This is a genomic window from Mesorhizobium sp. M8A.F.Ca.ET.161.01.1.1 (assembly GCF_004792105.1).
GTDB lineage: Bacteria > Pseudomonadota > Alphaproteobacteria > Rhizobiales > Rhizobiaceae > Mesorhizobium.
Window position 1 is genome coordinate 353,458 of record NZ_SRTD01000001.1, and the last position, 228,942, is coordinate 582,399.

Sequence of the window (228,942 nt, forward strand, 5' to 3'; positions counted from 1 at the left end):
CCGGCACCGACGGTGCGGCCGCCTTCACGGATGGCGAAGCGCAGCTTCTCTTCCATGGCGATCGGCACGATCAGCTCGACATCGACCGTGATGTTGTCGCCAGGCATCACCATCTCGGTGCCTTCCGGCAGCGACACGATGCCGGTCACGTCGGTCGTGCGGAAGTAGAACTGCGGACGGTAGTTGGTGAAGAACGGCGTGTGACGGCCACCTTCGTCCTTGGTCAGGATGTAGGCTTCGGCCACGAACTTCTTGTGCGGCTTCACCGTGCCCGGCTTGGCCAGAACCTGGCCGCGCTCGACACCTTCACGATCAACGCCGCGCAGCAGCGCGCCGATGTTGTCGCCAGCCTGGCCCTGATCGAGCAGCTTGCGGAACATTTCAACGCCCGTGCAGGTCGTCTTGGTCGTCGGACGGATGCCGATGATCTCCAGTTCCTCGCCGACCTTGACCACGCCGCGCTCGACGCGGCCGGTCACGACCGTGCCACGGCCCGAGATCGAGAACACGTCTTCGATCGGCATCAGGAACGGCTTGTCGAGCGGACGAACCGGCGTCGGGATGTAGGCGTCGACCTGAGCCATCAGCTCGCGGATCGCGTCCTCGCCGATCGTCTTGTTCGAATCCTCGAGTGCGGCAAGCGCCGAACCCTTGACGATCGGAATGTCGTCGCCGGGGAATTCGTTCTTCGACAGCAGTTCACGAACCTCGAGCTCGACCAGTTCGAGCAGCTCGGCGTCGTCGACCTGGTCGACCTTGTTCAGGAACACCACGATCGACGGCACGCCGACCTGACGGGCAAGCAGGATGTGCTCGCGGGTCTGCGGCATCGGGCCGTCGGCGGCCGACACGACCAGGATCGCGCCGTCCATCTGCGCGGCGCCGGTGATCATGTTCTTCACATAGTCGGCGTGGCCGGGGCAGTCGACATGCGCGTAGTGGCGGTTCTCGGTCTCGTATTCGACGTGAGCCGTCGAGATCGTGATGCCGCGCGCCTTCTCTTCCGGCGCCGCGTCGATCTGGTCATACCGCTTGTATTCGCCAAAATACTTGGTGATCGCAGCCGTCAGCGACGTCTTGCCGTGATCGACGTGACCAATCGTGCCGATGTTCACATGAGGCTTAGTGCGCTCGAATTTACCTTTTGCCATGTGATGTCTCCATTTCCTGCTCGCCCATGCGGGCTTTGAATTGCGTTACCGCGGCAGCTCTTTCGAGTTACGCGTATTTCTTCTGGACTTCCTGAGCGACCGCGGTCGGGACCGGCTCATAGTGATCGAACTGCATCGTGTAAGCCGCGCGGCCCTGGCTCATCGAGCGCAGGTTGTCGACGTACTTGAACATGTTGGCGAGCGGCACCATCGCGTTGATGACGACGGCCACGCCGCGCGCTTCCTGGCCCTGGATCTGGCCGCGACGGCCGTTCAGGTCACCGATGACGCTGCCGACGTAGTCTTCCGGCGTCACCACCTCGACCTTCATGATCGGCTCGAGCAACTGCACGCCAAGCTTGGGAGCAGCTTCACGGAAGCACGCGCGGGACGCGATTTCGAAGGCCAGGACCGAGGAGTCGACGTCGTGGTAGGCGCCGTCGATGAGCGTCGCCCTGACGCCGATCATCGGGAAGCCGGCGAACGGACCAGCGCCCATGACGCTCTGGATGCCCTTTTCGACGCCCGGAATGTATTCCTTCGGCACCGCGCCGCCGACGATCTTGGACTCGAACACGAAGTCCTCGCTCTCGGAATTCGGCTCGAACACAACCTTGACGCGCGCGAACTGGCCGGTACCGCCGGTCTGCTTCTTGTGCGTGTAGTCCTGCTCGTGCTTGCGGGTGATCGTCTCGCGATAGGCCACCTGCGGCGCGCCGACATTGGCTTCGACCTTGAACTCGCGACGCATGCGGTCGACGATGATGTCGAGGTGCAGTTCGCCCATGCCGGAGATGATGGTCTGGCCGCTTTCCTCGTCGGTCTTGACGCGGAAGGACGGATCCTCGGCAGCCAGGCGGTGAAGGGCGAGGCCCATCTTTTCCTGGTCGTTCTTGGTCTTCGGCTCGATGGCGATCTGGATGACCGGATCGGGGAATTCCATGCGCTCGAGGATGACCGGGTGCAGCGGATCGCACAGCGTGTCGCCGGTGGTGGTGTCCTTGAGGCCGGCCAGGGCGACGATGTCGCCCGCAAAAGCTTCTTCGACGTCGGCGCGCGAATTCGCATGCATTTGCAGCATGCGGCCGATGCGCTCCTTCTTGCCCTTCACGGTGTTGTCGACAGAGACGCCCTTGGTGAGCTTGCCCGAATAGATGCGGGCAAAGGTCAGCGAACCGACGAACGGGTCGTTCATGATCTTGAAGGCGAGCATCGACAGCGGCTCGTTGTCGTCCGCATGACGCTCGATCTCGGCGTCGGTCTTGGCATCGACACCCTTGATGGCCGGAACATCGGCCGGCGACGGCAGGTATTCGACAACGGCGTCGAGCAACGGCTGCACGCCCTTGTTCTTGAAGGCCGAGCCGCAGAACATCGGGTAGAACTTGACCGCGATCGTACCCTTGCGGATCAACGAACGGATCTCGTCATTCGACGGCATCTTGCCTTCGAGGTAGTTTTCCAGCGCCGTCTCGTCCATTTCGACGGCGGCTTCAATCATCTTCTCGCGGTATTCCTCGGCACGCGCCTTGAGGTCGGCCGGGATCTCGACGACGTCCCAGGCAGCGCCCAGCGTCTCGTCGCGCCAGACCAGCGCATTCATCTCGACGAGGTCGACGACACCCTTGAATTCGGTCTCGGCGCCGATCGGCAGCTGCATGACGACAGCCTGCGCGCCGAGGCGCGAGCCGATCATCTCGACCGAGCGGTAGAAGTCGGCGCCGATCTTGTCCATCTTGTTGCAGAAGATCATGCGCGGCACGCGATACTTGTCGGCCTGGCGCCAGACGGTTTCCGTCTGCGGCTCGACACCGGCATTGGCATCGAGCAGCGCGATGGCGCCGTCGAGCACGCGCAGCGAACGCTCGACCTCGATGGTGAAGTCGACGTGTCCGGGGGTGTCGATGATGTTGAAGCGGTGCATCTTGCCGTCACGGCCCTTCCAGAAGGTCGTGGTCGCGGCGGACGTGATGGTGATGCCGCGTTCCTGCTCCTGCTCCATCCAGTCCATGGTGGCAGCGCCGTCGTGCACTTCGCCGATCTTGTGCGACTTGCCCGTGTAATAGAGGACGCGCTCGGTGGTCGTCGTCTTGCCGGCGTCGATATGCGCCATGATACCGAAATTGCGGTAGTCTTCGATTTTGTATTCGCGGGCCATCGTAGCTGCCTCTCAGTCCTGTTCGCGCTTTACCAGCGGTAGTGCGCGAAAGCGCGGTTGGCTTCAGCCATCTTGTGGGTGTCTTCCCGCTTCTTCACGGCGGTGCCGCGGTTGTTGGCCGCGTCCATCAGCTCGCCGGAGAGGCGGTCGACCATGGTGGTCTCGTTGCGGTTGCGGGCCGCGGCGATCAGCCAGCGGATCGCCAATGCCTGGCGACGCTCGGGACGAACGTCGACCGGAACCTGGTAGGTGGCGCCGCCGACGCGGCGCGAACGCACTTCCACATGCGGCGCGACATTGTCGAGCGCCTGGTGGAAGACGGTGACCGGCTCCTGCTTGGTCTTCGACTGGACCTGGTCCAGCGCGCCGTAGACGATGGTCTCGGCAACCGACTTCTTGCCGTCATACATGACGGCGTTCATGAACTTGGTGACGATCAGATCGCCGAACTTGGGATCCGGGTTGATCTCACGCTTTTCTGCACTGTGACGACGCGACATGGCTTTTGTCTCTCAATCTCGTAGCCCGGCGCGTTCAAGCAGCGCCAAGGCCGGAAAATCTTACTTCGGACGCTTGGCGCCGTACTTCGAACGGCGCTGCTTGCGGTTCTTCACGCCCTGCGTGTCGAGCACGCCGCGGATGATGTGGTAGCGCACGCCCGGAAGATCCTTGACGCGGCCGCCGCGGATCATGACCACGGAGTGTTCCTGAAGGTTGTGACCTTCGCCGGGAATGTAACCGATCACTTCAAAACCATTGGTCAGGCGGATCTTGGCCACCTTGCGCAGCGCCGAGTTCGGCTTCTTCGGCGTCGTCGTATAGACGCGCGTGCAGACGCCCCGCTTCTGCGGGTTCTGCTGCATGGCCGGGACCTTGTTGCGCTTCACCGGCGCAATGCGCGGCTTGCGGATCAGCTGGTTGACGGTAGGCATTAAACCCTCTTGTCTCTCAATTCCGTGTCTCGTGCCGGTCAAGGCTCGCTCAAAGCGTCATTTCCATACGCAAATTCGGGCCACAAACCGCGCCTCGCGGTCTTGCCCGAACAAATCGCAGAGGAAGCGGAAGCCGCTTCGTGCACGCCGGAAATGTCTTTTCGCTCGTAAAACGAACCCTGTTTGAGGCAAACTCCAAAGCGTGTCGCTTCGGAAGGGAGAGCCTCACATCGGTTCTGACTGGGCGGCTTCTACTCGTAAGCCCGCGAACCGTCAACCCCGCAGCGGCAAATATTGCATTGAAGCCGGGGCTTGGCAGCCATGCGAAAACCGCATGTAATTTTCTTTCGCCGTTTGGCAAGGGCGAGGAAGAAAGTGACCGAGTTTTGGCTGTTGCGGGGCCTTGCTTCATGCGAAAAGGCCGCATGAACACTGACAATCCCTCGCCGCGAAGGAATCGGCCCGTGAACGACAATGAAGAACGCCCGGTCACCATCATCACCGGCCGGGTGTGGAAGAAGAAAGGCGGCAAGCCGGAAGGCGTGCATGTCATGCTGGTGGCGCCCGATGACGATTCGGCGGTGCGCCGTGCGCTCGAATCGCTGGCTGCCGAAGGCTACGCCGAGGCCGAACTCGACCAGATCGGCGACATGGAGGGCGAGCCCGACGATGAGCCGCATCTTTCGGCCTTCCAGGGCGCGCTTGAAGGCGAAGTGTCGATCGTGACCTTCGACGTGCCGATCTGATCGCAGCGTGGCGCCCCTCGCCTGCCCAGCGTCATGATGCCGATTCGTTCGAATAGCTGGCATGGCCGACGCTTGCCCGTCATGGCCGATCTGCTAAGAGACGCGCAGACGTCCCAACCCGGCGGAGCCTCATGTCCTCATCCATCTCGCCCATAAGAATCGGCATTGTCGGTGTCGGCAAGATCGTCCGCGACCAGCACCTTCCGGCACTGGCCAAGGATCGAGACTACCAGCTGATCGCAGCGGCCAGCCGACACGGCAAGGTCGACGGCATCGCGAATTTCCCCGATATAGAGACGATGCTTGGCGCGGTTGCCGAACTCGACGCGGTGTCGCTGTGCATGCCGCCGCAGTTCCGCTATGACGCCGCGCGCAAGGCGCTCGAGGCCGGGAAGCACGTCTTCCTGGAAAAACCGCCGGGTGCCACGGTCAGCGAAGTCGAGGACCTGAAGGCGTTCGCGGCGAAACAAGGCGTCTCCTTGTTCGCAAGCTGGCACTCGCGCTACGCGCCGGCTGTCGAAGCGGCACGGACATTCCTGGCTTCGACCAAAATCAAATCGGCGGCGATCGTCTGGAAGGAAGATGTGCGCCGCTGGCATCCGAACCAGGACTGGATCTGGCAGCCTGGCGGCTTCGGCGTCTTCGATCCCGGCATCAACGCGCTGTCGATTGCAACCTATATCCTGCCGGCCATGTACATCACTTCGGCCGTACTCGATTTTCCGGAGAATCGCGACGCACCGATCGCGGCCCAGGTCGCGTTCCACGCGGCGAACGGATCCGATGTGACCATGGATCTCGACTGGTTGCAGACCGGACCGCAGAGCTGGGACATTCTGGCCGACACGGATGCCGGGCAGATGGTGCTCTCGGGTGGCGGCTCGAAGCTCGCCGTCGACGGCCGTGTCGTCCATGAGGAACCAGAAGCGGAATATCCGATGCTCTACCGGCGATTTGCCGAGATTGTGCATGCCGGCGTATCCGATGTGGACCTTGCACCGCTGCAGCACGTCGCCGACGCCTTCATGCTCGGCAAGCGCAATGTGGTCGAGGCGTTTTTCGACTGAAGATCGCCAGGTGCGCCCCGACGTCAGTCGACAATCGCGATGGCAAAGCCGTCATAGCCCTTGGCGCCCACGGTCTGGATGGCTGTGCCGTCCAGCCGTTTTTCGCCGCCGATGAAGGAAAACGCCGCGCGGGCGCCTTCGACATTGGCATCGCGGCCATCCTCATCCAGCACGGCGCCGTCACGGATGACGTTGTCGCAGACGATGACCGTCCCGGAGCGTGACAGCCGCAAGGCCCAGGACAGATAGTACGGGTTGTTCGGCTTGTCGGCATCAATGAAGATCAGATCGAACGGGCCGGCATTCTCATTGCCGAGTGCGGCAAGCGACTGGAGCGCCGGACCGACGCGCAGTTCCACCCGGTCCGCTACCCCTGCCCGCTCGAAATTCGAGCGTGCGACCTTGGCATGATGCGGATCGAGTTCGAGCGTCACGACTTTGCCGTCGGCGGGCAGTCCCCGCGCCATCCAGATGGTCGAATAGCCGCCCAGCGTGCCGATCTCGAGCGCCTTTTTCGCGCCGCCGATGCGCGCCAGCAGCGAGAGCAGTTTTCCTTGCGCCGCCGAGACATCGATCGCCGGCAGGCCATTGTCGCGGTTGGCCGCCAGAACCGCGTCGAGAACGGGATCCGCCTCGAAGAGCGAGGAGACGATGTAGTCGTCGACAGCCGTCCAGGTCTTCGTGCTCATCTGCTTTCCTCCGATCGTTGAAACGAAAAAGCCGCCGGGTTGCCCCGACGGCTTCTGTTGCCTGAGATTTCTTGCCGTCGCGCTTACTGCGCGGCGGTTGTCATGTCGGCGAGCATCGGCTCGGCCACTTCAACACCGGAGGCCTTGCGGCGCTCGTCGATGATGAGTTCGTCGCGCGAGGTGGCAATGCGCCGGATCTGGCTCATCGTGCCGCCGGTACCGGCCGGGATCAACCGGCCGACGATGACGTTTTCCTTCAAGCCCTGCAGCATGTCGGTCTTGCCGGCAACCGCGGCCTCCGTCAGCACCCTGGTCGTCTCCTGGAAGGAGGCGGCCGAGATGAAGGACGGCGTCTGCAGCGAAGCCTTGGTTATGCCCAAGAGCACCGGCTGGCCTTCAGCCGGCTTCTTGCCGTCCTCGACCAGGCGCTCGTTGACCTCTTCCAGTTCGATCACGTCGACGTGGTCGCCCGGGATGTAGGTCGAGTCGCCCTGCGTGGTGATCTCGACCTTCTGCAGCATCTGGCGAACGATCACCTCGATGTGCTTGTCGTTGATCGACACGCCCTGCAGACGGTAGACTTCCTGGATCTCGTTGACGAGGTAGGACGCAAGCGCCTCCACGCCCTTGATCGCCAGGATGTCGTGCGGCGCCGGATTGCCGTCGAGGATGTAGTCGCCCTTCTCGATGACGTCGCCGTCCTGGAGATGGAACGGCTTGCCCTTCGGGATCAGGTATTCGACCGGCTCGAGCGTCGAGTCATGCGGCTCGATAATGATGCGACGCTTGTTCTTGTAGTCGCGGCCGAAGCGGATCGTGCCGTCGATCTCGGCGATGATGGCGTGATCCTTCGGACGACGTGCCTCGAACAGTTCGGCAACACGCGGCAGACCGCCGGTGATGTCCTTGGTCTTGGCGCTTTCCATCGGGATACGCGCCAGCACGTCGCCGGGGCGAACCTGGGCACCCGGCTCGACCGAGAGAATGGCCTCGACCGAGAGCAGGAAGCGGGCATCGCCGCCCTTCGATAGCTTGCCGACCTTGCCCTTGGTGTCCAGGATGGCAATCGCAGGCTTGAGGTCGTTGCCGCGCGGCGTCGAACGCCAGTCGATGACCTCACGCTTGGTGATGCCGGTCGACTCGTCGGCCGTTTCCTGGACGGAAATACCGTCGACCAGATCCTCATACGACACCTTGCCCTCGATTTCAGTGAGGACAGGACGGGTATAGGGATCCCACTCGGCGATACGCTGGCCACGCTTCACCTTGTCGCCATCGTCCACGAAGATGCGCGAACCATAGGTGACACGGTGCGTTGCACGCTCCTTGCCGGCCTCGTCGAGGATCAGCACCGCCATGTTGCGGCCCATGACCATCTGCTGGCCGTCCGAGTTGCGCACCACGTTGCGGTTGCGGATCTCGACCTTGCCCTCATACGAGGCTTCAAGGAACGAAGAGTCCACCACCTGCGCGGTACCGCCCATGTGGAAGGTACGCATGGTGAGCTGCGTGCCCGGCTCGCCGATCGACTGCGCCGCGATGACGCCGACGGCTTCGCCCTGGTTGACCGGGGTGCCACGGGCCAGATCGCGTCCGTAGCAGACCGCGCAGACGCCGATCCTGACTTCGCAGGTCAGGGCCGAGCGGATGCGGACCGACTGCACGCCGGCCTTTTCGATCTGTTCCACGTCCCGCTCGTCCATCAGCGTTCCGGCCTTGACCAGGACTTCGCCCGACACCGGATGGGTGATGTCGTCGAGCGATGTACGGCCCAGCACGCGCTGGCCAACCGAAGCGACGACCTGACCGGCATCGACGATCGGCTGCATGGTGAGGCCCTTGTCGGTGCCGCAATCCACGGAGTTGACGATGCAGTCCTGCGCCACGTCGACCAGACGACGAGTGAGGTAACCCGAGTTCGCCGTCTTCAAGGCGGTGTCGGCCAGACCCTTGCGGGCACCGTGGGTCGAGTTGAAGTACTCGAGCACGGTCAGGCCTTCCTTGAAGTTCGAGATGATCGGCGTCTCGATGATTTCACCCGAGGGCTTGGCCATCAGGCCGCGCATGCCGGCGAGCTGGCGCATCTGGGTGGGCGAGCCGCGCGCACCGGAGTGCGACATCATGTAGATCGAGTTCATGGGCTTCTGACGGCCATTGTCCTCGAACTCGACCGCCTTGATGCGGGCCATCATTTCGTCGGCGACCTTTTCCGAGCACTTGGCCCAGGCGTCGACGACCTTGTTGTACTTCTCGCCCTGCGTGATCAGACCGTCATTGTATTGCTGCTCGTACTCCTTGGCCAAAGCCTCGGTGTCCGACACCAGCTTGATCTTGGTGTCCGGGATCAGCATGTCGTCCTTGCCGAACGAGATGCCGGCACGGCACGCATGAGCAAAGCCGAGCGCCATGATGCGATCGCAGAAAATGACCGTCTCCTTCTGACCGCAATGGCGGTAGACGGTGTCGATCATCTTGGAGATGTTCTTCTTGGTCATCTCCTGGTTGGCGGTCTCGTAGGGCACGTTGACGTTCTTCGGCAGAAGTTCGCCGATGATCATGCGGCCAGGCGTGGTGTCATGGATCTTCGACACGACCTTGCCTTCGGCGTCGACCGTGCGGAAGCGACCCTTGATCTTGGCGTGCAAGGTCACGGCCTTGGTCTCAAGCGCGTGCTGGAGCTCGCCCATGTCGGCAAACACCATGCCCTCGCCCGGCTCGTTCTGGTTGACGATCGAGAGGTAGTAGAGACCTAGGACCATGTCCTGCGACGGCACGATGATCGGCGCGCCGGAGGCCGGGTGCAGGATGTTGTTGGTCGACATCATCAGCACGCGGGCTTCCAACTGCGCTTCCAGCGACAGCGGCACGTGAACGGCCATCTGGTCGCCGTCGAAGTCGGCGTTGAAGGCCGTGCAGACCAGCGGGTGAAGCTGGATCGCCTTGCCTTCGATCAGGATCGGCTCGAACGCCTGGATGCCGAGGCGGTGCAGCGTCGGCGCGCGGTTCAACAGGACCGGATGCTCGCGGATGACCTCGTCGAGGATATCCCAGACTTCCGGACGCTCCTTCTCGACAAGCTTCTTCGCCTGCTTGACGGTCGAGGAGTAACCCTTGGCGTCGAGGCGGGCATAGATGAAGGGCTTGAACAGTTCGAGCGCCATCTTCTTCGGCAGGCCGCACTGATGCAGCTTGAGCTCCGGACCGGTGACGATGACCGAACGGCCGGAATAGTCGACGCGCTTGCCGAGCAGGTTCTGACGGAACCGGCCCTGCTTGCCCTTGAGCATGTCGGACAGCGACTTCAGCGGACGCTTGTTGGCACCGGTGATGACGCGGCCGCGACGGCCGTTGTCGAACAGCGCATCGACGGCTTCCTGCAGCATGCGCTTTTCATTGCGCACGATGATGCCGGGGGCGCGCAGTTCGATCAGCCGCTTCAGGCGGTTGTTGCGGTTGATCACGCGGCGATAGAGATCGTTCAGGTCGGACGTGGCGAAGCGGCCGCCGTCCAGGGGAACCAGCGGGCGCAGGTCCGGCGGGATCACCGGAACGACCTTCATGATCATCCATTCCGGACGATTGCCGGACTCCATGAAGTTCTCGACGACCTTGAGACGCTTCAGATACTTCTTCTGCTTCAGCTCGGACGTGGTCGAAGCCAGTTCCGAACGCAGGTCGCCTGCGATCTTCTCCAGATCCATGCCGGCCAGAAGGTCATGAATGGCCTCGGCGCCGATCATGGCGGTGAAGGAATCCTCGCCATATTCGTCGACGGCGATCATGTACTCTTCCTCGCTGAGCAGCTGGTGCTCCTTCAGCGCGGTGAGGCCAGGTTCGGTGACGATGTAGTTCTCGAAGTAGAGGACGCGCTCGATGTCCTTAAGGGTCATGTCGAGCAGCGTGCCGATGCGCGAGGGCAGCGACTTCAGGAACCAGATATGGGCGACCGGTGCCGCCAGCTCGATATGGCCCATGCGCTCGCGGCGGACGCGCGACAGCGTGACTTCGACGCCGCACTTCTCGCAGATGACGCCCTTGTACTTCATGCGCTTGTACTTGCCGCACAGGCACTCATAGTCCTTGATCGGGCCAAAAATGCGCGCGCAGAACAGACCGTCACGCTCCGGCTTGAAGGTGCGGTAGTTGATGGTCTCCGGCTTCTTGATCTCGCCGAACGACCAGGACAGAATCTTCTCAGGGCTGGCGAGCGATATCCGGATGGAATCGAACACCTGTGCCGGCGCCTGCGGATTGAAGAGATTCATGACCTCTTGGTTCATGCCGTTCTCCTTTTCGGGGTCCTCGAAAACCCCTTGCATCTAACGCGGGCCAAATGCCCGCTGAGTGGTCGGCCCACCGGCCGTAGAATTTGGTGAGCGCGTCGCGGGTTGCCGCGACGCGCCTTTGCCTTATTCGGCCGCGTCGGGCAGCCGGACAGGGTTGTCGTCGAGCTTGGTGTTCTCCAATTCGACATTGAGGCCGAGAGACCGCATTTCCTTGACGAGCACGTTGAAGCTCTCGGGAATGCCTGCCTCGAACGTGTCGTCGCCACGCACGATCGCCTCGTAGACCTTGGTGCGGCCGGCGACGTCGTCCGACTTCACCGTCAGCATTTCCTGCAGCGTGTAGGCGGCGCCGTAGGCTTCCAGCGCCCAGACCTCCATCTCGCCGAAGCGCTGGCCGCCGAACTGCGCCTTGCCGCCCAGCGGCTGCTGGGTGACGAGCGAGTACGGACCGATCGAACGCGCGTGGATCTTGTCGTCCACCAGGTGGTGAAGCTTGAGCATGTAGATATAGCCCATCGTCACCTTGCGATCGAACGGCTCGCCGGTGCGGCCGTCATAGAGCTGCGACTGACCGCTGGTGTGCAGGCCCGCCTGCTCCAGCATGATGTTGATGTCAGCCTCATGCGCGCCGTCGAACACCGGGGTCGCGATGGAGACGCCGCGGCGCATCTGCTCGCTGAGGCGAACGATGCTCTCGTCGTCATACTCGCGGACCGGTTCGTTGCGGTCGTTGGCGGGCATGAAGCTTTCCAACGTCTTGCGCAGCGGCTTGATGTCGCCGGCAGCCTTATAGGTGTCGATCAGTTCGCCGATCTTCCTGCCCATGCCGGCACAAGCCCAGCCCAGATGCGTTTCCAGGATCTGGCCGACATTCATGCGGCTCGGCACACCCAACGGGTTGAGCACGATATCGGCATGCGTGCCGTCCTCGAGGAAAGGCATGTCCTCGACCGGAACGATGCGCGACACGACACCCTTGTTGCCGTGACGGCCGGCCATCTTGTCGCCGGGCTGCATCTTGCGCTTCACCGCCACGAAGACCTTGACCATCTTCATGACGCCCGGAGGCATTTCGTCGCCGCGCTGCACCTTCTCGACCTTGTCCATGAAACGCTGTTCGAGCGCCTTCTTGGAATCGTCGTACTGGCCACGCAGGGCTTCCAGTTCGCTCTGGAGCTTTTCGTTCTCCACCGCAAACTGCCACCACTGCGAACGCGGGTACTCGTCGAGCGTGTCCTTGGACAGCGTCGAGCCCTTCTTGAAGCCCTTCGGTCCAGCGATCGCTTCCTTGCCGACGAGAACGTCGGAAAGACGCGCGTAGACGTTGCGGTCCAGGATCGCCTGCTCGTCGTCACGGTCCTTGGCGAGGCGTTCGATCTCCTCGCGCTCGATCGCCATGGCGCGCTCGTCCTTCTCCACACCGTGGCGATTGAACACGCGCACCTCGACGACGGTGCCGAAGGTGCCCGGAGGCATGCGCATGGAAGTGTCGCGCACGTCGGAAGCCTTTTCGCCGAAGATGGCGCGCAGAAGTTTCTCTTCCGGCGTCATCGGGCTTTCACCCTTCGGCGTGATCTTGCCGACCAGGATGTCGCCCGGCTGAACTTCGGCGCCGATATAGACGATGCCGGCTTCGTCGAGGTTCTTCAGCGCTTCTTCCGAGACGTTGGGAATATCGCGCGTGATTTCCTCCGGACCGAGCTTGGTATCGCGCGCCATGACCTCGAACTCCTCGATGTGGATCGAGGTGAAGACGTCGTCGGCGACGATGCGCTCGGACAAGAGGATGGAGTCCTCGTAGTTGTAGCCGTTCCACGGCATGAACGCGACCAGCACGTTGCGGCCGAGCGCCAGATCACCGAGTTCGGTCGACGGACCGTCGGCGATGATGTCGCCCTTGTTGACCCGATCACCCATGCGCACCAGCGGACGCTGATTGATGCAGGTGTTCTGGTTCGAACGCTGGAACTTCATCAGCCGGTAGATGTCGACGCCGGACTTGCCCGGGTCGAGATCCTCGGTGGCGCGGATGACGATACGCGTCGCGTCCACCTGGTCGACGATGCCGCCGCGGCGGGCGCCGATGGCGGCGCCCGAGTCACGGGCGACGATCGGCTCCATGCCGGTGCCGACGAACGGCGCTTCGGCGCGCACCAGCGGCACGGCCTGACGCTGCATGTTCGAGCCCATCAGAGCGCGGTTGGCGTCGTCGTTCTCGAGGAACGGGATGAGCGCCGCGGCAACAGACACCATCTGTTTGGGCGACACGTCCATCAGGTCGACGTTTTCGCGCGGCGCCATCATCACTTCGCCGGCGCTGCGGCAAATGACGAACTCGTCGACGAAGCCGCCGTTCTTGTCGAGCTCGGCATTGGCCTGCGCGACATGGTGCTTGGCCTCTTCCATCGCCGAGAGATAGACGACCTCATTGGTCAGCTTGCCGTCGACGATCTTGCGGTAGGGGCTTTCGATGAAGCCGTACTTGTTGACGCGCGCGAAAGTCGCCAGCGAGTTGATCAGACCGATATTCGGGCCTTCCGGCGTCTCGATCGGGCAGATGCGGCCGTAATGCGTCGGGTGCACGTCGCGCACTTCGAAGCCGGCACGCTCGCGGGTCAGACCGCCCGGTCCAAGCGCCGAGAGACGACGCTTGTGGGTGATCTCCGACAGCGGATTGGTCTGGTCCATGAACTGCGACAGCTGCGAGGAACCGAAGAACTCGCGCACGGCGGCGGCCGCCGGCTTGGCGTTGATCAGGTCCTGCGGCATGACGGTGTCGATCTCGATCGAGGACATGCGTTCCTTGATCGCGCGCTCCATGCGAAGCAGGCCGACGCGGTACTGGTTTTCCATCAGCTCGCCGACCGAACGCACGCGGCGGTTGCCGAGATTGTCGATGTCGTCGATCTCGCCCTTGCCGTCACGCAGTTCGACCAGCGTCCTGACCACGGCCAGGATGTCGTCCTTGCGCAGCACGCGCACGGTGTCCTCGGCCTTGAGCTCCAGGCGCATGTTCATCTTGACGCGGCCAACGGCGGACAGGTCGTAGCGCTCGCTGTCGAAGAACAGCGAGTTGAACATGGCTTCGGCGGTCTCAAGCGTCGGCGGCTCGCCCGGGCGCATGACACGGTAGATGTCGAACAGCGCGTCCTGGCGGCTCTCGTTCTTGTCGACTGCGAGCGTATTGCGGATATAGGCGCCGACGTTGACATGGTCGATGTCGAGGACCTGGATCTCCTGCTCGCCGGTGCCGAGCAGCACCTTGAGCGTTTTGTCGTCGATCTCGTCGCCGGCCTCGAGGAAAATCTCACCGGTGGCATAATTGACGATGTCCTCGGCCAGGTAGTTGCCGAGCAGATCCTCGTCGGTCGCCTTGATCGCCTTGAGGCCCTTCTCGCCGAGCTGACGCGCCTGGCGGGCGGTGATCTTCTTGCCCGCCTCGACGACGATCTCGCCGGTGTCGGCATCAACCAGGTCGCCGACGGCCTTGAGGCCGCGGAAACGCTCGACGTTGAACGGAATGCGCCAATGGTCGCCGGCGCGCTTGTAGGTGATCTTGTTGTAGAAGGTCGACAGGATCTCCTCGCCGTCCATGCCGAGTGCCATCAGCAGCGACGTCACGGGGATCTTGCGGCGGCGGTCGATGCGGGCGTGGACGACGTCCTTGGAATCGAACTCGATGTCGAGCCACGAGCCACGATAGGGGATGACACGGGCGGCAAACAGAAGCTTGCCCGACGAGTGCGACTTGCCCTTGTCGTGATCGAAGAAGACGCCCGGCGAGCGATGCATCTGCGAGACGATGACGCGCTCGGTGCCGTTGACGATGAAGGTGCCGTTCAAGGTCATGAGCGGCATGTCGCCCATGTAGACGTCCTGCTCCTTGATGTCCTTGATCGACTTGGCACCGGTATCCTCGTCGATATCGAACACGATGAGGCGCAGCGTCACCTTCAGCGGCGCGGCATAGGTCAGGTCGCGCTGACGGCATTCGTCAACGTCGAATTTCGGTCCTTCGAACTCGTACTTCACGAACTCCAGCATGGAGGAGCCGGAAAAATCGGAGATCGGGAAGACCGACTTGAAAACAGCCTGCAGCCCTTCGTCCGGACGTCCGCCCTTGGGCTCGTCCACCATCAGGAACTGGTCATAGGATGCCTTCTGAACCTCGATGAGGTTCGGCATCTCCGCAACTTCCGGGATCTTTCCGAAAAACTTGCGTACGCGTCTGCGGCCATTGAAAGTCTGGGTCTGGGCCATCGTCGCTCCTTAGCTCTAAACTCGGGACGAACCTCGCCGCGGCTCGTCTTGCATACTGAGCCACCTGGCCGGCGGCTCTCTGTCTGTTCTCCGGCCGCCTTTTCCAATTACTTGGCGGCTACCGGCTAAAACGGGAGAAAACCCGTTTCCTGAAGGCCGGTTTACGGCCCTCAGGAAAGAGGTTTTCGTACATCTCGCGTCACGCAACCTCCCCTGGTCACCCAAGGGAGTGGCGGACGGCGCGAGGCCGCCCGCCGCTTTTACGCTTACTTCAGGTCGACCTTGGCGCCGGCTGCTTCCAGCTGGGCCTTGAACTTGTCGGCGTCGGCCTTGGAAACGCCTTCCTTGACCGGCTTCGGAGCCGCTTCGACCAGGTCCTTGGCTTCCTTGAGGCCAAGACCGGTGATGGCGCGGACTTCCTTGATGACGTTGATCTTCTGAGCGCCGGCGTCGGTGAGGACGACGTCGAATTCCGTCTTTTCCTCGACGGGGGCAGCAGCAGCAGCAGCGCCGCCAGCAGCGGCAACCGCGACCGGAGCAGCAGCCGAAACGCCCCACTTTTCTTCCAGAAGCTTCGACAGCTCAGCCGCCTCGAGGACGGTCAGCTTCGAAAGGTCGTCTACGATCTTTGCGAGATCAGCCATTGTTGTATTCCTTCGTTAGGTTCGAACGTGTGTTTTTGATAGCGAGGAACGGCCTCATGCCGCCTCGTCCTTCCGGGCGTAAGCGCCGATGACGCGCGCGACCGAGGCCGCTGGCGCATTGACGATCTGGGCGATCCGGGTTGCCGGCGTGGCGATCATGCCAACCAACCTGGCGCGCAGCTCATCGAGCGACGGAAGTGTGGCGAGTGCCTTCACACCGTCGGCGTTGAGCGAGGTGGTGCCCATTGCGCCGCCGAGAATGACGAGCTTGTCATTCCCCTTGGCGAAATCGGACGCGACCTTCGGCGCCGCAATCGGATCCTCCGAATAGGCGATCAGCGTCTGTCCCTTGAACAGGTCGATGATCGATGCGGAGTCCGTGCCCTGAAGAGCGATTTTGGCGAGACGGTTCTTCGCGACTTTAACGGTGCCACCGGCGGCGCGCATTTTCGACCGAAGGTCGTTCATTTGCGCGACGGTGATACCGGCATAGTGGGCCACGACGACTGAACCTGCGCCCGAAAACGCATCATTCAGGCCCGTGACGAGTTCGCGTTTTTCCGCTCTGTCCACTGCCTATCTCCAGTTGACCCCTGCCCCGTCAATGGGAACATTCCCATTTGCGAGGACAGGCGTCGGGTTGCCTTTTTGCCGGCCGGGCCATCCAGTAACGGATCTCCCGAACGACGCTCGAGGATCCTGCCCCCTTTCGCCACATCGACGGTCAAGCCGGCGATGCGCAGACAAAAGGCAAACACGGTTCGAACCTTTCATTGGAGCTTGTCGCTCCGTTGTCCGGTTTTCACCCGTCTCATGCAGGCCGACATGAATTAAGGCCCTCCTCTTGAATCAAGACTCGGGCCGCCCGCAATCTCGGACAGGATGTCCGGAAGCCTTCCGGCTTCCGGTACCGGGCCCAGGATAAATCCAAGGCCCGGAATTCAGTCACGGATCAGCCTTCGCGAGGCCGATCCAAATGGTCTAATCAGGACGCGGCGAGCGTCGAGACGTCGAGCTTGAGGCCCGGGCCCATCGTCGAGGTGACAGACACCTTCTTGACGTAGTTGCCCTTGGCGCCAGCCGGCTTTGCCTTGGTCACCGCATCGGCGAAGGCACGGATGTTCTCTTCCAGCGCCTTGACGTCGAACGAGACCTTGCCGACGCCGGCATGAACGATGCCGGCCTTCTCGACGCGGAACTCGACCGCGCCACCCTTGGAGGCCTTGACGGCCGCGGCGACATCGGTGGTGACGGTGCCGACCTTCGGGTTCGGCATCATGCCGCGCGGGCCGAGCACCTTACCGAGGCGGCCGACGAGCGGCATCATGTCCGGCGTGGCGATGCAGCGATCGAAATCGATCGTGCCCTTCTGGACGATGTCGACCAGATCCTCGGCACCGACGATGTCGGCGCCGGCGGCCTTGGCCTCTTCAGCCTTGTCACCACGGGCGAACACGGCGACGCGGACCGAGCGGCCGGTACCGTTTGGCAGGTTGACCACGCCGCGGACCATCTGGTCGGCATGACGCGGGTCGACGCCGAGGTTCATGGCGACTTCGACGGTCTCGTCGAACTTCACCGAGGAGCGATCCTTGAGCAGCTTTAGCGCGTCAGCGAGCGCGTAAGCCTTGTTGGGATCGATGCCTTCACGGGTCTTCGATACACGCTTTGCAATCTTTGCCATGATCTCAGGCCACCACTTCCAGACCCATCGAGCGGGCGGAGCCCTCGACCATACGCATGGCCGCTTCGACGTCGTTCGCGTTCAGATCCTTCATCTTGGCAGTCGCGATTTCGCGAACCTTGTCGCGCGAAACGGTGCCGGCCTTGACCTTGCCCGGCTCCTTCGAGCCCGACTTCAGGTTCGCGGCCTTCTTCAGGAAATAGCTCACCGGCGGCGTCTTCATGACGAAGGTGAACGACTTGTCCTGGTAATAGGTGATGACGACCGGAACCGGCGATCCCTTTTCCATTTCCTGGGTCTGCGCGTTGAACGCCTTGCAGAACTCCATGATGTTGATGCCGCGCTGACCAAGCGCCGGGCCGATCGGGGGCGACGGCGTAGCCGATCCCGCGGAGACCTGGAGCTTGAGCTGGCCTGCAATTTTCTTAGCCATCTCTTTTCCTGCCTTTGTCTATGCCGGCCCCACTATGGGAAACACCGGCGGTTGCAGTCTGGTGGTGCGGTTCTTGCGGCCGGCTAAAGCCGCCTTCGCCTCCCACCGTTCTCAGGCCACGCGCTTCCGCGCCGCCTCCCCTGACCGCCGAACCGACGCCAGGGATTTCGGATCAGCCCTTTTCGACCTGTCCGAATTCCAGATCGACAGGCACGGCGCGCCCGAAGATCGAAACTTCCACCTTGAGCCGTGCCCGCTCCTCGTCCACTTCCTGGACGAAACCGTTGAACGACGCGAAGGGACCATCCGAAACGCGGATCGCCTCGCCGATCTCGAAGGTGACCGAGGGCTTCGGCCGCTCGACGCCTTCCTGCACCTGGTTCAGGATGCGCTGCGCTTCCGCCTCGGTGATCGGCACCGGCTTGGAGTCCCCGAGGAAACCGGTGACCTTCGGCGTGTTCTTGACCAGCGAGAACACGGCGTCGGTCAGGTTGGCCTTCAGGAGCACATAGCCCGGGAAGAACTTGCGCTCGGCGTCGACCTTGCGGCCGCGACGAACCTCGACGACCTTCTCGGTCGGCACCACGATCTGCTCGATATCGGCAGACAGGCCCTTCTGCTTGGCCTTGTTCTCGATGTCCTCGGCGACCTTCTTCTCGAAGTTCGAATAGGCGTGGACGATGTACCAGCGCGTAGCCATTTTTACGACTTCTCCGTAATCGCCGGACTTAGCGTCCAATGCCCAGAATCTGCTCGACCGCGAGGCCCATGAGCTGATCGGCGGTGAAGAAGAAGATCATCGCGATCACAGCAAAAGCCAGGACCATGACCGTCGAGATCATCGTCTCGCGGCGCGACGGCCAAGTCACCTTGGCTGTCTCCGCGCGCACCTGCTGGAGAAAGACGAAAGGATTTGTGGTTTTCGAAGCCATATGCCGCCTGTCTTCAAGACCCGTTGGCCGGGCCCCCTGGATGATCCCGCTGACCGGGACGTGCCGCCTGAGCCCAACCTCGCGCCGAATCAGCGCAATCATTTCGCCCATGCAAATCAGACGCGTAAAGCCGGCTTCCCAGCTTCACGCGTCGCGTGTCTGTTCCATCTACATAAAACCGATTCTTGATCCACGCAAGTGGCAAGTGTCCGCTTTATGACCAAACGCCGCCTCGGAACCATCCAGTCGTTCCGTCCCGGCTATGGCGCCCTTATGCCCCAATCGGGCTAATATGGCAAGCGGGTCGCCGATTTTCAAAGGCAGCCCGCAAAAATCGTTGTGATGCCATCTTGGAAAATGGCACGGGCAGCAGGGCTCGAACCTACGACCTGCGGTTTTGGAGACCGAATAGCCTTCTCGCATCGTCTTGTTTGTACAGTGATATTTGGCATTTTTGTTTTGGGTGTGCAAGGGTTTGTGTAAAAGATAAAGTCGATGTCTCAGGGAGTTTCGCGCAGAAACGGGACGAGTACGTTGCCCATACCGCATCGGATTTCAATGCAATCCTCGCAAAGACGCAGGACGCAGGGATGGCACTCCCGGCATAGTCTCGGCACGGTTGACCAGCCGGTAATCCATGACCGGCTGATCGCCGCAAGACGAGCAGACGTGCGTCTTTCCCTCCGCTCCTACGGCGTACCGTGACAGAGTGGCCAGGGTGGGCTCGACGCGTTCAACGATCGAATACCAATGAGGGCTGTGGGGCACGATCTGCTCCATATGCTCTTTCAGATCGGATGGATGGTGCTCAGACAGCCAAGCGTAAGCTACTTCCCGACGCAGCTGGTCCGTCTGAACAAGGGTCTTATAGAGGTTTATCTCCAACCGGAGGGACTCGCGCGGATGGTCCCGGTTTAGAGCCTCCAATTGAATGAGGTTGACTGCAAACCGTAGCCAGCCGGTGTAGGCTTCCTCGACTGTGCCAATACAATAGTCCCGCAGCGCATCGGAGGCGACCTTCTGACCGATAAGGTCCAGTTCGTAGCGCCACGGGCGCGTCTCAATGTCCATCCGCCACAAATCAAGATAGCCAGAGCTGCGCAAGGCGGCCGGGATTATCGGATCGGCGTCTGGCCGCTCCACAAGCAGAGGGTACCCGTCTTACCATCCGAGGGTATCGCAGACAGCGAAGATCGAGCCCGTGCTAACCTGGAACAGCACGCGCCACCTCATCTGGATCAAACCAACCGTTAGCCAACACATGCGCCTGAACCGCTGCGGGGTTTTCCGTATATGCAACCAACGCCAAACTCCTTCTGGCTCGGCTGCACGTTACATAAAAAAGACGCCTCGTTCGCTCGATTGAATTGTCCCGGCCTTCCTGCTGACTCCTTACATCGTTCGGCGTCGGGGCCTTTGCCCCGAGCAGCTTGTCATAACCAAACATGAAGCCCCGCGCTTCACTGTCATCCATTAGGACCATCACGCGATCGAATTCGAGCCCTTTAACGCCTTGATGTGTGTCGTACGACGCTTCGTGCGCAACATAGGCGGCGTAGGGCTCAATCATCGAAAATGGGCATTCAAGGAATTCGAGGAGCGCCTGAAGACCCTCGGTGGGTGGGTCGGCCCTTTCGTCTTCCGCCCTTGCGTTGTCCGCTGGAGTCATTCGCGCCGCTAAAGCTGCTTTCAGTCTGTCAGGGATCTCAAATAGGTTTGTCTCAGCAATGCTCTCCAGAACCTGGCCACAAGATGGTTCTCCTGCGTTCCACAGTCCCATTAGCTGATTAATTGCCGTCTGTGCCGTACCCAGTTGTTCCGCCGGCTTCTCTGACGTCTTTAGGCGGTCCTTGCTCAGCAGCGGGGACAATTCTCGTACGATTCTTGTCGTGGCAAACTTGTCCCCCCTTCGCTGCGCGTGAACCAATGGGAGCACGCTGTGCGTGAAAAGTCGGGTGGGACCGAAAGTGCCATCAAGAAAGCTGGTGCGGAACTCATCAATAGCTAACGCTTCGAACAATCTTTCAAAACCCATCCGACGCGCCGCCATATGGTGTTCAAGCGTCAGGATTTTGCATTGATCGATCTCCTTCCACAGCTCGTCCGCAGTGATGTCTGCCATGTGGTTCCGGACTTTCTGCTCAAGAGCAGGTTTATCTGCGGTATCCGCTGGAAACACGAAGAATCGAACCCACCCCTCGATGGCGTCGTCGCGCGGCTCCTGTATATGCTGGTCCGCCGCCGAGCGAACTTGATTGATCAGCCGCACGATGCGTTTCGGACAGCGATGATTGAGTTTCTTCGCCGGGATTGCCCACCCGGCAGGGATTTCGTCCTCCATCCGATCTTTTCCATCGGCGTAGATGCGCTGCATCGTGTCGCCGATAAGCCCAAGACTGAATCGCGCTTTGTGCGCCTGCTGAACGCTCAACAGCGCATCTACCAGGGATCCGTGCGTGTCTTGGCTTTCGTCAATAAGGATGAAGGGGAACTTCTCGACCAAGAGCCGCTGCATGAGCGGCTTGGTCTGAAGGAATGAGGAGAAGATGTTTATCACCTCGGCGTGGTTGAGCGCATTTCGCTCGCGATTGTCGCCGTTTGGATTGTAGGTGAACGCCTTAATCTGACCTAGCCGTTCTAAGCGCCGTCCTTTGGACTCGATCTGAGCAAGCCGAGATATGGAAGCCTTGGTTCCCGGCCGACCTCTTCTCTCTTCTTCTTGAAGGTCTGCTATCTGCCGCTGGAGGGCCTCCCGCAGCCAGACACGTATGTCGCTATTAAGCCCTTGGATCTGCTGCCAAGCAAAGCTGTGTATGGTCCGAACAACGAAGAGCGGGTCGTACTGAGTGCGCCGAATGATCTCGTCACACGCGGCGTTGGTATATGTGATGACGGCAACCTGACGGCCCCGCAAGCGAAGCCTATCGCGGAAAGTTTCGCGAATGTGCGTAAGCGCATTAACCAACGTCCGGGTCTTACCGGACCCTGCCCCAGCAAAAAGGAAAAAGCTTTTGGGGTCATCCAACCGCAGGGCTTCAGCGATCGTGCCATCCACATGATCGTCCATGCCTACGTTGGAATTTGGCCGGATCAGAGTCATGCCGCCATCCCAGGATTATCGTCGGCTGGCGCCGGGTTGGGATTTTCAACCGCCCTTACGATACCGAGTTCGACCTGTTTGTGTTCGAGTTGCTGCGCAAGCCATGAGAGGCCAAGGCGGATGTAAGTTGGCGAAGCAAGTGCGATCGGGTCCTCAAGCTCGAGCAGGTCCAGCGCAAACTCCGCCTTATTGCCCCCTTTCAATTGCTCTTTGAGGGCAGCTCCCAATGCAGCGCTATCTGCACTTTCGGAGATGGCTTGGCGGAACTTTGCTATCAAGCCCGTACCCTCGAGTCCGGCGAAAAGTGCTAGGTTTTCATAGACGATCGAATCTTCGAGGGTATAGGCCAACGCCTCTGTTACAGCGCCTTTGAACTCGATTTGCACGGGGCATTGGTAGGCCACGCGCACCGCAAAGCGTTCGTCTACATAGGTTTTGATCTTTTCGGTCTCCGGTGTATCCAAAAGCTGGTCGAGCTGAGCGACGGCGGGGCACCAACTTCGTAGCGTCTGATTGCGAGTGGTGTAATTTTGGCCCCTAACGGGCACCGCTGCTTTGCCCTCAGCATCGCAAGAGTCGATATCAGTGATGACTAGCGTGGTAAGACCGATCTTCTCGACTAAGGATCTCATGCGATGCGCATGGCTGCCGCCGATTTCGAGCCACGTGATGTAGCTTTCGGATAGTTTGGCGAACTCCGGATGCTCATTCACAAAATGCGGGACGAGAATACGCTCGGCTGGCCCCTCGATGAAGATGGCTGCATCTGCAAAGAGGAGATCGCAGTGGGTTACCCTTAGGTAGCGTGTAACGAACCGTTTCGTCTCGGCGTCATCGCCAAAGGCGTCGTTAAGATTCACGACACATGAAGTGGGGATACTGGTCGCATCTCCGGGCAGGCGGCGAAAATAGCGAAGCGAGTCAAACTCGCACTCATGCGCAATGTGGCTTGAATGAGTGCTAAGTACCATTTGTGTGCGGAAATGCTTATGGTCCCCCAGCTCGCCATGATTCCGCAAGATCTTGTAGGCCTGACGGATAAACACTTGTTGGACCTGGGTGTGTAGATGCACCTCCGGTTCCTCGATTAGAACCAAATGGAGGGGCGCGATAACGGCGTCGTCGCCCGCTTTTGCCTTTGCCTTTCCGACCTTCATCCAGCTGTCGCGAAACGCCATAAGGCGAAACACCATGGAGATGAGATTCTGATAGCCTAATCCGTTTGAATCTTCCGGTAGATGAAGATTGACGTGCTTTTGCCCATCGTGAACTGGAATTTCGAAGCGTACGGCGGCCTCATGATTGAGCCCCTCTACCGGCCGCAAACGGGTGGATATCGCCAACCTCGGATCAGTAACGCCCGGATATCCTAGTTTGTGCATCTCCTTGAGGGGGCTTTCGAAGCCATCGGTCAGGCGGCCGTCAAAGGCCTGTTGGGCCTGTTCGATAGCGCGCAATGCATGCAAGTCTCTGGCGTCTGGCTGCTCATACGGATCCAAGTGCTGTGCGTAATATTGGCGAAGCTGTGTGGACAGCTTTCGAGAACCCGAGTTCGTGCTGGTCTTATCGTCGTCGAAGCCGTCGTCGCCGTTTCCAAAGCCCCGCTGAGCGCTTATCTCGTCAATTCGAATAAGTCCTTTGAAAGGGTCGCCCTCGATGGGTTCATTGCCATTGAGCGCTTGGGGCCGAGCCACCCCGTGCACAGGGGCGCTTATCGCAGCGGGGTCCAATACGTAATAGCGGTGTGTAAAATAGTTGGCCAGGCGCCTTTGAAGAAATTCGACCAGGTTCTCCGGCCACAGCTTCACCTCGAACGAGGCCGCTCCGGCATCTGCGGCAGCTGCAGCTTGTTGTAGGGACAACACTTCGGCACGCGCCGCAACAAAATCCATCTGCAGTTGTTTAGCGTCGCTTGGCTCATAGCGGACACGAACGCCCAGTCGGCCGGCGGCCCATTCCAACGTCGGCAAAAGCGGCTGCACATAGTGCACTTCGTTCTCGGGGACATCGAGCCAGATGTCCACTGACGGAAGCACCGTGTCCCAATCTGGATCGGGTATGGCCGCCTGCGCCAGAAACGCCTCCTCCCAAGCCAGACCCATCGCATTGATGGCAGGCCAATGGCTGAGCGTAAAATCATTGAAAGTGAAATTTGCCCGCTCTCGCTGGACAAGAAAGTATCTGAGAGCGGTGATCGCCGACGTTTTGCCACTGTTGTTGGCACCAACAAACACCGTGGCTTTCCTCGATAAACCGACTCGCGTCGAAATTAACTTCCGGAAATTGGAAATCTCTACAAATTCAATTTGCATTCGCACCCCCCGCCCAACTCTTATATACCAAGTTGCAAGCGGAGCGGAACCTCTTCTCGCTGTTCTACCTGTGAATTCCGCTCAAAAAATAGTGCGACGCTTCAAAATGCGTCAGTTAATCAACTCGCAAGAGCCGTTCTTCACAGGTGCGCCTTAACCGGATCGCCCCTTTATCCTGCCGGCACACTGCTTTTCACAAGAATCTCATCTAAGAGTCCTAAGTGGTGGCCAGTTGCTCGGTTGGTATCTCTGACTGATTCATGACAAGATCCTGCTGTTTGCCATTTTGGCCGGTGTGCGCGAGCCAATTCAACGTCCGCCTTCTCTGCCTCTGGACGCCGGAAAGCTGGCCCTCCTGGTTTAGCGGCACGGGCGAGGCTACTCCTTCAACAGATCCGCAACCTGTTCAGGCGTTGCTTTATGCCCATCAAAATGATCTCGCCTCTGAAATTGGTTGCCAGCCAGCCAATACACAGAGGTGATTGTACGTTCCCCGCCATATCCGAGGTCGTGCTTGCCGCCATGGACGCCCTTTTCTCCATTGATGACCCAAACCGCGGCAAGCCCTTCTCGTTTCAGGAAGCCTAAAAATGCATCGTGGTCGACCAATGCAGCGCTGGGACCGAGCTCCTGTGTCGAAGGGTCGAAAAATCGAACGATCCCTTCGTCGTCGGAATAGGTCAGCTCCTTGCCATTCGATAGATGCAGATTAAGGCCTTTAATCAAGCCGGGGCTCGGCAGGTCGAAGTCGAAAGTCTCCTCGATCGAGTAGTCGTGTCCGCTGCGTTCAGCAAGGTAGTTCGTTACCAGCGCTTGGGTCGTAACAGGCAACCCATTCCGGCCCCCAGCGGGCATCCAGGAAACGATATCCGAATAAACGGGATGCCAGGGATACTCGCCGAGATAGCCTCGGAAAGGCATTTCGATCTTTGGCAGATCCCGTTGATTCAGTGATTTGTCCGAGAGGCTGTCAACTAGGGTGTCGAGGTCGGCAACCTTCGTTAAGATGCATTGCAAATGAAACCAGGTTTTGCGCTCGATGCGCCTGTCCCCTTGCCGTACGCCGTACTGATTCCAGATCGCAAATTCTTCAATCACAAACCATTTTCGCCCGGTTTTTGGATCCATCACTCTGATGAGAGCTTCGTCACTGACTAGGTCGTCGGGGCTATCGAGCCAAAGCAGCCGTGCAGCCGGCTCCATGGGTCGGAGCTTAACAACCGCCGGCATCCACCAAGTTCGATCCCACTGCCGCCATTGGTCCCCATGCGAATTCGTCGCAAGGAGGGAGGGGTCCATTTCGCGGCTGAGGGCCTGCCATGGGCCGTCGAAGATGCCGATCAGATCATCAAAATGTTCCTTGAAGGCCAGATGATCAGCCAACTGCGCCACGAGCTGGTGGAGCGCGATCCACTGGTATTTTTTGCCAATTCGCTCGACGCGGTGATCGTGTCTGTCGCCACCGAGATTGCGATCGACCTTGCCGAAACGCTCCGGCGTCCAGCCAAGATCGTGGGCCCTTTTGCATATCCAACGCCGCATAGCCGCCCTGTTAAGGCGAGGAGGCCATTCGTAAAGACGCCGGCGCCAAGGCATGTCGGCGTGTACATGGGCTTGGCCAAGAAGTTGATAGTCATGCCACTCAGCATCGCTCATGACTGAATGCAGCTTCTGCTCGGCGCGATCTAGCCTTTTTTCAAGCTTGGCCAATTCGGGCGAGAGTTTGTCCTTGCTCTTCCGCGCCCTCTTCCCTGTCTCAACGAGCTCGAAGCTGAATATTGGCGACCCGAGCCGCTCATAGGCTTGCCGCAACGCGGCGGCAGCCGCGAGCAAATCATCAAGCAGCTTGTCGCCCCCCGCGTGCTTGGACACCAACCCATCCCGCCACCTCGTGAAGGTTTGTTCCCGAGTGAATCCCACCCATTCAATGCCCAGCGCAGTCCAGTTGCCAACGGCGTGATCAGAAACATGGCGGGCAAAATCCCCGTCGTTGACGGTGGAGCTGACGATGCTGTCCCTATAGCGACCACTTTGATACTCGTCTGTGTAGGTCTCGATTTGTGCCTCGGAAACGGGTTCAAGCGGCCATTCGCTTTGGTACGGAGGCCTTACCTTTGCAAGATCCACGCCGGCAGGGAGGGCATTGCGTGCAATCGCCAATTCAATGATGCCGCGCGCATAGTCGCGCGTAAGAACATGCACTGGCGGCCGGCCGTCCTCGAATATGGATTCGTACGTCGCATGGGCCAGTTCGGCCAGGCCCGAATTATGGAGGCCCTGAAGCGCGCCCCCGTAGGCAGAAGCAAGGACCCTGTCCAAGACATAGGGGTCATCGACGTGACGGAACCTGCGGATCAGGTTTGCAGCGATTTTGAGCCTGGGCGCAAGCAACGCCGACAGCGATTTGGTTGCGCTGTCGCGAACAGCCCGATGGCTGGTAGAAAACGTCCAACTCAGGGCAATTGCTGCTAGTTCGGCACGACTATCTTCAATGGCATTTAGACCGTTGCGCAGCGACCAGGCGATAAGGGTTTCGACCGGACTGCCATCGCCCTCCCCTTCGTCGACAAGGAACAGCGACCAGCTGCTGTCGCGCTCCGGCATTGTCAATTTCATGAGCCGTTCGTGAAGAAACCGCACATTGAACTGATTGTCCGGCTCGGTCGAAATCGCCACCAACGTCCGCAATACCTGGTGCCGATCGCCTTGCGAATTTCGTTCTAGCAGTTGGAGCGTGCGCCGGGTGAAGCATTTTTGATCGCGCCAAAGGACACTCTTCTCAAACGCATCGTGCACAAGCCAGCCATTGAAACCGGGGGTAGGTACCAAATCGGGCAGTTCTTGACCGCAACGCTCGGGCAGTTGAACCGCAAGCGCTTCCACCACTCCCGCGCGCTCATATGCTTTGTCGCCAAGAATGCACTCGTGCATGACCGAACCGGGCTCAAACGACTTCGGCGGGTTCTCTTTGTCAAGATGGGAGTCGAGCAAAAGGGTGGCGATCCTGTGATCGCTGAATCGCTCGAACGTAAATCGCACAACCTCTGTGACTGCCCCATCCTCGTCAGTTGTAGGCTCAATCGCCAACACCCCTTCGCTTTCGAGTTGAGCCAAAAGGCTTCGATCGACCGTCCCATCTGGCGGAAGCAGTTTGTCGAGTATGGCGTTGGCGGTCGAAACGTCGGCATAGCCCCGATAGCCTTCATCAAAAGCACCGGCGAGCTGTTGCAGCGCCTGGGAAACAATGCGTCGAGTGCGATCGAGTTTCAAACGCCCTTCGATAGTTCTCGCGATCGCCTGGCTGTAGAACTCGAAAATCGACGTAACACCAGTGAGGCCGCGGGGTAGCTCACGCTGCCCTTCCCGCTCGAGGAAATCGCAGCAGGTTTTCAGAAAGAGCGGATTGTAAAACTCTGGGATGAGGTTTGGGGCCGCTACCCTTATGATGCCGCGCCGGTCGAGATATTCGTTGGCCGCATTTAGGTTGCCGGCAAAACCCACTTGTTCGACACGCGAGAGGCCGCTGATAGGTCGATCATCTGGAATGATGTACCGCAAATAGGTCGATCTGCACGACAGGGCGATGGCAACATGCGGAAACGGCTCGATCGACCTGAGGAACAATGGCAGCCGGACGGCCCAGAGATCGATTCCATGCCGCTCGTTTATTGCGTCAACGAAAATGACAGCGCGGGTACCCGCTGCTTGTCCCGCCGCATCAAGTGCTCCAAGGAGCGTTTCCGTAGAAATACCCTGGAGGTGGAGAGCATCAATGATCTGGGACCAGGGATCGTCTTCGATTAACGTCCCGCCCAGTATAAGCACAGCAGGCCATTCCCGACCAACCTGATGCTCCACAACATCCCCGAAGAGATGGGACTTGCCAACGCCAGCATCCCCGTAAACGAGCAAGCGACGACTGTTTGCGATTTGCCAACGGTCGCTATTCAGCGCATCAGCAATGTCCTCAAGCACATCGGACAGCCGGCGTAGGCTGTTTGCAGCATATTGAACGCTGTCGCGCCCCCTCGCGTTGGAGCGCTCCTGGTCCCACAGCGCATACTCACAGTTCGCGCTTTCCTTTCGCATTACCCCGGCGGCGGCCAGGATCTCCGTGACAGGAAAGATGTAGTCAGGGTCCGCCGACGTTCCCGCCAAGATGCCAAGTAAGTCGCGCATCGTCGCCGCCAGCTGATCGGCCGCAACGGGCTGCAAGCCCTTCTCGTCGAGCCGCTTCAGCGCCTCTAGGGATCGATATCCGAATTCGTTGACCTTGCCTGACCAGGCTTCCAGTTCTTCCATCATCGCCGGGTCGCGGCAAAAGCCCTGAATGGTCCGACGAATGGGCAGCTCGATGTTGGTTTCTGGGACGTAACGAGCTCCGAGGCCTTCTCTGGCGTCGGCAAATCTCTCTTTGAACCAATCCGGTGTGAGAACCGTCGCATCGAACCAGAATGCCAACCGGCCGGCGTATTGAGGCGTTTTACGACTCAAGCGTTCGGTCAGGGAGTTGGCTGCCCAAAGTTCGATTTCAAGCGATCGGGATGCCTTTTTCGCTTCGCGTTTCCAGCGTTGCACCCAACCTTCCCATCGTTGCAGTTCCGTTTGCTGCTTGGCTATTCGGGAGTCTCGAAGGTCGAATGGAAGCCCCACGATGAAACGGTTCAGCTTCGGATGCTTTTCCAGCGCCTGCTTGATGGACTTGTTGAGTTGTCCGAGTTGCGAACTACCCAACTCAAAGAAGTACTTCGCCTGCCAGCCGGTCTCGGCGCCGTCGCTGTTGCGCAAAAAGCATTCTACGCCCCCGTCGGCTCCAATTCCTTTGCGATAAAAGACGGCCCCCGGGTCGCGCGGCTCAAGGGTCGCAAGTTGACAAAGCAGCTCTTCAAATCCTTTGTCTTGACCACCGCCATGGGCGCGAATCTTTCTAAAATCTATTTGGTTCCACATCGTCGGAGCTTAACTTATTGTTGTCAAAAGAACTACAAATGGCTGGCAACACGTTGTGACCAGCGATCGGGTAAGGTTTGGGTGGCCGGTATAGGCTTGGTTTTGCGGTGACATGAAAGTGAAATGGCGTCAATGAGATTGGCTCCGGGTCGATCTAACTTCCTTGTAAACTGCGTGCTGCCGGCGCGACTCGAACGCACTACCCTTTCCTGCGGATACCCCTCAGGCGGCGGCAATTCGACCGGAGCCTATCCGGTCACATGAAAGTTGTAACACGCAAGATCGGATGGCAACTGCGAGATTTGGTTTGATTTGCCGTGACAGGCCGCCTGTTTCACCAAGAATGCGAGAAGAAACAATAGCTTACGAGACGCGGACAGACCGGAGAGCTTGAAGAGCCGCGAAATAAAATTACGCACAAACGCAACTTCATTTGGCATCAAATCGGCTTAAAATTTGGCGTGGCCGGCAAATGTTGACGGCGGGGCCGGCAGAGCGCAAAACAGGCTAAGTTCTGTTGAAAAAAGAGAAATTTGGCGCAGAAGCCGTCTATCAAAATGGCAATCTGGGAAAAGTCCTAAGAGTTGATAGCTTGGTGGTTATCAAGCCTAGCATTGATTTTATTGGATAATTTCGCGAGTTGGTAGCAAGACGTTGGGACTCTCTTTAGGCGGTCGCGCGCCGCCGAGAAAGGTGAGGACTGGAGGCTGAAAGTTTAGCCATCAATCGTTCAACAGCCGCCACTGAAGTGGGCATTCCCGGAAGCTCTCCGGCACGCGACAGAGCGGCAATCTCGCGAGCAGTCAGCCACTCCTTGAAACCGATGCTCGATGGGTCTGGAAGGTCGCACTCTCGCAGCCAATTGCGAAGCATGTTGCCAGTGACCGCCTTACCTTTGGCTGCGATGGACATGATCCTAGTCATGTTCGGGCATAGCTCCTCGAACTCAGGCCTCGCGAAGGTAACCGGCAGGCGGTCAGCGGCGAATTTGTATGTCACTCCGCGATTATCTGCCAACTGCTTTACGACAGAGGCGACGAACCCGCGAGCCGCCCAGATTCTGGCGTCCCCCGTCACATCCCTATGCGAGAAAAGCCACTCGCCGGCCATCTTGTTGATCGTGGTCATAGGGCCATTGTAACGTAATTCGCCGAACACAACCATCCGGCAAACGCCAGTTCCGAGGGGGCAGGGGGCCGAAAGGCGGTTAGAAAGCCGGCTCTGGCCGCCACGTCCCAAAGCCTGCCATGGCGTGAAATTAAGGGCAAAAACGGGCGCGAAGTTGGTGCCAATCGAAATTGCGCGGAGGTGCCAACTGATTTTGCGCGCTACACTATGTCTCCGGCATAAACCGTAACCTATGTGTCCGGAACGGACCTTTGAAAATATGGCGGGCGGTACAGGATTCGAACCTGTGCCCCCTGCCGCGTGAACTTGCTGGGCCGTAAGCTTTCACGCTTGTGACTGACTGACAGTTGCGTCCGCTGATAACGGCGCGAGAGGCCGGTAACCCCATCTAGCTGCCGCTCGGTAGCAGCGCGAAGACTTGCCGCCTAACTTACTTGCCATGGGTCGTGATCGATGAGGGCTCATGCGGCTGGCCCGTCACCACCGCACGCCAGTGCATCGCGAGTGCGACAATGGCCGCTAGGGTTAGCGCGCCGAAGATTGTTGGCTCAAGGCCCGGCAGCACGGTCGCATTGCCGATACACGGATCGGCCAGCTCCTTGTGAAATTCAGTGCAGATACGAGCCGGATCGTTTAGCGTCCGGAGCTGCGACCAATCCCAAACGCTGGCGCCTGGATCCTTCTTGCCGTCGTTCAGCATTACCGTCGCGGAGAGAAACGTACACCAGAAATAGACCAGCGCAATCGCCGGCAGCAGGGAGAAGACCGTAATCATGGCACCTTGATAGACGCGGCCTTCACGCGAGCCCGTATCGATCCCGTCGAAGCCGACAACCGGTATTCGCTCATGCCATTTCGAGCCGGCGCGTAGGGAATAGACGCGTCCAACGAGTGAGGTTAGTGCGAGCAAAATTGAACATATCGGGATTGCGATCATTACTGCAGGCACCCTCGCCTTCATGACCAGCTTTGCACCGAATATCTCTTCCCCGCCTTGCGCTACCACCCAAGAATTCAGGGCGTAATAGAGAAGGAGCGCACTGACCACAAACCAAACCTTGCCAAGCTGCGATTGCGTCATTTGCACCTCTTGATCGTTATGGGTGGCCACGTCTCGTTCGGCAGACGGGCTACTGACCTACTAGATCGGCCGATAGCGCCATATCGAAATTCATTTTGAGGCGGGCACGGGCAATCAGATTTTTCGGCCCGACAGTGATGTCGAGAAGTTCAATCGACGGAGTGTCAGCGGAAATCTTCAATCCCGGAACGTTGGTGTTGTGAACGGCCTTCAATATCTCATCGGACGCGTCGTTGATCTGCTTGTTGAGATCGACTTTCGAATGAGCCTCTAAATCTGCGAGGATCTGGGTTGCAAATAGGGATTGAGCTGCCTTCCAGAAGGCGTTGTCCAGGACCGTCGCGAAATGCAATTCACTGATCGAGATCGCTGTTCCAGTTCTCTCGACGCGGGGTAGCCCTGAGAGGTAAACCCAGCCGGTCGTATTCAGGAACTTACCCGGCAGCTTTGCCCGTACCTTCAAGCCAACCACGACGGAGCCAGCGCTAGGATAGAGATCAACATCGTCGATCTTGACATCGATGGCGCCTGCGGGCGTCTGCTGCTGGAAATCGCGACCCTTAAGGTTCTTTGACAGCTCGGCCAACAGCAATCCATAGGGTGCAGTTGCTTGCAGGGTGATATCAGCCTGACTTCGATCGGCTGATGTTTTGCCCAATGGCGGCAGAGGCTGGGACTGCGTGGCAACTGGTTCTGCGGCAAGACTGGTCTTTGCCGCGACACGCACGGTCATCTTCATGCCTTGCGCTTCACCGACCAGGCCCGAAAAGCTCGCCGCTGTCGGCACGATGTTGAGATAGACGGGCGTGCTGTCCGCTCGCTCGATCTTGATCGAAATGGCGTGCCATTGGGCCTCAACCTTTGACCGAAGTGCGTCACAGGGCAGAGCTTTGGCGATGGCATCCTGTATCTTGGAACGGTGGTCATTGATCTGGCCGTTCAACACGTCGGCCAGTCCCAGATTGATCGGCCCTGCGCAGACTTGGGGGTGCCCCAGGTTTCCAAAATCAAAGCCGAGGCAGTTTTTGCCCACGACCTCCACCGAAGCACTGCTCACCCATCTGCCGGTTGGGGTTCCCGCGAGCACGGGGCACCACTTATCGTTCATATCGAGCTGCAGATCGAGGCCAGGGACCAGCCGAGCCTCGAAGTTCTTTCCGGAAAGCGAAAGCAGGTTGGCGAGGTCGCCGCCGACGCCGGCCTGACCGGTGACAAACAGCGGCTGTTCGACATGAACGCCATTGCCCGCCTGGGCCACGACAAGCGGGCCATCCGTTTTGATATCAGCGTGCCAATGATAGTCGGCGCATTGGTTCGTAGTGCCAATACTGGGAGCGGTAACGTCTGGCACTTCAACACAGACACGGACACCGACCCATTTGCACTCGGTATGATGTCCCAAGCGTCCTGGATCAATATGAGGAATACCGACACATCCGATGTGACCGTCTCCTTGCACCGGAACGGATTGCGGTATCTTCGATTGCGCTGCTTGCACTAGCGTCTCATACGGGATTTGCGCCACCAGGGTGAGCACGCTGTCCGTCACGGGTGCCGGCGGCACATCTGCAGTGCCACCATGGGGTGGCGCCTCGAACAGATTTTTTTTGCAGCCCGAAACGCTAAGCAAGATGAGAAGGACCGGAACGAACCGGCGAGCGGCGGCGGCAAAGTGAGCGACACGCAACTTCGTGTCCGGTCCGGTATGCGCTGTCATGGACGTCTCCCCAAGAATGCTCTGCACCTGCTGAAGCGGTGGCGCTGAGAGTCACCGCTTTGCGATCTCTACGTATCGAATGATCTTCAGGTCCCCTAGGCGCAGGCCGGCGCCGCAGCGCCTGCCGCCAAAGACAACTGAACAAGCGATCCCGCCCTAGGAACTTCGTTGAGAACACTATTCTTCACATTGACCGCACATTACTCTTTGTTGCATAGTGATGTAAGAGGAGTCTGGGGTTTTTGAAAGAAATTTCCCGATCAGCAGCGTGAGCCGAAAGGCCGTCGAGTGGAAGTTGTTAGCCGCTTAAACATACAGCGTTTGAACGCTAATCGTTTTAAGTCCAATCTCTCAATTGCTATCGTCAAACAGAGTTCTATCGACTTGCCTTATTCCTTGGAGGGAGGAACCACCATGGCCGCGACTAATTTGTTCGACGAGCGCCGCCGCGCGGTAATGATTGCGGCTGCAAAAAGATGGAAAGCGCAGCCGCCAACGCCTGCGACGACGCAAGTGACGCCAGCGGAAAAGGCGCGCTACGACGCTCGCCGTTCGAGCTTTGATCAGGCGAGCGATCTGAGGGCACAAGGCCGTCTTCCGGTGTTCGTCGAGCGGAAGATGGGCCCTACCCTGGACTGGTACACCTTGCCGCCAGACGATGCTGCCCGAGCCGCCGGCCGGCCGGTCGCGCGCATCGTGGCCAATGTCGATCCGAAGGTCGATCCGGTCGGGTTTGCGACCGGGCTCATGGTCTCCCCTAACGTTCTTCTGACCAACTGGCACGTATTTCCGGATCCCGGCTCGGTACGAGGAACCGGCGCCAACTTTCTTCATGATGAGACGGCATCGGGTGTGGCCCGTGGCATCATTTTCGAGTTTGATCCGGACGCCCTTTTCTTCTCAGCCGAGGATCTCGATTTCGCGCTCGTCGCGGTGAAGCCGAAGGCGATCACCGGCGAGCTTCTCTCCTCTGTCAACTTCCTGGCGATCAATGGATCGCGGTCAAAGATCCTGCCTGGAATGCCGATCCGGATGATCGAATATCCTGACGGCGGGCCAAAACGCTATGCGATGCAGAATTGCCGGCTGCTTGAGCTGCGGGACGACGGTTTCCTCCGCTACGAGACCGACACCGAGGAAGGATCATCGGGCTCCGCCTGCTATTCGGAGATGTGGGAGGTCGTCGGTTTGCACCACGCCTCCATCCCCAAAATGCGTGGCAACACGATCCTCAACAAGGACGGCTCTGCGTGGTCACCTGGGCAACCAGACGACGGCATAGACTGGATCGCTAACGAGGGTGTGCGGATAAGCGCATTGGTCAAGGCCTTCGGGGGGCTTGTGCCGACCACGCCCGCCTCCAAGCATCTTCTGGACGAATTGCTTGCCAACACGACCGATCCTACCGATGAGGTCGCGAAGCTGGCGACGCCTCGCGCGCCAGAAGCGCTGCTTCTACCTGATCCCTCCAAAATCGCAAACACGAAAGGAAACGTGATGGGCGGCGTTACCATGAATTTTTCTGGACCAGTGACGATTTTCGTTGGTAGCGCCGTGCCGGCATCACAGCTTCCCCAGGCGACGGCCGAGATCGCGAGAGACGAGGCGCTCGAGAAAGCACTTCGCTTCGACCCCAATTACGACGATCGAGAAGGCTATAACCCTGATTTCCTCGAAAACGATATCACCGTGCCGTTGCCTCGCATTTCGCAGGAGCGGGACCAGGAGATGTATAAGGAAAATGGCCAGACCGTCGTGCTCAAGTACCATCACTTCAGCCTGGCAATGAACGCTTCCCGGCGAATGCAGATGTGGTCAGCGGTTAATGTCGATTACGATCCATCGAAAAAGACCTCCAGCGGCCGCGCCTTCTTCGGTCAAGATCGTTGGGTGTTTGACCCGCGAATCCCGCAGCAATACCAGTTGGGTGATCCCGATATCTACGCGCCCGCCAAACAGATAGACCGGGGCCATATCGTGCGGCGGGAAGACAATGCCTGGGGTGATACGCCAACGGAAATCGAGTTTGCCAATTCCGACACGTTTCACTTCTCAAATTGCACGCCGCAGCACGCCGCCTTCAACCGCTCCCAACCGGGAAAGCAGTGGCCGGGAGTTCAAGGCTTGTGGGGCGGCTTCGAAAATCACATTCAACGCGACTTGCAAACCGGTGACACGCGCGCCTGCATCATAGCGGGACCGATCTTGGACGCGAACGATCCGTCTGAGGATTTTGGGACCGGCGTCGTGCAGTATCCTCTTGTCTTTTGGAAAGTGGTTGCGGTCTCGGCGCGCGATACCAACGGGCGCCGGTCACTACGCACCTACGGCTTCAGGCTTTCCCAAAAGGATGTCGTCGACCGCTTCGGAGTGGAATTCGCGCCCGGCGAGTATGCACGCTATCAAGTCGCCCTGTCAGCCATAAGCGACGAGGCCGGCGTTATTTTTGACGATGTCCTCTTGCGCGCCGATACACACGCCGAGGCGTAACAAGGCACTCGGCGTGGCAGCGACGGCCAGCTGTCGCATATCTGATCGCGTCGCTCCAGAAGGCCGCCGCTCACGCGGCGGCTGCTTCGGAGGCGCTGAAACGCGACAGATAGTCTGCGGCGCGTTGCGCGTGTGCCGCGGCGGCGAAGATCGCCCGCTTGTCCCCCTTCAGCACGGACAGCCAGTGACCGATATAGGCGGCGTGGTCGTCGCGATCCTCGAGGTGCAGCCCCAGGTCGGCGCAAAGGAACGCGGCGCCCAACTCGGCGACAAGCTCTTCACGGGAATAGCCGTCGTCTCCGAACCGCTTGCCGCCGAGATCACGGTCAAGGCGCGTGGCGTGCCGGGTCCAATGTGCCGATTCGTGGGCAATTGTTGCATAGTACGCCTGCGCATCCCGGAAGGCCTCGAAGGCGGGCATTTGGATAAAGTCGAGAGCCGGGCTGTAGTAGGCGCAGTCGCCGCCGTGACGGATGTCCGCGCGCGTCGCGGCGAAGAAGGCTTCGGCATGGGCAATTCGCTCATCCGGGTTGCGGACATTTTCGGCGCGGGCATAGTAGTGAGCGGGCAGATCGTCGACCTGCTCGACATTGAAGACCGTGTAGGCCTTCAGGAACGGGATGAAGCGCTCGGCCTCACCGCCGGTGGCCTCGTCGGTCTCGGTGCGCCGCAGGGTGTCGGCATACACCACGGGAGAGCCCTTTTCGCCCTTGCGGACACGACCGCCCAGCTCGATGGCCTGCTTGAAGGTGATCCAGATCGGCGCGGCATAGTGCCCGGTCATCGCGGACGCCCAGAGCGTCAGGACGTTAATGCCGGCATAGGGCTGGCCGTTGTGGCGAAGCGGCCGGGAGACGTGGCCGGCGGCATGGGCGGCGCTCCAGGGCTGCGTCCAGGGTTTCACGCCCTGCTCGAGGGCTTCGATGATCTGGTTGGTGATGCGGCTGTAGACGTCCTGCCGCGGGGTTTCGTTGGTGTCCGACATGACCTTGCTCCTTTTGCGTCGGGTTTTTCTCAAGACGCGGAGAAGCAGGGCCGGGCGATTGAGCCGGCCGGTCAGGCCCTAACACGGTCCCGCCTCTTCCCGGCGGGAGTGGTGCGGGCGGGGTTTGACCGGGCGGCGCGCCTGGCCGATATCGCGGCAAAGATTGAGAAAAACCGTTGCAAGGGCAGATCGCCGGAACGCCTACCCGCGCGGCAGGGAACTCGACAGGAAGCGCTCCTGCAAAGGCAGGCAGCACGCGCGTCAAGGCGTCAAGGCAAATGGATGTCGCTACAAGAGACGAACGCTGCCACAGCCGTCTTCAGGTACGAGCCCATGGCTGGCCTGTGCGACTGGGAAAACGACGACGACCTGGGCGAGAGCACCGCGACCGCTACTTGGGCGGTGTATAGTCGACCTTCTCACCGTCTTCTTTGACGAATTCGCGAACCGGATGGTCGAGCAGCGGCAGCACCGCCTCCGAAGGCCGGCAGAGCCTCGTTCCCTTGGGCGCCTCGACGATCGGCCGGTTGATGAGGATGGGGTGGGCGAGCATGAAATCGATCAGCTCGTCGTCGCTCCAATTCGGATCTTCAAGGCCAAGCTCGGCATAAGGCGTTCCATTCTCCCGCAAAAGCGCGCGCGCGGTGATGCCCATAGCTGCGATCAGTTCCAGCAGCCGCTCGCGGCTCGGCGGCGTCTTCAGATACTCGATCACGACCGGGTCTTCGCCGCTGGCGCAGATCATGGCGAGCGTGTTGCGCGAGGTGCCGCAAGCGGGGTTATGATAGATCGTGACCGTCATGGCCTTGCTTTGCTTTCAGAGGCTGGGATTGCACGATGATTTCGGGCTTAATAGCCAGCCCATCAGCGCCAGCCCGATCAGGGCCCCGAACAGCTCGGCGACGACGAAGCCCGGCAGATCGACCGGCCTGATGCCGGAAAACGTGTTGGTGAGCGAGCGCGCCACCGCGACGGCCGGATTGGCGAAGGACGTGGAGGCGGTGAACCAATAGGCGCCGGTGATGTAGAGGCCGACCAGCCACGGCACGGCCTTTTGCTCGAACCGAAGACCGGCGAGAATGACGGCCACAAGCCCGAATGTCGCTACAGCTTCGGAGAACCATTGCGCGGGGCCTGCACGTAGTTTCGTCGCGACCTCCAGAACCGGCAGGGCGAACATGAGATGCGCCGCAAGCGTGCCGGCGACACCGCCGACGAGTTGCGCCAGCAGATAGGCCGGAAGATCGCGGGCCGGCAGGGTCCGGTTGAGGCAGAACACCAGCGAGACAGCGGGATTGAAATGCGCGCCGGAGACCGGCCCGAGGATGGTGATCAACACCACCAGCATGGCGCCGGTCGCCAGCGTGTTGCCGAGCAGCGCCAGCGCCGTGTCAGGCGTCAGCGTCTCGGCCATAATGCCGGAGCCGACTACCGTTGCGACCAGGAGGCCAGTGCCCAAGGCTTCGGCGGCAAACCGACGGCGAAGATCGAAGGTTGTCATTTCATATTGCTGCCTGGTCCCGGGATTCGCCTTTGATTAGACCGTCTCCGCGGCCAAAATGCCCTGCACCTGTTAGAACGGTCCTTCCGGAGTAAAACCTATAAAATCACGATACCCAGGTAGATGAGGGTAGATAGTGCGAAAGGCAGCCATTTGGATTCAATATTTAACCGCCTCCCTATGGCTTTATGCTGGTCGGCGGAAAGGCCGGCCAATTCCTGCAGATCGGCAAGCGTGTCAATCACTACGGCATCAATTTTCGACAACATAAAAAAATAAAGGCTCCAGCTGACAACGAAGGCAGCCGTTAGGCCGATAAGAACAAGGTAGTCTGGCCAACTCCAACTGGACAACTGCCATAGCGGGCGCAGCATTTCACCCTTAGTCTGGTCTCGTTCGATCAACCAGGCTCCGAATCCAAGAACGGCACCGAGCGCCGCGAGGATGATGAGGCGTCTCGTATCCATGTTGCGCTTGAAAAGGTCGAAATAGATATCAGCCGGATCCACCAAACTCACCTCCTTTGGCTAGGCTGTCGGCGAGGAGCCTGACCGACTGCGACAGGCGCTCGCCTGAGCTGCATACCTAGCTGAAGCACCGCGAAGACATGCTATAGCCCGGGATCAGGCGATCCAGCGGCGCAACCATCATATGTCGCTGCTTGGTGCGAACGTCATCATCTAAGCGCTTCTGGCGCGTTACGGCACACCTATTTTGCGTGTTCGTTTTCAGCTGATTCATTTGTTCTGCCTGGTAAGAGCATGCCCAACGTTACTGCCCTTCTTTTCCAAGCGAGAAGCGGTAGACATTGCTGTCGCGTTTCTGAAATCCAAGCCTTTGGTAAAGTCGGTTTGCAGCCTCTCTGGATGGGCGGGAAGTCAGATCGACGGTCCTCGCTCCCGCGGCTCCTGACCGAGCGAGCGCCTCGCGAGTGAGGGCTTCGGCAATTCCTTGTCCGCGATAAGCCTCGTCGACGACTACGTCCTCGATGATTCCGCGCACCCCTGTGGGAATGCGGAAGACCACAAGAGTGAGCATACCGACAATCTTCTCGGAGGCGCGTGCGGCCAAGACGATGGTGGCCGGAGAAGCCACAATCTCTTCAAGTTCACCCTTGCTAGGCATCCTGGCTGATGATGACAGCTGCCTCACCAGTTCTGCGAACGCCTCAGCGACCGCCGGCGTGATCGCAATTACTTCTTCTACCTCAATCTGCAATGAGAACCCGCCCCCTGCTTCGACCATCGCAACGCGAAATTACCCACCGTGCGAATGACTGCAACGGCCTCCGCGCCGGGCACCAAGAGTAAGGTTTGATCAATAGTGTCCAACGCATATGGCGCTAGGCCTAACGCGCTAGAGAAACCCTCTTACGCGTTAGGCGTTATTCGCAGCGACACATACTCCTTCTGAATCTCAGAAGGACATTCAAGGCCATTAATGCGCGTTAGTGCAAAATTTCAGGTTGCCACCTTTTGTCTCTCGTATCCGCCACATATAGCCGACTACATGATCGCAGCTATCCAACGCTTATTACTTACTTAGAATATTTTTGCGCGAGATCATCCGCCGCTATCATATCTATCCTTCGTGGCGATGCTTGAGCCTTGGATTGCGGCGCTCTTATCGCAATCACGATTTGCTGAGTCAAGCTTGTTTTGAACAAGAGAATGTGACAATTGTCTTTCGCCAAAAAGCGTCGCTATGGCGTCACTGTTATCGGTAAAAAACAATGGAGAAATGTCGCAGTATTACAATTGCGTTTCATAGGTGAAGTACTCATTTTTTCGGTTCCGTGCTGGGCGGCGAAGGCGGGGTTATTGGTAGTGGTTGAATCGATTGAAACGACACTAGGGATATGGGACGCGTCACTTCGCGAAGTGAAGTCGCGCATCAGGGGGCTTTTCCCTCAGGAGCGAGTGGCGACTTCGGCCGGTTTGTTCCTTGAAGGCCTGCTCCGGCACGAGCACCGCAAGACCGGCTGGATGAGAGCTAAGGCTGCGGGCGACCCAGGGCCCTGGCGCCAACAGGCCATTCTCGGAAGGGCCAAATGGGAAGCAGACGCTTTGCGCGACATCGTGCGTAAATATGCGCTCGAAACACTGGCCGACAGCGACGCAGTCCTCGTCATAGACGAGACGGGCTTCATCAAGCAGGGCAAGACGTCCTGTGGGGTAGCGCGGCAGATCAACGGCTCGACGGGCAAAATGGCAAATTGCCAGATCGGCCTGTTTGCGGCTTATGTGTCCAGGCACGGGCATGCATTCATTGACCGCGCCCTGTATCTTCCGAGGGCCTGGACGGAAGACCCCGCCCGCTTGGCGCGGGCCCACGTGCCTGTGGGCGCGACTTTCACAACAAAGTCCCGCATGGCGCTGGAGATGATCGCACGCACCGTCGGTGCCGACGTACCTTTAAGCTGGATAGCTGTTGATCACGTCTGGGGTGTCGACATTGAGATGGCTCTGCGGCGCTGGTGCAAGGGCTACGTGGTTGGCGTCAGCGCGAGCCACAATTTCTTCCTCACCCGCCCCGCTTTTTCCCAGCAGGTCGGGACGGCAGAAGACATCGCACGATCCGTCCATCCCTCTCAGTGGCGGAGCCTATCTCTACAAGAGGGTCTGCAAGGTTCCGAAACTTGGGCTTACTGCCCCTTCGCTGACCTGGATGTCGCGGAATACGATAACGCACGTTCTGGGCTCTGGACTGCAGGGCTCTTGATCCGGCGCGATGCGAACCATGCTTGCCGGTACTTTGCAACATGGTCTCCAGCAGGAACCGAAATCGAAACACTCTTCGCGGTGCGGCAATGTTGCAAGATCGCCGAGGACGGCCTCGGCGCGGCGAAGAGCGAACTGGGTCTCGAACATAACGAAACCCGTTCTTGGCACGGGTGGCATCGCCACGTCTCGCTGGTCATGCTGGCTTACGCGATGGTGCAGACCGTCCGTCACAAGACGGGCCACTGGCCCTCTGGACCGGTTGGACGATTCATGGTGGCCAGCCGCCGGTTCGACCGCTTGCCAAGGATCCCCAAGAGACCCAAACCGGGATCGCTCGGCGCCGTGTCAATCACCCCACGGAACGATCAATCTGGCGAATGTCGCCGTAAGCCATTCCTCATCAAAATGCCGGCCAAACAGTAGAAACCGATAGTTCTGCCATGAGATCACCCCTCAAGAGAGCTCCAAGGCGTGCAAAAGCCCTAATCGCTGTCAGGTCGATAGATCGAGATGTCAGTGGTCTTGCAGGAGCAACTGGTTTGGAAGCGGGAATACCAGTGAAACAGTCCAAAAAATTGCAGAACTTGCACTATGCCCAGGCAATGTTGAGGCAAATCCGTCAAACAGCGCAGGCAGACGGAGAGAGCCTCCTGACCTATTTGGTCGAGATGGCTTACCTGGAAGTCAGCGATCGGATCAGGGCAACTTGGGCTTTGAAAGGCAACAATCCCAATCCCGACCCCTAGATCCCTCGGTCGAGCGATTTTCCCGGCCGCGCGGATTGCGACAGCGACCCTGCTGGCCAAGGGAATGGTCCGCAGTTTTGGGACCGGCTCGTACAGCGTGTTGTCCCTATGCACCACGCGCATTGGACCATCGAACATTTTGAACCGTTAAGCTGAACAAACGCAAGGAGAATATTTGTGACTAAGAGCAATACAGAACTGACGCCGGTGGGGGGAGATAATACCGAACAGTCACCCTTCGAGCAGCTGGATGCTGAACGGACAGCCGCTGAAGAGCATGAGGTGAGGCAGCCGACCATTGACGAGAAGACTGAACTGTCAGCTGTGGATTTGTCGTCTCTCACGGCCGATATCGTGTCGGCCTATGTCCGAGCCAACGCGATGCCTGTTGACGCTCTCCCGGACTTGATCGCCAGCGTGAATTCTGCGTTGAGGGGGATTGTACAGCCGTTTTCGACGGAAGAACCTGACCTCGTTCCGGCGGTCAGTCGAAAGCGGTCTGTGTTCCCCGATTATATCGTGTGCTTGGAGGACGGAAGGAAGCTCAAGTCTCTCAAACGGCATCTCAGAACGCATTTCAATCTGACACCCGACGAATACAGAGCAAAGTGGGGACTTTCCGCTGACTATCCGATGGTGGCGGCCAATTATGCCGCTCATCGGTCCGTCATTGCAAAGTCCGTTGGTCTTGGCCGCAAGACAGCCGGTCGTAAGTCATCTGCAAAAAAGCAAGGGTAATACCTCGCCTCCTCCCACCCGCTCTCGACCTCTGCACCTTTTGCCGCGGCAAACGCATCCTCCCCTGCGGAGTGATGGTGATGGGAATGCGGTTCAGCCATGGCGTAAAGCGTGAACAGCACGGTGGCGCCCGCTTCTCAAAGCCTGTTTTGCAATCCTTCTAGCGCTGATTGGGATCTCGTCTGCCGCCTTATGTCGCGGCCGACGACCGCGGCTGCCGCTCGAACTCCTATGGACGTCATCGACAGCCCTACAGGGCGCAAGACAGATGACAGAATGGAAACGTCAACGACGGGGCGAGCATATTTGTGGCGTGCCGGTCAAGGAATATTATATTACTTGGCCCTGCGTACAAGAACCTTGGGCTTCTGCTTTGAATGGGAAGCATGTGGGCCGGTTGGCGAACGGCCAAAGTATGAAGAAACCTAGAACGTCCCTTCACGGATGTAGCCGCGAAATCGTGCTATTGTAGGGATGGGCAACCTCGTCCCTAGTTCCCCGGCAGCCAGGCGTAACCGCCTTTCTCCTATCTTCGCTATAACAGCGGCGGTCTTGGGCGGACCCGACGCCTTTTTGAGGGACGCGTGCCAGAAATGAGCATTGGAGACGAACAGCGTTTCTCTCTGGCAGCTAAGAACAGCATCCGATACTTTATCGTCTACATAATTGATAGACATACTGGACCTCGTGGAGCCATTTCCAAGGAGCAAGACGAGGATGTTAGCTATGGAGAGATTTTCGAGACGGAAATTTAGCGCCATCGTGGCCGCTTTTGCGGTCACCTTGGTTGCTTCGTCCGCCCCTTTCGGGGCCAAGGCGGGCAGTCCGGACGCGGGTAAGCTGCCGTCCAAGATTCCGGAAGGCACTGTGCTTCGCATCGGCGATCCCGAGACGCAGAGGGCTCTGGAACTTTCCGGACTGATCAATCAACTGCCGTTCAAGGTCGAATGGGCCAATATCAGCGGCGGCCCACAGACAATCGAAGCTTTTCGCGCAAACGCGCTGGACGTCGGATCCGTCGCCGACATCCCGCCTATCCACGCGACCTGGACGGGCCTCAAGGTCAAGATCATTGCCGCGAAGTTCCGCAAGGAACCGGTCGCGCACCCGATTTATCAACTCGGCATTGCGCCGGGCGTCGAGGTCAAGACGCTCGCGGATTTGCGCGGCAAACGGATCGCCTTCAGCCCTGGTCAGGCACAAGGCGCGCTGGTGCTGAGGTTGCTGCAGGCTGCAGGCCTTAAAAGAGAGGATGTCACTCTCATCGAATTGCCCAGCAAGGGTGATGCCTATCCGGTGGCACTTGCCAGCAAGCAAGTCGACGTCGCACCGATCTGGGGTGTCCTCGTCAAGCACTATCTCCACCAATATGGCGCCGACGGCGCCACCACCATCCCACACGGCCTGCGCGACGATCCAGCCCATCTCTATGCTCCACAGGCCGTGCTTGACGACCCGGCCAAAGCTGCCGCTCTCGGCGAATATGTGCGCTACTGGGCTCTTGCGGCCCGATGGGTGCAGGAACATCCCAAGGAGTGGATCGCGGGCTACTACGTGGCCACCCAAGGCCTCAACGCCGAAGATGGCCAGTATCTCGTCGACGCCGACGGTCAGTTCGACATTCCCCCGGACTGGAACGATGTGATCGTGCGCCAGCAGGCGACGATCGATCTCCTGGCCAGGGAACTGAACAGGCCTAGGATCAAGGCCGAGGACCTTTTCGACAGGCGCTTCGAAACGATCGCCGCAAATGCGTTGAACGCGTCCTGACGCCCGCGTCCCGAGACTGGAGACGACCCAGATGAACGCAATCTCAAATACCGCCGCGGTTGCACTTCCCGTTCCCTACGCATCGGATGAAAGGGGGGTGATTACGCCCGCTGTACAGGCCCGCAAGACCGCGAGGAGGCGTGGTCTTGCGCTTGGGCGAGCGATCCCGTTCGGCGCGCTGCTCGGGCCCGCACTTCTTCTCGTGATCTGGTCCATCGGCAGTATCGCCGGCCTGATCGACCCAAGAACGCTGCCGGCGCCCTGGTCGGTTATTGGCACGGCGATCGATCTCATCGCCGAAGGGAAGCTTCAGGTTCATTTGATGACGTCTGCCTGGCGGGCGGCACAGGGGCTGGCGTTCGGCGTCCTGATCGGGACCACCCTCGCCCTCATTTCAGGTTTGTCGCGGCTTGGCGAGGCCATCATCGACGGCCCCGTTCAGATCAAGCGGGCGATACCGACGCTCGCGCTGATCCCGCTGCTGATGCTGTGGTTCGGCATCGGCGAGGGCATGAAGGTGACGGCCATCGCGCTGGCCGTCCTGATACCGATCTATATCCAGACCCACAGCAGCTTGCGCAGCATCGACAGCCGTTATGTCGAACTGGCCCAGACCTTACGAATGGGCTACGGCGATTTCATCCGTGAGGTCATCCTGCCGGGCGCCCTTCCCGGGTTCTTCCTCGGCCTGCGTTTGGCGGTGACCTATGCCTGGCTATCTCTGGTGGTGGTCGAGCAGGTCAATGCCACCAGCGGCATCGGCTATATGATCGATCTCGCGCGCAACTACGGCCAGACCGACATCGTCATCGTCGGCCTCGTCGTCTACGCGTTGCTCGGTCTCGGCTGCGACGGCATCGTCCGCCTCTTCCAGGAAAGGTCGCTGTCATGGCGTCGCACCTTGGCGGATTGAGCGGCGCGCCGCTGGTGCGGGTCGAGAGGCTCGTGAGGCGTTTCGGGCCGCGGACCATCCTGGACGGCCTCAGCCTCGACATCGAAAAGGGAGAGTTCGTTGCCCTTCTCGGCCGTAGCGGGTCAGGCAAGAGTACATTGTTGCGCGCGCTCGCCGATCTCGATGACAAGGTCTCCGGGTCCGGCCGGCTCGAGACACCCGATAAGAAATCGGTGGTGTTTCAGGATGCCCGACTGTTGCCGTGGAAACGCGTGCTGGAGAACGTGGTTCTTGGCCTCGACCTGCCGGATGCCGCCGAACGCGGACGGACAGCTCTAGAAGAGGTTGGCCTGAGCGGCCGCGAGACCGCATGGCCGATTGAACTGTCTGGTGGCGAGCAGCAGCGCGTGGCCTTGGCGCGCTCGCTGGTTCGGGATCCTGAACTGCTGCTTGCGGACGAGCCGTTCGGCGCACTCGACGCGCTGACCCGCCTGCGTATGCACGATCTGCTGCGCCAGCTCTGCGCCCGCCACCAGCCGGCCGTACTGCTGGTCACTCATGACGTGGACGAAGCCGTGACGCTGGCGGACCGGGTCTTGGTGCTCGACAAGGGCGCGATCGCCGCCGACATCGTCATCGATATCCCCAGGCCACGCGATCATGGCCACCGCCGGTTCGGCGAGTTTCGCTCCGAACTTCTGCGTCATCTCGGCGTCGAGACAAAGCCTGTGCTGCCGGTCTGAGGGCCCCCAAGACTTTTCGCTCAGCCTCACCACCCAGGAGGACCAACATATGCCCGCCCAATCACGACAGTTGAATCTCAACCTTTTCATCTATCCCGGCGGCCATCATGAAGCCGGCTGGCGCTACAAGGATTCCGCCCCGGATAGAGTGCTGGACATCGCCTATTATCAGGAACTGGCGAAGAAGGCCGAGGCGAGCAAGTTCGACGCGCTGTTCTTTGCCGACGGGCCTGCGCTCGCCGACAACATCCGCTATGCGAGCCGCTTCAGGCTGGAGCCGCTGACCTGGATTTCGGCGCTCGCCGCCGTAACGGAAAGAATAGGGTTCATCGCGACCGCCTCGACCACCTACAACGAACCCTACAACCTGGCCAGGCTGTTTGCTTCTGTCGATCATCTGAGCGGCGGGCGCGCCGGTTGGAACATCGTCACGACGGGTGACGAGTCCGCAGCGTTGAATTTCGGCTTTGACCGACATCCAACCCACGCCGACCGTTATGAGCGCGCCGGCGAGTTCGTTGATGTGGTAACCAAGCTCTGGGACAGCTGGGAGGACGACGCGCTCGTCTCGGACCGGGAGTCCGGCATCTTTGCCGACACCGACAAGATCCACCCGATCAACCACATCGGCAAATATCATCGGGTGAAGGGTCCGCTCACGCTTCCGCGCTCTCCGCAGGGGCGTCCGGTCTACGTCCAGGCGGGTTCATCGGAAGACGGACGGTCGTTCGCAAGCCGCTATGCCGAGGCGATATTCACGGCCCATCAGACACTCGGCAACGCGCAGGAATTTTATGCCGACATCAAGGCGCGGGTGAAGTCGGTTGGCCGCAACCCTAATCACGTCAAGGTCTTGCCCGGCATCAGCCCGTTCATCGGTTCGACCGAGGCGGAAGCCAGGGCTCTGCATGACGAATTCAATGAGCTGACGCAGCCCGAATATTCCCTTCACCAGCTACGCCGCATCGTCGATGCCGACCTTTCCGGCTACAATCTGGACGGGCCATTTCCGCGCGAGCTCATCAGAGTCGAGGGCGAGCGCGGTGCGAGCAGCCGGTTCCATGTCGTGCTTGACATCATCGAGCGCGAGAATCCAACCATCCGCCAGTTGCTGCACCGCCTCGCCGGCGCGCGCGGGCATTGGGTCCAGGCCGGGACGCCCGAACAGATCGCCGACAACATCCAGGAATGGTTCGACAATGGTGCCGCGGATGGCTTCAACGTCATGCCGCCCTATCTGCAGGGCGGGTTCGACATATTTGCCGAGGAGGTGGTGCCGATCTTGCGCCGGCGCGGACTTTTCCGGCACGACTATGAGGGGGCAACGCTGAGGGACCATTTCGGTCTGCCGCGCCCTGACAACACCTTCAGCCAACCTCAAAAGGCGAGCGCCTGATTATTGTGGGCCATGTGTCACATTTTCCAAGGCCGCTGCACGGTAGAGTGACCAGCAACGCAGTAAGACGGCGCAGACCGTTACGCTCTTAACAAGAGACCAATCTCCAGAGGGACCCCATCACGATCCGGCCCTCGGCCGGCCGAAAGAGGCCGATGGCAATTGAGCGCTCACAAGGTGGATTGGATGATCCACACCAGATATCTGCACGGATCACCTCCCAGAAATGGGCGGCCGGTCCTGGAATCGAGCCGCCGTCGCGAGCCTTTCGGGGCCGCGGAGGCTTCTTTGTCTGCTGTCCTCAGGGCGAACGTTGCAGCAAATGAGAGTTTGCAGCGAGTGCACCAGTTCGTCGTTCGATCCCAGTTGCACTCAGCAATGCCGGCGATATCGTTCATTTTGCGATTCGTCGCCTGGAGGATCTATGCGTCAGCAGACAAAGCCGTTCGTCGTCGAGAAGAAGACGTCCCGAAAGCTCAAGACCGACAACCAGAAGACATCGATCTGGGGGAAGTTGGATTTGACGCTGAGGCAGGATCTTGCAGCGCAACGAGATGCGCCTGAACAGAGGGCCGCTGCAGAAGACATCACAGGCCGGGACTCGTAGACGGGAAAATCACCTGCGGCTGATGGCCCGCCAACATCTCGCCAGTCGAGGCATTGGGGCTCTGCCCCTCCCACAACGATCTATGCCTCTTCGCTGGGCTCCAGTGGCGACGCCTTCGCCGGCCGGTAATCATCTCAACCCAACCGATTTCATGCCTGTCTTAATCACGACATCAACGCCGTTCCAGCCCATCCGGGTGTCCCCCCCGCAATTTAGGCCTGCCAATCTTCGTCGCGCTAACATTCGGGCAGCACAAGAGTGTAGTCGGCGCGCCCGATTCCACGTCCAGCTTCACAAATCCGTTGCGACGATTTCGTACATGAAGGGGGCGGCTTTGCTTTGCGGCCGTTCCCCGAACAAGGATGAAAAAATGTCCAAGGTCACCGGTAAGTCCGAAATGATCGAAAACGTCGAATTCTCTCCCGTCGACCCGTCCAAGGTTGCCGAGCGACTCCGTGCTGTCGCGGACCAGAGCATTGAGAAGTCGAAGGAAATATTTTCCAAATTGAAGCTCGGACGCTGAAACGGCTCAAACGGCTGTCAAATCGACGTTTGAAATGGCCAGGACCACCGGCAACGAGCTCCTCGTGAGAACGCTTGCCGCACTGCAGGCCAATGCCGAAGCCGGCTTCACGCACCTCGAAGCGCTGGTTGCCGTGAAATCGCCGTCTGAGTTCCTCGAACTGCAAGCCGCATTCCTGCGCAAACAGATCGAAAATTCGGCCGAGCACGCAAAGGCAATCCAGGCATTGATGTTGAGAGCTAGCGAGGATGTGTCGAAGCCGATTAAAGATGCCTTAGAAAAGGCCTGGGAAATCCGCAAGGCCGCCTGATTGCTTCAAGCAATCCGGGACGAAAGGTCAATACCTCGTCGACTGTCCCATCAGGCAAGACCGGCCCCGCGCCGGTCTTTTCACATTCGAGCGGACCGCGTTGTCCTTTGCTGCTCGCCTGCGTCGGCTTGACACCATAGCCCTTTGCCGAGACCCGAGACTTCAGCGTCAGTGCTTTGAAAGCACCGACCGCGTTCTTTGTGCGCGGGTGCGGCGGTCAAGGCATCACTGAGCGCCGGCAGCCGCAATTTCAGCCCCAGGCTCACGGCCTACGGAGACGCACCAACGGGAACAAACAGCTTGTCGCCATTATGGTCGACTTCCACCAGTTCCGGCCTTTGGTTCCTGCCCTCCGCAAACCCGCGATGGAAGATGATCGCATTCATATAGGCGAAGGTCATTGCGAGCGCGGCGGTGCGCAATGGGTAGTCGACCAGGGAATGCACGAGTAAGAACGCTGTAGAAAGGAACGCTGCCTTCTGAAAAGACTCCCGGCGAATTCCGGCAAACGCAAAGAGAAGGAGGAATAGGTACAAAGCTATCAGACCGGCGGCGACCGCGCCGCCTTCGAAAGCAATTTCGAGATACTCGTTATGGGCATGGTTCACATACGCGCTGAAGATCATCTCTTCTTTTTCATACATCTGGTATGCCTTTTGGAAGTTCCCAAATCCGACACCAGTAATCCAATTCTCCTTGATTCCATCGAAGGTCGTGCGGGCAAACTCCGCGCGCCCGAAGGTAGGATCAATTTGTTTCGCGTTGATCGTCGTCCACGCTCCGATCGTGTAGACGGAAAGCCCGACGAAAAGGGCAAAAACGCCAAAACCACTTGTTCTCGAGCGAGCTGAGAGAAAGCAGATGGATATCACGGTAATGGCCAGCCCGATTAGCACGCCGGCACGAGATCCCGCCGCCAAGAGGAGCAGCAGAAGCGCTACCAGACCGATGGCCGACGACAACAGGTGCCCGCGGAACAGGCCGTAATAGATAACGAAGGGAATGGAGACGAAAAGCAAAGCCGCAAAATGGTTCGGATTTGCGAAGAGGCCAGCATTGATCGTGAACGGCAGTAATCCCTCGATCGATATGTTGTCTGATAACGAGTATTGAATCGCCCCAGCCAATCCGTTGCACATTACTCCCATGAAAAAGAAGGGGAGCAAGCCATAAACCTGCTCTGCGCGCGAACGCATCATAGCCAGGAAAAAAGCAGCTGATGCGGCGACATACAGCAAACACTCGATTGTTCGCCCTACCCCGATGCTGATGAACCGAGTTTCATCGATCAGCCAGGGACGACCGAGGAGCGCTTCCGGTCGCAAGCCGGCAATAAGGCTTGCAGGCAGCGGGACGATTTGAAGCGAAAACAACGCCAGAACCAGGAAAAGCAGCCAGAGAACCGATCCGGGGATTGGGTGATTCGTGGTTCGGGAAAAGGCGAGAGCAACCGCGATAAATGCCGAGATCTCGATCACCGTGTCCGTGTAGAGTCCGGACGCCGTGCCCCCGCCTATGAGCAAGGCGGCGAACAGAACCGATCCGAGAAGATATTTTTCCCAGTCTGACCGCCGCGCGCTCAATATGAAAGTCTCTCAATGCTGAGTTTGTGCATGACCAGTGTGCCGATATAGCGAAACCGCCAACTCTCTGCGATCGCAGCGGTTTCCAAACGCAACATATCCATCGGGCATCCGGCCGGCCCAACCGAAAATTCTTGGCTCAGACTCTGGCGGTTGAAGGTGCCCTCCGGGACGGTAAGCCGCGCTATTTCGCTCGCCGGATCCACGCATCTGATAGCCCAGAACAGTTCTTTGGGGAGCTTCAGGTTTCGCCCGGATGCGACCAACGAAATCCGGTAGGAACCGGGCGGCAGTTCGATATATTGTTGGAGAGCAGTGTTCTTAATCGGCGTATCTAAAAACCGAAGCGTGGCCCCGCCGTCGCCTTCCACTGCATCCTGCGATGTCGCAAACGTAACCTCGACACCCGGCTGATCGCGGACCTGCCAATCGAAGGGTTTCCCATCATAGCCAGGTTCGAAGGCGCTGTTGAAAACATAGCCACCCAGCATTCGCTCCTCATCGGACAGAGTGAAAAGAAACAGCCGATAAGCCTGTTCATATTCCTTCTGAACGATATACCCCGTGATTACGGAGGACAGTTCCTCGGATTTCGGTGGGGCATCGGACCGGACCAGGTCAAGGAGCAATTGATTTGCAAAATCGAGCCCTTGGCGCGTTTTTCCCAGGACCGAGAACAAGTTCGCCCGCCACGGCGCTTGCGCCGCAATTGCTGCCAGTATGGCGTGGTATCCGTCCGGGTTCGAAAGGATTGCCGGAAGGCCCTCCGCGACGGCCGGAAACTGATCCGGCCAGCGCCGCAGTAATGTATCAATCTCGCTGATAGCCTTGGAAAGATCGCCGATCTCGACTGAATGGCCAATCGATCTCTTGAGCGCATGGATTTCCGTTTTCGACAGCTTTCGTGCCCGATCGAAAAGCGCATAGGCGTCATCCTGCTTGCCTTGGCGGTATTCGATCTCCCCCATTAAACTATAGAGGCGTGCGTCACCAACGTTATAGCGAAGTGCCCCGCTCGCCCTGGAATACAGCGCGTCAAGATCAGGGGGGGTAGCCGTATCATTCAGGTCGCCTGCAACGTCGTCTATCAGCGCATCGACATTCAATGGATCAAGCGCCATTGAAATGCCTGGCATGTCCGTTTCAAGCAGTCGACTTAGCCCGGTCGACGAAGCCGCTAACACCAGAACGAATGCGACGAACCAAATGCTTGAACGTCCAAGATTTCGCGCGAGCGGGCCGGTCTGCGCCGTCATCTACTTTACCCTCGATTTTCTGGGTAGCGGTGCCGTAGTTATAATATTGGTAGTTCATGTACTTGTACGCGTAGTTGTAATCGAACTTATTTACCGCAAACTTCGACATAGCGGCCCCGACCACGTTCGCGCCAGCTGCACGGAGGCGCTTCAATGCAGTCTTAGCCGACTTGCGGGTCACCTGGTTGGTGGAAACAACCATCAATGTGCCCTCGGCCAAACGGCTGAGGATCGGTGCATCTGAAAGGCCTACGATCGGAGGAGCGTCGATGATCACCACGTCGTGCCGCTTGCCCAGGCTGGTCACGATCACGGCCATCTTAGGTGAAGACAGAAGATCGGCGGGGTTGGGAGGGATCGTCCCTGAGGTCAGAACAGTCACATTAGGGTATTTCGTCGGCCTAAAGATGGTCGCAAGGTCTTCTCTGCGAACGGTGTTTGTCAGGAGGTTGCTCAATCCGATCGTGTTATCGAGACCGAACAGTCTGTGAAGGTTGGGCTTTCGAAGATCCGCATCGACAAGCAGCACTCTTGCCCCAAGTGCGGCGAAATCTTGGCCAAGTTTGAAGGCGGTGGTGGACTTGCCCTCCGCCGGCTCAGAACTTGTGACCAACAGTGACCGCGGAGCCCCTTCCGCGCCGGAAAACTGCAAGGACGTTCGGAGCGACCGATAGGCTTCGGACAAACCTGATTTCTGGTCTGCAATGCTGGCAATGAGCTCTCGATCGTCGACATGGGGCAAAATGCCGAGCATGGCCAGCCCGAGTTCCTTTTCGACCTGCTCGGGATTGGTAAAGGTGTTGTTCACCAACTCGATAACGTAAATAATCGAGCCGCTGATGGCCATGAAAAGTGCCAATGCAATTGCGAGATTGATGCTCAGGCGCGGCGAATAAGGCGCCGTCGGCTGCGTCGCGAAATCCACGATTGCGGCATTCTGTGTCTTGAGTTCTGAACTAACACCGACCTCGTTTAATTTGGCAATAAGACTGTCATACTGAGACCGATTTGAGTCGACTTCACGCTTTAAGATTGTGTATTTGATATTCTTGTCGTTGAAGACAACCTGCTGCCTTTCCATGTCAGCAAGCTTGTCTTTGAGATCGGCCTCCTTTTTCTGGGCCTCTTGGTATTTCAGCCGCAGCGAATCGGTGATCGCGAGCACGCCGTTATTGTAAACGCGCTGCAGCTCCTTGATCTGGGACTGCAATTGCTGCATTTCCGGAAAGCCCGGCTTCAATATGCCGAGCTTCTGTTGATACTGGCTATTCAGATCCGCCAGTTTATCGCTGAGTACCTGCAGCCCCTTACTTTCCAGCACCGGGCCCAGGCTAACACCACGTCCCTTGTCAATCTGATCCACTACCGATCCGGCGTCTGATCGCTCCTGTGCTGCTGCCTGGAGCGCTGCATTCAGAGCGACGATGTTCGACGCGATAAGCGACTTGTCGTCACCGGTAATGGTAATGCCAGCATCCCTTGCGTACGCGACGAGCTCTTCCTCGGATTTCTGCAGCTTCTGCTTGACCTGGGAAACCTGCTCCTGGATGAATTGCCGCGCCAAGTCAGACGTTTCGCTGGTCTGGTCCACCCGCTGATCGATATAGCTCTGTGCAACCTGGTTGGCCACATCGCTGGCGTATTTTGGCTTCTGATCCAAAAAGGTGATCGACAACAGGCTTGTGTTGGTCACCAAACTAACCGTCAGATCGTCCAAAACGCGCTTGATCGCAATGGCTTCACGTTGCTCGGGCGTTTTCTCTTCGATTGCGGGAGCTTTAGAGATGCCGAACGCCCGGTAGAAAATGTTACTGATCGAAAAGCCCGGTTTCGGAAACAGGAAGTCCGGCTTCTCGCTAAGCCCGAGTTGGAAGACGACGCGTTGCGCCAATGCCCGGCTCTTCAATTTTTCCCGGGCGGTCTGGAAGGCTCGGATATCGCTGTTTTCGGAGACCACCTCGATGTCCTGGAAGACCTTCGCCGAAGGGACCAAAACCTCCAGCTGGGCGGTTGCCTGATATTTCGGCGTCTGCATCATGGTCACGACGACGCCGGCTACAAGCCCTGCGGCCATCATCATGGCGATCAGCCATCGATACCGGACAACGTAGAAGAGCAACTGGAGCGGATTAAACTTCTGATCCTGTTCAGCAAAATCGCGTCCGTATTGGGTGTGATTTTGGCTGCCGTCATAGTAGAGATCCGAAGACAAGGCTTGGCCGTGTCTAGGAGCTGGTATTTGGTGCTGCCTGCTACGATCAAGCATAGTGCGGGCGTTCCTGATCCATACGGAATTGATTTGCCGGCCTGACTAAGGCGCGAGTACGCCAATCCTGACTGCAGTTGACGCAACGCCGAGAGCGTCCTTGAGGTTGTTCAAGGCGATTTTCGATTTCGAAGGGAATACGATCACCTTATCGCCACCGTAGATGCGTGGGTTGCGGCTCTTGCCGGAGCGAATATTCTCGACGTTATAGTTGGCGACCAGTGTGTTTTGACCATTACTGCGATAAACAAAGACTTTTCCCGCATCGCCGATGTTATTAAAGCCTCCGGCAAGCGCGATGGCGTCAATCAATGAAGCGTTGCTCGCTACGGGATAGATTCCGGCCTTGTTAACCTCGCCATCAACGGTGATGCGTTGTCCGGCGGAATCCTTGACGAAAATTGTAACGTCGGGTGACTGAAGGTACCGCTCGCCGTACCCGGTTTCGATTTCCTTCTCCAACTGACGGACGGTTTTCCCTGCTGCAGGTACGGCTCCGATCAACGGGAGCGAAATTTGCCCGCTGGCATCGACCTGAACCGTCCTGTTCAGATTGTCCACTTGGAACACGTCGACCTCGAGCACGTCATTCGGCGACAACGGCTGTTCACTGCCGTTCTGAGTATTTTGAGGAGCAGGAAGATCCCTAACAACCTGCAGAGCGCCACCGCCGGAAAGGGCGACCGACGATGATGATGTGAGTTGCAGCGCATCGACCGATGTCGCAGGTGTGCTGGTGCAAGCCGACATCGCAAGGGAACCCAGCACCAGTACCGCGGTGATCATGGTGCACTTCTCAAAATCACGCATTAGGAGGACACGCCCTTTAGCAGACGACCAAGCCTCCCGAGGTGGCCGAAGTTGTCGGGAGGTGATTTGTTTGCAAATGTTTTTCCAACGGGCTCAAGCGGTCGGTTCGCCAATATGTCGGTCGGGCGCGTCACCACCATATGGTAAGCCTCATCTTCCCCGCACCGTTTTGCGGCGGCCTCAACCGCCCGCGAAAGGCCAGGTCGACGGCGATCGGCGCTGTGTGTATCGGACGCGATAATATCTACCCTACCTTCGTCTATGAGCTTTTCCGAGTAGTAGAGAGCCGTACGCCCGAAGGCGCCAATAATCGAATCCGCAGTAATCTGCATAAGGCACCCGAGCCTATTCAATCTTTCGATCACGTCATAATTCGCCTTGATCCAAGTTAGACGCTCCGGATGCGTGAGAATGGGAACGAATCCAGCCTCTATGAGGCGCAGAGCGAGCTCTTCCAACCGCGGAGGCAACACATGGTGGGGCGGCTCGAACAGAAAATAGCGCGACCGGTTCAAAGTTGGGATTGTACCGTTCGCCAGCTGACTAGGAAGGTCGGGGGCTATATGGACGTCGGCGCCAACATAGAGGGCAAGCGGTATAGCAGCGTGCAACAACGCTTGCTCCAACGAATGGATCGCTGCAGCGATATTTTCTGTCCGGTTTTCATACATGCCAGGCACCACATGGGGAGTGCACGCCATGTGGGTTATTCCGTCGGCTACCGCCAGCCTCGCCATTTCCAGCGAAGTAACAAGGTTGGGCGAGCCGTCGTCGAGACCAGGCAAGATATGAGAATGCAGGTCAATCATAAGCGTTCTTGGTCACGTGACAGCAACACAGCGATTACGCTGCAAAAAACTCGAACACGCCACCCGGTTCAAAGCGGTTGACACATTTGACAACCGCAGAGCGCCGCTCGCAGAATTCCAGCTATCGGTTTGAAGAATTGCCATCTCCGTGAAGGCGGAGGGTGAGCGCCGTCATCGACAGAAAGCCGAGACAGCACCCAACCGACAGCGAAGGCTCATCCTTGCCCCTTTTGACCCCGTCCGGCCGCATTCCAGACGAGGCTAGCGGCTCACCCCGTTATCATCATTCTGGGTAGCCGTAAGCACACCGGCAGTAATGAGCGCGCCTGCAAAAAATGTTTCGGGCAGGCCAAATGCAAACTTGCCGGACGGGCCAATGGCTCCGGTGTGCTCCGGGCTTATGGCGGCCGCGGTGTGTTCGGGTTTGACGATCTTGAGACAGATGTTGTTCTCGACACGCGAAATGTCGAGACTTGAGTTCGCTGGCACGCTTAGCTTGCAACCACCGACCCGAACGGACGCCAAGCCGTTGGCACCGACCTGCAAACGACTGCCGAAATCCAAGGCGCTTCCCTCTTTGGCGGGCCCATAACCGGCCGTCTGCGAAACCATCACATTGCCACTTACACTTTGAATCGATCCGATTGGATTTGCCGGTCCCTGATATGCCGTTGCACAAGTGCACGATGCATCTTGAGCGAAAGCCGAAACTGAGCCAAATCCGAATGACGCGACCATCCCGGCCAGCGCTGCTTTCAAAACAATGTTCATGTGCCTCGATCCTTTGTTTGCGCCCTGCAGACGCGCCCAAGTCAATATACCGCGATTAGCGCCTAACAGTTTTCCGCTGGGATTCCAAGCTATTTCGCATGTGCGATATGAGCCTTAGATATACCGCGTTACTGTTATACAACAGTATATTAGAACCACAGAATATTCAAGTTGTAGGCATAGTCCAAGCGTTCCCTCGCGCGGCTGGCGCCGCATGAGGCTATCTACCTATTTTTGCTCTGTTCACTTATAGGTTACCGCGAAATATCACTTCCTCGCCAACGCCACCACATAATTGCCAGAAAACTTTTCATCCTAACGCGAAGTTACGTGCTCGGATGAATATCTCTCTCTCTGATTAGAAACGTCGTTTCCGCCGAAGCGACGGCCCCGCCTCGATACCCGTGGAAGCATCGGGCCGTCACGCGGCACTTTAGAGGTCAAGATCAACTCGATGAGCACGCTCAAGTGACACCACGCTGCGACAAGGGAGCCAAGTATGGACCGCCGTCAATTTCTCAGCGCAACGCCAAGCCTTGGTCTCATCCCGGCGAGTCGAGCCGGCCAACCCTTTATTGGACCAAGCAATCCAAACGCAAAGGCTGCAATTTCACACAGCTTCGCGACCGTCGCAGCCTGCTTGGCCGATACAATGCTTTACTATTCAGAAGGCATTGGCAGGGTGCAGATTCGCGCGGGTGAAATCGTCGAGGCTCAAGGCTTCCGCTACCAGGTAGCGGCGTCTGTCGCCAGTGACCAGCACATCACAACCGCGGGCGGAGTGAAGCTATACGTTGTTCCAGGAGATGCTGGGTTCAACGTCTTAGCCTTCGGGGCCGCCGGCGACTACAGCAACCTCACCGGGGTTGGCACGGACGATACGAGGCCAATACGGGCAGCCTTCAAAGCCGCCATGACCGTCGGACGTCCCGTTCATCTCCCAGGTCGCCAATACCGGATTACGGACACCCTGTGCATGCCGAATGCTGACTACAAGTTCTCGTTCAAGGTGGTCGGCGACAGCGGCAACTCGACCCGCATCTGGTTTGATAATGCAGTGCCCAAAAAGAATATGTTCTACAGTGACCTCAACATCAGCTACGTCAATTTCGAGGACATTGAGCTCCTCGACAGGACCCCGGGCACATCAAGGGCGATCCAATTTGTTGGTACTTTGTCAGGTGGGCCGGCGTGGAAGCACCTGTTCAAGGGCGTTCGGATCGTCGGTTTCCAGGAAGGGGCGCGGTTTGATGGCGGAGCCACCATCTTTACAGACGCCTATCAGTCAGAGGTGATGTTCCTGCACAGCAAGTTCAAGAATTGCAGAAAGAGCCTCATCTACAACAACATCCAGGCGGTCAATCACCAGCTGATTGGCCTCGACATTGAAAACGACGACGTGGCCGACGCGAGCGAGAAATGGCCAATGATCGTTTTCGAGCGCGGTAGCTTCATCAACCATCTGGGCGGCTCGGTCATCGGGTACGGCCCCTATGTGTCCTTTACTTACCCCGGCGTCGGTGGCGCGTTTCAGGTAACCGCACAGTTTGCAAGTCGGGGTATTCGTATGGAGGCCCGTGGGGATGGCCCCTTTATCGACCATCACACGGCAAGTGATATTTCGGTAAGCAACGCCTTCAGGCTGCGTTTCGAAGACATGGCCGTCAGAGCAAGCAGGTCCGCGAGCCCTATCCTGGCTAGGTTTGGGGGCCGCGTGTACGCTCGGTTTGACAATGTGCACTCCAATGTTCCCATGGACGTGCAAGCCTACATGACCACTGACCTCGGAAGGCACTCTGAAAATGGAAAGATTGAACTCAACGGTTGCCGACGTCTGAATTACAAGCGCGTGTCAGACCAGGCGGCCTATGGCAGCGCCGCTGTGCGCGCATCCGATCGACGAGCTATTCCGGCAGAGATCAGCATGGAGGAGGAGGGCCCTGCAGGGACCGTGGTGGATGGCTACTACCAGCTCACAGCCGACCGGAAGACAATCTACTCCGGAAACTGGCAAGTCGCCGAGTTGAAGACGTTAACGTGGGCGCCGAGCGACGTGAGTGGATTTGGTGGCGGAAGCAATCCCGCCACCATGCAGGTCTTCCTCCCGCAGTACGCCAGGCCCTGTAAGTTCCGGCTGCTCTGCGATGGCGTCAACGCCGCGGCGGCCATTGTGTTGGATCTCTATTTTGTGGTGGCCGGCAAAGATGTCTTAGTGGCCTCGCTTGCCCCACGAGATGGGGGACATTTCGAAGCGAACATCAGAGGCCCCTCAAAAACCCTGGTGATCTGGATCGCCGACGGCCTCGACTGGGACGGCAAAATGAAGGTCATAAAATCTGGATCGAGCGACAGCTTTGTCGGCCTGATCATGATCGACTATATGTAATTTCCGTAACGGACGGACGGCCGCGGCTGCCATTTGTCCAAATTTTTCCAAGGCCTGAAAGGGCCAGGATTGGAAGAATTACGAACCACGCGCGGGCCCCAAACGCAGCCATCCCGCCCCAGAAATAGGTGAGAAGGGTTGCGTCAAATGCGATCAGAGCCGCTATGCTGTCATTTCCTGAAAGCCAAACGAGTGCTCTCCTTGTCAGGATCACTGACGTAAGTACGATCAGCAACCCAATCGGGTATGCCTTTCCTAAAGTGAACAGCTGATCACCAACAAAACCCAACGAGACATTGTAGTCGTCGCCAACACCGACGCGTCCCCATAAGTAATCGACGGAATAATACCCAGCTCCCACTGGTTTTCCAGCCCAATGGTCCCTGGGAAACCAATTGAGGTAGAACAACTCCAATTGCTTCAGGTATGGCCCCAACCCAACATCGCCATAGCCCAAGCCGGTTCGAAGGTACTCTGTGAACCGCATATGGTCGGTGACGCCGACAGCAGCGGAGCTTGTTATGCTGTTGGCGTCTTCACCTCGCACGAGCATGGCCCATATCAGCAGAGCAGGCATGGCCAACACGAGATAGGAAAACCTGATACCGATCCGATGGTACGAGCACAGCATCGCAAACGGCATGATGAGGTACGCGGCCACAGCGAGCCTGCCGTATCCTCCCCAATAGAGGAAAAGATTTCCGCCGATGGCGGCCTCAAACAGTAGAAATACGATTACGGACCCAGGTCTTTTCTGGCCGCTCTTTATCAAGTATTCCTGGAAGTAGAGTGCAACGCCAATGGGTATCATCAAACTCATTTCGGGCCGCGGCGCTACAATTCCGACCAATACGATCGACGACAGGCCAACAGCGAGCCCGCACCACTGAAGCCACTTTCCAGAATGTATAACCGGAATGAAATCCGGGGTGTTGTCAAACACCCTGAGGATGTCCGAGAAGATGATAAAGATTGATATGATCACGGACGCGTCCACGCCGTCAAAAATAAGTAGGTTCGGAGCGAAAGGCACATAGAGCAGTAGGAAGGCGATTCCGATCACCATATCGAGCGGAGAGCGAAATTTAATGAGGCACAATTTTGCTGTATGGCAGGCGATTAATACGAACAAGTAGTTAGATGTATAAAGTTCGGTGATCGACTGTCCTATGATGCAGAGCGCAATGGTCAGATACGTGATGATAACTAAGGCAGAGCTCAAAATGGCCCCGCCCTTTTTTTCACTAATACCAGCAAGGTTATGCAACGCTGATAACCCCCCGCTCCTGGTCGGTACCCACATCGACCCTCTTTACCGCGCGCCGGGACACAACGCCGCCCGAGCCCCGTTCTCGCCGATCGTGTAAAACCTTGTGCGAGCTCAAGTAACCCGCACTGAATGGCGGGCTGCCTATCAATTCGGTATCAACAACCCGGATAAGTATCCCCTGCCTGAGCCGGCTGTCCGCAGAGCAAGCCCCTTTGGGTGAGATCAGCAGCCAGATCACGGCCGTCCGGCATGGAACACTGGACAACCAGGGCATCGCCTAGCCTGGATCCCGTTTTTCCATCGCAGGGGGTGCCTGCTCCCACGGGTCTACAATTCAAGACAATTCCCTGGAAATCTCGACGGGCAGCATCCGTTACCATGTCGCGTAGAGCCCGCCGTTTCGTTAACGCGGCCCCGCACAGGACAATTTTGCGGCCTCCCACCCGCAGATCGTCTATCGAGGGAATGGTGAGCCGGCCGGTGAATGGCGAAAGCGTGGCGTGGGGCGGCAGGCGTGGGTTCCCTCTCTGCGAGAGTATGACAGCCATGAAGCCGACGCCAAACACAAGCCCGACAACAGGAATAGCGACCAGTTTGTTCATCGTGCTGAGCGGAGTCCTCGATTCAGATTCCTGATGGCCACTGCGGCGAACCGCGGCGGATGGCGTTCAGGCCAAGTCCCACCCTTATGGCGACGCCTCATCGAGGTGATTACGCCGGCGGGATGGCGTGCCCTGTCGATCTGTGAAAGCACGAAAGCAGTGACTGGAAGTGGCTAGGCGCCGTACCGACGCTCCAAAGCGGTGGCAATTCGCTCGCAAAGCAACTCTGAGGTCACAACTGTGAGATGGAGACGGAGGCGAACGCCGTATGGATCAACCAGAGTGGTGACAATACCCCGATCAGAGTACTCGGCGAGGTCGAGAACATCGGCGATGATAAAATCCCCCATTTCGCGCAGGCTCTTGGGATGCTCGTGAGCCGGATTTTCCCCCCAGACCGGCGGCTTTCCGGGCAGGCCCAACCTTATCCGCTGGAATTCGGCGTAGCCCTCGGCAGCGTCCTGAGCGTTGAACGAACGCCGGCTTACTTTGCCGTTTTCAATGACCCTGACCACCCACCGACCGTCGACGTGTTTCAATTGCACGTCGTTTGGTTCTCCGGCAACCATGTCCGCAATCCGTTTCATTTAATGACAAGAACAATAAATGGCGCGCCGCTGCATCGCGCCGTTGCAATTCGATCTGGGATCTGGGTCACCATGATCCACGCCCTGTTCTGCATGTTCGCCGGCGAGCGCAGGGCGCTAGGCGGTCAGCCGTCGCGGGTGAGCGGCAGCACTCCGACCGGGGCGAGCCTCATCCGGGCGAAGCCCCCAGCGCTATGATCAAGGCACGGAAAGTGCGTCAGCGATCTGGGTGGCCGCCTGCTCGGTGGAAAACCGTCGATCGAACAATCGCCTGCATCGTCCGGGCAACTCGGCATCCGTTTCTACCTGCACCAGCAACCTTTCAGCTTTCGCGACCAGTTCATCTAGCTGATCGCTCTGGCACTCTTCGCCAACCCGCTCGCTTCGGATCAACTCGGCCAGGTCGTTGCCTGGGTTCAAGCGCACGAGTGCAGGGAGGCCACTTTGCATATAAGTCAGGAACTTGCCTGGTATGTTGTGAGACCTATGGCGGAGATCCAACGAGACGATTCCTATCCGGCACTGTGCGTAAAGGTCCGGGATTTCGTCGGGATCAATCTCGTCGAAAAAGACCACGTTGGTGAGGCCGAGAGCTTGCGCTTTTTCTCTAAGTCTTCGGGCCTCGCTGCCTCGACCGACCAGCAGGAAACCCACGTCGGTCCGGGAGGCCATTCTCTGCGCCAAGTCCAATACAATGCCGACGCTTTGAGCCACACCCATGTTGCCTGCGTACACGAACAGCTTGCGCCCGGCCAAGGGCGTCTCGCTGACACGGATCGAACAACGCACGTTTGAAGGCTTGTCCAGCCAGTTCTGCAACACCTCAAGGACACGCCCCGACCTCCGCCGCCACCGATTGAAGTAAGCCAGGTTGCCTGGCGTCTGGACGCCGATCACATCAGCAATCGAGTATTGGTAGCGCGCGATGGCATCAAAGAAACGGTACGGCAGACCGCGGCCCATCAGACCCATATCAACGGCCCATTCGGGAAAGATGTCACGAATGATAAGATACCCCTTGCAGCCGCTTTCGCGCTTTAGCGCGCTGACCATGGGGCCATGGAAGATTGAGGGAGCATACCAAACGATCCCGTCCCATCGCTGCCCTGCCAGCGGGCTTTTGCGCAGATTGCGCAACATGGCAAAAGGCATAACGAACTCGTTCCAGGTCCGCCTCACATAACCAATTTCCTTGGTAGGCGGCGCTCGCAGGCGCAGCACGGTTACTCCGTCAAAGTCTTCGATCGCCCAGGGGCGGTCCAATTCGGCCGCTGGCAGCATCACTGTCAGCTGATGCCCTTGTCGCGCGAATTCCCGCGAGAGGTCTCTCAGTTGCACTGCCCCCGACGTGCGCAGCGGCGGAAAAGTGTCCGCTATCAAAGCGATCCGCATCTGCCGCCGCTCAGTGCTTTTTCCATACAACGCGGTTCACGTAATCGGTATAGCTATGGATTATGCGAACCACCTTTTCACTGACATTGGGTACGTCGTAGTCGGCAACCAAACGAAGCCCGCGCTCTGCCCCTCGGGGCTGGCTTTCCAGGATCGCAAGGCCCTGGCAGACCCGGTCCACGTCCAAGCCCACCATCATTACCGCCCCCTCCTCCATTCCTTCGGGACGCTCATGGGTTTCGCGCAAGGTAAGCGCCGGAAAGTTCAAGATGGAGGACTCCTCCGTGATCGTACCGCTGTCGGACAGAACCGCTTTCGCATTCATCTGCAGGTGCACATAATCCAAGAAGCCGAAAGGCTTCATGAACTGGATCCTGGGGTTCATTTCGATGTTCAGGGAGTCCAGCCGCGACCGGGTGCGGGGGTGGGTCGAAACAATTACCGGAATGTCATGATCCTGCGCTAAACGATTGGCTATCCCAGCTATTCGGGTCATTATGTCCGGATCGTCGACGTTTTCTTCGCGATGAGCACTCATCACGAAGTACTTCCCTTGCTCGAGAGAAAGTCGACCCAAAACATCCGACTTGTTGATTTCGTTCATATAGTAGGTGAGCACCTCACGCATCGGGCTGCCCGTTACGATGATCTGTTCGGGCGCAATCCCTTCTCGCAGCAGATAGCTTCGCGCAATCTGGCTGTAAGGCAGATGAATGTCGGCGACATGATCAACTATGCGGCGGTTGATCTCCTCCGGAACCCGCGAATCGAAACAACGATTGCCAGCCTCCATGTGAAAAATAGGTATCTTCAACCGCTTCGCGGCTATTGCCGCGAGGCAGCTGTTGGTATCCCCAAGTAGCAAAACCGCCTCAGGGCGTCGTTCGCGAAGCACCTGATCCGTTGCCGCGATCACACGTCCAATCGTTTTGGCGGCCGTGCTCTCTGACGCTTCAAGAAACACATCCGGCGGACGAATCTTAAGCTGCTCGAAAAAGATTTGGTTCAATTCATAGTCATAGTTCTGGCCCGTATGCACGAGGCATTGGTCACACGATCGATCCAATCGGTCGATTACCCGCGACAATCGGATGATCTCCGGGCGCGTCCCGACGATCGTCATAACCCTCAGACTATTCACCATCCGCTCCACATTCTTGCCCCGCAAGGAACCGCGCGCTAATCGGGCTGCAAGGCACTCAGTTATTTCCAGACGAAAGCGGCATCTGCTAACTACGAGCTAGCGCCCCCTTCAGAGCACTAAGCTTGTTATATTCCAGATAGCTATCATACATTTTCAAGATAAGTATCGACCACGCATCCGGTATAAATCCCGTTGCTCCCCTGAATAAGTCCGAATTCAAGGATCGATCGACAGTGACCGTCGTGTCGGGGATGATATCTATCTTTTTTCCGTAGATCCTCGAGATCAAGGAGAGAAGATCGAATTTGGAAATGGGATCAGCTGAGACATGAAACAGACCCCTCAACTCGGCATTTGGCACGACAAGCTCTTTAATCACCCGCGCCAGTTCGACCGCTGGCAAACCTGAAAACACAGCGTTCTTGTAGCCTTTCACTTGGTCATTCTGGCTCAAAAACCAGTCAACCAGACTTTTCGAACTCTCCAATTCGTGACCGATGATTGACGTGCGGAGTGTCACTGCATTCGGGTAATCCACCTCCCCTAGAAACTTCGTCCTTCCGTACAGATCGTTTGCATCGGCAAAATCGGTTTCCAGGTAGTTGCCCTTCGTGCCCGAAAAAACACAATCCGTGCTCACATGCACTAAGCGGGCTCCGGTCATGCGGCAAAGTTGCGCCAGGCGGTGAGGGAGAGAAGCGTTGATTGACAGTGCCGTGAGATGGTTTCGGGAGGCGTCAAGCTGTTTAATGATGCCCACACAGTTTACTACGACATCCGGTTTGGTGTCGGCAAATAGGGCCACCAGATCTCCGTCGTTCCGAACGTCGAGATTGGGTATTAGGATCCAATGCTCATCGGGCAGAAAATAGCGTGCTTTGGCCAATGATCGGAGCGTACCAATCGTTACAAATCGATTGTCGGCGGCGAAAGCGCGGAAGACCGCATTTCCCAACATGCCGCCAGCGCCCAGGACGAGGATTCTGTTTGTCTTCACGTTGCGCATCGTCTTTCTGGTGAGCGCTGAGCAATAGCGCTAAATGGACCGCAGAGTCTTATATGGTCGCCTTCGGCTCACTCTTCTGGCTCAACATGCTCTCCGCGGACAATAGCTTGCACGAACCGAAGCTTCATCAACAGCGACTGCATCTCTTTGATACCCAACCTTGTGGTGTTGTGTGAATTGTAGTCGGTCGATTCCGAAATCTCGATCTCACCCTGCTCGAAGAATTTCCCATAGTTCAGGTCGCGCAAATCTGGCGGAACCCGATAGTAGTTACCGAGGTCCTGGGCCGCCACTTTTTCCTCTCGGCTGAGCAGGACTTCGAATAGTTTCTCACCGTGTCTCGTACCTATTATCCTAATTGGATGGTCGGGAGCGCCCAGAAGCTCCGTAAGCGCTCTAGCCAGGGTCTCAATCGTGGCCGCCGGCGCCTTCTGCACGAAGATCTCACCGGGATTGCCATGCTGGAAAGCGTAGAGCACCAGGTCGACCGCGTCATCCAGTGTCATCATGAAACGCGTCATGGCAGCATCGGTGATGGTGATCGGCTGGCCCGCGCGAATTTGGTTGGTGAACAACGGGATCACCGAGCCGCGGGAGGCCATCACATTGCCGTATCGGGTAGCGCATATGGCGGTATTGTTGCTCAATCGCGACTTGGCGACGATGACCTTCTCCATCATCGCCTTGCTGATGCCCATTGCATTGATCGGATATACGGCCTTGTCTGTGCTCAGGCAGATCACACGCTCCACACCGGAGTTTATGGCCGCTTCCAAGGTGTTCTCAGTTCCCAGGACATTGGTTTTGACGGCCTCAAGCGGGTAGAATTCGCACGAAGGCACCTGTTTGAGTGCGGCAGCGTGATAAATGAAATTGGAGCCCCGCACGGCGTTGAGGACCGACTGGTAGTCGCGAACATCACCAATATAGAACTTAAGCTTTTGATTGTTGTATTTTTTCCGCATGTCGTCCTGCTTCTTCTCATCCCGGCTGAAGATGCGGATTTCAGCTAGGTCAGAATCCAGAAACCGCCGCAAAACAGCATTTCCGAAGGAGCCAGTACCGCCGGTTATGAGGAGGGTCTTGCCGGTGAACATCGAAAGTCCTTTTCTATTTCAATTGGCTGCAACGGAACGGAACATTTTGAGAGTGTCCGATCGCGCCTCGTCGGTTGCGGCGTAGCGGTTGGCGAATTCAAGCGCGGCTTTTTCGAGTGATCGCTGTTCTTCGGCATCCCTGTCCGCTGCACGCGCCAGTTGCTGTCGCCACACGTCAACGGAAACGAGGGGGATTACCGTGATTGCGCCGGTTGAAACGGCGCGCCAGGGTGTCCGATCGCTAACCAGCACGGGTGTGCCGGCGCGCAGAGCTTCAAAGATAACATGCCCGAAATTTTCCCCCAGAGTGGGGAATGCGAACAGATCATATGCAGCAAACGTCGCGGAAACCTCATGAGGCTCGAGCGCTCCACGGTATTCGACGGTGATGTGGGTTGGGAGGCGTTTGATGATGGTCTGGCAATTCCGCCAGTATGCAGGGTCCTCTACAGGGCCAAAAATGCTCAGCTTGATCTTGCGATCCACTCGGGAGAGAATCTCGAGGAGGCCTGTGAGATTCTTCATAGGTGAGATGCGCGATATGAAGGCAATGCTTAATTCGCCCGCCCTTTTTCGCTGACGTTTCAGGCGACTAAAGCTTTCACCTGCCGCGGACACCGGATCAGCCGCGAGATGGATTTTGCCCCGTGCATGGGGAAACTGCCGCTGAATATCTTCAGCTTCCAGTAGGGTCGAGGCGTGCCAGTGCACATCGCGATAAAGCCCAACTAGCTTGGCGCAGCTCAGATAAATTCTCTTTTTAAAGCTCTTTATCGAGAGCGCGCCTGCAGAGAATTCGCCACGTGGCGCGATGCAGACACTCGCGCCATTTCTCCAGACCAATCGCTGCTTGAGATAGATCGAAATTGATGATCGATAGCCAAAAAAGCTGTTCAGGTACAAAACGTCGAAGCTGTGAAGCTTCGCAGCTTTGGCCACGTGCCCGGCATTGAATTTTTTCGGGTCAGCATAATATATCAAACCGTTCGGCGAGCGCACCCACCTGTTGATACGGACTCCCGGATACGGCTCGTCGGAGCCCAAATCACGATCTCTTGTGAAAATCGAAAACTCAATGTTGCTGCGCAGGACTTCACACATGTTGGCAAGCGTACGAATTGGTCCGCCCGCCTTGAAGCCCGGCAAATAAAAATCGGCAACACAAAGGACTCTGATCTTGCTCATGTCCGCAAAAGAGCCGTTGTCGGCAAACTGCCGCCTTCAGATGTAAGCTGTAGACTTTGAAAGTTGCGCTTTAAGCTGCGCTCTTTATCGCTGCCAGACCGTGCAATAACCCGGCCTTTAGCAATTCTCGGTAGATATGCTCAGCAGCTTGAGCGGCTGGCACACGGTCCAGCATAAGATTGAGTGTTCCTGGCAACGTCGACAGCCAATAGGCACAGACGAAATCATGATTGTACTGATCGTCCCAGCCTATCGGCGAGGCCAGGCCGCCCGAGATTATACGGCGGAGGTTGGCGGAGTTTGCTATCGGGACGACGCCCTTGTGGAATTCATAAAACACACGGCCATACAGAAAAACGCGCTTTTTGAGCAGAAGCGCCTCGTAGCCAACAGTGCTGGTGAGGGTGATAACCCCTACAGACGATTTGATCAGCTCCTTTGTCGGCTCATGCGGCCCTAACAACCTGACATTCGGCAGAGACCGAATACGCCTGTAGAAATCGAGCGTGGGATATGCCCAGGCACTAATATGATCCTTGACATACAAGCGGGTGCCTTCAGGCAGACTGAAGGCAATGTTACGGATCACCTCATACTCGTCGAGGTAGGCTCCCGCGAGGATCGACGTAGAGGCTTCGGGATGGAAGTGCATCGGGTACAGAAGAAATCGTTCTCCCGCTACGGCCTTTTGATACATGCCGCGAACAGTGCCCGCTTTGAGACGTCGACGGACATTGCGCAGAAAGAGGCTTGTATGTGTGCGCAGGGGATTACCGATCTGGAACGAATTGGTCCGACTGTCGGAGACGTGGCGTAGGAGCGCCTTGATCTTGGCAAGACGGTCGCGCCTAAAGTACCGCTTGATCAAGGCGATACGTTCCAGGCCATTGATTTTCATGTAATCGGGAACGATCGTCTCGATGTTGGCGATGTAGTCCTTCACCCAGCGGTGAACATCTGGTTCCACCGTCTTGTAGCCACCTCGGATCGCTGCAAAATTTCTCTCAATAGAGTCATCCGCCAAGGGATCCCCAGAAACTGAAAACCGGCCTGGCAGCCGAGATGCCCCTAGACCAATATAAACGGCTCGCCGTTCCTGGGCTACGAACAGCGCGAAATGTGCAAACGTATTGGAAACATTCTCATATAGAACGAGTTCCGTCCCATGCTTTTCAAATATCCTCTCGAAAAATGTCAGTAACGCACTTTTTAGGCGGTCAAAAAAGTCGAGGTCTGCACTATTGCCCCAGATGCCATAGGCCTGCGCACGCTCGAAGTCCGACAGTAAGGCAGAGTTCAAATTATAGCCGGAATAGCGTTCTAGGATGTCGAAATCCACCTTATGGTTCGCAAAAAAGGATGAGAAGTCATAAACTGCGGCGAAACCCGCGGAATCCAGGCCGTTCTCCTTGCGAGAAAATGCGCTGTCTACCGCGACCGCCACGGTGGCTCCGTCGTTGCGGAACCGCGCCGCGAGCGCATTGAAAAAATGAAAGTATTTCGGCGCGCTGTTCGAGAGAAGCAGAATGTTCATTTTGCCTGCCAGCCAATCAGCTCAGCGCGCACTGCTGTCGGGGAATGAACGTCCTGAGTGACCTGACGGCCCAATACCGCTTCGAGATTTTTAGGCGCAAGGCCAAAGCCTGGTCGCACACTGCGTATGCTGTCTCGAGTGATGACATCACCTGCCTTCAGGTCCCGTACAAAGTAGAGCGACCGGCGGAACTTCACGTTCCCCTGCTCGCTCGATTTGCGTCCATAATCGACCTTGCCGAGCGCCTTCCAAGCCGTTTTCGTGCCGGCACACAATGCCGCCAGTTCGGCAGGCTCGAGTGAGAAGCTGTCGTCCGGACCGCCGCCGCCGCGGTTAAGGGTGAAGTGCTTTTCAATGATCGAAGCCCCCAAAGCCACACTGGCAATGGCGGTGGTGTTGTCCAGCGTATGATCAGAAAGGCCTGTGACCAGTCCGTAGCGCTCAATCATGTCGGGTATGGTCTGCAGATTATAATCATCGGCCGGTGCAGGGTAGCCGCTGACGCAGTGCAGAATTGCTAATTCGCTGCAGCCGCCCTCACGCGCTGCCTCTATCGCTTCGTGGATTTCCTCTGCATCCGCCATCCCGGTCGAGATGATCATCGGCTTGCCGGTGCTGGCCGCGTATTTGATTAACGCCCAATCAACAGCTTCGAAGGAGGCGATCTTATAAGCCGGCGCATTCAAGTCTTCCAGGAGATCAATCGCCGTGTTGTCGAAAGGCGAGCTGAAGATCGTAACGCCGAGTTCGCGGCCACGGTCGAAGAGGTGCTTGTGCCAGTCCCACGGCATATGCGCTTCTTCATAGAGATCATAGAGTGTGCGCCCGTCCCACAAGCCGCCGTCGATGCGGAACTCCTCCCCCTTGCAATCAAGCGTGATCGTATCGGGCTTATAGGTCTGCAGCTTGACGGCATCTGCCCCGGCCTTCTTGGCCTCCTCCACAAGGTGCAGGGCCGTTTCGATGCTGCCGTTATGATTGGCGGACAATTCGGCAATGACATAAGGGGGCTCACCCGGCCCGATCCGGCGCCCGGCGATCTGGATACAGCTCAACTGGGTTCTCCAACAGGTTTCATCGATTGATTCCAGTCGCTTCTGAGCAACCCGAAGCAGACGAGGGAGCGATAGGCCCCCTGGATCCGTTGTTGCTCCCGCAATACGCCTTCCCGAACAAAACCTAAGCGTTCGTGCAGCGCGATAGAGGCCGTGTTGAAATCCACTGCCTGGCCGCAAACCTTATGCAGGTTCAATTCGCCAAAGGCATATTTCAACGCCGCGAAACCGAGCATTTTCCCGGTTCCTCTCGCTGCGTTCGGGTCAACATAAAATCCCCAGTTCGACGCCCCGGCGTCAGCGACATTGTCGAATTGGACGAAGCCGATAGGTGCTTCTCTATCCACGACTATGAGCAACCGGCGTGTAGCCTCATTGGTCGACCGGGAAAACCAATTCCGGTGCTCCTCCAGGCCAATCTCGTGCTGGGTAAACATGAAACGACGAACGTCCCAATGATTTCGCCATGCGAGCACCATTGGCAGATCGTCAGCCACCATCGCCCGAACGATCGGGTCAGACATATTCTTCCACCATCCGGTCGGCGACCCGGCTAACGCCCTCTCCGTCTGTAATCGCAGCGGCTGCTTTGCTTAGGCCGAAGAGAAACTCACCGATCGTCCCTGACACGAAGCGCTCCTCCAGTACCGAAACGAGTTGCGAGGGACTCCCGACAGCGACGGCGGCGCCCGAGACCTGCAGGGCCGAGGCCACGGAATGTTGGTTGTCCGCGAGCGCAAAAACGAAGCTGGGCAAGCCCACGCAGCAGCGTTCCCAGGAAGTGCTTCCCGCCGCGCCGACAGCAAGGTCACTTTCGGCCATCAACCGCGCCATGTCGCTCACGCCAACCAGAACCTGAGTCGAGTGCCGCATTGATTCCGCACGGATCCGCACCGCGTCCTTCCACGGCGCTTGCGGCCCCATGACAACTGTGATCCGCAAAGTCGAAGGTAAGGTACCCTCGTCGAGCGCATCCAACACAAGGCCAGTGACATTTTGCTTGTCCACGCCACCCATAGTTAGGAGCAGATGTTCGAGTTTAGGTTGAACCCGACGAGCCAGACTCGCTGCGCGCAGCTCGGCAAACTCAGGCCGCAGTAGCGCATATTTGGGCCCGAGCAATGTGACGGCATCGGCGCCCAGGAGGCCGTCGTAGTCCTCTTTCGTGCGGCCAAGGCTCTGGTCGAGCAACAGATCGCAATCGTGGGGGCGATCAGCCAAGTCGTCGATCACCATCAGATATTGACAGGCAGAACGCAGCGCTTCCTCCCAGCGGCGGTCCAGCCCGTAATGATCCACGACCAGACAGTCCACAGCCCCAACGGCTCGGTGCGTCTCTTGGGCATCTGTTGCCCAGTCCGTACCCAGCCAGTACGCATGGGGTGGCGCCCCGTGCGTCAGCGTGGCGTCCGCAGGAGGCCTCGGCAGCGCAACGGTCCTGTGGCCACGCTCTGCTATCAAATCCATAAGATGGCCAATGTGTAGGCGGCAGATGAATAGGCATTCTGCCCCGCGCTCCCGCAGCGCGTCAGCCAGCGTGAGACAACGCATGACATGGCCGGTGCCAATCTCGATCGAGGCATCAGTTCGAAAGGCGATCTGCACGGGTTTTAATTACCGCAGAGCATCTTGGGTCATTCCGGTCCTGGTTCCGGGCTCAGGATCCGAAACATGCATTCCGCCCGCTCCCAGTCCTCGGGTGTGTCGATGTCTTGCACACGATGACGTGGCAACAACACTGGGACGCTGCCTTGCCCGAACACGGGCTTGTTTTTGAGCCAAGCCTCGGAGCGGCCCCAGTAGAATTGACCCGCATCGTGCCAGGCCTCCTCGAGGTCTTGCGAGCGGGTCCCAAGATGCTCCGGTTGGAACATCGCCACGCGTTGGCCGCCGGTGATGCGCAACGCCCTTTGGATCGGAAAGGCGTAACTCGTAACCGAGAAGGCGAAGTCGGCTTCCGTCGACCGAAGCATGTCCAAACCTTGTCGCAGATCGCTCGCCCGTACAAATGGCGCGGTGGCGTAGAGGCAACAGACCTCTTTGGCAGCAGCCCCCTCCATTGCGAACCATCGGATGGCATGCGCCACGACGGGAACGGTTCCTGTGTGGTCGTCAGAAAGTTCGCCCGGGCGCAGGAAAGGCGCTTCGGCCCCGTATTCTTTTGCCACTTCGGCGATCTCAGCATCGTCCGTGCTGACGATGATACGGTCGAAACAGCCGCTTTGTACGGCCGCGCGGATCGACCATGCGATTATCGGCAGCCCACCAAAGGTGCGGATATTCTTGCGCGGGATGCGTTTCGATCCCCCTCGCGCCGGGATTACAGCGAGCCTCACAGCCCCATGGCCTCGCGTAGCACCTTAACCACGAAGTCCTGGTCCGCGTCGGTCAATGCAGGGTGCATGGGGATACTGATGGCCTCTCGGTAGTAGCGCTCAGCCTCTGGGTAGTCGCCGTTTCGGAAGCCCATCATCTGGTAATAGGGTTGGGTGTGCACCGGGATGTAATGCAGATTGACCATGATGTCCTTGGCGCGCAGTGCCTCGAAAACCTCCAGATGCGACGCGCCTATGTTCTCCAGCTGCAGCCGGATCACATACAAATGATATGCGGAATAGCTGTCTGGGTGTTGCCATGGCAGCGTCAGCGGCAGATTGGCCAGGAGCGTGCTATAGCGGTCGGCGATCGCATGGCGCCTCTTCACGTACTGGGTCAGGCGAGCAACTTGACTCACGCCTAACGCAGCTTGCATGTCCGTCATGCGGTAGTTGTAGCCAAGAGCCACCTGTTGATAATACCAGGGGCCGTCCATTGGCTGCGTCATGAGCGAAGCCTCTCGCGTGATGCCGTGGCTTCGCAACAGGCCCAAACGTGTTGCCAGTTCATCGTCGTTGGTTAACGCCATCCCGCCTTCAGCGGTTGTGACGATTTTGACCGGATGAAAACTGAACACCGCAATGTCGCTGTATCGCCCGTTTCCAACCGGCTCCCCCTTGTAGCGAGCGCCGATAGCGTGCGAGGCATCTTCGATGATCTTGAAGCCGTATTTTTTACCCAGGTCGTGAATGGCTTCCAGGTCGCATGGCTGGCCTGTGTGATGTACCGGCACCACAATCTTGGGCAGACGGCCAACCTTTTCGGCTTCAATGAGCTTTTCCTCCAGAGCCCTGGGGCAGAGGTTATAAGTGCGCGGGTCGACGTCCACGAAGCTCACTTGAGCGCCACAATAAAGCGCGCAATTCGCCGAGGCCACGAAGGTGTTCGGTGTTGTCCAGAGAAGGTCGCCTGGCCCGAGCCCCAGCGCCAGACAAGCAATGTGGAGTGCTGAGGTGGCGCTGTTGACGGCCACCGCATGACGGGCTCCCGTGTGCGCAAGCACACTCTGCTCAAATTTCGGAATATTGGGACCTTGGGTTAGATTGACTGATTTAAGAACATCCACAACGGCATCGATGTCAGCCTGCGTGATATCTTGTTGGCCATAGCGGATCATAGGTGACGACCGTATTTGAGCATTGCTAAACCGTTGATTTTAGCGCGATCTGTTTCTGTCGAGCTGGCCGTAGGCGATCGCTTTCCAGATGAGGATCAGCGTGAACGAGATCGTCATTCCAATGGGAACGGCCAGTTCGGCGTGGGTTTTGCCGAGCCACCAAGTGGATCCGATAAATACCGGCAATGCGGCGATGTGACTGTAGATGATGGGCCTGTCGCACCCGCGGGCATAGAGAGCATAGTGAGGCACCATACCCACAGCGTTGACGATCGCTGCAACTGCAACCCATGGATACAAATCAAGCGCGTCCAGATAGACTGTCTTGCCCACCCAACCGAGCAGGTAAGGCAACGCCACCCAACTGACACATCCAAAGGCAACAGAAACAGCTAACGTCTGGAAAAACATCTGCCGAACCGTCGTGCGGGCAAGCTCGTACTCGCGCTTGTGGCTATGGCTGATCAATGCTGGGTAGCTGAACGAAAACACCCCCGCATCTAGAAAGACCATCAGCGTTCCTGCGACGCCAAGGAACAACACATAAGCACCCACCGCTTCTATTCCGCCAAGATCCTCCATCCAATATCGATCGGCGGTCTGGATGCCACGCAAGGCGAGAGTTGAAACCAGGAACGCCGCGCTGACCGAGATCCCTTTTCGAACCCAGCGCCAATCGACTGGCCTTGACCAGCCGCCTATCGGAAGTTGCCTGACTCTCCAAACACCCAATGCTGCCGCAGCTAAGCCCGAGCACGCCCAAAGGGCCATGATCACGTCCAGATTCCGGCTTCCTGGAAATCCGATCATCACGACCACGGCCGCGATTGCCCAACTGCCCTGCCGCACGAACAGGGTTACGCTCGCGGCGACCTGATCCGACAACACGATGAGAAGACGCGAGACCTCCTGGTTGAAATGCTCCAGTGCCAGAATTGGAACGAACCACCATAGCAGCGAGGCTGACCAGCCCTCGCCCTTCAAGATCAAGACAACCGGAGGCAGGACAAACACGTAAAGAAGGCCGCACAAAGCCAATTGGCCTTTCAGCATAGCCCCTCGCTGATCGTCAGAGACTTGCAGGATCTCGCGCGAAGCGAAGATATAGAAGTCAAGGCCAACCAAATAGAGGCCGTAGATGACCGTGGCGGTGAAAAGGCCGTAATATCCGACCGATTTCGGATCCACGTACCTGGCCAGGAAAAATACGAACAGAAATCGTGTAAACAGAGTGCCGAACCGCAGACCGATATTCAGCAGGCGGACCGCCCCGGCAACAAAACGCTCATTACCCTGCGCAATGGATGCGGACGCAATCCTCAATGCCCAGCCTCGGCGTGAGCTTGTAATCTCGCTCATTTAACGAGCGCCAAAGCCAGTGAGGACAGTTCTCACTGTACGGAACACAATTAGCAGGTCCAACCACGGCGAAAAGTTCTTGATATAGTAAAAATCGTAGTGAAGTTTCTCTAATACCTCCCCAACTGCCGCAACATGCCCTTGGTTAACCTGCGCCCACCCGGTGATGCCAGGCCGTACAATGTGCCGATACCGATAGAACGGCAATTCGGCTTCGTACCAGCGGGAGAGAACGAGGGCCTCGGGTCGAGGTCCTATCCAGCTCATTTCTCCGCGCAGGATATTGACCAACTGAGGCAGTTCGTCGATCCTCGATTTCCTCAAAAACCTACCCAATCCTGTGATGCGCGCGTCACCGGTTTTTGTAATTGCCTGTTCCTTTTCGTCAGCAACGTGAGAACTTGTTCTCATCGTTCTAAATTTGTAGACCTGATAGACCTTTCCTCGATAACCCATCCGTTGCTGCCTAAACAGCGCAGGACCTGGTGAGTCCAATCGAATTAGGGCGGCGACCAAGAGGAGCGCTGGCGACAGGAGAATCAATATTGCTAGCGCCGCAATCCAATCGATCGCTTGCTTGACTTTCAAATAGGCTTGATTGGGATTGATCGAGCCGAGGGTGTTCTCGGAAAGGTGCTCGATCTCGACGCGGCCTGTGAGGGACTCGCTGATCTGTTTTGTATGATAGACCGGCGTACCAGAAAGCGCACGATCGGCGATATATCGTTCCCATTCGTTTGAAAGATCGGCCCGAAGGTCCGCGACCACACCGCTCGCATGTTCTACGATTTCGTTAGACGAACGAATCCAGTGCCAACTCACGCCCGGTATGTTTTCGAGGCGATCGACATTGCCGCCAGGGATGACAGCCAACTGGTATGGATCCAGTCGTCGGGTCGCAACGCTCAAGGCAAAGTACCAAAACGTCGACTGCACAAAGCTGGCGGCCACCTGAAACCGGCTATAATCGATGCGCAGAAAGAAAATGGTCAGGAACACGAGGCCGTAAGCTAAAGCGAAGGTAGGCAAGATGTATCCTGCCGCAGCTACTCCCGGGAAGGTCCCAATTCTCCGGTAGAGCAAATATCCCGTTAGGTGTGCGATGACCACCGCAACAATCGTGATCTGCATGTTGGACGAGTAGATCACCCCAGGATCAACAGAGCTGCGGATAAGGGCCGGAATCAGAACTGCAAATGCCAGACCCCCTGCAAGCTGGAAACGCATTTGCAAAAGAAGGTGCCTTTGATTTGGCAAGTTGATGACGCGAACATTCATGTTCATGGTTGCTATCCGGCTATTTTGGCGTGTCTGCTGTCACGCGGCAATAACGACGCCTTTGAGGTCGCTGTTTTGGACAGAGCCGATGACGAGCGCTGCCAGGCCGACCTTTGGGTCGACAAGTCTTTGGACATCGTGTGATCTGGACAGAATAGAACAGGTTGTGGCGGTCGCCGGCGCCAACGGTGCCGCATTTTGCCCGACAGTGCTATGAGCGGCACAAATGTTTTACTTAGGCGCGCAACTCGCCCCAGTGGCGCGCAAAGTCCCACAGCAACTGTGCCAGGTCACGGCTACCGCACTCCCGGGTGAAACCGGAATTCTTCATGCGTAACAAGGTGGACGCGCAATCGAGCAATAATGCGCTTAGATCACGCTATTGCGACAAGACTGTTCGATTCGAGTTGAATAGGAATTTCGCCGTTCATGATCGCGACTAACACCCTGGCCCGTCCTGTCGAATCAAGTCGGTCAAGGCGACCTATCAGCTCGGCGAAAGGGCCTGATAGAATTCGAACCGAGGATCCCAGCTTGAGACCGCCACTGAAATCGAGCAGACCGTCCTTGCCAGTCAACGCGATGAACCGCTCGACCAAGCCGGAAGGAACTGGCGAGGGTCTATCCCCCCGCATGATCAACGAGCGAACGCCGATAGTTGCGTTCACTGCGCGCCAGCGTTGCTGTGTTACGTCCAAAGCAACAAACATATACCCCGGGAAATACGCTGCTGTGCGTGTGTAAGTCCGCCGGGCATGACGAACAGTTTTTACCGCGCGCGGCACGAACGACGTAAATCCCTGCCTTTGAAGATGTTGTTCCGCGACATTTTCTCTGCCAGCAAACACGCCGGCTGCATACCAACGCACACCAACGGGCGCGGCGACGGAGTCCTGCAACGCTCCGTCTCTTGTGACATGGAATCCCGGCTTAGTCATAGCGGCACTTTCGGTTTACCTTATGCGCCGAGCAAGTGATTCATATTGCGTTGATCTAACTCCAATGGAAATATTTTTTCCAAGGTGTTTCGCGCGCATGAAGCTGTACGATACTTACTAGCGCAGGAGTGTGAATGACGCGTCACTAATATAGCTCCTGATCGCCTCGCCCGACTTTTACACAGCGCATACGTTACTCACGGCGCATGCCGTGCGTTTGCACTTTGCTTAATGATTTCATTGGTATGTAAGGTTGTGTGGCCTGCAGGTCCGTTGTGTCCAGGTTGCGGACCCATATGATGCTTGCCGGCGAAAAGCAAGCCGTGAGTTGGACTGCCGCGATCGGTATAATCGATTAAATATCATGCTCATTGGTCCAGACGGGAGGCGGAATGGCGGTGAATTTCACCCGGTGCAGATGCTTTGACGTTTCCACAAACCCTTGGCTCTGCATAATTAATTAACCGCAGTTGTTTGGGCATTGCCGCCGTCCGTGGCCAAATGACGCGGCCTGTTTTTGCTGTTCTTCGGTTGGGCCAGATGGACGGGGCGAGGCTCGGACTAAACAGCATCTTGGCGTGGCTCGTCGGCCACGCTTGTGTTCTTGTCTTTGCGTAATTGGGAACTGGCGCGCCGTCGTCACGCAGCTGTCAGAGTGGCGACTTAGTGAGTTCTGTCGCTTTGAGATCGGCATTGCTGGTGTAGCTACGTAATGAGATTATTACTGTTGCGTTTGGCACTGTGGTTGAACAGTTGGCCCATTCGCGTTGCTAGTATGCTTGGATGTTGATGCTTTGAGCTGCGGCTTGCTTTCGGTAGTGTTGTGAAGTAGTTCAGGCTGGCGTATTGATCCCTGGGAGAACTGTCAACATGTGTGGCATCGTTGGAATTGTTGGGCAATCGCAGGTCGCGCCGCTCATTGTCGATGCCCTGAAGCGACTGGAATATCGCGGCTACGACTCTGCCGGCGTCGCCACCATCGAGGAGGGCGAACTCGGACGTCGCCGCGCCGAAGGCAAGCTCGTCAATCTCGAACGCCGACTGCAGGAAGAGCCGCTCGAGGGCACGATCGGCATCGGCCACACGCGCTGGGCCACCCATGGCATGCCGAACGAGATCAACGCGCATCCGCATTTTTCCGACGGCGTCGCCATCGTCCACAACGGCATTATCGAGAATTTCGCCGAGCTGCGCGACGAATTGACCTGCGACGGCTATGGCTTTTCCTCGCAGACCGACACTGAGGTCGTGGCGCATCTGGTGGCGCGCGAGCTTGCCAGGGGGCTGAAGCCGGTGGAGGCCGCGCATGCGGCGCTTAAGCGGCTGTCTGGCGCGTTCGCGCTGGCGATCATGTTCAAGGGCGACGAGGACCTGATCGTCGGCGCCCGCAACGGTCCGCCATTGGCCGTCGGCCACGGCGACGGCGAAATGTTTTTGGGCTCGGACGCGATCGCGCTGGCGCCCTTCACCAACTCGATCACCTATCTCGAGGATGGCGACTGGGCGGTGGTTCGCCGCAACGGCGTCGCGATCTACGACATCGACGGCAACAAGGTCGACCGCAAGCGCCAGCAGTCGCTGTCGACCAGCTTCATGGTCGACAAGGGCAACCGCCGGCATTTCATGGAAAAGGAAATCCATGAGCAGCCGGAGGTGATCTCGCACACGCTGGCGCATTATGTGGATTTCGTTTCCGGCAAGTCGAAGCCGCTCGACCTGCCGTTCGACTTCGCCAGGATCGGCCGGCTGGCGCTTTCGGCCTGCGGCACCGCCTATCTCGCCGGGCTGATCTCGAAATACTGGTTCGAGCGCTATGCGCGGCTGCCGGTCGATATCGATGTCGCCTCGGAATTCCGCTATCGCGAGATGCCGCTTTCGGCGGACGACGCGGCCTTCTTCATCTCGCAGTCGGGCGAGACCGCCGACACGCTGGCTTCGCTGCGCTATTGCCGCCAGGCCGGCATGAAGATCGGCGCGGTGGTCAATGTGCGTGAATCGACCATGGCGCGCGAATCCGACGTCGTGCTGCCGACGCTGGCCGGGCCGGAGATCGGCGTCGCCTCGACCAAGGCTTTTACATGCCAGCTGTCTGTCTTGGCTGCGCTCGCCATCCGGGCCGGCGTGGCGCGCGGCACCATCTCGCCCGATGAGGAAAAGCGGCTGGTGCGCGAGCTTTCCGAAGCGCCGCGTTTCGCCACCCAGGTGCTGGAGCTCGCAGAGCAGATCGAAGGCATCTCGCGCGAGCTGTCGCACCACAAGGACGTGCTCTATCTCGGCCGCGACACCAATTTCCCGCTGGCCATGGAAGGCGCGCTGAAGCTCAAGGAGATCTCCTACATCCACGCCGAAGGCTATGCCGGCGGCGAGCTGAAACACGGGCCGATCGCGTTGATCCATGAGGACATGCCGGTGATCGTGATCGCGCCGCATGACCGGATCTTCGAGAAGACGGTGTCGAACATGCAGGAAGTGGCGGCGCGCGGCGGCAAGATCATCCTCATCACCGACGCCAAGGGCGCTACGCAGGCAGGCATCAAGACCATGGAGACGATCATCCTGCCCGAGGTGCCGGAGATCATTGCGCCCATCATCTACGCGCTGCCGATCCAGATGCTGGCCTATTTTACCGCTGCGGCCATGGGCACCGACGTCGACCAGCCGCGCAATCTGGCAAAATCGGTGACCGTGGAGTAGGGATCTGAGGGCAAGCACATGTATTTTCCACGATTTTTGGTATTCTCCGCATGCGCGCTGATGCTTCTTCTGGCTTTGGCCTTCATTGCGACCTGGTCGGTTTTGTATTCGGTAATTTTGGCCACCCTTGCGGCTCTCGCGTTGCAGGTCGGATACTTTGTGGCTGTTATATACCTTGTCATTCGCGGCGATCCGGCTAAGCGGGAACAATCATCTGTAACTGACGAACGCGCGTTAACGTTTCGGCCCAGACGGAATCGGAGCTCCGTTAAATGCGCAAGGATGTGAAGCCCCGCGGTCGTATATGATGACGTCAATGTTCGTCAGGTCGCGGATTGCCAATCGAAGCCAGGCCGGCATCCAGATCGGCGCGGTCGTCAATATGCGGGATTCGACCATGGCGCGGATCCGATGTCGTGCTGCCCACTCTCGACCAAACCCTTTACGTGTCAGCTGCCGGTGGCGGCTTCGCTCGCGTGCGGGAAGGTGCCCACTTTTGCCAAAAAGAACGCAACTTGGCGTTCTAAGATCTCTGCGCAATGAGCATTGACTTCCTCCATGAGGAAAAGAAGGCACCTAGGCTGCGCCATGTTGAAGGCGGATGGACAATGGCTTTGCGTATCAGAATGCCGGGCGGCACGCTCAAGGTGAAGACCTATCGCGAATTGCGAGACAGCGAACGGGACCGACGCGTGCCAGTATGGAAGTTGGGGGCGTTCTACGTGATCTGGTCGTCAGGCAAGCACGTGACCCGCAACAACAATCATTCAAAACCTTGATACGCACGGCCTGAGCTCGGCCGAAAGTTCCGAACATGCCTTGCGAATGGACCTGCCTGAGCATCAGCCACGCGGCATTGCCCCATGCCAATTAGCGCTGCTCTTAGCTGGCACGGCAGCGACGGGGTCCACTGCTCGGGACGTTCAGTCGTGCCTCTCCACGGCGTGCGGAAGGTCATACGCTTACGTATCAGAGGGATATGCCGTCCCGCCCGATCGGGAGCGACCCACTTTCATCGCTTGTGCTTGTATCACTTGTTGCCGCCCCTTTGAACGCGCCGAAATAAATAAGCCCCGCTACGGCTGCAAAATATCCCAGCTGGAGAATGATGGCGATGAGCACCGTCCAACCTGTCGTTCGCCAGATTGAACCGGTTGCATGGTAAACCCACCCCGCGACGACCAGCATAGTGGTCGTCGCGCCAACAAGAAACCTTGGAAAATACATGCCCCAACCCGCGATTCCGGTAGGTTCTGCGCCCAGCAGTCCATCCGCACTTAGATATCCATGTTTCGCGCGCACTTGCAAGAAAGATTGAGGGTTTATCCGACTTTGGCCGAAGAAGTTTGGCTTGGCCTTAACTTTGTCAATGCTGCATGTCCCACAGCTCCAAGCGTTCTTTCGAAGAGCCTGGTTCCGGTCTTCAACAGGCGTCTCGTCTTTCCGTGACCGGCGGCGGGGATTGGCCGGCGCGTCCTGGTCTACCTGTCTATAAAGGCCGTTCAATATGGGACTGGCAACCTTCGGTTACATGAAAGTTACATGAGAGGAACCGACGAGACTGAATACCATGCCATCCATTTGAAAAACTTGGCGCACCCGGCGCGATTCGAACGCACGACCCCTTCCTTCGGAGTGCCCCAAGGGTGAAATTACCGAAATATCGAAATATGTAATCATTTGTTATTCCATCATTTTATGACAGTCGATACCAATCATTACTTCCATTTTCATGTAACATTTGCTATAAATCGGTTACATGGAAGTTACATGAAATGCCCAAGATATTTTTGACTGACGACATTGTTTTTGAAGCGAATTGCCCGACTGACAAGGACCAGGAGCTTTATTGGGATTACGCGGTGGCAGCCAACGGCCAGATTCGAAACGGGTCGGTTGCCGGGCTTGGCCTCCGTGTTACCGGTCTAGGCCACAAGTCCTTCGTCCACTCCTACCAATTCAATGGCAAGCGCTGCCGAAAAGTTCTGGGCTCCACCACCACCATGAGCGTCGCCGCCGCCCGGCTGGCAGTTGTTGAACGAGACCAGCAGTTGAAGGCCGGAAAAGATCCCGACCTGGATCGGATCGACACGCGCCGCAAGCACTTCCTTACTGTGCGCGAGGCCATCGACCAATATTGGGGAAGCCATGTCAGCGGTCTGTCCGCTGGCTACCGCTACAACTTCGCGATCTTCGTGGCTCACTGGCTACGGCCGGCGCCGAAGGAGGCCACTCGCCGCGGATATAACAGCAAGCGGCTTTATAAGGACTTCGGAGCAATGTTTGCCGATCGGCCGCTTACAGCCATCAAGCCTATCCATATCGAGGAATTTCAGCGGCAGTTCACCTCTCCTTACGTCTTTAACAGCGCTCTACGCCATGTTCTGGCCCTCTACAACTGGGCCATCCGGATGCAACTGGTCGACATGCGCAATCCGTGCAGCCCCATCCGCGCTCGCAAGCTGATCCGGCGCCGGCGCGACTATAGCACCCAGCAAATCCAGCAGATTGCCCGAGCCATCTTCTTTCCGGTGATGGATGCTCCGCCACAGATCGATCACCTGACCGGCTTCGCAAAGCGGGACATGGCACTGGCCCGAGGGCAAGTTCTTACCGCCAACGACCAGATGCAGGAACTCTGCAACTACATGGGCATCCTCTTCCTGACCATGGCCCGCCCCAGCGACCTCAACAAGGCCGAGTTTGACCATTTCGACCTGGAGAAGCTGATCTGGCATAAGCACAACACCAAGGGTATCCAACTGTCGCGCTCGCTCTACGAATACGCCTACCGTTCGGTGCCGATCCATTCCCGGGTTGCCGACATGGTGCAGGCTCAGCGCCTGCGCTGGCCGGAGAGCAAGCTGCTGTTCCCGTCACATACCGACCAGACCCAGCCACGTGACAATTTTCGCAAGGGGCTCGAGCGGTTCAAGGCCCTCCCGGGCGTGCCCGCGTATTTCCAGCTCTACGATCTCAAGCGGATCGCCATTTCGCTAATGCTGACTGGCCAAGGCGTCTCGCACGAAGCCATCTCTCATTACGTCGACCATAAGGGAAATCTCGAAACGACCATGATCTATGACCTCGGCCTGGTCGATCCTCTGCGCCCGGTCACTGAAAGGCTTGGCGTGCTCCTCGGCATCTAGTGCTTGACGTCATTCTTGGGCTGTGGCGCAATGATGGAGCGCCGATGTCTCGGTGCACAATCCACGACAGAAAGATCGGTTTATGGAAGCTATGCAGGCGCTGGTGCTGACCAGCATCCAATTGCGCGACATGCTGACGGAGGCCGCAAAGCAAGGAGCAGCGCTCGCGGTCCAGGAACTTCGCGCCGACCTTCTTCAAGCACCGGAAGACGTCACGTTGCAAACGCTTCGCAGGTACCTCGCCGATCCTGCTTCTCTTGCCAATCCGCATGAACATTGGGCCGACAGCGGCGTCATCCGCCGGGTTCAATCCGCGGCAAGTGGCAAGCCCAAATCCACGGCCTGGTTCATGAAGTTTCAAAGGCAAACCGGCCTCAACCAATGTGCGACCCGGCAAAGTCCCGCCTACGGCCGGCGGCGAGAATGGACATTTGCGGACATCCGGCTGGCATGGGATGCTTATTACCGACGACGGTAGGGGACCGTGGAAGTGGCAATTGAAGAAGGCAAGTATCCGGGCCAATTGGCGTCTCCGCAGCAGATTCACGAACTGGCTGAGGAATACCGAAAGGCGGCACACCAGCTCCTTCCCCTCGGCCGGGCCGGCAAACCCCTCACCCGAGCTCCGTTCAGGCTATCGGCAATCCACGCGATCGAACTTTACCTGACCGCATTGTTGCTCCACCGCGGGCACAATCCCAATCAGATCCGAAAGATGCACCACGACTTGTCGGCGCGGACGGAGCACACCACAGCGGCAGGGCTCCGCCTTCGTGCGAAGACAGCCAAACACCTCCAGTCCCTCAGCCAGAACCGGGAATACCTCGTCACCCGTTACGGGCCAGAAATGTCCGCAACGGCCTCGCAGATCAACCGCCTTACCGCCACCCTTGAAGAGGTGGCGGTAAAGGTCACGGCATTGATCGCCAAATCCCCTAGGCAGCAGGTAGACCCAGTTGCCGCCGAAGCGGTTCAAGTTCGAGACTTGGCAGCCTCGTTGTCTGCGTCGCCCGTCAGTTGAGCGACGTGAGGCATTAGAAATACATCAACGAGGTACGCGGCGTAGTCCAATGAGATCGGCAGCATGGATGCGGTGATTTCATTGTCGATATAACTCTCGGCATCCCAATAGCTTCGAGTCAGTTCCTCATTGGCCGGTTCCATCCGCTCGATGAGCCTTTCAAAAGCGGCGTTAGCGGCATCGATAAGCACTGTACGGTCGGTCCCGGTGACAGGCAGCGACGCAATAACGGCATGGGAATCCATGACGATGTTTCCTTATGGGAATGGCGGTCTCTTACCTCAGCATTTTCGGTCGCCAGGCCGATGCTGGTTTTTCGTGTGGTGGCCAATCAACAATCATCGCGCCAGGCGCCACCTTATGCTCACATGCGCACCGGCAGGATACTCGGGAATCTCGCCGAAGCAACCATCCGCGTAGGTGGCTCAGCTAAAGATTTCCACCCTCACGAAAGGTTCATGATCCTTTGCTAATGGCCCCATTCGGGGGGACGTTCCATGGACGAAAATGGACCATACAGGGAAGCGTATCGCCTTGAGCGCATCGTACGCGGCGCAGCCAGTATCATCGTGACTTTCTATTCAGCCAAAGAGGCACGGACGGTCATCCCCAGCTTGAATGATAATTACCGGCTGATGCAGGGTGACAAGCAGATCTGGCCCAGCAAGGGTTCATCCGAACGCCATCGCTAGGCCTCAGGTTAGCGAAGCCGACTTCGATCGGCTAGAAAGACCTCCTGCCGGTTGCGGCGGGGCATCTTTTAGCTATCGGCAAGCGCCAGTTTCGACCGGATCGCGCCGATCGCGTTCACGATGGCATCCGCGGCATGAACGTCGAGAGCAACATCCAGGATACCTTCGGTCGTCCGTATCGACAGGATACCGAGAGTGCCTTGCTCATCCTTCACGGTGCCGACGTGGATTTCGGTTGGCACGAAAGGCCTCGCCTTATCCGTCCGCTTCATCGTTCACCTATGTTAAGGGGTGAGACACGATGGACGAAATGGGTCGCGCGTTCAAGCGGCCTTGGGTTGTGGCCAGCCCCTTCTCAATTCATCTTAGATGTTGCGACTGCAGTCGGGAAATCGTGCTGCCGCTAACCTTGAACGAGCTGGCCACTGCGCTTTTCGCCTCCCCGGCTGCCAGCCGTGACAGCGCTTCGACGCGTTGCTGCATGGACAGTTTCGGTTTGCGGCCAAATTTGACCCCCATCGCCATAGCGCGGGCGCGGCCGCTCGCCGTGTTCTCCAGAATCCTGCGCCGCTGCCACTTCGCCGCCCATCCCACCAAGAACAAGACTAGGTCGGACATTTCCGAGGTGGTATCGATGAACGGCTCGTCGAGGAGCCGGAGCCCGGCGCCAGCCGCCGTCACGGTTCGCAAGATACTGAGCAGGTCGAAGGGGTCGCGGGCCACCCGGTCGCTGACGACGGCATAGACTACATCGCCTGCCTTCAGGCCGCGCAGCAGGCGTTTGAGTTGCGGCCGGTTAGCGTCCTTGCCGCTTTGCTTTTCAAAGAAGATCCGCTGACAGCCTGCAGTCTGGAGCCGATCGATCTGCGCGGTTAAGTCCTGCGCTTCTGTTGAGACTCGCGCATATCCGTACTTCATTCACATGCGCCTCCCTGTTGCTTCAAAACTCACGACATTTGCAAGAGCCGTTACGGGGAAGCTTTTGCCTCTTTTTCGGCTTATCTGACAGCTACTTTGCTCAAAGCTTGAGCAGAAAAGCTCTCCGCGCGCGATGTGGGAGGCGTGCGCAAATGTCGTGAGTTTTGGTTAGAGGATCGGGAATCCCGTCCTCAGCAAGCAGGTGCTTCCTTGTCCCGCAGAGCCGCCACTGCCAGCCTCTTGGGTGGGCCTTCTCTTAGCGCGCATTCTCGCCGTCGAAGCAACGTTCGAATTTGGTCGACTGCGTGCCTATTGGCGCTCCCGATAGCGGGCTGCTCCGACAACAAACCCAAGCACATCACCGTGGATGCCTCTCAAATCCCGCTGGCTGATATCCAAACCCCAACCGTCATTGCGCAGGCCCGCCTCGACACCAATGCCGCAATCACCGGCGTCGACGCCGTGGCCGGCGGCGATGCTCCGATGCCGGTCGCCGATATCGAGAAGCGGCTGAAGACATTGGGGTTTGCGGTCGAAGTCAAGAAAGGCAACTTCCCATTGTTCTTCGGCAATGCGGTCGGCGTTCAACACGGGATTATCGACCCGGAAGGGCGATCGACGATCTCAGCCGCCAAGGCGTATTCGCAGGGGGGGCGCAACATCCTCGAAACCCTCAGGGTCGAGATGATTTTCAACCATGTGGAAGTGATCGACGACCAATGGGCAGTCGTCATCGGAGAGCTTCCGAAAGACATCCCCGGCCTGCCCGCTATCCTCCAACCCAACTTTGCGATGGTCGCCGATGACCACGGTTTGAATTCGGCCTTCGTAGGGCTTCGCCTTGCGCGTTTTGGCATCGATCTGCCGAGGACAAGCGACCGACGACCCCAAGACGCCCCCACCAGCGGCAAAGGCCTGTGTTTCACCAGGGCCGGTGACCCGGTGCCTGGCGAGGACTGCAAGGACGTGAGCGTGGGGTACCAGGCCAGCTACTACACACAGAGCAAAACCGACGTCACGCAGCAAGGCCGCTGCCATGGTGAGATCTGCACTTTGAGCCTGTACATCAAGGACAGCAAGCTGTTCCGGGACATCCAGAAGCAGCTCGAGCCCACAGGACGCGCCGCGTTCGTGAAGGCCTACGGCGAACCGGACCCGGAAAAGAAGTAGCCCTAGTCGGCGAGCAGGAGCGCGAGGGTGGATTCGGTACCCTCGAGAGGAACGCGGGCCGATAGCAAGTCCCGGCCCTACCCTCGAAGGGCCGGCCTCCGTCATCCGAAAGTCTCTCCCACATTCGAACCCCCAGCCCATTCCCGGAGCCGCCAATGCCGATTCTGCTCATCCCCGCCGGCCTGATCCTTGGCCTTCTCGTCGGCTATGCAAACCGGCCGTCCCATATCGGCTTTCAGATCCCGCTCGAGGTCCTGTTCAGCGCCAATCCGATGGACGCGCCCTTCCGCAGCGAGCTGATGACCCACCTCCTGTCCTATGGCGCGATCGGTCTTGTCGGGGGCGTCGTGCTCTTCGGCATCGTCCGCGCGTTCCTGCCGTCCCGCAAAGCCTAGCCCCAGCGGCTGCGAGCCGTTTCTTGTTCATCCTTTTGGAGAAGCCCTATGACTATCAGGAAAGCGATCTTGCTGGCATCGTGCATCGGCGGCAGCGCAATCGCCGCGCACGCTGGTCCCCAGGACAACCCGCAGAACCGTCGTATCGTCCGCGAATCCGTCGCGGGCCTTCTTTCACCTCTTGGCGTCACCGTCGACATGGTCGAGCAGATCGACCTTTGCCATTACCGTATCAAACGCCCGAACGTCGCGTTCCAGCGCCTCTATGACTTCACCAAGGCGAAGGATCTCTTCGCCTTCTACGGCTTGACCGACAGCTTTCCTGACGGAAAAGGCGACATCATGATTTCGGGCACCGACTCCAAATTCACCTGCATTGTCGGCGGGGATGGAGGCGATACCCCCCACGATTGCGACAGCAAGTTCGTGATTAAGGACGCCACTCTGAACCAGTTCATGAAGGCCCATACCGCGGCGGAGCCGATGTTTACTGCCTGTAGCGCTGACGCCCAGTACAAGGCCTGCACCCTGTATCGCGGCTGGAAGTGCGACAACTGAACCGCGGCGCTGTGGAGCTTCTCACGATGACAAAGATCCTTTCCAGGGTGCCGCTCGCCATCATGGCGATTGCTGCCAGTATCACCGCCGCCAGAGCCAAACCGCCGAAGCTAGGCGAAGCGGCCGCCACCTTAGCGATCACTGAATATGCCGAAAAGAACTGCCCAGGGCTCGCCGTCGACCATGCCAAGCTCACCGCCTATTTTCAGGCTGGTGGCTTCGCCACCGACCAGCTCAAGCAGACAGACAAGTACCAGCATGTCAGGGACATCGACCTCCCAGGCGACGTGGCCAACAGAGGTTCGGCGGCTGTCTGCTACGACATTCAGGCTTCATGGTACGTGCCAAGCGATCCGCTGCGCCACAAGATCGTCTTCAAACCATAAGCCCAGTGGCTTAATCATCTTCCCGGGGGAAGCATCATGAAAACGAAGTTGCTCGCAAGTGTCCTTGCCGGTGTGCTAATTTCAGCCTGCTCGGGCTCAAGCAGTCCTTTCGACGGGAAGTCGCCGGAGGAGGTCGCGATGTTTATTTTCGGCGGCTTCCAGAAAGGGACTGTTCGAAAGGACAAAGACTTTGAACTGAAGGTCCTGGCCAGCCAAGACAAGCCGCTCGTCCTCACCATCAACGGGTCTGCCCAAGGACAAAGCCGCGACGTGGCAACCTTTAGTGTGACCGATCAGGGCAACTGCTCGTTTTTGTACAGCGTGGTCGACAAAGGAGACCAGAATACATTTGGGACCTGGCAAGCGCGCATTGACCTTTCGGGCCTCACGGATGCCAAGCTCGTCTATGGTGGCCCCACCGACTCGATCGCGTTGTCTGGTTCAAAAATTCAATGTCTGGCCAGCGGTCGTCGCGAATGTGAATGGATGGGGAAGAACTTCGCCAAAGGCACAATGGTGCGGTTCGGACCGATCGACCTTGATGAGAAGCAAGACGGATACAGGGAACTCAAGGAAAAGATCCTTGGTGAGGCCGTCCAATACCTAAAGACCAAGATCTGCAAGATTTGACTGGCATACTCGGTTGGCCGCTCTGAGGACGATCTCCACAATGCGCTGTGCGGCACGGTGGAGCGCCGACATTCCGTCGTTACGGACGATCGGGTGGGTCGTGGGCGCAATCGGTCTGCTGTTAGCCCCCGCACAAGCCCAGGACGAACCAGCTCAGCCTGCACCCATCCAGAATTTCAAACTCGGCCGAATCGACGGATGCTTTCGGTATATCGGTGATGCGGTCGAGTTCGTCGGCCACTTCAAAGCCGGGAGCTACATCGGCATTTCCATGATCACCATCGGCCCCGATGGATTTCCGACGCCCGCAGCCGACGAAGAACGGGCGCCCGCAATGGACTTGCCGGAATGGAAAAGCGCATCGCCCTACTTCTGGTTCGGTCCGACGACAACCAGTCGGGACTACTCGATTACGTTTGTCCCTCGCGCAGTCTGGGGAAGTGCCGAGATCGTTACGATTTGTGGACGCCAAACGCCACCCGGAAGCTGAGATAAGAGCTCTATCCGCATTCTGGTCGCGGGCACTGCCGCGCAGCAATAAGAAATCCTTCTCCATCCGATCGACAACACCTGGCGTTTCTGCTTTGTATTTGCGCGGGTTGGGGATTTCAGATGTTCAAAACAGTCTTGCTCGCATCTCTTGTCGTGGCGATCAGTGTTGAGCCGTCGCTGGCCTGGCAGGCTAACACTGAAGGTCCTGACGTGTTTGGCGTCACCAAGGTGCTCGCCACCGAAGGTAATGACCGGGAATCTCTCGTTGTCCAATGTGACAGCAAAGACGTGCTCTTCGTCGCCTACATCATGCGTAAGAAGGAGTTCGACGCGGTCACGGAAGGCCCGGCGACCCTCTACCTGCAGGGTAACAGTCCTGCTCCATTGAAACTCGACGCGTCGATCCGCGCTTGGAACGACAACTACGCCGGGATTGTGGCCGTTGGCCGCGTACCCGAAGTGATAGCCGCGATTCAGGAAATCAAGAATACGAAGGGCAAGGTCAATGTCGGCTTCGACATTGCCGGAAACCGTGATTCCGCGAGCTTCAGCTCGCGCGGATCCAAAGCAGCTATGCAGCGGGTGATTGACAGCTGCAAGCTCTCCGACATTCCTCCGACTTGAGTTGGTTATGAAGCGGCTTCGATTAGCGGGAGCGACCGCCGCTCTGTTATTGCTGTCGGCCTGTGGTTCGATGACCCTCCCTGCGGCGGTCCGGCTATCGGACGGCACGTCGATGGTCGGAACGACCACGGCTGCTGTCTCCGGCGGAACATTCAAAGTCGCTACTGCCGATGGGTCGCTCAAGTGCAGCGGCACCTACAACGCGCTCGACACCTCGCCTACCATCTCGGTCCCCGTAACCTGTTCCAACGGGAAATTCGGTCGCGCGGTCGTTACTCGCGCCGCTGACGGAATGAGTGGGTCCGGTTATGTCGAAACCTCCGATGGCCGAACCGGTCAGGTCGCCTTCGGCAACAACGCAGACGTTGTCCTAGGCGCGATGTCGCCTTCGAAAGGCGGAACATCGCCAGCGGATATCGCGGGCGAAACAGGCGTTGCTGCCGCATCCGCGCAAAGCTCGGCTCAGGCTTCGCCTGGCAGCTACAAGCCATCGACGGGCTCTGGCTCGTCAGGTTGCGTTTCTCCCAATCAGTACGGCGCCATCAGCTGCGTCACTGGGTTGCCTAGAACCAACTATGTCAGGGGCTATTTCCGCAAGAACGGGACCTATGTGCGCCCCTACTATCGGAGCCATCGGTAAACGGACACATGGCGAGAACGCCGTACGAAATACCTTGAACGTCCGAGCCAGGAGGCCGCCTGGCGCTTCGGTGGCGGGCCCCTCTTGTGGGCGGGCGGGAGCGCGAGGGTGGGTGTGGGACCCTCGCCCTAAGCAACAAAGCCCGGCACCGTCACCGGCACCGGGCTTTCCTGCGAAGATACGGCTGACTATTCAGCCGCCTCCGCCATGACAGACGGTTCGGCCTTCCTCGTCCCGCGCAACGGCATCGGCAGCCAACCCTTCCCGGCCAGTTCCTTTTCGGCCAGAGCTACAGCCTCGTCCTTCGGCGAGCGCTCGACCGCTTTGGCGGCGGTTTCGGCGCATCCGGCCTCGCGCAGGATGTCGGCAATGTCAGCCTTGGACAAACGCGCCAGAAAGGGCGCTCCGGGCTCCCACCACCGCTGCATGTCCAATCCCACCGCCTCGCCAATCCCGTCCGCCTGGGCAAGCCTGCTGCGGCTGGCGTTGTACCGGGCTGTCACCGCGTTCAGGTTCGCGGCAGACACGACCGCCAACAGGTCGAGCAGGCGAGCGAGCTCCTGCTTCAACAGCCACGGCCACAGCTCTGCCGGTTCACCGGGAATATGGTGGCTCCAACCCTCGATGATGTCGTTCCAGCCCGACAGGGCACGGCAGGCATCCGGCTCCTTGATGCTGGTCGACAGGGTCAGGCATTCGCCCCGGACTTCCACGGCGGCATCCATACCCGAACGCAGCGCGTAGGCATGGAACGTGCGGCTCAAGAGTGGCATCAACATAGCCGCCAATGCCACCTCCGGTCGCGCTGCCAATTCCACGCGCATCGCCGCCGTGCGGATAGCGGTCAGTTCCTCTACCAAACTTGCGGAGAGGCCGCTCGCCTTGGTCTCGGCTTCCTCGTCACTCTCGGCCTCATCACCTTCTTCCTGCTCTCCGTCAGGTGCCCGCATCGCGGCAAGCGCCTTCTGGTCCTCAGGCTTCACGAGACCTTGAACGACCTCAAGCGCGCCATCGTAGCCGATGCCGACAAGGCACCCCGCCGCCGCCACTTCCTGCGGGTCGAACGACTGGCTGGCCGACTGGATGGCGTCGATGCGCGCAGACACCTCCTGCTGCCGCTGCTCGTCTGCCTCAAGCTGCGGGTCGCCCTCGTCATACCCGTCAATCCGCTCGGCAAGTGCGTCGAACTCTGCATCCAAAGCGTCAAGCTCCGCCTGCTCGCCTTCTTCAAGCGTCCGGTTGCGCATGTGGATACGCCCGAACCCGCCGCCATAGCTGATGTTGCTCTCAAGCGAGACCTCAGCCCATTTCCAGCCGCGCTGCCGCAGTTCCTCGGCCACGACCTCCAATCGCCCGCTCGCCAGCGTCACCAGCAAGGGCCGGTCGGTGAGATAGGTGGTGGCGTCTTCCGCGAACAGGTCCCGCAGCACCCCGCCCCCGGCCTGCTCATAAGCCTCCAGCCCGACATAGCGCGCTAACCGGTCGGTCGCCCGCACGTGCGCCTGCGTCAGGAACGCCCGCAGGCTGCGCGGGTCACGGTTCCAGTTGGACTGCTCGAACCATGCCTTCTCCTGCGCTTCGTGGTCGTCGCTGATGGCGAGCGCCCGCGCCTGCTCAAGGCTGATTTCATCGTCACGCATCACGTCAAGGATGCGCGGCGACAGGCTCGCCAGCTTAAGCCGCTGCCGGACGGTCACCACCGACTGCCCGAACCGGGCGGCGATGTTCTCGACCTCCGCGCCCTGCTCGACCAACTCGCGGTAGGCGGTGATTTCATCGACAGGGTGCATGCCGACGCGCTGCACGTTCTCCGCCAGCGAAATCTCCGTGTCGCTTCCCTCGGCTTTCATCACCACCCGCACCGGATAGTCCTTGGTGACGGTCACACCCTCGACACTGCGCCCGTCCTTCATCAGAAGGGTTAAGGCGTCAAGGCGACGGCCACCGGCCACCACTTCGTATTTGTTTCCTTTCTCCGCCTTGCGGACGACGAGGTTCTGGATGAGGCCGTGATGCTCGATGCTGGCGGCCAGGGCTACCCGGTCGCCCTTGTCTGTGATGCGCCGTACGTTGGATTTGCTCGGCACCAGCTTGCCGAGCGGGATGGTGGTTTCATTCGTGGTCATGGTCTTGCTCCTTGTTGCTCTCAGGTTGACCTGAAGGGTTCAGGCCACCTGAACCCCTGCCTCGCGGCGAGCAGCGGGGAGTGAGGGGGCAAGCCACGGCGGCGGAGGGGTATCCCCGGGCTGCACGGAGCGAAGCGCAGGAAGATGGGGGAGACCGCCGGCGGGGCTTGCGGGGAGAGAGGGCCGGCGCGCCTCTCTCCCAACCAAAGCAAAAAAGGGCGTACAAGGCGGAAGCACCGAAATGCCCTCCAGCGGGACCAAGTCAGTTCGGTGCTGGAGAAAGTTCGTGGCTCTGAGACCGGTTCAACAGGGCGGCCGTAGGAGCATCAGCATAGCGCCGCCGTCAGGCGGGATGCGGGACCGACAGCCCCCGGCGAAGGGCGCCGTATGACGATTCCACCCGCGGCCTAAATCTGACTTCGAGAATCGAATTCACATCCAGTTGGCGCGGAGGTATTTCGAGTGCTCAGTCTGAACTTTTGGGACTTTGGCGACCCCGGTGAGGCGGCAAATGCCGCCCTTAAGGTCTATGGTACGGATGCAGTCACTGCTGCGGCCCGTTGCGCGTTGAACGCTCATTTCGACGTGCGCGACCGTGACTACCGCTTTTGGTTTGCGGTTTTCCTTCGTCTCAAAGCCGATGGGATGCTACTCAGGTCGGTAGCACCAATAGCCTGCTCGCCAGACAGGATTTAGCTGCTCATCACTCCCATACGCGGGCATTGAGGCTCGGCGCCGGAGAACGTGCACACTGGCCTCATCTATGGCCAAACAACGGCAGACAAGAGCGGAGGCACAGAAACGCCCGCCAGCGAGACCAAGTCAGTCTCGTGGCCCTGAGACCGCCATAGCGGACCTCGCGGGCGTCAGCGCACGGCTCGGAGCCAATTGGATTGCTACTCCTTCACTGAAATGGACTTTCACCATTCTATTCCTTGCCAGTTTTTCCGGCGCTCGGACGCGGGACCGACCGCCGACGAAAGGCGCAGTTTTGCATCCGTACCTGTCGTCCATTAATATGCGGTAATGTTCAAGATCGCCCTCTTCCGTAACTTGCGACATTTGGATTTTGCCGACCCCGCAGCGCAGCGCAAATATGAGAGCAATCAAGTCTCGGGACACCAATCCCGAGATGGTCGTGCGACGTCTCGCCTACTCCCTTGGATATCGCTTCCGGTTGCACTCCAAAAGCCTTCCCGGCAAGCCAGACCTCGTTTTCCCAGGACGGCGTAAAATTATCTTCGTCAATGGATGCTTCTGGCACGGCCACGACTGTCGGCGCGGATTCCGCGCACCCAAGGATAACGCCGGCTACTGGGCGACCAAGATTATCGCCAACCGCGACAGGGACATTCGAACAGAGGCGGCGTTGAGAACCGCGGGATGGAGTGTCATGACGCTCTGGGAGTGCGAAACAAGGCGAGCAGGTCGGGCTCCGCTTGCTGAAAAGATCGCAGCATTCCTTGGTCCTATCGGCGGGCGGGTGTGTGCCTCGGAAATCACAGTTGCCTAACAAACGCCGGTCCGGCGTCGCAACGGGATTGAGATCAAATCGAGTACATTCTACAGCGAATCTGTTATCCCTTATTTGGCTGCGAGGACGATTCGACCTATGAACAAGGCCGTCAGACCCGAAGGATTCTCTTCCGCCGAAGCTGAAATAACGGACTCAGGCAAGGGCGAGTTATCGCCCCGGAATTCGCAGCCGAACAAACTCAAGGTAATTTCCCTCTTCGCCGGCATCGGCGGCTTCGACAGAGCGTTTGACGTTGCGGACGGCGATGTCGTGATGCAGTGCGAACTCGACAAGTTCTGCCAGACAATCTTGAAAAAGCACTGGCCTAAGACAAAGCGCGTTTCGGACATCAAGACGCTGATGCCCTCAGACATGCCGGAGGCGGACGTCTGGACCGCCGGTTTTCCCTGTCAGGACGTGTCGCTCGCGCGCGGCAATCATGGGCGCAATGGCCTCAAGGGTAATCACACCAGCCTGTTCTTCGAACTAATGCGACTAGTCGAGGCAAAACGGCCTAACGTCCTCCTGCTGGAGAATGTCCACGGACTCCTGAATTCCCATCAAGGATGCGATTTCGGCGTGATCCTCATGGAGTTGATCGACCGTGGCTATGCCGTGAGCTGGCGCGTCATGAACGCCCGCTACTTTGGCGTAGCGCAATCGCGGGCGCGCGTATTTATCTGTGCGTGGAAGGGCGACTATCACAGCGCTACGGAAGCCTTGTTCGAGCCGAAGGTTAGCGCGGCTCGCGGTTCGGAGCGTTTAGGCTTCATGAGCGAGTCCAAACATCGCTCGGGCGCCATTGTGCCACACGTCGCATATTGTGTCGCCGCAACTTCGGGTAGACATACAGGCAACGACTGGAGCCGGTCTTACATCTCGTACGCCGATGCAGTCAGGCGGCCAACGCCGACTGAGAGTGAACGCCTCCAAGGCTTCCCGGCAGGATGGACGATGCCTGACCCGGCTGTTCCGGAACCCGGGCGGGGTTTCGATTCCGAGCGGTATAAATCCGTAGGCAATGCAGTTGCCGTTCCCGTCGTGACCTGGATTGCCAAGCGGATCAGCGCAATCATCGCTGCTGGATTGCCGAGACCCAACACAATTGACTTACTCGAAGACGTGTTAAAACTCGCTCCAGAACTTCGGAACGGAACGCGCATTCTGTCATTCGCAGCTATCTCTGATCAGATAAAGGCCGGTAGCTTCGTTCGGAAATGGAAGAGCGGGGGTGTAGCCTGCCGTGACATGATCATCGAGGGGACTGCATCACCGGCACCTTCAAAGATTATTCAGTCGCTCTTCGTCAACGCCCTAGATGCTGTCCCGCCAGATGCCAGCTATTTTCTGACACCCAATGCTGCGGCAGGCATTCTGCGCCGTGTCAAAGTAGTTGGGCGGACGCTTTTCCAGCCCATGAGAGCGGCGTTGGAGAAACTGGTGCATTCCACCGGAGAATCACCCATAGTTGGTGACAGTGGCTCAGGGGGGAATAAGGTTGGCAAGCCCAGCATTCGTGCGGCTCGGCCCGTCGAGCGCAGCGATTTCAGAACAGCTAGACGCCTCCCCGGCAGGATTGAGATCCGCGCCGATTGAATTGACGTGCGGTCAGGTGCCGAGCGATTTCGATGTCGGCTCGACCGCGCTGATCTGGCTTGGCAGTAACAATAACAAGGGACAACCGACGCCTTGGGACCAGGGCATCCGGGCGATCGGCATCTGTTCCTTCAAGAAACTGACAGAACCCGTCGAGAAGCGGATTTTTGAGATCGTAATTGACGATGTCTTCGTCTTCCCCACAACGGTGAAGAAAGAGGACCTCCTTAAGAGTGCGCCGGACACCTATACTCAATTTTTAACCGATGCCTCGATTGTCGGTATCAACAACTATGCATCCCAAGTGGTGCAAATCCTAAAGCCGCAGGACCTGACGATCATCTGCGCGATGATCTCCAGTATCCAGCCAGAATCACGCGACGAACTTGAGAAACGCGTGCCCGGATCCAAGGCGTTCAAGTTGTCCTTGCCGGCTCAGAAGCAGGTTCAGGCCTCAGCCGAGACACCCGAAACGCCGGTCCAATCGCTCATTCCGGACAATGACGCGGTTTTGCTGGAGACCTATAAGCTCATCAACGACGACGACATGGGCGGCGTGATGCTGGTGGGGGCCCCGGGTACGGGCAAGACATGGTACGCTCGGCAGATTGCGCTGAAGCTGACGGGCGGCTACGATTCCCTGATCCGCGAGGTCCAATTTCATCCGTCGTACCAGTACGAGGATTTTGTCGAGGGCTACGTTCCGGATCGGGATGCCGGCGGCTTTCGCCTGATCGACAAACATCTTCTGACAATGATCTCAGCGGCTCAGAAAACGAACTCCAAGGTGGTCATGATCATCGATGAGTTTAGCCGTACCGATCCCGCTAGGGTGCTGGGCGAAACCATGACCTATATGGAAGGTTCCCATCGTGGAAGGGACTTTTTCCTGCCATCCGGACGTGTCGTAAACATCCCGAAGAATCTGGTTTTCATCGCGACTATGAATCCTGAAGATCGCTCGGTCGATGAGATTGACGCTGCAATGGAGCGTCGCTGGGCGAAGATCAGAATACCGCCGAGCGCAGACAAACTGCGCGACTTTTTGACCGACAACAAGATGGCTGGCCCGGCGCTCGGGGCGGTCGTCGAATTTTTCAACGAACTGCAATCTCACCTTGAACTCGGGCATGCGTTTTTCCGGACAGTGAAGGACGGGGAGTCGCTTCTGCGCGTCTGGGACACCCAAATCCACTTCGCCGTAAGGAAACGCTTCCGCTTCGATGCGGAGACGCAGAAAGCCGTCGAGGCGCTCTGGCAGAAATGCATTGCCGCGGTGACGGCCGCAGAGGCCTCTCCGCAGGGCAACACCCAGGCACCGGGCAATGCATAATAGTCTGGGGTCGTGGTAGCCGCCGCGCAGAAGGTCACCACTGTGGACGGCAAGACCGTCTACAGCGTCGATTCCAGGGCGGTGATAGAACTTGACCTCGCCGATCTCTTGGTCGACGGCGAGCTACCTATATTTCGCGAAGTTGAAGACAAGGGATTGCTTTCGCTGCGGTTCCAGCGGCGTAAGGCCATCATCGCAGCCGGCGGCTTCATTGGTCTAATCCCGCTGACGTCGACAGTGACCATCGAGGTCAACCCCAAGCTCCCGGTCCGCAACTTGGCGCGGGTGTTGGATGTTGCTCGCACCTCTTTGACGCCGCTCGCATCGGCCGACAGACTGTACCTCACAAATGCCGGCCCGACAGACAGCATCTTGGAGTTCCTTGGCCGAAATCTATTGGATGCGGTAAAGTCACTCGATCTCCTGGGTCTGCATAAAGAATATCTTCGGTCTGCGCGAAGCACCACTCACCCCTCGGGCCGCATAGACATTTCAGCGAGCCTTCAACAGCACTGGTCCAAGGGACAGCTGCACAAGGTCGTGGCGCAGCGATTTGAACAGACGTCCGACGTCCCGGTAAACCGGGTCATCAAGTCAGCGACGCGGTTTCTACTCCAGCGACTGCGGGCAACGTCCCCTACTTCCATTGAGCTGATAAAAAAAGCCAACCAGGCTTACTTTCGCTTTCCTGCCACAATCGGAGACATGAGCATTGCCGATCTCCAGGGTGCCAAGGCGACGATCCAGCGCCGCCAGCTTCCGGCTCAGCGTGACTACTATTATCGCGCTTTGGAAATCGCCGTGCTGATCCTATCCAACGGTGGCATCGCGTTACAGGAAAAGGGCAGCGACGTCCTTCTGCGCAGTTTCGTCGTCAATTTCGACGATCTCTTCGAATGCTACATTCGCCGTGTGCTCCAGTCATTCTCAACCAATGACGTTCGGGTATACGACGGCAATGTTGAGCGGAAAAAATATCTGTTCGAGAACACGAAGGTTCACCACGCACAGCCCGACATCGTCGTGGCGTCGAGCATCACTGCCAAGACCGTTGTGGCCGAAGTCAAGTATAAGGATTTGCCGAAGCGCGAGGACATCAACCAGGCGGTGACTTATGCAGTATCCTACGGCACGGCACAGACCGTGATCATCCATCAGGTTAAGCCGGGCAGTCCGTCAGGCGTAAAGCACATCGGTAAGATCGGAGGGATTTCGGTTGAAGCTTACGGCTTCGACTTAGACAGCGTGGATCTCCCAACAGAAGAGCAAGCAATGGCGGAGGCAATCTTCGCCATGACCGCCTGACATCGGATCGGTTGATCGGGGCAAATTCCCCAAATCAGCAACATAGGCATTGTATGACGCCGGCCAACTGCCGATAAGCAGCCGCCAACCCTGACGGTCACAGTTGCGGCTCGGCCGCAGGGGATGCCGCATCGAACCCTTTCCCTCGCCAACGACGATCGTTAGAAAGGAAAAATGCTCCAGCCGCCGCTCGACCCAGATGTCGCCGACGAGGCGCCAACTTCTCCGGTCCTTACGTACGCCTCCGGCGAAGCTTCACCGGATGAGTACGTCCTTACCGGCTATGACGAAGAACGTCTGCTAACCTACATTCGCCTTCTTGACGCAGCCGCCGACGACGCCGATTGGCGGGAAGTTGCCAAGATCGTCCTGCACATCGACCCTGAGACCGAGCCCGAACGTGCTTTCCGGGCCTGGGAAACGCATCTTGCGCGTGCGCGGTGGATGACGACGAACGGCTGCAAATATTTGCTGGCAGGTGGCGCCCCGCATTGAGATATTGAGCGGCTAACTCGCGAAAAGCTCCTTGTAACCCGTCGTCATCATCCAGTTCGCCCGGTCGAGGTGGCTGCGGGCGGCTTTGCGAGCGCGTTCCGGCTCAAGTTCAGGATCGATGCCGAGGATCTCCAGTGCCATTTCCTCGTAGGTGGCATTATCCGCACCGAAGTCCAGAAACTGCATATAGGTTGTGAAATGCTCCCTGTCGTACGTGGTGAGACTATCCGACCATGGGACTTCGGTCGGAACGGCTTTGTCCGACGATTGGCGTGATTTGAATACCATCGACATCTCGCTTTCGATCAACAGCCCACCCTTACACGCCAGAGTAGCGCCGATTGGGACGCTTTCAACCCCTCTGGCTTTAGTTGGGAATTCGATCGGCTGGACTCGGTCGATCTCGCCCGCAGGGCTATTCACGCGCAACAACGCTCAGCTTTTTATCGAGCTGGGGATCAATGTAGCCTTCTTCCAATGCTCTTAGAATCAGCTTCATAGCGGCTGCCTGCATAACCCCGCGGTCGTCCTCGGGAAGTGAATCGAGAACAATTGCAATTGTGGCCGGATCTTCAGAAAGGAGTGAGGGAACCAGCTCCTCATCAGGGGTGATTCTCTCCGTGCCGATGATCTCGGCCATGATCGGCAAATAGAATTTTCGGACATGGTCCTTGTGATAAGTATCCGCCTGTTCAATCTTCTCCAGCATTTCCTCGTCACCGGCGTAGGCCTCACGTATGGTCAAGAGGACAGTTTCTCGTATCCGGTCAGCCTGCACGGCTACATCTTTCGCCGGGCCGCCCGCGCTCACGGCAAATCGGATCAGTTCGTCGAGGGCTGTTCGAGCTTTATGCAAATCTGCAACTGTCATCGGCGAAGGCAGCTCTCCGATTTCCCTTGCGAGACTGGACAGCAAGCTCCGGGCCAATAGGGACCTATCGCTGTCAGCCTTCTTCGCCTCAGAAAGCTCTTCTGCCGAAACAATTCGCCTGGACGGCCCAAAATATGGATTGTGCCATCTTTTGATCAGATAGGCTTCGCGCGCGCCGGGGTTGTCCGACCATTCCAGTTCTTCTTTTTCAGCTAAATGGGGGCCCCTGGGCTCAGCTTTAGCTCCATAGATCGCATATGTGACGGCCTCTAAGCCGGCGGCCTCCCGCTCGGCAGGTGTCTTGGCCTTGCCCCACTGGGCGCCGAGCCGCTGAATCTCTTGTTCTTCCTCAAATTCCCGTAGCTCTTCTCCGCCCGCCTGTTCCGCCCGGAACCCCGCAACAAAGTCTCGCCAGAGCTTTCTGATTCCCACTGGGTGTCCCCCGGCCTTCGCGCTGAATCGTCCAATCGGCATGGGCGGGCACAGTAGCAGATTACCCCTCAGGGTTGGACACTGCTGACGCGTGCCACGACCTAATTGCATGCCGCCCTGCGGCTCCTGGACGGCTTAGGAGCCACCATTGCTCGCGGAGATCCCGCCTAGGCGCGAACCGCGCCCCCTGGTGGTTTCGCGACTCAACGCCGTGCCGATGGACGGCGTTGACCGAACGCCGGGTGCATCTACACCCGGATACGCCCGAGGCGTCGAGCCTCGCTGGCATAGACCGACAGCGGCTTGTCCGCCTCGAAATACAAGTCCGTCTCGACCGGCAGGCCGAGCGGCCCGCGTAGCGCGAACAGCTCAGAGAGGCTGACGTTGCCCATTTCCGGGCAGCCAAGCCCGAGATCACAGAGGCCAAACGCGATATCCGGGTCATCCGGGTCGATTTCGGTCAGGAGCCAGGTCGCACCGGCGTCCGGGGTGAACAGCTTGACGACCGGGACGAAGTCGATTTCGTGTGCGGTCCCGCGGAGGGGCTGCTGCTGGCGACCATTCGCCAGCAGCTTTTCCCGCAGACTCTGGGTGAGGATCTGCATGGCCGCCTCCTACTCGTCGGACTTCGGTGCACGGAGGACAACGCGGCCGTCGATGGGCAAGGCCTCGAGAAGGAGCGTGCCGCCCTCGCCGTCGTCATGGGCGAAGAAGGCGCCGATGCGGGTCCAGAAGCCCTTCTGGCCGTCCTTGCCGTCGCGCACGGTATAGGCGTGGTAGAGCGGCGATTTCGGCTCGGGTTTCGTTTCGGAGTTACGTCTGTTGGTCATGGTCTTTTCCTTTGGTTGCTGGTTTCTGTCCCGGAGGACGGTTCCAAAGGAGACGGCGCACTGAGCCGGATTGTCCCCAACACGGGAGCGTAGCGAATGGACCGGGCAGGAACGGGACAAGACGGCTGGGCCGGATAAAAGGAACGTCATCAGCTCCGGCCAAGACAGCAACAGGAAAGGCTGTTGGCCGACAGACAAGGGAAAAACGTCAACCCGGCTTATCGCTAGAGCGTCACATCAGACGACAACCAGCCCAGGAAATGAAGGTTTCGCCATGGAGCAGCTGCCAGCTGTAACCTTGGGACTCCGCTCCGATCAGGCCGCCTCCTCCCGGTCCTGGCCGTCGTGCAATGCATACCCGCCGTCCCATCCGGTGAAGGAGTTGCGATGGGAACGAGAAGCTCCTGCAGTCTGCTGGGCCATGCTGCAGACATGGATGCAGGCCTAAAATCGCGATTAGGGCACGACGCAAGGCCGTCAAGAATACGTTTGCCATCCGGTGGGGAGACGAGATCCAGCTCAATCGGCGCCAATAATCCTTTTCAATTCCGCGCGCGGAACGAGGAAGTGAGTAATGCAACTCACAACGCAACTGTAATACTAGCTTCTGTTTCGGTCATTGCTACCAGACAACAGTAATGTTACCGGGTTTTGCGACGTGACCTCCCGGAGCGCAAGCTGGCTGTGGCAGAGCGCGAGCCGATCTTACCTTGGGTGTTCTATGGACGGCGGAAAAGAATCAAGGGAGCAGCGGCGTCGGCGCGTTCTCAAAGGAGCGTCGATTCTCTCGGGTATTTCAAATTCTGAAGTCAAGTGCACCGTACGAAACATGCATTCGCAAGGCGCGGAGCTGCAAGTGTCAATTGACGCGCGCGTTCCAAATGAATTCCTTCTTTACATCCCGACTGATGGGGTAGGTTATAAAACAGTGGTCCGGTGGCGCCGAGGGGACAAGCTCGGAGTTATGTTCTTGGGCACAGAGCCTAAGCCACATTGGCACTACGGTTGAGTGTGCGACCGGCTTGAGCCTATTCCAGCCAAATAATGGAAACAGGATTCTTTGCACCCTCAACCGTGCGACGTAGACCACGACGTGACCTATCCTCAGTAGAAAGTCGCGAACGCTGCGAAATTGCGCGTGTAGAGCTCTTAGCCAGAATATTCGCATATTGCACATTCCGGATTTGGCGGGTATGGGAATCTGGGGGGAATTGAGGAGAACAAAGATGTCCCTGGAATCAGGCAATAATCTCATCGAACTTACTGCTGATATCGTTTCCGCTTATGTCCAGAAGAACCCGGTGCCGGCATCTGGATTGCCGGATTTGATCGCCAGTGTGAATTCGGCATTGTCTAATATTGGAAATGCAACCCCGCCTGAAGCGCCTAGCCTAAAGCCGGCAGTTAATCCCAAAAAGTCGATTTACCCGGATTATATCATCAGCCTGGAAGACGGTCAGAAATACAAGTCACTTAAGCGCCATCTCGCAGTCAGGCACGGCATGACGCCTGATGAATACCGGACGAAATGGGGATTGGCAAAAGATTATCCCATGGTCGCCCCGAATTACTCGGCAGCCCGATCAGCGCTCGCGAAATCGCTAGGCTTGGGGAGAAAGGCGGCTCCAGTCAAAAAGTCTTCCTCGAGGCGCAAGGCGAACGCCTAAGGCATGGACAAGACTAGGTCGGAGCTTTTGGCCCGAGCAAAGAATCACCGCAATCACATCGACGCCACCCACGATTGGCGCACCACGCCAGAACAAGGAAAGTCATAAGAGAAGACGGCGTTTCTCGTTTCTCTCGCATAGGGAGAAAATATAAAACGTAAAACAATATAATTTGGTAAAAAAGGGCTGCGGATGCGGCCCTTTTTGTTGGTAACCTTCGTCGTTCCCTCGAACGAAGGCTTCTTCGGCCGCCTATGTCGCGCTTCCGTCATAATTCGCACCTAAACGAAAAACCGATGCGTCCCGCAGCCGGTGACGGGAGCGAGGGGCGCGCAAGACAGTTACATGACCAGATTTCAAAATCGAACACACGGGGTCTCGCAGGATGCCTTGGCAGACCTGGTGGCGGAAGCCGTGCAACAGGCCCTGATCCAGCACGGTATTGTTCTCGACACACAAACTCTGGTTTCAGCCAGCACCATCGCCGGCAGCCTCGCCGCCGCCGTCCCCTTCCTTCCACAAGCACAGCGACTCGCGATCGGCCCTTTCAAGGGCGAATGCGCTGCGCTCGCCCCGGAAATCTTCCGGAGATTGGGGGAGTTCGCACGCGGCGGCTCCGCCAGTGCCAATCGCGCGGATGATGGCCCGATGCCGGCAATCGCAGCACCCTCACCAGCAAAGCGGACAAACGATCTGCAATCGGCGCTGATTGAGGACTGGGCGGGCGAAGTCGCCGGATCGACCTTTCTGGAAGAGCATTTCCGCATACCGCGCTCGACGCTGCATCGCTGGCAAAGGCGCAATGAGGTTATTGCCTTGCGCAAGGGTGGCCGCAAACATGTCTTCCCGCTCGCCCAATTCGTCGACGGCAGACCGGCATCGGGGATTAGCGAAGTGATGTCGGCAATCGGGAATCCACGGCTGGCGTGGTTCTGGCTGACCCGCCCTTCGCCGCAACTCCAGGGACGCATTCCGATCGAGGTGCTCAAGCAGGACATGGTGTGTGACGTCGTGTCGGCTGCCCGCAAATTTTCGTCGACTTGAGCTTCTTCACTGGGCCTATGCCGTCGGCTCCAGCTTGCGGCACACGCAAGAACAGGAAGTTCAATGTTCCACGGCACCTTCAGCCTTCGCCCGGGTAAGCCGGCACGATCCCATTCTGCGTGAGCGCTTCTGCCGGAATGATGACCGATATGGGGCGTGTCGGCGAACGGCAGCGCCAACGCCGCATAATCCCAAGCTTCGGACAGACGGCTCTGAAGAGATAGGCGCTCTCTTAGCGTTGGTCACTCGGATGGCGGCAATGCCTCGGGTTTCCCGAAAGGTGAGCGCGCAGAGGGCGAATCTCTTTTGGTCCCCAACATGATATTCTTCATAAAATCATCTAAATCGGTTTAGTCGCCATATAGTTCAAATCTAAGTTCGTGTTTCACTCGTGCCAGTTGTTTAAGATGTCCCATTTTCATGTAGAAAACGTGATATTTGCGCAACAATACTTTCATAAGATTCCAAAAGGCCTGCTTCGAAGACAATCTCTGTTGAACGCCGCCGCGGGTTAGGCCATGTCGGGGGCGAAAGGGCGGCGCGATGCGCTTCTTTTTCAATAGTTGGGGATGGGGTGGCAACGCTGCCCTTCAGCAAAGAAATCAAACCCGTTTTAACTTTTGTCTGGAGATCTGAAAAATGAACATCAAGAGCCTTCTTCTCGGCTCAGCTGCGGCCCTGATCGCAGTTTCCGGTGCCCGCGCCGCCGATGCGGTGACCGTCGCCGAGCCGGAGCCCGCTGAATACGTCAAGATCTGCGACGTCTACGGCGCCGGCTACTTTTACATTCCTGGCACCGAAACCTGCCTGCGCATCGGCGGCTATGTCCGTTACGACATCGCCGGTGGCGACATCGGGTCGTTCGATGGTGCTAAGAACGTCGATCACCAGGACGGCTCCATTCAGGCCACCTGGAAGAAGAATGCCCGTTTCTCGCTGAGGACCTGGACCGGCCAGGAAACCGAACTCGGGACTCTGAAGACCTACACCGAGACCCGCTTCAACTTCGGCAACCGCAACGCTACAGCCTCCGTCGTAAGGGGCGTCGTCACCGACAACCCCGCCGTCAACAAGGGCGTTACGCTGAACTTCGCCTGGATCCAGCTCGGCGGCCTGCGCGTCGGTAAGGACGAATCGGCCTTCGATACGTTCATCGGCTATGCCGGCAACGTCATCAACGACACGCTGGTTCCCTACGGTGATTTCGACACCAACGTCGTCCAGTACAACTTCGACGCCGGCAACGGCTTTTCGGCCGTGGTCTCGCTCGAAGAAGGATCCGGCACTGTCGGCACCATCGACAGCTATGTTCCGCATGTGGTCGGCGGCGTGAAGTACACACAGGGCTGGGGCGGGATCAGCGGCGTCGTCGCCTACGACAGCAACTACGAAGAAGTCGCCGGCAAGGTCCGCTTGGACGTCAAAGCCAGCGATGAACTGTCGCTGTTCGTGATGGGCGGCTACGGCACCGACGACAACCTCAACGACGATGCCGGCAACGTCATCGATGCTCACGGCCGCGGTTTCTATAAGCAATGGAGCGGCAACTGGGCAGTCTGGGGCGGCGGCACCTACAAGTTCAACGAGAAGACCTCGTTCAACACCCAGATCTCCTATGATGAAGGCAAGAACTTCGGCGTCGCGGCGAACATTGCCTATGAAATCGTCAAGGGCTTCAAGGTCACGGCCGAAGTCGACTACTTGCACGTTGGCGATGACACCGTCACCAACTGGACCAAAGCCGACAAGAAAAACAACATTGGGGGCATCCTCCGCTTCCAGCGTTCGTTCTAACTGTCGCCTCTGAACCACAGCGTTGGCAGCACGCGAATGCGGACGCGGTGGCTTCCCAACCCAGCCTGAGATGGCTAATGGGATACAGAAAACAGATCGGCGGTAGTTAGGTCTTCGCCCCCCATGACCCAGCATGCCGGCCGATGCGAAGGGCGCCCTTGAAGAGGCGCCCTTCGCACCCCTAGCAATCGTCCCGATCCCGCCGCCCTCGCCGTGCCATTTTGGCCAGAGAGATCACTGCAGGGGCAAGAAGCGCTTAGCGTTCAGCGTGATATGGCCATAGCTCTCGGTTACCGTCACATCGACGAGGAACCAGCAATCGTCTCCAACAACTGATCCAACGCCGCCGGCGCAGCGATTGAGGATGGGGACGTATTCCCAAGGCTGCACATTGTCGATATCGAGCAATTCGGTGCCAATCGTTTAGACTTCCTACCGTTGCCCCGGCCAAGGGCAAAAGACGCGTTTCTTCTGCCCCACAAACTTTTCGGCGTCACCGTCAGAGTTTCTGTCGCATCTGGTTGTTTCCGGCTCAGCCCGGGCGGAGCTCAGCGTCATCCTCACTGCTGCGATGATCAACAGCTTCTTCATGCCGCGTCCTCGATTTGCCCTGGATGCCGCCTTTCCGTGAGCCTCGGCCGACGGACCAAAGCCTCTGCGCAGCTCGTGATTTAACAGGATCATGACGCTTTATTTAGTCGAACGTTAAGGGTCCAACCCCTAGGTTCCGCGTCGAGTGGGGCGCAGGATCAGACAAGGCGCGCGGCCGCACCGCGGCAGACCGTCGGATCTGCGGGCTCGCCAAGATGCCGGATGCTCCGGCCAACCGGAGCTACGCTCCTCAGATTGCTTGTTGACCGGTCGAGGTTTTCGCCTTCGACCCGATTGGACCCGCGGCAGAACCGGCGAGATGCGAGGATGATTGCGGCACTCAGAGACGTTTTTTTGCAGAAGGTGGGTGCACACCCGATGGTGGGGCTTGAGCAGACCGGCCCCGACACGGTCGACGCTACAGGAGGGCATAGCGTAGCGGCCCAAACGGAGTCCGACGACGTGCGGCTCATCCTGCGCCGCTGGCAATCCGCCTGCGGCACAGGTCGCCTCCCGCCCTACGAGGAAATTGCGCTAGGCAGCATTGGCCGCTTCTCAGAAGAGATCGCTGTGGTCCGTCGTTTGGGCGACGAGCCGCCCTTCCTTTTGCGGTGCGGCCGGCGCTTCCGCGCCATCGTGGGTTTTGCGGAGTCCGCGCGCAGCCTCGATGAGCTGCCCTATGCCTTCAATCTGGCAATCGCCTCCGCCCTCGACAACGCCTCCTCGGCAGGCGAGCCCCGGCTCAAGGTTTGCCACTGGGTCGTTGACGGCAAGGTCTCCACCATCGAGATCGTCGCGCTGCCGTTGTCGTGCCGCTGGCCGGGCGAATACTTCCTTCTGTTCCTTCGGCCGCGCGCCAGCCAGTTCGAGCTTGCCAGTCTGCTCATCAACTCCACTCAGGAAGGCGTTATGGGGCTGAGCCCGGTCGATTGTGGGCATGGCGCAATTTCTGACTTCTGCATACTGAGCATCAACGAGGCCGCGGCGGGCTTCTTCGGAGCGACCGTCGAAAGCCTCCAGTGCACCCTGCTATCGGACGCGCTGACCCAGGTCGGCATACCAGAGGTGCCCCAGGAACTGCTGCGCGCGGGTTCAGGGGGGCGCCTATCGAGCTTCGAGCTCGCCTATTGGCTGGGACAGCAGAGGATCGCTCTCAAGGTGGGTGTCGACATCGCCGGCGGCGTGCTGGTGGTCACTCTCACCGACATTCGCGACCTGAAGGCGCGCGAGACCCTCTTCCGCTCTCTTTTCGACGACAATCCGGTTCCGATGTTCGTGCGCAGCCAGTCGACCGGAAACTTTCTCAACGTCAATGAAGCGGCGCTGCGTCTTTACGGCTACAGCCGCAGCAACTTCCTCGACCGCAGCCTGGCCGAAATCCGCGTGGATGGCACCACCCGCGAAAGCGACGGTCGCGAGATGGTGCTTCGGCACCGCACCGCCGACGGTCGCGAACTCGATGTGATCGAGTACACCAGCGAAACCCTCGTAGACCATCAGGTGGCAATACTATCGACAATCGTGGATATTACGGAGCGCAAGCGCGCCGAAGCCCATATCACTTTCCTCGCTCATCATGATCCATTGACGGGACTGGCTAATCGAACGGTTTTCACGCGCGAGCTGGAGCGGGCGGTGGTCAGCCTCAAGCAGGACGGACGGCGGTTCGGCGTGGTGCTGATCGACCTCGACAATTTCAAGACAGTCAACGACACTCTCGGACACGCGGCAGGAGACGCACTCCTCATAGAGGTGACCGCCCGGCTGAAAGAACTGGTGCGCAAAACCGACGTGGTGGCCAGGCTCGGCGGCGACGAATTTGCGATCCTGGTGCCGGCCGTCGAATGCCGCTCCGACATTGAGGAGCTCGGCCAGCGCGTCATCCGCGATCTCACCGCTATTCGAAAGGTCGACGGCGCCGAGATCGTGATCGGCGCGAGTATCGGCGCAGCGCTGGTCCCAGACGACGCCGCTGACATCGACAGCCTGCTGAAATGCGCCGATCTCGCCCTGTACCGCGCGAAGCAATCGGACAAGGGTACCTTCCGCTGGTTCGAGGCTGGGATGGACATGCGCCAGCGCGAGCGGCGTGCGCTAGAGATAGAGTTGCGCGGCGCCGAAATCGACCGCGAATTCGAGTTGCATTACCAGCCCATCATCCGGACGCAAACCGGTAAGCTGCGCGGGTTCGAGGCCCTGCTGCGCTGGCACAATCCGCGCCGGGGCATGGTGTCGCCCGCGGATTTCATTCCGATCGCGGAGGAAACCGGCAAGCTCGATGAGCTCGGCCGCTGGGCGCTTGCGGTGGCATGCCGGGAGGCGGCAACCTGGCCGCGAGAGCTGGTGCTGTCCGTCAACGTCTCGCCGGTGCAGTTCCGCAAAGGGGACCTCGTCGGAACGGTCGGACTGGCCCTGGCCGGAAGCGGGCTGGAGCCGCACCAGTTGGAGATCGAGATCACCGAGTCGGTGCTGCTGTCGGCAAGCAGCACCAACCTCGCCATCCTCAAGCAGCTTCGCTCGATGGGCGTGCGCATTGCACTCGACGATTTTGGCACCGGCTATTCCAGCCTGAGCTATCTCAGGCAGTTTCCGTTCAACCGTCTCAAAATCGACCGATCGTTCGTCCGCGAGATCGGCCGATGCCCAGAGTCGCTCGCCATTGTCCGTGCCGTGATCGGCCTCGGCGCCAGCCTCGGCATCGATACTACGGCCGAAGGTGTGGAGACGGTCGGACAGTTGGAGACACTGCGTGCCGAGAAATGCGGCGAGTTGCAGGGTTTCCTGTTCAGTCCGCCGGTTGCCAGCGAGAGCGTAGCCGCCATCATCGGCGCGTATTTCGAAGAGACATCGCGTCTCGCGTAACGGGATCGTCCACCTGGGCGTTGGGTCGCGGCTGGGCTCAGAGAAGGTCTTACCCTTCTGGTTTCCAAGCGGCGTGCATAGTGCACCCGTGCCGCCGGCGACTACAGGACAATTCTGACCGGATCACTGGCGGAAACGGACTGGCCAACCCTGGAGGGTCCACGCTGAGAGGTCTGGCGGTAAGATCCGTCGTTTCGTCAGCGCTCGAAGACGCTGCCGTCGATGGTCTCGTTGATGGGCGCGGTCACACCCTCGGCGTCCGAGACCGCCGTAGGCCCCGATCGGCCAAAAATATCTCCCGCTGAAAAGACGACACCTTCCTCCGAGGAAAGTCCCGTAGGAGTCGGCTACGGCTGGCGCCCTGCCGGCCGGATCGAGGCAGGAGGATCTAAGCCGCCGACTCTGGTGGGACCATCCGGAAAGTTGCAGAACCTACGGAGATTAATCGGACGGCGCAGGCTGACCGCGGCAGCCTGGAGATGATGGCAGGGCACATACGAAGCGCGGCAAGCAAAGCGCATATATCCTGACAGACATCCGCGCCAATGCGGAAGCGACAACCTGCGGCTGTTTCTGGCGAGCACCAACGTGACGATTCAGCTAACGCACCTCAGAAGGGTGCTGCCAGTATTCCGGATACGAGGGCCAGCGAAAGGCGAAGAGCATGTCTATGGATGATGACAAAACCGAACCCGCAACGGTGGACGTGCCGGCTGTGACGTCCACCATCGTCGCGGCGTTTGTCAGGAGCAACGCGATCCCCGCCGCCGCCGTTCCTGACTTAATCGCAAGTGTCAGTTCGGCGCTGAGGAGCATTTTGCAACCGCCTGCGCTCCGAGAACCTGAGCTGGTCCCGGCCGTCAACCGGAAGCGGTCAGTGTTCCCCGATTATATCGTCTGCTTGGAGGACGGGAAAAAGCTCAAGTCTCTTAAGCGGCACCTCAGGGCCCATTTCGGCATGACGCCGGAGGAGTATCGGGCCAAGTGGGGACTCGACCCGGATTATCCTATGGTGGCACCCAACTATGCTGCTCAGCGGTCCCTCGTTGCCAAATCCGCTGGCTTCGGTCGCAAGCCGCCCGCCAGGCCACAGGGTGAATCGCCCCCCTCGCTCGAAAGTTGAGCTTTCGGATTGAGGATCCAATTTCCGGGGATGGCGTCAGCCTCCAACCCTCGCGGCCCCTTCGTTGCGGCGCGACAATAACCGCGCCCCGGCTTGGCCGCTATCCACGAGGTCGCAACGACGGCATTGGACGCTCCCGTCGGACCGAAATCCGCTGCGGCGGTTTTGCCGTCGGGCAGCGCAACCCTCTGGTTCAGTGCACAAATCACACACAGCGCTGTCAGAAATTTCTCCTTTGCCTGTCAGAACATCTGGAGCGGGGTACCATAGGTCTCAAGACCAACAATCAGCAAAGGACCCCCTGGGAATGCAACTTACTTTCAATCGCCTATTCAACCGTCTTACCTCCAACAAGGGCTATACGATCGACCAAACCATTCTGATCGTCGCCATCATCGCTATTCTTATCACCCTCGTGATCATCACGGTCGGTTGGCAATTGCTCAACCGCTCGAGCGGTACCAAGGCCGGTGCCCAGCTCAAGCAGGTTGAAGACGCCAATGGCCAGTTCTACTCCGGCCAACGCCTGTGGCCGCAAAACGCGCTGTCCAGCGCCGGCACGCCGACCACCAACATGGCGGTGCTGGTTAACCAGACCATCCCCGCCGCCAGTTGGGCCAGCACCATCGACCAGTCCAACCTGCGCAACATCCTCCCCGGCTTCCGCACCAGCGGTACTGGCACCTCCGCCGTGGTCTACCACAACTTCGGCAGCGGCTCGTCCACCACCAGCACCATTACGCAACAGGTCAACACCATGGCTACCGCCGGTCCCGACCAGCGTCTGGTCGTCCAGTTTGCCGATATGCCACTGGCCGATGCCAAGGAAGCCGACAAAGCCATTGATGGAAGCGTTGATGCCACCAAGGGCCGAGTGATCTACGGCACCACCGCCTGCTTGAACGCCACCAGCGGCGGCGCAACCACCATCCCCTCCGCGCAGCCTACGGCCAACTCCGTAATCCTCTGCTACGCTGCCAACACCATCAACTAACGTTGGTTCTGCCAAATGCCGCCTCAAGGGGCGGCATTTACGTGCGCTGTCTGGCCATATTACGCGACTTCCGCGAGTTAGCACGCAAGATTGGCACAGTCGGTCCCGAAGAGCCATTGAATGCGGCACTTAGGAAGGTAGCAAAGCCGCCCGCTCTCCCAATATAAACCACCAGACTCTAAGCTCAGAAGAAATGAATCTGGCTCTCTCCGTGGGCACAGCATCAGAAATCAGTAAACAGTATTTCCAGCTCGGGCGTATTCATGGCATTGGGCGGCGCAACGGGTTGGCGCCTCCGTTCAAAAGCTAATCCGGCAGTAGCGAAGGCATTCATCACAATTTGTGCTTGTTCGGTCGATTGATCGCCAGAGCGGGTCGTAATGAGGATACCATTGTCAGCTTTGGTGACGCCAAAGGCTGCGCCTGACATGACCTCCCATCCGTTCGCTCTAAAAAGCTTTTCCACTTGAGTATGAATGCGGGATACCGGGCTCCCCATCTCTTTAACAATACTGACAATTCCCGGATGTTTTGCCAAGATTCCGCCCATCTTCTCGATCTGATCCGGGGTAAGGCTCCTAGGCTCCAAGGCCTGCAGGCGACGTTCCAGGGCCTCAATCTTTTGCTGCGCTTCGTCTGGAGACGCGCCGCCAAGCTTCCGCTCGTACTCTGCAATCCTCTCATTCCTATCTTCGATACGAGCCTTCAACGTCTCAATGCGCTCACCAAATATGAATCGGCCAACGCCCCATCCCGTCGCGAATACGGCGGCAGTTAGGACTGCGAATCCCCACGTAGCCTGCATCACAAGCGGCCACACGGGCTGAAGCTGTTTGATGAATTCATCCATGCGCTTTTCATATCAGCGCACCCTGGATTCGGGCAACGGGTCTGTGAAATATGTTGTCGCCGCTCACACGCAATAACAAAGGCGAATACGGACAGTTGCGCCCGGCTTGCGCCGACGCCAACCGGTCTGGACAATCACGAAGTGGCGAACCCGCAACGAGGGTTGCCCCATTTGGCGTCAGGAGCGACGCCAACCGGTTAAGGTTGCGGTACATTGACTTATGCGCCTCGCTTTCCGCCTCTTGATCCCCGCCATGCTGGTGGCAGGGCCAGCGTGGGCGCAGGACTGGGGAGCAGTCGTCAACGTCTCCACCACCATGGGCATCACCGGCAATCGGCTTTGCTATGGAGAAGCCTCGCGGGGCGACATTGGCTGTCCATCCAACGCGCCGATTGTAAGCGGCTCGACCATCACGGGCACGTTCGTGGGGGACGGATCTGGCCTCACCGGCCTCACAGTCACAAACGATCGCATTGTAAGCGGCACAAGCTCGGCGGTTATCGATCCGACCGGTGCTCTGACGGTGGCCGGGAGGCTTGAAATCGTCACCGGCACCAATGTGGTCGCGATCGGCAACAACGCCGGGTTAACCAATTCTGGCACCAACGTCGTCGCCGTGGGCAGCAACGCCGGAATGACCAATACCGGCAGCGCTGTTACATTGGTGGGAAAGTCGGCTGGGTACGGCAATGCTGGCTCCAACGTCGTGGGAGTTGGCGATTACGCCGGGCAGTATAATAGCGGCACCGCACTCACAGCGGTTGGCCATGCCGCCGCACAGACCAATACCGGCAACAACGTCACCGCCGTCGGGGGCTGGGCTGGCACGTCCAACACCTACAGCAACGTCACCCTGTTGGGCTATGCCGTTTATACGGCCGACAAGTCCAACCAGGTGGTTTTGGGAAACGCCAACGTTGTCGAAGTGAGCACAGCCGGCGTTTACGTCGGCAAAGGCGTCAGCACCACCGGTGGCATCTCCGGCACCAGCGGGTACTTCAGCAGCAATGTCGGCATCGGCACGGCAACCCCCAGCACGTCGCTCAACATTATGGGTTCATCCCCCATTATCCGTCTGAGCGACATAACCGGCCTCTACTCCAGCCTTAACGGCTCCAGCGGAAACCTTTACTACAGCAGTTACAACAGTGCCCGTAACCATTACTTCATGGCCGGCGGGACCGAGCTAATGCGCATCCTCGGCACTGGGCAAGTCGGTATCGGCACCGCAACCCCAACCACCGCTCTTGAAGTCTCCGGTACCGTCTCCGCCACCAACTTCGTCGGCAACGGTTCCGGCCTCACCGGCATCAGCACGGTCACCGACCGCCTTACCTCCGGCACCTCTGTCGCCACCCTCAGCCCCAACGGCAATCTCTCCGTTCGCGGCCTGCTCGATATCGTCACCGGCACCAACGTCGTGGTCGTGGGCAGCGGTGCCGGCCTCAGCAGCTCCGGCACCGGCGTCACGGCTTTGGGCGCCTCGGCGGCACGCCTTAACAACGCTGTCAATGTAACGGCACTCGGCTATGGCGCCGGCTACCAGAATACCGGCAGCACGGCCTCGCTGGTAGGAACCTACGCCGGCTATAGCAATGCTGGCGCCAACACTGCAGCTACGGGTGCCTACGCCGCCCAGAACAACAGCGGCACCAATGTCACCGCAATGGGTACCTATGCCGCCCAGAACAATACGGGCAACAGCATAACGGCGGGGGGGTACCTGGCAGGCCAGACCAATACCGGCCTCTATCTCTCCGCCTTCGGCTATGCCGCAGGGCAGCTTAACAGCGGGGATTATTCCACCTTGGTCGGTGGCTTTGCCGGGCAGAACAACACCATGACCCACCTTACGGGCGTCGGCTATTTCGCCGGCAAGGATAATACGTCCGCTTACGTGACGGCTGTGGGTGAGGAAGCTGGACAGCTGAACTCCGGCTACGCCCTGGTCGCAATGGGCGTGGCGACCGGGAAGTATAATACAGGCTCTAACTCCACCGTAATCGGATCCTACGCAGGCCAATACAATACCGGCCTCAATACCGCCGCCTTGGGTTATCTCGCGGGGCGGAATAACATCGCCAGCAACGTCACCGCCCTTGGCGCCTATGCCGTCTACACCGGCGGCGTATCCAATACTTACAGCAACGTCACCGGCGTCGGCTTCAATGCCCAGCCCAACAAGTCCAATCAAGTCGTCCTCGGTGATGGCAACGTGGTGGAGGTCTCCACCGCCGGGGTCTACGTCGGGGCAGGCCTGAAGGCCACCGGCATCGTCACCGCAACCTATTTTGAGGGCGACGGCTCTCGTCTCACCAATCTCTCCGGCGCCACCTGCGACCGCATCACTAGCAGCACCACCGCCGCAGCAATTGCTAACCAGAACGGCGGCACCGTAAGCTTCACCCTCGGTGGGACAGCAGGCGCAGCCTACCTGCACCCCACTCTCGGCCTCGTAGCTTCAGGTATCTCCACCACCGGCACGGTGAGTGCCTCCAACGCCTACGTCACTAACAATCTCGCTGTCAGCGTCACTACCCCGGAATTTCCCATCCAATTGGCCAGCAGGTTTGGCGTCAGGGGCGATGGCGTCACTTACTGGGGACAGGATGTTCGCACCGCCAGTAATCAAAATGCTGGCCTGTTAACCTGGTACACGGGCAGAGTGGCTATAGGTGCCCGCTCAGCTTCTACCGATGTAGCCTTCGTCACCAACGGTTCGGTTGAACGGATGCGGATTCTGGCAGCCACCGGTAATGTGGGCGTCGGCACCGCAACCCCAACCACCCCGCTGGAAGTCTCCGGCACCGTCTCCGCCACAATCCTGCAACTGGCCGACGGCCCTCCGGCCACTTGCGGTCCTGGCGCCTACGGCACCATGAAGATGGTCAATGGTCGACCCTACTACTGCCGTCCCTAGGAATGCCTTAGCGTCCTTCGGTATTTTCTGAATAACCGTCCTCTGGGGATCGGGCGTCCAAATCGACGGCCGCACCGGTACCGACCGTTGGCGGATCGACCTGCAGCTGTTAACGCTTCGCGCTCAGAGACTCCGGAGGACTATATGGGAGAGGAATTACAGATCAAACGCATTCCGCCGTTCCCATCGAGAGCGACGGTCATTGCCGCAGCCAATATGCTCAAAGTCGAGGGTCACTCAGGCTTTGAGGCTATGCGTCTCGAATTCGATCTCCAGGACACAGACGCGGGCACAGGATCTGGACTAATGGCCCGGGCGACGTCACTCGCAACCTACGCCCTGAAGAATCCTGACGCCAGAACCCCGGATGGCATGTCATTGCAATCGGCTATTGTTACCCGGGCAGGCGAAATCTACCGCAGTGGCGCCACGGCCAACATCGGCGAAAAGGAGCGATCGGCGTTCAAGGCGGCGTCAGCCCAGGATGGACGACTAAACGATGTGACGGAGTTCGGTGAGGAAGTTGTCACGATTAGCGAAAACGAAGTCGTCGATCGTCGACCCGTGACAAGCGAACGCGACAATCCCCAGCCCTCCCACACCGCTTTGAAGCCCGACCGACCACGCAAGGTCTTCGTCGTTCACGGCCATGACGATGCAGCACGGGAAGCCGTAGCCAGGCATTTGGAGCGTCTCGGGTTTGAGGCGATTGTGCTCCATGAGCAAGCAAACCGGGGTGGTACGATCATCGAGAAGTTCGAAGCGAACAGCGACGTCGGCTACGCTGTGGTGTTGCTCACGCCGGACGATGAGGGCGCGAAGACGGGATCTATTGCGAGCCCAAGGGCTCGCCAGAACGTCATATTCGAATGGGGCTATTTCGTTGGTCGCCTCGGCCGCGAACATGTGTTGGCTCTGAAGAAGGGCGATGTCGAGCTTCCGTCGGACATTCAAGGCTGGGTGTGGGAGGTACTCGACGACTATGGCGCCTGGCGCCTGAAACTAGCAAAAGAGCTCGCGGCGGCCGGGTTCTCCATTGATTGGAGCAAGGCGGTTTCGTGAGCGCTGTCCCGTCACCAACCCCTGCCGTGAAGCATACCATATCGCCGCAGGTGTGCCCCGCAGGCCGCCACTACAAGTGGCGTACAGGGGCGTAAACGGTTATACGAAGGAACAAGGTCGATTTCATGCCGTGTGCCGCGGACGGACAACTGCTGGCGACCATTCGCCAGCAGTTGATCGCGCAGGTCTTGGGTCAAGAGCTGCATGTCCGCATCCTATTCGTCGTCTTCGACTTTGGGAGCGCGAAGGACGATCCGTCCGTCGAGCGGCAGGGCGTCGAGGACGAGCGTCCCACCCTCGCCGTCATCGTGGGCGAAGAATGCTCCGATGCGCGTCCAGAAGGCTTTCTGGCCTTCGGCCTTGGCGTCCCGCACGGTGTAGGCGTGGTAGGTCGGGGATTTCGCCTCGGTCTTGGCAGTCTTGGTGTTCTGATTGTCTTTCATGGTCTTTTCCTTTGGTTGATTGATCTGTCCCGAAGGACGGTTCCCAAATCGACCGGCGGCACGGCTGGCTTGTCCCCAACACGGGAGCGATAGCGAAGGAGCGGGCAGGAACGGGACAAGGCGGACGCGCCGGTCAGAACCGGACATCCATTCGGGCCGTTCAATCAACGGAAAAGCCTTGAAAGGCCGAACACCTGCCAATGAGCGAAGGCGACGCCATCACCGCCGGCGAAAGCAGAGGTCACGAGAGAAGGCGACCTCTGGACCCATCACGGCACAGCAGCTCGCCCGATGCAACGAATAGGCACCGCGCTCCGGACCGGGCCGCTCGGGAGCGGACCGATCCGCGCAACCGGAAACGACAGAGCCGGCGGGCCGCACCGCCGACCGCGCCCTCGGCAACGCCATGGCGTTGCCGGTCGGACATAGGATGTCCGACACCCGCCGGCCGGCGGTCTGTCACTCGCCAATAAATTGGGGAGTGACAGACCGCCCTCAAACCCACGGTAGACAAAGGGTTCGCACAAACGCTCCTGCATGACCTGCAAATGACGCTGCGCTTCGCCTGAGCACGCGAAAATCATTTCCAACGCGATGCGCTGGCCATTGGCAGGCGGCGCCGTCCACTATCCCGGCAGGCAAACACTGCCTGAACCATCTCACCCGACCATTTCCCAAGCAAAAGGAGAGCACACCATGCCTGCTCAACCCATTCGTGCGCCGCCGCGGCGGGCACACCTCCGGTCTCGACCTCTCGGTGACCGGACGCCCAACAGGGCAAACCACTTCGGCCAGCCATCCGGCTGGCTCGGGAGGCTCATACCGTAAGGAAGACTACGCATTCCGGCCATGCCGCGAATGACCTTCGCGGGGTGTCACGATCTACGGACGTGCATCGGCCATCAACACTCAGCCAAAAATAAGAAGCGAGCAAGATGGACGATCTAACCATGGACCTGGTGCGGCTGTGCCAACGCAACCGGGACGGCTCTTACGGCACTCAGAACAACCGCCGGCGCGGCCTGACCGCAATGGCCAATGACCTCGCGGACCTCGGCTACAAATTGCCGGCCGCGAGCTCCCTTAAACCCAAACATGTCGAGGCGCTTGTCGAGCGCTGGCTGGACGGCGACACGACTGACGCCAGTGTCCGCAACCGCCTCACCTGGCTGCGCTGGTGGGCGGAGAAGATCAACAAGCCTAATGTCGTCAACCGTGACAATGCCGCGTACGGCGTCGCCGAACGCGGCGAGGTCACCCGCAACCGCGCGCAGGTCCTCGACCCCGCCAAGCATGGCGATGTCGAGTGTCCCTATATCCAGACCTCCCTGCTCCTGCAGTCAGCGTTCGGCCTGCGGCGCGAGGAAGCAATGAAGTTCCAGCCCCAGGAAGCCATCCGTGGCGACCACATCGCCTTGAAGGCCAGTTGGACCAAGGGCGGCCGCGCACGGACCATACCGATCACCACGCTGGAACAGCAGCAGGTGCTCCAGGAAGCCAGGCGCCTTGTTCCGGGCCGCGGATCATTAATCCCGGCGCAGATGACCTATGTCGAGCACCTCAAGCGGTTCGAGTACCAGACCCTCAAGGCGGGACTGCGCAACACCCATGGCCTGCGGCATGCCTATGCCCAGCAGCGCTACCGCGCCTTGACCGGTCGGCCCTGCCCGCTGGCCGGTGGCAAGCGCTGGGCCGACATGGACAGCAACGAACGCGCCGCCGACCGCGCGGCCCGCCACAAGATCTCGGCCGAGCTTGGCCACGGTCGCCTCAAAATCACCGACACCTACCTGGGGAGTGCCTTCTGATGAAGCGCGCGGAAGGCAATTTCCTCATGGCCTTCAAAACGAGGAAGTTCTACGCAACCCAACTCTTCAAGCCCGCAACAATCGCCAAAGCGATCGACGAGGCCGCTACGCAGGGCCATCGCCACTATCGCGTCGTGCAGGACCTGCCGTTTGATCTTTCCGAAACGGCCGCCGCCCAGGAACTGGAGATCTGGCTCGATTCCGAGCAATTCCACTACATCTGGCGCCCGACCCTCATTGAGCAGGATCCGCTGCGTATCGCGACGGTGACGGAATATCCGGAGTTGGAGATTTCCTGGTAATTCGGTCAGTGCAACCAAAAAAGCAGGGCGTTCGCCCTTGGCAGCAGAGAAGGGGATGTTCATCCCTTTTTTTGTTTTTTGCCTCCGCTTCCGGAGGTGATGGGGCCAGCAGTTCTGCTGGTCCGGCGCAAGTGGCCCTTTAGGCCCGGCTAATAGTGCGAAAGCTGATGTTTGCCACTCAAGGTTAGCTTAACGAATTTTGCGGGTAGCGGTTGTATTCGGCTTGGCTGTTGTTACTCTCTGCAGTGGGGCTGGGGTTTGGCTATGGGCGACTTTAAGTTCGATCCCTTGGGGGATTTGTCCAAAAATATTTCGAACGGAGTCAAGTGGAGCCAATACGGGCTTAAACTCGGCCGCCATATGCGGGCCAGAAGTGCCCGAAAACAGGTCGAACAGCTCTACGGGCCCGAAGTGGCTGACCAGGTCGAAGCCGCCATTCGCTCCGGCCGCGATCCCGGCCCAATCATCGAGCGAGCCCAGCGCGATCTCGAGGCCCGCGAAGAGCGCGAGAGGCAACTCGCCAACCCACCTCCACTGTATGGGTCCGGTCGCTGGGCCAGCCCCCAGGAGTTGAGGACCATTCCGAACGGCAAGTTGTACCTTGCCGGCCGGCCCGCTTTTGATAACCCCTCATCCATCCTGCTCGGAGGCTATTCAGACGACGAGGGAAGCCCCGAGACGCAATTCGTCCATTGGGACGATGACGGCCATCTGCTGACCATCGCTCCCACCCGTTCCGGCAAGGCGGTGACGTCCATCGTGCCGAACCTGTTGCGGTATCGGGGAAGCTGCGTGGTGCTTGACCCCAAGGGCGAGCATTTCGAGAAGACCTCGCGATGGCGCAGGTCCATTGGCCACGAAATCTACCGCATCGCCCCCTTCGATCGGACGTCGGGCTGGATGAGGCATCGCTACAACCCCTTGGCGCGGGTGCGGAGCCAATCGGACGCTCGTTCGCTCGCGGAACAGATGTTTCCCCGGGACCCTCAGGCGTCGTCGTTCTTCCAAGAAGATGCTGCCGGGTTTCTGACCGCGGCGATGATGTATGTGAACGGTAACGCGCCGTCCCATAGGCGTACGCTCGCGACGGTTTGCCAACTGGCCTCCCGAAAAGGGCGGGACCTGCTTGACGTCGCGAAGAAGTTTACGGAATTCCCGTCTACGGCAGATGCCGGCAAGGCGGTGCTCGAAAAAACGCGGGATCGCGGACTGCAAACCCTGGAAGCGACGCTGGAAAGCAAGCTCGCCCTTTGGCGCGACAGCGATATCCAGCAAAGTCTGAGCGGATCCGACTTCTCATTTGAAGACCTGAAGGACCGCCCGATCACGGTCTATATCGACATCCCCTTCGGGAAAATGGAACCCTATGCGCCCTGGTTGCGGATTCTGCTCAAGGGCGCGCTCGACGCCATGGAGAACAATCGTCGCCTGCCGGACATTCCGGTCCTCTTCATTCTCGACGAATTTCTCAACCTCGGGCCTTTTCCGGAATTCCGTGCGGCGATCCGCACCCATGCAAGCACTGGCGTGCGCCTGTGGTTTTTCCTTCAGGACGTTATGTCACTGCAGGAACAATACCCCGGCAATAGCTGGCAACCGTTCCTGAACTGCTCGGTCAAGCAGTTTTTCGGCGTCGACGACCCGATAACGGGCGAGCTCATCGGTAAATACCTCGGCCATGAAACACTCGCCTATCTCAGCTCGTCTAGCGGCCATAGCGGGTCCTCACAGTTGGGAGGGTGGTACGCGGATGCATCAGTCAACACGGGAACGTCTGGCAACGAAACCGTCCAGTTCCTCGGACGGCCGCTGATGACACCGGACGAGATTATGGAGTTGCTTTCCGGTTGGCAGCGGAACGGCTGGCGTTGGGCAATCAATTATGCCCGCGGCGCGCGGCCCTTCAAGACGAGGCTGGTGTCTTTCACGGAAAGTGAGACCTGCAAATCGCGCATCGGCATGGCCGAAGGAGTATCGCCATGACGCTCGCAAGCAGGATATTCGGGCGCGAGACTCAGCTTCAGCCGCTCATCAAATCATTGGTCCTCGTGACGGCCTTGCGCGCCGGATGGCTCGCCATCAACGCCTATCCTCCAGACGCTCTGTTCTGGGCCCGTGCGTTGCTTCCCTGGCCACAGCATGCGTTTTCTTGGGTCGTCCTGTCGGTGGACCTCGTGCTGTTGTTCTACCAATTCCGAGCAGCGATCCGGCTCACCCGATTGCTGCTCTTGCGGTTCGCGCCGGACTTTGCAGCCTTTCTGGGCTTTTCGGCATCTCTGCCTGACACTGAACAACACTTGACCCCGCGCCATCGATCTTGGTGGCCCACAGCGCTGCTGCTCTGCGCGATTCTGATGCTCTCGTGCTGCGCCGTCACCTGGCTTGTGCTGATGCTCTCCTACGGGCAGTGGGCGCCCTTCGATCTGTTCATGCGGACGTATTTCGCCGATCGGGCGTTGCTGGTCGGCCTGGTCCTGTCGGTGTTGGGCCTCCTGTTCGGCGGACGCTACATCGGGCGCGCCGCCCGCGACGTCACGACCAGTTTCGGGGTGGTAACCGTCGATGAGAGTCACTGGCTGACAGAGCGCGTCCACGGCCTCGCTGACAGACTGAGCTTGCCAAGGCCCGCCGTCGGCGTCACCAGCATTCTCAATGCCTTTGCTATGGGGTCGAACCAGAAATCGTCCATGGTCGTCATCGGCAAACCCCTGTTTGACTACGAACAGGACGAACTGGACGCCATTATCGGACACGAGCTCGGGCACATCCTGCACAACGACGTGGCGCGGATGTACTTCGCTGAAGGATTCCAGCGCGTGCTGGTCAACACGGTCAACGTGCTCACGGTGATTGGCGCCTTTGCAGCCGCTGCCAATTCCAAAAGGCGATCAGACGCCCGCCGCAACGTCCAGCTTGCCCTGGGAAGCGGCCGGATCGTCCGCAAAACCGTGTTCGTCGCCTCTGAACTGGTCGCCAAGGGCATTTCGCGTAACCGCGAATTCCACGCCGACGCGGTCGGCGCTCATTTGACTTCGCCCGACGCCATGGCACGTGCGCTCAAGCGCGTTCATGGCGTTGCAGATAAACCCACCGCCCAGGAGCAGCACTACGGCTACCTGATGTTCCGCGGAACCGCATTCGGCAATCTCTTCGCCACTCACCCGCCACTCAAGGCACGCCTGAAGGCGCTGGAGGCCCGTACGGCGTCATCAGAGGTCGCCGCAGCGGCCGAGCCACAAACCCACGGTGCAACGCCTGAGGCGCTTGCTGGCGTTGGCCTGATCGCCCTCTCTGTACGCCTGAGTCCAATTGCCGATGGCATCGTACGCAACACCCGGAACGCCTTCATTGCCGTCCGCGGTAGTGTCAACGCGAAGCGGCTCGGGACCCTCGGCGCAGTTTGTCTGCTTCTAGCGCTGGTAGCCCCGGCTATCGTCAGCTTCTACGGGCTCGAGCGGCGGTTCGATGACGCCAGGGCGTCAGCGGGCCAAGCCGTCTCGTCGTCCTGGAACTGGGTGGCCGAGACAAAGGAAGCGTGGTTCGGCGTTTCCGAATACACCACGCGTCTCCGGCAGCTAGACACCAGGGAGCAGGCCGTGAAGAGCGCGGAAGCCCGCCTCGCAGCCGACCGCAGTGCCCTCGCCCAGCAGACATCCGCCGGCAACAGCAACCTCGCTGGCACGCTCGCTGAACGTGACCAGGCCCGTCGGCAAGTTCAGGATCTGCTCCTGAAACTCGACGCGGCTAACGCCGACCGCTCGTTGCTGACGGCACGGCTTGCCCAGCAGAAGACCCCGGGAACCGGGGCTGACCAGGCCGACCTGCAACGCCAGGTCGCCTCGGTCACTCAGCAATTGTCTTCGATGACCGCCGATCGCGATGAGATGGTCCGGAGGAACGATGAGCTTCGGCAAATGAACCTGGAGCTGAAGGGGCAGATTGCCGACCGGGACATGGCTCGGGTCGACCTCGACAAGCAAATCCAGGCCTTCCAGGACCGGATTGCCGGCCTCACCAATGGACTGAATGTCAGCCAGGAAGCGCCTACCCTGCCGGCTGTTCGCCCGGCGCCGTCAGCGCCGCAAGGCGGCTACGGTGCCTTCGCCGCCGCTGCCAATGGCACTCTCATCCTGACAGACCGGAGTTTTGCGACGGAGCAAGCGGCCACCGATGCGGTGCTGGCCGATTGCAGCCAATACAGCGGCGGGAGCCAATGCGTGGTGAAACAGGTTTTCCACAACACCTGCGCGGCCGTGGCGCGTGTCATCCCAGTGACCAGAAAATCGCACTACGCGCTTCAGTTGGAACCGAAGATCCGGGATGCCGAGGAGATGGCCCTGTCCGAGTGCTTCCAGCGCAATCACAGGCCGTGTGAGGTGACGCGGCAGGTTTGCGTGGAATGAGGCAGAACCGCTCGGGGCGGGACGGTTATGCAACACTGGCCCGCGAGGGCGGTTGGCCCTCACCGGCCAACGGAGGAACACCCATCTGAAATCACTTTTGACCCTGCCGGCGGCACCATCGAAGCTTACTTCAAAAACGCCGAAGTGGCACTGCGAAGCCAGCTAGCTCCACGGCTTCGCAAATTGGACAACAGGTTCTGCGTAACGCCGTGACTGCGGCGGATATCGATCGCCTTATCGAGAGAACGAACGCTCACTACGCCAAACCCCGTTAAGGGGGCGTCTTTGTAGACCGAGAATGAGTGCTAACCCCGACCTGAGAACCAATCCAAATGGTTCTCGGTCGTAGGCTCGCGCTCCATGTCCTGAACCATACGCTGCTCAGCCTGTTCAAGCTCGTGCATCTGCGGCGGGTTTTCGGCCAACGACTGTTTGAACCAGTCGAGGTGGTCCTCCCGGGGCGCCGGATGGCTCTCCTGCCACTTCTCCGCAAGGCGCTGCTCTTGGGGTCGCTCCCGTTGCTCGCGGAGCAGGTTTTCCAGATCCTCGATTTGCCGCTCGACCTTGCCTAAGTCATACATGTGGCCGAGTTGGACGTTATGACGCTCCCGCAGATAGTCGATAAGCCGGGCTGAGCCTTCGTGGCCGATGGTAGCATTGATTTCGTGGTCGATGTTCTCGATGGATTGTTCCAGCGATTGCGCATGTTCGCGAAGTCGCGCCAACTGGTCCTCTGCACTCATGGTGACCTCCGAAGGGGTTAGTGCTCGTAGTGGTAGGCGGGAAGATGCTCCGGCTGCTCTTGCAATTCGGTGATGAGATGGGCGCGCAGCCTCTCCCCGGATTCGACCAGTTGTTGAGCGCGGGCGTGGAAATAGAACGCACCTTCACGCAGATCCTCGTCAATCCCCGGGATCGTTTCGGCCTGGTGCTTACGCATCGCCCAATAGGCGAGGCGCTTGCGCCGCCGGACCAGGTCCGTTTCGAGCCATTCCAGCACTTTTCGGGTCTTCTCGCGCTGTTCGGCCGTGAGCTCCGGGATTCCGAATACCGATCCTTGATGTAACCTGGCCATATCTTGATGATGGGGCGGTATTGTGAATCCCGCAAGTGTTACCTGCGTCGAGGAGCAGGGGACTGCTAGGTTTATAGGCGTCGGAAGTACCTGAAAACTCACAGAAAGCGCCCGCGGCCCGGCAGCCAGGCTAACAAATCGTCAGGGGAAGGTTCGCGCTGCCCTGGCTGATCGCCGAGGTCAGGCTCGTCGGGCGATGGCGGGTTCTCTGCCAAATCCTTCCTGAACCAGTCCAGATGATCCTGGGGCGACCCATCTTCCGCCGGCTCGACCAATTCAAGCCATCCCAAAGGGTTCTCGTGGTCGATACTATCGCGACCTGCACCACGCACATCATGTTCACGCATGTTGCGCTCCAAGGCCTGGATTTCCTTTGCTGTCGTGCCCAGTTCGTAGATCAGCTCCCGTTGCGCGCTGTAACGGTCTTTGAGGAACGATATGATCCGCTTGGCGTTGGCCTCGGCCTCCAGGCGAGGCAGCCAGGTCGTGATTGTGGTTTCGATATCACTGATGGCCTGTTTCAGTGACCGAGCTTGGTCGTACAGTTGCGCGAGCGCCTCCTGATTGTCCACGGCTAGTCCTCCGTCTATTTCTGGAAAAGGTACCCCCGTCCAACCTTTGGTGGCAACGACATCAGGGCGGAAATGACGCCCACCCTATCGCTCATCCCGCTCCGGCTCGGAACGCGTTTCAGGGGGTCGGGCAGCGTGTTGGTCGCTGGGATCGAGCCAATCCAGGTGGTTTTCCCATCGCTCCAGCGTGCCGACGTCTTCTGGTCGGATCTTGTCTTCCAACCAATCCAGCAACTTGTCGGGCGAGAGGCGGTATGCCGCCGCATCGTCCTCGGTCATCTGCAGTGTATTCTCCCGATCGACGGCCGCCTGGGCGGCCTCAGCGCAGCCTTGAGCGTGTGCCGCGTTTAGTTCGGGCGCTGGGGCATGCATGTCGGCCAGCATTCGGTCCTCAGCGACCTCCAGCTCGCTTGGATGAATAGGCGAACCGTCCGGATCCGGCACGGGTAAGTCTTCATCAGGCTCCCTTGGTGACATCTGATCCCTCTCTCGTTGGGCGAGAACCCTGCGGGCGCGCCGTTCCTGGCGATTTGGGCCACGGTGAAGACCAGGATGCTCCCCCTGCCTGCGCTTGGCGTAGCTCCGCCCGTCAATCGCAATGGCCAGCCCCGCCTTGCTCAAGGCCTCATTCGCAACTCGTTCCCACAGCGCCCTCGCCTCGGTGACAAACTGCTTCCCGTCAGCGCTGCGGATCTTCAGCCCGAAACCACCTTCTCCTACCACGCGTGTGCTCATGAGCATATGCACGTGCGGATTATGGCGGGTGCCATCGTCATGAATGGCCAAGTCCACTACAAATCCCTGCGCGGTGTAGGCGTCGGCCATCGTCCGGGCCACAGCTAGCCACGAGGAGCGTGGCAACTCGAGCGGGAGCGCAAACTCCACCTCCTTCGCCAATCGCGCGTCCTTGCGCTTCTCTGCGGCCTCCACGGCGTTCCAGAGGGCGGCCCGCTGCCCCATCCACTCTGGCGCGCCTTCCGGCAGACGGATCTCGGTCGCCACCACGTCGCGGCGCCCGCCGAAATCCGACAGGCGCTCTTCCGCCTCATTTGGCAGGACCTCGCCCGCGCGATACGCGGCTGCCGCCACAACGGAACGCCCCTCGCTCCGGCTGATGTTCTTCACGTTCAGGTGAAAGATAGCCACGAACCTCTCCACGGCACGGACGGGGGACGGGGGGTGTCCCCCAGCGCACCTGCCGGTTTTCTCCGGTTTGCGTCTCGCAACCGGTCAGAAAACCGAGCATGCATCGCCCCCCTTTTCCCCAATGCGTACACGTTGGGGCGATGCGTAGGTGCGCTGTACGCATTGGCGCAAACTCGCGCCAACCACGCAAGTCGGCACCTAGCTTTAATTCTCGAACAGGTCGAGCGTCTCGGCCTTCGGCTTTTTGGGCGGCCTGGCCTTCCGAACGTTGATCGCCGCCGCGTCGAGCCGGTTCTTGAGATGCACGGCGTAGTGCTTCTCAATCATCTCGACGCTCGTCCGGCAGTTTTTGGCGACCTGGTAGATGTCGGCGCCCTCCAGCAGCCGGAAGCTGATGTAGCTGTGGCGCAGTGAGTACAGCGTGCGCCGGTTGCCCTCGCGGTCGAGCTTGAGGCCGATCTTGTCAAGGATGCCATTGAACTGCTTTTTGTGATCGACTGGGAACAGTTTGTCGGTCGGCTTTGGCTTGTTCCGGGCCACCATCCGCTCAAAGGGAAAAACCGCGCCCGACGTGCTCTTGCAATACCCCACCCCGCGCTTGCCGCGCACCTGGATTTCGAGGATCTTCTGGCCCGTTGCCTTGTCTTTCACGATCTCCACGTCGCGATATTCAAGCCAGTTGGCTTCGTCCGGCCGTAAACCGGTGTTGGCCAGGAACAGGATCTTGTCGTGAAGCTGCTCGGACAGCCAGACGCGATGGGCCTTCTCGCCCTCCTGGGCCTTCTTGCTGGCATCCCGCGCCTTTTGCGCATGTGCCCGCGTCGCCTGGTACAGCTGTTTGTATTCCTCTGGCGTAAACCAGGCGCGGTGAACGACCTTCGCGGATTTCTTGTAGGGCTGCGAAATATCCGGCAGATGCGCAAGCCACCGGTGTCGCACGGCGGTCTTCAGGACAAGCCGCAAGGTCACCGTCTCGTGGTGCAAGGTGCTGCGGGAGGGCAGCTTCTTGCCCTCCTCCGGCGTCATCCTTGAGACACGGTATTCCTGGACTGTGCCGGCGTTGATCGTGGATAGGCCCATCTTGCCGAAGTACGGCACCAGATAGCTGCGAACGCGCCGGTAGTGGTCCTTGACCCAGCGGGCATTGCGCTCGCCCTCGGTCAGGACCTCATACTCCGTAATGAACTGGTCGGCTGCGTCCTTGAACGTCTTCTCCGACAGGAGCTCGCCGCGCCGGCCTTTGTCCTTGAGGCCGAAATACCAATCCTCGGCCCAGTCCTTGGCCTTGGAGAGGCTTTCTTCCTTGGTGCTGACCCGCCAGTTTTTGCCTTTGAGGTACGTCGAACAATGCCAAATCGGGCTGTCGTTGCGCCGATAGACGTGAACTTTGCCTTCCAGAATCGTGTGTTTTTCCGCCACCGCCAGACACTCCCTGCGTGCGTGCAAGTTTGTGCAAGAGATGTGTAAGGCTACTTTCGGCGTCCTCGCCTAGCAAGGCGATTTCTAAGTGCCTGATTTTCCTTGGAAAATGGCACGGGCAGCAGGGCTCGAACCTACGACCTGCGGTTTTGGAGACCGCCGCTCTACCAACTGAGCTATGCCCGTACACGTGCGCCTCGGCGCAGGCGCTTCCTAAAAGCTTCCGCACGCTCTGTAAAGAGTGGTTTGCAAGCAAACATGCCTTAACCCCTGCGCCAGAAATCGGGATAGTCGACGACCAGCCCCTCGGCATCGATCTCCAGCTCCCGCCTGAAGTCGCTCGCGCGCGATTCATAGAGGTAGCGCCTGCCCTCTTCGAGGCACGTGTAACGCTGCGGGTTGCGCACGACAGTGAGTGCCGGGAAATCGATGAAGGCCGTGGCGATCTCGGCACTCTGCCCGGCCGAAAGCGCCAGGCGCCGGATCGGCAGCGTGTTGGTAAAGGGCGTGACGGTGAGGTCGGGTTCGAGCACGCCCGCCAGCTCGGGCATCGGCAGGCCGTCCCTGGTCCAATGACCATCGCCATCGGAGGCCAGGACAAGCGTCCGGCCATCGCCGATCATATCGACCGTGACACTCTTCGCGTGCCAGCCGGCATCGCAGGTAATGCGGTAGCGGACCGCAAATGGCGTCTCGCCCGAGCAGATGACGACTGAATCGGCCAGGAACCGGCCCGCTTGCTCCCCCAGCACAAGATGTTCGAAGCCGGGTCCATCCCACTCGCGCCAGCGCACGATCTTGGCATCTTGCGGCATCAATCATCGACCTCCCTGGCAAGCGGAAGCTATTTTGCGTCCGGCACCCGGTACGGCCCGCCAGGCACTCCCCAGCCCCAGGCGGGCATCGGTTCGGCCTCGGGATCGCAGGTCTCGCCGAGATTGGAATTCATCTTGGCCAGTCGAGACCCCCATTCGACGTAGCCCATGAAGGCGGAACGGAATTCTGGATCGTCCGGCAGGCCGACCTGATCCGCCGCGTCGGCGAGAAGATTGATCCAGCGGCGGCGCTGCTCCTCGGTCAAATGCTTGCCCAGATGATGCATGACCATTTCGCGGTGGCCGCCGAATTCCTCGCTGTAGGTTTTCGGTCCGCCGAAGACCTCGCCGATGAAGGCGGCGACATGGGCCGGGTGATCCGGCGACATGTGTTTGAACACCGGGCCAACGACCGGATCCTTTGCCACCTCGTCGTAGAAGGTTTGCGTCAGCCGGTTCAGCGCCTCGCTGCCGCCGGCCCATTCGTAGAGTGTCGGAACGTCCTGGCTCATTCTCGATCCTTCGCCGGCCCCGCAGCCGCGACGATAGCGGAAATCGAGCATGGCTCAACCTGCCTCGATGGGCAGTTTGCCGACGTCGCCGTGCTCTACAGCTTGGCAGGCGCATCAGCCTGTGCATTGGCGGCTGGCAGGCCTCGGCAATTGTCGGGCTTGGCAATGGCCTTGCAAACCGTGGAGCCGGTCAGCGCGTCGACCGATTGCGGTCCCGTTGTCAGTCCAGCCTTCAGCATCGTGTCCGGGTCAAGTTGCCCCTCGGACGAGCGTCGCTCGATCGCCGCGAACAGAGCGGGACCGATCGCCATCTCGTTGAGATACGCCTTGACCACCAGCTTCTGTCCCATCGGATACAGGCTGAGCCGCGCCCGGGGCCCAACAAGCCGTCTGGCACCACCGGCGACCATGAGCGCACAGGCAGAATCACACTCCACCCCGGCATCGATGGTCAATCCCGCATAGGCTCCCTCCGTGGCCAGGCAATTCCACGCGCCGGGGTCGCAGTCGACGAAATCGGTCCGGGCAACGGCGATGTCGAGCTTTCTTTCATGGATAAGTCGTCCCATTGCGAGAGCGCTGGGCAGGTCGCCGCCGCGTGAACTGATGACGACAGGCAGCCGCCGATGGCCAAGCGTGGCCACCAACTGCCGCAGTTTCCGCGGCGTCTGGTTCGTTATCGCACCTTCCGCCGATATCCATTCCGGACAGTCGGGATTGCACAGCGGGTTGCTGCCGCGAACCACGATGAAGCGCATGTCCCCGCCGGCCTTTGCGGTGTCCGGTTGAACGGGTCCGGCAGTCATGGATTTGTCCGCGGCCGATGGCGTCGTCTTGTTTGCAGGTCCAGCTACCTCCCGGCAGTTCGCGGCCGGCCGGTCCAGCCTGCACAGGCTTGCCGTGGTCAACAAATCTACCGCGTCCCGGCTGGTGACCAGCTTCATCGTCAACATGGCGTCGAGCGGAATCTGACGAATCTCGCTCGCCGGCGTGGCCTTCATGATTTCCAGCACGCCATCGCCTATACCCATTTCCCTCAGGTACACCGAAAGCGTCTTCTCGACGGTCCCGCTCATCTCGTAGGTTTTGTAGCTGCCTGCGTTTTTACGGCTGACCACCTTGGTGCTGATGATCTTCTTCTTGCCGTTCACGATCCGGTACGTGGTCCGGTAGAGCAGCCTCTCGCGGTGGAACGTGGTGGTGATCTGGTGGACGCCGAGATAGCCGTAATCTCCAACCACGCGGCGGACACCGCCGGAAAACATCAATGGACAGGCCGAATTGCACATGGCTCCGTCGTCATAGGCCACCCCGAAATAGTCGGCACCCTTGCCCTTGTTGTCCTCGCAGTCGCCCATTGCCGGCTGGCAACCGGAAAAAACCGTCACGCCGACGGCGATATCGAGCTTGTTCTTGCGGATCATCCGGCCCAGGGCCAGCGCCGCATCGACATTACCGCCGGGCGAATTGACGACCACCGGCAATTGCCTTCCCTTGAGCGCCTTGAGCGTGCGCTTGAGGAGCGACGGCGTGTCCGCCGCGATGGTGCCGTCCGCCGATATCCATTCAGGACAGTTGGGTTCGCATCCCGGAGCGTTGCTGCGCACGACGACGAAGCGCATCGGCGGGATTTCGGGAGGCCCATCTTCCGCTTGCGCTGTCACAATAGGCAGCACCATGGCGACGACGAGGCAAACCAGTGCCCACAACCGCCATGCCTTCCCATCGAAACGGCGCCTTGAGACCACTGTTGGCAAAGCTCCCTTGGTGCAACCTATACTAGTTGCAGCCATGGCGCTTGCAACAGCTTTGAGAGGCCCTCGCAATACTTGCGCTGCCAAGCGCACGAAACGAAAAAAGGGCGGCCCCGAGGCCGCCCTTTCCTTGTCGAACCGGCAGCAGCCGGTCTCGATTATTCCTTGATGGTGACGACGATTCCGGCACCGACGGTGCGGCCGCCTTCACGGATGGCGAAGCGCAGCTTCTCTTCCATGGCGATCGGCACGATCAGCTCGACATCGACCGTGATGTTGTCGCCAGGCATCACCATCTCGGTGCCTTCCGGCAGCGACACGATGCCGGTCACGTCGGTCGTGCGGAAGTAGAACTGCGGACGGTAGTTGGTGAAGAACGGCGTGTGACGGCCACCTTCGTCCTTGGTCAGGATGTAGGCTTCGGCCACGAACTTCTTGTGCGGCTTCACCGTGCCCGGCTTGGCCAGAACCTGGCCGCGCTCGACACCTTCACGATCAACGCCGCGCAGCAGCGCGCCGATGTTGTCGCCAGCCTGGCCCTGATCGAGCAGCTTGCGGAACATTTCAACGCCCGTGCAGGTCGTCTTGGTCGTCGGACGGATGCCGATGATCTCCAGTTCCTCGCCGCCCTTGACCACCCCGCGCTCGACGCGGCCGGTCACGACCGTGCCACGGCTCGAGATCGAGAACAAGTCTTCGATCGGCATCAGCAACGGCTTGTCGAGCGGACGAACCGGCGTCGGGATGTAGGCGTCGACCTGAGCCATCAGCTCGCGGATCGCGTCCTCGCCGATCGTCTTGTTCGAATCCTCGAGTGCGGCAAGCGCCGAACCCTTGACGATCGGAATGTCGTCGCCGGGGAATTCGTTCTTCGACAGCAGTTCACGAACCTCGAGCTCGACCAGTTCGAGCAGCTCGGCGTCGTCGACCTGATCGACCTTATTCAGGAACACCACGATCGACGGCACGCCGACCTGACGGGCAAGCAGGATGTGCTCGCGGGTCTGCGGCATCGGGCCGTCGGCGGCAGACACGACCAGGATCGCGCCGTCCATCTGCGCGGCGCCGGTGATCATGTTCTTCACATAATCGGCGTGGCCGGGGCAGTCGACATGCGCGTAGTGGCGGTTCTCGGTCTCGTATTCGACGTGAGCCGTCGAGATCGTGATGCCGCGCGCCTTCTCTTCCGGCGCCGCGTCGATCTGGTCATAGCGCTTGTATTCGCCAAAATACTTGGTGATCGCAGCCGTCAGCGACGTCTTGCCGTGATCGACGTGACCAATCGTGCCGATGTTCACATGAGGCTTAGTGCGCTCGAATTTACCTTTTGCCATAGTCTCTTTCCTTGGACGGCCTGGACCTTCAGTTCAGTCGAATGCGGGGCGATTAGCGAGAAAGGCCAAAAAACACAAGCGTCTTTTGCCCGGGCGCCATCTCACTCGGCCAGAACCCATGATCCGATTGCGGGGATATGGCACCGATATAGGGACGCGACATTGAAAATGGAATGGGCGAAGGCCGACGGAGCAATGCGGGGTTTCCTGCGGCTTCTACATCCCTCACTGTTGGGTTTGTTGGCGGTCCATGGCCCATTGCGGCGACGATCCGCGTCTGATTTCCTGCGCAGATGCATTTCATCCCGACTGCCATTCGCGGCCCGCTGTTCATGATCGTCTCGACCGGGTCGTATCTGGTCAACGACACGATGATGAAGCTCGCCACTGCCGGCTTGCCGTCCTACGAAGTGCTCTTCCTGCGTGGTGCCGCGGCAACGCTGTGGGGCTTTCCGCTGTTGTTTGCGCTCGGCTACGGCAAGCAAGTCCCTCTGATCTTCGACAAGCGGGTGCTGGGAAGGAACCTGCTCGAGTTGGCGGCGATCCTCTGTTACGTCGTCGCGCTCGCCAACATGCAGATCGCCGATTCCACCGCGCTGGGGCAGATCACGCCGCTCCTGATGCTGGTCGGATCCTCGATCCTGTTTGGCGAGCGTATCGGCGGCCAACGCATGGCGCTGATCGGACTCGGCTTCATCGGCGCGCTGATGGTGGCGCAGCCGACGATGCAAGGCATTTCGGTCTACGCCTTGCTGGCGCTCGGCAACGCGACATTCGCCGCCGCCCGCGATCTGGCCGGCCGCAAGATCACCGCCGAAGTGCCAGGAATGATCGTGGCGATCTCGGCGGTCGTCGTGGTCCTGATCGGCGCCGGCACCGCGCATCTGGTTTCCGAGCGCTGGGTGGCGCCGGAGGCGCATCACCTGCTGCTGATGGCGGGAGCCGGTTTCTTCCTGATCTTCGGCCACTTCTTCATCTTCATGGCCTACCGCGTCGGACCGACCGGAGCGGTAGCGCCGTTCTACTACTGCTTCACGGTCTGGGCCGTCATTTCCGGCCTGCTGGTGTTTGGGCAATTCCCCAATGCACTGGCGGTCTGCGGCATCCTGCTGGTCGTCTGCAGCGGGCTGACCATCGTGTCGCTGGACCAGCGCAAGCGTCGGCTGGCCGTGGTCGCCTGATCCGCGGCGGCACGCCGGCATATGGCTTCCGATGCCGTGAGCGCAGGCAGCACCGACGGCGGATTATCGCAATTCGGGATTCGGCAGAGCTGGTAGTCTGCCGACGCCTAGATGGTCCGCTTGCCCGAGAACTGATGATAGGCCCACAACACCACGACGGCACCCACGACCGCGACGATCAAGCTGTAGATGTTGAGGCCGGTGACGCCCGAAGCACCGAAGGCACTGAAGATCAGGCCGCCGACAATGGCACCGACAATGCCGAGCACGATATCCATGATCATGCCCTGACCAGTCTTGTTGACGATCTTGCTGCCGATGAAGCCGGCGATGACGCCGAGAATGATCCAGCTGATGATACCCATTTTTTTCCTCTCCATCCCCCGCCAACCCGACATTTTCATATGAATGTCAAAACCACAAGCCAGCTTGAAATTCCGCCCGATTGCGCCAATGTTGACGATGGGCAGGGCTTGGCCAGATGGAGGATCCACTATGGGACTTTTTGACAACGCCGTTCCCGGCGGCAACATCACCAAACCGCTGATGATCGCGCTCGGTGCGCTGCTGGTCGGAAAGATGCTGAGCGGCAGAAGCGCCGAACAGCCGGACCAGCCTCAAGCACCCGTGCCGGCCGATCCCACTGCCGCCGGAACCGCATCTGGTGACGGCGGCCTGCTCGGCGGACTGGGCGGCCTGCTCGACAAGCTCAAGAATGCCGGCCATGGCAATGTCGCCGACTCGTGGGTCGGCACCGGGCAGAACCAATCGATCAACCCCAATGAGCTGGGCAACGCAATCGGACCGCAAGTCATTCGCGAGATCGCCCAACGGACGGGGCTCGACGAACAGGAGCTGCTCAAGCAACTATCGGCTGCCTTGCCCGGCATCGTCGACAAGCTGACGCCGAACGGCCAGGTGCCGCAGCAGCACCAGGTCGCGTCCGCGTTCAACGGCTAGCGCGGCGCACGCCAATGCCTGAAGCGCTGCGCGCCTGCCGCGCAGTGTTTCGGCTTGCCGATGTGTAGCTGAAAATCTGGAGCGGGTAGCGGGAATCGAACCCGCACCAAGAGCTTGGAAGGCTCATGTGATACCATTTCACCATACCCGCGCACGCACGCCCTAGCTATTCGACAAGGTTGCGAAGGTCAAGAAGCTCTCGCGACCCAATCGACATTGCAGGCCAGGCCCGATGGCTGGAGGCAAGTCGTAGGCATCGAATGCCTGGCAGACGACCGGCAAGTCAGACCCAGTTCGAGAGAACCGTCTCCATCTCGACCGTCTCCACCTGCTGTGCGAACCGTTGGTGATAAACGGTCAACAGCGCGTCATGCGTGGCATCGGAAGAACTGCACAGCGCGTCCGTAACGAGAACCACGCGATAGCCGAAATCGATCGCTCCGAGCACCGTAGCCAGAACGCACACGTCGGTTTCGCCGCCGGTGATGACCAGCGTGTCAATGTCGCGTTCGTTCAGAAAGGCCCTGAGGTGACCTTCGAACCAGGGCGAGTATATGTGCTTGTCGATGACGGCCGCCGGCGGGCAGTAAGCGGCCAGTGCCGGCAACAAGTCGACCATTTCGGACCCGATATTTTCGATCGCCATCGAGGCCCAGCGCTCATAATAGCGCTTCCATGTGCCAACGCCCTGCCCGGGCTTTTGTGCGGGCAGGAAGCGCGTGAAGACGGTCTCTGGCGCTCGTCTTTCGACCAGCCTCTCGATTCGAGGAAGGACACGGGTGATCCAGGGGGTCGCCCATTGCGACGGCTCGGCAAACAGCCTTTGCATATCCACGCAGACATGCATGCATCGGCGCCCCAACGGACCATATGCCAAGCCCGGCATCGACATGGAAGATAATCCTATTCCATGACATGGGGGGTGTGCTGTTTGTCCTCCATCGGGTCGACATCGATGCGCGCCTTTCGCGGATCGAAAGCGCCATGACCTGCAATGGCCCGCGCTGCAGTATCGGGCGTCTCGTATGTCCACATGAAGTCGTCGGCCGAGCTACCGACAGCATGGACCCGCCAATAGCTCGCGGTTCCCTTGAGCGGTGAGCTGCTTGTGGTGTTGGTCTTTTCGAAAAGGTCGAAATAGATGTCCTCGAAAGGGACAAAGAATGTCGGCTCCTGTCCCTCTTCCCTGAGAACTTTCGCGTGCTCCGTGGCCGCGACCACGGCGTCGGAAAATCGCACCGTCACCGTTCCGGCAAACGGTTCTATGGTCAGTTGGCGAAAGTCGTGTCCTGAAGTCGCGGCTGAAGTTTGCATCCGAATTCTCCCTGGCTATCGTTTCGATCCACCAATGGAGACGAAATGCGCGGTGATGCATCAGGTTCCAGCTTGTGCGATTGAAGCCGAATGGAACCGCTGAGCAGCGATTATCAGCTGCCGAAACTGTTGAGAAAGCACATCAACAGCCGCGAAACCTCTTGTGAGGCCTCACGTGTTGGAAGTGCCCGACAGCGTCCAGGACCAACCGTCTGTAGGACGCACAGTGCCCGTCTGCCGCCGCCGTCGCCGGCGGGACGCAGAAGGAGTAACGTGCAGCCGTTCGGCTATGCCACGAACACAGGGACTGATCGACAAGACGGATCAGGTGGGTCGCACCGTGCGGTCGCGAACAGATGACGGTCCTCACCTGAGCCGCCCGGCACGCATCAGAACATGATCCTTTGCCTCAACCAGGCAAGAAACCTGTTGCCGCCAATTGTCGCGCGGACCCGAGCGGCGGCCCGCCCCGCTTTCATGGTGGCGCCTACGTGACAATCGCAAACGATGTCGTGCAGTTGCCAGTCATTCAGTTCGAAGAAGCGCTTGGCCTCGCCATAAGTGTCATCCCTTAGACCCGACGCGCGCAGCACCGGGTCTTCGAAGGCAACAGCGATCGCCGACCCTTCGCCGCGTGCCATGGCGCGTACCTCCGGATGCAGATGTTCGGTCCCTCTAAACGCGCCAAGGCATCGCTCGGGATTCTGATCGAGAAGTTCGGCCCATCGCGCGATCCGCTCTTCTCGGGTCATTTCCGAATGTGGCGCCGAGGATTCAATCCTGGCGACGGCCTGCAGTTGGTCGAGTGTCTGGTGTTTCATGGTCAACTCCTGTCGTGAAGGGAGAAGCGCCCACGCCTTCAAGGAAATTATCGCGCGGCTGTGCTTCGACAAGGCGCGAAACCGGAAGAATTCGGCGCCACCGAACGCGACTGACCGGATCCTAAATGCGCTGACAGCGGTCACTGAAAGGCGCGCATCTATGAACCTCTGCGGGCCTCTGCTGATAGAGGGCCGGTCTCCCATAGCGACCTAGCACCCCGGCGGGCAGTCCGGAGGTTGCGTTTATCGCGTCCTACTTCTTGATAATGTTCCCGTCGCGCAGGTCGAATGCTTCGGTGCCGTGAGCCTGGCGGTAGAAATCGTCCTGCAATTCACCCCATTCGCCGAGGAAGGCACCGCAATTGCTGCAATAAATTGGCGTCGACTCCTTGGCATCGTCGGGAATGTCCATCTGGATCGTCCCGCAAGCCTTGCAATCGAGTTTGTCGTCCAATTGGCGTCCCATTTTCCAATGGTCGCGCATTTGGAACCAATTGTCGATTTCGTAGGGAGGCACGATTCCAAACCAGCCGCTCCAGCGGCAAGCGGGCGACTGAAATTGCGCAGCGGCTGCCGTGGTACGGAACCATCGCCCGGCAGAAGGGTTGTCCTCGACGTTTCGAAAAAAGCAGGGAACGACGATGCGGATGTTGATGATAGTTGCTGTGCTTTCCGGAGTGGTCGTCACGCAGCCCCTCCATGGGCAAGCCATCAGCCCGCAGGTTCCTCTGCTGACACCCGTTCCTCAGACGACACCCTTGGAGCCCGAGCCGGACCAGATACCGCTGCCCGAGCAAGGGGCTGCCGACCAGAATTTCACCGGTGTTGCCATTGTCGCCGTCGAGGATCTGCCCGCGGAAATCAAAGCGCAGGCGGAAGCCGTGATTACCCAGACAAGTGCGGAAGATCTGCTGCGGCTGCAGAACTCCATCGACGCATCGCCTCAGGCAACAACGGCGCTGAGGGCGAACGGGCTCAACTCTTCACAGGTCGTCGCGGCCAACATCGATGGTGATGGCACGCTGACATTGATCATCCAGACGACAACGTGATCGGCACCCGGGGTGCCGGATTGACCCGAAAAGCGCGATGCACCTTTTCGATCCGATGTTTTTCACGTTTCAGGGTTTCCGGGCCGGCAGTGGTGGAGAGGGTTGGATTCGAACCAACGTAAGCTAAGCTAACGGATTTACAGTCCGTCCCCTTTAACCACTCGGGCACCTCTCCAGTCTGCCGCCGGAGCCATTCACGCCGATCCGGACCCGAGTTGTCTTCTCCGAAATCAGCGAAGCGCCTTATGGCGGCAAGGCCAGTGGGTGTCAACCGCGCAGGAAGGGTTTTTCGATGTTGTTCGCCGGCTGCGGCGACAGGGCATATCCTTGGCGGGAGGAGACGGCTATAGAAGCCGGCCATGAGCAACAATTCCAACACCCCGAAAGACACCCACTACGCCAAGCTCCGCCGCGCCTTTCGCGACGAGAAAAGCGGCGGCGCGCCGGCGTTCAGGCCTCGCCAACCCGTACCACCGGGCGAAAGCGCCGGGGATGGCCTGGTGCGCCTTTATGGCCTGCACACTGTGCGAGCCGCCCTCGACAATCCGCGCCGCCGGATCAAAAAAATGCTGGTGACACGCAATGCCGCCGAACGGCTCGAGATCGGTGATCTTGCCGCCCTGCCCTTCAAGGCGGAACTGGTCGAACCCAGGGACATCGACAAGGTCACCGGGTCGGACGCCGTGCATCAGGGCGTGCTGATAGAGGCCGAGCCGCTGAAGCCCAAGCGCCTCGACGCGCTTGGCGACACCAGGCTGGTGCTGGTGCTCGACCAGGTCACCGATCCGCACAATGTCGGCGCCATCCTGCGTTCGGCGGTCGCCTTCGGCGCCGGCGCGCTGATCACCACGGCGCGCCATAGCCCGCAAGAATCGGGCGTGCTGGCGAAATCCGCCTCCGGCGCGCTGGAGCATATCGACCAGATCGAGGTGAAGAACCTCGCCGACGCGCTCGGCCAACTGCACGAGGCCGGCTTCCAGACCATCGGGCTCGATTCGGACGGGCAGGCGGAACTCGAAACCAGCTTTGCCGGCGACAGGATAGCACTGGTACTCGGCGCCGAGGGCAAGGGCCTACGCCAGAAGACGCGCGAGACGGTGACGACACTGGCCCGCCTCGACATGCCCGGCGCCATCCGCTCGCTCAACGTGTCGAACGCCGCGGCGGTGAGCCTTTATGCGGCGCGGGCATTTCTGAAGCGCGGCTGAGCCGCGGCAAGCCGCCTGCCAAAACATCTCGAAACGAGAAACGGGTTCCAGCGACAGCGCTGGAACCCGTTCTTGTGTAGGACAAGAGCTGGCGGCCTGGGAACATTGTGCCGCCCTCTCCCGCCTATGCCGCTTTGCCCTTCACTTCAGCCGCCTCGCCGCCGACCTCGAAATTGGCCATCCGCTCCAGCGCCCTGACCAGCGCCGAGTGATCCTCCTTCGCCCCGCCATTAGCGGCGCAGGAGTTGAACAACTGCTGGGTGGTCGATGTATTGGGCAGCGACACGCCGAGCGCCTTCGCACCCTCCAGCGCCAGGTTGAGATCCTTCTGGTGCAGTTCGATGCGGAAGCCCGGCGCGAAAGTGCGCTTGACCATGCGCTCGCCATGCACTTCGAGAATGCGCGACGCTGCCAGCCCGCCCATCAGCGCTTGCCTGACCTTGGCCGGGTCTGCGCCGGCTTTCGATGCAAAAACAAGCGCTTCGGCGACGGCTTCAATGGTCAGCGCGACGACGATCTGATTGGCGACCTTGGTCGTCTGTCCGACGCCATTCGGCCCGACCAAAGTGATGTTCTTGCCCATTTTCTCGAACACGGGTTTCGCGCGCTCGAAGGTCTTTTCGTCGCCGCCGACCATGATGGTGAGGGATGCGGCCTTGGCGCCGACTTCGCCGCCCGAAACCGGCGCGTCGAGATAGTCGCTGCCGAGTTCGTTGATCTTCTTTGCGAATTCCTTGGTCTCGATCGGCGAGATCGAACTCATGTCGATGACGAGCTTGCCTTCGGAGAGGCCAACGGCAACGCCGTTGTCGCCGAACAGAACGTCGGCCACCTGCGGTGTGTCGGGAACCATGGTGATGATGATGTCGGCCGCCTTGGCCACGGCGGCATGGCCGGTGACAGTCTTCAGCCCCTTGGCGGCAAGATCGGCTGGTGGCTTCGAGCGATGGTCACTGGCGATGACCCTATAGCCGGCATCGAGCAGGTGCCCCGCCATCGGCGCGCCCATGATGCCGAGGCCGATGAAGCCTATGGTTTCCATTGTGGTTCTCCTGAATATCTCGTTCGACTTCGTCGAAAGGCTGGCGCTGCCCCTCATCCGCCTGCCGGCACCTTCTCCCCGTATAGTGACGGGGAGAAGGGAAGCGCTCCGACGCTGGCGATGCCCTCTCCCCGTTCTTCACGGGGAGAGGGCAAGGGTGAGGGCAGCGCCGACGTTGGTAGTTCCCGACGGCTAAGCCGCCGCGCTGCCCTGCCCGGCTAATTCCCGAAACCAGCCCAGCCCGGCGTCCGTACCCGCCTTTGGCTTGTATTCCGCACCCACCCAGCCGGAATAACCAATCCGGTCGATGTGTTCGTAGAGGAACGGAAAATTGATCTCGCCCGTCCCCGGCTCGTGACGGCCGGGATTGTCCGCAAGCTGGATATGCGCGATGCGGGGAAGGTTCGCTTCGATGGTACGGGCGAGATCCCCCTCCATGATCTGCATGTGGTAGATGTCGTATTGCAGGAACAGGTTCTTGGAGCCGATGCGGTCGATCAGCGCTAGCGCCTGGTCGGAATACTTGAGGAAGAAACCCTCGATATCGCGCGTGTTGATCGGTTCGATCAGCAACTTGATGCCGGCCTGCTCCAGTTTCTCCGCCGCGAAGGCAAGGTTTTCGGCGAAGACATTTTCAAGCGTGTCCCGTGCAATGCCCTGCGGCGCAATGCCGGCCAGGCAGTTGACCTGCTTGCAATCCAGCGCCTGCGCATAGGCGATCGCCTTGGCGATGCCCTGGCGGAACTCCGGCACGCGGTCCGGCAGCACGGCGATGCCGCGCTCGCCCTTGGCCCAGTCGCCCGCAGGCAGGTTGAACAGCACTTGGGTCAGGCCGTTCTTTTTCAGGCGGGCGGCGACCACCTCGGGCGCATGATCATAAGGGCCGATATATTCGACACCCTTGAAGCCGGCGCGGGCGGCGGCATCGAAGCGGTCGAGGAAATCGTCCTCGCCAAAGAGCATCGACAGATTGGCTGAAAAACGCGGCATTCTTTTTCTCCCTGGAGTATCGGACCCAAAAGTGGAAACCAGTTTTGGGGCAATCCGATGCTCAAACAAAATCAGTCGAGCATCACGATCGCGGTCGGCGCGTCTTCCTGACGTTCGGCAAGGTCCTCGAATTCGGTGATCTTGTCGATCTCGGTGCCCATCGAGATGTTGGTGACGCGTTCGAGAATGAATTCGAGCACGACTGGAACCTGGTGTTCCTTCATCAACCGCTCCGCTTGCTTGAAGGCGCCGGCGAATTCCTCCGGCTTGCGCACCCTGACCGCCTTGCAGCCCATCGCCTCGGCGACGGCGACATGGTCGACGCCGTAGCCGCCCTCCGGATCGTCAGTCCGGTTGATGTTCTCGAAGGCCAGGCTCACCTCATAGTCCATCGAGAAGCCGCGCTGCGCCTGGCGGATCAGGCCAAGATAGGCGTTGTTCACGACGACATGGATGTAGGGCAGCTTGTGCTGCGCGCCGACGGCCAGTTCCTCGATCATGAACTGGAAATCATAGTCGCCCGACAGCGCCACGATGGTGCGGTCGGGATCGGCGGCGCGCACGCCGAGTGCTGCCGGCAGGGTCCAGCCGAGCGGGCCGGCCTGGCCGCAATTGATCCAGTTACGCGGCTTGTAGACATGCAGGAACTGCGCGCCGGCAATCTGTGACAGGCCGATCGTGGTGACATAGGTGACGTCGCGGCCAAACGCCTTGTTCATCTCCTCGTAGACACGCTGCGGCTTCAGCGGCACCTGGTCGAAATGGGTCTTGCGTTTCATGGTCTTCTTGCGGTCCTGGCATTCCTTGGCCCAGCCCGACCAGTCGCGCAGCTTGCCCGCCGTCTTCCACTCGGTGGCGACGTCGAGCAGGATCTTCAGCGCCGCACCCGCATCCGAGACAACGCCGAGATCCGGCGCGAAGACACGGCCGATCTGCGTTGGCTCGATGTCGACATGGATGAATTTTTTTCCCCTGGTATAGACGTCCACCGAGCCGGTGTGGCGGTTGGCCCAGCGGTTGCCGATGCCGAAGACGAAGTCGGCTTCCAGCATCGTCGCATTACCGTAACGGTGCGAGGTCTGCAGTCCACACATCCCGGCCATCAGCCGGTGGTCGTCGGGGATGGCGCCCCAGCCCATCAGCGTCGGGATGACCGGAACGCCCGCAATCTCGGCAAATTCGATCAACAGGTCGGACGCGTCGGCATTGATGATGCCGCCGCCGGCGACGATCAGCGGCTTCTCAGCCCCATTGAGCATCGCCAGCGCCTTTTCAGCCTGGGCGCGGGTCATCGCCGGCTTGAACGGCGCCAGCAGCTCATAGGCATCGATGTCGAACTCGATCTCGGCCAGCTGGACGTCGACCGGCAGGTCGATCAGCACCGGACCTGGGCGCGACGAGCGCATCAAGTGGAACGCCTTCTGCAGCGCCATCGGCACCAGATAGGGCTCCATCACCGTCACCGCCCATTTGGCGACGGGCGCAGCGATGGCGGCGATGTCGACGGCCTGGAAATCCTCCTTGTTGAGGCGCGCGCGCGGCGCCTGTCCGGTGATGCACAGGATCGGAATGGAATCGGCCGCGGCCGAATAGAGCCCGGTGATCATGTCGGTGCCGGCCGGCCCCGAAGTGCCGATACAAAGACCGATATTGCCCGCCTTGGCGCGGGTATAGCCTTCGGCCATATGCGAGGCGCCCTCGACGTGACGGGCAAGGACATGGCGGATGGTGCCCCTCGCCTTCATCGCGGAATACAGCGGATTGATCGCCGCGCCCGGCACGCCGAAGGCGCAGGAAATGCCTTCCTTTTCGAGAACGAGAACGGCGGCATCGACAGCGCGCATCCTGGCCATTTCCAGCCTCCACGAGATGATTGTTGGATGGCTAAGGATGTCACCGGGCGGGTAATTTTTCAATTTTTCCAGAATATTTTTTCATTTCTAGAAAACAGCTTCTACCAACTGATTTTGTTTACTTTTCCCTTTTCCAGGATTTGAGCCTAGAATTTCATGAAAAACTTTTTCATTGCATCTTGGCAGAAACGGCCGAGAATGCCGACCATGGAAACCAGCGAAAAACGTCAGCGCGGGCGCCCGCGCTCCTTCAATGGTCCGACCGAAGCTGCCTCGGTGCAATCGCTCGACCGGGCCTTGCGTATCCTGGCCATTGTCGCGGAAGGCAGCGGCCTGTCGCTGAGCGAGATATCGGCGCAAAGCGGGCTCGCCGCCTCCACCGCCTACCGCATGCTGACGACACTCGAAAACCACGGCATGGTCGAGTTCGATACGTCGGACCAGCTCTGGTCGATCGGTGTCGAGACCTATCGCATGGGCGCGGCGTTCCTGCGCCGCCGCAAGCTGGTCGACCGCGCCCGCGTCGTCATGCAGGAATTGATGGAGAATACCGGCGAGACCGCCAATCTCGGCGTCGCCGAAGATGACTGCGTGGTCTTCGTCAGCCAGGTCGAAACACACCAGGCGATCCGCGCCTTCTTCCGGCCCGGCACGCGCAGCCCCTTCCATGCCTCCGGCATCGGCAAGGCGGTGCTGGCGCATCTCGAACCGGAGCGCGTCGGAACCATCCTGCGCAAGGCGGGCCTGCAGCGCTATACGGACAAGACCCTGTCCGACATCTCCGCCCTCGCCCACGATCTGGCTGTTATCAAGCATCGCGGTTGGTCGGTCGACGACGAGGAGCGCCACCCCGGCATGCGTTGCGTCGCCGCCGCCATCTTCAACGAATATGGCGAACCGATAGGCGGGGTTTCCGTGTCGGGGCCGACGGTCCGGGTGACGCCGGAGCGGCTGGCCGAGATCGGGCCGTTGGTGCGCAATGCGGCAACCGAAGTGACGCGGATGATCGGCGGCGTGCAAGCCGGCTGATCAACCCGCGCCGGGCAGCGCGCTTTTGGCCGCTATGTCGAAGAAATCGAGCAGGATCGCCATGCCGACACCGCAGGCGGTAAAGACGAGGCCGGCCATGAAGATGCGGTTGGCACGCTCATAGACCCGCCGCTGCAGGGATCTTGTGTCGAGCAGCAGCGACAGTGCCCGCATCTGCAAGGCGATGCCGACCAGGATCGGCAAAACGGCGACAAGGTGGTAGGTCTGCCACGGGATCGGGTTGGCGGCCCAATGGGTTATGAAGCCCAACGAAAATGCCAGCAGGATGCCGACAGTGGTGACCGTGCCGTTGCGGAAAACCGTTTCGATCAGGTCTTCTTTCGGGTCCTGCTCGTCCAAGCCACCCTCCCCTCAGTTGGCACCGGGATAGACTAGACGCTCCGAAAATCGCTGTATACCGCCGGCCGCATGGGATTTGACCGTCTTGCCGTGGCGCCTGGATGCATGCGAAAGGGCGCGAATGAGGAAACCGGTTCAGCTTTTGCTTGTGACTTCACTTACGGGTGCGTGGCGGCGGCACCTCGACCCGATGCCGGCGACCAACGCGTCAATCCCATTCCGATCTCGCTGGCGCTGGAGGAGATCATCACGTCCGGTGTCCGCCAACACCTGCCGGATCCGGCCTCCGCCAAGTTCGGGACGATGCTCGCCGGCGAGCGAACGCTGAACGGCCACCGGGAGATTGTGATCTGCGGCACCGTCAGCGCCAAGGCCTCGTCGGGCGTCCATGGCGACAAGCCATTCATCGCCAAGGTCTATCCGGAAGCCGCAAGCAGCTTTGAACTGGTGGCGATAGGCGACGAGACGGAGGCAGCCCGGCTTCAAATTGGCGGCTCCTGCCGCGCGGCCGGTTTGCCGACCCTCGACACCGACACGAAGACGCACCTCTAGAAAAAGACGGTGTTCAAACGACGAAGAGGGGCTGCCTAGCAACCCCTCTTTCCTGTCGTTGGTCCACTTTCCTGTCGTCTGCCTCCCCTCAGAGCCGGCAATAGTGGCTGTAGCCATCATGGCCGATATAGGTGTCGGAATCCGGATCGTAGCTCGCGTAGCGCTCGAAGCAGCGGCGGACGTGCCAGGAACCGCCATCTTCGTCGACATAGACAGTGCGCGGCTGCTGCTGGGCAAGCAGGCTGCCCAGGACGAAACCGCCGACGCCGGCGGCGATGCCGATGCCGAGGTCGTGGTGATGCGAGTGAGCCGCCGAGGGCTGGACGGTGCCGACCAAAGCGGCGGCGGCGACGGTGGTGGCGATGAGGCCGGAAACGAGTGTGCGCTTGAACATGACGATCTCCTTGCTTCGTTGACCGAGGCGATCCATCCGCCTCTTGATCATCTGTCGCCGCGGCATTGAAAAAGGTTCGACGGGGTTTTGATTTTTTTCGAACAAGCAGGAATCCGCTGCCTGAAAAGGCGCGGCGGCCCTCGCCGGCGTTGATCATCGAGACCCGTGCGCTTCGGCACATTGCGCCAATCGCGTCATCGCCCGTGGCGGCGACAGGAAGCGCCGTATCCATGCAAAAGGGCGGCCGAAGCCGCCCTTTCCTGCACTGGTGTCTTCAATCACGCCGCGAGACTGCGCTCAGTAGATGATGATGTGGTGGCGATGGTGATGGTGATGGTGATGGTGGCCATAGACCCACCAGTAATCCGGGTAGTCCGGGTAATCCTGGTAGTAGAGGTAGTCGTCGTAATGATGATGGCGATGCATGCCATGAGCCGACGAAGACTGAACGGTGCTGGCGAGCGCGCCGGTTGCAACGACGATGGCGAGGAGGCCGGAAACGAAACTGCGCTTGAACATGATGATCTCCTGGATCTCTGATCGAGGCGACCATTCGCCTCTGAGGATCAGTCGGCGTTGGGCAGCGAAAGGTTCGACAGGATCAGGAGATTTTTTGTGGCAGTAGGCAGTAGGCAGTGGTGAAACGGCACCATGCGCATCCGAACGATGCAACCCCTATTCCTATTCCCTATTTTCTCACCCCATGCCGGTGATATGGCGCAGCCAGAAAGCGAGCGCGATGAAGCCGATGATCGTGGTGACGCCGGTCCAGTCGACATTGGCCTTCTTCACGTCACTGATGAGCTTCACCAGCAGCATCCATGCCACGACAACGATAGGGAGAATGATGACAAGCCGTATCATGCGACACTCCGTTCAGCGCATTTGCACCTGCCCCGTTATGTAGGAAGCGCCTTCGCGGATTTCAGCACGCAGGCTCGGAGCATCATCCACCACGGCTGAGGTCCAAAAACGGAGTTTTGTCTTTACTGGCGCAACAAATATGCTAACCGGAGCGCCGTGCCCTTGTAGCTCAGCTGGTAGAGCAGCGGTTTTGTAAACCGAAGGTCGGCGGTTCGATTCCGTCCGGGGGCACCAGTTCTGACCAACGATTACCCCGAGAGCCAAAGACTTGCGAGCGCGATTGCGGGCACCCTTACGAGGCGCTCGCGATTTGGGCCGACACGTTCGTCCTGGTGAACGTATTCCTCACCCTCATAGACTTATAGAGATAAGCAACCCAGAGTCCGGTTCCCGCAAACGAGGCCACGGGTGCCGCCAGTGCATCGCCTGCGAGCACCTGGTTCACCGGGACCCCCAGAATTGATGCGATCCAGATCGTGTCCAGGATAAAAACGACGGGGATCGCAAGCCACTGAAGCAGAAACAATTGCGGGAACCGTCGGCTTCCCCGCAGCATTGCCACCAGCACAACCAGCTGAAGCGCCAGGAATGCCAGATTAAGAGCAACCTCGCCATACACGGCCAGGGAGCCATTCGGGAGGATCATGAGTTGCTGGTAGCCGTCGGCCGAACTGGCGAAGTCGGCAAGTGTGCGCAGCGGTGACAATGTCTGACCGATAGCCAGCAGCATCAGCCAGCCGCCGAAGCCCACAAGAGCCTCAGGATTCTGTGACGGCTTCGCGGCTGATCGAACGGCAAAGAAAACAGGCACACCGATCAACAGCAGCACGATCACCCAATGCCAGATGGAAAACGCCCCCATTTACCCCTCCCTTTTATGCCCCTCTAAGTTGTATCAGATTTCAAGCTCAACTCAAGCACCAAGCTTTGGGTAAGACGACGTGTGACGCCGAAGCGACGACTTCTCCTGCCTGCTCCTGACTTCCTCACACTCCGATCGCCGCCACCAATATCCTGTTCTGCCTGCGTATCGCCGCCCTCAGCTCCGGTATCCTAGCCTCTTCGCGTTTCACGAATTCGATGAACATCATGTTCATGTTGTTGAAGATCAGTTCGCCAAGCGCCGCGCCATCGATGTCCTGCCGCACCAAGCCAATCTCCTGTAGCCGGACGATCAGCGCGCGGATCTGTTCGGTGAGCGAGCGATCGAGGCCGGTGTAGGCCTGGCCGAACGGGCTGTCGGGCAATTGCGTCGAGATCGCCATTGCCTGCCGCCACATCTCCTTGCTGAGATAGTGCAGCGAGTGTTCGATATAGATGCCGATCAGTGTGTCCAGCGCGTCGCCGACATTGGCCGGCGGCCGGGCGACCACGCCGCGCCCGGCATTGAGCACCTCATTGACCTCCAGCGAGACGATGGCGCCGAGGATGTCGCCCTTGTTCTGGTAGTAATTGTAGATGGTGCCGATCGACACTTCGGCCTGCGCGGCGATCGCCTCGATCTTGGCGCCCTCATAGCCGGCCTCGCGGAAAAGTGCCGCCGCAGCATCGATGATGCGCCTGTGACGGTCCGCCTTTTGCCGTGCCCGCAATCCGCTCATATCAGCCTCTTGCCACAAAAATCGAATTGACTCAATTTTAGAATTGGTTCAATTTTTTGCAAGAAGCCATAAAGGCAAGGGAGAACACTCGATGTCCATCAAATCCGGAAATCCGCTTTCCATCCTGAAGCGCCGGCTGCAGGCCGCGTGCGCCGCCACGGCATTGCTGCTTGCGGCCGGCAGCCTTGCCGAGGCCGCCGATCTCAACGCGCTGATCTGGTGCGATCATTCCGATCCGGCGCTGCTGCAGCCGTTCGAGGACGCCAACAACGTCAAGGTCAACGTCAAGGAATTCGAAGGCACCGGCGCCGGCCTCGCCATCGTCGAGCAGTCGCAGCCGGGCGATTGGGACGTGATGGTGATCGACAGTATCGACGTGCCGCGCGGCGTGGAAAAGGGCCTGTTCGAGCCGCTGCCGGAAGACAAGCTGCCCTTCGCCGACCTCTTCCCGCAGGTGAAGATGGACGGATCGACCGTCGTCGGCGGCAAGCGCTACGGCATCACCGAAAAATTCGGCTACAATACGATCGGCTTCAACAAGACCAAGGTCGACCCGGCCGACATGCAGTCCTTGGCGTCGCTGAGCAGCGACAAATACAAGGGCAAGGTCGCCATCTACGACTACTATCTTCCCGTGATCGGCATGGCCGCTCTCGCCATCGGCAAGAAGACGGCCGACCTCGGCGAAGCCGATCTGCCCGCCCTCAAGGCAGAGCTTCTCAAGATGAAGGCCAATGCGAAGCTGGTCGGTGAAGTCACCGCCAGCCAGACGGCGCTGGCGACCGGCGAGGTCGACATATTGGTCGGCGGCGGCGAATGGGTGACGGCAGGCCTTGCGAAGGAAAACCCGGCGCTGGACTTCTCCATTCCGAAAGAGGGTGCGGTGCTGTGGTCGCAGTCGCTCGCCATGTTCAAGGATTCCAAGAACAAGGACATGGCGCTGAAATTCATCCAGTACATCATGAGCCCGGAAGGCCAGGCGCGGCTTGCCACCTCTTCCTGCTATTGGGGCATGCCGTCCAACACCAAGGCCACACTGACCGACGACCAGAAGAAGGTCCTGCGCTTCGACGAGCAGCCTGGCTTCCTCGCCCGTGCGCAGGCCTACCCGGCGCCCAATGCCGACCTCGACAAGAAGATGCAGGACATGTGGACCGAAATGCTGCAGGCGAAATGAGCGACCGCGGCTCATGAACTCTGCGGGAAACAGCGGCCGTGCCCTGCCCCGGGCGGGCCGTGCCCTGCACCGGACGGGCCGCGCCCTGCCCTGGGCGCTGGTCACGCCGGCACTTGGCTGGACGCTGCTGTTCTTCGTGCTCCCGTTCGTGGCCATGGGGTTTTCGAGCCTCACGTCGCATGAGAACGGCGGCTTCACGCTTGCCAACTACAGCCAGTTCTTCAGCAATCCCTCCTACTGGCAGGCGATGGTGAACTCGCTGCAGGTCACGGCAACCGTCACCGTGGTCTCCGTGCTGCTCGCCTATCCCTTCGCCTGGATCCTGGCCGAACAGGTGCCGGAGCGCTGGCAGAGGCTGGCGCTGATGCTGGCCGTGCTGCCGTTCTGGACGTCCTATGTCGTTCGCTCCTATTCGTGGCTGCTGGTGCTGGCGCAGAACGGCGTCATCAACCGCGCGTTGACCGGTTCTGGCCTGATCAGCGAGCCGCTTCAGCTCGCCAATACGCGCTTGGCCACCGTCACCGGCTTCGTGCATTTCTTCGTCATGCTTTTGACGCTGACCATCTTCGCCAATCTGAAGCAGCTCAGCCCGAGCTACCGCAAGGCCGCCGCCGATCTCGGCGCCGGGCCGGTGCGCACCTTCCTGCATGTCATCCTGCCGCTGACCTTGCCGGGCATCATGGTGGGCGCGTTCCTCACCTTCGTGCTGTGCATCGGCGACTACATCACACCGCAAATCCTCGGCGGCAACAACGAGCTTCTGATGCCGCAGTTGGTGATGATGCAGATCGGCCGTCGCGGCGACTTTCCGCTGGCCTCGGCGCTGTCGATCATCCTGATGGCGGTCGTCACCATTGCCTACCTCGCCTGCGCCCGCTGGCTGAAGATCGAGCGGGCCTGAGCATGCACAGGATTGTCCGCATCGCTTCCAGGATTTATGCGCTTGCCGTCTACGGCTTCATCTTCCTGCCGGTCATCGTGCTGGTGCTGTTCTCGCTGCAGTCGACCTCCTTCCCGATTCCGCCGTTCACCGGCCCGTCGCTGCGCTGGTACGAGGCTGTTCTCTCGGATACGCGGCTGACGTCGGCACTGGTCAATTCGCTGTTGGTCGCTATGCTTTCCTCGGCCGTCGCCGTCACGCTCGGCTTCCTTTCGGCCTGGGGTTTCGCGCGTTTCGTGCTGCCCGGCTCGGGTCTGCTGCGCGGGCTGATCACACTGCCGTTGACGGTGAGCTACCTCATCATCGGCATGGGGCTTTTGGTGCTGTTCAACTGGGCCGGCGTGCCGAAGTCGCTGCTTGCCGCCGGCATCGGCCATGTCGTGATCAACCTGCCGCTGTGCTTTGCCATCATCTACAGCCAGATGGGCGACCACCAGATCAACATCGAGCGCGCCGCACGCGATCTTGGCGCGCCTGAATGGAAGGTGCTGCTGCTGATCAGCGTGCCGGTGATGGCGCCGGCCATTTTCGCCGGCTTCTTCCTGTCGATGACCTTCTCCTGGGATGAGTTCGTTATCTCCTTCCTGCTCACCCGCTTCGACACCACGCTGCCGGTGGAAATCTGGAACCTGCTGCGCTCCGGCCTCAACCCCAAGACCAACGCCGTCGGGTCGCTGGTCTTTGCCGTCTCGATCGTGCTGGTGGTGTTGTTCGAACTGACCTTGCTGCGGCGGAGAAAGCCGGCATGAACGCGCCCCTGGTCGATATCCGCGACGTCTCGCACCGCTTCGGCCAGCATCCCGTGCTGAAAAACGTCTCGCTGACGATCGATTCCGGCAGCTATACGATCCTGCTCGGACCATCCGGTTCCGGCAAGACGACGCTGCTCTCCATTCTCGGCGGGTTCGTCAACCCCAGCGAAGGCAAGGTTCTCATCCGCGGCCAGGACTGTACCTACGTGCCGCCGGCCAAGCGCCCGACGACGACGGTCTTCCAGGATTATGCGCTGTTCCCGCATATGAGCGTCGGCGGCAATGTCGGCTTCGGCCTGCGCATGCAGGGTGTCGACGGCGCGACGCGGGCGGCAAAAGCACGCGAAGCCCTGGCACTGGTGGGGCTGGCCGCCGCCTTCGACAAGAAGCCGCACCATCTTTCCGGCGGCCAGCGCCAGCGCGTCGCATTGGCGCGCGCGCTGGTCATCGAGCCGGCAGTGCTCCTGCTCGATGAGCCGCTCGGCGCGCTCGACCTCAAACTGCGCCGCCAGATGCAGGATGAATTGAAGGCGATCCAGAAGCGCGTCGGCACCGCCTTCATTCACGTCACCCACGACCAGGAAGAAGCGATGGCGCTGGCCGACCATTGCGTGGTGATGAATGACGGCCGCATCGAGGACGAAGGGCCGCCCGAGCGCGTCTATGCCAGGCCGGCGACGCGCTTTTCCGCGACCTTCATGGGCGAGAGCACGATCCTTGCCGGCACGGTCGTGGAGACCGGAGACAGGACGAGCACCGTCGCGACGCCGGTCGGACCGGTGTTGCTGCCCAGTGCGTTGCCGTTGGGGTCGGCGGCCGCATTGGCCATACGGCCTGAGCACCTCGTGCTGGGCACGACTTCGGGTGGCACGAAGCTCGGCAAGGCGGACGTGAGCGACGTCGTCTTCCAGGGCAGTTTCAAGCGCATGCTTGCGACGTCCGTCGAAGAACCCTCCTTGCAGTTCATCGCCAAGCTGCCCGCTACCGCCACTGTCCGGCCGGGCGACACGGTGGCGATTTCGTGCGATACCGACCAGATCATCCTGCTGGCGGATTGAACATGGGCATGCTCGCGGTCATCGACGCACCGGACTGGTACGAGACGATGCGCATGGCCGACGGCATCACGCTGATCCACGAGCCCTGGATCAAGCCGTTCTTCCGCTGCAACATGTGGCATGTGCGCGGCCGCGACCGCGATCTCCTGTTCGACAGTGGTCTCGGCCATTTCAGCCTGCGCACCCATGTGCCCCTGGTGAGCGAGCGCAAGCTGACCTGCGTCGCCAGCCACACGCATTTCGACCATATCGGCTGCCACCATGAATTCCCCGATCGCTGCGTGCATGGGGCTGAAGCGGCAATCCTGGCCGATCCGCGCAACGAATGGACCGCTGCAGGTACCTATGCGACCGACGAGATGTTCGACCGCCAGCCAAAAGGCTGGGAAACAGCACGCTACCGCATCCAGCCCGCGCCGGCCGGCCGTCTGCTCGCGCATGGCGACATCATCGATCTCGGCGACCGCGCCTTCGAGGTCGTCCACACGCCAGGCCATTCGCCCGGCGGCATTGCGCTGTACGAGAAGAAGACCGGCATCCTGCTGTCCGGCGACATCATCTATGACGGCCCGCTGATCGATGATGTCTACCACTCGGATATTTCCGACTACATGGCGACACTGCTCGCCATGCGCGATCTCGACGTCTCAGTCGTGCATGGCGGCCATTTCCCGAGCTTCGGCAAGGTGCGCTACCTCCAGTTGATCGACGAATACCTGGCGCGGAAGCGGCAGGCCGGCTGCCATCTGCGGCAGAGCCCTTGAGGGGCGAGTTTACCGCAGCAAGTCGAAATGCCGTGGAAAGGCCTGATGCAACAGCAGCAGCATGGTCTTGCGCAGCACGTCGGTGTCGCGGCCGGACGGGTTGAGGTGATCCCAGTACCATGCTCCGTGAACGAGGTAATTCAGGCTCTCCGACAGCGTGTGGATGTCGACGCCGCCGTAACCCCCGTCGCGCGCAATCTCGACCAGCAGTTCCCGCGCTTCGGCGGTGTAGGCGAGATCGCTGGGCAGGCCGATTTCATTGTAAATCTGCATGCTCTTGCGGTCGCTGGAGAACACGACAAAGACCGACACCCATTTCGGATGCTGCCGGGCAAAGCGTTGCGCGCAGTCTACTGCTCCCAGCAGCCTTTCGACCGGCGTCAGGCCGGGCGCCCGCACCAGGGCGAGCCACAGCGCGTCATATTGATCGCTGAGATACTGAAGCACTGCCCTGAACAAATTCTCCTTGCTGCGGAAGTGAAAGACCACCAGGGCGTTGGACGAGCCGACATGCTCGGCGATGCGCTGCATGGTGACGCTCGCCAGCCCCTCCTCAGCGATGAGCTCGATTGTGGCGTCAAGAATGCGCTGCACGCTGGCTTCGCCGCGCTCGCGGCGGCGGTCCTTGGGCGCGGCGTCATTGGCCGAAGCCCTGCCCTTGGCTGTCGCGACCGTGCGCTTTGCCGTCGCTTTGCGTTGCACCATCTTCGTCAATTTCCCTTGCATCGCCAGATCAAAGCGATGGGCGCGTTCCGGCGCTTGTGTACCATTGCCCCCGTGCCGTTTCATAGGCCATCGCGGCCCGGAAGACATCGGCATCGCTATAGGTGCGGCCGACGATCTGGAAGCCCGTCGGCACGCCGCTTGCCGCCCGCCCCGACGGCATGGAAAGCACCGGACAGCGGCTCATCATGTTGAACGGCGTCGTCATCACCCAGCCCAGCGAAGGGTTCACCTCTCTACCATTGATCTCGACGGTTCCCGTGGTCTGGTCGAACTCCGCCGGCACCGCGGGAAGCGCGTTCGTCGGGCAGATCAGCACATTGTAGGTCTCCAGCAGCGGACCCAGCGTCTGATACATCCGCGCTGCCACATCCAGTGTCGCGACGAAGTCGGTGGCCTTGGATTTTTGCCCATCCTCGGCAAACCGCCTGGCATAGCTGGTCATGTCGCTGCCGTGCTCGGCAAGCAGTTGCGACAGCGAAGCGCCGAAAAGATGCTCCAGATAGGCCATTCCTGCCTTGAGCACCCCGTCATCCCAGCCGAGATCGACTTCCTCGACCGTTGCCCCAAGCGAGCGGAACACGTCGCAGGCGGCAAGCATGTTGCCGCGGACGTCGGCGTCGACCTCGAAAGAGCCCAGGTCCATCGAGAAGGCAATCTTCCAGTCCTTGATCGGCTGGTAATCGAGCGGCAGCCGCAGCTTCGGGCGAAGCGTGGCGATGTCGAGTGGACTCGGCCCCGCCATGACATTCTGCAGCAGGATCGCATCCCGGACGTTCCGGGCCAGCGGCCCGGTGTGGCAATAGAAATCGAGGTTGAAGGGCGGCTCGTCCGGGTTGCGCCCATAAGGCGGCTTGTAGCCGACGAGACCGCAGGCCGACGCCGGAATACGGATCGATCCGGCAATGTCGGAGCCGGTGGCGATCGACGACGTGCCCGAAGCCAGCGTTGCCGCCGAACCTCCCGACGAGCCACCTGGCGTGAAGTCGCGGTTCCAGGGGTTGCGGGTGACGCCCCACCGCTTCGACCAGGTATAACCGGCGCAGCTGAATTCGGGCGTAGCCGTGCGCGCATGGACGATGCCACCGGCCTTGATGATGCGCTCATTCATCGTCGAGGTGTGGCCGCTTATGGCATCCCTGGACAGCAGCGAGCCATGCGACGTCGGCTTGCCCTTGATGTAGCTCTCGTCCTTGATGCCGATCGGCAGGCCCTCGAGCGCGCCTGTCCTGGCGCCCTTGGCGTATCTCGCCTCCGCTTTCGCGGCCAGCTTCATCGCCTCCTCGAAATGCGTGAAGGTGAAGCAGTTGATCGCCGATTTGGTGGCCTCGGCGCGGCGGATGGTGGCCTGCATCAGTTCGACGGGCGAGAGTTTCCTCGCCTTGAACAGCCGCAGCGCCTCGCTGGCGGGCATGTAGCAAAGGTCGAGATCGGACATCGAAAATCTCCCGCGATCACGTGATCGCACTTGGCATGAAGGTGACCGGACCGCGCATCGCGGCCCGGTGGCTCTTTGTTGGGTTTGGCTGGTGGCGCTACTTCTGGAGGTCGGTCCAGATTTTCGTGTAAAGCGCCTGCACATCCGGCGGGCAGGCCGGCATGAACTGGCCCTTGGCGGCGAATTCCGCCGGGATATTCACCTCAGGCGCGGTCTTCATATCGTCCGGCATGAAAGCCTCGGAGCCCTTGATGCCGTTGGCGTAGCGAGCGAAACCCGAGATCAGCGCGGCGTTCTTCGGATCCATGATGAAATTCTGGAAGAGCTTGGCGTTCTCGACGTTCTTGGCATCCTTGAGGACGGCGACATTGTCCATCCAGATCGGAAAGCCTTCCTTCGGATAGCCGTAGACGATCTTGTCGTTCTGAAGCCGCTGGCGCAGCGATATGCCATTCCAGTTGACGCCGGCGGCGATATCGCCCCTGCCCAGGCCATCGACAGCCGCATAGTCGAGCGAAAGCCATTTCGCCTTCGCCTCGACCAGCTTGTCGTGCACCTTCTTCAGCACCTGCATGTCGTTGGTGCAGTACTGGCCGCCTTCATAGGCGATGGCGAGGAACATGATGTCCCCCATTTCGGGCACGACATTGATCTTGCCGACGAGCTCGGCCGGCGGGTCGAGGAACAGCGCCGACGTGTTGGGGTCCCCGGCATAGACCGACTTGTTCACCGAAATGCCTGTCGTTCCCCACTGCCAGGGAACGGTGTATTTGCGGCCCGGATCAAAAGGAACGTCGACCCACCTGGGATCGACATTCCTGAAATTCTCCATTGCGTTGGGGTCGGTTTCCAGCAGCAGGCCTTCACTGATCCAGATCGGCACGACACTGGCGGAGGGCACGACGATGTCATAGCCGGAAGCACCCTGGCGGACCTTGGCCAACGCGGTGTCGTTGGAGTCGTAGTCGGTCACGGTGACCTTGATCTTGTAGGTCTCCTCGAACTTCTTGATGAGGTCCGGGCTGGTGTAATTGCCCCAATTGTAGATGTTGAGTTCCCCGTCGGCGCGGGCAGCGCCCGTTGCGGCGAACAACGACAGCCCGACGGCGGCCGCGGCGAGTTTCCAGTTCATGCGAGTTGCTCCCATTGTTGGGACCGGCGGCGGTGTCGCCTCGGGTCCATCCCTGCTGACGAAAGAAAGCCGTATCCGCCGACCGCAACCTCAAGGGTCTGGCGGAACCATCGGCGCACAGCACCTCGACGCACCGGAACCTGCCGGATGACTGCCAAGACATTCCCCTTTGTTTCGTAGCCATTCACCGGCGCATACCGGCTGGCCAACTCTGTTTTCGTTACAAGCGATAATTATAACTAAACGTACAGTCAATATCTTTGTGACGACTTGGCCAGATAGTACATTTTGCGGCAGCGCCAACGTGCAGGTGATGGTGGACGCGACGCCGGCGGAGGTACGAGGCGAACAATGGGGTACAGCAGCGCCGATCACCCAGCGGGGCGGCCGGGGAGCGAAATAAACCGGTCTTGCGCCAGCCGGTGATCTGCCACCTCAGGATAACGGCAGGTGCCTGTCGAGCTCGGCGATACTCGGATGGTGCCGATCGGTCAGCGTATCTGGCGGCCTACAGGGCCCTTTGCGGGCAAGGCATCCCGGCGGCATCACCGCAGCGTGACGCGGTGGGAACCGGTCTGGCGCTCATTTGTTCCGACTGGCGCACCAGTTCGGCGAAGACAAGCGCGAAACTTCCCAACATGACAAAGACGATGATCAGGCGTGCTACCGGCAATGTGTCGGCCTCGTCTGGCTGGCGCATGTCCCGCTGGCATTAGGATCCGCGGGATCATGCACACAAATCTACCGTACCGCAGCGTCCTTTGCGTCCCGAAGGATAAGGCGGTGCCGCGGGCGCCCCACGCCACCCATGCCGGCTAACATGATCGATCCGGCTTTACGAGGCCTTAAGCCCGACCTTAACCATCACATTCGATCGCGCCACGACATCAACCGCGACCGCCCCGTGCGGCGGCGCTGCCGCGCGTCGCTGCGCGAACTGGCAGAGGGTCTCTTTGCAGACCCGCCCGCCCCATGCTACCCCGGCGCTGGCGCGGCCAGTACCTGCCGGCGCCAATCGGTCGCGATCGGGAAGCCATGAGCACAGCCGCCAACAGCATCGCTTTCGTCTCGTCCGACACAACGGACGCCAAGGCGGCGCTGGAGAGCCTGTCGGCGCGCTACGGTCAATGTTCTGTCGCCGAAGCGACTGTCGTGGTGGCGCTGGGCGGTGACGGCTTCCTGCTGCAGACCTTGCGCGAAACGATGGGTACGGGAAAGAAAGTCTACGGCATGAACCGTGGCACGATCGGCTTCCTGATGAATGAGTATCGGTCCGGCGGGCTCACCGAGCGCATCGCGGCCGCGGTCGCCGAAACGATCCGCCCGCTGGAGATGCTGGCAACCACCTCGGACGGCGAACACGTCACGGCGGTGGCGATCAACGAAGTTGCGCTGTGGCGCCAATCCTATCAGACGGCCAAGATCCGAATCAGCGTCGATGACCAGGTACGGCTGGAGGAATTGAGCTGCGACGGCGTCATGATCGCGACGCCGGCCGGATCGACCGCTTACAATCTTTCCGCGCACGGCCCGATCCTGCCGCTCGATGCGCCACTTCTGGCTCTCACGCCGGTCAGCCCGTTTCGTCCGCGACGCTGGCGCGGCGCATTGCTTTCCAACAAGGCGAGCGTGCGCTTCGACATTCTGGAGCCGGAAAAGCGGCCGGTGAACGCTGCCGCCGACCACACGGAGGTCAAGGCGGTCACCTCGGTTACGGTGCGGGAATCGCCGACGGCCACCGCGACTTTGCTGTTCGATCCCAATCACTCCTGGAACGAGCGCATCCTGGCCGAACAGTTCCGTTACTGAGCCGGCACACAGACAAGCGGCCGGATTAAGCATCGCGATTAAGGTTACAACTTCACAATCGCGCCAACCCTGCCCGTTTCTGTTGACAAATCGCGGGCTTGCGCCTAATCGCAATACCAATCTTGCAGGCGCGTGGCGCTTGCCGCGACGAATGACGTTGCGCTTCCCCGAACCAGCCAAAGACAGCAACACTTGTCCTCAGACACGACGATCGCTCAAGAAGCGTTGACCTTTTCAGACCTCGGCCTGTCGCCGAAGGTGCTTTCCGCAGTCACCGATGCCGGCTATACCCAGCCGACCCCGATCCAGGCTGGTGCGATCCCGCACGCCTTGCTCGGCAAGGACGTGCTGGGTATTGCCCAGACCGGCACCGGCAAGACCGCCTCCTTCGTGCTGCCGATGCTGACCCGGCTGGAAAAGGGCCGCGCCCGCGCCCGCATGCCGCGCACGCTGATCCTCGAGCCGACGCGTGAGCTTGCCGCGCAGGTCGAAGAAAACTTCGTCAAATACGGCAAGAACCACAAGCTCAACATCGCATTGTTGATCGGCGGCGTGTCGTTCGACGAGCAGGACAAGAAGCTGGAGCGCGGCGCCGACGTGCTGATCGCGACGCCGGGTCGTTTGCTCGACCACCGCGAGCGCGGCAAATTGCTGCTCAACGGCGTCGAGATCCTCGTCATCGACGAGGCCGACCGCATGCTCGACATGGGCTTCATTCCCGATATCGAACGCATCTGCGAGATGATTCCGTTTACCCGGCAGACGCTGTTCTTCTCGGCGACCATGCCGCCGGAGATCACCAAGCTGACGGAAAAATTCCTGCACGCGCCGGTTCGCGTCGAGGTCTCCAAGGCCGCGTCGGCGGCCACCAACATCATCCAGCGACTGGTCAAATCGGGCTCGAAGCCTTGGGACAAGCGCGAAACGCTGCGCAACCTGATCAAGGCCGAGGATGCGGAGCTGAAGAACGCAATCATCTTCTGCAATCGCAAGATCGAGGTTTCGGAGCTGTTCCGCTCGCTGCTGAAATATGATTTCGACGCCGGCGCACTGCATGGCGACATGGACCAGCGCGCCCGCATGCAGATGCTGGCCAATTTCCGTGACGGCAAGCTGCGTTATCTCGTCGCCTCCGATGTCGCCGCGCGCGGCCTCGACATTCCCGACGTCAGCCATGTCTTCAACTACGACGTGCCTATCCATGCCGAGGACTATGTCCACCGCATCGGCCGCACCGGCCGCGCCGGCCGCTCAGGCAAGTCCTTCACCATCGCGACCAAGTCCGACACCAAATATATCGACGCCATCGAGCGGCTGATCGGCAACAAGATCGAGTGGCATGACGGCGACCTGTCGACAGTGGTTGCCAGCGAAGGCGAGGACGATGCTCCGCGCCGTGGCAAAGGCGCGCCGCGCCGCGCCGGCCGCAAGGACGAGGACCGCAACGACAGGGGCGCGCGCAACAAGGGCGGCGAGCGTCGCGGCAGACGCAGCGAGGAAGATGCCGCGACCGCGGTTGCTCAACCGCAGCCGGATGTGGCCGAGACGGCCGATATTGTCGAACGGCGCGCGCGCAAGGATGCGATCCGCTCGGAAAACACCGAGCGCAAATCGTCCGACCGCAATGAGCCGCGCGCACCTGAGCGCGGTGACACCAGGCCGCAGCGCAGCAACAGCCGCCCTGCCCGCCACCATCAGGAAGACAATGACACCACCGTCGGCTTCGGCGACGACATGCCGGCCTTCATGCGCATCGTCGCCAAGGTTTGATGCCAGCCAGCAAGCCGCCTAGCCGGCTTGCCTTCCTTTTCGCCCTGCAGCCAAGAGCAATCGAAGAAAAGCCGCATCGTGCTTTTCCGTCGTGAATTGCTTGGAAACGAAGCTTTGGGGGGCCAGCGATTCTTTTGGACGCTGGTCCGCTCCAGGTCACATCGGTCCGGGCATCATCTTGGTCGGTTTCTCCAGCATCGGAAACTCGGCCTTGTTGCATTTCACCTTCGGATTCGTCGGGCTGAACATGCCGTTCGGATTGTCGTCGAGCCAGGCGTGAAGATCGTAGTGGACGAACTCCCTTGGAATAAGCGGATAGTGTCCCTCCATCGGACCCATGAAGGTTTGGCCAAACAGCTTCGGCGGCGCCTTGATGTCCGGGGTTAGCGGCACCAGCCATTCCACGCCGACCAGCTTCAGGCCTTTCTTGGTCGGCTCATAGATCAGGACGTTGGGCTTCATCGGGTCGAGTTTCTGGCCGACGCTCGGGACGTTGACGAAATGGATGCCCATGGCGCCCTTCGGATAGTCCATGGAGCCAGGTATCTTTTCGCCGCTGTAGTAGACGCAGCCGACGGTCGACAGATAGAGATCGCGGACGGCGGCGGTGTAGTCCTGATATTTGACAAGCGATTTCTTCAAGGCCTCGATGTCGGCCTTGTTGGCGTCCTCGGCATGAGCCGCAGCGAGGCTCAACCAGGCACCTACAACACTTGTCAAAGCGAGGACGCCGTAGCGTCCAAGGCTGATTGTTCTTGTCATGCATTCCTCCCAGATTTCATGATCTGGCCGTGCAAGACCGAGGCGGAAAGTGCTGATTTCGCGGCCAGATGTACCGCCTCATCCCCTCTGGAACAGCATCGATGCTATTCCTTTCCATGACCGCGGGAAAGCTATTATTTAGAATTGGCTAATTTTCCAGTACCACACTGAAGGGGGTCGAGTCCGCGCAACAAAAAACGGCCCCATGTGGGGCCGCTTCGCATTTCTTGCCGAACAATCAGGTGAGCGGCGAAAGCTGGATCTCGACGCGTCGGTTCTGGGCCCGGCCCTCGGCCGTGGCATTGGAGGCGACGGGTCGCGTCTTGCCGAAACCGGTGACGGCGAAGCGACGCTGGTCGACGCCCTGACCGGACAGGTAGTTGGCGACCGCCAGTGCGCGGCGCTGCGACAGATCGAAATTGTGCTGGTCGCCACCGGTCGAATCGGTGTGGCCGAAAACATCGACCGTGGTCTGCTTGAACTTCTTCAGCACCAGGGCGACGGAATTAAGCACCTGGTAGAAGCCGGGCTTCACCGCGTCCTGGTCGGTGTTGAAGGTGATATCCGATGGCATGTTGAGGATGATCTGGTCGCCGCTGCGGGTAACGCTGACGCCGGTGCCTTCGAGCTGCCGGCGCAGTTCCGCCTCGTTCTGGTCCATAGTGGCGCCGATCGCACCACCGGCCAGCGCGCCGATGCCGGCGCCGATCAGCGCATTGCGGCGATCATTGCCGCCGGCAAGCAGACCAAGGCTGGCGCCTGCAAGAGCGCCAAGACCGGCGCCCGCGGCGGTGTTGGAAATCTTCTGGTCGCCTGTATACGGATCGGTGGTGGTGCAGGCAGTCACGAGCAGAGCCGTCGCCATAACGACGAGCACGGTCTTTTTCATAGAATGGTCCCTCTCCAAGTCACGCCTTACGATGGCGCCAAATCAGCCCTTGGCGCGACTTGTACCATGAAATGCGGCGAAAAACGGAACGGGAAAAGTGGCCGTTGCAGCTTTTCCCCGGAGCCAGCTGCGTGACGAAGCGCCATCAAGGGCTACCAGAGATTCTTGCCGTCGATGACCACCACTTCGACCTTGTCGAGATCGAAATCGTCGAACAGCCGCGAGTTGACGCTGATCTTCGGATTGTCGAAATCCGGCTCGCCGGTCGACCAGTCCGGCGTTTCGGTGAAGGTGCCGCAGCCGCAGGTGGCGCAAAACCCATGCTTTATGGTCTTTGAACCCCATTGGTAGAAGGAAACGTTCTTCTGCGGCGTGATGAGCTTGAACTGCGATGGCGTATAGTAGGCCCAAAGCGAGCCGCGTTTCGAGCAGAACGAACAGGTGCATTGCGTCACCGTTTGCGGCGCCTCCGAGACCTCGAATATCGTCGCCTTGCAGTGGCAGCTTCCCTTGATGGCCATGAAGTCTTCTCCATTGTCCACCGCCCATGCGGCAGGGCAACATAAAGAAGCGCTCCTGGCAACTGCCTGTCAGCATGCTCCATCGCGACTGAGCATCGTCATCGTTCGAAGCGACGATGCACTTGCTTTGTCAGTACGAGCGTGGCGGCACGAACAGGCAGATGGTCTTGCCCGCGTCGAGACCCGCCTGATGCGCGCACCAGTGGAATTCGCCGTCGGGGCTGTCCTTCACGCGCCTGTCGGTCATCGGGACCACCTCCCCTGTCCCGGCGATCACATAGCCTTCGGGTTTCTCCAGCACCTCGCCCGAATGGGTCGTGCGGCAATCGTAGTTTGCACAGCAAGCAAAGGGATAACTCCAGCCCTGCGGCAGGACCGGGCTGGGCTTGGCATCGTGGGCCAAGGCAGGCGCCGTCAGCGCCGCCATCGCAAACAAGGAAAACAGCAGTCGGCCGGCCGGATGAACGGCTTGGGCCGATCTAGACGAGGCAGCAGACATCGAAACATTCCTTTCGAGCATCAAGCGTTGCGCTTGCCCGTTCCCGGAACGTGTCTTCCCAGTGGCCGTATCGTCAGCTCGCAGATATGCCGCGTCCGGCCATAAATGCTTCTGTTACAGCCCGAATGCTGGGCTGATTCCTTGGTCGGCGCAAGAAATTGCTTCGGCTACGGTGCAGCCGAGCGCCGATAAGTCAGCTCTAAAGGGTGCGCCGGCTTGGTAAACAGAAGGTTGACATCGCCGGGTCTGCAAGATGGCAGTCAACGAATTCCGGGACTGATTGGTTCCGGCTATGCGTCCGGGACGGCTATTGCGGTGGGTCGTCGGCGATGGTGAACCACGGCGCCTTGGAGCCGACTAGATATGCGCCGTCGGCCGAATCGTTGGATCGTCAGCCAGCGTGCCCATGGCGACGTGGACATAGGCGCCGTCGCAGACGAGCGAATAGAGCAACAAGCCGGAACGGCTGCAATGCGTATCATGGCTGCTCTCGTCGCCGAAATGGATCAGCCTGTGGGGCCCTTCGGCAAGGGTGCACTTATCCCGTTCGATCCCCGCCTCAAGATATGCCGGATTCTAGTCCAGATCCGCCACCGCTTCTCCCGCGCCGCCCTCGATGCGTTGCGAAAGCGAGGCTTCCATGAAGTCGTCGAGGTCGCCGTCGAGCACACTCGACGGGCTTGTGCTCTCGACGCCGGTGCGCAGATCCTTGACCAGCTGATAGGGCTGCAGCACGTAGGAACGGATCTGGTGACCCCAGCCGATATCGCTTTTCGAGGCCTCGGTCGCGTTGGCGACCGCTTCGCGCTTCTTCAGCTCTTCCTCGTAGAGGCGCGAGCGCAGCATCTCCCAGGCCTTGGCCTTGTTCTTGTGCTGCGAGCGTTCGGCCTGGCATGCGACGGCAATGCCGGTGGCGATATGGGTGATGCGCACGGCCGAATCGGTGGTGTTGACGTGCTGGCCGCCCGAGCCGGACGAACGATAGGTATCGATGCGCACGTCGGATTCGGAGACGTCGATCTCTATCCTGTCGTCGACGACAGGATAGACCCAGACGCTGGAGAAGGACGTATGGCGGCGCGCATTGCTGTCATAGGGCGAAATACGCACCAGGCGATGGACACCGGATTCGGTCTTCAACCAGCCATAGGCATTGTGCCCTTTGATCAGCAAGGTGGCGGATTTGATGCCCGCCTCTTCGCCGTCATGCACTTCCAGCACCTCGACCTTGAAGCGGCGGCGCTCGGCCCAGCGCGTGTACATGCGCAACAGCATCGAGGCCCAGTCCTGGCTTTCGGTACCGCCGGCGCCGGCATGGATTTCGAGATAGGTGTCGTTGGCGTCGGCCTCGCCCGAGAGCAACGTCTCGACCTGGCGGGCCTTGGCCTCGCCCTGCATCGAACGGATCGCGGCCTCAGCCTCGGCGATGACGCCTTCGTCGCCCTCTTCCTCGCCGAGCTCGATCAGGCCGATATTGTCTTCCAGCGCCTGCGTCAGGCCCTTGACCGCCGCGATGCCTTCCTCGAGGCCCTGGCGTTCGCGCATTAGCTTCTGCGCTTCCAGCGGTTCGTTCCAGAGGCTGGCGTCCTCGGCTCGCACGTTCAGGTATTCAAGCCGCTTTATGGCCTGATCCCAGTCAAAGATGCCTCCTCAGCAGGGTTATCGCCTGCCTGATCTCGTCGACAATATTCTGCGTTTCCGCGCGCATGGCCTGATATTTTGTCCTGTTGCTGAATGACGCTTCGGTCGGCGCGATACATAGGGACGGTGCCGCCATGTGTAAAGCGAAATGGGCCAGCCCGAGGCTGACCCATTTGGACGTTTGAATTCGTCAGTAAAGGCCGCCGCCGCCGTCCTGGATGGCCTGGTTGGCCTGCGGCGACAGGGCGCCGCCGGAAGCGTTGGAGCCATCGGCGCCCATGCCGATCACCCAGTAGCTGTCGGCGGGGCCGGTGCCCGGTTTGAAGGCCTCGATGATGGTGCCGGGATCGCCCGAGGATGCGCGCATGCCGGTCTTGCGGTTGATGGCGATCAGGTTCATGCCGTCAGGCACCTTGAAGTCGACATTGGGCGTGCCGTCCAGCGCCACGCGCATGAAATCCTTGAAGATCGGGGCCGCAAGACCACCGCCGGTGGCGCCATGGCCAAGGCCGCGCGGCGTGTCGTAGCCCATGTAGAGGCCGACCACGAGGTTCGGCGTGAAACCGATGAACCAGGCGTCCTTCTCGTCGTTGGTGGTGCCGGTCTTGCCGGCGATGTGGCGGCCAAGCTCGCCGATGGTGGCGCCGGTGCCGCGCTGGACGACACCTTCCATCATCGAGGTGATCTGGTAGGCGGTCATCGGATCGAGCACCTGCTCGGAATTGTCGACCAGTTCCGGCTCCGGCTGGTTCTTCCATTCAGGCGCGTTGCAGCCTTCGCAGCCACGCTCATCCTGCTTGAACACCGTCTTGCCGTAGCGGTCCTGGATGCGATCGATCAGCGACGGTTTGATCGACTTGCCGCCATTGGCCATGATCGAATAGGCCGAAACCATGCGCATGACGGTCGTCTCGCCCGAACCCAGCGCCATCGGCAGATATGGCGCCAGATGATCATAGACGCCGAAGCGCTCGGCATATTCGACGACCAGCTTCATGCCCATGTCATTGGCAAGGCGCACCGTCATCAGGTTGCGCGACTTCTCGATACCGGAGCGCAGCGTTGCCGGACCGGCGACCGTGCCGTCATAGTTCTTCGGCGTCCAGGTGGTGTTGCCGCTCTGGATGGTGATCGGTCCGTCCATGATCACGGAGGCCGGGGTATAGCCATTGTCGAGCGCAGCCGAATAGACGATCGGCTTGAACGAGGAGCCCGGCTGGCGCATGGCCTGGGTGGCGCGGTTGAATTCAGACTGCGAATAAGAGAAACCTCCGACCATGGCCAGCACGCGGCCGGTGTGCGGATCCATCGCGATCAGGCCGCCTTCCACCTCGGGAACCTGGCGCAAGCTGTAGGCATTGTCGGAACCGTCGTTCTTCTGGACGAAGATGACGTCGCCGGGCTTCAGCACGTCGGCCGGCGATTTTGCCTTGACCGTCTTGCCATCGACCAGATGGCGCATGGCGAAACCCATGTCATCCTTGCTGACGGTGCCTTCGACGCGGTCCTTGACGATGTCGCCCGACGCCTGGCGCGCGGGCTGGAGGCCGATCGACAGGCCGGATGCCGAACTGTCGAGCACGACGGCAAGCGACCACTCGGGAACGTCTTCCAGTCCCTTGACGGCACCCAATGGCACACCCCAGTCGCCGGAGACGTCGATCGTCTTCACCGGCCCGCGATAGCCGCGCAGAGTATCGTATTTCATCAATCCGTTCTGCATCGCCTTGCGGGCAATAAGCTGGACCTTCGGGTCAAGGGTGGTGCGAATCGACAGCCCGCCCTCATAGAGCGCGTTCTCGCCATATCGGGCGATGATCTGCCGACGAACCTCCTCCGTGAAATACTCGCCGGCGAAAAGGTAGGAGCCGGTGCGGCGCGGAGCAACGCCAAGCGGCTCGGCCTTCGCCTTCGCGCCCTCTTCGGGCGTAACGTAACCGTTTTCGACCATCTGGCCGATCACCCAGTTTCGCCGTTCAATTGCCCGGTCGGCGTGCTTGAAGGGATTGTAGTTGGCCGGACCTTTCGGGAGCGATGCCAGATAGGCGGCCTCGGCCACGGTCAGCTCGTTCACCGATTTATCGAAGTAGGTCAGTGCGGCACCGGCAACGCCATAGGCGTTGAAGCCGAAGAAAATCTCATTGAGATAGAGCTCAAGGATACGATCCTTGGAATAGGCCTGCTCGATGCGAAACGAAAGGATGGCTTCCTTGGCCTTGCGCTCCAGGGAGCGCTCGTTGGTGAGCAGGAAGTTCTTGGCAACCTGTTGGGTGATCGTCGAGCCGCCCTGCATGGGGCCACCCGAAACGTAAGTCATCACCGCTCTGCCCAACCCGGTAATGTCGACACCAGGGTGGCTGTAGAAGTTCTTGTCCTCCGCGGACAGGAAGGCAGCCTTGACGCGATCCGGGATGGCCTGGATTGGCAAATACAGGCGCCTTTCTCGTGCATACTCCGCCATCAGCGCGCCATCCGAGGCATGGATACGGGTGGTCACGGGAGGCTCGTACTTGGCCAGCACTTCGTAGTCGGGCAGATCCTTTGCCACATGGCCGATGTAGAGGGCGACGCCCGCCGCGGCCAGGAGGGCCAGCGTCGTGCCGATACCGAAGAAATAGCCAATGAGACGAATCATACCCGCTCCAGTCCTTGGTTCGGGAATTTCCTAAACGAAGCCGCCTTCCACGCAAGCTTTCGAGCCGGTCCCAATCCGTAATCGAAAACCCATGTCGCCACCATGTGGACAAAATACGGCAGGGCCGCGTTTCGAGGCCGCAAGCCTGAAATAAAAGCACCGGGTGTTATCATCCCGCAACGCCGCCTCTGATTGCAGGCGCCGCGGGCATCGTCAACCTCCGGTTCCAGGCCCGGCGCGCGCGGAAGCGAACAATGCGACGGCGTTGGTGATGCTTTGCGCTGCCTTGCCGCGCCACTCGGTGTCGAGCAGTTGCGCCTCGTCCTTGGCGTTGGAGAGATAGCCGAGCTCGACCAGCACGGACGGCACGTCCGGGGCCTTCAGCACCTTGAACCCGGCCGAACGCTGCGGATTGTTGATAAGGCCGACGCTTGTCGAGAGCTGACCGACCAAAGTATGGGCAAAACTCATCGAGAAAGTGTGCGTCTCGCGCCGGATCAGGTCGATCAGGATGTCGGTCACTTCCTTGTTGTCGTCCTTGATGACCATGCCGGCGAACTGGTCGGACAGGTTTTCACGGTCGGCAAGCGCCTGTGCTTCCGGATCGGAAGCCTTGTCGGAGACCGTATAGACAGTGGCGCCGCGGATGCCCTTGACGCTGATCGTGTCGGCATGGATCGAAATCAGCAGATCGGCCTCATGCTGGCGGGCGATGCGCACGCGGTCGTCCAGGCGCAGGTATTCATCGGTATCACGGGTCATGAAGACATCGTATCTGCCGACCGCCGCGAGCTTGTCGCGCAGTTCCGTGGCAAAGGCCAGCGTGACGTTCTTCTCGATGGTGCCGTTCAGGCCTTCGGCACCGCCGTCCACGCCGCCATGGCCGGGGTCGATGACGACGGTGAACCGGCGGCCCGGATTGGACACAGGTCCGGTGCCGACCCGGCCGCCCTTGTCGGTCGAAACCGTGGAACCGGTGGTCAGCGCCTGGTTGGCAAGGGCGGCATCAAATTCACGTTCGGAGGCCGCCGACATGTCGACGGCAATGCGGTAGCCGGTTCCGTCCTCATTCTTGAGCACATCGAGCTTGTCGACGGCGAATGGTCCCTTGCCGGTCAGAATCAGCCGCGCGACGCCCTCGCCGAGTTCGCCCAGCCGCACACCCTTGACCAGGCCACGCGGCTTCAAATCCTTGGCATCTACGGCAAATCGGGTGTTCGCAAGATCGATGACAAGGCGATTGGGCCCGCGCAGCAGGAACCATTTGACGTCAGGCTCGCGATCGAAATCCATGACGATGCGCATCTTGGTGGCATCGCCGGCCATTTTGTAACCCCTCGCCACAAGCGGCGCGTCGGCGGCATTGGCAAGCGTGGAAAAGGCAGACGAAAACACCACCAGCAACACGAGGCAGAAGGCATGGAGACTCTGGCCGCCAACACGACATCCCTTGTCTGTGAAGTCCGCCAGTCCCATCTCTCTTCCAGTCGCTCCCGGTTTGGCGCCCGGCGCCCGTTCATTTCATCGACGTGCCGGTCAGGCCGCGAATTCGATTAACGATTGGTATCCAGAGAAGGTTAACCAAGCCTTTTCATGCAAGGTTCGGACCCAGGCTTACGTTACGGAACTGCTTTTTGCCGGCATCGGAAATCGGGGTTGCCTTCCAACCCGCCAAATCATAAAAGCGATGGTGGATCACTGCAATCCTGGAACCGCCCTCCTCCGCAGCTTCCTGCTACAGGGTCAGATGAAAGGCGGCTCCTTTCGCTTCACGCGAAAAGGCTTCAGGTGATTGCGACGAATTTCGCAGGTGTGCTCCCGTGGCGGGGGAATCGCCTGCGTGAGGAAAACGGCCGGGTTGTTCCCGCGCCGGCTCTGTATGAGCAAACAAGCTGGTCCGGTTTCCGGGCTTTGGTTCAAAAGGTTCTGCTGGTGACGATGGCTTCAAGCGCAATCATGGAAAGGTCCGCATCAAACCGCGCCAATATGGCTGCGGGCGGCACCGCCATGACACGCAGGCACCGTCCGGCGGACGTTCAATTATCCGGCACCCACTCTCATCCAGACACACAGCAGCGGGCTTTGCCCCGCCAGCTGCGGCTGACGGCTGCCGGGGGGAAACGAAATAATGCCCAACAAAATGCTGATAGACGCCTCCCACCCGGAGGAAACACGCGTTGTCGTCGTACGCGGTAACCGTATCGAAGAATTCGACTTTGAATCCCAGGACAAGAAGCAGCTCAAAGGAAACATCTACCTCGCTCGCGTAACGCGCGTCGAACCCTCCCTTCAGGCAGCCTTTGTCGAATATGGCGGCAACCGTCACGGTTTTCTCGCCTTCAGTGAAATACACCCCGACTACTACCAGATTCCGGTCGCCGACCGTCAGGCACTGCTGCGCGCGGAAGCGCAGGAGGCCGAGGACGAAGAGAACGAGGACGGCGAAGGCGACGATCGCCAGAGCCGGGATCGCGGGCGGCGCGGTCGCCGGCGCGGCGGCAAGAGCCGCGACCGTGGTGAAAACAGGCGCGATGCCGGCACGGCCGATTCCGGCGAGGCAAACGAGGCCGCCGGCGAGACAGACGAAAACAACGACAATGGCGCGGATGCCGTCGCCGAGGACATGTCCAACGTTTCGGGAACCATGGAACCCGATGCCTCGGAACACGCCGGTGCATCCGAACGTGACGGTGCATCCGAAGCTAACGGGGCATCCGAAGATAACGGGGGTTCTTCCGAACAGGATGAAGGCGAAACCAGCGACGGTGGCCCCAAGTCGATCGCCGCCTCCGTCGAAGGCGACGTGATTTCCGAACCCGTGCCGCAGGCGGAACAGGGCAGCGAAGCCACTTCCGCCGACAATGACCGCGGGATGCTCGAGGAAGTATCCTCTTCCCATCCGGACGATCATGAGATCGAATCGGTTGGCGCCGAGGATGCGCTCGAGGAAGTGCGCAACCGCCGCAAGCCGGTGCGCCGCCAGTACAAGATCCAGGAAGTGATCAAGCGCCGGCAGATCCTGCTGGTGCAGGTCGTCAAGGAAGAGCGCGGCAACAAGGGTGCAGCGCTCACCACCTATCTGTCGCTTGCCGGCCGCTATTCGGTGCTGATGCCGAACACGGCGCGCGGCGGCGGCATTTCGCGCAAGATCACCAGCGCGGTCGACCGCAAGCGCCTCAAGGAGGTCGTCGCCGATCTCGAAGTGCCGCAAGGCATGGGCGTCATCCTGCGGACCGCCGGCGAGAGCCGCACCAAGGCGGAGATCAAGCGCGATTACGAATATCTGATGCGGCTGTGGGAGAACGTGCGCAATCTCACGCTCCAGTCCACCGCCCCTGCCCTCGTCTATGAGGAAGGCAGCCTGATCAAGCGTTCGGTGCGCGATCTCTACAACAAGGATATCGACGAGATCCTGGTTTCCGGCGACGAGGGCTACCGCGAAGCCAAGGACTTCATGCGCATGCTGATGCCGAGCCACGCCAAGGTGGTTCAGCCGTTCCGCGATACGACGCCGATCTTCGTGCGCAACGGCATCGAGGCGCAGCTCGACCGCATGCTGCAGCCGCAAGTGACGCTGAAGAGCGGCGGCTACATCATCATCAACCAGACCGAAGCGCTGGTCGCCATCGACGTCAATTCGGGACGCTCCACCAAGGAGCACTCGATCGAGGACACCGCGCTCCACACCAATCTGGAAGCGGCCGAGGAAGTCGCCCGCCAGCTCCGGCTGCGCGATCTTGCCGGCCTGATCGTCATCGACTTCATCGACATGGAGGAGAACCGCAACAACCGCTCCGTCGAGAAGCGGCTGAAGGATCACCTCAAGAACGACCGCGCCCGCATCCAGGTCGGCCGCATCTCGCATTTCGGCCTGATGGAGATGTCGCGTCAGCGCATCCGCGCCAGCGTGCTGGAATCGACCATGAAGCCATGCCCGCATTGCGGCGGCACCGGCCATGTGCGCTCCGATTCGTCGGTGGCGCTGATGGTGGTAAGGGCGATCGAGGAGTTCCTGCTCAAGGATTCGCGCAGCCACATCACGGTGCGCACGCCGGCCGCGACCGCGCTCTACGTGCTCAACCACAAGCGCGGCACGCTGGTGGAACTGGAAAGCCGCTTCGGCCTGACCGTCACCATCGAGGCCGACGATACGGTTGGTGCCCAGCACTACGCGATCTTCCGCGGCGCGCTGGCCGAAAAGCCGGAAGGTTTCGTCGAGGCGCGCAGCCTGCCGGCCTATGTCGAGCCGGAAGAGCCCGAGGACGAGATCGTCGTCGCCGAGGAGGAGGACGAAGCGCCGGTACAGGCCGAGCAGCCACGGCACGCCCAGCCGGCGCAGCATCAGCAGCCCAGATCCGGCGAGGAAGGCGAAGGCCGCGACCGCAAGCGCCGCAAGCGTCGCAGGCGGCGCGGCGGCAAGGATCGCGACCGCGAGCATGGAGCCCCGACCGACGGCGCGCCCCATTCCACCTCGGAGGACGGCCTCTCTGCGTCGGAAAGCGCAGCGGACCATGACGATGCCGAGCTGGACAACGAAGCTGCGGTCGCCGCAACGGAGACCGTCGAAACGGCGGAAGCATCCGACGATGGCCAAGGCAAGAAGCGCCGGCGCGGCAAGCGCGGCGGCAAGCGCAACCGTCGCGAAGACGGTGAAGGCGAGACGGAGGCGGCAGCCGGCGAAACGACCGAGCCTGCCGAGGCTGACGCTTCGCTAAGCGAGCCTGTGTCGATCGAGCCGGTGGCTGCGGCGGCCGCCGAAGAGCCGGCGGCTACTGTGAGCGACGAGGTGCCTAGCACCGAAAAGCCAAAGAAGCCGCGGCGCGCAGCCAAGCCCAAGAAGGCAGCCGCCGAGGCTGTGGCCGAGGAGCCGACCGCGGAAGCGGCCGTTCAGGCAGCCGCCGCGACGCCAGCCACGGCATCGGACGAGGCAGCGGTCGCCGGGGAGACACCGAAGGCCCGGCCATCACGCCGCAAGGCGGCAGCCGCCGATACACCTGTCGTACCGGTGGTTTCCTCGACCGTCGCCGATGAGCCGGAAGCCAAAGCCGAATCCGAAGAAAAGCCCAAGCGTGCCGGCTGGTGGCAGCGGAAAGGCTTTTTCTAGGCTTTTCAAATTCTTGAATTGATTTTCTGACAAAAAGAATCCCGCGCCGATCGAAACGAACGGCGCGGGATTTTTCATATCCGGCAGGTCGTGATCGCTATGGCGCGAAGATCGACCAGTTCATCATCCTGGCGAGCTTTTCCAGCGCGATCGAACCCAGCTTGGAATTGCCGTTGGCGTTGAGGCCGGGCGACCAGACGGCAAGCGAGGCGACCCCCGGCACGATACCCAATATACCGCCGCCAACGCCGCTCTTGCCGGGAATACCGACGCGGAAGGCGAAATCGCCGGAGCCGTCATAGTGGCCGCAGGTCAGCATCATGGCGCCGATGCGCCGCGCCCGCTCCGCCGACACCACCTGATACCCGGTCGCCGGGTTCTTGCCGCCATTGGCGAGGAAGCGACCGGCCATTGCCAGTTGCCGGCAGCTCATGGCGATGGCGCAATGATGGAAATAGACGCCCAGCGCCAATTCCGGCGCATGATGGAGATTGCCGAAGGATTTCATGTAATTGGCGAGTGCGAAGTTGCGGTAGCCGGTGGCCCGTTCGGAAGCCGCGACCTCGCGGTCGATGATGATGGTCTCGTCGTCGCAGAGGAACTGGATGAAGCGCAGGATCTCGCCGATCGCCTCGCGCGGCTGGTGGCCGGCAAGCAGGATGTCGGAAATGACGATAGCGCCGGCATTGATGAACGGATTGCGCGGAATGCCGTTCTCATGCTCGAGCTGGACAATCGAGTTGAACGGGTTGCCGGACGGCTCGCGCCCGACCCGCTTCCACAGCGCGTCGCCGACATTGCCGAGCGCCAGCGTCAGGGTAAACACCTTCGAGATGCTCTGGATCGAAAAAGCCTGGTCGGCATCGCCAGCCACCAGCACGCCGCCGTCATTGGTGACGGCCGCGATACCGAATTTCTTCGGATCGACCTTGCCCAGTTGGGGAATGTAGGTCGCGACATCGCCGCGATCGGTGCGTTCAGCCATTTCCGCCGCGACTTCCGCCAGCGCCTGTTCGAGCTCCGGCATGGCGCTACCTCAACCAGCGTTCGATGCGCGCCATCGCCTCGACCATGTCGTCGTGGCTGCCGGCATAGGAAAACCGCATCGTGCGGTGGCCCGCCCGGGTGTCGAAGTCACGGCCAGGCGTCGCCGCCACATGCGCCTCGGCCAGCATCTTGCGGGCAAAGGCCATGCTGTCATTGCTGTGCCGGGTGACATCGCAAAAGGCATAGAAGGCGCCATCCATGGGCGCCGCCAGGGGAAAACCCAGCTCCGGCAGGCGCTTCATCAGAAGCTCGCGATTCCAGGCATAGCGCCGCTTCACCGCTTGCAATTCCTCGGTTGCGGCAAAGGCCTCGATCGCCGCGATCTGCGACAGCTCCGGCGGCGAGATGTAGAGGCTCTGGGCGATGCGCTCTACCGGCCGCACGAGATCTTCCGGCAACACCATCCAGCCGATGCGCCAGCCGGTCATGCAATAGTATTTCGAGAACGAGTTGATCACCGTCACGCTGTTGCTAAAGGCGAGTGCCGTGGTGTCTGGGGCGCCATAGGCTAGCCGATGATAGATCTCATCGGAAATGACGGCGATGCCGAGGGATTCCGCCGTGGTGACCAGGGCCGCCAGTTCATCGGCCGGTATGACGGCGCCGGTCGGATTGGCCGGACTTGCAAACAGCACGCCCTTCAGAGGCTTCTCCCGATGCGCGGCCTGCAGATGGCCGGCATGCAAATAAGCCGCGTCGCCGAGCTCGATTTCGACCACGTCGATGCCAAGGGCTGCCATGATGTTGCGATAGGCGGGATAGCCGGGCGCGGCGATGGCGACCCGGTCGCCGGGATCGAACATCGCCAGGAAAGCGAGATTGAAGGCCGCCGACGATCCGGTGGTCACCGCGATCCGGCCAGGGTCGACATCGAGGCCGTAGTGATCCGCGTAATGCCCCGCGATCGCCTTGCGCAGCGGGGCCAGGCCCAAGGTGTCGGTATAGCCGATGCGTCCAACCTCCAGCGCCTTGGCCGCGGCGGCGCGAACCCCGACAGGCGCCGGATCGGATGGCTGGCCGACCGCCATGGAAATCACCGGCACGCCCTGTGCCTTCAGCCGGTTCGCTTCGGCCAGCACATCCATGGCGTGGAACGGCTCGACATTGCCGCGATGGGAGAGCGAAACGACCATTTTTACCCCTGTTGCGAGGATTGAGCGCGCCAGGTCCTGACGCATGCGCCGCACAAATGCCCGATTGATGTGAGGATCACAAGTTGAGGAAGTTTTTCAGGCGCCGACTTTTCATCTTTCGCCCGCTCGTCTACCAGTGGACACATTATGTTGAGCCGACCCAGATCGACGATTGCCCGGGCAGCGCGTGTCTTCGCGACGATCTCGCTTGCCGCCGCGGTTGCAGTGGCCGGTTCGGTGACCGCCTTCGCCCAGGGCGTGCCAGTGGTACGCGACGCCGAGATCGAAGCTCTGGTGCGCGATTATGCACGGCCGATCTTCAAGGCGGCCGGGCTGGCGAATGACGGCATCGACATCGTGCTGGTCAATGATTCCAGCTTCAACGCCTTCGTCACCGGGCGCCGGCTGTTCATCAACACCGGCGCGCTGATGACGGCTGAAACACCGAATGAAATCATTGGTGTCATCGCGCACGAAGCCGGGCATATCGCCGGCGGCCACCAGCAGAAACTGCGCGAGCAACTCGAACGCGCCAAGACCATGGCCATCATCGCCACCTTGCTCGGTGCCGGCGCCATGGTCGCCGGCGCGACGACAAACAGCCGCGGCCTTGCCGGGGCCGGCATGGGCGTGGCGGCTGGCGGCGGCGAGATGGCGCAGCGCAGCATCCTCGCCTATCAGCGCACCGAGGAAATCACGGCCGACCGCTCGGCTATCACCTATCTCAATGCCACCGGCCAGTCCGGCATGGGCATGCTGAAGACCTTCCACCGCTTCCAGACCGCGCTGTCGCTGTCAGGCGCGCAGGTCGATCCCTACCGGATCAGCCATCCGATGCCGCAGGACCGCATCGCCAATCTCGAGGTGCTGGTCAAGCAGAGCCCCAATGTCGACAAGCTCGACGCGCCGACGCTGCAGCAGCGCCATGACATGATGCGGGTGAAGATTGCCGTCTACATGGAAGGCCAGGCCGCCGCGGCGCGGCTGATACAAAAGATGCGCGGCGGCATGGCGGCGCTATACGGCGATGCCCAGTCGACCTATCTCTACGGCAACCTCGACGCGGCGCTCGCCAAGACCAACGCCCTGATCAAGGCGCAGCCCAAGAATGCCTACTTCCAGGAACTGCGCGGCGATATATTGATGAAGGCGAACAAGCCTAGGGATGCGGCCGACGCCTACGCCAAGGCTGTCAGCCTCGATCCGGCACGGTCCGGCCTGCTGCCTGTCTCGCTTGGCCAGGCGCTGATGGCGGTCGGCACGCCCGACTCGCTCAAGAAAGCTGTCGTGCAGATCAACAATGGCCTGGGGCGCGACAAGGAAAACTCCACCGGCTATCGTTATCTGGCGCAGGCTTACGGCGAGCTGGGAGACATACCGGGCGCCGAGCTTGCCACCGCCGAAGGCCATTTCTATTCCGGTAACTACAAGGATGCGAAGATCTTCGCCATGCGGGCGCAACAGCAGATGAAGCGCGGCGAGCCGCGCTGGATACGCGCCCAGGACATCATAAACTACAAATCATCAGGCAAGAGCCAGTAAACTCATGAACCCTCCGGCCGTGTGCTGCGACACAGCCAGACCGGAAAACAGGCAGAAGGAACGAGAACGATGAAGAAGGCACTGCTGCTGTGCACCACGGGGGTTGCGGTCGCCCTTGCCATGCTGGCTTTCGGTTTCGTGGCCGGCAATCTGCAGGTTGCGAAGGCCGGAACGGCGCAGCCTGCCCAGACGGCGCAGCCTGTCCAGACGGCGCAGCCTGTCCAGACGGCGCAGCCTGCCCAGTCGGCCGTGGCCGATACCAAAATCGACCGCGCCGAGGTCGAGGGAATCATCCGCGACTATCTCCTGAAGAATCCGGAAGTGCTGCTCGAAGTGCAGGACGCACTCGAGGCCAAGCAGAAGGAGGAGCAGCGGCTCGCGGCGCTCGGCGTCATCAAGAACGCCAAGGACCAGATCTTCAACTCCACCTTCGACGGCGTCGTCGGCAACCCGAACGGCAAGGTAACGATCGTCGAGTTCTACGACTACAATTGCGGCTTCTGCAAACGCGCCATCGAGGATATGCGGGCCCTGACCAAGTCAGATCCGGATCTGCGTTTCGTGCTCAAGGAATTCCCGATCCTCGGCCCGGATTCGCAGAAGGCCAGCGTCGTTTCGATGGCGTTCCACCTGATGATGCCGGAGAAGTACGGCGAGTTCCACAATGCGCTGCTCGGCGGCCAGGGGCGCGCCACCGAGGCAACCGCGATCAAGATCGCACTTTCGCTCGGCGCCGACGAGGCGACGCTGCGCGAGAAGATGAAGGACGCGTCGATCCCCGAGGCCTTCTCCAAGACTTACGACCTTGCCAACAAGCTGCAGATCACCGGAACCCCTTCCTACGTCGTCGGCAACGAGGTCGTGTTCGGGGCGCTCGGGCAGGAAGTGCTTGCCGAAAAGATCGAGGCGGCGAAAGCCGCGCTTTGACCGGCGAGTGGTTTTCTTCACGGGCACGTTTCGGCCTGTTGTGGACAGTGAAAGAACGCACTTGCGCTCTTTCCGCGGGCGACTATGCCCGGTATAGAGGCCCAGCGCGCCGGCTTGACGTCGGCGCCGGAAAAGGTCGACTTTTTTGAAAACGGTTTTCGTCCTGAACGGTCCCAATCTCAACGCGCTCGGCAAGCGCGAGCCGGGCATCTATGGCGGCAAGACGCTCGCGGCCATCGCCGACGACTGCAAGCAGGCAGGCAAAGCGCTCGGGATCGAGATCGATTTCCGCCAGTCGAACCATGAAGGCGATCTTATCGACTGGATCCAGGAAGCCGGCGACAAGGCCGCCGGCATCGTCATCAATCCAGGCGCCTACAGCCATACCTCGATTGCCATCCACGACGCCATCCGCTCGATCGCGCCGCTGCCGGTCGCCGAAGTTCACCTTTCCAACATCCACGCGCGGGAACCGTTCCGCCACGTCTCCATGGTCGCGCCGGTCGCTGTCGGCATGATCTGTGGCTTTGGGCCGCTCGGCTACACGCTGGCGCTGCAAGCGCTGGCCGCACGCCTATGACCGGCCAACAAACAGAAGGCTCGAAAATGTCGATAAAGAAGACCGGTGTTGACCAGCAACTGATCCGCGATCTGGCGGGCATACTGAACGACACCAACCTGACCGAGATCGAGGTTGAACTCGGCGACCTGAAGGTACGGGTGTCACGGCAGGCGCCCACCGTCCATGCGATCGCCGCACCGCAACCGGCCTATGCGCCGGCAGCGGCATCCCAATCTGCCGCCGTGGCTGCCCCGGCCGCGGTCGACGTGTCCAAGAACGCCGTCCCTTCGCCCATGGTCGGTACTGCCTACCTGGCGCCGTCGCCGGACGCCAAGCCGTTCATCGAGGTCGGCCAGAAGGTCAAGGAAGGACAGACGCTCTTGATCATCGAGGCGATGAAGACGATGAACCAGATTCCCTCGCCGCGCGCCGGCACGGTGACGGCGATCCTGTTCGAGGACGCGACGCCGGTCGAATACGGCATGCCGCTTGTCGTGATCGAGTAGAGCGAGCCGGATGTTCCAGAAGATCCTCATCGCCAATCGCGGCGAAATCGCACTTCGGGTGCTGCGCGCCTGCAAGGAACTCGGCATCCAGACGGTGGTGGTGCATTCGACCGCCGATGCCGACGCCATGCATGTGCGGCTGGCCGACGAAAGCGTGTGCATCGGTCCGCCGCCGTCTCGCGACAGCTATCTCAACATCCACCAGATCGTCGCGGCCTGCGAGATCACCGGCGCCGACGCCGTGCATCCGGGCTACGGTTTCCTGTCGGAGAACGCCAAGTTCGCCGACATCCTGGCGGCGCACAACATCACCTTCATCGGTCCGTCCGGCGACCATATCCGCGTCATGGGCGACAAGATCGAGGCCAAGCGCACCGCAAAGCGCCTTGGCATTCCGGTGGTGCCCGGCTCCGACGGTGCGGTGACCGAGGAAAAGGAAGCCAGGCGGATCGCCGCCGAGATCGGCTATCCCGTCATCATCAAGGCGTCGGCCGGCGGCGGCGGACGCGGCATGAAGGTGGCGCATACCGAGGCGGACCTCGAAATCGCCCTGCAGACGGCGCGTTCGGAGGCCGGCGCGGCCTTTGGCGACGACGCGGTCTACATCGAGAAATACCTGGAGAAGCCGCGCCACATCGAGGTGCAGGTGTTCGGCGACGGCTTCGGCGGCGGCGTGCATTTCGGCGAACGCGACTGCTCGCTGCAGCGGCGCCACCAGAAAGTCTGGGAAGAGGCCAATTCGCCGGCGCTCAACGCCGAGGAACGGTCGCGCATCGGCGGCATCTGCGCCAAGGCGATTGCCGATCTCGGCTATTCGGGCGCCGGAACGATCGAGTTCCTGTACGAGAACGGCGAGTTCTATTTCATCGAGATGAACACGCGTCTCCAGGTCGAGCATCCGGTGACGGAAGCGATCACCGGCATCGATCTGGTCCACGAGCAGATCCGCGTCGCTTCTGGCGGCGGCCTTTCGGTCAAGCAGGAAGACATCAAGTTCAACGGCCACGCCATCGAATGCCGCATCAATGCCGAGGATCCGCGCACCTTCACCCCCTCGCCCGGCACGATCACCCATTTTCATACGCCCGGCGGCCTCGGAATCCGCGTCGATTCCGGTGTCTACTCCGGCTACAAGATCCCGCCCTACTATGACAGCCTGATCGGCAAGCTGATCGTGCATGGGCGCAACCGAGTCGAATGCATGATGCGGCTGCGCCGGGCGCTCGACGAATTCGTCGTCGACGGCATCAAGACGACGTTGCCGCTGTTTCGCGATCTCGTCGGCAATGCCGACATCGCCAACGGCGACTACGACATCCATTGGCTGGAAAAATATCTGGCCAAGGGCGAATAGCGCGGGGACGCGATGACCCGTCCATACGCGCCAGGCTATCGCATCCCCACCGACCTTCTGCTCAAGGCATACGCCTCGGGCGTGTTCCCGATGGCCGAAAGTGCTGGTGACCCGGAAGTGTTCTGGGTGCGCCCGGAAAAGCGCGGCATCATTCCGCTCGAGGGCTTTCACACGCCCAAAAGCCTGCAGAAGACGATCCGCAGGCACCCGTTCGACATCCGTTTCGACTTCGACTTCGAGGCGACGATCGACGGCTGCGCCGAAAAGCGCGAGGAGCGCCGCTCGACCTGGATCAACGCGCCGATCCGCGAAGCCTATGTGCAACTGCACCGGATGGGACACTGCCATTCGGTCGAGGCATGGCGGGGGGAGCGTCTGGTCGGCGGGCTCTATGGGGTCTCGCTCGGGCGGGTGTTTTTCGGGGAAAGCATGTTTTCCAAAGAGACGGACGCGTCGAAGATCTGTCTCGTTCATCTTGTCGAGCGCCTGAAGGCACGCGGCTTCGCGCTCCTCGATACGCAGTTCACCACCGAGCACCTCAAGCGCTTTGGCGCTGTCGACGTGCCGCGCGGCAAGTATGAAAAGATGCTGGCCGACGCGCTCAAGGGTGAAGCGATCTTCTTTCCGTAGGGATCAAGCCCTACTTGGGCGCAGCCTCGATCGGCGTCTGCGCATGGAACATCATCTTCCAACCGTTGACGCGGTGGACATAGCCGGTGCTGACCAGTGCGGCGTAGGGTTCGCCATTCTCGCGCGTCGCATGCGCCTCGTAGGTCAGCATGACGATGTCGCTGCCCGGCTCGATTATGCCCTTGAGCTCGATGTCGAGATCGCGCCAGCGGTTGGGCTTGGTCGCGGTCTCGGCCAGATCGGCATTATCCATCGCCTTGGCCATCCGCGGAAACGCCACCAGGCATTCGGTGTCCGCGTTGGCGGCGTAGTAGGCACTGTCACCCGTCCAGAACCCCTTTTCGAGTTCCAACAACTCGGCCTTGTTGGCCATGATCCGCTTGCTGTCCGACATAGCATATCCTCCGGGCACGTCTTGATGCTCCAACGCGCGCCCGCCATGGCGGTTCCAAGAGATCAGTTGGCGGTGGTCGTGTCCGGTTCCGCGGCGTCGTCCGGCTGTGCCGCGTCCGGAGTGACCGGGGGCTTGGGCCTGGCCGAGGCGGGCTTGGTCGCGGCCGGCTTCGAGGCGTCGGCTTTCGCTCCGTCGGCCTTGCCAGCATCAGGCGCCGGTACATCCGACTTCTGCTTGCATTCCTTCAGCCAGACGTCATAGACGGCGTGCTCGACGGCATTGAGGCCAGGGCTTTCGGCAAACATCCAGCCGGTGAAGATGCGGCGGATCTTGCGGTCGAGCGTGATCTCGTCGACCTCGACGAAGGAATCGGTCTTCGGCTCCTCGTTCTCCGGCCGGGAATAGCAGACGCGTGGCGTCACCTGCAGGGCGCCGAACTGCACCGTCTCGTCGATATAGACATCGAAGGTGATGATGCGGCCGGTGATCTTGTCGATACCGGCGAACTCGGCGACCGGGTTGGCAATGCGATCCGATCCCGCTGCCGCTGGCGGCGCCGGGGCGGCAGGTGTGGGTGAAGCCGCAAAGGCGACGGTGCTGACGGCGAGGCTGGCGGCTAGCGTCAGACCGCCTGTCGATATCAGGTTGAAAAAGCTCATGCAGGGGTACCGGTGGTTCGCGCCCAGGTGATTCCATCGATCGCCAAGGCTAGTCGCCGTTTTCTGATCAGCAAGCAGCTAAACACCAATTGTGGCGATAAAGGACCGGCCTGCACCTTACGGTTACAAACCCGCGCCGTTACGACCCCGGCGTCCAGGCGTCGTAGTCGCCGGTGACCTGCGGGCGATGTTGGTTGGTCAGCACCGAGCCCTTCGGGCGATAGGCCGCGGGCGTGCCGGTCAGATTGGGCAGGTGCGGCTTTTGCCAGTCGCGCGGCCGGTAGTCGTCGCTGGGGGGAGCGACATCGACACGATGGTGAATCCAGCCGTGCCAGCCCGGCGGAATGGCCGACGCTTCCGAATAGTTGCGGTAGATGACCCAACGGCGCGTACGGCCTTCCGAATCGATACCGCCTTCATAGTAGACATTGCCGGCCTCGTCCTGGCCGACCCTCTTGCCGTACCGCCAGGTGTGCAGGCGCGTTCCCAGCGTCTGGCTGTTCCACCAGGTGAAAAACTGCGTCAGGAAAGTCTTCATCTCAGAACCCTCGCGCTGGTGGCGCCCGTTTCCTGCTTATGGCGTCAGGCCCTCGGGAAGGCAAGGGTTTTGCCGCGGGAGCGCGCAAATGGCGCGCCAGGGACCCGACACAAGCCTGTGATCCCTGGGCCTGTGATCCCTGGGGTGGCCGGATGCACGCTTGCCAAGCCTTGCCGCTCTTTCTAAAGCTCTGCGCGCCCAGGCGGAAATCCTCTGCGCCCAGGGGCTGAAGGAGGCGACGATTGGCCACGCAATTGCCGACCACCGACATTCGCATCGGTGCCGACCTGATTCGCCGCCGCAAGGGCGGCACGCCGATCGTCTGCCTCACCGCCTACACCTACCCGATCGCCCGCCTGCTCGATCCCCATGTCGACCTGCTCCTGGTCGGCGACAGCGTCGCCATGGTCCTGCATGGCCATGAGACGACGCTGGGCGCCTCGCTGGAGATGATGATCGCGCACGGCCAGGCCGTGATGCGGGGCTCGGCCAAGGCCTGCGTCGTCGTCGACATGCCGGCCGGCACCTATGAGGATTCAGCCGCGCAAGCCGTGGCCTCGGCGCGGCGCATCGTTGGCGAGACCGGTTGCCAGGCGGTGAAACTCGAGGGAGGCGTCGACATGGCCGCTCAGATCGCGGCGATCGTGGCCGCCGGTATCCCGGTCATGGGCCATATCGGCCTGCAGCCGCAATCGGTCGAGAAAGACGGCGGCTACAAGATCAAGGGCCGGACGGACGAGAATGTTGCCGCCCTGATCGCCGACGCGCTCGCGGTCGAGAAGGCCGGTGCGTTTTCCCTGGTCATTGAAGGAACGATCGAGACGGTCGCCGCGGACATCACCGGCCGCATCGCCATTCCAACCATCGGCATCGGCGCCAGCAGCGAGTGCGACGGCCAGATCCTGGTCATCGACGACATGGTCGGGCTGACCGTCGACCGGGTGCCTAAATTCGTCAAGCAATACGCCGATCTGCGCAGCGTGATCGCGCATGCCGCCGAGCGCTACGCATCGGAGGTACGGGACCGCGAATTCCCCGGCCGTGCCCATGTCTTTTCAAAAACAAATGGCGGGGATGAAGCATGAGCCGGCCCGACGTCGTCGACAGCGTTGCCGAGCTTCGCGCACGCATCCGCGACTGGCGGCGAGATGGGCAGCGCATCGCCTTGGTGCCAACCATGGGCGCATTGCATGACGGGCATCTTTCGCTGATCAAGATCGCCCTCGAAAGAGCCGATCGATGCGTGGTGTCGATCTTCGTCAATCCGACGCAGTTCGCGCCGAGCGAGGATCTCGACAAATACCCGCGCCAGTTGGCCCGCGACCTCGATATGCTGACGATGGCCAAGGCCGATCTCGCCTTCACGCCTGATGTCAACGAGATGTATCCCCCCGGTTTTGCGACGAAAATCTCGGTCGGCGGCCCGTCAGCCGGGCTCGAAACGGACTTTCGACCCACCTTTTTCGATGGCGTCGCCACAGTGGTGGCCAAGCTTCTCCTGCAGGCCGTACCCGACTTCGCCATCTTTGGCGAAAAGGATTATCAGCAGCTTTGCGTCGTTAAGCAGCTTTGCCGCGACCTCGACCTGCCCGTCGAGATCATCGGCGCACCGACCATTCGCGACGCGCATGGCCTCGCCATGTCGTCACGCAACGCCTATCTCGATGAAGCCGAACTCCAGACCGCCCGCCAGTTCAACCTTATCCTGCGCAAGGCGGCAACGGCGCTGGCGGCGGGCGCAGGTCAGGAAGAAACGATCGCCGAAGCAAGCCGAGCCCTGATCGTCGCCGGCTTCCAGAAAGTCGATTATGTCGAGGCCCGAGAAAGCCTGACACTTGCGCCATGGCGGCACGACCGAATGGGCCGCGTCCTCGCCGCCGCCTGGCTGGGAAAAACCAGGCTGATCGACAATGTGGACGTTTCCACCGCCTGATCGGCGTTCGCGCTATCGATTGCTGTTTGCAGTCTCAACGCTGCCGGCGCCAGGCACACAGCGGAAACTCGAATTGCTGATACGCGAACTGTCGCCACCTGCGACCGCGCCGATCCTGGCCTTCACCCGTCCCGCTTGCGGCTCCCCCAGCCTACTCCTCGGTCGGCATATGCAGGTACATTGACTGGATGCCGACCCTGCCGGGGCCGGTGAAGCGGTTGACGATGAAATTCATGTTGGCGCCGAAGAAGCCGCTCGACAGCCGGTCGATCTTGGTTTCCATCCTGACCGAGGCATCCTTGAACAGCCAGCCGCCGGGTTCGATGTCGATGGTTTCGCCCGGAGCGAGCGTCTTTTCAAAAACGTTGCCGTAGCCGTGCAGCCAGACGATGCCGTCCCCGGTATCGCCGCGAAACCGGTCGATGAAGAAGCCGCTCTGGCCGAACAGCATCGTCGCCAGGCCGCGTACACGCTCGAACGTGTAGTCGACATTGCCGGTGGCGGCCAGGAACTGGTGCTCGCGCACCTGGATCTCCTCGCCTTGCCGCAGGTGAATCGGCACGATGTGACCGGGTCCGTCGCGGCTGAAGGCGATGATGCCCGCTCCCGACGCCTCGGTGACGAAGATCTGCATGCCGGCCATCATGCGCTTCAGCGACCCCTTCAGCGATTTCAGGCCGATGGTGATCGTGGAATTTTTCCACAGCAGGATGTGGTGCTCGAAATAGACAGGCATCCGCGTCACGTCGACGGAAAGCACAGGCACCAGTTCGCCAGCTATGTGATAGGTGACGCCGCCAAAGGTTTCGTCCGACACCTCGGTCGGCATCAGTTCCGGCAGGCTTGGCATGGTTTTCCCCCAGCCGTCCCGCGCGTGTCAGGTTATTCCGGCTTCGAGCGGGTCGGCCTAAGCACCTTTGGTGGCGGACATCAGGGCCGTCAAACGAAAACGGAGCCCGGGGCGGGCGCTCGCGCGAAGGTGATCACGCCGCCACGGTGGTCAGGCAGCAAGTACCCGTTCATAGATCAACGCCGGGATGGCCGAACCGGCGGAGCCGCAATTGTCGGTGCGGCCGGCCTGGACGAAGCCATTGGCCCGATAGAAGGCTACGGCGCGGGTGTTCTTCTCTTCCACTTCGAGCCGAATCCCATGGGCTTCCGGAAAACTCTCGATGATTTCGTCGAGCAGCATGCCGCCGATGCCTCGGCCCTGCAGCGCAGGAAGCACATAGAGCTGCCTGAGCATAACCACGCCGCCGTCACCGACGGCTTCGGCAAAGGCCATGCCGCCAATGCGCTTGCCGTCATCGGCAACGAGGAACTCGCTGCTCGGCTTGACCAGCCTGGCCTTCAAAGAAGCGACGGAGTGCCATTCATTGGTGATCTCGGTGACCCGTTCGGCGCCGTAGATCGCGTCATAGGTGGCATGCCATGTTTCGACCAGCAACGCCCGGACGGCTGCGAGGTCGCGATCCCCGGCGGTGCGGACGAACATGCCTTTACTCGATGCCCAGCTTGGCCTTGACGAGATCGTTGACGGCCTGCGGATTGGCCTTGCCGCCGGTCGCCTTCATCACCTGGCCGACGAACCAGCCGGCCATGGTCGGCTTGGCGCGTGCCTGCTCGACCTTGTCGGGATTGGCCGCGATCACCTCGTCGACCGCCTTCTCGATGGCGCCGGTGTCGGTGACCTGCTTCATGCCACGGCTTTCGACCAGTTGGCGAGGATCACCACCCTCGCTCCAGACGATCTCGAACAGGTCCTTGGCGATCTTGCCGGAGATGGTGCCTTCCTTGATCAGGTCGATGACCGCACCGAGTTGGTCGGGCGAAACCGGAGCGGATTCAATGTCCTTGCCGGCTTTGTTGAGAGCGCCCAGCAGATCGTTGATGACCCAGTTCGCGGCGAGCTTGCCGTCGCGCCCGGCCGCTACCTTCTCGAAATAATCGGCGATCGGCTTTTCCGACACCAGGATCGCTGCGTCGTAGGTCGAGAGGCCGAGCGAGGAGATCAGCCGCGCCTTCTTGTCGTCGGGCAGTTCCGGCAATGCCTTGGCCAGGGCGTCGACATAGGCCTGGTCGAATTCCAGCGGCAGAAGATCCGGATCGGGGAAGTAGCGGTAGTCGTGCGCCTCTTCCTTGGAGCGCATCGAGCGCGTCTCGCCCTTGACGGCATCGAACAGCCGCGTTTCCTGATCGATCTTGCCGCCGTCCTCGAGGATAGCGATCTGCCGGCGCGCCTCGTAGTCGATGGCCTGGCCGATGAAGCGGATCGAATTCATGTTCTTGATTTCGCAGCGGGTGCCGAATTCGCCCCCTGGCCGGCGCACCGAGACGTTGACGTCGGCACGCAGCGAGCCTTCGTCCATGTTGCCGTCGCAGGTGCCGAGATAGCGCATGATGGTGCGCAGCTTGGTCACATAGGCCTTGGCCTCGTCGCCGGAGCGCAGGTCGGGTTTCGACACGATCTCCATCAGCGCCACGCCGGAGCGGTTGAGGTCGACATAGGACATGGTCGGGTGCTGGTCATGGATCGACTTGCCGGCATCCTGCTCCAGGTGCAGGCGCTCGATGCCAACCTCGATGTCCTCGAACTCGCCCTGGCGGTCGGGACCGACGGAAACGATCACCGTGCCCTCGCCGACGATCGGCTGTTTGAACTGCGAGATCTGGTAGCCCTGCGGCAGGTCCGGATAGAAATAATTCTTCCGGTCGAAGACCGACTTGTGGTTGATCGCCGCCTTCAGGCCCAGGCCGGTGCGGATCGCCTGCTTGACGCATTCCTCGTTGATGACGGGCAGCATGCCGGGCATTGCCGCATCGACTAGGCTGACATTGGCATTGGGCGCAGCCCCGAATGCGGTCGAGGCGCCGGAGAAGAGCTTTGCCTCCGAGATGACCTGAGCGTGAACCTCAAGGCCGATAATGATCTCCCAGTCGCCGGTGGCACCTGATATCAGGCGTTTTGCGTCGGGTGTACGGGTATCGATGATGCTCATGGCCTGCCGTCAAATTCCGGATGATTGCCGAATGCGCTGCACATTCAGCAGGTACAAATCGTACCCGCTTCGCTAGTGCAAACTGCCAGAAGAGACAAGCGCAAAGCCTCGGTCTGGCCTTCCCAGCCATTTTCGCCTATAGGACGCTCATCCCAATGGAGAGTGGATGTCCACTTACGCTCAGTCCCGGTAAGGCCCTGACCTCTCGATGAGGCAGGGCAGAAAACCTGAAACCCCGTGCCGCGAAGCTTCGCGGCGGCGGCATTTTTCGTTTTCCCGGAAACTCTTCACATGGATATTTCGCGTACTGAACAGCGCATCCTGCACCTGCTCGCGCAGGGCGGACGCATTGAAATCGAAAAGAACGACAAGAAAAGGATCGCTTCCGTCAAATGCCTGACCCGCGACGGCTGGCATTATCCTGACGTCGATCTCGACCTGTTTCGAAAATTGAAACGCAAGAAGGCGGTTTCGTCGTCGGGCGGCGGGCCCTACCGCATCACAAGGCGCGGGCTCGCACTCGTCCGCTCCGAACTCGACAACAGATAGACCAGGGTTCCGCCGGTCGGCCCTCCGGCCGGCGGCTTCTTTCACAGTTCAGGCGGTGGCGATGTAGGCGCGTATTTCCTCGGCCTCCCGCTCGACGTCCTCGATGCGGCGCTTGACCACGTCGCCGATGGATACGATGCCATCCAGCAGGCCGTCCTTTTCCACCGGCAGATGGCGGAAGCGGCCCCGGGTCATGATCTCCATCACCTCGTTGACGGTGTGGTTCTCATTGCAGATCTTCACCTTCGGCGTCATGGCCGAGCGCACCGCGATGTCGAGCGCGGCGGCTCCTTCCTTGGCGATCACCCGCACGATGTCGCGCTCGGAGAGGATGCCGACGATCTTGCGATCGCCATTGGTGATGACCAGTGCGCCGATCTTGTGTTCAGTCAGGATGCGAATGGCTTCGCTGAGTTTTTCGTTGGGCCCGAGCGTCAGCACGTCATGGCCCTTGCTCTCGAGAATTGCCTTAACTGTCATGGCGTCCTCCTCTACTTTGCCAACCGGTTCCTGACCTGACCGGTTTTCGCATAAGAGTGAACATCGTGCGCCGTGATGGGTTGCATTTCAAGTGTGGTCGGGCGCTTCCCATTCAGGCGCTTGCCATCCCCTGTCGAACCAGCGCAGGCCGAAGAAGCCCGCGACAAAGCCGCCTATATGGGCCTCCCAGGCGATCTGGCCGTCCACGCCCGGCGCGAAACCGAGAAGGCCGGTGGCGAGATTGATGATCATCCACATGGCCAGGAAAATGACGACGCCGCGCGAGCGCAACACGATCGCGACCGGCAGCACCGGGCCGGCGAAAGCAGCCTTGCCGGCCGAGCGGTCGGTGTGGAAGCCAAAGCGCGCCGCGGCCCCCATCATGCCCGATATGGCGCCCGATGCGCCGACCAGCGGCGCTTCTCCGTATGGATGCATGGCCCAGAAGAGCGCCACCGAAGCCAGTCCGGTGGCGGCAAAGAACAATGCGAACCGGAGCGCGCCGAGACGATTGGCCAGCGGCGAGCCAAAGGCGGCGAGCCAGACCATATTGATGGCGATATGGGCAAAGCCGCCATGCATGAAAGCGTAAGTGAAAGGCCGGGTGAAAAGGAACCAGTCGAAGCCGTATTGGCCGGTATAGAGGACCGGAATGAACGCCCCGTCATAGAGCAGCGTCATTTGCTGGGCGTCGTTCAGCACATATTGCTGCAGCAGATAGACGATCGCGCAGATGCCGATCACCGCCAGCACGATCGGCGGCAGGTTGAACACCGGCTCACGCGCCGGCGGCGGCATGGCTTCGGCCGGTTCGGGCTGGGACGGATTTTGCGGTTCATTCATCTGCAATCGCACTCGATGCTGGTTCAGTCCGGGGCCGGTTCGGTCTGGGGCTGGTTCGGCCTGGCCAGCATCTAGATCACCGCCGATGGAACCGCAAATGGCGAATCGTCCCGCTCCGAATCACAGGTGCGAATCAAAAAAGAAGCCGTCCAAGGTTTCCCTTGAACGGCCGGTCGAGCCCCCTGCTCCCCTAAAACTCTTGACTGAAGTGCTGCCGATCGTCGCGAAACGACCGCTTCTGGAGTGGTTTTGGTGTGCCACGCGGCTCGCCAGGGCGCAACGTAAACCACTTGTTAACCTTAACGGCCCCGACCCGTGAACAAGTGTTAACGACGCTGGCACGCTTCCTGCTCCGGAACGCATGTAGGTCATCGGAGGGCGCCCTTCTGTTCACCGATGGGACATCAGACGACAGAATGCGCGGAGCTTTTTAGTATGAACCAAAACGGATCGATCACGCTGTTCCACTATTGGAACCGCCTGCGTGACGGACGCCCCGCTCCGAAGCGATCGGAAGTCGAGCCGGCCGACATCAAGTCGCTGCTGGCCGATACGTTCATCCTGGAAAGGGACACGCGTGGTCAGCCCGTGTTTCGTCTGGCCGGCACCAGGCTCTGCGCCTGCTACGGCCGCGAACTCAAGGGGTTTTCCTTCCCGTCGCTGTGGCGCGAAAAGGATCAGCGGCTGGTTTCGCGGCTGATCCACGGGGTTTTCGACCAGAAATCGGTCGTGCTGATCATTTTCGAGGGCTTCAGCCGCAACGGCCGCTCCAACAAGTTCGAATTGCTCGCCCTGCCGCTCGATGGCGGCATTGAAAATCCGCGCTGCCTCGGCGTGATCAGCGCCGCGGAGAAGCCGTTCTGGCTGGGCGCGGATCCGATCACGGACGCCTTGATCGATTCAATACGCGTCATCGACCCGGAGAAAGAGCTGCTGAACAACCGTCCGGCGATCGACGTTCCCTCGCTCGTTCCCGACGAGATCGGGGCGCCCGACACGATCTCGGCGCTCGGCCGGGCGCGCCGCATCCGCCACCTCGTCGTCTTCGACGGCGGGCGCGAAGATAGTTGATGATCACACAGTCCCGCGGGCCTGTTTTTCCCCTTTGTTAACCCGCTTTGTTGTACTTCTCTGATGAAGTCCCTCGCATTAAGGCGCGGGATGCCAAACGGGGTGTAGGCAGTCATGAGGTCAGCGGCGGTCGACTATGCGCCGTCCCAAGCTGAAAGGCGTAACTTTCAGCGCGTCCGGGTCAAGATATACGGACGTTTCATGCTGGAGGACCGCACCGAGCACCCCTGCCAGGTCGTGGACATGTCGCCTGGCAACGTCGCGCTTCGCACCGACCGCATCGGCATGCCCGGCGAGAAAGTCATCGCCTATATCGATCATATCGGTCGCATCGAAGGTGTCTTGACGCGCACGTTGCCGGACGGCTTCGCAATGACGGTGATTGCGTCCGACCGCAAGAAGGACAAGCTCGCGGCGCAATTGACATGGCTCGCCAACAAGCACGAGCTCGACCTGCCGGAAGACCGCCGACACGAGCGCGTCTCGCCACGCAACCCGACCAGCGTGCTGCAGCTCACCGACGGCCGTCAGTATCAGTGCCGGATCATCGATCTGTCATTGTCCGGCGCCGCGATCGAGATCGAGGTCAAACCGGCGATCGGCGTCCAGGTCATGCTCGGCACGATGCGCGGCCAGATCGTTCGGCATTTCGAAGATGGCGTCGCCATCGAATTCGCCGTCATCCAGCGCCCCGAAACGCTCGATTCGGAATTCAACACGCCGCGCGCCTGATCAGGCCGCAAAGCACGCCCGTCAAGCCGGCCCTCACGGCCGGCTTTTTGATTCCGGGGTGCGACGATCGATACGTCCTCGGGCGACAGGTCGCCATAGTCAGGAATGGTCCGCGCGCGGCCGAATTCGCCGAAAACCAATCCCGCAATCCGAACAATTCAATACTCAAATGATTCAAATTTTATGTTTATTCTACGGGCGTTTTACTTAAAATCTACTTCGCGCTTTTGCGTCAAATAAATCCACATGTGGCAATGTCTCCTTCGAACGGGGAGACTGAATAATGAAAAGAACGAGGGGCAAGCTGTTGCTGGTGGCAATGGCGATGCAGCTTTCCGCCTGGGGATCAGCATATGCCGCGGGACCGGCCTATATGCATACCGGCGGACGCACCACGCAGCCTGTTGGCCACTATGAATTCTGCCAACGCATGCCGGGCGAATGCAACGAAAAGACCCCAAAGGGAGAGCCGGTCGACCTGACCCGCAAACTCTGGGCGTCCATCGTCAGCATCAACAATTCGGTCAACACCCGCGTCAAGCCGCGCACCGACATGGAAAACTACGGTGTCGAGGAATACTGGGCCTACCCGGACAATGGCTACGGCGATTGCGAGGATTACGCGCTGGAAAAGCGCCGCGAGCTGATGAATGTGGGCGTGCCCGCCGGCGACCTTTTGATGACGGTTGCGCGCCAGCCGAACGGCGACGGCCATGCGGTTCTGACCGTGCGCACCAGCCTCGGCGAGTTCATCCTCGACAATCTGGAAACCAAGGTGCTGTCCTGGACGGACACCGACTACACCTATCTCAAGCGTCAATCGACGGAAAATTCCGGCGTTTGGGTAACGATCAACGACGGCCGTTCCGACGCGGTCGCCAGCGTCCGCTGAGGATGCCAACAAGGTCAGGCGCGTTGCACGGCTGCGACGCGCTCAACGAGAAACCCGGTCGAGTCCCCACCCTCCCCGTCCCCAACGACCGGGTCAAAGGAGCCGGCCCCGTCCCCGGGCCGGCTCCGCCATTTCTGTAGGGAAGATGCTAAACTGACCCGATGACACGTGGCGCATCGCGCCGCCCCCGCCTTTCCACGCACAACAGATCGATGCACAATCGGGCCGTTGGTTTCGTTTCCTGGGTCACATTGATGCTGGAAATCCCGGAAGATCGATGCGAGCGCCATCGCCTATTCAGGGCGATCGACGACGCCTTCAAGGCCGGTGACTTCGACGAACTCGGCAAAGCCTTGGGCGGCTCGCCTCGCTGGTTCGACGAGCGCATGCCGTTCGAACTCGGTCTTGGCAATCCGCTGGAATATGCGATCTACTGGAGCCCTCTCGGCTTCGTCGCAACGCTGATCGAAGCCGGATCGAGCCCGAACTACGAAGATCATGCCGGATTTCCCCCGATCATCGCGGCGCTGTCCACCGAACGCGCGGACAAGCTCGACATCATCCGCATCCTCGTCGATCACGGCGCCGATCCCAACATGCGGGGCGTCAACGACTGGACGCCGCTTCACTATGCGGTGGCCATCCGCAGCGTCGAGGCGATCCGCCTGCTTCTCGCCGCCGGCGCGGACCCGACGCTCGAAACCCGTATCGATGACTACACGACGGCCCTTGAGGAGGCCGACAAAGCCGGCTTTGAAGCCGGAGCTTCGTTGCTGCGCGATGCGACGGCCAAGCGACGCTCCAAGGGACGATGAGTTGCAGCGACGAACCGGGCGACACCCATCGCCAAAGCCGGCTTCAGACCTTTTTCAGCCCCGCCTTGAAGCGCCCGGCGTTGGCGACGTAGTGCGCGGCGGAGCCACGCAGCCGCTCGACCGCCGCGTCGTCCAGCACCCTGATCGCCTTTGCCGGTGAACCGACGATCAGCGAATTGTCCGGGAATTCCTTGCCTTCGGTGACCAGGGCGCCGGCGCCGACCAGTGAATTCTTGCCGATCCTGGCGCCGTTCAGCACGATGGCGCCCATGCCGATCAGGCTGTTGTCACCAATCGTGCAGCCATGCAGCATGGCGCGATGGCCGATGGTGCATCCTTCGCCGATGGTCAGCGGAAAGCCGGGATCGGTGTGCATAACCGTGTGTTCCTGCACATTGGTGCCGGCGCCGATGACGATGGGCTCGTTGTCGCCCCTGATGACGACGCCGAACCAGAAGCCGGCATTGCGGCCGATCCTGACGTCGCCAATCAGCGTGGCGTCGGGCGCGATCCAGTTCGAATCCGCATCGGCGAAGCTGGGCTCGGTTCCATCGATCGCATAAAGCGGCATTGTCGGTCTCCGAATCGTCTCAGGCTGGAAACCCTAGGAGACGGACCGCCCAGGAAGCAATGGCGAGCACGACGATGCCCAGGGCCAGCGACCAGGCAATAGCGGTGCAGCCACATGACAGGAGCGCCACTATCGAAATGCGGTCCTGGCGCCGCGCATCGAGGGCTTCGTTGACCAGCATGAACGGCCCGGCACCGGCAGTGACAGCCAGCGAGCGCAGCACATGCGAGGGCGACACATAAGGCTCGGCGAAGGCGACCTTGCGACCCGATACCAGTTCCATTGTCGAGCCCGTCAGGCCGCAAACCGTCAGCCCGACGACAAAAGCGAACAGCAGGAGTTCCATCTGGGCCATATTAACCCTCCATTTACCATGAAATCGCACAGTCGTTTCAGAAAGGCTGCAAGAGCCGTGCCGTGCGATGTGTGCCGCCGCGGGGCACCCGGATGGTGATGGACGAGGACCGAAATGAAGCAGGCAGCGATCGCCGACGGCCCAGAACTCACCGTGGTCGATTCCAAGCTGATGAAGCGGGTGTTCTACGCGTTCGCGGCTCTGGCCTTGCTGTCGATAGCCATCAGCCTTGGCGGTAAATGGTTCGGCCGTTCCATTGCCATGGCCGGATACACCGACGACGCGACCGTGCGCGAGGTGGTGATCGGCCACAACATCATCACCGTGCCGGCCAATTTCATCAGGTTCGAGCCAGCCCGGCGCGACGGCATCGCCTCGCGCCTCGACCTCTATCTGCGCTATCCCCAGATGGACGGCTACAGCGAGGCGTCGCGCGATGATTTCAATCACGCCGGAGCCAACAGGAACATCATCTTCCTGTCCTTCGAGCAGCAGATGATGTCGCGCGACATGAGTGGCCGGTTCGCGCCAATCTACAGCGCGTTGATCGTCCAGCCCGGCATTCCAGGGCTTGGCGGCACGACGGTCTATGGGTTCAATGAAAAATCAGGCTACATGAACGAGGTGCTGGTCGTCGGCAAGCGCGCGGGCAAGGACCCCTTCGTGGCCCGCTGCCTCAGCGGTCCTAGCGCCAGCGAATCGCTGGCTCCTTGCGAGCGGGACATCCATGTCGGGGATGATCTCAGCCTTACCTACCGCTTCCCAAGGGAATTCCTCGGCGACTGGCAGACGCTGGACGCGGCGATCACGGCCGAGGCAGGGCTGCTCCTCAAGGCCAGACATTGACCGGCTGAAAGCGGGCCGGCCGCGCTCGACGCGGCCTGCCGTGGCATTGCGGGCTCAGGCCAGGTCGATGTCCAGGATCGCCATCGAGAAATTATAGTCGCCGTCGTCCTCGTCCTTGAAGACGATGCCGAGGAATTCGTCGCCGACATAGACCTCGGCCGAATCTTCCTTGCGTGGCCTTGCCTTGACCTCAAGCTTGGGGTTCTGGAAGACGCGCTTGAAATAGGCGTCCAGCTTTCTGATTTCGTCCGGCTTCAACAGTCTTCTCCGATCATCGGGCTTGCTCGTTTGAACGGCGCTTCTGGCACGTCGACAATGGCGATGTAAAGGCAAGCCGGTCTTATTGCACCGGAAGCGGCAATGCCGCCGGGCAAATCGCAATCATGCGGGCACTGCCAGCAAATCAGATATCGAAACTGATCACGTGATCCATCTTCTGCGACGGCAGAAGCTGGTCCATCTGGCGCGAAGGCTGGTCGCAGCCGGTCTCACCGACCACGCGGGCCGGCACGCCGGCGACCGTCTTGTTGTGCGGCACAGGCGACAGCACCACCGATCCGGCGGCAATCTTGGAGCAATGGCCGATTTCGATGTTACCGAGAATCTTGGCGCCGGCGCCAATCAGCACGCCGTAGCGGATCTTGGGATGGCGGTCGCCGCCGGCCTTGCCAGTACCGCCCAGCGTCACGCCATGCAGGATCGACACGTCGTCCTCGATGACCGCAGTCTCGCCGACGACGAGGCCGGTGGCGTGATCGATAAAGATGCCCTTGCCGATGCGCGCGGCCGGATTGATATCGGTCTGGAAGACAGCGGACGAACGGCTCTGCAGGTAGAGCGCGAAATCCTTGCGCCCGTGGTTCCACAGCCAATGCGCCAGCCGATGGGTCTGGATGGCGTGAAAGCCCTTGAAGTAGAGCACCGGCATGATGAACCGGTCGCAAGCCGGGTCGCGGTCATAATAGGCCTGGATGTCGACGCGCACCGTGGTTGGCCAGTCCTTGTCGTCGGCAAGCATCGACTTGAAGGTCTGGCGGATGAGATCGGAGCCGATATCCTGATGGGCAAGCCGCTCCGCGATCCTGTGAATGACCGCCTCTTCCAGGCTTTCCTGGTTGAGGATCGTCGAATAGAGGAACGCGGCCAGCAGCGGGTCGCGGTTGACCGCTTCCATCGCTTCGTCGCGGATCGAACGCCAGATCGGATCGACCGGCTGCAACGCGCCGTGGCGGGAAATGCTGATGCTGTTCATCGACGTCTCATCCTGCGTCCTGCTAGTCTGCCTGCTTGTCCGGCCGCACCTATAAGCCAGATCATAGCACGATTGAACTCAATTTTCCTTAGTGCTGTGTCAAATGGATTTGGTTCGCAGGAATTCAAGCAGCCATGGAAACGAACCCTTGATCGACGACGCCCTGAAAACCGAGCTTTCAGTCCTCTACCATGCCGCCGGCCGCCATTACCACAACCTCGCCCATATCGAAGCGATGCTAACGCTGGCCGGCGACTATCGAACGCTTCTGGACGACCCCGAAGCCGTCGAAGCGGCGATCTGGTTCCACGACGCCATCTACGACAGCAGAGCCAAGGACAATGAGGCGCAAAGTGCCGCCCTTGCGGAGCAAAAGCTCGCCGGCCGCACCGATGCCGGGCGCCTGAGCCGCGTCAGCGCGATGATCCTCGCCACCGCCACGCACCAGTTGCCGCTGTTCGACGACGCAGCGGCGACGCGCGACGCCAGCCTGTTCCTCGATATGGACCTGTCGATCCTGGGCGCTGACGCAGTTGCGTTCGATGCCTATGAACGGGCGGTTCGCCGTGAATATGGCTGGGTTGAAGAGCCGATGTGGCGTGCGGGCCGCGGCGCGGTGCTTAAGACCTTCCTTGCCCGACCGCATATCTTCCACACGCAGGAGTTCCAGCAGCGCTTCGAACCGCAGGCAAGGCTGAACATGGCGCGTTCGCTGCAGGCCTTGACCTAGCTTAGTTTCGGAATCCGAGGCGCTCGTCCCAGGAACCGGCGCCTCAAAGCGGATTTTCGGCGTAGAACTCCAGCACCCGCTGCTTGAAGGTCTTGTCCCCGACGGCCAGCATATGGTCGCGGCCCTCGATGTAGAAGGCCCTGGCGCTGGGCATCAGCGCCGCGAGCTCGTCCGGCGATCCACCAATGTCGTCGATGGTACCGACCGCGATCAGCGTCGGCTGTGCGATGCGGGCGATGTCGTCCTCACCAAGCAATTCCCGCGACGTGGCGATGCAGGCGGCAAGCGCCTGGCGGTCGCTGCGGGTCTGGTCGGCGAAGGCGCGAAAAGCGCGGCCGCGCGGATGGGTGGTCGCGGACGGATCCTCGGCAAGAAGGGCGGCGGCGATGGGATCCCAATCGCCGAACCCATCGATCATGCCGATGCCGAGGCCGCCAAAGACCAGCGTCGCCACCTTGTCCGGATCGGACAGCGCCAGGAAGGCCGCGATGCGCGCGCCCATCGAATAGCCCATGACATGGGCCCGCCCGATACCGAGATGATCGAGCAGGGCTGCCGCGTCCGAAGCCATTTTCGCGGGCGTATAATCGGCCTCGTCGTAACTCTTGGATGACGCGCCGTGGCCGCGATTGTCGAAGGCGATGGCGCGATAACCGGCATCGTTGAGCGTCTTGAACCAGCCGGGCGACACCCAGTTGACATAGTGGCTCGAAGCAAAGCCATGAATCATCAGCACCGGATCGCCCGCGCCCGAGGCCGGCTGGCGGTCGAGGAAGGCAAGATCGAACCCGTCATGGGAAAAAAACTGCATGGGAGGTGATCCCCGGCTCAGTCGGAGTCGACGTTCGGAGAATCGCCCTTGTCCGCGGGCGGCATGCCAGGACCCGATGCCGTGCCGATTACTGGATGGCGCAGCAGGTCGCCGTCCGCGATGCCGTCCCTGGCGGCCGTGCCGGCCTTGAGCTCAAGCACGAAGCGGACCGGCTCGCCCGGCGAGACGATCGCCTCGGATTGCGGCTCACCCTGCTTGATCGCGCGGATCCTGCCGTCCTGGCCGACAAAGATCAGATCGAGCGCCATCGGCGTGTTCTTCATCCAGAAACTGACGTCGCGCGTCTCGTCGAAGACGAACAGCATGCCATGATTGGCGGCCATGTCCTCGCGAAACATCAGGCCGGCTTCCCGCTCGGCCTCGGTATCGGCGACTTCGATCGAGAAGGAGCGTTTGCCATTCTTGGTCACGGCAACCAGCGGCGCGGGATCAACTGGAAGGATCATCGCCCGGCCATCGGCCGCGCTGGGTACCTGGAAATAGAAGAATGCGGCGGCGGCGACCATGACGGCAGCCACGGCGCACATCACGCCCGCCGTCAGCCCGTTCCTGTGTGTCATATGAAATCCTCGGCCGGTTCGCCCTAGTGCGAGACCGGCAAGGTGCCCATATCGGGGTGAATTTCGGCGGCCATAAGGCCTTTGTCACCGCGGCCGAAACGGACAAGCACGACCTGCCCCGGCCGAAGCTCGGTGATGCCGTAGCGCCGCAAGGTCTCCATATGGACGAAAATGTCCTCGGTCCCCTCGCCGCGCGTCAGGAAGCCAAACCCCTTGGTGCGGTTGAACCATTTGACCAAAGCGCGTTCGAGCCCGCTCTCCGGCGTCACCGCGACATGGGTGCGCTGTTCCTGCATTTCCGCGGGATGGACGGCGGTGGTGACATCCATGGAAAGCACACGGAAGGCCTGCAGCCCGCGCTCGCCTTGCTTCACAAGACAGACCACGCGTGCGCCTTCCAAGGCTGTCTGGAAGCCGTCCCGTCGAAGACATGTCACGTGGAGGAGGATATCGCCCGAAACACCGTCATCGGGAAGGATGAAGCCATAGCCCTTGGCCACATCGAACCACTTGATGGCGCCGGCGATTTCGGCCAAGTCGGCGGCGTCGCCGCCTTCGTCGCGCGTCAAGGCGTCGCCAAGGGTATTGGCCCGCCCGGTCAAAGAGGCCTTTTCCCCCATAAGAATGCCCCCTTTATTCAAGAACACCGCAACTGATTCTTGATACCAGATTAACACCGCGGCTTCCGGTGTGTGCAAGAGCTGACGTGCCTTTTTTCACGGTTCATTGCGGGAATACCGGATTTGTTCTTTGCCGGCGCCGCCTGACGCCGGACGATTGCCCTTTGACCGGGCCGACCCTATGTTGCGCCGCAACCCAACAGATCGAGGAAAACACATGCGCTATCTGCACACCATGGTCCGCGTCGCCGATGTCGATGCTTCGCTCGATTTCTACTGCAACAAGCTCGGGCTGAAGGAAGTTCGCCGCTATGAAAACGAGCAGGGCCGCTTCACGCTGATCTTCCTGGCCGCATCCGAGGACGAGCAGAGCGGCATCGCCGACAAGGCGCCGCTGGTCGAACTCACCTACAACTGGGATCCTGAAGACTACAAGGGCGGGCGCAATTTCGGCCACCTTGCCTACGAGGTAGACGACATCTACGCCACCTGCCAGCGACTGATGGACAATGGCGTCACCATCAACCGGCCGCCGCGCGACGGCAACATGGCCTTTATCAGGTCGCCGGACGGCATCTCCATCGAGCTTCTGCAGAAAGGCCCCGCCAAGGCCAAGGCAGAACCGTGGGCGTCGATGGCGAACACCGGAAGCTGGTAATCGATCACCCTTTTGGAGTGACCGGCGGCCACTCCGTGATGTTTCGCTTGGTGGTGCCTATCTATCCGGCTATGGCGCCTGCCGTGAAAAGCGGCGCTACGTCACGAGATTGAGCTTCGGAGAACCCCCTTCATGCCGACCAGCCATGCCAATGTCACCACGGCGCACGCGAGCCGCTATCTGCAGCAGTTGTGCAAACATTGGGCGCACAAGTTTCCCGTCGAGTTCGACCCCAACCACGGCGTCATCGACCTTTCACTCGGCCGCACGGTCATGGACGCCGACGGGGCAGCGCTGCACATCACGGTATCGACCAACGAAGCCGCTTCGATCGAGCGGCTCGAAAGCGTCGTTGCCGACCACATCAAGCGCTTTGCGTTCCGCGAAGAACTGGCCTTCGACTGGAAACGCGCCGAGGCGGCGTAGTTCGTTCATGCGTGTCGCCGCCGCGTATTTCCGGCGAGACACCTGGATCAATCGCTATCGGACTTGCGCGCCATCTCCAGCAGCGCCAGCACCGAGCGCCAATTGCGGGCCGTGCCCGGCACTTTCAACGTGCGTGGAATGAGGTTGGCAAACACCGATTTGCCAAGCCCGTCCGGCGCGCTGAGATAAAGGACGTCGCCCTTGACCTCGAAGCGCTCGGGCCCGATGCATTTTTCGGCCAGCCGCGCCACCTCATCGGCGGTCGGCTCACGCTCCAGCGCGTAGGCATGGAGCTTCGTGTGGTCGGCGGCCGCTTCCGGATAGGGATTTTCGCGCACCAGCCGTTCGAACCATCCGAAATCGCGCACCATGATGCGCGAATGGAAACCCCATTTTGCCTCGAAAGCCGCCTCGATTCGCTTGGTCAGCGCCGCCGCGTCGCCCTTGTCGGACCGGAATACGGCATTGCCGCTCTGCACATAGGTGGAGACGGCGGAAAAGCCGAGATCCTCGAAGAACGACCGCAGCTCGGCCATCTTGACGATGCGGTTGCCGCCGACATTGATGCCGGAAAATAGGGCGATGAAGACCTTTCCGCTCATATGATGAAACCCGCCAGTGTTTCGTTGTCGGTGATGTCCTGATACTGGACGCCCTCGGCCTCGAAATTCGCCTTGAGCAGATCGAAATTGCGGCGATCCTTGGTTTCGATGCCGATCAGAACCGAGCCGAAGTTGCGCGCCGACTTCTTCAGATATTCAAAGCGCGCGATGTCGTCATCCGGACCCAGCATTTCGAGGAAGTCGCGCAACGCGCCCGGCCGCTGCGGGAAGCGGATGATGAAGTACTTCTTCAGGCCTTCGAAGCGCAGCGCCCGTTCCTTGACATCCGGCAACCGCTCGAAATCGAAATTGCCGCCTGACACCACAGCGACAATGGTCTTGCCCCGGATTTCCTTCCTCGAAAAATCCTTCAGCGCATCGATCGCCAACGCGCCGGCGGGTTCCAGGACAACGCCTTCGATGTTGAGCATCTCGATCATGGTCGCGCAGAGCCGGTTTTCCGGGATCAGCCGCACGCTGTCGGCGGCAAACTCCTTGAGATAGCGCAAAGGTTCGCGGCCGATCTCGGCGACCGCCGCGCCGTCGACGAAGTTGTCGACCTTGGCGAGCCTCAGCCGTTTTCCGGCCGCAAGGCTCTCGCGCAGGCTCGGCGCGCCGGCCGGCTCGCAAAAGACGAAACGCGCATCGCGGCCCTGATCGGCGAAATAGTGCGTCACCCCGGCAGCCAGACCGCCGCCACCCACCGGCAGCATGACGATGTCGGGCATGCGCCCGCCCGACATCTGGTCCGCGATCTCATAGGCAACCGTCGCCTGCCCCTCGATGATGTCCTTGTGGTCGAAGGGCGGCACCATGTGGGCACCGGAGCTTTCGGTGAATTCGAAGGCGGCGCGGTAGCAGTCGTCAAAAAAATCGCCAACCAGCCTGATCTCGACGAAGTCGCCGCCAAACAGCCTGGTCTTGTCGATCTTCTGTTGCGGGGTCGTCACCGGCATGAACACGACGCCCTTCTTGCCGAAATGGCGGCAGACGAAGGCAAAGCCCTGCGCATGATTGCCGGCGGACGCACAGACGAACAGTTCGGCCTGGTTGCCTTCGCCAAGCGCCTTGCGGAAGAAATTGAACGCGCCACGGATCTTGTAGGACCGCACGGGGCTCAAATCCTCGCGCTTCAACAGCACCCGCGCGCCAGTCTTTTTCGACAGATAGTCATTTTCCTGCAGCGGTGTCTGCGGGAAGATCTGGCGGATCGCGGAGGCGGCGGTGGCGACGCGCGCGGAAAAGCTGGTCATGGCAAGATCATCCCGGATCGCCCGCGGGCGAGTTAGACAATAACCCTATTACACATCCGGAACCCTATTACACATCCAGCTCCGCAAGACCATTGCCCGGTCGAGCCCGTGCCTGCAACGGCGCCTTCCCGAAATGCTTGCAAGCACTTGCGAATGTTTGTTCACGCTTTTTGATCGAGCCTAGCCGGGCATCGTTGGACGCCCGAAGTCGACATCCGGCGGGATGCAGGCCCCTGCCTTCCGCCACGTTGCGGCCTTCCTGCCGCTTTGGCTTTCGCGCAACACTGCGATGACCGTCACGAGGCGCCGACCGCATTTTGGCTGGACATGACTTACTTCCGCCGCACTTCGCCTGCTGGGGAGATATCGCGGAGGGTGGATGGCCCTTTTTGGGCTCGATCGGAATTTTTGACGTGCATTTGAAGACGATTTGCATTCTAGCGCTCGCCTTGCTGGTGGCAGGCTGCGGCGGCCGCAAAACCGAGGAACTGCTCGGCAGCGCGGTCATGTCCGCGCCGGTGACGGAAATCGCGGGCAACCACTCGATCTTCATCGCCACGACGCGCAAGAAATCCGACGATCCCAACAAGGTTTTCGACGGCGAACGCTCGGCGACGCTGAACTACGCCCGCGTCAACGTCACCGTTCCGGGAGTCCACACGACCGGCCAGATCGAGCGTCGCTCACGCGGCAAGTCGGATGATCCGGCCAAATATTTCATGGCTTCCGAGGTCGTCGGCTACGATACCCAACCGAAATTCTCCAGCGCGCTCAACGCCGACATCGCGGCGCGCGGCGGCCGGGTGATGGTCTTCGTCCATGGCTACAACACCGGTTTCGACGACGCCGTCTATCGCCTGACCCAGATCGTGCATGATTCCGGCTATCCCGGGACACCGGTGTTGTTTTCCTGGGCCTCGGGTGCCAAGACCACCGACTATGTCTATGACAAGGAAAGCGCCAGCGCCGCCCGCGACCAGCTCGAAGTGACCCTGCGAATGCTGCAGCAGTCCGGTGCGCGGCGCATCGACATTGTCGCGCATTCGATGGGAACCTGGGTGACCATGGAAACGCTGCGCCAGATGGCCATCAGCGGCGACCGCGACCTCGGCGGCAAGCTTGGCGATGTGGTGCTGGCCTCTCCCGACATCGATGTCGATGTGTTCAAGAGCCAGATGCGCCGCTACGGCAAGCCCGACAAGCCGTTCATCCTGCTGTTGTCGGACGATGACCGGGCGCTCAGGCTCTCCGGCCTGATCGCCGGTTCGCGGCCGCGCGTCGGCGACTACAAGGATGCCGCCGATCTTGCCACCTATGGCGTGACGGTAGTCGATCTCTCAAAGGTCAAGGGCAGCGACAGCTTCAACCATACGAAATTCGCCGACAATCCGGCCCTGGTGAAGATGATCGGCCAGCGGCTGCGCGAGGACGATGGTTTCGCCAGCGATCGGGACGTGACCGACCGCATCAGCCTGCTTGGGCAATAGATGCGGCGCAGCGGATTTCGCCGTGCACCATTGCCGAGCCATCAATCCACTTTGAACTGGACCGCGCCGGCCTCTGGCCTTATCGGAATAGTCAGTGACGTCATGCGTTTGACGTCCCCCGCTGCGGGAGCCGACGTGTGACTGTGCGTTTGAAGGGTTTGCTCGTCCTCGCATTTGCGCTCGCCATCGGCGGCTGCGCCGGCCCTACGCATGACCTCCTCAACAAGACCACCATCGCCGCACCGGCTTCGGACATCGCGGCCACGCATGAGATTTTTGTTGCGACGACGCGCCAGAAGGCAACGAAGGATCCGCGGCAGGTGTTCGATAGCGATCGTTCCCTGACCACCAGCTATGCCCGTGTCGACGTCACCGTTCCGAGGAGCCATCAGGTCGGCGCCATCGAGCGGGCCAAGGGGACCGCCAACAGCAATCCGGCCAAGGACTTCACAGCCAAGGATGTCACCTACTATGAAGGCGCGCCGCAATTCGCCAAGGCGGTCGGCGCCGACATCACCATGCGCGGCGACCGCGCGCTGGTCTTCGTGCATGGCTTCAACAATGGTTTCGACGACGGCATCTACCGGCTGACGCAGATCGCCCACGACACGAAATATCCGGGTACCCCGGTGCTGTTCTCATGGGCCTCGAGCGCCAAGACAACAGGGTATCTCTACGACAGGGACAGTGCCAATGCCGCGCGCGACGACCTCGAGGCAACGCTCAGGATGCTTGCCAAGACTCGGGTCAAGAGCATCGACATCATCGCCCATTCAATGGGCACCTGGTTGACGATGGAGGCGCTGCGCCAACTCGCCATCACCGGCGACCGGGATCTCGGCGGCAAGCTCGGCTATGTCATCTTGGCCTCGCCGGACATCGATGTCGACGTGTTCAAGAAGCAGATGATCCGCTACGGCAAACCTACCAAGCCCTTCGCCATCCTGCTTTCAGGCGACGATCGGGCCCTGAAGCTGTCGTCCCTCATTTCTGGCGACAAGCCGCGAGTCGGCGATTACGGCAATGCGGCGGACCTCGCCTCCTATGGCGTGGCCGTGGTCGACCTGACCAAGACGAAGGGCGGCGACGGCGGCCTCAACCACGCCAAATTCGCCGACAACCCGTTCCTGGTGCAATTGCTCGGGAACAGGCTGCGCACGCCGGCCGGCCTGGCCGCGGACGAGGACCCGGCACAGCTTAGCAATATCGGTCAGGGCCTCGGAAAGGTCGTCGGCTCCGCCGCCGAAGTCATCATCACGACGCCGTTCAAGGTGCTGACCATCGCCACCGGCGGGTAGACAGCCAAGAGCGGACGGCTGGCCTCAGACGAACAGATCGACTTTCTGGAACGTCGTCACGTCGATCAGCCCGACGTCGGAAATCCTGAGCTCGGGAATGACCACCAACGCCAGCAGCGAGTGCTGCATGTAGGCGTTGTTGAGGGAGCAGCCCATCTTGCGCATCGCCTCGGTCAGTTTCTCAGCCTTGGCGGCGACGATCTCGGCGCGCTCGTCCGACATCAGCCCGGCGATCGGCATTTCGACCAGTGCCAGTTCCTTGCCTCTGGAGAACAGCACGACGCCGCCGCCGACTTCCCCCAGCCGGTTCACGGCCAGCGCCATGTCCTGCTTGTTGGTGCCAACGCAGATGATGTGATGGGCGTCATGGGCGACGCTGGAGGCCATGGCGCAGTCGGCCATGTAACCGAAACCGGAGACGAAGGCATTGGTGACGCCACCCGTGCCCCTGTGCCGCTCGACCAGCGCGATCTGGCATATGTCGTTGCGGCGATCCATGGCGACCAGCCCATCCTCGACTGGCAGGTCGGCCTCCAGCGCGCGCGTGGGTGCCTGGTTCTCGATGACGCCGATCACCCGCACCCGCACTTCGTTGGCGCCCTTGGGTGCCGCGACATCGAAATCGCCGGCCTTCAGTTTCTTGCCGAGCTTGACGGTGTTCTTCGCCGTCTTCGGATAATCATAGGCCGGAATATCGATGTCGAGCTTGCCGCCCTTGGCCAGCCTGACGCCGCGCGCATAGACCTCGTCAATGCTCATTGCGGTGAGATCGGAGACGATCAGCAGGTCGGCCAACCGCCCCGGCGCGATCGAACCGATCTCACGTTCCAGCTTGAAATGAAGGGCGGTGTTGAGCGTTGCCATCTGGATCGCGGTCACCGGCTTCAACCCCTGTTGGATGGCGTGGCGCACCACCCGGTCCATGTGGCCTTCATGGACCAGCGTGCCGGAATGGCTATCGTCGGTGCACAGGATGAAATTGCGCGGATCGATGCCGCTCTCCGTCACCGCCTTGATCTGCGAGGCAACATCGTACCAGGCCGAGCCCAGCCTGAGCATCGCCTTCATGCCCTGGCGCACGCGGGCGATGGCGTCCTCGGCGCGCGTGCCCTCGTGGTCATCCTCGGGTCCGCCGGCGACATAGCCGTGGAACGGCAGACCAAGATCGCGCGAGGCATAGTGGCCGCCGACCGTCTTGCCAGCCTTGACCGTCGCGGCGATCTCGCCCGACATCACCGGATCGTTGGCGGCGACGCCAGGGAAATTCATCACCTCTCCAAGTCCGATGATGTTTTCCCAGGTCATCGCTTCAGCGACATCGGCGACCGTCAGCTCGGCGCCGGCATGTTCAAGCCCGGGCGCCGAGGGCACACAGGACGGCATCTGCACATGCACGTTGATGGGCATGGCCACCGCCTCGTCATGCATCAGCCGCACGCCCGGCAGGCCCAGCACATTGGCGATCTCGTGCGGATCGATGAACATCGAGGTGGTGCCGTGCGGGATGACGGCGCGGCAGAATTCGGTGACCGTTACCATGCCGCTCTCGACATGCATGTGCGCGTCGCAAAGGCCGGGCACGAGATAGCGTCCGCCTGCGTCGACCACCTTGGTGCCCTGCCCGATCGTGTGGCTGGCATTCGGCCCGCAATAGGCGAAGCGGCCGCCTGATATGGCGATGTCGGTGCCGGCGATGATCTCGCCCGAGTGGACATTCACCCAGCGCCCGTTGCGGATCACGAGATCGGCGGGTTTGCGGCCCATCGCGACATCGACCAGATCGGTCGCCATGTCGGTCCACGGTTTGGGTTTCGTCGCACGGGCGGGCGGCTTCCGGGCCATCAAAGACTCCTGTTTGCCCGACTGTGCCAAGCCGACAGCGTTTTGGCCAGCGAGGAAGCGTGGATTTGCCCGGAGATTGCCGGATCGGCGCCGAAGCCGACCTCAGCTATTCCTCGATCGACGGCACGGTGGAACTCGGCGGGCCCGGAAATGTCGTAGGCGATTGATCGTGTGCTGGTCTACGGCATAGGCGGCGTCGCCCTCGCCGGCGTCGAGACGTCGCAAGATGCGGGCACCGCCTTCTCAGACACACGCACCACCGTCGGCTGGACCGTCGGTGTCGGCGTCGATTACGCGCCGACCGACAAGTTCTGAGCGTCGCCACCGGCGTTGCCCAACAAGCTGCGCGCAGACCAGTCTTGGCGGAAGTGGGGGGCGGCCGGCGTCCCCAGTGGGCGGGGGAATGGGTTGGGCCTGAGAGGCGCCGGCCATGGCGGATCAAGTCCGCCGCGCAGATATTTACAGATGCCCACGGCGCGGATAATTCCGTGATCGCGCCAGTATCGTTGCGCGATCTCCTCTGGGTTGCGTGTTCAGGCACCGCAGAACACGACTTGACGGCCTGTGTCTGGCATCTGAAAAGGGCTGGGCTGCGGACGTGGCGGAATTGGTAGACGCAAGGGACTTAAAATACGGCTCCGGCAATCCCGATGTGTCCGTAAAGGTCCCGACCAGCTCGGTTTTCCGGTAATTGTCTAATCTCGATAGCCGCTTGCGTACCTCTACGTCCCTGCCCCTCATCGCCCGTCCGGTGCCAATTGCGGTGCCAATTTTTTCCTGCGAGTATCTGCATGAGGCGCATCAGCGGGTTGCGATAGCACCGATGCCGGTGGCGAGGGAAGGGGTTTGGACAAGCAAAGACATAATCCCCAAAGTCATCGCGACAGGGTTTCAGAATTGGCAGACTGTTGCCTGCGCGGCCATACTTGTTGGGTGTCGCCCAGGCGCCCCGCTCCGCGCCTTTTCCGCAAGCCCGCGCTTCTGTTGCCTGCGGCATATGCGCGGCCTTGTCAGTATTTCGATTGCTCCCGGCGTGGCATTTGTCGCATTCTATTTGTTGCGCCTGGTCGTGAGCGCATCGCCCAGGTCGTGCTTGTCGGGATCCTTCAGGTTTTCGCCCGCTGCGTCACGATCTTCAGCCGGATCATCCTTCGCCGGCAAATAACCGCGAGGACGGTTTTCCGGCGGGCCTTCCCAGCGTGGCTTCTGATCGGTGCTGCCGGGAGGGCCATTGTCGCGTGAGGTCATATAATCTCCCTAGATTGTGGAGATCTGGATTGGTCAACCGTGTTTGACTTGCCTGGTCGACGGCCCGCATCTCCTGGAACGGGATGCTGCCCAACCAGCCACCGAGCGAGTTGTTCCAATCGCAGGCCAGATAATCAGCATCCACATTCCGACAACGAGGTATCGACAGGGGAGACTTGCCGCTGCTAGGCCCAGCCGGTCGCGCTCTTGAAGGAACAAGCTAGCCGACGCTAAACTCGACCTCTCGAAGCATGTCGGAGACGGTGATGAACGGTGGAGCAAAAGAGGGCTTGCCCGCCTGCGCCGAACGCTGGGCGCTCGCCCTGACCGAGCGCAGGAGCGTCACCGGGAGCGAGGATGAAGCATCGTTCGGGCCATGGCTTGCCGGCAAACTTCGCCAAGAGACAGCCTTTCGCCATGCGGAAATCTGGACGATCGAGGTCGAGCCCGGAGACGGCCGACACTGCGTGGCGATGCTGCTGCGCGGAGGTGGCCGGGCCACTGTGGTGCTGACGGGACATTACGACACCGTCACGACGCGCGACTATGGCGAGCTTGAGGATCTCGCGACCCGGCCGGGCCTGCTCACGCCTGCGCTCGGCAAGACCCTGGCCACAGCCGAGACGGCCGCCGCCCGACGCGCACGCGTCGATTTTGCCTCCGGAGAGTTTCTCGCCGGACGCGGTCTGCTCGACATGAAGGCGGGCCTTGCCGCGGGATTGGCCGTCTGCACGCAATTCGCGGAGAGCATCAATCCGGCGGGGAACATCTTCTTCCTCGCCGTACCCGATGAAGAGAACAACTCGGCCGGCGCGCGCAGGGCGGCGCAGGCTCTTCCTACCATCGCCGACGAATGCCAACTGGAATTTGCGGCCGCGATCAATCTCGATGCGATCGCGGACGATGGCGACGGCAGTAAGGGGCGAATCATCGCGCTGGGCACTGTGGGCAAGCTGCTGCCGACGGCTTATGTTGTCGGCGTTCCCGCCCATAGCGGTTTTCCGCTGAATGGCTTGAATGCCGCGACGCTGGCTGCCGCGATAGCCACGCGTGTGGAATGGGCGCCGGAGCTGACCGATCAGTCCCGGTCGGAGCCCGGCACGCCGGCGAGCCTGCTCAGCATTCGCGACGGCAAGGCCGGCTATGACGTGACGACACCGGCAAGCGCCTATGCCAGCTTCAATGTACTGAGCTATCGCAGGACACCCGGCGAGGTGTTCGACCGGTTCGAACAGCTTTGCGCACAAGCGGCTTCGACTTGCCTGGGCGCTCTCAAACAGCGGCTCGGCCCGGGTAACGAGCCGGCCGCTATCGACGTAGTCGACAACATTGCCCTATACCGTTACGAGGCTGTCGCTGACCGCCTCGATGGGAAAGCCATATCCAGGGTTGGCGCACTGGGCGCGTCGCTCGCGGCCAGTGAACTTTCGCTACCTGAACAATGCCGGCTTGTCATCGAAGAGGCATGGCGGCTGAGCCGTTTGTCAGGTCCGGCGGTGGTCATAGGCTTTGGCTCCATACCTTACCTGCCAACGAACCTGTCGCAGACCCCCGCAGCCAGAAGGCTGCGCGCGATTGCCGGCGACATTGCCGCCAACGCAGACGGACTCTACGGCTGTACGATTGCTTGCGCCGATTATTTCGCCGGCATCTCCGATATGAGCTTCTTTGGTGAAGCGGCAGAATCCTCGCTCGATGTGGTCGCCCGCAACACGCCTATGTGGAGCGACGGGGTGCGCTGGCCCGCGCACCGAGGCCTTGCCAGTATCCCGACGATCAATATCGGCCCGTGGGGGCGTGATTATCACACGCCGCTCGAACGGCTGCACACTGGGTATGCGTTCAGCGTCCTGCCACGTGTTCTCAGCCAAACCTGCAGGGCCCTGCTCAACGCGGAGTGACGCAGCCCCGCCTCATATCCCTGCGTGGGCAAGGGCACAGGCCGGTTCCCGCCCGAGTTCAGGGCTTGGCTGGCTGCGTGGGCTGGGTGCCTTGCTGATCCCCGCCGGAGCTCGTCTGAGGCGTCGGATTGCTGTCGACTTTCGGATTTTTGTCGACAGGCTGACTGTTCACCGTATCGGTCTTGGACTTGGCCGGATCCGCGTTGTTCTCATTGCACCCAGCCAACGCGAAGAGCGCCGCAATTAGCAGAATCGTTCTCATTTCAAGTCCTCCTGACCTGCTTTCGGCACCACGTCGGACCAACGTCCCGTGCGGTCGAAGCGAACCGACAGGCCCTGTTTCATTGCCTTCCTGGCCAGCATGAGGTCGAGTTCCGCATCATTGACGGGGCTGCGCATGACCGACCGGATGGCATTGCAAGCCAGTTCCGTCGAGACGAAGTCACAGGTTTTGCTTCTGGCGACGACATACTGCTCGATCAGTATATCAACGCGCCTGAGGGCGATGTCTTGCGCATACTGCATCCGCGGCTCCCTTTGCCGCCGAACTGTCGGCCACGAAGGTTGTTCCACCTTGCCCGAGAAAACTTGTCGACCGGGAGCGCGTCGTCGGACGCGGGCAACCGACCACGGAACAATCCTGGCTTGGGATGGTTGGGGGCGGCGGTCAGGAGCGGAGGATATGATGACGGCAACTAAACTCGCGGTGGTAACCGGGGCCTCAAGCGGCATCGGCAAGGAACTTGCCAAGCTCTGCTCGAAGGCCGGTTATAACCTTGTCATCGCGGCCGATGAGCCGGCGATCAAGCAGGCGGCAGAGGCGCTGTCTTCGCACGACGTGGCGGTCGAGGCGCTTGAGGTCGACCTGGCAACCGTGGAGGGCGCCGACAGATTGGTGTCGCGGATCGGAAATCGGGATATCGACCTGCTCTTTCTGAATGCGGGGCGCGGCCTGGGTCACGGCTTCGTCGACCAGGACTGGAACAAGATCCGTCGCATCGTCGACACCAATATCACCGGAACAATTTATCTGGCCCATCAACTGGCCGCGAGGATGGCCAGGCGCGGACGCGGGCGTATTCTGTTTACCGGATCGATCGCCGGCTTCATGCCGGGCACGTTCCAGGCAGTCTACAACGGCACCAAGGCGTTCATCGATTCTTTCGCCATCGCGCTACGGCACGAATTGAAGGACACCGGCGTCACCGTGACGGTGCTGATGCCCGGTGCGACGCAGACGCGGTTCTTCGAACGTGCCGAAATGATGGACACCAAGGTCGGCACCGACGAGAAGGACAATCCGGCCGACGTCGCGCGCGCCGGCTATGACGCGTTGCTGGCGGGCGAGGAACAGGTCATCAGCGGCCGGAGGAACAAGCTCCAGGTGGCAGCCGCCCATGTCACCCCGGCTGGCACCCTGGCTGAACAGCACCGCAAGATGGCCGAACCGGGATCGGCTCCGAAAGGCTGACTTGTCGACGACACGCCGAGGCCGTCGGCCGACACCCGGGCGGCCCCGCATCTTTCCACATCCACCGGCCGACGCGATCGCATCGGCCCTTCCAGCCCAGGGAGCAACATGATGAAAGCCCTCACATGGCACGGCAAAGGCGATATACGCTGCGAACAGGTAGCCGACCCGGCAATCGAGGACGACCGCGACGTTATCATCAAGGTGACGTGTTGCGCCATATGCGGATCGGACCTGCATCTCATGAACGGCTATATGCCGACCATGAAGTCGGGCGACGTGCTCGGCCATGAAACCATGGGTGAAGTGGTCGAAGTCGGCAAGGGCCATTCGAAGTTCAGGAAAGGCGACCGCATCGTGGTGCCTTTCAACATTTCCTGCGGCGAGTGCTGGTTTTGCAAAAGCGGGCTGTTCTCGCTGTGCGACAACTCCAATCCCAATGCCAAGGAGGCGGCCAAGGTGATGGGACAGTCGCCGGCCGGCCTGTTCGGATACTCGCATCTGGTCGGCGGCTACTGGGGTGGCCAAGCCGAGTATCTGCGCGTTCCGTTCGCCGATGTCGGCCCCATCAAAGTGCCCGACGGGTTGGATGACGAGCAAGTGCTGTTCTTGTCCGACATCTTTCCGACCGGCTATATGGCGGCTGAGAATGCCGGCATCGAGCCGGGCGACACGGTGGCGATCTGGGGCTGCGGTCCAGTCGGCCAATTCGCCATCCAAAGCGCATGGATGCTCGGCGCCGGTCGTGTCATCGCCATCGACAAGGTTCCCGAGCGGCTCGCCATGGCCCGCGACCACGGCAGGGCCGAGACGCTCGATTTCAGCAATTCCGACATCTATGACGCCCTGATGGCGATGACCGGCGGTCGTGGCCCGGACCGCTGCATCGATTGCGTCGGTACCGAATCCGATCCGGGCGCCAGCTTCGACGCCATGGTCGACAAAGTGAAGGCAGCCGTCTATCTCGGCACCGACAGACCGCATGTGCTGCGCGAGGCGATCTACTGCTGCCGCAAGGGCGGTACGGTCTCCGTTCCCGGCGTCTATGTCGGACTTCTCGACCATATCCCGTTTGGCGCCGCCATGAACAAGGGGCTCACCTTCCGGATGGGTCAGACACATACGCAGCGCTACCTGGAACCGCTCCTGGCCAAGGTTCAGGAGGGCGAGATCGATCCCTCCTTCGTCATCACCCACAGGGCGGATCTCGACGCCGGTCCCGACCTCTACAAGACCTTCCGCGACAAGCAGGATGGCTGCATCAAGGTGGTAATGCGGCCTCATGGCTGAGACTGAACCAGCCTTTCCACCCAAGAATGACCTGATGCCGCAAAACCCGCCATCCGGTCGCCAAGTGCCAGCGGCTTTCCATCGCGGAGGGGACGAAACCGATACCGACGCCGGAGCCCGCCGGTGGCCCCAAGACCGTCGGCCCCTACCCTATAGTCAACACCACACGACAATCCCGCTGCCAATCGCAACATCGGCCGAAAGCGTCAGGCCGGCGCCACGCCGCGACCGACGGATGAACCGATTGACTGACACTTCCGGCCCCGAGGATACCGATACCTTGGAAGCCATCCCGGGCAACGCCGCCTAACGGCGACGACCTGAAACCCTCTGCCTCGGCCGCGGCGCCGGGCGACGGAACAAGCTGGGACCAAATCCGTTGTGCCGAGGACGGACGGTGTTCAGTGACCAAGCGTTTGACCGAAAGAAAGCCGGTTACGGCGACAGGTTTGGGCTCGGTGTCGACCAGGCGCCTGCAGGCCGCGCAGGATGAACGGTCTTGCCAAACAGGCAACGTCCGTTCTTGATCAAAGAAAGGATAGTGGGGTGCGCAATCTGCGAGGCGTGCGGCTTCTTATCGTCGAGGATGAATGGTTGCTGGCCGACGACCTTGCACGCTATTTCAGCAATATGGGCGCGGTGATTCTGGGCCCGGCGGCCACGCTCGAACAGGCCGCGATACATACGCAGACGGCCGAGGCGGCGATCCTGGATATCGACATCAACGGCCGCCGGGTATCCCCTATCGCAGACCAATTGCTCCGGCGGGGCGTGCCCTTCGTGTTCTTCAGCGGCGTAGGCGATATCACCATTCCTGAGCATCTGCGTTGTGCCAGCAATCTTTGGAAATCCTCCACCAGCAAGGAAGTCTCCAATGCCTTGTTCCCGCCGTTCTCGCGCGACGACGACAAGCCGACCTCTCCCGACGACGTGTTCGCGCTTCTGCCCAAGCTGAGGCTGGCGGCGCGTTTGCTACTCGCAGACGTCAACGCTTCCGATCGACTGGTCGAGAGGACGCTCGAATTGGCGCTCCGCGATATCGACCAAAGGCAGGCCGGGCTCTCCACCGAGGATTGGCTGAACCGCGTCATGCACAATGTAGTCAGTTCCGGCGTGCCGGCCTTCTGAACTGAGGCTGCAATGCCGCGACGCGCTACCGATCTATCCGTGCGCCGCGGACCGAGGCTGTCGCTCTAATACGGTCACGCTTGACGAATTTTTTGAAGCGGCTGGTCTTACCGGCGCCGGTCTTGGCCCGATGAAGAAACGCCAGATCATGTCCTCGAAGATACGAAAGAACTCTTCCCATTCGATAGCTACGAATGATTCTTCCGGTTCGCCGAAATCGATGCTTAGAACGCCACCTTCTCGCCGGCCGCGCACCCGGCTGGCCTACCTTTCCGCTCCTCTGCCTATTTGCGGATGTCGTCATGTCGATTGTCGTCTGCGCTTCGGACATAGGAGGTCTCCTGTCGATTTCGGTGCCGCCACGTTCTGCCTTCCCCGTGGCGTCGAGGGTGCCTAACACCATCCCGACGGCGGTGTTCCAGGAACAATTGCGACCGGCATCCGTTGGTGGCCATCAGCGATTGAGAGGTCCCGCATGGTTGCGCCACGAGCCGCTTGGAAAGGTTTTTTGAAGGTCGGATCCGTCACCTGTGGCGTGAAGATAATTGGCGCCACCAGCGAGGCCTCCAGGATCCATTTCAAGATACTCAATCGCAAGGACGGGCTGCCGGTCAAAAGTGCCTATGTCGATGAAGCAACCGGGGAGGCCGTTGATGCCGAGGATCAAGTGAAGGGTTTCGAAATCGACACTGACGACTACGTCCGCATCGAGCCTGACGAGATCAAGAAGCTGAAGCTTACCTCAGCCCATACATTGGAGGTCGGCGAATTTGTCGAGTTGGGCGATATCGACACACGCTACCTTGAAAAGCCCTATTACCTGATCCCTGCGGACGGCGCGGCGGCCGAGGCCTTTGAAGTGATCCGCAAGGCCATGGAAAAGAAAAGGGTCGCTGCCCGCTCTTGTGTGGTCCTCTATCAGCGCGGTCGTGAAGTCCTGATCCAGCCCTTCGGCAAAGGCATGCTTCTGACCGAGTTGCGCAGCGACAGCGAAGTAATCTCCGAGCAAAGCGTTTTCAAGGAGATCAAGAAAGTCGAATACGATTCCGACCTTACCGAAATCGCCAGCCTGCTTATCGAAAAGAAAGTGACCAGGTTCGATCCCTCGAAATTTGAAGACACTTACGAAGATGCGCTGATCGCGATGATCGAAGCCAAGCGCAAAGGCGAAGCGCCGCCAAAATCCGCTCCCCGGCCAAAGGAGAACGTCGTCAACCTTGCCGAGATATTGCGCAAGAGCCTAGCGCAGGAGGGCAGCGGGTCGCGGAAGGGCAAAGCTACCGCCTCCAAGAAGAGATCGGCCTAGTTGCCACCATCAATCGTAGCCGCGGATGTAGGTCGTTCGCGCATGCCGGACCTCCTTGCAAAGCGGGACGCGTGCCGTCACACTGGACGCGAAGAGATCGACATTCCTCAGAGGCGACGATGCCCCGCTCGAGCCAGACCACCCCTCCCACTGGTATCTTGGTGGATTTGAAAATCGCTTCACTCCTGACCGCGATCGAACAGGAGAAGGTACCCGATCGGTTGATCCGACTTGCCGTCGAATTGCAGAACGCGCTTGTCGAAAAGCGGCGGCGGGAATTGACAAACTGATCCACGGGGAACTCGGCCCTTGGACAATCGCTGGATAATCCCATCAGGGATGATGGTCGGTGCCGAGATCAAGCTGTCCGTCCGACAAATGTGCTCGCCGTTCCACCAGTGTCTTGAGTGACCTTTCGCCGAGTGATTCCAGCACGCCGGCGCGCGCCCGATTGAGCCGGCTTTTGACCGTCCCGATCGCGCAGCCGCATATATCGGCGGCTTCCTCATAACTAAACCCCAGCACTCCGATCAGCATCAGGATCTCACGCTGATGTTCGGGCAGCTGCTGAATGGCACGGTGAACCTCCCTGCTCTGGACGGACCATTCCTGCGTGGCTTCCGAAATCGGGCGTAAGGACGCGCAATCGAGGAGACCGGGCGCCTCCCGGACGGCGGCTTTTATTCGGGTGTAATACGTGTTGCGCATGATGGTGAAGAGCCACGACTTCATGCGTGTTCCGGGTTCGAATTTGTCGGTATTGGCAAGCCCCTTAGTCAGTGTCTCCTGCAAAAGGTCGTCGGCGTCATCGGGGACACGGCAGAAGGTTCGCGCGAAAGCCCGGAGGGCGGGTATAAGATCGACGATGGAATTCTCTTCGTTCGGCTTGTTGACCAACGCATAGCGTCCGGATGACAACGATCCAACTCCCAAACAGTACGAGTGTGAATGCAGCCTAAGCTTAATGCGCGGCTGTTTGGTTCGTTCCGCCACGCCTTAAGCTCCGGCGAATAATGTCCGGGCCGAAGCGTCGGACGACATGGCGTCGCCAGCAGCGCTTTTGGAACAAGGCTGGGTACGGGGAGTTAGGTGCCGTGACCGGCCAGCCGGGGCACAACATCGAACCGGCGAAATGGGCCGAGGCTCCGGGTCGGCGGAGTGCAAATTGCGGTTCTACTCTCGCAGGCATGTGAATGGAGCGCGCCTAGGCGGATTCCATCCGATCCTGACCTACAGACCGGACCTGACTCCATTGATTTCCGGTATCAAGGAACCAACTCGCCGTTCGCCGGTTCGGTCGCCATCCACCGGAGAGACAATTCGGCATGTCCAACGCAGCAGAGATACTCATCGAGACACTGATCGCATGGAATGTGGAGGTGGTGTTCGGCCTTCCGGGAGATGGCATAAACGGCATCATGGAAGCGCTTCGCACAAGGCGCGGAAAAATAAAGTTCATCCAGGTCAGGCATGAGGAATCGGCTGCGTTCATGGCATGCGCCTATGCAAAATGGACCGGAAAGCTGGGCGTCTGCCTGGCCACATCGGGCCCCGGCGGCACACATCTCTTGACCGGGCTCTACGACGCGAAGCTTGACCAGGCGCCAGTCCTGGCAATCACGGGAATGCAGTTTCACGATCTGATCGAGACGTTCACCCAACAGGATGTCGACCTCACACGCGTGTTCAACGACGTTGCGGTCTACAATGTTCAGGTCTCCGACGCCGCCCATATGGAAAACGTCGCCAGTCTCGCGTGCCGCACCGCTTTGGCACGCAAGGGCGTTGCTCATCTTTCGATTGCCAGCGACACCCAGGAACAGGAGAGCGAGCCGACGAAACGCTCCAAGCGCAATCGTCCCGAGCACACGCCGCAAAATATGTTCACAGGCCATATGGTGGCGCAAGACGTCGAGTTGGACAAGGCAGCAGCCGTTCTCAACGAGGCCCCGCGCGTGGCGATCCTGGCCGGCCGTGGTGCGCTGGGGGCGGCAAGCGAACTGGAGCGAACTGCCCAGCTGCTGCAGGCGCCGGTGGCCAAGGCCCTGCTCGGCAAGGCGGTGCTGCCGGACGATCATCCCTACACGACCGGTGGCATCGGCATTCTGGGAACACTGGCATCGCAGGATATGATGGAGAACTGTGACGCCGTGCTGATCGTCGGTTCGACTTTTCCATATATCGAGTACTACCCCAAACCCGGACAGGCCCGGGGCGTCCAGATTGATTGCGACGCGCAACGGATCGGCCTGCGCTTCCCGGTAGAGGCGGGGCTCGTCGGCGATGCGGCCGAGACATTGCGCGCGCTCAACCGGCGGCTGACGCAGAAGCCTTCCAATGAATTTCTGCTGCGGGCGCAGGACAACATGGGCAAGTGGCGCGAAATGATGCGGCAGTCCGAGGACGCGCAGGCCCATCCCGTAAAACCACAATTGGTCGTCCGCGCATTCGGAGAAAGATTGGCCAGCAATACGGTGCTGGCAACCGATTCAGGCCAGAATACCGAACTGGCGGCACGCCATGTCGACTTGCGCGAGGGCCAGGCATTTGGCCTCTCGGGCGCTTTGGCGTCGATGTCCTGCGGGCTAGCCTACGCAATCGCCGCCGGGATCGCATTCCCTGGCCGACCGGTCGCCGCCATCGTCGGTGACGGTGGCCTCGCCATGCAGCTCGGCGAATTCTCCACCGCGGTGCGTTACGGCGTTCCGCTGAAGCTTCTGGTCCTCAAGAACAATATGCTCAACCAGATCGCGTGGGAGCAGATGATGTTTCTCGGCAACCCGCAATTCGGCTGCGAACTGGCGCCGATCGACTTTGCCAAGGCGGCCGAGGCAATGGGCGCAAAGGGGTTGCGCATCGATCGGGCCGACCAGATCGAGGCTGTTCTGGACGAAGCGTTCGCCGTCGACGGCCCGGTGATAGTCGAGGCGCTTGTCGATGCCTATGAACCGATGATGCCGCCCAAGATGCCGTCCCACTATGCCAGGAATTTCCGGAAGGCCCTGCCGCAGACGCCGGGCCACGAACAGATCGAAGAGAATATCGCCCGGGAGCCCGCCAGATCTATGATGGATGTCTGACGGGTGCGGGTCCAACAAGGAGAATCCGCCATTGCGCTTTTTCGCGGCACTTGTGATTTCAGTTCTGTTTCAGCTGTCGCCCAGCCATGCTCAGACTGCGGGGCCGCGGGCAGCGGGCGACTTGTCCCTGCCCTTGGATCCGTTGGATCAGGATGCGCCAGATCAGGGTCAATTCGATTTCAGCAACGGGTTTACGCGGGTCGCCATCATCTCCATTGACGACCTTCCCCCGGACGTCAAGATGCAGGCCGAGCGTATCGTTGCCCAGACCACCGCGGATGACCTGCGAGCCTTGCAGAACTCGATCGACGGGTCCCAGCAGGCAACGGCGGCGCTAACGCAGAATGGGCTGAACTCCTCCCAGGTCATCGCGGCCAACGTCGATGGAGACGGTACGCTTACGCTGGTCATTCAGACCACGACATAGAGATCATCCGGAGTTCGAGCCATGGTCACTTCCCGATGCTCAACCGGCAGATTGGATGGGCCCATCACGGGCTACATGCCGCGATCTGGAACATATAGGCAGTACGAGCGCTGGGGCTTGGCGTCCCCGCCGGGCTTGCATTCGTGAAAATATTCATCGTGCGAGCGTTTGATGCGGTGATCGCTGTAGGGGATCAATTCTCCGGTCGACAGCTGATATCCGTTCCGGGTTTCCTTCACGTCCGAAGCAGGCGCCTGGTAGCAGTCGACACCCGAACAGCAGGAGCTGTCATATTGCCATCCGGCCGGGGCCTGGTGGGCGGCGGCCGGAACGACGTGGAACGCCAGGGCAAGAACCGTAGCCAGCGTGCGCCGGGAACCCTGGCTCGATGTTCCTTGCAGGGGCACCGGCGTTCCTTGATCCTTGGACCTTCTGCTCATTGCCGTTGACCCCTATTGCGTGAGGCCTGATGCACGTCGATCGACCCAAGCTATCCCGGTGGCTTCCGGAGCCCGCTGCCCGGGGGGAGAGGCAGCGAGCCACTGGGGACTGACCGAAGGGGGGAAGGCATCCGGCCGCGTCCCTAACAGCGATCATGGCACAATGTTCCAGCGGTTTCCGGTTTCGGCGGAACGCATCTCAATGTGCCCACAACTGCCGCCGCAGCCACGCAGCGATCCTGTTGCCGGTCAAGATCCTGCGGACCCGCGCAGAAACCCACCCTGCCTGCATGGTGGAGCCGACATGACAGCTGCACACGATATCGTGCAATTGCCAGTCGGAGAGTTCGAAGAAGCGCTTGGCTTCGCCGTAGCTGTCATTGCTCAGGCCGCATGCACGCAACAGCGAATCTTCGAACGCGACCGTGATCGGCGAGCCTGCGGCGCGCGCTTCCTGCCGCACCGAGGCGCGCATGTGTTCGGTGCCGGTAAGCGCGGCGAGGCATCGCGACGGGTTCTCCCCGAGAAGGTCGGCCCAACGTTGCAACCTCTGCGTCCTGGTCATGCGCGGGGCAGGCACCGAGGCGTTTACCTCAGCGATCGCCTGCAATTGATCGAGTGTCTGGTGTTTCATGGCTGGCTCCTGTTGCTCGCTCCAGCATCCTTCGCCGGAATCTCGCGGTAAGGTGCGGTCGTGGAAGCCCGCGCCGTCCTGAGGGAAAGAGGCGCGGGCCGATCTGGTGTTTCCACCGATCTTCCGCAGACACCACGCGGCGGCATCTGAAGCGATCCAGAACTGCCAGCGTCGACCAATGTTCCACGCCCGCGTGTATTATTTGGATGATCTTGCCAAGGACGGCCGGGCCTCCGAACCAATCACCCGCCGGCTGACCCGTCATTGAATTCTGCGGCTCGGACGGCGCATGTCAGGGACGACGCAAGCCGAGGACGAGGCTGGTCAACGTAGCGGTCGCGCAAGCCACTGCAACCAGCGTCACGATCCCGGCGGAGTTGCCTGTACCAAATGGGTCGACGTCTTTCGATGGCAACTCACCTGTCGCAGGCACGTCCCCGTGCGCCAGCGCGCCCAGATCCGATCTGCTGCCGTGCCGAACCGAGTAGGCGCGCGTGAATTCCGCACCGAGAAGAAAAATTTCCGCTGAATAGTAGACCCACAACAATATGACGAGGAGACCGCCGGCGGCTCCGTAGGACGACGCGATGGCGCTGGAGCCGATATACCAGCCAATAAACGATTTTCCGACAGTGAACAGAAAAGCAGTGACGACAGCACCGATGCCGACATCGCGCCATGTCAAGTTTCGATCGGGCAGGATTTTGTAAATCGCGGCGAACATCATCGAGATCAGCACGAACGACGAGACCAGATTGATGGCGGCGAGGATCAGGGCGCCAAACGGCATGTGAGCGTTGATGATATCGCCTAACACCGCGATCGCCGCGCTGGCCGCGAGCGATACGAGCAGCATGAAACCCAGTGCAGCGACCAGGCCCAGACTTGCCGCCCTTGCACGCATAAGGCGCGACAACGAAACACCCTGCGGTTCAACCTTCCATATCGTGTTCAGCGACTGCTGCATCTCGCCAAAGACACCTGAAGCGGTTACGAGCAAGGTGGCGATGCCGATCAGCGCCGCCAAGGTCCCGGACGATTTTCGGGACGCGCTTGCCAGTACGCTCCGCAGGAGGTCTGCGCTTTCCGGCCCCATCAGACCCGACAGTTGGGCAGACAAGGCCACTTGGGCGGCCTCGTGACCGAAAGCAAGGCCGGCGATCGCGACGACGATGAGCAGTATCGGCGCCAGTGACGTCGTGGCGTAGAACGCAATCGCAGCGCCGTGGCTTAGCGCATTGTCGTTGACAAAGCCCACGGCACTTTCGCGCACCAGGTTCCAGGTGTCCGTGATCAGGGGTCGCATGGTCGAGACCGTAAGCCGTGCCTGCAATGGCGTTCACTAGCAATGCGCGCGGACTGCCTATGTTCCCGTTGCCGGCGATGTGGTCACTTCAAATGCGCCTCGCGGCCGATGCCAACATTGCGCTGCTTTCGCATACGGCCAGGCGACAACCGCGTCATCCTCGTCGCTTTCCCTGAATCCGATGCGGTTCGGCTTCGCCTGTCATCTGGGAGAGTTCGGTCATCGGACACAGCAAACGCGGCCGCTTCGGATCGGAGATATCGAGCATATCCCAAGGGATGCGATAGAAGCCATCGCGCCGCCGCAGCCTGAAAAGATCGAGCAATGCCGAGCCGATAGAGAAAGCAGAAAGCCGCTCCAGCGCGGCATAGATGCCAACGTGAAATTCGGTCACCACGAGATCGCCGCCCACCTGTTCGGCGTGTATCTCCTCTATATGGCCTACGCTTTTGCCGCGTAGCGACAGCACGCGCCTGCCGGCAAGATGTTCGAGGTTGACGGTGGTGGTCATGCCTACGCCCCCGGTATGCGACCGATGAAATGATCGCGCAGCCAATCCTGCCAGTCGAAGATCGACGTCTCGCGCCCGTCGATGTCGAACTCGATCTCGAGCCCGATATCGCGCACCTTCTTCCAGGAAATCCGGTGCGGCTCGCTATGGCGGTCTCCCCCAAGCCACGCGGCAAGCCGGGCTGCCCAGCGACCGGGCCGTGCGCCGAGGCGACGCGCAAGGGTGATCGAGCCGAGCTCGGCCGCGACAATCCGGGGCGGCTTTCCGGGCCGCAGCTCGGCAACCAGCCCGTCGACCTTGCCGATCTTCACTCCCTTCCGGTCGAGTACTTGTTTGTCGAGGACATCGCGCAGCAAGTTCATCATACGTCTCCGAATATCTGCAGCGGAATCGTCACCACCGCGAGCACGAAGGCGAGCGTGATGATGAAGATGACGGCGGCGTTTGAGACGATGCCGTTGCGGTGCGCGCCGACATAGCGCTCGTCGTTGAGCAGAAAGAGGAATGGAACCACGGTCAGCGGCAGGCTGGCGGCCGTTAGCGCCATCGAGAATATGGTGAGCTTGAGCGGGTCGAGTCCCAGCATGATGGGAATGGCGGCCAGAAACAATGAAACGGTATAGACGGTGCTGAACCCGGGATCGTCACGCGGTTTGAGATCCTCACCCCAATCCCAGCCGAAACCTTGCGCCACCAGATAGGCCTGTTGCAGCCCGACTTCGACCGCCGCGCCGAAGCAGGCAATGCCGAGCGAAGCGACGAACAGCACAAAGCCCCAAAAGCCGAATATCGGTATCAGCATCAATGGCAACTGATGATAATCATCCACCTGCACGATGCCATTCGTTGCAAGCACGAGCGCGGATACGATCAGCACGCTGACCGAGATCGTGCCGCCGAAGGTCATGCCGAGCCAGGCAATCGCCCTGTTGACCCCAAGATAGCTCTTGTCCCATTTGTCCTCGATCGCTCCCGAGGAATAGAACATGAACAGGTATGGCGATATCGAAGCACCCAGAATGCTCACAGCCATGAACCAGTAATTTGCCGCGTCGTGCGCTGGCAAAGAAGGCACTGCGCCAGCCGCGACCGCCTTCCAATCCGGCTTCAGCATGACCGCGCCGACGACGAAACACAGCGTCACCAGACCGAGGATCGAGACGCCTTTCTCGATGAGGCCGAACGTGCCTTTCCAGAGCATCAGCCATGCCAGCAAGGCAGCCGGCAGTGCCCACCACTGAAAACCGATGCCGGTGGCCAGTTCCAGCGCGATCGAAACGCCGCCGATCTCTGCCGACATCACCAGGAAGTTGACCAGCAAAGTCGCGAGCAAAGGCCACAGGAAAACTTGGAAGCCAAACCTCTCCCGAATTCCGTCGGCAATCGTGTGCTGGCTCACAGCGGCAAACCGCCCGGCCATCTCGACGAGAAAAATGATGCAGAACGTGCCGAGAACCACTGCCCATATCAGGTGGAAACCAAAGGTCGCGCCGGCCTGGGCGGCAGTCGCCATCGACCCCACTTCGAGAAAGCCGCCAACGCTGGTAACGACGCCGAGCGATATTTCCAGAAGCTTCTTCATGGTTTCGGCGCAAAATATCTGGCGTAAGCGGCAGCCAGGGCGCGGGCAGCCGCCTGAGCGTCGTCCTGTGCGTTTCGCACCTCGGAGCGACTGCCGGTTTGCAGCCCCGCTTCGCCCCGCGCGACCGCTTCAGACATCCGGCCCACGGCGGCGGCCAACGCGGCCTGTTCGGCAGGTTCGGCTGATCCGGCGGACCTGAGTTGCGACTGGACGTCGGCAAGCGTCTTGCCGACGGATTGCAGGGTGCGGAGCGTATATCGGGACGGCGCCTCGCCTGCTGCCCAGACATCAAGCGTCATCGCCACCGTCTGGGCCGCCGATGCGGCAGTTCGCGATTGCTGGTCGATCTGATCGGAAGGCGAACATGCGGTGCAAATCGCAAGCGTCAGCAACCACATGGGGCCAAGAGGGCCAGCTTGGCCTTTGCCGTCGATTGCAAGGCATTGGATGCGCCACACGGTAAGCTCCCCGCGCCAGAGACAAGCATCCGGCGTTTTGCCTTGACCTAGCGCGCCGCGACAGTGCGTCAACGGGACCGAAGTCCTGCAGGCCCTCGTATCGGGCCTGGCAAGTCGGCCTGTAGCCTGAACACCCGTAGCCAAGTCACATGACGGAGGAACAATCGTCGCTGCGGCAAGTTGGATCGTTGCAATACATCGTCAGTCGCTTGGGCAGGGAAAGAGACGAAAATGACTTCGGAATCGCGTCGCTCGCCACGCAAACCGTATGGCGGACCGGCCGGCGGCTGGGGCTCCGCAAAATCTGTCACAGCAATCACGGTCCAGGAACACGTGCCTCTCAAAGGGCCGAAGCTGCTGGCGGTGCAGAACAAGCCGGAAGGCTATATGTGCGTCAGCTGTGCCTGGGCGAAGCCGGCCAAGACGCACCCGCTCGAGTTCTGTGAGAACGGCGCGAAGGCGACGGCTTGGGAAGTCACGTCGCGGCGCGCCGGCCCAGATTTTTTCGAGAAGCACACTCTGGGCGAACTGGAACGCTGGGCGGACCATGATCTGGAGGAACAGGGGCGGTTGACCCATCCCATGCGCTGGGATGCAGCCACGGACAGGTACCTACCGGTGGCGTGGAGCGAAGCATTCGCCGAGATCGGACGGGAACTGCGTGCGCTCGATCCGCGGCAGGTCGACCTCTACACCTCAGGGCGCGCCTCGCTCGAGACCAGCTACATGTATCAGCTGTTCGCTCGCATGTATGGCAGCAACAATCTGCCCGACAGTTCGAACATGTGCCACGAAAGCTCGTCGGTGGCTCTTCCCGAAAGCATCGGCGCCTCTGTCGGCACGGCTATCCTGTCGGACTTCGAAAACGCCGACTGCATCTTCTACATCGCCCAGAATGTCGGAACGTCGTCGCCTCGCCTGCTCCACGATCTCCAGGACGCGGTCCGGCGCGGCGTCAAGATCGTCACCTTCAACCTGCTTCACGAGCGCGGACTGGAGCGCTTCGTCAATCCGCAGTCGCCCGTCCAGATGCTGACCGGAAAAGAGACGAAGATTTCATCGGAATATTACCAGGTCAACAATGGCGGCGACATCGCGGCACTGTTCGGAGTCTGCAAGGCGCTGATCGAAGCCGACGACATTCTGAAGGCCTCCGGCACAAGCATCGTTGCGGGAGAGGATGGCACGCCGAAAGATCCCGGCAATGCGGCAATGGTCGCGTTCGCGGCCTCAATGCGCGCAGCCGACAAGAAACACGTGCTCGACCACGATTTCATCAACCAGCACACGACCGGGTTTGAAGAATTCGCCCAAGCGTGCCGTGGTCATCGCTGGGAGGAGCTGGAGCGCGTTTCCGGCCTCAGCCGCGACCAGATGATGCAGGCCGCTGCGACCTATGCCAACGCCGATGCAGTGCTGTCCGTCTATGGCATGGGGCTGACGCAACATCTGATGGGCGTCCAGAACGTCCATATGGTGTGCAATCTCGCCTTGCTGCGCGGCAATATCGGCAAGCCCGGGGCTAATATCTGCGCCGTGCGTGGACATTCCAACGTGCAGGGCCAGCGCACCGTCGGGATTACGGAAAAGCCGGGTCTCGTCCCATTGGACAAGCTCGCCGAGCTGTATGGCTTCCAACCGCCGCGCTGGACCGGCCACTCGACGGTGGAGACATGCGAAGCCATCATGAATGGCCAATCCCGTGCTTTCATCAGCCTCGGCGGCAATTTCCTGAAAGCGGTCCCAGATACCGACGCAATGGAAGAGGGATGGCGCAAACTGCGCCTGAGCGTTCAGATCGCGACGAAGCTCAACCGTAGCCATGTCGTGCATGGCGAGATCGCCTACCTGCTCCCCTGTCTGGGGCGTATCGAAGTGGACGAACAGGCGACAGGCCCTCAAGCGGTCTCCATGGAAAGCTCCATCGCCCATTTCCATGGGTCGCGCGGCCAGGCTCAACCCGCGAGCACGGAACTCCTTTCGGAACCGGCCATCGTCGCCGGCATCGCCAAGGCCACGCTCGGTGACACCAAGGTTCCATGGGACGCCTGGGTCGGCAACTATGCCGAAATACGGGACGCCATCGAGCGCACCTACCCCGAAACCTTCAAGGACTTCAACAAGCGGCTTTTCAAACCTGGCGGCTTCGCCAGGCCGTTGCCGGCGCGCGAGCGCAAATGGGTGACACAAAGCGGCAAGGCGAATTTCATCACGCCGGAAAGACTTTTTCCGGAGCTGGGGACTGAGCGGAGCGCCGATGTCCTCCATCTCGCGACGCTTCGCTCCAACGATCAGTTCAACACCACGATCTACGGTTACAGCGACCGCTTCCGCGGCATCAGCGGCACGCGCCGGGTCGTGTTCCTGAACCGAAAGGACATTGCGCGTCTGGGGCTCGCCGAGGGCGAGAACGTCGACCTGACGACAGCAATCGACGCGGCGACAGCTCGCACGGTGACCGAACTGAAGGTCGTCGCCTATGACATCCCGAAAGGTTGCTGCGCGGCCTATTATCCAGAGACGAACCCGCTGTTCCCGCTGGCTCATCACGACCCCAAGTCGAAGACGCCTTCCTACAAACTCTTGCCGGTCCGTCTCAGCCGATCGCCCACCGCTCCGGATGGTTGAATTTCAGAGCGGTATCCTTCCACCAGGACCGCTCTATCTCTTTGTTTAACGCAATTCCTGGCCGAACCGCTTAGTCGTTCCTGGAATTGCTCTCGGGCGGAGGGCCGCTTGGCAGAGAAGGTTTCCAGCTTTTCGAAGGCAGCGTTCGCGCTGGCGGGCCTTCTGTTCTTTGCCGCCTCTGGCGCCATTCTGGGGTGGTTCGGGGAGCCGAGAGAGCTTCGCCTCGACCCGCCCGTCGCGGCCGATCTCGACCGCTTCAAACTGATGCCCAACGGCATCAGCGGATCGCCACCTGAGAGTTACTTCGCAATCGGCAAACCTTATGAATCTGACGCCTGGAACCTCAGCCAGGGCAAGCGGCTTTATGCGTGGTTCGGTTGCGGCTCGTGCCATGGCGACGGCCGTGGCGGCGTCGGTCCCTCCTTCCTCGATGGCTGGTGGCTTTACGGCCCCGAAATGGTCTCGATCGTCGCCTCCATTCGGGACGGCCGCCCGCATGGCATGCCAGCCTTTCGCGACCGGATGACCTCGGAACAGATCTGGCAGCTTGCAGGCTATGTGCAGACGATCGGGTCCTACAAGCCGAAGGTGGCCGCGCCGAGCCGCAACGACGACAAGCAGACCCGCCCGGCCGAGAATCGCGGTCCGGCGAAAATACTCTTCGACGAAGGGCCGGCGGGCGTTCACCCGGACCAGGGGCCGACACCTTGAAGACGCACCGCGCCCTCCCGCTATCCGTCCTTGTCCTCGCGTCGGGCTGCGGCGGCTATCAGTCGGCGCTCGGCGCCAAGGGCGGCCCGGCGATCCATGTCGAGCACCTCATCGTCGGCATCGTCGCGGTATGCACGGTCATCTGGATCCTTGTCATGATCATGCTTGGCTTGGCGCTCGTGCGTGCACGCCGCAGCGTTGTGAGCCAAGAGACCGGATCCGAAAAGCCGCTGACCGTGGCGGTATCGGCGGCGATCGCCGCGACCGTCGTCATCATCGCCGGGATGACCATCGCCAGCTTCTACACCACGCGCAACATCGGTCTTCCCGACAGCACCGCCCTGACCATCACCGTACGGGGACAGCAATGGTGGTGGCAGGTCTTTTATGCCGATTCCCCGGCAGGCCCTGGCTTTCAGACCGCCAATGAAATCCACATACCCGTCGGCAGGGATGTGCGGCTTCGGCTCGAAAGCCCCGACGTGATTCACTCCTTCTGGGTGCCGAGCCTCGCGGGCAAGCAGGACCTTGTCCCCGGGCGGTCCAACAGCTTGCTGCTCAGGGCTGAAAAGCCGGGCGTCTATCGCGGGCAATGTGCGGAGTTCTGCGGCCTCCAGCACAGCCACATGGCCATCCTGGTGATCGCCGAAACGCAGGCCGCCTTTGAAGGCTGGGCCGCAACCCAACGCCTGGATGCTGCCGGGTCGGCCGATCCCGACATAGCCGCCGGGCAGGCGTCGTTCATGGCAAAACCCTGTGCTGCCTGCCACACGGTCCGCGGCACGCCTGCCGGCGGCACGACCGGACCTGACCTCACGCATGTTGGCGGCCGGCGGACGATCGCCGCCGGGCTGCTGGAAACCACCCGCGGCTCGCTGGCGGCCTGGATAGCCGATCCGCAGACGCTCAAACCCGGAAACAACATGCCGATGGTTCCGCTGACCAGCATCGAGCTGCGAAATATCTCCGCCTATATGGAGAGCCTTAAATGACGCAGGATGGCGACGGGCTCCGTGACAGTTCAATGGAAGCGTCCGAACTCCACCGTCGCCTCACGGCGATCTGGTCGACGCCGTCCGGGCTGTGGGGCGCGCTGTCCACGGTCGATCACAAGATCATCGGCCGGCGCTACGTCACCACGGCCTTCGTCTTCCTGGCCCTGGGTGGGGTGCTGTCGCTGTTGATACGGCTGCAACTCGCGCAACCCGAAGCCCGCTTCATCGGCCCGGATCGCTACAATCAGATCTTCACGATGCACGGCACGAACATGATGTTCCTCTTTGCCGTGCCCGTCATGCAGGCAATGGCGATCTATCTCGTGCCGTTGATGGTGGGAACGCGCAACATCGCCTTCCCCAGGCTCAACGCGTTCTCCTACTGGGTGTATCTCGCTGGCGGGCTACTGCTCTGGATCGCTTTCGCTGTCGACACCGGTCCCGATGTCGGGTGGTTCGCCTATGTACCCCTCGCCGGCCCGGAGTACGGCGCCGGAAAGCGGGCCGATATCTGGGCGCAGATGATCACCTTCACCGAGGTATCGGCCCTGGCCGTGGCCGTCGAAATCGTCGTCACCGTCTTCAAGCAACGCGCCCCGGGCATGTCACTCGACAGGATTCCGCTGTTTGTCTGGTCGATGCTGGTCACGTCGTTTCTCGTCATCATGGCGATGCCAGCGATCATGGTCGCCAGCTCCTCCCTTATCCTGGATCGCCTGGTAGGTACGCATTTCTTCAACCCCGCCGAAGGTGGCGACGTGCTGTTGTGGCAGCACCTATTCTGGTTCTTCGGCCACCCGGAAGTCTACATCATCTTCCTGCCGGCGGTGGGGATGGTTTCGACCATCGTGGCGACATTCACGCGGCGGCCCGTGTTCGGTTACCTGGGCATGGTCATGGCCCTGATCGCCACCGGCGTCCTGGCGTTCGGGCTATGGGTTCATCACATGTTCGTCGCTGGGCTGCCGCGCCTCGGGGAGAGTTTCTTCACCGCTTCAAGCATGGCCATCGCCGTTCCGGCGGGGCTACAGATCTTCTGCTGGCTGGCAACGATGTGGGCCGGCCGGCCCGTGTTCAAGACGCCGTTCCTGTTCGTCATCGGCTTCATGGTCATATTCGTCATCGGCGGCCTGACCGGGGTGATGGTGGCCTCCGTTCCCTTCGACACGCAGGTTCACGACACCTATTTCGTCGTCGCCCATTTCCACTATGTGCTGGTCGGCGGCGCGGTGTTTCCGTTGCTGGGCGCGGTCTATTACTGGTTTCCGAAGTTCACCGGGCGAATGATGAGCGAGACGCTTGGCCGCTGGATATTCGGCCTGATCTTCACGGGGTTCAACCTGACTTTTTTCCCCATGCACATTCTTGGCCTGCAAGGCATGCCGCGCCGCATCTACACCTACCAGCCGGAGATGCCCTGGTCCGGTTTGAACCTGTTCATCAGCCTCAGCGCCGCCATCCTCTCATTGGGTTTCCTGCTGTTTTTCGTCGACGCCATACGCAGCGCCAGATCAGGATCCTTGGCGCCAGCCAATCCTTGGGGCGCCAGGACGCTGGAATGGGCCACCTCGTCGCCACCGCCCTCCTACAATTTCGCGCGGCTGCCGGTAGTGGATCGCCACGATCCCTTGTCCGATGACATCGAAGCTGTGCCGGTCGCCAGCGGACTGCGGGTCGACCGCCGGGAACTGCTGACCAGCAGCGTCGTTCACGCATCGCCGGAAGCGCGTGAGGCGTCGCCCGGAGACTCCATCTGGCCCCTATGGGCGGCACTTGCCACCACGCTGATGCTGATCTGGTCGATATTCAGCCCGTGGGCCGTCGTCTGGGGCTCGATACCGCTGGGGATCACGCTCATCGGCTGGTTCTGGCCGAAAGGCGTGCCGGAGGACGAAGCATGAAGGAAAAAATCGTCATCGATCTCGCCGATCTCCCACCGCATGGCCTCGGCTCCGCCAGCCAGAGTTGGTGGGGAACCCTAGCCTTCATGCTGATCGAAGGCACCGGCTTTGCCCTGGCCATTGCTGTCTATCTCTATCTGATGAGCCTGGCGCCGCTGTGGCCTCTGGATACCGCACCGCCTGACCTTTTGGCGGGGACGATTCTTACGGTGTTCCTGGTGCTGAGCGTCCTGCCCAATATCCTCGTCAATCGCTGGGCGCGCCAACAGGATTTGCGCAAGGTCCGCATCGGGCTGATCGTCATGTCGCTGGTCGGCATTGTGCCGCTGATCCTACGCGCCTTCGAATTCCCCGCGATGCACATCAAGTGGGACCAGAACGCCTATGGCTCGATCGTGTGGGTCATGCTCGGCCTCCACACCACGCATATACTGACCGATGTGGTCGAGACCCTGGTGCTGACCTGCCTGATGTTTTCACGACACGCCGACAATCCGCGCCGCTTCGGTGACGTCAACGACAATGCGATGTACTGGAACTTCGTGGTCGCGACGTGGTTGCCGATGTATGCCTGCCTTTATTGGGTCCCACGGCTTTGACCAAAACCTGGCTAAGACACATCGGACTTCTGCTTCCCCTCGCGGCCTGGGGGCTCAGCACCCAGCTTGGGCAGGTCACGCCCTATTTGGATTGCCGGCAGAATGTCTCTTGGACCGCGATCTTCTGCGGCCTTCTGATCGTCTTCGCGATCGCAGGCATCGTCGTGTCGCGAGTTGGATTGCCGGGACTGGGAAAAACCGGGCGATTCGTCGTCGATACCGGCTTCCTTATCGCGCTCGCCTTTTTGTTCGCGCTGGCCCTGCAGGGGACGGCCGCAATGGTGCTGGACCCATGCCAACGCTGATCCGCACGTCAATCCTGTTCATGGTCGCCACTCCGGCCATGGCGCATGGCGACGAGACGCATGGTGCTGGAGGGTCCTGGACGTTCGATCCATGGATCGTCACGCCGCTCGCGGTCCTCGCTATACTGTTTGGACTGGGCGTGACAAGGCTGGCGTGGCGAACCAGACGGCCCGGCGCCACGCTGATCAGTGCGCTGCTTTATGCCGGCGGCTTGCTGACGCTCGCCGGCTCGCTGATGTCCCCACTGCACTGGCTGGGGGAACATCTTTTCACCTTCCACATGATCGAGCATGAGGTCGTCATGGCCGTCTCGGCTCCGCTGATCGTCTTCGCGCGGCCGGCCGGAATCCTGCTATGGGGATTGCCCAGGCGCGCGCGCCACATGGCTGCTGCGGCAATGCGCTCGCCCCTGCTGCGACGGCCATGGGATTGGTGCACGAGCGCGGCGAATGCGACGATCCTTCACGGCGTGGCCATCTGGGCGTGGCATGTGCCGATCCTGTTCGACACGGCCGTGACAGATGCGACCCTGCACCGGCTCCAGCATCTCAGCTTCCTCGCCACGGCGATACTGTTCTGGTGGGCGATGGTCTGGAGAAGCGACCATGGGGTCGCCGCATGGCATCTGTTCGTGACCATGATCCACACCAGCGTGCTCGGGGCGTTGATGGCGTTGGCGCCGCGCGTGCTCTACGTCGCGCAGACGCAGACGGCCATGGCGTGGGGACTGACACCCCTGGAAGACCAGCAACTGGCGGGCATGATCATGTGGGTGCCGGCCGGCACCATCTATGCGGGTGTGGCAATGGTCATGCTGGCGCTCTGGATCCGTGGCTCAGGCGACAGGGGGATGCAAAATGCCTGACCATCCTGCCTTTATCTCCGGCCCGGTCGGCTTCATCGCCGTGACCGTTCTTGCTGCGTCGGCCGCGCTTGTCGCGACGAATGTCGTGCGCGACAACAACACCAAGGCGGCCACCGCCAGGATGATGACCGGCGGCAATGCCGACCATGCTCCAGAGATTTTCCGTCGCTACGGTTGCTCGGGTTGCCACACCATCCCCGGCATAGAAGGTGCCGACGGCCAGACCGGCGCGCCGCTGACAGAACTATCGAAGCGCGTATACATTGCCGGCGTGCTGGAAAACCGTCCCGACAATCTCGTCGCCTGGATCGTCTCGCCGAAAACCTTCTCTCCCCGAACGGCAATGCCCGTAACAGGAATCTCGGAGCGAGAAGCCCGCGACCTGGCCGCGTATCTTTACGCTCAATGACACCTACCCGGCGCGCCGGCCTGGCGGATCCTGGTAGTCGTAGACCGGAAAGCAGATCGACCCGCGACGGTGGGGCCTTACGGATGCGGCGTGGCTACGGCCGACAGGGCTTTGATGTAGCGTGCGATCGCCCGACGGTCGCTGTCGGGCAACATGGCGGTGTTCTTCACGACGTCGGCCATGGACGATCCAACCCGGCCGAGATTGGGCGTCTCGCCGGTTTCGAGCATGGTGGCGATGTCATCCTCGGTCCATTCGCGCAGTCTTGCCTGGGTGATGTTGGGAACGAAGCCGGTGCCTTGCGGGTCGACACCGCCCGCAAACCGCGTATCCGGTTTGATCGCACCGAAAACGTTGCGCGCGGAATGACATTCGGCGCAATGAGAGACCGTTTCAACCAGGTAGGCACCCCGGTCATGCACGGGATCTCCAGTGAGGTGGCTGGCGTTCTGTCCTTGGCGAAAAAACATCAGCTTCCATAGCCCGACGGACCGGCGGATGCGGAAAAGAAGCTTCGGGCGGTGCGGCGGCGCGCGCCCGGCCACTTTGGGGAGGGTCCGTAAATAGGCGTACAGATCTTTTACATCCCCCACCTTCATCCCGGTAAAACTCGTATAGGGAAATACCGGATAATAATGCTCCCGCGAAGGCGAGACGCCGCCGATCAACGCGTTCGCAAGATCCGCGACCGTCCACGCCCCAATGCCGTCCACTGGATCGGGGGAGATATTGGGCGGCCGAAATGTGCCAAAGGGCGAGGCGAGCGCCAAGCCGCCTCCGAGTTTCAAATCATCGGGTTGCCCGGGAGTTGTATGACAGGAAGCGCAGCCACCCGCAGCGAACACAAGCTGGCCGCGCGCTGCATCGCCGGCCTCAGAAAACAACGGATCATCAGGCGAATACGGCGCCTGAACTTCGGTCAGATACCACAAAGTGGCCGAAGCGAGCCCCGTGGCCGCCAGAACCGCCACAGCAAGTGTAGGCCAAGAGGGCAGTCGCATTGGGACTTTTCCGCCGTATCCGCGCACGGCCGGATCTGTGCAGGCCGTCAGCGATCAGCTGAAGGGCTCATCAGGGCCGGACTTGCTGGTTTTT

218 protein-coding genes, 4 tRNA genes and 1 pseudogene (1 of these 223 only partly in view) are annotated in these 228,942 nt (G+C 60.3%); 96 read left to right on the forward strand and 127 right to left on the reverse strand.

Annotated features, from left to right (window positions below; all coding sequences use genetic code 11):
- The 4 genes from tuf (EN804_RS01870) to rpsL all read right to left on the reverse strand — a co-directional run.
- Positions 1–1,151: elongation factor Tu (gene tuf / locus EN804_RS01870; RefSeq protein WP_135918763.1), on the reverse strand; the 1,151-nt coding region annotated here is incomplete at its 3' end.
- Positions 1,152–1,218: 67 nt separating this feature from the next.
- On the reverse strand, positions 1,219–3,309 hold the full coding sequence (fusA, locus tag EN804_RS01875) for an elongation factor G (protein ID WP_127869367.1): 2,091 nt from the start codon (positions 3,307–3,309) through the stop codon (positions 1,219–1,221).
- 29 nt (positions 3,310–3,338) lie between these two features.
- On the reverse strand, positions 3,339–3,809 hold the full coding sequence (gene rpsG / locus EN804_RS01880) for a 30S ribosomal protein S7 (protein ID WP_008875664.1): 471 nt from the start codon (positions 3,807–3,809) through the stop codon (positions 3,339–3,341).
- Positions 3,810–3,869: 60 nt separating this feature from the next.
- Positions 3,870–4,241: a 30S ribosomal protein S12 gene (gene rpsL / locus EN804_RS01885; RefSeq protein ID WP_006333356.1), complete on the reverse strand. Its 372-nt coding sequence runs from the start codon at positions 4,239–4,241 to the stop codon at positions 3,870–3,872.
- Positions 4,242–4,705: 464 nt separating this feature from the next.
- Here rpsL and EN804_RS01890 point away from each other — a divergent pair, with 464 nt between their 5' ends.
- Together EN804_RS01890 and EN804_RS01895 are read left to right on the forward strand one after the other, a co-directional pair.
- Positions 4,706–4,987, forward strand: coding sequence for a transcriptional regulator (locus EN804_RS01890; RefSeq protein ID WP_127277968.1), 282 nt, complete (start codon positions 4,706–4,708; stop codon positions 4,985–4,987).
- 143 nt (positions 4,988–5,130) lie between these two features.
- Positions 5,131–6,054 (forward strand): Gfo/Idh/MocA family oxidoreductase, encoded by a 924-nt coding sequence (locus EN804_RS01895; RefSeq protein ID WP_189343650.1) that lies wholly within the window; start codon positions 5,131–5,133, stop codon positions 6,052–6,054.
- Between the two features lie 23 nt (positions 6,055–6,077).
- On the opposite strand, the gene EN804_RS01900 is transcribed toward EN804_RS01895, so the two are convergent.
- From EN804_RS01900 to EN804_RS01975, 16 genes are all read right to left on the reverse strand, one after another.
- Positions 6,078–6,743, reverse strand: a complete 666-nt coding sequence (locus tag EN804_RS01900) for an O-methyltransferase (RefSeq protein WP_135918571.1) — start codon at positions 6,741–6,743, stop codon at positions 6,078–6,080.
- 83 nt (positions 6,744–6,826) lie between these two features.
- Positions 6,827–11,023, reverse strand: coding sequence for a DNA-directed RNA polymerase subunit beta' (gene rpoC, locus EN804_RS01905; protein ID WP_127277965.1), 4,197 nt, complete (start codon positions 11,021–11,023; stop codon positions 6,827–6,829).
- Between the two features lie 129 nt (positions 11,024–11,152).
- Positions 11,153–15,289: a DNA-directed RNA polymerase subunit beta gene (gene rpoB, locus EN804_RS01910; RefSeq protein ID WP_135867795.1), complete on the reverse strand. Its 4,137-nt coding sequence runs from the start codon at positions 15,287–15,289 to the stop codon at positions 11,153–11,155.
- Between the two features lie 266 nt (positions 15,290–15,555).
- Entirely contained in the window at positions 15,556–15,933 is a 378-nt protein-coding gene (gene rplL / locus EN804_RS01915) for a 50S ribosomal protein L7/L12 (RefSeq protein ID WP_006202136.1), read from the reverse strand.
- Positions 15,934–15,987: 54 nt separating this feature from the next.
- A complete protein-coding gene (gene rplJ / locus EN804_RS01920) occupies positions 15,988–16,506 on the reverse strand; it encodes a 50S ribosomal protein L10 (protein ID WP_027146631.1) in 519 nt (172 codons plus the stop codon).
- A gap of 412 nt (positions 16,507–16,918) precedes the next feature.
- A complete protein-coding gene (gene rplA / locus EN804_RS01925; protein ID WP_127279517.1) occupies positions 16,919–17,617 on the reverse strand; it encodes a 50S ribosomal protein L1 in 699 nt (232 codons plus the stop codon).
- Between the two features lie 4 nt (positions 17,618–17,621).
- Positions 17,622–18,050, reverse strand: coding sequence for a 50S ribosomal protein L11 (gene rplK / locus EN804_RS01930; protein ID WP_135918572.1), 429 nt, complete (start codon positions 18,048–18,050; stop codon positions 17,622–17,624).
- A 172-nt stretch (positions 18,051–18,222) separates the two neighbouring features.
- Positions 18,223–18,750, reverse strand: a complete 528-nt coding sequence (gene nusG / locus EN804_RS01935) for a transcription termination/antitermination protein NusG (RefSeq protein ID WP_015317996.1) — start codon at positions 18,748–18,750, stop codon at positions 18,223–18,225.
- A 28-nt stretch (positions 18,751–18,778) separates the two neighbouring features.
- Positions 18,779–18,982: a preprotein translocase subunit SecE gene (gene secE, locus EN804_RS01940; RefSeq protein ID WP_013531408.1), complete on the reverse strand. Its 204-nt coding sequence runs from the start codon at positions 18,980–18,982 to the stop codon at positions 18,779–18,781.
- 555 nt (positions 18,983–19,537) lie between these two features.
- Entirely contained in the window at positions 19,538–20,053 is a 516-nt protein-coding gene (locus EN804_RS01945; protein WP_135918573.1) for a hypothetical protein, read from the reverse strand.
- Between the two features lie 133 nt (positions 20,054–20,186).
- Complete coding sequence (locus EN804_RS01950) at positions 20,187–22,082, reverse strand: UvrD-helicase domain-containing protein (protein WP_135918574.1); 1,896 nt, start codon at positions 22,080–22,082, stop codon at positions 20,187–20,189.
- Entirely contained in the window at positions 22,079–24,394 is a 2,316-nt protein-coding gene (locus EN804_RS01955; protein ID WP_135918575.1) for an AAA family ATPase, read from the reverse strand. Before EN804_RS01955 ends, EN804_RS01950 begins: the two co-directional genes overlap by 4 nt.
- Positions 24,395–24,772: 378 nt before the next feature.
- Positions 24,773–29,344 (reverse strand): ATP-binding protein, encoded by a 4,572-nt coding sequence (locus EN804_RS01960; protein WP_135918576.1) that lies wholly within the window; start codon positions 29,342–29,344, stop codon positions 24,773–24,775.
- 666 nt (positions 29,345–30,010) lie between these two features.
- Positions 30,011–30,472 (reverse strand): hypothetical protein, encoded by a 462-nt coding sequence (locus tag EN804_RS01965; protein ID WP_135918577.1) that lies wholly within the window; start codon positions 30,470–30,472, stop codon positions 30,011–30,013.
- 430 nt (positions 30,473–30,902) lie between these two features.
- Entirely contained in the window at positions 30,903–31,553 is a 651-nt protein-coding gene (locus EN804_RS01970) for a hypothetical protein (RefSeq protein ID WP_135918578.1), read from the reverse strand.
- Positions 31,554–31,602: 49 nt separating this feature from the next.
- A complete protein-coding gene (locus EN804_RS01975; RefSeq protein WP_135918579.1) occupies positions 31,603–33,270 on the reverse strand; it encodes a DUF4403 family protein in 1,668 nt (555 codons plus the stop codon).
- 414 nt (positions 33,271–33,684) lie between these two features.
- On the opposite strand from EN804_RS01975, the gene EN804_RS01980 reads away from it, so the two are divergent.
- Entirely contained in the window at positions 33,685–35,760 is a 2,076-nt protein-coding gene (locus tag EN804_RS01980; RefSeq protein ID WP_135918580.1) for a DNA/RNA non-specific endonuclease, read from the forward strand.
- 70 nt (positions 35,761–35,830) lie between these two features.
- On the opposite strand, the gene EN804_RS01985 is transcribed toward EN804_RS01980, so the two are convergent.
- The 5 genes from EN804_RS01985 to EN804_RS02005 form a co-directional block, all read right to left on the reverse strand.
- Positions 35,831–36,745, reverse strand: a complete 915-nt coding sequence (locus EN804_RS01985; RefSeq protein ID WP_135918581.1) for a zincin-like metallopeptidase domain-containing protein — start codon at positions 36,743–36,745, stop codon at positions 35,831–35,833.
- A gap of 391 nt (positions 36,746–37,136) precedes the next feature.
- Positions 37,137–37,547: an arsenate reductase (glutaredoxin) gene (gene arsC, locus EN804_RS01990; protein ID WP_135918582.1), complete on the reverse strand. Its 411-nt coding sequence runs from the start codon at positions 37,545–37,547 to the stop codon at positions 37,137–37,139.
- A 15-nt stretch (positions 37,548–37,562) separates the two neighbouring features.
- On the reverse strand, positions 37,563–38,246 hold the full coding sequence (locus EN804_RS01995) for an MIP/aquaporin family protein (RefSeq protein ID WP_135918583.1): 684 nt from the start codon (positions 38,244–38,246) through the stop codon (positions 37,563–37,565).
- A 98-nt stretch (positions 38,247–38,344) separates the two neighbouring features.
- Positions 38,345–38,755 carry a hypothetical protein gene (locus EN804_RS02000; RefSeq protein ID WP_135918584.1) on the reverse strand — a complete coding sequence of 137 codons (411 nt, stop codon included), beginning with the start codon at positions 38,753–38,755 and terminating at the stop codon, positions 38,345–38,347.
- Positions 38,756–39,017: 262 nt separating this feature from the next.
- Complete coding sequence (locus EN804_RS02005; protein ID WP_246693341.1) at positions 39,018–39,464, reverse strand: GNAT family N-acetyltransferase; 447 nt, start codon at positions 39,462–39,464, stop codon at positions 39,018–39,020.
- A gap of 602 nt (positions 39,465–40,066) precedes the next feature.
- On the opposite strand from EN804_RS02005, the gene EN804_RS02010 reads away from it, so the two are divergent.
- The 10 genes from EN804_RS02010 (at position 40,067) to EN804_RS38790 (ending at position 48,694) form a co-directional block, all read left to right on the forward strand.
- Positions 40,067–41,392, forward strand: coding sequence for an IS701 family transposase (locus EN804_RS02010; protein WP_135918764.1), 1,326 nt, complete (start codon positions 40,067–40,069; stop codon positions 41,390–41,392).
- A 134-nt stretch (positions 41,393–41,526) separates the two neighbouring features.
- Positions 41,527–41,715 carry a hypothetical protein gene (locus EN804_RS02015; protein ID WP_126089415.1) on the forward strand — a complete coding sequence of 63 codons (189 nt, stop codon included), beginning with the start codon at positions 41,527–41,529 and terminating at the stop codon, positions 41,713–41,715.
- 177 nt (positions 41,716–41,892) lie between these two features.
- The gene (locus tag EN804_RS02020; protein WP_348642020.1) at positions 41,893–42,453 is read left to right on the forward strand and encodes a MucR family transcriptional regulator; all 561 of its coding nucleotides are present in this window, start codon (positions 41,893–41,895) and stop codon (positions 42,451–42,453) included.
- A gap of 717 nt (positions 42,454–43,170) precedes the next feature.
- On the forward strand, positions 43,171–44,223 hold the full coding sequence (locus tag EN804_RS02025; RefSeq protein ID WP_135918586.1) for an ABC transporter substrate-binding protein: 1,053 nt from the start codon (positions 43,171–43,173) through the stop codon (positions 44,221–44,223).
- 31 nt (positions 44,224–44,254) lie between these two features.
- Positions 44,255–45,136, forward strand: a complete 882-nt coding sequence (locus EN804_RS02030) for an ABC transporter permease (protein WP_135918587.1) — start codon at positions 44,255–44,257, stop codon at positions 45,134–45,136.
- Positions 45,112–45,858 carry an ABC transporter ATP-binding protein gene (locus tag EN804_RS02035; RefSeq protein ID WP_135918588.1) on the forward strand — a complete coding sequence of 249 codons (747 nt, stop codon included), beginning with the start codon at positions 45,112–45,114 and terminating at the stop codon, positions 45,856–45,858. The genes EN804_RS02030 and EN804_RS02035 overlap by 25 nt, the downstream gene beginning before the upstream one ends.
- 49 nt (positions 45,859–45,907) lie before the next feature.
- Entirely contained in the window at positions 45,908–47,254 is a 1,347-nt protein-coding gene (locus EN804_RS02040) for an LLM class flavin-dependent oxidoreductase (protein ID WP_135918589.1), read from the forward strand.
- Positions 47,255–47,678: 424 nt separating this feature from the next.
- The gene (locus tag EN804_RS02045; protein WP_126089420.1) at positions 47,679–47,861 is read left to right on the forward strand and encodes a hypothetical protein; all 183 of its coding nucleotides are present in this window, start codon (positions 47,679–47,681) and stop codon (positions 47,859–47,861) included.
- Positions 47,862–48,231: 370 nt separating this feature from the next.
- Entirely contained in the window at positions 48,232–48,384 is a 153-nt protein-coding gene (locus tag EN804_RS38785; RefSeq protein WP_348642021.1) for a hypothetical protein, read from the forward strand.
- Between the two features lie 34 nt (positions 48,385–48,418).
- Entirely contained in the window at positions 48,419–48,694 is a 276-nt protein-coding gene (locus tag EN804_RS38790; protein ID WP_348642022.1) for a phasin family protein, read from the forward strand.
- 269 nt (positions 48,695–48,963) lie between these two features.
- On the opposite strand, the gene EN804_RS02055 is transcribed toward EN804_RS38790, so the two are convergent.
- The 6 genes from EN804_RS02055 to EN804_RS02080 all read right to left on the reverse strand — a co-directional run bounded on the left by EN804_RS02055 (position 48,964) and on the right by EN804_RS02080 (position 56,189).
- Complete coding sequence (locus EN804_RS02055; RefSeq protein WP_135918590.1) at positions 48,964–50,277, reverse strand: O-antigen ligase family protein; 1,314 nt, start codon at positions 50,275–50,277, stop codon at positions 48,964–48,966.
- A complete protein-coding gene (locus tag EN804_RS02060) occupies positions 50,274–51,533 on the reverse strand; it encodes a hypothetical protein (RefSeq protein ID WP_135918591.1) in 1,260 nt (419 codons plus the stop codon). The genes EN804_RS02055 and EN804_RS02060 overlap by 4 nt, the downstream gene beginning before the upstream one ends.
- Complete coding sequence (locus EN804_RS02065) at positions 51,421–53,799, reverse strand: polysaccharide biosynthesis tyrosine autokinase (protein ID WP_135918592.1); 2,379 nt, start codon at positions 53,797–53,799, stop codon at positions 51,421–51,423. The genes EN804_RS02060 and EN804_RS02065 overlap by 113 nt, the downstream gene beginning before the upstream one ends.
- 45 nt (positions 53,800–53,844) lie before the next feature.
- Complete coding sequence (locus EN804_RS02070) at positions 53,845–54,585, reverse strand: polysaccharide biosynthesis/export family protein (RefSeq protein WP_245478514.1); 741 nt, start codon at positions 54,583–54,585, stop codon at positions 53,845–53,847.
- Between the two features lie 23 nt (positions 54,586–54,608).
- Entirely contained in the window at positions 54,609–55,418 is an 810-nt protein-coding gene (locus EN804_RS02075; protein WP_135918593.1) for a CpsB/CapC family capsule biosynthesis tyrosine phosphatase, read from the reverse strand.
- 261 nt (positions 55,419–55,679) lie between these two features.
- A complete protein-coding gene (locus EN804_RS02080; protein WP_127312206.1) occupies positions 55,680–56,189 on the reverse strand; it encodes a hypothetical protein in 510 nt (169 codons plus the stop codon).
- Positions 56,190–56,688: 499 nt separating this feature from the next.
- Here EN804_RS02080 and EN804_RS02085 point away from each other — a divergent pair, with 499 nt between their 5' ends.
- A complete protein-coding gene (locus EN804_RS02085; protein WP_135918594.1) occupies positions 56,689–58,575 on the forward strand; it encodes a hypothetical protein in 1,887 nt (628 codons plus the stop codon).
- Here the strand turns inward: EN804_RS02085 and EN804_RS02090 are convergent.
- On the reverse strand, positions 58,556–59,878 hold the full coding sequence (locus tag EN804_RS02090) for a hypothetical protein (RefSeq protein ID WP_135918595.1): 1,323 nt from the start codon (positions 59,876–59,878) through the stop codon (positions 58,556–58,558). The two genes, EN804_RS02085 and EN804_RS02090, sit on opposite strands and share 20 nt — an antisense overlap.
- A gap of 814 nt (positions 59,879–60,692) precedes the next feature.
- On the opposite strand from EN804_RS02090, the gene EN804_RS37060 reads away from it, so the two are divergent.
- Positions 60,693–61,232, forward strand: a complete 540-nt coding sequence (locus EN804_RS37060) for a hypothetical protein (protein WP_189524425.1) — start codon at positions 60,693–60,695, stop codon at positions 61,230–61,232.
- Here the strand turns inward: EN804_RS37060 and EN804_RS02100 are convergent, their stop codons facing one another.
- From EN804_RS02100 to EN804_RS02165, 14 genes are all read right to left on the reverse strand, one after another.
- Positions 61,233–62,456: a glycosyltransferase family 4 protein gene (locus tag EN804_RS02100; protein ID WP_210237355.1), complete on the reverse strand. Its 1,224-nt coding sequence runs from the start codon at positions 62,454–62,456 to the stop codon at positions 61,233–61,235. It lies immediately after the preceding gene.
- Complete coding sequence (gene wecB / locus EN804_RS02105; RefSeq protein WP_281036011.1) at positions 62,437–63,570, reverse strand: UDP-N-acetylglucosamine 2-epimerase (non-hydrolyzing); 1,134 nt, start codon at positions 63,568–63,570, stop codon at positions 62,437–62,439. Before wecB ends, EN804_RS02100 begins: the two co-directional genes overlap by 20 nt.
- An 85-nt stretch (positions 63,571–63,655) precedes the next feature.
- Entirely contained in the window at positions 63,656–64,576 is a 921-nt protein-coding gene (locus tag EN804_RS02110) for an SDR family oxidoreductase (RefSeq protein WP_135918596.1), read from the reverse strand.
- Between the two features lie 68 nt (positions 64,577–64,644).
- Positions 64,645–65,673 carry a polysaccharide biosynthesis protein gene (locus tag EN804_RS02115; protein WP_127229668.1) on the reverse strand — a complete coding sequence of 343 codons (1,029 nt, stop codon included), beginning with the start codon at positions 65,671–65,673 and terminating at the stop codon, positions 64,645–64,647.
- Between the two features lie 18 nt (positions 65,674–65,691).
- Positions 65,692–66,858: a glycosyltransferase family 4 protein gene (locus EN804_RS02120; RefSeq protein WP_135918597.1), complete on the reverse strand. Its 1,167-nt coding sequence runs from the start codon at positions 66,856–66,858 to the stop codon at positions 65,692–65,694.
- Positions 66,859–66,928: 70 nt separating this feature from the next.
- Positions 66,929–68,392, reverse strand: coding sequence for a hypothetical protein (locus EN804_RS02125; protein ID WP_135918598.1), 1,464 nt, complete (start codon positions 68,390–68,392; stop codon positions 66,929–66,931).
- On the reverse strand, positions 68,389–69,447 hold the full coding sequence (gene pseI, locus EN804_RS02130; RefSeq protein ID WP_135886379.1) for a pseudaminic acid synthase: 1,059 nt from the start codon (positions 69,445–69,447) through the stop codon (positions 68,389–68,391). Before pseI ends, EN804_RS02125 begins: the two co-directional genes overlap by 4 nt.
- Positions 69,444–69,971, reverse strand: a complete 528-nt coding sequence (pseH, locus tag EN804_RS02135; protein ID WP_210237356.1) for a UDP-4-amino-4,6-dideoxy-N-acetyl-beta-L-altrosamine N-acetyltransferase — start codon at positions 69,969–69,971, stop codon at positions 69,444–69,446. Before pseH ends, pseI begins: the two co-directional genes overlap by 4 nt.
- The gene (gene pseG / locus EN804_RS02140; RefSeq protein ID WP_135886378.1) at positions 69,964–71,052 is read right to left on the reverse strand and encodes a UDP-2,4-diacetamido-2,4,6-trideoxy-beta-L-altropyranose hydrolase; all 1,089 of its coding nucleotides are present in this window, start codon (positions 71,050–71,052) and stop codon (positions 69,964–69,966) included. Before pseG ends, pseH begins: the two co-directional genes overlap by 8 nt.
- 29 nt (positions 71,053–71,081) lie before the next feature.
- On the reverse strand, positions 71,082–71,783 hold the full coding sequence (gene pseF, locus EN804_RS02145) for a pseudaminic acid cytidylyltransferase (protein WP_135886377.1): 702 nt from the start codon (positions 71,781–71,783) through the stop codon (positions 71,082–71,084).
- Positions 71,780–72,940 (reverse strand): UDP-4-amino-4,6-dideoxy-N-acetyl-beta-L-altrosamine transaminase, encoded by a 1,161-nt coding sequence (gene pseC / locus EN804_RS02150; RefSeq protein WP_135914730.1) that lies wholly within the window; start codon positions 72,938–72,940, stop codon positions 71,780–71,782. The genes pseF and pseC overlap by 4 nt, the downstream gene beginning before the upstream one ends.
- Positions 72,941–72,979: 39 nt before the next feature.
- Positions 72,980–74,299 carry a hypothetical protein gene (locus EN804_RS02155; protein ID WP_126089440.1) on the reverse strand — a complete coding sequence of 440 codons (1,320 nt, stop codon included), beginning with the start codon at positions 74,297–74,299 and terminating at the stop codon, positions 72,980–72,982.
- Positions 74,300–75,583, reverse strand: a complete 1,284-nt coding sequence (locus tag EN804_RS02160; protein ID WP_246693342.1) for a sugar transferase — start codon at positions 75,581–75,583, stop codon at positions 74,300–74,302. It lies immediately after the preceding gene.
- Between the two features lie 368 nt (positions 75,584–75,951).
- On the reverse strand, positions 75,952–76,476 hold the full coding sequence (locus EN804_RS02165; protein WP_167511990.1) for a transcription termination/antitermination NusG family protein: 525 nt from the start codon (positions 76,474–76,476) through the stop codon (positions 75,952–75,954).
- Between the two features lie 909 nt (positions 76,477–77,385).
- Between EN804_RS02165 and glmS the strand changes: the two genes are divergently transcribed.
- The 5 genes from glmS to EN804_RS02195 all read left to right on the forward strand — a co-directional run bounded on the left by glmS (position 77,386) and on the right by EN804_RS02195 (position 83,379).
- Positions 77,386–79,209, forward strand: a complete 1,824-nt coding sequence (gene glmS / locus EN804_RS02170; RefSeq protein WP_135918599.1) for a glutamine--fructose-6-phosphate transaminase (isomerizing) — start codon at positions 77,386–77,388, stop codon at positions 79,207–79,209.
- Positions 79,210–79,748: 539 nt separating this feature from the next.
- Positions 79,749–79,988 (forward strand): hypothetical protein, encoded by a 240-nt coding sequence (locus tag EN804_RS02175; RefSeq protein ID WP_127229659.1) that lies wholly within the window; start codon positions 79,749–79,751, stop codon positions 79,986–79,988.
- A 996-nt stretch (positions 79,989–80,984) separates the two neighbouring features.
- Positions 80,985–82,358, forward strand: coding sequence for an integrase family protein (locus EN804_RS02185; protein ID WP_135918600.1), 1,374 nt, complete (start codon positions 80,985–80,987; stop codon positions 82,356–82,358).
- An 82-nt stretch (positions 82,359–82,440) separates the two neighbouring features.
- On the forward strand, positions 82,441–82,836 hold the full coding sequence (locus tag EN804_RS02190; RefSeq protein WP_135918601.1) for a hypothetical protein: 396 nt from the start codon (positions 82,441–82,443) through the stop codon (positions 82,834–82,836).
- 12 nt (positions 82,837–82,848) lie between these two features.
- Positions 82,849–83,379: a hypothetical protein gene (locus EN804_RS02195; RefSeq protein WP_246693343.1), complete on the forward strand. Its 531-nt coding sequence runs from the start codon at positions 82,849–82,851 to the stop codon at positions 83,377–83,379.
- On the opposite strand, the gene EN804_RS02200 is transcribed toward EN804_RS02195, so the two are convergent.
- A complete protein-coding gene (locus EN804_RS02200) occupies positions 83,331–83,624 on the reverse strand; it encodes a hypothetical protein (RefSeq protein WP_135918602.1) in 294 nt (97 codons plus the stop codon). The genes EN804_RS02195 and EN804_RS02200 overlap by 49 nt on opposite strands.
- Before the next feature lie 252 nt (positions 83,625–83,876).
- Here EN804_RS02200 and EN804_RS02205 point away from each other — a divergent pair, with 252 nt between their 5' ends.
- Entirely contained in the window at positions 83,877–84,071 is a 195-nt protein-coding gene (locus EN804_RS02205) for a hypothetical protein (RefSeq protein WP_127229655.1), read from the forward strand.
- A 68-nt stretch (positions 84,072–84,139) separates the two neighbouring features.
- On the opposite strand, the gene EN804_RS02210 is transcribed toward EN804_RS02205, so the two are convergent.
- Together EN804_RS02210 and EN804_RS02215 are read right to left on the reverse strand one after the other, a co-directional pair.
- Positions 84,140–84,313, reverse strand: coding sequence for a hypothetical protein (locus EN804_RS02210; RefSeq protein ID WP_245514649.1), 174 nt, complete (start codon positions 84,311–84,313; stop codon positions 84,140–84,142).
- A gap of 118 nt (positions 84,314–84,431) precedes the next feature.
- On the reverse strand, positions 84,432–84,989 hold the full coding sequence (locus EN804_RS02215; RefSeq protein ID WP_135918603.1) for a recombinase family protein: 558 nt from the start codon (positions 84,987–84,989) through the stop codon (positions 84,432–84,434).
- Positions 84,990–85,352: 363 nt separating this feature from the next.
- Here EN804_RS02215 and EN804_RS02220 point away from each other — a divergent pair, with 363 nt between their 5' ends.
- The 7 genes from EN804_RS02220 (at position 85,353) to EN804_RS02250 (ending at position 89,244) form a co-directional block, all read left to right on the forward strand.
- Complete coding sequence (locus tag EN804_RS02220) at positions 85,353–86,159, forward strand: hypothetical protein (protein ID WP_145972884.1); 807 nt, start codon at positions 85,353–85,355, stop codon at positions 86,157–86,159.
- Positions 86,160–86,314: 155 nt separating this feature from the next.
- On the forward strand, positions 86,315–86,554 hold the full coding sequence (locus tag EN804_RS02225; protein WP_135914719.1) for a hypothetical protein: 240 nt from the start codon (positions 86,315–86,317) through the stop codon (positions 86,552–86,554).
- A 48-nt stretch (positions 86,555–86,602) separates the two neighbouring features.
- Complete coding sequence (locus tag EN804_RS02230; protein ID WP_135918605.1) at positions 86,603–87,112, forward strand: hypothetical protein; 510 nt, start codon at positions 86,603–86,605, stop codon at positions 87,110–87,112.
- Positions 87,113–87,138: 26 nt separating this feature from the next.
- Entirely contained in the window at positions 87,139–87,498 is a 360-nt protein-coding gene (locus tag EN804_RS02235; protein ID WP_135918606.1) for a hypothetical protein, read from the forward strand.
- A 36-nt stretch (positions 87,499–87,534) separates the two neighbouring features.
- The gene (locus EN804_RS02240; protein WP_135918607.1) at positions 87,535–88,128 is read left to right on the forward strand and encodes a hypothetical protein; all 594 of its coding nucleotides are present in this window, start codon (positions 87,535–87,537) and stop codon (positions 88,126–88,128) included.
- Positions 88,129–88,228: 100 nt separating this feature from the next.
- Positions 88,229–88,618: a hypothetical protein gene (locus EN804_RS02245; protein WP_135918608.1), complete on the forward strand. Its 390-nt coding sequence runs from the start codon at positions 88,229–88,231 to the stop codon at positions 88,616–88,618.
- Positions 88,619–88,740: 122 nt separating this feature from the next.
- On the forward strand, positions 88,741–89,244 hold the full coding sequence (locus tag EN804_RS02250) for a hypothetical protein (RefSeq protein WP_135918609.1): 504 nt from the start codon (positions 88,741–88,743) through the stop codon (positions 89,242–89,244).
- Between the two features lie 828 nt (positions 89,245–90,072).
- On the opposite strand, the gene EN804_RS02255 is transcribed toward EN804_RS02250, so the two are convergent.
- Positions 90,073–92,010, reverse strand: a complete 1,938-nt coding sequence (locus EN804_RS02255; RefSeq protein WP_135918610.1) for a ParB/RepB/Spo0J family partition protein — start codon at positions 92,008–92,010, stop codon at positions 90,073–90,075.
- Between the two features lie 1,069 nt (positions 92,011–93,079).
- Here EN804_RS02255 and EN804_RS02260 point away from each other — a divergent pair.
- From EN804_RS02260 to EN804_RS02280, 5 genes are all read left to right on the forward strand, one after another.
- Complete coding sequence (locus EN804_RS02260; protein WP_281404916.1) at positions 93,080–93,523, forward strand: very short patch repair endonuclease; 444 nt, start codon at positions 93,080–93,082, stop codon at positions 93,521–93,523.
- A 99-nt stretch (positions 93,524–93,622) separates the two neighbouring features.
- A complete protein-coding gene (gene dcm, locus EN804_RS02265; RefSeq protein ID WP_135918612.1) occupies positions 93,623–95,122 on the forward strand; it encodes a DNA (cytosine-5-)-methyltransferase in 1,500 nt (499 codons plus the stop codon).
- Positions 95,123–95,138: 16 nt separating this feature from the next.
- Positions 95,139–96,455, forward strand: coding sequence for an AAA family ATPase (locus EN804_RS02270; RefSeq protein WP_135918613.1), 1,317 nt, complete (start codon positions 95,139–95,141; stop codon positions 96,453–96,455).
- Between the two features lie 42 nt (positions 96,456–96,497).
- Positions 96,498–97,760 (forward strand): hypothetical protein, encoded by a 1,263-nt coding sequence (locus tag EN804_RS02275; protein ID WP_189524426.1) that lies wholly within the window; start codon positions 96,498–96,500, stop codon positions 97,758–97,760.
- Between the two features lie 174 nt (positions 97,761–97,934).
- Positions 97,935–98,255: a DUF2285 domain-containing protein gene (locus tag EN804_RS02280; protein WP_135918615.1), complete on the forward strand. Its 321-nt coding sequence runs from the start codon at positions 97,935–97,937 to the stop codon at positions 98,253–98,255.
- 12 nt (positions 98,256–98,267) lie between these two features.
- Here EN804_RS02280 and EN804_RS02285 read toward each other — a convergent pair whose 3' ends face one another.
- The 4 genes from EN804_RS02285 to EN804_RS02300 all read right to left on the reverse strand — a co-directional run bounded on the left by EN804_RS02285 (position 98,268) and on the right by EN804_RS02300 (position 100,388).
- Entirely contained in the window at positions 98,268–98,543 is a 276-nt protein-coding gene (locus EN804_RS02285; protein ID WP_135918768.1) for a DUF2285 domain-containing protein, read from the reverse strand.
- A 127-nt stretch (positions 98,544–98,670) separates the two neighbouring features.
- Positions 98,671–99,558 carry a hypothetical protein gene (locus tag EN804_RS02290; RefSeq protein WP_135918616.1) on the reverse strand — a complete coding sequence of 296 codons (888 nt, stop codon included), beginning with the start codon at positions 99,556–99,558 and terminating at the stop codon, positions 98,671–98,673.
- A gap of 248 nt (positions 99,559–99,806) precedes the next feature.
- Positions 99,807–100,163, reverse strand: coding sequence for a DUF2958 domain-containing protein (locus EN804_RS02295; RefSeq protein ID WP_135918617.1), 357 nt, complete (start codon positions 100,161–100,163; stop codon positions 99,807–99,809).
- A gap of 9 nt (positions 100,164–100,172) precedes the next feature.
- On the reverse strand, positions 100,173–100,388 hold the full coding sequence (locus tag EN804_RS02300; RefSeq protein ID WP_135918618.1) for a hypothetical protein: 216 nt from the start codon (positions 100,386–100,388) through the stop codon (positions 100,173–100,175).
- A 721-nt stretch (positions 100,389–101,109) separates the two neighbouring features.
- Here EN804_RS02300 and EN804_RS37860 point away from each other — a divergent pair.
- From EN804_RS37860 to EN804_RS02320, 4 genes are all read left to right on the forward strand, one after another.
- Positions 101,110–101,397, forward strand: a complete 288-nt coding sequence (locus tag EN804_RS37860) for a PilZ domain-containing protein (RefSeq protein ID WP_135918619.1) — start codon at positions 101,110–101,112, stop codon at positions 101,395–101,397.
- Between the two features lie 217 nt (positions 101,398–101,614).
- On the forward strand, positions 101,615–102,055 hold the full coding sequence (locus EN804_RS02310; RefSeq protein WP_127410395.1) for a MucR family transcriptional regulator: 441 nt from the start codon (positions 101,615–101,617) through the stop codon (positions 102,053–102,055).
- Between the two features lie 345 nt (positions 102,056–102,400).
- Entirely contained in the window at positions 102,401–103,099 is a 699-nt protein-coding gene (locus EN804_RS02315; RefSeq protein WP_135918620.1) for an antitoxin Xre/MbcA/ParS toxin-binding domain-containing protein, read from the forward strand.
- A gap of 639 nt (positions 103,100–103,738) precedes the next feature.
- The gene (locus EN804_RS02320; RefSeq protein WP_135918621.1) at positions 103,739–104,893 is read left to right on the forward strand and encodes a porin; all 1,155 of its coding nucleotides are present in this window, start codon (positions 103,739–103,741) and stop codon (positions 104,891–104,893) included.
- 234 nt (positions 104,894–105,127) lie between these two features.
- Here EN804_RS02320 and EN804_RS37065 read toward each other — a convergent pair whose 3' ends face one another.
- Entirely contained in the window at positions 105,128–105,301 is a 174-nt protein-coding gene (locus EN804_RS37065) for a hypothetical protein (protein WP_189524427.1), read from the reverse strand.
- A gap of 510 nt (positions 105,302–105,811) precedes the next feature.
- Here EN804_RS37065 and EN804_RS02325 point away from each other — a divergent pair.
- From EN804_RS02325 to EN804_RS02335, 3 genes are all read left to right on the forward strand, one after another.
- Entirely contained in the window at positions 105,812–108,346 is a 2,535-nt protein-coding gene (locus EN804_RS02325; RefSeq protein ID WP_189524428.1) for an EAL domain-containing protein, read from the forward strand.
- Positions 108,347–109,010: 664 nt separating this feature from the next.
- The gene (locus EN804_RS02330; protein WP_135918623.1) at positions 109,011–109,469 is read left to right on the forward strand and encodes a MucR family transcriptional regulator; all 459 of its coding nucleotides are present in this window, start codon (positions 109,011–109,013) and stop codon (positions 109,467–109,469) included.
- 307 nt (positions 109,470–109,776) lie between these two features.
- Positions 109,777–110,463, forward strand: coding sequence for a hypothetical protein (locus EN804_RS02335; protein ID WP_135918624.1), 687 nt, complete (start codon positions 109,777–109,779; stop codon positions 110,461–110,463).
- Between the two features lie 223 nt (positions 110,464–110,686).
- Here the strand turns inward: EN804_RS02335 and EN804_RS02340 are convergent, their stop codons facing one another.
- Positions 110,687–111,313 (reverse strand): hypothetical protein, encoded by a 627-nt coding sequence (locus EN804_RS02340; RefSeq protein WP_135918625.1) that lies wholly within the window; start codon positions 111,311–111,313, stop codon positions 110,687–110,689.
- A 220-nt stretch (positions 111,314–111,533) separates the two neighbouring features.
- On the opposite strand from EN804_RS02340, the gene EN804_RS02345 reads away from it, so the two are divergent.
- Both EN804_RS02345 and EN804_RS02350 read left to right on the forward strand, forming a co-directional pair.
- Positions 111,534–114,233 (forward strand): hypothetical protein, encoded by a 2,700-nt coding sequence (locus EN804_RS02345; RefSeq protein WP_145972885.1) that lies wholly within the window; start codon positions 111,534–111,536, stop codon positions 114,231–114,233.
- A gap of 144 nt (positions 114,234–114,377) precedes the next feature.
- Entirely contained in the window at positions 114,378–115,295 is a 918-nt protein-coding gene (locus tag EN804_RS02350; protein ID WP_246693344.1) for a nucleotide-binding protein, read from the forward strand.
- 215 nt (positions 115,296–115,510) lie between these two features.
- On the opposite strand, the gene EN804_RS02355 is transcribed toward EN804_RS02350, so the two are convergent.
- Positions 115,511–115,738, reverse strand: a complete 228-nt coding sequence (locus EN804_RS02355) for a hypothetical protein (RefSeq protein WP_135918627.1) — start codon at positions 115,736–115,738, stop codon at positions 115,511–115,513.
- A 935-nt stretch (positions 115,739–116,673) separates the two neighbouring features.
- Between EN804_RS02355 and EN804_RS02360 the strand changes: the two genes are divergently transcribed.
- The 4 genes from EN804_RS02360 (at position 116,674) to EN804_RS02375 (ending at position 122,251) form a co-directional block, all read left to right on the forward strand.
- Positions 116,674–117,546 carry a phage integrase N-terminal domain-containing protein gene (locus EN804_RS02360; protein WP_135918628.1) on the forward strand — a complete coding sequence of 291 codons (873 nt, stop codon included), beginning with the start codon at positions 116,674–116,676 and terminating at the stop codon, positions 117,544–117,546.
- Complete coding sequence (locus EN804_RS02365; RefSeq protein ID WP_135918629.1) at positions 117,546–117,848, forward strand: hypothetical protein; 303 nt, start codon at positions 117,546–117,548, stop codon at positions 117,846–117,848. The genes EN804_RS02360 and EN804_RS02365 overlap by 1 nt, the downstream gene beginning before the upstream one ends.
- A gap of 264 nt (positions 117,849–118,112) precedes the next feature.
- Positions 118,113–119,831: a type IV secretory system conjugative DNA transfer family protein gene (locus EN804_RS02370; protein WP_135918630.1), complete on the forward strand. Its 1,719-nt coding sequence runs from the start codon at positions 118,113–118,115 to the stop codon at positions 119,829–119,831.
- Positions 119,828–122,251, forward strand: coding sequence for a M48 family metalloprotease (locus EN804_RS02375; RefSeq protein ID WP_135918631.1), 2,424 nt, complete (start codon positions 119,828–119,830; stop codon positions 122,249–122,251). Before EN804_RS02370 ends, EN804_RS02375 begins: the two co-directional genes overlap by 4 nt.
- 305 nt (positions 122,252–122,556) lie before the next feature.
- Here EN804_RS02375 and EN804_RS02380 read toward each other — a convergent pair whose 3' ends face one another.
- The 10 genes from EN804_RS02380 to tuf (EN804_RS02425) all read right to left on the reverse strand — a co-directional run bounded on the left by EN804_RS02380 (position 122,557) and on the right by tuf (EN804_RS02425) (position 130,878).
- Complete coding sequence (locus tag EN804_RS02380; RefSeq protein WP_135918632.1) at positions 122,557–122,994, reverse strand: hypothetical protein; 438 nt, start codon at positions 122,992–122,994, stop codon at positions 122,557–122,559.
- A gap of 17 nt (positions 122,995–123,011) precedes the next feature.
- A complete protein-coding gene (locus tag EN804_RS02385; RefSeq protein ID WP_246693345.1) occupies positions 123,012–123,251 on the reverse strand; it encodes a hypothetical protein in 240 nt (79 codons plus the stop codon).
- Between the two features lie 173 nt (positions 123,252–123,424).
- Complete coding sequence (locus tag EN804_RS02390; RefSeq protein WP_135918634.1) at positions 123,425–123,898, reverse strand: hypothetical protein; 474 nt, start codon at positions 123,896–123,898, stop codon at positions 123,425–123,427.
- Between the two features lie 84 nt (positions 123,899–123,982).
- On the reverse strand, positions 123,983–125,044 hold the full coding sequence (locus EN804_RS02395; protein ID WP_135918635.1) for a MobA/MobL family protein: 1,062 nt from the start codon (positions 125,042–125,044) through the stop codon (positions 123,983–123,985).
- A 204-nt stretch (positions 125,045–125,248) separates the two neighbouring features.
- Positions 125,249–126,463, reverse strand: coding sequence for a site-specific integrase (locus EN804_RS02400; RefSeq protein WP_135918636.1), 1,215 nt, complete (start codon positions 126,461–126,463; stop codon positions 125,249–125,251).
- A 110-nt stretch (positions 126,464–126,573) separates the two neighbouring features.
- Positions 126,574–126,649, reverse strand: a tRNA-Trp gene (locus EN804_RS02405).
- A 77-nt stretch (positions 126,650–126,726) separates the two neighbouring features.
- A complete protein-coding gene (locus EN804_RS02410) occupies positions 126,727–127,278 on the reverse strand; it encodes a putative glycolipid-binding domain-containing protein (protein WP_135915619.1) in 552 nt (183 codons plus the stop codon).
- A gap of 29 nt (positions 127,279–127,307) precedes the next feature.
- The gene (locus EN804_RS02415) at positions 127,308–127,790 is read right to left on the reverse strand and encodes a group II truncated hemoglobin (protein ID WP_135918637.1); all 483 of its coding nucleotides are present in this window, start codon (positions 127,788–127,790) and stop codon (positions 127,308–127,310) included.
- Between the two features lie 95 nt (positions 127,791–127,885).
- Positions 127,886–129,538: a hypothetical protein gene (locus EN804_RS02420; protein ID WP_135918770.1), complete on the reverse strand. Its 1,653-nt coding sequence runs from the start codon at positions 129,536–129,538 to the stop codon at positions 127,886–127,888.
- Between the two features lie 164 nt (positions 129,539–129,702).
- Positions 129,703–130,878 (reverse strand): elongation factor Tu, encoded by a 1,176-nt coding sequence (gene tuf, locus EN804_RS02425; protein ID WP_135918638.1) that lies wholly within the window; start codon positions 130,876–130,878, stop codon positions 129,703–129,705.
- Between the two features lie 293 nt (positions 130,879–131,171).
- Here tuf (EN804_RS02425) and EN804_RS02430 point away from each other — a divergent pair, with 293 nt between their 5' ends.
- Complete coding sequence (locus tag EN804_RS02430; protein WP_127869376.1) at positions 131,172–132,059, forward strand: DMT family transporter; 888 nt, start codon at positions 131,172–131,174, stop codon at positions 132,057–132,059.
- 107 nt (positions 132,060–132,166) lie between these two features.
- Here the strand turns inward: EN804_RS02430 and EN804_RS02435 are convergent, their stop codons facing one another.
- The gene (locus EN804_RS02435; protein ID WP_127279958.1) at positions 132,167–132,424 is read right to left on the reverse strand and encodes a GlsB/YeaQ/YmgE family stress response membrane protein; all 258 of its coding nucleotides are present in this window, start codon (positions 132,422–132,424) and stop codon (positions 132,167–132,169) included.
- 130 nt (positions 132,425–132,554) lie between these two features.
- Here EN804_RS02435 and EN804_RS02440 point away from each other — a divergent pair, with 130 nt between their 5' ends.
- A complete protein-coding gene (locus EN804_RS02440) occupies positions 132,555–133,019 on the forward strand; it encodes a YidB family protein (RefSeq protein WP_127869377.1) in 465 nt (154 codons plus the stop codon).
- A 77-nt stretch (positions 133,020–133,096) separates the two neighbouring features.
- On the opposite strand, the gene EN804_RS02445 is transcribed toward EN804_RS02440, so the two are convergent.
- From EN804_RS02445 to EN804_RS37070, 5 genes are all read right to left on the reverse strand, one after another.
- A tRNA-Gly gene (locus EN804_RS02445) sits at positions 133,097–133,170 on the reverse strand.
- A gap of 132 nt (positions 133,171–133,302) precedes the next feature.
- Positions 133,303–133,911 (reverse strand): isochorismatase family cysteine hydrolase, encoded by a 609-nt coding sequence (locus tag EN804_RS02450; RefSeq protein WP_135918639.1) that lies wholly within the window; start codon positions 133,909–133,911, stop codon positions 133,303–133,305.
- 11 nt (positions 133,912–133,922) lie between these two features.
- Complete coding sequence (locus tag EN804_RS02455; RefSeq protein WP_135918640.1) at positions 133,923–134,333, reverse strand: DUF427 domain-containing protein; 411 nt, start codon at positions 134,331–134,333, stop codon at positions 133,923–133,925.
- A 389-nt stretch (positions 134,334–134,722) separates the two neighbouring features.
- Complete coding sequence (locus tag EN804_RS02460; RefSeq protein ID WP_135918771.1) at positions 134,723–135,154, reverse strand: hypothetical protein; 432 nt, start codon at positions 135,152–135,154, stop codon at positions 134,723–134,725.
- A gap of 253 nt (positions 135,155–135,407) precedes the next feature.
- Complete coding sequence (locus EN804_RS37070) at positions 135,408–135,842, reverse strand: hypothetical protein (RefSeq protein WP_189524448.1); 435 nt, start codon at positions 135,840–135,842, stop codon at positions 135,408–135,410.
- A gap of 70 nt (positions 135,843–135,912) precedes the next feature.
- On the opposite strand from EN804_RS37070, the gene EN804_RS02470 reads away from it, so the two are divergent.
- On the forward strand, positions 135,913–136,206 hold the full coding sequence (locus EN804_RS02470) for a hypothetical protein (RefSeq protein WP_245512036.1): 294 nt from the start codon (positions 135,913–135,915) through the stop codon (positions 136,204–136,206).
- A gap of 90 nt (positions 136,207–136,296) precedes the next feature.
- Here EN804_RS02470 and EN804_RS02475 read toward each other — a convergent pair.
- Positions 136,297–136,381 (reverse strand) — tRNA-Tyr (locus EN804_RS02475).
- Positions 136,382–136,565: 184 nt separating this feature from the next.
- On the opposite strand from EN804_RS02475, the gene EN804_RS02480 reads away from it, so the two are divergent.
- Entirely contained in the window at positions 136,566–137,414 is an 849-nt protein-coding gene (locus tag EN804_RS02480) for an RNA methyltransferase (RefSeq protein WP_135880280.1), read from the forward strand.
- A 124-nt stretch (positions 137,415–137,538) separates the two neighbouring features.
- Here EN804_RS02480 and EN804_RS02485 read toward each other — a convergent pair whose 3' ends face one another.
- From EN804_RS02485 to gcl, 3 genes are all read right to left on the reverse strand, one after another.
- Positions 137,539–138,513: a 2-hydroxy-3-oxopropionate reductase gene (locus EN804_RS02485; protein ID WP_135880279.1), complete on the reverse strand. Its 975-nt coding sequence runs from the start codon at positions 138,511–138,513 to the stop codon at positions 137,539–137,541.
- Between the two features lie 135 nt (positions 138,514–138,648).
- Positions 138,649–139,446 carry a hydroxypyruvate isomerase gene (gene hyi, locus EN804_RS02495; protein WP_135918641.1) on the reverse strand — a complete coding sequence of 266 codons (798 nt, stop codon included), beginning with the start codon at positions 139,444–139,446 and terminating at the stop codon, positions 138,649–138,651.
- 71 nt (positions 139,447–139,517) lie between these two features.
- The gene (gcl, locus tag EN804_RS02500) at positions 139,518–141,299 is read right to left on the reverse strand and encodes a glyoxylate carboligase (protein WP_135918642.1); all 1,782 of its coding nucleotides are present in this window, start codon (positions 141,297–141,299) and stop codon (positions 139,518–139,520) included.
- Positions 141,300–141,506: 207 nt separating this feature from the next.
- On the opposite strand from gcl, the gene bhcR reads away from it, so the two are divergent.
- The gene (gene bhcR, locus EN804_RS02505; RefSeq protein ID WP_135918643.1) at positions 141,507–142,328 is read left to right on the forward strand and encodes an HTH-type transcriptional regulator BhcR; all 822 of its coding nucleotides are present in this window, start codon (positions 141,507–141,509) and stop codon (positions 142,326–142,328) included.
- On the opposite strand, the gene EN804_RS02510 is transcribed toward bhcR, so the two are convergent.
- Positions 142,329–142,688, reverse strand: coding sequence for a hypothetical protein (locus tag EN804_RS02510; RefSeq protein WP_127279644.1), 360 nt, complete (start codon positions 142,686–142,688; stop codon positions 142,329–142,331). It abuts the gene before it with no gap.
- A 105-nt stretch (positions 142,689–142,793) separates the two neighbouring features.
- Between EN804_RS02510 and EN804_RS02515 the strand changes: the two genes are divergently transcribed.
- Positions 142,794–143,240: a hypothetical protein gene (locus tag EN804_RS02515; protein WP_246693347.1), complete on the forward strand. Its 447-nt coding sequence runs from the start codon at positions 142,794–142,796 to the stop codon at positions 143,238–143,240.
- A gap of 88 nt (positions 143,241–143,328) precedes the next feature.
- Here EN804_RS02515 and EN804_RS02520 read toward each other — a convergent pair whose 3' ends face one another.
- The 3 genes from EN804_RS02520 to EN804_RS02530 all read right to left on the reverse strand — a co-directional run bounded on the left by EN804_RS02520 (position 143,329) and on the right by EN804_RS02530 (position 144,498).
- Entirely contained in the window at positions 143,329–143,634 is a 306-nt protein-coding gene (locus EN804_RS02520; protein WP_127279642.1) for a BA14K family protein, read from the reverse strand.
- A 297-nt stretch (positions 143,635–143,931) separates the two neighbouring features.
- Positions 143,932–144,153 (reverse strand): hypothetical protein, encoded by a 222-nt coding sequence (locus EN804_RS02525; protein ID WP_127279641.1) that lies wholly within the window; start codon positions 144,151–144,153, stop codon positions 143,932–143,934.
- Positions 144,154–144,330: 177 nt separating this feature from the next.
- Positions 144,331–144,498, reverse strand: a complete 168-nt coding sequence (locus tag EN804_RS02530; RefSeq protein ID WP_127279640.1) for a hypothetical protein — start codon at positions 144,496–144,498, stop codon at positions 144,331–144,333.
- Positions 144,499–144,656: 158 nt separating this feature from the next.
- On the opposite strand from EN804_RS02530, the gene EN804_RS02535 reads away from it, so the two are divergent.
- A tRNA-Thr gene (locus EN804_RS02535) sits at positions 144,657–144,732 on the forward strand.
- Positions 144,733–144,790: 58 nt separating this feature from the next.
- Here EN804_RS02535 and EN804_RS02540 read toward each other — a convergent pair.
- Positions 144,791–145,360, reverse strand: a complete 570-nt coding sequence (locus EN804_RS02540; protein WP_135918644.1) for a DUF2569 family protein — start codon at positions 145,358–145,360, stop codon at positions 144,791–144,793.
- A 124-nt stretch (positions 145,361–145,484) separates the two neighbouring features.
- Positions 145,485–146,099 (reverse strand): TetR/AcrR family transcriptional regulator, encoded by a 615-nt coding sequence (locus EN804_RS02545; RefSeq protein WP_135918645.1) that lies wholly within the window; start codon positions 146,097–146,099, stop codon positions 145,485–145,487.
- A 91-nt stretch (positions 146,100–146,190) separates the two neighbouring features.
- Between EN804_RS02545 and EN804_RS02550 the strand changes: the two genes are divergently transcribed.
- The 5 genes from EN804_RS02550 to EN804_RS02570 are packed head-to-tail and all read left to right on the forward strand — an operon-like array spanning position 146,191 to position 150,790.
- Positions 146,191–147,276: a spermidine/putrescine ABC transporter substrate-binding protein gene (locus EN804_RS02550; RefSeq protein WP_127869392.1), complete on the forward strand. Its 1,086-nt coding sequence runs from the start codon at positions 146,191–146,193 to the stop codon at positions 147,274–147,276.
- A gap of 13 nt (positions 147,277–147,289) precedes the next feature.
- Positions 147,290–148,177 (forward strand): ABC transporter permease, encoded by an 888-nt coding sequence (locus EN804_RS02555; protein ID WP_135918646.1) that lies wholly within the window; start codon positions 147,290–147,292, stop codon positions 148,175–148,177.
- Between the two features lie 2 nt (positions 148,178–148,179).
- Positions 148,180–148,965, forward strand: a complete 786-nt coding sequence (locus tag EN804_RS02560; RefSeq protein WP_135918647.1) for an ABC transporter permease — start codon at positions 148,180–148,182, stop codon at positions 148,963–148,965.
- Positions 148,962–150,026, forward strand: a complete 1,065-nt coding sequence (locus EN804_RS02565; RefSeq protein ID WP_135915536.1) for an ABC transporter ATP-binding protein — start codon at positions 148,962–148,964, stop codon at positions 150,024–150,026. The genes EN804_RS02560 and EN804_RS02565 overlap by 4 nt, the downstream gene beginning before the upstream one ends.
- A gap of 2 nt (positions 150,027–150,028) precedes the next feature.
- Complete coding sequence (locus EN804_RS02570) at positions 150,029–150,790, forward strand: MBL fold metallo-hydrolase (RefSeq protein ID WP_135918648.1); 762 nt, start codon at positions 150,029–150,031, stop codon at positions 150,788–150,790.
- 9 nt (positions 150,791–150,799) lie between these two features.
- Here EN804_RS02570 and EN804_RS02575 read toward each other — a convergent pair whose 3' ends face one another.
- The 3 genes from EN804_RS02575 to EN804_RS02585 form a co-directional block, all read right to left on the reverse strand.
- Positions 150,800–151,495, reverse strand: a complete 696-nt coding sequence (locus EN804_RS02575) for a TetR/AcrR family transcriptional regulator (RefSeq protein ID WP_127280421.1) — start codon at positions 151,493–151,495, stop codon at positions 150,800–150,802.
- Between the two features lie 28 nt (positions 151,496–151,523).
- Positions 151,524–152,951 (reverse strand): amidase, encoded by a 1,428-nt coding sequence (locus tag EN804_RS02580; protein ID WP_135918649.1) that lies wholly within the window; start codon positions 152,949–152,951, stop codon positions 151,524–151,526.
- Between the two features lie 97 nt (positions 152,952–153,048).
- On the reverse strand, positions 153,049–154,083 hold the full coding sequence (locus tag EN804_RS02585; protein WP_135880267.1) for an extracellular solute-binding protein: 1,035 nt from the start codon (positions 154,081–154,083) through the stop codon (positions 153,049–153,051).
- A 1,035-nt stretch (positions 154,084–155,118) separates the two neighbouring features.
- On the opposite strand from EN804_RS02585, the gene EN804_RS02595 reads away from it, so the two are divergent.
- Positions 155,119–155,892, forward strand: coding sequence for an NAD kinase (locus EN804_RS02595; RefSeq protein ID WP_127869400.1), 774 nt, complete (start codon positions 155,119–155,121; stop codon positions 155,890–155,892).
- A gap of 192 nt (positions 155,893–156,084) precedes the next feature.
- Entirely contained in the window at positions 156,085–157,662 is a 1,578-nt protein-coding gene (locus EN804_RS02600) for a DEAD/DEAH box helicase (RefSeq protein ID WP_189343638.1), read from the forward strand.
- Positions 157,663–157,818: 156 nt separating this feature from the next.
- Here the strand turns inward: EN804_RS02600 and EN804_RS02605 are convergent, their stop codons facing one another.
- From EN804_RS02605 to EN804_RS02635, 7 genes are all read right to left on the reverse strand, one after another.
- A complete protein-coding gene (locus EN804_RS02605) occupies positions 157,819–158,424 on the reverse strand; it encodes a hypothetical protein (protein WP_127869402.1) in 606 nt (201 codons plus the stop codon).
- A gap of 238 nt (positions 158,425–158,662) precedes the next feature.
- Positions 158,663–159,313, reverse strand: a complete 651-nt coding sequence (locus tag EN804_RS02610; RefSeq protein ID WP_015318025.1) for an OmpA family protein — start codon at positions 159,311–159,313, stop codon at positions 158,663–158,665.
- Between the two features lie 152 nt (positions 159,314–159,465).
- Positions 159,466–159,834 (reverse strand): GFA family protein, encoded by a 369-nt coding sequence (locus EN804_RS02615; RefSeq protein ID WP_127869403.1) that lies wholly within the window; start codon positions 159,832–159,834, stop codon positions 159,466–159,468.
- Between the two features lie 130 nt (positions 159,835–159,964).
- Complete coding sequence (locus EN804_RS02620; RefSeq protein ID WP_127279145.1) at positions 159,965–160,333, reverse strand: hypothetical protein; 369 nt, start codon at positions 160,331–160,333, stop codon at positions 159,965–159,967.
- Positions 160,334–160,909: 576 nt separating this feature from the next.
- A protein-coding gene (gene prfB / locus EN804_RS02625; protein WP_127279146.1) for a peptide chain release factor 2 occupies positions 160,910–162,041 on the reverse strand; the annotation gives its coding sequence in 2 pieces (ribosomal slippage) (positions 160,910–161,974 and positions 161,976–162,041; 1,131 coding nt in all).
- 123 nt (positions 162,042–162,164) lie between these two features.
- Complete coding sequence (locus EN804_RS02630; RefSeq protein WP_127869405.1) at positions 162,165–164,609, reverse strand: penicillin-binding protein 1A; 2,445 nt, start codon at positions 164,607–164,609, stop codon at positions 162,165–162,167.
- Positions 164,610–164,822: 213 nt separating this feature from the next.
- Positions 164,823–166,085 carry an N-acetylmuramoyl-L-alanine amidase gene (locus EN804_RS02635; RefSeq protein WP_135918650.1) on the reverse strand — a complete coding sequence of 421 codons (1,263 nt, stop codon included), beginning with the start codon at positions 166,083–166,085 and terminating at the stop codon, positions 164,823–164,825.
- A 652-nt stretch (positions 166,086–166,737) separates the two neighbouring features.
- Here EN804_RS02635 and EN804_RS02640 point away from each other — a divergent pair.
- The gene (locus EN804_RS02640; RefSeq protein WP_135864234.1) at positions 166,738–169,713 is read left to right on the forward strand and encodes a ribonuclease E/G; all 2,976 of its coding nucleotides are present in this window, start codon (positions 166,738–166,740) and stop codon (positions 169,711–169,713) included.
- Positions 169,714–169,810: 97 nt separating this feature from the next.
- Here EN804_RS02640 and EN804_RS02645 read toward each other — a convergent pair whose 3' ends face one another.
- Both EN804_RS02645 and EN804_RS02650 read right to left on the reverse strand, forming a co-directional pair.
- Positions 169,811–170,740: a glutaminase gene (locus EN804_RS02645; RefSeq protein ID WP_127279912.1), complete on the reverse strand. Its 930-nt coding sequence runs from the start codon at positions 170,738–170,740 to the stop codon at positions 169,811–169,813.
- Positions 170,741–170,744: 4 nt separating this feature from the next.
- Positions 170,745–171,893 carry an aminotransferase class I/II-fold pyridoxal phosphate-dependent enzyme gene (locus EN804_RS02650; RefSeq protein ID WP_135918651.1) on the reverse strand — a complete coding sequence of 383 codons (1,149 nt, stop codon included), beginning with the start codon at positions 171,891–171,893 and terminating at the stop codon, positions 170,745–170,747.
- 147 nt (positions 171,894–172,040) lie between these two features.
- On the opposite strand from EN804_RS02650, the gene EN804_RS02655 reads away from it, so the two are divergent.
- The 6 genes from EN804_RS02655 (at position 172,041) to aat (ending at position 177,414) form a co-directional block, all read left to right on the forward strand.
- Entirely contained in the window at positions 172,041–173,435 is a 1,395-nt protein-coding gene (locus EN804_RS02655) for a M48 family metalloprotease (RefSeq protein WP_127279914.1), read from the forward strand.
- A gap of 69 nt (positions 173,436–173,504) precedes the next feature.
- Complete coding sequence (locus tag EN804_RS02660) at positions 173,505–174,362, forward strand: DsbA family protein (RefSeq protein WP_135918652.1); 858 nt, start codon at positions 173,505–173,507, stop codon at positions 174,360–174,362.
- 145 nt (positions 174,363–174,507) lie between these two features.
- Positions 174,508–174,942: a type II 3-dehydroquinate dehydratase gene (gene aroQ / locus EN804_RS02665; RefSeq protein ID WP_135918653.1), complete on the forward strand. Its 435-nt coding sequence runs from the start codon at positions 174,508–174,510 to the stop codon at positions 174,940–174,942.
- A 26-nt stretch (positions 174,943–174,968) separates the two neighbouring features.
- Positions 174,969–175,430, forward strand: a complete 462-nt coding sequence (gene accB / locus EN804_RS02670; protein WP_127279917.1) for an acetyl-CoA carboxylase biotin carboxyl carrier protein — start codon at positions 174,969–174,971, stop codon at positions 175,428–175,430.
- Between the two features lie 10 nt (positions 175,431–175,440).
- Entirely contained in the window at positions 175,441–176,784 is a 1,344-nt protein-coding gene (gene accC, locus EN804_RS02675; protein WP_127280307.1) for an acetyl-CoA carboxylase biotin carboxylase subunit, read from the forward strand.
- Positions 176,785–176,796: 12 nt separating this feature from the next.
- Positions 176,797–177,414: a leucyl/phenylalanyl-tRNA--protein transferase gene (aat, locus tag EN804_RS02680; RefSeq protein WP_127280302.1), complete on the forward strand. Its 618-nt coding sequence runs from the start codon at positions 176,797–176,799 to the stop codon at positions 177,412–177,414.
- Between the two features lie 10 nt (positions 177,415–177,424).
- On the opposite strand, the gene EN804_RS02685 is transcribed toward aat, so the two are convergent.
- From EN804_RS02685 to EN804_RS02695, 3 genes are all read right to left on the reverse strand, one after another.
- Entirely contained in the window at positions 177,425–177,808 is a 384-nt protein-coding gene (locus EN804_RS02685; protein ID WP_127280303.1) for a hypothetical protein, read from the reverse strand.
- A gap of 62 nt (positions 177,809–177,870) precedes the next feature.
- Entirely contained in the window at positions 177,871–178,467 is a 597-nt protein-coding gene (locus EN804_RS02690) for a DUF2155 domain-containing protein (protein ID WP_127280304.1), read from the reverse strand.
- Positions 178,468–178,606: 139 nt separating this feature from the next.
- A complete protein-coding gene (locus EN804_RS02695) occupies positions 178,607–179,005 on the reverse strand; it encodes an NADH:ubiquinone oxidoreductase subunit NDUFA12 (protein WP_127280305.1) in 399 nt (132 codons plus the stop codon).
- Positions 179,006–179,247: 242 nt separating this feature from the next.
- On the opposite strand from EN804_RS02695, the gene panB reads away from it, so the two are divergent.
- Together panB and panC are read left to right on the forward strand one after the other, a co-directional pair.
- Positions 179,248–180,090 carry a 3-methyl-2-oxobutanoate hydroxymethyltransferase gene (gene panB / locus EN804_RS02700; protein WP_135918654.1) on the forward strand — a complete coding sequence of 281 codons (843 nt, stop codon included), beginning with the start codon at positions 179,248–179,250 and terminating at the stop codon, positions 180,088–180,090.
- Positions 180,087–180,938, forward strand: a complete 852-nt coding sequence (panC, locus tag EN804_RS02705; protein ID WP_135918655.1) for a pantoate--beta-alanine ligase — start codon at positions 180,087–180,089, stop codon at positions 180,936–180,938. The genes panB and panC overlap by 4 nt, the downstream gene beginning before the upstream one ends.
- Before the next feature lie 151 nt (positions 180,939–181,089).
- Here panC and EN804_RS02710 read toward each other — a convergent pair whose 3' ends face one another.
- The 3 genes from EN804_RS02710 to gatB form a co-directional block, all read right to left on the reverse strand.
- Complete coding sequence (locus tag EN804_RS02710; protein WP_127280306.1) at positions 181,090–181,788, reverse strand: AIM24 family protein; 699 nt, start codon at positions 181,786–181,788, stop codon at positions 181,090–181,092.
- Positions 181,789–181,938: 150 nt separating this feature from the next.
- The gene (locus EN804_RS02715; RefSeq protein WP_135864224.1) at positions 181,939–182,433 is read right to left on the reverse strand and encodes a GNAT family N-acetyltransferase; all 495 of its coding nucleotides are present in this window, start codon (positions 182,431–182,433) and stop codon (positions 181,939–181,941) included.
- A 4-nt stretch (positions 182,434–182,437) separates the two neighbouring features.
- On the reverse strand, positions 182,438–183,937 hold the full coding sequence (gatB, locus tag EN804_RS02720; protein ID WP_135864222.1) for an Asp-tRNA(Asn)/Glu-tRNA(Gln) amidotransferase subunit GatB: 1,500 nt from the start codon (positions 183,935–183,937) through the stop codon (positions 182,438–182,440).
- Positions 183,938–184,228: 291 nt separating this feature from the next.
- On the opposite strand from gatB, the gene EN804_RS02730 reads away from it, so the two are divergent.
- Complete coding sequence (locus EN804_RS02730) at positions 184,229–184,486, forward strand: YjhX family toxin (protein WP_127280952.1); 258 nt, start codon at positions 184,229–184,231, stop codon at positions 184,484–184,486.
- Positions 184,487–184,534: 48 nt separating this feature from the next.
- On the opposite strand, the gene EN804_RS02735 is transcribed toward EN804_RS02730, so the two are convergent.
- Both EN804_RS02735 and EN804_RS02740 read right to left on the reverse strand, forming a co-directional pair.
- Complete coding sequence (locus EN804_RS02735; protein WP_127280953.1) at positions 184,535–184,966, reverse strand: CBS domain-containing protein; 432 nt, start codon at positions 184,964–184,966, stop codon at positions 184,535–184,537.
- An 87-nt stretch (positions 184,967–185,053) separates the two neighbouring features.
- On the reverse strand, positions 185,054–185,809 hold the full coding sequence (locus EN804_RS02740) for a rhomboid family intramembrane serine protease (RefSeq protein WP_127869417.1): 756 nt from the start codon (positions 185,807–185,809) through the stop codon (positions 185,054–185,056).
- A 435-nt stretch (positions 185,810–186,244) separates the two neighbouring features.
- On the opposite strand from EN804_RS02740, the gene EN804_RS02745 reads away from it, so the two are divergent.
- The 4 genes from EN804_RS02745 to EN804_RS02760 all read left to right on the forward strand — a co-directional run bounded on the left by EN804_RS02745 (position 186,245) and on the right by EN804_RS02760 (position 189,319).
- Positions 186,245–186,880, forward strand: a complete 636-nt coding sequence (locus tag EN804_RS02745; RefSeq protein ID WP_127869418.1) for a PAS domain-containing protein — start codon at positions 186,245–186,247, stop codon at positions 186,878–186,880.
- A gap of 114 nt (positions 186,881–186,994) precedes the next feature.
- Positions 186,995–187,612, forward strand: coding sequence for a PilZ domain-containing protein (locus EN804_RS02750; RefSeq protein WP_127281204.1), 618 nt, complete (start codon positions 186,995–186,997; stop codon positions 187,610–187,612).
- Positions 187,613–187,895: 283 nt separating this feature from the next.
- Positions 187,896–188,504, forward strand: coding sequence for a transglutaminase-like cysteine peptidase (locus EN804_RS02755; protein ID WP_135918656.1), 609 nt, complete (start codon positions 187,896–187,898; stop codon positions 188,502–188,504).
- A 254-nt stretch (positions 188,505–188,758) separates the two neighbouring features.
- Positions 188,759–189,319 carry an ankyrin repeat domain-containing protein gene (locus tag EN804_RS02760; RefSeq protein WP_167531247.1) on the forward strand — a complete coding sequence of 187 codons (561 nt, stop codon included), beginning with the start codon at positions 188,759–188,761 and terminating at the stop codon, positions 189,317–189,319.
- Positions 189,320–189,362: 43 nt separating this feature from the next.
- Here the strand turns inward: EN804_RS02760 and EN804_RS02765 are convergent, their stop codons facing one another.
- Entirely contained in the window at positions 189,363–189,890 is a 528-nt protein-coding gene (locus tag EN804_RS02765; RefSeq protein WP_135864217.1) for a gamma carbonic anhydrase family protein, read from the reverse strand.
- A gap of 19 nt (positions 189,891–189,909) precedes the next feature.
- Positions 189,910–190,245, reverse strand: a complete 336-nt coding sequence (locus EN804_RS02770; RefSeq protein WP_135918657.1) for a hypothetical protein — start codon at positions 190,243–190,245, stop codon at positions 189,910–189,912.
- A 114-nt stretch (positions 190,246–190,359) separates the two neighbouring features.
- Between EN804_RS02770 and EN804_RS02775 the strand changes: the two genes are divergently transcribed.
- Positions 190,360–191,091, forward strand: a complete 732-nt coding sequence (locus EN804_RS02775) for a hypothetical protein (RefSeq protein ID WP_127869423.1) — start codon at positions 190,360–190,362, stop codon at positions 191,089–191,091.
- Positions 191,092–191,145: 54 nt separating this feature from the next.
- Here EN804_RS02775 and EN804_RS02780 read toward each other — a convergent pair whose 3' ends face one another.
- Both EN804_RS02780 and cysE read right to left on the reverse strand, forming a co-directional pair.
- A complete protein-coding gene (locus EN804_RS02780) occupies positions 191,146–191,349 on the reverse strand; it encodes a DUF3126 family protein (RefSeq protein WP_006200852.1) in 204 nt (67 codons plus the stop codon).
- Between the two features lie 145 nt (positions 191,350–191,494).
- Positions 191,495–192,343: a serine O-acetyltransferase gene (cysE, locus tag EN804_RS02785; protein WP_127280041.1), complete on the reverse strand. Its 849-nt coding sequence runs from the start codon at positions 192,341–192,343 to the stop codon at positions 191,495–191,497.
- Between the two features lie 103 nt (positions 192,344–192,446).
- On the opposite strand from cysE, the gene EN804_RS02790 reads away from it, so the two are divergent.
- The gene (locus tag EN804_RS02790; RefSeq protein WP_135918658.1) at positions 192,447–193,073 is read left to right on the forward strand and encodes a hypothetical protein; all 627 of its coding nucleotides are present in this window, start codon (positions 192,447–192,449) and stop codon (positions 193,071–193,073) included.
- Between the two features lie 43 nt (positions 193,074–193,116).
- Here EN804_RS02790 and EN804_RS02795 read toward each other — a convergent pair whose 3' ends face one another.
- The 3 genes from EN804_RS02795 to EN804_RS02805 are packed head-to-tail and all read right to left on the reverse strand — an operon-like array spanning position 193,117 to position 195,085.
- Complete coding sequence (locus EN804_RS02795) at positions 193,117–193,884, reverse strand: alpha/beta hydrolase (protein WP_135918659.1); 768 nt, start codon at positions 193,882–193,884, stop codon at positions 193,117–193,119.
- Positions 193,885–193,901: 17 nt separating this feature from the next.
- On the reverse strand, positions 193,902–194,465 hold the full coding sequence (locus EN804_RS02800; RefSeq protein ID WP_127869426.1) for a DUF192 domain-containing protein: 564 nt from the start codon (positions 194,463–194,465) through the stop codon (positions 193,902–193,904).
- A 23-nt stretch (positions 194,466–194,488) separates the two neighbouring features.
- Complete coding sequence (locus EN804_RS02805; protein ID WP_127869719.1) at positions 194,489–195,085, reverse strand: cold-shock protein; 597 nt, start codon at positions 195,083–195,085, stop codon at positions 194,489–194,491.
- 217 nt (positions 195,086–195,302) lie between these two features.
- Between EN804_RS02805 and gloA the strand changes: the two genes are divergently transcribed.
- Together gloA and EN804_RS02815 are read left to right on the forward strand one after the other, a co-directional pair.
- Positions 195,303–195,743: a lactoylglutathione lyase gene (gloA, locus tag EN804_RS02810; protein ID WP_127280045.1), complete on the forward strand. Its 441-nt coding sequence runs from the start codon at positions 195,303–195,305 to the stop codon at positions 195,741–195,743.
- 132 nt (positions 195,744–195,875) lie between these two features.
- Positions 195,876–196,169 carry a DUF2218 domain-containing protein gene (locus EN804_RS02815; protein ID WP_135918660.1) on the forward strand — a complete coding sequence of 98 codons (294 nt, stop codon included), beginning with the start codon at positions 195,876–195,878 and terminating at the stop codon, positions 196,167–196,169.
- A 47-nt stretch (positions 196,170–196,216) separates the two neighbouring features.
- Here EN804_RS02815 and EN804_RS02820 read toward each other — a convergent pair whose 3' ends face one another.
- Positions 196,217–196,771: a DUF1697 domain-containing protein gene (locus EN804_RS02820; protein ID WP_135880247.1), complete on the reverse strand. Its 555-nt coding sequence runs from the start codon at positions 196,769–196,771 to the stop codon at positions 196,217–196,219.
- Positions 196,768–198,024 carry a threonine ammonia-lyase IlvA gene (gene ilvA, locus EN804_RS02825; protein ID WP_135918661.1) on the reverse strand — a complete coding sequence of 419 codons (1,257 nt, stop codon included), beginning with the start codon at positions 198,022–198,024 and terminating at the stop codon, positions 196,768–196,770. Before ilvA ends, EN804_RS02820 begins: the two co-directional genes overlap by 4 nt.
- A gap of 413 nt (positions 198,025–198,437) precedes the next feature.
- Here ilvA and EN804_RS02830 point away from each other — a divergent pair, with 413 nt between their 5' ends.
- Both EN804_RS02830 and EN804_RS02835 read left to right on the forward strand, forming a co-directional pair.
- Entirely contained in the window at positions 198,438–199,511 is a 1,074-nt protein-coding gene (locus EN804_RS02830) for an alpha/beta hydrolase (protein WP_127869430.1), read from the forward strand.
- Between the two features lie 137 nt (positions 199,512–199,648).
- Entirely contained in the window at positions 199,649–200,809 is a 1,161-nt protein-coding gene (locus tag EN804_RS02835; RefSeq protein WP_127869431.1) for an alpha/beta hydrolase, read from the forward strand.
- A gap of 24 nt (positions 200,810–200,833) precedes the next feature.
- Here EN804_RS02835 and ade read toward each other — a convergent pair whose 3' ends face one another.
- Positions 200,834–202,651 (reverse strand): adenine deaminase, encoded by a 1,818-nt coding sequence (ade, locus tag EN804_RS02840; protein ID WP_135918662.1) that lies wholly within the window; start codon positions 202,649–202,651, stop codon positions 200,834–200,836.
- A 171-nt stretch (positions 202,652–202,822) separates the two neighbouring features.
- Here ade and EN804_RS02845 point away from each other — a divergent pair, with 171 nt between their 5' ends.
- Complete coding sequence (locus EN804_RS02845; RefSeq protein ID WP_246693348.1) at positions 202,823–202,966, forward strand: hypothetical protein; 144 nt, start codon at positions 202,823–202,825, stop codon at positions 202,964–202,966.
- Between the two features lie 735 nt (positions 202,967–203,701).
- On the opposite strand, the gene EN804_RS02850 is transcribed toward EN804_RS02845, so the two are convergent.
- Positions 203,702–203,899 carry a hypothetical protein gene (locus tag EN804_RS02850; RefSeq protein ID WP_127280503.1) on the reverse strand — a complete coding sequence of 66 codons (198 nt, stop codon included), beginning with the start codon at positions 203,897–203,899 and terminating at the stop codon, positions 203,702–203,704.
- Between the two features lie 266 nt (positions 203,900–204,165).
- Here EN804_RS02850 and EN804_RS02855 point away from each other — a divergent pair, with 266 nt between their 5' ends.
- The gene (locus EN804_RS02855) at positions 204,166–205,800 is read left to right on the forward strand and encodes a M20/M25/M40 family metallo-hydrolase (RefSeq protein ID WP_189343636.1); all 1,635 of its coding nucleotides are present in this window, start codon (positions 204,166–204,168) and stop codon (positions 205,798–205,800) included.
- Positions 205,801–205,858: 58 nt separating this feature from the next.
- Here EN804_RS02855 and EN804_RS02860 read toward each other — a convergent pair whose 3' ends face one another.
- Entirely contained in the window at positions 205,859–206,062 is a 204-nt protein-coding gene (locus EN804_RS02860) for a hypothetical protein (protein WP_127280505.1), read from the reverse strand.
- A complete protein-coding gene (locus EN804_RS02865; RefSeq protein ID WP_127280506.1) occupies positions 206,059–206,325 on the reverse strand; it encodes a hypothetical protein in 267 nt (88 codons plus the stop codon). Before EN804_RS02865 ends, EN804_RS02860 begins: the two co-directional genes overlap by 4 nt.
- Positions 206,326–206,485: 160 nt before the next feature.
- Here EN804_RS02865 and EN804_RS02870 point away from each other — a divergent pair, with 160 nt between their 5' ends.
- The 3 genes from EN804_RS02870 to EN804_RS02880 all read left to right on the forward strand — a co-directional run bounded on the left by EN804_RS02870 (position 206,486) and on the right by EN804_RS02880 (position 209,689).
- Positions 206,486–207,271 (forward strand): SDR family NAD(P)-dependent oxidoreductase, encoded by a 786-nt coding sequence (locus EN804_RS02870; RefSeq protein WP_135918663.1) that lies wholly within the window; start codon positions 206,486–206,488, stop codon positions 207,269–207,271.
- Between the two features lie 111 nt (positions 207,272–207,382).
- Positions 207,383–208,561 carry a zinc-dependent alcohol dehydrogenase gene (locus EN804_RS02875; protein WP_127280007.1) on the forward strand — a complete coding sequence of 393 codons (1,179 nt, stop codon included), beginning with the start codon at positions 207,383–207,385 and terminating at the stop codon, positions 208,559–208,561.
- A 489-nt stretch (positions 208,562–209,050) separates the two neighbouring features.
- The gene (locus EN804_RS02880) at positions 209,051–209,689 is read left to right on the forward strand and encodes a response regulator (protein ID WP_135918664.1); all 639 of its coding nucleotides are present in this window, start codon (positions 209,051–209,053) and stop codon (positions 209,687–209,689) included.
- 25 nt (positions 209,690–209,714) lie between these two features.
- Here the strand turns inward: EN804_RS02880 and EN804_RS37870 are convergent.
- Positions 209,715–209,985 (reverse strand): annotated as a pseudogene (locus EN804_RS37870) (hypothetical protein).
- A 179-nt stretch (positions 209,986–210,164) separates the two neighbouring features.
- Here EN804_RS37870 and EN804_RS02890 point away from each other — a divergent pair.
- The gene (locus EN804_RS02890) at positions 210,165–210,995 is read left to right on the forward strand and encodes a Ku protein (RefSeq protein ID WP_127280005.1); all 831 of its coding nucleotides are present in this window, start codon (positions 210,165–210,167) and stop codon (positions 210,993–210,995) included.
- Positions 210,996–211,328: 333 nt separating this feature from the next.
- Here the strand turns inward: EN804_RS02890 and EN804_RS02895 are convergent, their stop codons facing one another.
- Positions 211,329–211,913, reverse strand: a complete 585-nt coding sequence (locus EN804_RS02895) for a sigma-70 family RNA polymerase sigma factor (RefSeq protein WP_335930831.1) — start codon at positions 211,911–211,913, stop codon at positions 211,329–211,331.
- Between the two features lie 407 nt (positions 211,914–212,320).
- On the opposite strand from EN804_RS02895, the gene EN804_RS02900 reads away from it, so the two are divergent.
- Complete coding sequence (locus EN804_RS02900) at positions 212,321–214,075, forward strand: thiamine pyrophosphate-dependent enzyme (RefSeq protein WP_127869436.1); 1,755 nt, start codon at positions 212,321–212,323, stop codon at positions 214,073–214,075.
- A gap of 31 nt (positions 214,076–214,106) precedes the next feature.
- Positions 214,107–214,502, forward strand: coding sequence for a hypothetical protein (locus tag EN804_RS02905; RefSeq protein WP_127280194.1), 396 nt, complete (start codon positions 214,107–214,109; stop codon positions 214,500–214,502).
- A 71-nt stretch (positions 214,503–214,573) separates the two neighbouring features.
- Here EN804_RS02905 and EN804_RS02910 read toward each other — a convergent pair whose 3' ends face one another.
- The 7 genes from EN804_RS02910 to EN804_RS02940 form a co-directional block, all read right to left on the reverse strand.
- Positions 214,574–214,942, reverse strand: a complete 369-nt coding sequence (locus EN804_RS02910) for a hypothetical protein (protein WP_127869437.1) — start codon at positions 214,940–214,942, stop codon at positions 214,574–214,576.
- Between the two features lie 199 nt (positions 214,943–215,141).
- Positions 215,142–215,576: a hypothetical protein gene (locus EN804_RS02915; RefSeq protein WP_127280192.1), complete on the reverse strand. Its 435-nt coding sequence runs from the start codon at positions 215,574–215,576 to the stop codon at positions 215,142–215,144.
- Positions 215,577–215,868: 292 nt separating this feature from the next.
- Positions 215,869–216,882 (reverse strand): YihY/virulence factor BrkB family protein, encoded by a 1,014-nt coding sequence (locus tag EN804_RS02920; RefSeq protein WP_127280191.1) that lies wholly within the window; start codon positions 216,880–216,882, stop codon positions 215,869–215,871.
- Between the two features lie 154 nt (positions 216,883–217,036).
- Positions 217,037–217,393: a hypothetical protein gene (locus tag EN804_RS02925; protein ID WP_127869438.1), complete on the reverse strand. Its 357-nt coding sequence runs from the start codon at positions 217,391–217,393 to the stop codon at positions 217,037–217,039.
- A 2-nt stretch (positions 217,394–217,395) separates the two neighbouring features.
- Positions 217,396–217,755, reverse strand: a complete 360-nt coding sequence (locus tag EN804_RS02930) for a hypothetical protein (protein ID WP_135918665.1) — start codon at positions 217,753–217,755, stop codon at positions 217,396–217,398.
- Entirely contained in the window at positions 217,755–218,975 is a 1,221-nt protein-coding gene (locus tag EN804_RS02935; RefSeq protein ID WP_135918666.1) for a divalent metal cation transporter, read from the reverse strand. The genes EN804_RS02930 and EN804_RS02935 overlap by 1 nt, the downstream gene beginning before the upstream one ends.
- On the reverse strand, positions 218,972–219,433 hold the full coding sequence (locus EN804_RS02940; RefSeq protein WP_245511607.1) for a hypothetical protein: 462 nt from the start codon (positions 219,431–219,433) through the stop codon (positions 218,972–218,974). The genes EN804_RS02935 and EN804_RS02940 overlap by 4 nt, the downstream gene beginning before the upstream one ends.
- A 231-nt stretch (positions 219,434–219,664) precedes the next feature.
- Here EN804_RS02940 and EN804_RS02945 point away from each other — a divergent pair, with 231 nt between their 5' ends.
- The 8 genes from EN804_RS02945 (at position 219,665) to EN804_RS02980 (ending at position 227,847) form a co-directional block, all read left to right on the forward strand.
- On the forward strand, positions 219,665–222,061 hold the full coding sequence (locus EN804_RS02945; protein ID WP_135918667.1) for an FdhF/YdeP family oxidoreductase: 2,397 nt from the start codon (positions 219,665–219,667) through the stop codon (positions 222,059–222,061).
- 150 nt (positions 222,062–222,211) lie between these two features.
- Positions 222,212–222,772 carry a cytochrome c gene (locus EN804_RS02950; RefSeq protein ID WP_127869720.1) on the forward strand — a complete coding sequence of 187 codons (561 nt, stop codon included), beginning with the start codon at positions 222,212–222,214 and terminating at the stop codon, positions 222,770–222,772.
- A complete protein-coding gene (gene coxB, locus EN804_RS02955; protein WP_135918668.1) occupies positions 222,769–223,764 on the forward strand; it encodes a cytochrome c oxidase subunit II in 996 nt (331 codons plus the stop codon). The genes EN804_RS02950 and coxB overlap by 4 nt, the downstream gene beginning before the upstream one ends.
- A gap of 32 nt (positions 223,765–223,796) precedes the next feature.
- Entirely contained in the window at positions 223,797–225,668 is a 1,872-nt protein-coding gene (gene ctaD / locus EN804_RS02960) for a cytochrome c oxidase subunit I (RefSeq protein ID WP_189521814.1), read from the forward strand.
- Complete coding sequence (locus EN804_RS02965; protein WP_127869445.1) at positions 225,665–226,267, forward strand: cytochrome c oxidase subunit 3; 603 nt, start codon at positions 225,665–225,667, stop codon at positions 226,265–226,267. Before ctaD ends, EN804_RS02965 begins: the two co-directional genes overlap by 4 nt.
- Positions 226,264–226,572: a hypothetical protein gene (locus EN804_RS02970; protein ID WP_135915520.1), complete on the forward strand. Its 309-nt coding sequence runs from the start codon at positions 226,264–226,266 to the stop codon at positions 226,570–226,572. The genes EN804_RS02965 and EN804_RS02970 overlap by 4 nt, the downstream gene beginning before the upstream one ends.
- Positions 226,560–227,438, forward strand: a complete 879-nt coding sequence (locus EN804_RS02975) for a cytochrome c oxidase assembly protein (RefSeq protein WP_135915519.1) — start codon at positions 226,560–226,562, stop codon at positions 227,436–227,438. Before EN804_RS02970 ends, EN804_RS02975 begins: the two co-directional genes overlap by 13 nt.
- A complete protein-coding gene (locus tag EN804_RS02980; RefSeq protein ID WP_127279974.1) occupies positions 227,431–227,847 on the forward strand; it encodes a c-type cytochrome in 417 nt (138 codons plus the stop codon). The genes EN804_RS02975 and EN804_RS02980 overlap by 8 nt, the downstream gene beginning before the upstream one ends.
- A 77-nt stretch (positions 227,848–227,924) precedes the next feature.
- On the opposite strand, the gene EN804_RS02985 is transcribed toward EN804_RS02980, so the two are convergent.
- A complete protein-coding gene (locus EN804_RS02985) occupies positions 227,925–228,848 on the reverse strand; it encodes a cytochrome c (RefSeq protein WP_135880235.1) in 924 nt (307 codons plus the stop codon).
- A 54-nt stretch (positions 228,849–228,902) separates the two neighbouring features.
- Positions 228,903–228,942: the 3' end of a hypothetical protein gene (locus tag EN804_RS02990; RefSeq protein ID WP_135918669.1), read on the reverse strand. The gene runs 458 nt beyond the window's last position; 40 of the gene's 498 nt are visible here — the last part of the coding sequence; the start codon falls outside the window, past its right edge — the gene reads right to left on this strand; the stop codon is at positions 228,903–228,905.

What these genes read in the sequence shown, in the direction of transcription:
- EN804_RS02715 (WP_135864224.1), bottom strand. Translation starts at nt 182,433, where the DNA reads ATGTTCGTCCGCACCGCCGGGGATCGCGACCTCGCAGCCGTCCGGGCG.
- rpsL (WP_006333356.1), bottom strand. Translation starts at nt 4,241, where the DNA reads ATGCCTACCGTCAACCAGCTGATCCGCAAGCCGCGCATTGCGCCGGTG.
- EN804_RS02125 (WP_135918598.1), bottom strand. Translation starts at nt 68,392, where the DNA reads ATGAACATTCTGCTTCTCTCGAACAGCGCGCCGAAATACTTTCATTTT.
- EN804_RS02595 (WP_127869400.1), top strand. Translation starts at nt 155,119, where the DNA reads ATGAGCACAGCCGCCAACAGCATCGCTTTCGTCTCGTCCGACACAACG.
- ade (WP_135918662.1), bottom strand. Translation starts at nt 202,651, where the DNA reads ATGGCCCGGAAGCCGCCCGCCCGTGCGACGAAACCCAAACCGTGGACC.
- EN804_RS01960 (WP_135918576.1), bottom strand. Translation starts at nt 29,344, where the DNA reads ATGTGGAACCAAATAGATTTTAGAAAGATTCGCGCCCATGGCGGTGGT.
- EN804_RS02435 (WP_127279958.1), bottom strand. Translation starts at nt 132,424, where the DNA reads ATGGGTATCATCAGCTGGATCATTCTCGGCGTCATCGCCGGCTTCATC.
- EN804_RS02655 (WP_127279914.1), top strand. Translation starts at nt 172,041, where the DNA reads ATGTTGAGCCGACCCAGATCGACGATTGCCCGGGCAGCGCGTGTCTTC.
- EN804_RS02635 (WP_135918650.1), bottom strand. Translation starts at nt 166,085, where the DNA reads ATGGGACTGGCGGACTTCACAGACAAGGGATGTCGTGTTGGCGGCCAG.
- EN804_RS02295 (WP_135918617.1), bottom strand. Translation starts at nt 100,163, where the DNA reads ATGCAGATCCTCACCCAGAGTCTGCGGGAAAAGCTGCTGGCGAATGGT.
- EN804_RS02350 (WP_246693344.1), top strand. Translation starts at nt 114,378, where the DNA reads ATGGGAGAGGAATTACAGATCAAACGCATTCCGCCGTTCCCATCGAGA.
- aat (WP_127280302.1), top strand. Translation starts at nt 176,797, where the DNA reads ATGACCCGTCCATACGCGCCAGGCTATCGCATCCCCACCGACCTTCTG.
- EN804_RS02430 (WP_127869376.1), top strand. Translation starts at nt 131,172, where the DNA reads ATGCATTTCATCCCGACTGCCATTCGCGGCCCGCTGTTCATGATCGTC.
- EN804_RS02320 (WP_135918621.1), top strand. Translation starts at nt 103,739, where the DNA reads ATGAACATCAAGAGCCTTCTTCTCGGCTCAGCTGCGGCCCTGATCGCA.
- accC (WP_127280307.1), top strand. Translation starts at nt 175,441, where the DNA reads ATGTTCCAGAAGATCCTCATCGCCAATCGCGGCGAAATCGCACTTCGG.
- EN804_RS02030 (WP_135918587.1), top strand. Translation starts at nt 44,255, where the DNA reads ATGAACGCAATCTCAAATACCGCCGCGGTTGCACTTCCCGTTCCCTAC.
- EN804_RS02820 (WP_135880247.1), bottom strand. Translation starts at nt 196,771, where the DNA reads ATGAGCGGAAAGGTCTTCATCGCCCTATTTTCCGGCATCAATGTCGGC.
- gloA (WP_127280045.1), top strand. Translation starts at nt 195,303, where the DNA reads ATGCGCTATCTGCACACCATGGTCCGCGTCGCCGATGTCGATGCTTCG.
- EN804_RS02775 (WP_127869423.1), top strand. Translation starts at nt 190,360, where the DNA reads ATGAAGCAGGCAGCGATCGCCGACGGCCCAGAACTCACCGTGGTCGAT.
- EN804_RS02200 (WP_135918602.1), bottom strand. Translation starts at nt 83,624, where the DNA reads ATGGATTCCCATGCCGTTATTGCGTCGCTGCCTGTCACCGGGACCGAC.
- EN804_RS02040 (WP_135918589.1), top strand. Translation starts at nt 45,908, where the DNA reads ATGCCCGCCCAATCACGACAGTTGAATCTCAACCTTTTCATCTATCCC.
- EN804_RS02335 (WP_135918624.1), top strand. Translation starts at nt 109,777, where the DNA reads ATGCAACTTACTTTCAATCGCCTATTCAACCGTCTTACCTCCAACAAG.
- EN804_RS02690 (WP_127280304.1), bottom strand. Translation starts at nt 178,467, where the DNA reads ATGAGCTTTTTCAACCTGATATCGACAGGCGGTCTGACGCTAGCCGCC.
- EN804_RS02115 (WP_127229668.1), bottom strand. Translation starts at nt 65,673, where the DNA reads ATGTTCACCGGCAAGACCCTCCTCATAACCGGCGGTACTGGCTCCTTC.
- bhcR (WP_135918643.1), top strand. Translation starts at nt 141,507, where the DNA reads ATGGAAACCAGCGAAAAACGTCAGCGCGGGCGCCCGCGCTCCTTCAAT.
- EN804_RS01945 (WP_135918573.1), bottom strand. Translation starts at nt 20,053, where the DNA reads ATGGACATTGAGACGCGCCCGTGGCGCTACGAACTGGACCTTATCGGT.
- EN804_RS02610 (WP_015318025.1), bottom strand. Translation starts at nt 159,313, where the DNA reads ATGAAAAAGACCGTGCTCGTCGTTATGGCGACGGCTCTGCTCGTGACT.
- EN804_RS02915 (WP_127280192.1), bottom strand. Translation starts at nt 215,576, where the DNA reads ATGAAACACCAGACACTCGATCAATTGCAGGCGATCGCTGAGGTAAAC.
- EN804_RS02945 (WP_135918667.1), top strand. Translation starts at nt 219,665, where the DNA reads ATGACTTCGGAATCGCGTCGCTCGCCACGCAAACCGTATGGCGGACCG.
- EN804_RS02525 (WP_127279641.1), bottom strand. Translation starts at nt 144,153, where the DNA reads ATGTTCAAGCGCAGTTTCGTTTCCGGCCTCCTCGCCATCGTCGTTGCA.
- glmS (WP_135918599.1), top strand. Translation starts at nt 77,386, where the DNA reads ATGTGTGGCATCGTTGGAATTGTTGGGCAATCGCAGGTCGCGCCGCTC.
- EN804_RS02865 (WP_127280506.1), bottom strand. Translation starts at nt 206,325, where the DNA reads ATGCAGTATGCGCAAGACATCGCCCTCAGGCGCGTTGATATACTGATC.
- EN804_RS02555 (WP_135918646.1), top strand. Translation starts at nt 147,290, where the DNA reads ATGAACTCTGCGGGAAACAGCGGCCGTGCCCTGCCCCGGGCGGGCCGT.
- EN804_RS02120 (WP_135918597.1), bottom strand. Translation starts at nt 66,858, where the DNA reads ATGAGCAAGATCAGAGTCCTTTGTGTTGCCGATTTTTATTTGCCGGGC.
- EN804_RS02855 (WP_189343636.1), top strand. Translation starts at nt 204,166, where the DNA reads ATGAACGGTGGAGCAAAAGAGGGCTTGCCCGCCTGCGCCGAACGCTGG.
- EN804_RS02515 (WP_246693347.1), top strand. Translation starts at nt 142,794, where the DNA reads ATGCGAAAGGGCGCGAATGAGGAAACCGGTTCAGCTTTTGCTTGTGAC.
- EN804_RS02975 (WP_135915519.1), top strand. Translation starts at nt 226,560, where the DNA reads ATGCCAACGCTGATCCGCACGTCAATCCTGTTCATGGTCGCCACTCCG.
- EN804_RS02910 (WP_127869437.1), bottom strand. Translation starts at nt 214,942, where the DNA reads ATGAGCAGAAGGTCCAAGGATCAAGGAACGCCGGTGCCCCTGCAAGGA.
- EN804_RS02925 (WP_127869438.1), bottom strand. Translation starts at nt 217,393, where the DNA reads ATGACCACCACCGTCAACCTCGAACATCTTGCCGGCAGGCGCGTGCTG.
- EN804_RS02580 (WP_135918649.1), bottom strand. Translation starts at nt 152,951, where the DNA reads ATGTCCGATCTCGACCTTTGCTACATGCCCGCCAGCGAGGCGCTGCGG.
- EN804_RS02540 (WP_135918644.1), bottom strand. Translation starts at nt 145,360, where the DNA reads ATGGGGGCGTTTTCCATCTGGCATTGGGTGATCGTGCTGCTGTTGATC.
- EN804_RS02560 (WP_135918647.1), top strand. Translation starts at nt 148,180, where the DNA reads ATGCACAGGATTGTCCGCATCGCTTCCAGGATTTATGCGCTTGCCGTC.
- EN804_RS02565 (WP_135915536.1), top strand. Translation starts at nt 148,962, where the DNA reads ATGAACGCGCCCCTGGTCGATATCCGCGACGTCTCGCACCGCTTCGGC.
- EN804_RS01955 (WP_135918575.1), bottom strand. Translation starts at nt 24,394, where the DNA reads ATGCAAATTGAATTTGTAGAGATTTCCAATTTCCGGAAGTTAATTTCG.
- fusA (WP_127869367.1), bottom strand. Translation starts at nt 3,309, where the DNA reads ATGGCCCGCGAATACAAAATCGAAGACTACCGCAATTTCGGTATCATG.
- EN804_RS02605 (WP_127869402.1), bottom strand. Translation starts at nt 158,424, where the DNA reads ATGACAAGAACAATCAGCCTTGGACGCTACGGCGTCCTCGCTTTGACA.
- EN804_RS02575 (WP_127280421.1), bottom strand. Translation starts at nt 151,495, where the DNA reads ATGGTGCAACGCAAAGCGACGGCAAAGCGCACGGTCGCGACAGCCAAG.
- EN804_RS02755 (WP_135918656.1), top strand. Translation starts at nt 187,896, where the DNA reads ATGAAAAGAACGAGGGGCAAGCTGTTGCTGGTGGCAATGGCGATGCAG.
- EN804_RS02240 (WP_135918607.1), top strand. Translation starts at nt 87,535, where the DNA reads ATGAAAACGAAGTTGCTCGCAAGTGTCCTTGCCGGTGTGCTAATTTCA.
- EN804_RS02025 (WP_135918586.1), top strand. Translation starts at nt 43,171, where the DNA reads ATGTTAGCTATGGAGAGATTTTCGAGACGGAAATTTAGCGCCATCGTG.
- EN804_RS02155 (WP_126089440.1), bottom strand. Translation starts at nt 74,299, where the DNA reads ATGAGCGAGATTACAAGCTCACGCCGAGGCTGGGCATTGAGGATTGCG.
- EN804_RS01970 (WP_135918578.1), bottom strand. Translation starts at nt 31,553, where the DNA reads ATGACGCAATCGCAGCTTGGCAAGGTTTGGTTTGTGGTCAGTGCGCTC.
- EN804_RS02930 (WP_135918665.1), bottom strand. Translation starts at nt 217,755, where the DNA reads ATGAACTTGCTGCGCGATGTCCTCGACAAACAAGTACTCGACCGGAAG.
- EN804_RS37060 (WP_189524425.1), top strand. Translation starts at nt 60,693, where the DNA reads ATGGAGACGGAGGCGAACGCCGTATGGATCAACCAGAGTGGTGACAAT.
- EN804_RS02285 (WP_135918768.1), bottom strand. Translation starts at nt 98,543, where the DNA reads ATGGTATTCAAATCACGCCAATCGTCGGACAAAGCCGTTCCGACCGAA.
- rpoB (WP_135867795.1), bottom strand. Translation starts at nt 15,289, where the DNA reads ATGGCCCAGACCCAGACTTTCAATGGCCGCAGACGCGTACGCAAGTTT.
- rplA (WP_127279517.1), bottom strand. Translation starts at nt 17,617, where the DNA reads ATGGCAAAGATTGCAAAGCGTGTATCGAAGACCCGTGAAGGCATCGAT.
- EN804_RS02850 (WP_127280503.1), bottom strand. Translation starts at nt 203,899, where the DNA reads ATGACCTCACGCGACAATGGCCCTCCCGGCAGCACCGATCAGAAGCCA.
- EN804_RS02920 (WP_127280191.1), bottom strand. Translation starts at nt 216,882, where the DNA reads ATGCGACCCCTGATCACGGACACCTGGAACCTGGTGCGCGAAAGTGCC.
- EN804_RS02160 (WP_246693342.1), bottom strand. Translation starts at nt 75,583, where the DNA reads ATGAACATGAATGTTCGCGTCATCAACTTGCCAAATCAAAGGCACCTT.
- EN804_RS02935 (WP_135918666.1), bottom strand. Translation starts at nt 218,975, where the DNA reads ATGAAGAAGCTTCTGGAAATATCGCTCGGCGTCGTTACCAGCGTTGGC.
- EN804_RS02750 (WP_127281204.1), top strand. Translation starts at nt 186,995, where the DNA reads ATGAGGTCAGCGGCGGTCGACTATGCGCCGTCCCAAGCTGAAAGGCGT.
- EN804_RS02800 (WP_127869426.1), bottom strand. Translation starts at nt 194,465, where the DNA reads ATGACACACAGGAACGGGCTGACGGCGGGCGTGATGTGCGCCGTGGCT.
- EN804_RS38785 (WP_348642021.1), top strand. Translation starts at nt 48,232, where the DNA reads ATGTCCAAGGTCACCGGTAAGTCCGAAATGATCGAAAACGTCGAATTC.
- EN804_RS02795 (WP_135918659.1), bottom strand. Translation starts at nt 193,884, where the DNA reads ATGCAGTTTTTTTCCCATGACGGGTTCGATCTTGCCTTCCTCGACCGC.
- EN804_RS02255 (WP_135918610.1), bottom strand. Translation starts at nt 92,010, where the DNA reads ATGACCACGAATGAAACCACCATCCCGCTCGGCAAGCTGGTGCCGAGC.
- EN804_RS02085 (WP_135918594.1), top strand. Translation starts at nt 56,689, where the DNA reads ATGGACCGCCGTCAATTTCTCAGCGCAACGCCAAGCCTTGGTCTCATC.
- EN804_RS02695 (WP_127280305.1), bottom strand. Translation starts at nt 179,005, where the DNA reads ATGAAGACTTTCCTGACGCAGTTTTTCACCTGGTGGAACAGCCAGACG.
- EN804_RS02630 (WP_127869405.1), bottom strand. Translation starts at nt 164,609, where the DNA reads ATGATTCGTCTCATTGGCTATTTCTTCGGTATCGGCACGACGCTGGCC.
- EN804_RS02550 (WP_127869392.1), top strand. Translation starts at nt 146,191, where the DNA reads ATGTCCATCAAATCCGGAAATCCGCTTTCCATCCTGAAGCGCCGGCTG.
- EN804_RS02965 (WP_127869445.1), top strand. Translation starts at nt 225,665, where the DNA reads ATGAAGGAAAAAATCGTCATCGATCTCGCCGATCTCCCACCGCATGGC.
- EN804_RS02880 (WP_135918664.1), top strand. Translation starts at nt 209,051, where the DNA reads ATGAACGGTCTTGCCAAACAGGCAACGTCCGTTCTTGATCAAAGAAAG.
- EN804_RS01980 (WP_135918580.1), top strand. Translation starts at nt 33,685, where the DNA reads ATGGCCGCGACTAATTTGTTCGACGAGCGCCGCCGCGCGGTAATGATT.
- EN804_RS02685 (WP_127280303.1), bottom strand. Translation starts at nt 177,808, where the DNA reads ATGTCGGACAGCAAGCGGATCATGGCCAACAAGGCCGAGTTGTTGGAA.
- EN804_RS02235 (WP_135918606.1), top strand. Translation starts at nt 87,139, where the DNA reads ATGACAAAGATCCTTTCCAGGGTGCCGCTCGCCATCATGGCGATTGCT.
- EN804_RS02660 (WP_135918652.1), top strand. Translation starts at nt 173,505, where the DNA reads ATGAAGAAGGCACTGCTGCTGTGCACCACGGGGGTTGCGGTCGCCCTT.
- EN804_RS02215 (WP_135918603.1), bottom strand. Translation starts at nt 84,989, where the DNA reads ATGAAGTACGGATATGCGCGAGTCTCAACAGAAGCGCAGGACTTAACC.
- EN804_RS02415 (WP_135918637.1), bottom strand. Translation starts at nt 127,790, where the DNA reads ATGAGCCAGGACGTTCCGACACTCTACGAATGGGCCGGCGGCAGCGAG.
- EN804_RS02735 (WP_127280953.1), bottom strand. Translation starts at nt 184,966, where the DNA reads ATGACAGTTAAGGCAATTCTCGAGAGCAAGGGCCATGACGTGCTGACG.
- EN804_RS02300 (WP_135918618.1), bottom strand. Translation starts at nt 100,388, where the DNA reads ATGACCAACAGACGTAACTCCGAAACGAAACCCGAGCCGAAATCGCCG.
- EN804_RS02205 (WP_127229655.1), top strand. Translation starts at nt 83,877, where the DNA reads ATGGACGAAAATGGACCATACAGGGAAGCGTATCGCCTTGAGCGCATC.
- EN804_RS02315 (WP_135918620.1), top strand. Translation starts at nt 102,401, where the DNA reads ATGACCAGATTTCAAAATCGAACACACGGGGTCTCGCAGGATGCCTTG.
- EN804_RS02230 (WP_135918605.1), top strand. Translation starts at nt 86,603, where the DNA reads ATGACTATCAGGAAAGCGATCTTGCTGGCATCGTGCATCGGCGGCAGC.
- EN804_RS02080 (WP_127312206.1), bottom strand. Translation starts at nt 56,189, where the DNA reads ATGAACATTGTTTTGAAAGCAGCGCTGGCCGGGATGGTCGCGTCATTC.
- ctaD (WP_189521814.1), top strand. Translation starts at nt 223,797, where the DNA reads ATGGAAGCGTCCGAACTCCACCGTCGCCTCACGGCGATCTGGTCGACG.
- EN804_RS02250 (WP_135918609.1), top strand. Translation starts at nt 88,741, where the DNA reads ATGTTCAAAACAGTCTTGCTCGCATCTCTTGTCGTGGCGATCAGTGTT.
- EN804_RS02035 (WP_135918588.1), top strand. Translation starts at nt 45,112, where the DNA reads ATGGCGTCGCACCTTGGCGGATTGAGCGGCGCGCCGCTGGTGCGGGTC.
- EN804_RS02090 (WP_135918595.1), bottom strand. Translation starts at nt 59,878, where the DNA reads ATGTGGGTACCGACCAGGAGCGGGGGGTTATCAGCGTTGCATAACCTT.
- EN804_RS38790 (WP_348642022.1), top strand. Translation starts at nt 48,419, where the DNA reads ATGGCCAGGACCACCGGCAACGAGCTCCTCGTGAGAACGCTTGCCGCA.
- EN804_RS02345 (WP_145972885.1), top strand. Translation starts at nt 111,534, where the DNA reads ATGCGCCTCGCTTTCCGCCTCTTGATCCCCGCCATGCTGGTGGCAGGG.
- EN804_RS02110 (WP_135918596.1), bottom strand. Translation starts at nt 64,576, where the DNA reads ATGCGCAACGTGAAGACAAACAGAATCCTCGTCCTGGGCGCTGGCGGC.
- EN804_RS02450 (WP_135918639.1), bottom strand. Translation starts at nt 133,911, where the DNA reads ATGTCGATGCCGGGCTTGGCATATGGTCCGTTGGGGCGCCGATGCATG.
- rpsG (WP_008875664.1), bottom strand. Translation starts at nt 3,809, where the DNA reads ATGTCGCGTCGTCACAGTGCAGAAAAGCGTGAGATCAACCCGGATCCC.
- EN804_RS02460 (WP_135918771.1), bottom strand. Translation starts at nt 135,154, where the DNA reads ATGAAACACCAGACACTCGACCAACTGCAGGCCGTCGCCAGGATTGAA.
- EN804_RS02790 (WP_135918658.1), top strand. Translation starts at nt 192,447, where the DNA reads ATGGATTTGGTTCGCAGGAATTCAAGCAGCCATGGAAACGAACCCTTG.
- EN804_RS02615 (WP_127869403.1), bottom strand. Translation starts at nt 159,834, where the DNA reads ATGGCCATCAAGGGAAGCTGCCACTGCAAGGCGACGATATTCGAGGTC.
- EN804_RS02455 (WP_135918640.1), bottom strand. Translation starts at nt 134,333, where the DNA reads ATGCAAACTTCAGCCGCGACTTCAGGACACGACTTTCGCCAACTGACC.
- hyi (WP_135918641.1), bottom strand. Translation starts at nt 139,446, where the DNA reads ATGCCGCGTTTTTCAGCCAATCTGTCGATGCTCTTTGGCGAGGACGAT.
- EN804_RS02325 (WP_189524428.1), top strand. Translation starts at nt 105,812, where the DNA reads ATGATTGCGGCACTCAGAGACGTTTTTTTGCAGAAGGTGGGTGCACAC.
- EN804_RS02190 (WP_135918601.1), top strand. Translation starts at nt 82,441, where the DNA reads ATGGAAGCTATGCAGGCGCTGGTGCTGACCAGCATCCAATTGCGCGAC.
- EN804_RS02060 (WP_135918591.1), bottom strand. Translation starts at nt 51,533, where the DNA reads ATGACGGCGCAGACCGGCCCGCTCGCGCGAAATCTTGGACGTTCAAGC.
- EN804_RS02770 (WP_135918657.1), bottom strand. Translation starts at nt 190,245, where the DNA reads ATGGCCCAGATGGAACTCCTGCTGTTCGCTTTTGTCGTCGGGCTGACG.
- EN804_RS02875 (WP_127280007.1), top strand. Translation starts at nt 207,383, where the DNA reads ATGAAAGCCCTCACATGGCACGGCAAAGGCGATATACGCTGCGAACAG.
- EN804_RS02330 (WP_135918623.1), top strand. Translation starts at nt 109,011, where the DNA reads ATGTCTATGGATGATGACAAAACCGAACCCGCAACGGTGGACGTGCCG.
- EN804_RS02985 (WP_135880235.1), bottom strand. Translation starts at nt 228,848, where the DNA reads ATGCGACTGCCCTCTTGGCCTACACTTGCTGTGGCGGTTCTGGCGGCC.
- dcm (WP_135918612.1), top strand. Translation starts at nt 93,623, where the DNA reads ATGAACAAGGCCGTCAGACCCGAAGGATTCTCTTCCGCCGAAGCTGAA.
- EN804_RS02370 (WP_135918630.1), top strand. Translation starts at nt 118,113, where the DNA reads ATGGGCGACTTTAAGTTCGATCCCTTGGGGGATTTGTCCAAAAATATT.
- EN804_RS02440 (WP_127869377.1), top strand. Translation starts at nt 132,555, where the DNA reads ATGGGACTTTTTGACAACGCCGTTCCCGGCGGCAACATCACCAAACCG.
- EN804_RS02585 (WP_135880267.1), bottom strand. Translation starts at nt 154,083, where the DNA reads ATGAACTGGAAACTCGCCGCGGCCGCCGTCGGGCTGTCGTTGTTCGCC.
- EN804_RS02760 (WP_167531247.1), top strand. Translation starts at nt 188,759, where the DNA reads ATGCTGGAAATCCCGGAAGATCGATGCGAGCGCCATCGCCTATTCAGG.
- EN804_RS02225 (WP_135914719.1), top strand. Translation starts at nt 86,315, where the DNA reads ATGCCGATTCTGCTCATCCCCGCCGGCCTGATCCTTGGCCTTCTCGTC.
- EN804_RS01950 (WP_135918574.1), bottom strand. Translation starts at nt 22,082, where the DNA reads ATGACTCTGATCCGGCCAAATTCCAACGTAGGCATGGACGATCATGTG.
- EN804_RS02570 (WP_135918648.1), top strand. Translation starts at nt 150,029, where the DNA reads ATGGGCATGCTCGCGGTCATCGACGCACCGGACTGGTACGAGACGATG.
- gcl (WP_135918642.1), bottom strand. Translation starts at nt 141,299, where the DNA reads ATGGCCAGGATGCGCGCTGTCGATGCCGCCGTTCTCGTTCTCGAAAAG.
- EN804_RS02375 (WP_135918631.1), top strand. Translation starts at nt 119,828, where the DNA reads ATGACGCTCGCAAGCAGGATATTCGGGCGCGAGACTCAGCTTCAGCCG.
- ilvA (WP_135918661.1), bottom strand. Translation starts at nt 198,024, where the DNA reads ATGACCAGCTTTTCCGCGCGCGTCGCCACCGCCGCCTCCGCGATCCGC.
- EN804_RS02045 (WP_126089420.1), top strand. Translation starts at nt 47,679, where the DNA reads ATGCGTCAGCAGACAAAGCCGTTCGTCGTCGAGAAGAAGACGTCCCGA.
- EN804_RS02175 (WP_127229659.1), top strand. Translation starts at nt 79,749, where the DNA reads ATGAGCATTGACTTCCTCCATGAGGAAAAGAAGGCACCTAGGCTGCGC.
- EN804_RS02805 (WP_127869719.1), bottom strand. Translation starts at nt 195,085, where the DNA reads ATGGGGGAAAAGGCCTCTTTGACCGGGCGGGCCAATACCCTTGGCGAC.
- panC (WP_135918655.1), top strand. Translation starts at nt 180,087, where the DNA reads ATGAGCCGGCCCGACGTCGTCGACAGCGTTGCCGAGCTTCGCGCACGC.
- EN804_RS02710 (WP_127280306.1), bottom strand. Translation starts at nt 181,788, where the DNA reads ATGCCAAGCCTGCCGGAACTGATGCCGACCGAGGTGTCGGACGAAACC.
- EN804_RS02340 (WP_135918625.1), bottom strand. Translation starts at nt 111,313, where the DNA reads ATGGATGAATTCATCAAACAGCTTCAGCCCGTGTGGCCGCTTGTGATG.
- EN804_RS01975 (WP_135918579.1), bottom strand. Translation starts at nt 33,270, where the DNA reads ATGACAGCGCATACCGGACCGGACACGAAGTTGCGTGTCGCTCACTTT.
- EN804_RS02480 (WP_135880280.1), top strand. Translation starts at nt 136,566, where the DNA reads ATGAGCAACAATTCCAACACCCCGAAAGACACCCACTACGCCAAGCTC.
- EN804_RS02745 (WP_127869418.1), top strand. Translation starts at nt 186,245, where the DNA reads ATGAACCAAAACGGATCGATCACGCTGTTCCACTATTGGAACCGCCTG.
- EN804_RS02815 (WP_135918660.1), top strand. Translation starts at nt 195,876, where the DNA reads ATGCCGACCAGCCATGCCAATGTCACCACGGCGCACGCGAGCCGCTAT.
- EN804_RS01985 (WP_135918581.1), bottom strand. Translation starts at nt 36,745, where the DNA reads ATGTCGGACACCAACGAAACCCCGCGGCAGGACGTCTACAGCCGCATC.
- rplL (WP_006202136.1), bottom strand. Translation starts at nt 15,933, where the DNA reads ATGGCTGATCTCGCAAAGATCGTAGACGACCTTTCGAAGCTGACCGTC.
- rpoC (WP_127277965.1), bottom strand. Translation starts at nt 11,023, where the DNA reads ATGAACCAAGAGGTCATGAATCTCTTCAATCCGCAGGCGCCGGCACAG.
- EN804_RS02070 (WP_245478514.1), bottom strand. Translation starts at nt 54,585, where the DNA reads ATGATCACCGCGGTACTGGTGCTGGGTTCCCTTGCGATGTCGGCTTGC.
- EN804_RS02485 (WP_135880279.1), bottom strand. Translation starts at nt 138,513, where the DNA reads ATGAGGGGCAGCGCCAGCCTTTCGACGAAGTCGAACGAGATATTCAGG.
- accB (WP_127279917.1), top strand. Translation starts at nt 174,969, where the DNA reads ATGTCGATAAAGAAGACCGGTGTTGACCAGCAACTGATCCGCGATCTG.
- EN804_RS02730 (WP_127280952.1), top strand. Translation starts at nt 184,229, where the DNA reads ATGGATATTTCGCGTACTGAACAGCGCATCCTGCACCTGCTCGCGCAG.
- EN804_RS02900 (WP_127869436.1), top strand. Translation starts at nt 212,321, where the DNA reads ATGTCCAACGCAGCAGAGATACTCATCGAGACACTGATCGCATGGAAT.
- secE (WP_013531408.1), bottom strand. Translation starts at nt 18,982, where the DNA reads ATGGCTTCGAAAACCACAAATCCTTTCGTCTTTCTCCAGCAGGTGCGC.
- EN804_RS02530 (WP_127279640.1), bottom strand. Translation starts at nt 144,498, where the DNA reads ATGATACGGCTTGTCATCATTCTCCCTATCGTTGTCGTGGCATGGATG.
- EN804_RS02410 (WP_135915619.1), bottom strand. Translation starts at nt 127,278, where the DNA reads ATGCCGCAAGATGCCAAGATCGTGCGCTGGCGCGAGTGGGATGGACCC.
- cysE (WP_127280041.1), bottom strand. Translation starts at nt 192,343, where the DNA reads ATGAACAGCATCAGCATTTCCCGCCACGGCGCGTTGCAGCCGGTCGAT.
- EN804_RS02545 (WP_135918645.1), bottom strand. Translation starts at nt 146,099, where the DNA reads ATGAGCGGATTGCGGGCACGGCAAAAGGCGGACCGTCACAGGCGCATC.
- EN804_RS02765 (WP_135864217.1), bottom strand. Translation starts at nt 189,890, where the DNA reads ATGCCGCTTTATGCGATCGATGGAACCGAGCCCAGCTTCGCCGATGCG.
- EN804_RS02650 (WP_135918651.1), bottom strand. Translation starts at nt 171,893, where the DNA reads ATGGTCGTTTCGCTCTCCCATCGCGGCAATGTCGAGCCGTTCCACGCC.
- EN804_RS02860 (WP_127280505.1), bottom strand. Translation starts at nt 206,062, where the DNA reads ATGAGAACGATTCTGCTAATTGCGGCGCTCTTCGCGTTGGCTGGGTGC.
- EN804_RS02645 (WP_127279912.1), bottom strand. Translation starts at nt 170,740, where the DNA reads ATGCCGGAGCTCGAACAGGCGCTGGCGGAAGTCGCGGCGGAAATGGCT.
- EN804_RS02075 (WP_135918593.1), bottom strand. Translation starts at nt 55,418, where the DNA reads ATGATTGACCTGCATTCTCATATCTTGCCTGGTCTCGACGACGGCTCG.
- EN804_RS02520 (WP_127279642.1), bottom strand. Translation starts at nt 143,634, where the DNA reads ATGTTCAAGCGCACACTCGTTTCCGGCCTCATCGCCACCACCGTCGCC.
- rplK (WP_135918572.1), bottom strand. Translation starts at nt 18,050, where the DNA reads ATGGCTAAGAAAATTGCAGGCCAGCTCAAGCTCCAGGTCTCCGCGGGA.
- EN804_RS02980 (WP_127279974.1), top strand. Translation starts at nt 227,431, where the DNA reads ATGCCTGACCATCCTGCCTTTATCTCCGGCCCGGTCGGCTTCATCGCC.
- pseC (WP_135914730.1), bottom strand. Translation starts at nt 72,940, where the DNA reads ATGATCCGCTATGGCCAACAAGATATCACGCAGGCTGACATCGATGCC.
- EN804_RS01965 (WP_135918577.1), bottom strand. Translation starts at nt 30,472, where the DNA reads ATGACCACGATCAACAAGATGGCCGGCGAGTGGCTTTTCTCGCATAGG.
- EN804_RS37860 (WP_135918619.1), top strand. Translation starts at nt 101,110, where the DNA reads ATGGACGGCGGAAAAGAATCAAGGGAGCAGCGGCGTCGGCGCGTTCTC.
- EN804_RS02065 (WP_135918592.1), bottom strand. Translation starts at nt 53,799, where the DNA reads ATGCTTGATCGTAGCAGGCAGCACCAAATACCAGCTCCTAGACACGGC.
- arsC (WP_135918582.1), bottom strand. Translation starts at nt 37,547, where the DNA reads ATGACGGTCACGATCTATCATAACCCCGCTTGCGGCACCTCGCGCAAC.
- EN804_RS02870 (WP_135918663.1), top strand. Translation starts at nt 206,486, where the DNA reads ATGACGGCAACTAAACTCGCGGTGGTAACCGGGGCCTCAAGCGGCATC.
- EN804_RS02890 (WP_127280005.1), top strand. Translation starts at nt 210,165, where the DNA reads ATGGTTGCGCCACGAGCCGCTTGGAAAGGTTTTTTGAAGGTCGGATCC.
- EN804_RS02355 (WP_135918627.1), bottom strand. Translation starts at nt 115,738, where the DNA reads ATGAAAGACAATCAGAACACCAAGACTGCCAAGACCGAGGCGAAATCC.
- gatB (WP_135864222.1), bottom strand. Translation starts at nt 183,937, where the DNA reads ATGAGCATCATCGATACCCGTACACCCGACGCAAAACGCCTGATATCA.
- EN804_RS02365 (WP_135918629.1), top strand. Translation starts at nt 117,546, where the DNA reads ATGAAGCGCGCGGAAGGCAATTTCCTCATGGCCTTCAAAACGAGGAAG.
- wecB (WP_281036011.1), bottom strand. Translation starts at nt 63,570, where the DNA reads ATGGTGAATAGTCTGAGGGTTATGACGATCGTCGGGACGCGCCCGGAG.
- EN804_RS02620 (WP_127279145.1), bottom strand. Translation starts at nt 160,333, where the DNA reads ATGTCTGCTGCCTCGTCTAGATCGGCCCAAGCCGTTCATCCGGCCGGC.
- EN804_RS01995 (WP_135918583.1), bottom strand. Translation starts at nt 38,246, where the DNA reads ATGACAACCTTCGATCTTCGCCGTCGGTTTGCCGCCGAAGCCTTGGGC.
- EN804_RS02280 (WP_135918615.1), top strand. Translation starts at nt 97,935, where the DNA reads ATGCTCCAGCCGCCGCTCGACCCAGATGTCGCCGACGAGGCGCCAACT.
- EN804_RS01900 (WP_135918571.1), bottom strand. Translation starts at nt 6,743, where the DNA reads ATGAGCACGAAGACCTGGACGGCTGTCGACGACTACATCGTCTCCTCG.
- EN804_RS02310 (WP_127410395.1), top strand. Translation starts at nt 101,615, where the DNA reads ATGTCCCTGGAATCAGGCAATAATCTCATCGAACTTACTGCTGATATC.
- EN804_RS02380 (WP_135918632.1), bottom strand. Translation starts at nt 122,994, where the DNA reads ATGAGTGCAGAGGACCAGTTGGCGCGACTTCGCGAACATGCGCAATCG.
- pseH (WP_210237356.1), bottom strand. Translation starts at nt 69,971, where the DNA reads ATGTCTGACCCGATCGTTCGGGCGATGGTGGCTGACGATCTGCCAATG.
- EN804_RS02740 (WP_127869417.1), bottom strand. Translation starts at nt 185,809, where the DNA reads ATGAATGAACCGCAAAATCCGTCCCAGCCCGAACCGGCCGAAGCCATG.
- tuf (WP_135918638.1), bottom strand. Translation starts at nt 130,878, where the DNA reads ATGGCAAAAGGTAAATTCGAGCGCACTAAGCCTCATGTGAACATCGGC.
- EN804_RS02185 (WP_135918600.1), top strand. Translation starts at nt 80,985, where the DNA reads ATGCCCAAGATATTTTTGACTGACGACATTGTTTTTGAAGCGAATTGC.
- EN804_RS02640 (WP_135864234.1), top strand. Translation starts at nt 166,738, where the DNA reads ATGCCCAACAAAATGCTGATAGACGCCTCCCACCCGGAGGAAACACGC.
- nusG (WP_015317996.1), bottom strand. Translation starts at nt 18,750, where the DNA reads ATGGCTACGCGCTGGTACATCGTCCACGCCTATTCGAACTTCGAGAAG.
- EN804_RS02360 (WP_135918628.1), top strand. Translation starts at nt 116,674, where the DNA reads ATGGACGATCTAACCATGGACCTGGTGCGGCTGTGCCAACGCAACCGG.